The 224,552-nt window shown below is 72.3% G+C and carries 205 protein-coding genes and 14 pseudogenes (2 of these 219 cut by a window edge); 103 read left to right on the top strand and 116 right to left on the bottom strand.

Annotated elements, in window-relative coordinates; all coding sequences use genetic code 11:
- Positions 1–674, top strand: partial view of an alpha/beta hydrolase gene (locus ACIGYR_RS30110; protein WP_399604968.1) — the end only. 922 nt of this gene lie to the left of the window's left edge; the window shows 674 of its 1,596 coding nt (coding positions 923–1,596); the start codon falls outside the window, past its left edge; it ends in the stop codon at positions 672–674.
- A gap of 51 nt (positions 675–725) precedes the next feature.
- Here the strand turns inward: ACIGYR_RS30110 and ACIGYR_RS30105 are convergent, their stop codons facing one another.
- Entirely contained in the window at positions 726–1,748 is a 1,023-nt protein-coding gene (locus ACIGYR_RS30105; RefSeq protein ID WP_399604970.1) for an NAD-dependent epimerase/dehydratase family protein, read from the bottom strand.
- Between the two features lie 58 nt (positions 1,749–1,806).
- Positions 1,807–2,532 carry a lysophospholipid acyltransferase family protein gene (locus ACIGYR_RS30100; protein ID WP_391843410.1) on the bottom strand — a complete coding sequence of 242 codons (726 nt, stop codon included), beginning with the start codon at positions 2,530–2,532 and terminating at the stop codon, positions 1,807–1,809.
- Positions 2,533–2,913: 381 nt separating this feature from the next.
- Here ACIGYR_RS30100 and ACIGYR_RS30095 point away from each other — a divergent pair, with 381 nt between their 5' ends.
- Both ACIGYR_RS30095 and ACIGYR_RS30090 read left to right on the top strand, forming a co-directional pair.
- The gene (locus ACIGYR_RS30095) at positions 2,914–3,261 is read left to right on the top strand and encodes a DUF6153 family protein (protein WP_399604972.1); all 348 of its coding nucleotides are present in this window, start codon (positions 2,914–2,916) and stop codon (positions 3,259–3,261) included.
- A 79-nt stretch (positions 3,262–3,340) separates the two neighbouring features.
- Positions 3,341–3,994 carry a DUF305 domain-containing protein gene (locus tag ACIGYR_RS30090; protein WP_399604974.1) on the top strand — a complete coding sequence of 218 codons (654 nt, stop codon included), beginning with the start codon at positions 3,341–3,343 and terminating at the stop codon, positions 3,992–3,994.
- A gap of 54 nt (positions 3,995–4,048) precedes the next feature.
- Here the strand turns inward: ACIGYR_RS30090 and rocD are convergent, their stop codons facing one another.
- The 8 genes from rocD to ACIGYR_RS30050 form a co-directional block, all read right to left on the bottom strand.
- The gene (gene rocD / locus ACIGYR_RS30085) at positions 4,049–5,266 is read right to left on the bottom strand and encodes an ornithine--oxo-acid transaminase (RefSeq protein WP_391843416.1); all 1,218 of its coding nucleotides are present in this window, start codon (positions 5,264–5,266) and stop codon (positions 4,049–4,051) included.
- The gene (gene ddaH, locus ACIGYR_RS30080; protein WP_391843418.1) at positions 5,266–6,075 is read right to left on the bottom strand and encodes a dimethylargininase; all 810 of its coding nucleotides are present in this window, start codon (positions 6,073–6,075) and stop codon (positions 5,266–5,268) included. Before ddaH ends, rocD begins: the two co-directional genes overlap by 1 nt.
- A gap of 154 nt (positions 6,076–6,229) precedes the next feature.
- On the bottom strand, positions 6,230–6,715 hold the full coding sequence (locus ACIGYR_RS30075; protein ID WP_391843420.1) for an Lrp/AsnC family transcriptional regulator: 486 nt from the start codon (positions 6,713–6,715) through the stop codon (positions 6,230–6,232).
- A 37-nt stretch (positions 6,716–6,752) separates the two neighbouring features.
- Positions 6,753–6,920, bottom strand: a complete 168-nt coding sequence (locus tag ACIGYR_RS30070) for a hypothetical protein (RefSeq protein WP_391843422.1) — start codon at positions 6,918–6,920, stop codon at positions 6,753–6,755.
- 113 nt (positions 6,921–7,033) lie between these two features.
- Positions 7,034–7,984 (bottom strand): cytochrome c oxidase assembly protein, encoded by a 951-nt coding sequence (locus ACIGYR_RS30065; protein ID WP_399604977.1) that lies wholly within the window; start codon positions 7,982–7,984, stop codon positions 7,034–7,036.
- Between the two features lie 167 nt (positions 7,985–8,151).
- Positions 8,152–9,177 (bottom strand): 6-phosphofructokinase, encoded by a 1,026-nt coding sequence (locus tag ACIGYR_RS30060; protein WP_391843426.1) that lies wholly within the window; start codon positions 9,175–9,177, stop codon positions 8,152–8,154.
- A 305-nt stretch (positions 9,178–9,482) separates the two neighbouring features.
- Positions 9,483–10,211 (bottom strand): type 1 glutamine amidotransferase, encoded by a 729-nt coding sequence (locus tag ACIGYR_RS30055; RefSeq protein ID WP_391843428.1) that lies wholly within the window; start codon positions 10,209–10,211, stop codon positions 9,483–9,485.
- Between the two features lie 20 nt (positions 10,212–10,231).
- Positions 10,232–11,470, bottom strand: coding sequence for a MurT ligase domain-containing protein (locus ACIGYR_RS30050; protein WP_391843430.1), 1,239 nt, complete (start codon positions 11,468–11,470; stop codon positions 10,232–10,234).
- Positions 11,471–11,622: 152 nt separating this feature from the next.
- On the opposite strand from ACIGYR_RS30050, the gene def reads away from it, so the two are divergent.
- Positions 11,623–12,222 (top strand): peptide deformylase, encoded by a 600-nt coding sequence (def, locus tag ACIGYR_RS30045; protein WP_391843432.1) that lies wholly within the window; start codon positions 11,623–11,625, stop codon positions 12,220–12,222.
- A 10-nt stretch (positions 12,223–12,232) separates the two neighbouring features.
- Here def and ACIGYR_RS30040 read toward each other — a convergent pair whose 3' ends face one another.
- Positions 12,233–12,877, bottom strand: a complete 645-nt coding sequence (locus tag ACIGYR_RS30040; protein WP_391843434.1) for a TetR family transcriptional regulator — start codon at positions 12,875–12,877, stop codon at positions 12,233–12,235.
- A gap of 167 nt (positions 12,878–13,044) precedes the next feature.
- On the opposite strand from ACIGYR_RS30040, the gene ACIGYR_RS30035 reads away from it, so the two are divergent.
- Complete coding sequence (locus ACIGYR_RS30035; protein WP_391843436.1) at positions 13,045–14,274, top strand: acyl-CoA dehydrogenase family protein; 1,230 nt, start codon at positions 13,045–13,047, stop codon at positions 14,272–14,274.
- An 84-nt stretch (positions 14,275–14,358) separates the two neighbouring features.
- Here ACIGYR_RS30035 and ACIGYR_RS30030 read toward each other — a convergent pair whose 3' ends face one another.
- The 7 genes from ACIGYR_RS30030 to ACIGYR_RS30000 all read right to left on the bottom strand — a co-directional run bounded on the left by ACIGYR_RS30030 (position 14,359) and on the right by ACIGYR_RS30000 (position 21,345).
- Positions 14,359–14,880, bottom strand: a complete 522-nt coding sequence (locus ACIGYR_RS30030; RefSeq protein ID WP_391843438.1) for a cupin domain-containing protein — start codon at positions 14,878–14,880, stop codon at positions 14,359–14,361.
- A gap of 7 nt (positions 14,881–14,887) precedes the next feature.
- On the bottom strand, positions 14,888–16,105 hold the full coding sequence (locus tag ACIGYR_RS30025) for a cytochrome P450 (protein WP_399604980.1): 1,218 nt from the start codon (positions 16,103–16,105) through the stop codon (positions 14,888–14,890).
- Positions 16,102–17,166: a type III polyketide synthase gene (locus ACIGYR_RS30020; protein WP_399604982.1), complete on the bottom strand. Its 1,065-nt coding sequence runs from the start codon at positions 17,164–17,166 to the stop codon at positions 16,102–16,104. The genes ACIGYR_RS30025 and ACIGYR_RS30020 overlap by 4 nt, the downstream gene beginning before the upstream one ends.
- A gap of 448 nt (positions 17,167–17,614) precedes the next feature.
- Positions 17,615–17,848 (bottom strand): DUF6213 family protein, encoded by a 234-nt coding sequence (locus tag ACIGYR_RS30015; RefSeq protein ID WP_391843445.1) that lies wholly within the window; start codon positions 17,846–17,848, stop codon positions 17,615–17,617.
- Between the two features lie 26 nt (positions 17,849–17,874).
- Complete coding sequence (locus tag ACIGYR_RS30010) at positions 17,875–19,260, bottom strand: NADP-dependent succinic semialdehyde dehydrogenase (protein ID WP_399604985.1); 1,386 nt, start codon at positions 19,258–19,260, stop codon at positions 17,875–17,877.
- 76 nt (positions 19,261–19,336) lie between these two features.
- On the bottom strand, positions 19,337–19,807 hold the full coding sequence (locus ACIGYR_RS30005) for an NUDIX domain-containing protein (protein ID WP_399604987.1): 471 nt from the start codon (positions 19,805–19,807) through the stop codon (positions 19,337–19,339).
- Positions 19,807–21,345 carry an ATP-dependent DNA ligase gene (locus ACIGYR_RS30000; protein WP_399604988.1) on the bottom strand — a complete coding sequence of 513 codons (1,539 nt, stop codon included), beginning with the start codon at positions 21,343–21,345 and terminating at the stop codon, positions 19,807–19,809. Before ACIGYR_RS30000 ends, ACIGYR_RS30005 begins: the two co-directional genes overlap by 1 nt.
- 470 nt (positions 21,346–21,815) lie before the next feature.
- Here ACIGYR_RS30000 and ACIGYR_RS29995 point away from each other — a divergent pair, with 470 nt between their 5' ends.
- The 7 genes from ACIGYR_RS29995 (at position 21,816) to ACIGYR_RS29965 (ending at position 27,789) form a co-directional block, all read left to right on the top strand.
- Complete coding sequence (locus ACIGYR_RS29995) at positions 21,816–22,244, top strand: VOC family protein (RefSeq protein ID WP_399604990.1); 429 nt, start codon at positions 21,816–21,818, stop codon at positions 22,242–22,244.
- Positions 22,245–22,487: 243 nt separating this feature from the next.
- Positions 22,488–23,063 carry a helix-turn-helix domain-containing protein gene (locus tag ACIGYR_RS29990; RefSeq protein WP_391843455.1) on the top strand — a complete coding sequence of 192 codons (576 nt, stop codon included), beginning with the start codon at positions 22,488–22,490 and terminating at the stop codon, positions 23,061–23,063.
- A 107-nt stretch (positions 23,064–23,170) separates the two neighbouring features.
- The gene (locus ACIGYR_RS29985; RefSeq protein ID WP_399604993.1) at positions 23,171–24,136 is read left to right on the top strand and encodes an NADPH:quinone oxidoreductase family protein; all 966 of its coding nucleotides are present in this window, start codon (positions 23,171–23,173) and stop codon (positions 24,134–24,136) included.
- Positions 24,133–25,314, top strand: a complete 1,182-nt coding sequence (locus ACIGYR_RS29980) for an acyl-CoA dehydrogenase family protein (protein WP_399604995.1) — start codon at positions 24,133–24,135, stop codon at positions 25,312–25,314. The genes ACIGYR_RS29985 and ACIGYR_RS29980 overlap by 4 nt, the downstream gene beginning before the upstream one ends.
- Positions 25,311–26,387 (top strand): acyl-CoA dehydrogenase family protein, encoded by a 1,077-nt coding sequence (locus tag ACIGYR_RS29975; protein WP_399604997.1) that lies wholly within the window; start codon positions 25,311–25,313, stop codon positions 26,385–26,387. Before ACIGYR_RS29980 ends, ACIGYR_RS29975 begins: the two co-directional genes overlap by 4 nt.
- Before the next feature lie 241 nt (positions 26,388–26,628).
- Entirely contained in the window at positions 26,629–27,492 is an 864-nt protein-coding gene (locus ACIGYR_RS29970; RefSeq protein WP_399604999.1) for a phosphatidylinositol-specific phospholipase C/glycerophosphodiester phosphodiesterase family protein, read from the top strand.
- A gap of 102 nt (positions 27,493–27,594) precedes the next feature.
- Complete coding sequence (locus ACIGYR_RS29965) at positions 27,595–27,789, top strand: hypothetical protein (protein ID WP_358644418.1); 195 nt, start codon at positions 27,595–27,597, stop codon at positions 27,787–27,789.
- A gap of 60 nt (positions 27,790–27,849) precedes the next feature.
- Here ACIGYR_RS29965 and ACIGYR_RS29960 read toward each other — a convergent pair whose 3' ends face one another.
- From ACIGYR_RS29960 to ACIGYR_RS29940, 5 genes are all read right to left on the bottom strand, one after another.
- Positions 27,850–29,088: a phosphodiester glycosidase family protein gene (locus ACIGYR_RS29960; RefSeq protein WP_399605001.1), complete on the bottom strand. Its 1,239-nt coding sequence runs from the start codon at positions 29,086–29,088 to the stop codon at positions 27,850–27,852.
- Between the two features lie 75 nt (positions 29,089–29,163).
- The gene (locus tag ACIGYR_RS29955) at positions 29,164–29,523 is read right to left on the bottom strand and encodes a DUF779 domain-containing protein (protein ID WP_399605003.1); all 360 of its coding nucleotides are present in this window, start codon (positions 29,521–29,523) and stop codon (positions 29,164–29,166) included.
- 77 nt (positions 29,524–29,600) lie between these two features.
- A complete protein-coding gene (locus ACIGYR_RS29950) occupies positions 29,601–29,948 on the bottom strand; it encodes a VOC family protein (protein WP_399605005.1) in 348 nt (115 codons plus the stop codon).
- A gap of 221 nt (positions 29,949–30,169) precedes the next feature.
- Positions 30,170–30,406 carry a hypothetical protein gene (locus tag ACIGYR_RS29945; RefSeq protein ID WP_399605007.1) on the bottom strand — a complete coding sequence of 79 codons (237 nt, stop codon included), beginning with the start codon at positions 30,404–30,406 and terminating at the stop codon, positions 30,170–30,172.
- An 18-nt stretch (positions 30,407–30,424) separates the two neighbouring features.
- Positions 30,425–31,063, bottom strand: a complete 639-nt coding sequence (locus ACIGYR_RS29940) for a DedA family protein (RefSeq protein WP_391844099.1) — start codon at positions 31,061–31,063, stop codon at positions 30,425–30,427.
- 142 nt (positions 31,064–31,205) lie between these two features.
- Here ACIGYR_RS29940 and ACIGYR_RS29935 point away from each other — a divergent pair.
- From ACIGYR_RS29935 to ACIGYR_RS29925, 3 genes and pseudogenes are all read left to right on the top strand, one after another.
- Positions 31,206–31,494 (top strand): annotated as a pseudogene (locus tag ACIGYR_RS29935) (hypothetical protein); the annotation flags it as partial.
- Positions 31,495–31,648: 154 nt separating this feature from the next.
- A complete protein-coding gene (locus ACIGYR_RS29930) occupies positions 31,649–32,044 on the top strand; it encodes a MerR family transcriptional regulator (protein ID WP_391843468.1) in 396 nt (131 codons plus the stop codon).
- A gap of 106 nt (positions 32,045–32,150) precedes the next feature.
- Positions 32,151–33,074, top strand: a complete 924-nt coding sequence (locus tag ACIGYR_RS29925) for an NADP-dependent oxidoreductase (RefSeq protein WP_399605008.1) — start codon at positions 32,151–32,153, stop codon at positions 33,072–33,074.
- A gap of 85 nt (positions 33,075–33,159) precedes the next feature.
- On the opposite strand, the gene ACIGYR_RS29920 is transcribed toward ACIGYR_RS29925, so the two are convergent.
- The 3 genes from ACIGYR_RS29920 to ACIGYR_RS29910 are packed head-to-tail and all read right to left on the bottom strand — an operon-like array spanning position 33,160 to position 35,755.
- Positions 33,160–34,254, bottom strand: coding sequence for an acyl-CoA dehydrogenase family protein (locus ACIGYR_RS29920; protein WP_399605010.1), 1,095 nt, complete (start codon positions 34,252–34,254; stop codon positions 33,160–33,162).
- On the bottom strand, positions 34,254–35,423 hold the full coding sequence (locus ACIGYR_RS29915; RefSeq protein ID WP_399605011.1) for an acyl-CoA dehydrogenase family protein: 1,170 nt from the start codon (positions 35,421–35,423) through the stop codon (positions 34,254–34,256). The genes ACIGYR_RS29920 and ACIGYR_RS29915 overlap by 1 nt, the downstream gene beginning before the upstream one ends.
- Positions 35,423–35,755, bottom strand: a complete 333-nt coding sequence (locus ACIGYR_RS29910) for a hypothetical protein (protein ID WP_399605012.1) — start codon at positions 35,753–35,755, stop codon at positions 35,423–35,425. The genes ACIGYR_RS29915 and ACIGYR_RS29910 overlap by 1 nt, the downstream gene beginning before the upstream one ends.
- Before the next feature lie 169 nt (positions 35,756–35,924).
- Here ACIGYR_RS29910 and ACIGYR_RS29905 point away from each other — a divergent pair, with 169 nt between their 5' ends.
- Together ACIGYR_RS29905 and ACIGYR_RS29900 are read left to right on the top strand one after the other, a co-directional pair.
- On the top strand, positions 35,925–36,710 hold the full coding sequence (locus ACIGYR_RS29905; RefSeq protein ID WP_399605014.1) for an SDR family oxidoreductase: 786 nt from the start codon (positions 35,925–35,927) through the stop codon (positions 36,708–36,710).
- A gap of 220 nt (positions 36,711–36,930) precedes the next feature.
- Positions 36,931–38,088 carry an acetyl-CoA C-acetyltransferase gene (locus ACIGYR_RS29900; protein WP_399605015.1) on the top strand — a complete coding sequence of 386 codons (1,158 nt, stop codon included), beginning with the start codon at positions 36,931–36,933 and terminating at the stop codon, positions 38,086–38,088.
- 180 nt (positions 38,089–38,268) lie between these two features.
- Here ACIGYR_RS29900 and ACIGYR_RS29895 read toward each other — a convergent pair whose 3' ends face one another.
- The 4 genes from ACIGYR_RS29895 to ACIGYR_RS29880 all read right to left on the bottom strand — a co-directional run bounded on the left by ACIGYR_RS29895 (position 38,269) and on the right by ACIGYR_RS29880 (position 41,964).
- Positions 38,269–39,432 carry an NAD(P)H-dependent flavin oxidoreductase gene (locus tag ACIGYR_RS29895; RefSeq protein WP_399605017.1) on the bottom strand — a complete coding sequence of 388 codons (1,164 nt, stop codon included), beginning with the start codon at positions 39,430–39,432 and terminating at the stop codon, positions 38,269–38,271.
- A complete protein-coding gene (locus ACIGYR_RS29890; RefSeq protein WP_399605019.1) occupies positions 39,429–40,205 on the bottom strand; it encodes a CoA-transferase subunit beta in 777 nt (258 codons plus the stop codon). The genes ACIGYR_RS29895 and ACIGYR_RS29890 overlap by 4 nt, the downstream gene beginning before the upstream one ends.
- Complete coding sequence (locus ACIGYR_RS29885; protein ID WP_391844101.1) at positions 40,202–41,050, bottom strand: CoA transferase subunit A; 849 nt, start codon at positions 41,048–41,050, stop codon at positions 40,202–40,204. The genes ACIGYR_RS29890 and ACIGYR_RS29885 overlap by 4 nt, the downstream gene beginning before the upstream one ends.
- A gap of 152 nt (positions 41,051–41,202) precedes the next feature.
- Positions 41,203–41,964 carry an enoyl-CoA hydratase family protein gene (locus tag ACIGYR_RS29880; RefSeq protein ID WP_399605020.1) on the bottom strand — a complete coding sequence of 254 codons (762 nt, stop codon included), beginning with the start codon at positions 41,962–41,964 and terminating at the stop codon, positions 41,203–41,205.
- A 78-nt stretch (positions 41,965–42,042) separates the two neighbouring features.
- Here ACIGYR_RS29880 and ACIGYR_RS29875 point away from each other — a divergent pair, with 78 nt between their 5' ends.
- Positions 42,043–42,819, top strand: a complete 777-nt coding sequence (locus ACIGYR_RS29875) for an SDR family oxidoreductase (protein WP_399605022.1) — start codon at positions 42,043–42,045, stop codon at positions 42,817–42,819.
- A 193-nt stretch (positions 42,820–43,012) separates the two neighbouring features.
- On the top strand, positions 43,013–43,924 hold the full coding sequence (locus ACIGYR_RS29870) for an SDR family oxidoreductase (protein WP_399605024.1): 912 nt from the start codon (positions 43,013–43,015) through the stop codon (positions 43,922–43,924).
- Between the two features lie 166 nt (positions 43,925–44,090).
- Here ACIGYR_RS29870 and ACIGYR_RS29865 read toward each other — a convergent pair whose 3' ends face one another.
- From ACIGYR_RS29865 to ACIGYR_RS29855, 3 genes are all read right to left on the bottom strand, one after another.
- Positions 44,091–45,011: an NADP-dependent oxidoreductase gene (locus ACIGYR_RS29865; RefSeq protein ID WP_399605026.1), complete on the bottom strand. Its 921-nt coding sequence runs from the start codon at positions 45,009–45,011 to the stop codon at positions 44,091–44,093.
- Positions 45,012–45,140: 129 nt separating this feature from the next.
- Positions 45,141–45,779 carry an HD domain-containing protein gene (locus ACIGYR_RS29860; RefSeq protein ID WP_391843496.1) on the bottom strand — a complete coding sequence of 213 codons (639 nt, stop codon included), beginning with the start codon at positions 45,777–45,779 and terminating at the stop codon, positions 45,141–45,143.
- 244 nt (positions 45,780–46,023) lie between these two features.
- Positions 46,024–46,551: a hypothetical protein gene (locus ACIGYR_RS29855; protein ID WP_399605294.1), complete on the bottom strand. Its 528-nt coding sequence runs from the start codon at positions 46,549–46,551 to the stop codon at positions 46,024–46,026.
- Between ACIGYR_RS29855 and ACIGYR_RS29850 the strand changes: the two are divergent.
- The 4 genes and pseudogenes from ACIGYR_RS29850 to ACIGYR_RS29835 all read left to right on the top strand — a co-directional run.
- Positions 46,483–46,712 (top strand): annotated as a pseudogene (locus ACIGYR_RS29850) (nucleotide exchange factor GrpE); the annotation flags it as partial. The gene ACIGYR_RS29855 and the pseudogene ACIGYR_RS29850 overlap by 69 nt on opposite strands.
- A gap of 7 nt (positions 46,713–46,719) precedes the next feature.
- Positions 46,720–46,835: pseudogene (locus tag ACIGYR_RS29845) on the top strand (DnaJ domain-containing protein); the annotation flags it as partial.
- A gap of 195 nt (positions 46,836–47,030) precedes the next feature.
- Positions 47,031–47,252: a hypothetical protein gene (locus ACIGYR_RS29840; protein WP_399605296.1), complete on the top strand. Its 222-nt coding sequence runs from the start codon at positions 47,031–47,033 to the stop codon at positions 47,250–47,252.
- A 175-nt stretch (positions 47,253–47,427) separates the two neighbouring features.
- A complete protein-coding gene (locus ACIGYR_RS29835) occupies positions 47,428–48,951 on the top strand; it encodes a GMC family oxidoreductase (protein WP_399605028.1) in 1,524 nt (507 codons plus the stop codon).
- Positions 48,952–48,995: 44 nt separating this feature from the next.
- Here ACIGYR_RS29835 and ACIGYR_RS29830 read toward each other — a convergent pair.
- Positions 48,996–49,133: pseudogene (locus ACIGYR_RS29830) on the bottom strand (LysR family transcriptional regulator); the annotation flags it as partial.
- A 140-nt stretch (positions 49,134–49,273) separates the two neighbouring features.
- On the opposite strand from ACIGYR_RS29830, the gene ACIGYR_RS29825 reads away from it, so the two are divergent.
- Complete coding sequence (locus ACIGYR_RS29825) at positions 49,274–50,092, top strand: inositol monophosphatase family protein (protein WP_399605030.1); 819 nt, start codon at positions 49,274–49,276, stop codon at positions 50,090–50,092.
- Between the two features lie 41 nt (positions 50,093–50,133).
- Complete coding sequence (locus tag ACIGYR_RS29820; protein ID WP_399605032.1) at positions 50,134–50,730, top strand: NADPH-dependent F420 reductase; 597 nt, start codon at positions 50,134–50,136, stop codon at positions 50,728–50,730.
- Between the two features lie 425 nt (positions 50,731–51,155).
- Here the strand turns inward: ACIGYR_RS29820 and ACIGYR_RS29815 are convergent, their stop codons facing one another.
- On the bottom strand, positions 51,156–51,311 hold the full coding sequence (locus tag ACIGYR_RS29815; protein WP_400014349.1) for a transposase family protein: 156 nt from the start codon (positions 51,309–51,311) through the stop codon (positions 51,156–51,158).
- Between the two features lie 410 nt (positions 51,312–51,721).
- Between ACIGYR_RS29815 and ACIGYR_RS29810 the strand changes: the two genes are divergently transcribed.
- On the top strand, positions 51,722–52,666 hold the full coding sequence (locus ACIGYR_RS29810; RefSeq protein ID WP_400014347.1) for a helix-turn-helix domain-containing protein: 945 nt from the start codon (positions 51,722–51,724) through the stop codon (positions 52,664–52,666).
- Positions 52,667–53,614: 948 nt separating this feature from the next.
- Here the strand turns inward: ACIGYR_RS29810 and ACIGYR_RS29805 are convergent.
- The 3 genes from ACIGYR_RS29805 to ACIGYR_RS29795 form a co-directional block, all read right to left on the bottom strand.
- Positions 53,615–53,944 (bottom strand): hypothetical protein, encoded by a 330-nt coding sequence (locus tag ACIGYR_RS29805; protein WP_399605038.1) that lies wholly within the window; start codon positions 53,942–53,944, stop codon positions 53,615–53,617.
- Between the two features lie 277 nt (positions 53,945–54,221).
- Positions 54,222–54,680: a hypothetical protein gene (locus ACIGYR_RS29800; protein ID WP_399605040.1), complete on the bottom strand. Its 459-nt coding sequence runs from the start codon at positions 54,678–54,680 to the stop codon at positions 54,222–54,224.
- A 15-nt stretch (positions 54,681–54,695) separates the two neighbouring features.
- Positions 54,696–56,342, bottom strand: a complete 1,647-nt coding sequence (locus ACIGYR_RS29795) for a restriction endonuclease fold toxin-2 domain-containing protein (RefSeq protein ID WP_399605042.1) — start codon at positions 56,340–56,342, stop codon at positions 54,696–54,698.
- An 831-nt stretch (positions 56,343–57,173) separates the two neighbouring features.
- Between ACIGYR_RS29795 and ACIGYR_RS29790 the strand changes: the two are divergent.
- From ACIGYR_RS29790 to ACIGYR_RS29780, 3 genes and pseudogenes are all read left to right on the top strand, one after another.
- Positions 57,174–57,398 (top strand): annotated as a pseudogene (locus ACIGYR_RS29790) (alpha/beta hydrolase); the annotation flags it as partial.
- A 136-nt stretch (positions 57,399–57,534) separates the two neighbouring features.
- Positions 57,535–57,798 carry a winged helix-turn-helix domain-containing protein gene (locus ACIGYR_RS29785; protein WP_399605044.1) on the top strand — a complete coding sequence of 88 codons (264 nt, stop codon included), beginning with the start codon at positions 57,535–57,537 and terminating at the stop codon, positions 57,796–57,798.
- A 234-nt stretch (positions 57,799–58,032) separates the two neighbouring features.
- On the top strand, positions 58,033–58,488 hold the full coding sequence (locus ACIGYR_RS29780; protein WP_399605046.1) for a hypothetical protein: 456 nt from the start codon (positions 58,033–58,035) through the stop codon (positions 58,486–58,488).
- 53 nt (positions 58,489–58,541) lie between these two features.
- Here the strand turns inward: ACIGYR_RS29780 and ACIGYR_RS29775 are convergent, their stop codons facing one another.
- From ACIGYR_RS29775 to xylB, 6 genes and pseudogenes are all read right to left on the bottom strand, one after another.
- Positions 58,542–60,065, bottom strand: coding sequence for an aldehyde dehydrogenase family protein (locus tag ACIGYR_RS29775; RefSeq protein WP_391843521.1), 1,524 nt, complete (start codon positions 60,063–60,065; stop codon positions 58,542–58,544).
- Between the two features lie 56 nt (positions 60,066–60,121).
- Positions 60,122–61,483 (bottom strand): GAF domain-containing protein, encoded by a 1,362-nt coding sequence (locus ACIGYR_RS29770; RefSeq protein WP_399605280.1) that lies wholly within the window; start codon positions 61,481–61,483, stop codon positions 60,122–60,124.
- Between the two features lie 341 nt (positions 61,484–61,824).
- Positions 61,825–62,427: an N-acetylmuramoyl-L-alanine amidase gene (locus ACIGYR_RS29765; RefSeq protein WP_399605282.1), complete on the bottom strand. Its 603-nt coding sequence runs from the start codon at positions 62,425–62,427 to the stop codon at positions 61,825–61,827.
- Between the two features lie 57 nt (positions 62,428–62,484).
- A pseudogene (locus ACIGYR_RS29760) lies at positions 62,485–62,973 on the bottom strand (acetamidase); the annotation flags it as partial.
- A 787-nt stretch (positions 62,974–63,760) separates the two neighbouring features.
- Entirely contained in the window at positions 63,761–64,969 is a 1,209-nt protein-coding gene (locus ACIGYR_RS29755; RefSeq protein WP_399605048.1) for an ROK family protein, read from the bottom strand.
- A gap of 51 nt (positions 64,970–65,020) precedes the next feature.
- Positions 65,021–66,466, bottom strand: coding sequence for a xylulokinase (xylB, locus tag ACIGYR_RS29750; protein WP_399605050.1), 1,446 nt, complete (start codon positions 66,464–66,466; stop codon positions 65,021–65,023).
- 153 nt (positions 66,467–66,619) lie between these two features.
- Between xylB and xylA the strand changes: the two genes are divergently transcribed.
- Both xylA and ACIGYR_RS29740 read left to right on the top strand, forming a co-directional pair.
- On the top strand, positions 66,620–67,786 hold the full coding sequence (xylA, locus tag ACIGYR_RS29745; RefSeq protein ID WP_399605051.1) for a xylose isomerase: 1,167 nt from the start codon (positions 66,620–66,622) through the stop codon (positions 67,784–67,786).
- Positions 67,787–67,993: 207 nt separating this feature from the next.
- A complete protein-coding gene (locus tag ACIGYR_RS29740; protein ID WP_399605053.1) occupies positions 67,994–68,176 on the top strand; it encodes a hypothetical protein in 183 nt (60 codons plus the stop codon).
- A gap of 286 nt (positions 68,177–68,462) precedes the next feature.
- Here the strand turns inward: ACIGYR_RS29740 and ACIGYR_RS29735 are convergent, their stop codons facing one another.
- Both ACIGYR_RS29735 and ACIGYR_RS29730 read right to left on the bottom strand, forming a co-directional pair.
- Positions 68,463–69,299: a hypothetical protein gene (locus ACIGYR_RS29735; protein WP_399605055.1), complete on the bottom strand. Its 837-nt coding sequence runs from the start codon at positions 69,297–69,299 to the stop codon at positions 68,463–68,465.
- A gap of 142 nt (positions 69,300–69,441) precedes the next feature.
- A complete protein-coding gene (locus tag ACIGYR_RS29730) occupies positions 69,442–69,738 on the bottom strand; it encodes a hypothetical protein (protein WP_399605056.1) in 297 nt (98 codons plus the stop codon).
- 181 nt (positions 69,739–69,919) lie between these two features.
- Here ACIGYR_RS29730 and ACIGYR_RS29725 point away from each other — a divergent pair.
- Positions 69,920–70,033 (top strand): annotated as a pseudogene (locus ACIGYR_RS29725) (DUF2236 domain-containing protein); the annotation flags it as partial.
- Here the strand turns inward: ACIGYR_RS29725 and ACIGYR_RS29720 are convergent.
- Complete coding sequence (locus tag ACIGYR_RS29720) at positions 70,010–70,543, bottom strand: PadR family transcriptional regulator (protein ID WP_399605058.1); 534 nt, start codon at positions 70,541–70,543, stop codon at positions 70,010–70,012. The pseudogene ACIGYR_RS29725 and the gene ACIGYR_RS29720 sit on opposite strands and share 24 nt — an antisense overlap.
- Positions 70,544–70,676: 133 nt before the next feature.
- Here ACIGYR_RS29720 and ACIGYR_RS29715 point away from each other — a divergent pair, with 133 nt between their 5' ends.
- Entirely contained in the window at positions 70,677–71,432 is a 756-nt protein-coding gene (locus ACIGYR_RS29715) for an alpha/beta fold hydrolase (protein ID WP_399605060.1), read from the top strand.
- 12 nt (positions 71,433–71,444) lie between these two features.
- Here ACIGYR_RS29715 and ACIGYR_RS29710 read toward each other — a convergent pair whose 3' ends face one another.
- Positions 71,445–72,044, bottom strand: coding sequence for a class I SAM-dependent methyltransferase (locus ACIGYR_RS29710; protein ID WP_399605062.1), 600 nt, complete (start codon positions 72,042–72,044; stop codon positions 71,445–71,447).
- Between the two features lie 151 nt (positions 72,045–72,195).
- Here ACIGYR_RS29710 and ACIGYR_RS29705 point away from each other — a divergent pair, with 151 nt between their 5' ends.
- From ACIGYR_RS29705 to ACIGYR_RS29685, 5 genes are all read left to right on the top strand, one after another.
- Positions 72,196–72,969: an MHYT domain-containing protein gene (locus ACIGYR_RS29705; RefSeq protein ID WP_399605064.1), complete on the top strand. Its 774-nt coding sequence runs from the start codon at positions 72,196–72,198 to the stop codon at positions 72,967–72,969.
- 45 nt (positions 72,970–73,014) lie between these two features.
- Positions 73,015–75,666, top strand: a complete 2,652-nt coding sequence (locus ACIGYR_RS29700; protein WP_399605067.1) for a nitrate- and nitrite sensing domain-containing protein — start codon at positions 73,015–73,017, stop codon at positions 75,664–75,666.
- Positions 75,663–76,100, top strand: a complete 438-nt coding sequence (locus ACIGYR_RS29695; protein WP_391843545.1) for a roadblock/LC7 domain-containing protein — start codon at positions 75,663–75,665, stop codon at positions 76,098–76,100. Before ACIGYR_RS29700 ends, ACIGYR_RS29695 begins: the two co-directional genes overlap by 4 nt.
- Before the next feature lie 18 nt (positions 76,101–76,118).
- Positions 76,119–76,529: a DUF742 domain-containing protein gene (locus ACIGYR_RS29690; protein WP_391843547.1), complete on the top strand. Its 411-nt coding sequence runs from the start codon at positions 76,119–76,121 to the stop codon at positions 76,527–76,529.
- Positions 76,530–76,783: 254 nt separating this feature from the next.
- Positions 76,784–77,386 (top strand): ATP/GTP-binding protein, encoded by a 603-nt coding sequence (locus ACIGYR_RS29685; protein WP_391843549.1) that lies wholly within the window; start codon positions 76,784–76,786, stop codon positions 77,384–77,386.
- Positions 77,387–77,395: 9 nt separating this feature from the next.
- Here the strand turns inward: ACIGYR_RS29685 and ACIGYR_RS29680 are convergent, their stop codons facing one another.
- Entirely contained in the window at positions 77,396–77,824 is a 429-nt protein-coding gene (locus ACIGYR_RS29680) for a PPOX class F420-dependent oxidoreductase (protein ID WP_399605070.1), read from the bottom strand.
- Between the two features lie 91 nt (positions 77,825–77,915).
- Here ACIGYR_RS29680 and ACIGYR_RS29675 point away from each other — a divergent pair, with 91 nt between their 5' ends.
- Positions 77,916–78,329 (top strand): roadblock/LC7 domain-containing protein, encoded by a 414-nt coding sequence (locus ACIGYR_RS29675; protein ID WP_399605072.1) that lies wholly within the window; start codon positions 77,916–77,918, stop codon positions 78,327–78,329.
- 126 nt (positions 78,330–78,455) lie between these two features.
- A pseudogene (locus tag ACIGYR_RS29670) lies at positions 78,456–79,289 on the top strand (DUF6397 family protein); the annotation flags it as partial.
- Positions 79,290–79,739: 450 nt separating this feature from the next.
- Here the strand turns inward: ACIGYR_RS29670 and ACIGYR_RS29665 are convergent.
- Positions 79,740–80,606, bottom strand: a complete 867-nt coding sequence (locus ACIGYR_RS29665) for an acyl-CoA thioesterase (RefSeq protein WP_391843552.1) — start codon at positions 80,604–80,606, stop codon at positions 79,740–79,742.
- 40 nt (positions 80,607–80,646) lie between these two features.
- A complete protein-coding gene (locus tag ACIGYR_RS29660; RefSeq protein WP_399605074.1) occupies positions 80,647–83,160 on the bottom strand; it encodes a DEAD/DEAH box helicase in 2,514 nt (837 codons plus the stop codon).
- A gap of 145 nt (positions 83,161–83,305) precedes the next feature.
- On the opposite strand from ACIGYR_RS29660, the gene ACIGYR_RS29655 reads away from it, so the two are divergent.
- Positions 83,306–84,100: a metal-dependent hydrolase gene (locus tag ACIGYR_RS29655; protein ID WP_399605076.1), complete on the top strand. Its 795-nt coding sequence runs from the start codon at positions 83,306–83,308 to the stop codon at positions 84,098–84,100.
- A 125-nt stretch (positions 84,101–84,225) separates the two neighbouring features.
- Here the strand turns inward: ACIGYR_RS29655 and ACIGYR_RS29650 are convergent, their stop codons facing one another.
- The 4 genes from ACIGYR_RS29650 to ACIGYR_RS29635 all read right to left on the bottom strand — a co-directional run bounded on the left by ACIGYR_RS29650 (position 84,226) and on the right by ACIGYR_RS29635 (position 89,126).
- The gene (locus ACIGYR_RS29650) at positions 84,226–84,492 is read right to left on the bottom strand and encodes a type B 50S ribosomal protein L31 (protein WP_391843558.1); all 267 of its coding nucleotides are present in this window, start codon (positions 84,490–84,492) and stop codon (positions 84,226–84,228) included.
- A gap of 51 nt (positions 84,493–84,543) precedes the next feature.
- Entirely contained in the window at positions 84,544–85,014 is a 471-nt protein-coding gene (locus ACIGYR_RS29645) for a DUF5709 domain-containing protein (RefSeq protein WP_399605078.1), read from the bottom strand.
- Between the two features lie 492 nt (positions 85,015–85,506).
- The gene (locus ACIGYR_RS29640) at positions 85,507–87,324 is read right to left on the bottom strand and encodes an ABC transporter ATP-binding protein (protein WP_399605080.1); all 1,818 of its coding nucleotides are present in this window, start codon (positions 87,322–87,324) and stop codon (positions 85,507–85,509) included.
- Complete coding sequence (locus tag ACIGYR_RS29635) at positions 87,321–89,126, bottom strand: ABC transporter transmembrane domain-containing protein (protein ID WP_399605082.1); 1,806 nt, start codon at positions 89,124–89,126, stop codon at positions 87,321–87,323. The genes ACIGYR_RS29640 and ACIGYR_RS29635 overlap by 4 nt, the downstream gene beginning before the upstream one ends.
- Positions 89,127–89,567: 441 nt before the next feature.
- On the opposite strand from ACIGYR_RS29635, the gene ACIGYR_RS29630 reads away from it, so the two are divergent.
- Positions 89,568–90,176 (top strand): L,D-transpeptidase family protein, encoded by a 609-nt coding sequence (locus tag ACIGYR_RS29630; RefSeq protein ID WP_399605084.1) that lies wholly within the window; start codon positions 89,568–89,570, stop codon positions 90,174–90,176.
- A 260-nt stretch (positions 90,177–90,436) separates the two neighbouring features.
- On the opposite strand, the gene ACIGYR_RS29625 is transcribed toward ACIGYR_RS29630, so the two are convergent.
- The gene (locus ACIGYR_RS29625) at positions 90,437–92,365 is read right to left on the bottom strand and encodes an N-acetylmuramoyl-L-alanine amidase (RefSeq protein WP_399605086.1); all 1,929 of its coding nucleotides are present in this window, start codon (positions 92,363–92,365) and stop codon (positions 90,437–90,439) included.
- Positions 92,366–92,672: 307 nt separating this feature from the next.
- Positions 92,673–94,244: a M1 family metallopeptidase gene (locus tag ACIGYR_RS29620; protein ID WP_399605088.1), complete on the bottom strand. Its 1,572-nt coding sequence runs from the start codon at positions 94,242–94,244 to the stop codon at positions 92,673–92,675.
- A gap of 233 nt (positions 94,245–94,477) precedes the next feature.
- Here ACIGYR_RS29620 and ACIGYR_RS29615 point away from each other — a divergent pair, with 233 nt between their 5' ends.
- Positions 94,478–96,181 (top strand): peptide-N4-asparagine amidase, encoded by a 1,704-nt coding sequence (locus tag ACIGYR_RS29615; RefSeq protein WP_399605090.1) that lies wholly within the window; start codon positions 94,478–94,480, stop codon positions 96,179–96,181.
- Positions 96,182–96,275: 94 nt separating this feature from the next.
- Here the strand turns inward: ACIGYR_RS29615 and ACIGYR_RS29610 are convergent, their stop codons facing one another.
- The gene (locus ACIGYR_RS29610) at positions 96,276–96,725 is read right to left on the bottom strand and encodes a MarR family winged helix-turn-helix transcriptional regulator (RefSeq protein WP_391843573.1); all 450 of its coding nucleotides are present in this window, start codon (positions 96,723–96,725) and stop codon (positions 96,276–96,278) included.
- Between the two features lie 113 nt (positions 96,726–96,838).
- Between ACIGYR_RS29610 and ACIGYR_RS29605 the strand changes: the two genes are divergently transcribed.
- Complete coding sequence (locus ACIGYR_RS29605; protein ID WP_399605092.1) at positions 96,839–98,641, top strand: ABC transporter ATP-binding protein; 1,803 nt, start codon at positions 96,839–96,841, stop codon at positions 98,639–98,641.
- Between the two features lie 43 nt (positions 98,642–98,684).
- Positions 98,685–99,578: an endolytic transglycosylase MltG gene (gene mltG, locus ACIGYR_RS29600; RefSeq protein WP_399605094.1), complete on the top strand. Its 894-nt coding sequence runs from the start codon at positions 98,685–98,687 to the stop codon at positions 99,576–99,578.
- 12 nt (positions 99,579–99,590) lie between these two features.
- Here the strand turns inward: mltG and ACIGYR_RS29595 are convergent, their stop codons facing one another.
- Positions 99,591–100,667: an NAD(P)-binding domain-containing protein gene (locus ACIGYR_RS29595; RefSeq protein ID WP_399605096.1), complete on the bottom strand. Its 1,077-nt coding sequence runs from the start codon at positions 100,665–100,667 to the stop codon at positions 99,591–99,593.
- Positions 100,668–100,797: 130 nt separating this feature from the next.
- Here ACIGYR_RS29595 and ACIGYR_RS29590 point away from each other — a divergent pair, with 130 nt between their 5' ends.
- Positions 100,798–101,220: a secondary thiamine-phosphate synthase enzyme YjbQ gene (locus ACIGYR_RS29590; protein WP_399605097.1), complete on the top strand. Its 423-nt coding sequence runs from the start codon at positions 100,798–100,800 to the stop codon at positions 101,218–101,220.
- A gap of 212 nt (positions 101,221–101,432) precedes the next feature.
- Here ACIGYR_RS29590 and ACIGYR_RS29585 read toward each other — a convergent pair whose 3' ends face one another.
- On the bottom strand, positions 101,433–101,834 hold the full coding sequence (locus ACIGYR_RS29585; RefSeq protein WP_399605099.1) for a DUF5997 family protein: 402 nt from the start codon (positions 101,832–101,834) through the stop codon (positions 101,433–101,435).
- Between the two features lie 82 nt (positions 101,835–101,916).
- Here ACIGYR_RS29585 and ACIGYR_RS29580 point away from each other — a divergent pair, with 82 nt between their 5' ends.
- Positions 101,917–102,711, top strand: a complete 795-nt coding sequence (locus ACIGYR_RS29580) for a LysR family substrate-binding domain-containing protein (protein ID WP_399605101.1) — start codon at positions 101,917–101,919, stop codon at positions 102,709–102,711.
- A 241-nt stretch (positions 102,712–102,952) separates the two neighbouring features.
- Here the strand turns inward: ACIGYR_RS29580 and ACIGYR_RS29575 are convergent, their stop codons facing one another.
- From ACIGYR_RS29575 to ACIGYR_RS29565, 3 genes are all read right to left on the bottom strand, one after another.
- Positions 102,953–104,452: an MFS transporter gene (locus tag ACIGYR_RS29575; RefSeq protein WP_399605103.1), complete on the bottom strand. Its 1,500-nt coding sequence runs from the start codon at positions 104,450–104,452 to the stop codon at positions 102,953–102,955.
- 240 nt (positions 104,453–104,692) lie between these two features.
- On the bottom strand, positions 104,693–105,382 hold the full coding sequence (locus ACIGYR_RS29570; protein WP_399605105.1) for an HAD family hydrolase: 690 nt from the start codon (positions 105,380–105,382) through the stop codon (positions 104,693–104,695).
- Positions 105,383–105,402: 20 nt separating this feature from the next.
- Positions 105,403–105,879 carry an Lrp/AsnC family transcriptional regulator gene (locus ACIGYR_RS29565; protein ID WP_391843588.1) on the bottom strand — a complete coding sequence of 159 codons (477 nt, stop codon included), beginning with the start codon at positions 105,877–105,879 and terminating at the stop codon, positions 105,403–105,405.
- A gap of 296 nt (positions 105,880–106,175) precedes the next feature.
- On the opposite strand from ACIGYR_RS29565, the gene ACIGYR_RS29560 reads away from it, so the two are divergent.
- Both ACIGYR_RS29560 and ACIGYR_RS29555 read left to right on the top strand, forming a co-directional pair.
- Positions 106,176–107,666 (top strand): FUSC family protein, encoded by a 1,491-nt coding sequence (locus tag ACIGYR_RS29560; RefSeq protein WP_399605107.1) that lies wholly within the window; start codon positions 106,176–106,178, stop codon positions 107,664–107,666.
- A 129-nt stretch (positions 107,667–107,795) separates the two neighbouring features.
- Positions 107,796–108,833 carry a lactonase family protein gene (locus tag ACIGYR_RS29555; protein ID WP_399605109.1) on the top strand — a complete coding sequence of 346 codons (1,038 nt, stop codon included), beginning with the start codon at positions 107,796–107,798 and terminating at the stop codon, positions 108,831–108,833.
- 89 nt (positions 108,834–108,922) lie between these two features.
- Here the strand turns inward: ACIGYR_RS29555 and ACIGYR_RS29550 are convergent, their stop codons facing one another.
- The 4 genes from ACIGYR_RS29550 to ACIGYR_RS29535 all read right to left on the bottom strand — a co-directional run bounded on the left by ACIGYR_RS29550 (position 108,923) and on the right by ACIGYR_RS29535 (position 112,868).
- Complete coding sequence (locus ACIGYR_RS29550) at positions 108,923–109,849, bottom strand: sirohydrochlorin chelatase (RefSeq protein ID WP_391843593.1); 927 nt, start codon at positions 109,847–109,849, stop codon at positions 108,923–108,925.
- Between the two features lie 164 nt (positions 109,850–110,013).
- On the bottom strand, positions 110,014–110,988 hold the full coding sequence (locus tag ACIGYR_RS29545) for an N-acetylglucosamine kinase (RefSeq protein ID WP_399605111.1): 975 nt from the start codon (positions 110,986–110,988) through the stop codon (positions 110,014–110,016).
- Positions 110,985–111,662: a uracil-DNA glycosylase gene (locus tag ACIGYR_RS29540; protein WP_391843596.1), complete on the bottom strand. Its 678-nt coding sequence runs from the start codon at positions 111,660–111,662 to the stop codon at positions 110,985–110,987. The genes ACIGYR_RS29545 and ACIGYR_RS29540 overlap by 4 nt, the downstream gene beginning before the upstream one ends.
- A gap of 117 nt (positions 111,663–111,779) precedes the next feature.
- Complete coding sequence (locus ACIGYR_RS29535; protein ID WP_399605113.1) at positions 111,780–112,868, bottom strand: WD40/YVTN/BNR-like repeat-containing protein; 1,089 nt, start codon at positions 112,866–112,868, stop codon at positions 111,780–111,782.
- Positions 112,869–113,141: 273 nt separating this feature from the next.
- On the opposite strand from ACIGYR_RS29535, the gene ACIGYR_RS29530 reads away from it, so the two are divergent.
- Positions 113,142–113,735, top strand: coding sequence for a DUF3592 domain-containing protein (locus ACIGYR_RS29530; protein ID WP_399605115.1), 594 nt, complete (start codon positions 113,142–113,144; stop codon positions 113,733–113,735).
- Between the two features lie 26 nt (positions 113,736–113,761).
- Here the strand turns inward: ACIGYR_RS29530 and ACIGYR_RS29525 are convergent, their stop codons facing one another.
- Together ACIGYR_RS29525 and ACIGYR_RS29520 are read right to left on the bottom strand one after the other, a co-directional pair.
- Positions 113,762–115,753: a HEAT repeat domain-containing protein gene (locus tag ACIGYR_RS29525; protein WP_399605116.1), complete on the bottom strand. Its 1,992-nt coding sequence runs from the start codon at positions 115,751–115,753 to the stop codon at positions 113,762–113,764.
- 145 nt (positions 115,754–115,898) lie between these two features.
- On the bottom strand, positions 115,899–117,578 hold the full coding sequence (locus ACIGYR_RS29520; protein ID WP_399605118.1) for a DNA alkylation response protein: 1,680 nt from the start codon (positions 117,576–117,578) through the stop codon (positions 115,899–115,901).
- A gap of 70 nt (positions 117,579–117,648) precedes the next feature.
- On the opposite strand from ACIGYR_RS29520, the gene ACIGYR_RS29515 reads away from it, so the two are divergent.
- The 4 genes from ACIGYR_RS29515 to ACIGYR_RS29500 all read left to right on the top strand — a co-directional run bounded on the left by ACIGYR_RS29515 (position 117,649) and on the right by ACIGYR_RS29500 (position 125,131).
- A complete protein-coding gene (locus tag ACIGYR_RS29515; RefSeq protein WP_399605120.1) occupies positions 117,649–118,410 on the top strand; it encodes a PaaX family transcriptional regulator C-terminal domain-containing protein in 762 nt (253 codons plus the stop codon).
- 385 nt (positions 118,411–118,795) lie between these two features.
- On the top strand, positions 118,796–120,022 hold the full coding sequence (locus tag ACIGYR_RS29510) for a benzoate/H(+) symporter BenE family transporter (protein ID WP_399605122.1): 1,227 nt from the start codon (positions 118,796–118,798) through the stop codon (positions 120,020–120,022).
- A 321-nt stretch (positions 120,023–120,343) separates the two neighbouring features.
- Complete coding sequence (locus tag ACIGYR_RS29505) at positions 120,344–120,832, top strand: hypothetical protein (protein ID WP_399605123.1); 489 nt, start codon at positions 120,344–120,346, stop codon at positions 120,830–120,832.
- A gap of 9 nt (positions 120,833–120,841) precedes the next feature.
- Positions 120,842–125,131, top strand: coding sequence for an HAD-IC family P-type ATPase (locus tag ACIGYR_RS29500; RefSeq protein ID WP_400014344.1), 4,290 nt, complete (start codon positions 120,842–120,844; stop codon positions 125,129–125,131).
- Positions 125,132–125,451: 320 nt separating this feature from the next.
- Here ACIGYR_RS29500 and ACIGYR_RS29495 read toward each other — a convergent pair whose 3' ends face one another.
- Complete coding sequence (locus ACIGYR_RS29495; RefSeq protein WP_399605127.1) at positions 125,452–126,531, bottom strand: NADH:flavin oxidoreductase/NADH oxidase; 1,080 nt, start codon at positions 126,529–126,531, stop codon at positions 125,452–125,454.
- A 133-nt stretch (positions 126,532–126,664) separates the two neighbouring features.
- Between ACIGYR_RS29495 and ACIGYR_RS29490 the strand changes: the two genes are divergently transcribed.
- A complete protein-coding gene (locus tag ACIGYR_RS29490) occupies positions 126,665–127,021 on the top strand; it encodes an ArsR/SmtB family transcription factor (protein WP_399605129.1) in 357 nt (118 codons plus the stop codon).
- Here ACIGYR_RS29490 and ACIGYR_RS29485 read toward each other — a convergent pair.
- Positions 126,938–128,350: a nucleobase:cation symporter-2 family protein gene (locus ACIGYR_RS29485; RefSeq protein ID WP_399605130.1), complete on the bottom strand. Its 1,413-nt coding sequence runs from the start codon at positions 128,348–128,350 to the stop codon at positions 126,938–126,940. The two genes, ACIGYR_RS29490 and ACIGYR_RS29485, sit on opposite strands and share 84 nt — an antisense overlap.
- Positions 128,351–128,486: 136 nt before the next feature.
- Positions 128,487–129,821 (bottom strand): FAD-dependent oxidoreductase, encoded by a 1,335-nt coding sequence (locus ACIGYR_RS29480; RefSeq protein ID WP_399605132.1) that lies wholly within the window; start codon positions 129,819–129,821, stop codon positions 128,487–128,489.
- A 140-nt stretch (positions 129,822–129,961) separates the two neighbouring features.
- On the opposite strand from ACIGYR_RS29480, the gene ACIGYR_RS29475 reads away from it, so the two are divergent.
- Positions 129,962–130,735: a DUF6214 family protein gene (locus ACIGYR_RS29475; RefSeq protein ID WP_400014342.1), complete on the top strand. Its 774-nt coding sequence runs from the start codon at positions 129,962–129,964 to the stop codon at positions 130,733–130,735.
- A gap of 18 nt (positions 130,736–130,753) precedes the next feature.
- Here the strand turns inward: ACIGYR_RS29475 and ACIGYR_RS29470 are convergent, their stop codons facing one another.
- The 5 genes from ACIGYR_RS29470 to ACIGYR_RS29450 form a co-directional block, all read right to left on the bottom strand.
- Positions 130,754–131,422, bottom strand: coding sequence for a TetR/AcrR family transcriptional regulator (locus ACIGYR_RS29470; protein ID WP_399605134.1), 669 nt, complete (start codon positions 131,420–131,422; stop codon positions 130,754–130,756).
- Between the two features lie 348 nt (positions 131,423–131,770).
- On the bottom strand, positions 131,771–132,460 hold the full coding sequence (locus ACIGYR_RS29465; RefSeq protein WP_399605136.1) for an HAD family hydrolase: 690 nt from the start codon (positions 132,458–132,460) through the stop codon (positions 131,771–131,773).
- 10 nt (positions 132,461–132,470) lie between these two features.
- Positions 132,471–133,190, bottom strand: a complete 720-nt coding sequence (locus tag ACIGYR_RS29460) for a phosphatase PAP2 family protein (protein ID WP_399605138.1) — start codon at positions 133,188–133,190, stop codon at positions 132,471–132,473.
- Between the two features lie 252 nt (positions 133,191–133,442).
- Complete coding sequence (locus tag ACIGYR_RS29455; RefSeq protein ID WP_399605139.1) at positions 133,443–134,378, bottom strand: M56 family metallopeptidase; 936 nt, start codon at positions 134,376–134,378, stop codon at positions 133,443–133,445.
- 117 nt (positions 134,379–134,495) lie between these two features.
- Entirely contained in the window at positions 134,496–135,050 is a 555-nt protein-coding gene (locus tag ACIGYR_RS29450; RefSeq protein ID WP_391843625.1) for a DUF5134 domain-containing protein, read from the bottom strand.
- A 173-nt stretch (positions 135,051–135,223) separates the two neighbouring features.
- Between ACIGYR_RS29450 and ACIGYR_RS29445 the strand changes: the two genes are divergently transcribed.
- Both ACIGYR_RS29445 and ACIGYR_RS29440 read left to right on the top strand, forming a co-directional pair.
- Positions 135,224–136,900, top strand: coding sequence for an FUSC family protein (locus tag ACIGYR_RS29445; protein ID WP_399605141.1), 1,677 nt, complete (start codon positions 135,224–135,226; stop codon positions 136,898–136,900).
- A complete protein-coding gene (locus tag ACIGYR_RS29440) occupies positions 136,897–137,493 on the top strand; it encodes a MarR family winged helix-turn-helix transcriptional regulator (RefSeq protein WP_391843628.1) in 597 nt (198 codons plus the stop codon). The genes ACIGYR_RS29445 and ACIGYR_RS29440 overlap by 4 nt, the downstream gene beginning before the upstream one ends.
- A gap of 275 nt (positions 137,494–137,768) precedes the next feature.
- Here ACIGYR_RS29440 and ACIGYR_RS29435 read toward each other — a convergent pair whose 3' ends face one another.
- The gene (locus ACIGYR_RS29435) at positions 137,769–138,161 is read right to left on the bottom strand and encodes a VOC family protein (protein WP_391843630.1); all 393 of its coding nucleotides are present in this window, start codon (positions 138,159–138,161) and stop codon (positions 137,769–137,771) included.
- A gap of 71 nt (positions 138,162–138,232) precedes the next feature.
- On the opposite strand from ACIGYR_RS29435, the gene ACIGYR_RS29430 reads away from it, so the two are divergent.
- A complete protein-coding gene (locus ACIGYR_RS29430; protein WP_399605144.1) occupies positions 138,233–138,781 on the top strand; it encodes a GNAT family N-acetyltransferase in 549 nt (182 codons plus the stop codon).
- Here the strand turns inward: ACIGYR_RS29430 and ACIGYR_RS29425 are convergent.
- Positions 138,771–139,454 carry a glycerophosphodiester phosphodiesterase gene (locus ACIGYR_RS29425; RefSeq protein WP_399605145.1) on the bottom strand — a complete coding sequence of 228 codons (684 nt, stop codon included), beginning with the start codon at positions 139,452–139,454 and terminating at the stop codon, positions 138,771–138,773. The genes ACIGYR_RS29430 and ACIGYR_RS29425 overlap by 11 nt on opposite strands.
- Before the next feature lie 403 nt (positions 139,455–139,857).
- Here ACIGYR_RS29425 and ACIGYR_RS29420 point away from each other — a divergent pair, with 403 nt between their 5' ends.
- From ACIGYR_RS29420 to ACIGYR_RS29405, 4 genes and pseudogenes are all read left to right on the top strand, one after another.
- Entirely contained in the window at positions 139,858–141,255 is a 1,398-nt protein-coding gene (locus tag ACIGYR_RS29420) for a DUF6421 family protein (RefSeq protein WP_399605147.1), read from the top strand.
- Positions 141,256–141,296: 41 nt separating this feature from the next.
- On the top strand, positions 141,297–142,043 hold the full coding sequence (locus ACIGYR_RS29415; protein ID WP_391843638.1) for an SDR family NAD(P)-dependent oxidoreductase: 747 nt from the start codon (positions 141,297–141,299) through the stop codon (positions 142,041–142,043).
- Positions 142,040–143,110, top strand: coding sequence for a threonine aldolase family protein (locus tag ACIGYR_RS29410; protein WP_391843640.1), 1,071 nt, complete (start codon positions 142,040–142,042; stop codon positions 143,108–143,110). Before ACIGYR_RS29415 ends, ACIGYR_RS29410 begins: the two co-directional genes overlap by 4 nt.
- Positions 143,111–143,236: 126 nt before the next feature.
- Positions 143,237–143,500 (top strand): annotated as a pseudogene (locus tag ACIGYR_RS29405) (transglutaminase); the annotation flags it as partial.
- A 151-nt stretch (positions 143,501–143,651) separates the two neighbouring features.
- Here ACIGYR_RS29405 and ACIGYR_RS29400 read toward each other — a convergent pair.
- Entirely contained in the window at positions 143,652–144,380 is a 729-nt protein-coding gene (locus ACIGYR_RS29400) for a lysophospholipid acyltransferase family protein (RefSeq protein WP_399605149.1), read from the bottom strand.
- A gap of 325 nt (positions 144,381–144,705) precedes the next feature.
- Here ACIGYR_RS29400 and ACIGYR_RS29395 point away from each other — a divergent pair, with 325 nt between their 5' ends.
- The 5 genes from ACIGYR_RS29395 to ACIGYR_RS29375 all read left to right on the top strand — a co-directional run bounded on the left by ACIGYR_RS29395 (position 144,706) and on the right by ACIGYR_RS29375 (position 149,246).
- On the top strand, positions 144,706–145,053 hold the full coding sequence (locus tag ACIGYR_RS29395; protein ID WP_399605151.1) for a TlpA family protein disulfide reductase: 348 nt from the start codon (positions 144,706–144,708) through the stop codon (positions 145,051–145,053).
- A gap of 187 nt (positions 145,054–145,240) precedes the next feature.
- Positions 145,241–145,750, top strand: coding sequence for a flavin reductase family protein (locus tag ACIGYR_RS29390; protein WP_391843646.1), 510 nt, complete (start codon positions 145,241–145,243; stop codon positions 145,748–145,750).
- 218 nt (positions 145,751–145,968) lie between these two features.
- Positions 145,969–146,754 carry an electron transfer flavoprotein subunit beta/FixA family protein gene (locus ACIGYR_RS29385; RefSeq protein ID WP_391843648.1) on the top strand — a complete coding sequence of 262 codons (786 nt, stop codon included), beginning with the start codon at positions 145,969–145,971 and terminating at the stop codon, positions 146,752–146,754.
- Positions 146,755–146,807: 53 nt separating this feature from the next.
- Positions 146,808–147,770 (top strand): electron transfer flavoprotein subunit alpha/FixB family protein, encoded by a 963-nt coding sequence (locus tag ACIGYR_RS29380; RefSeq protein WP_399605154.1) that lies wholly within the window; start codon positions 146,808–146,810, stop codon positions 147,768–147,770.
- Between the two features lie 177 nt (positions 147,771–147,947).
- Positions 147,948–149,246 (top strand): DUF6986 family protein, encoded by a 1,299-nt coding sequence (locus ACIGYR_RS29375; protein ID WP_399605155.1) that lies wholly within the window; start codon positions 147,948–147,950, stop codon positions 149,244–149,246.
- Between the two features lie 240 nt (positions 149,247–149,486).
- Here the strand turns inward: ACIGYR_RS29375 and ACIGYR_RS29370 are convergent, their stop codons facing one another.
- A complete protein-coding gene (locus ACIGYR_RS29370; RefSeq protein WP_391843653.1) occupies positions 149,487–150,536 on the bottom strand; it encodes a LacI family DNA-binding transcriptional regulator in 1,050 nt (349 codons plus the stop codon).
- A gap of 205 nt (positions 150,537–150,741) precedes the next feature.
- Between ACIGYR_RS29370 and ACIGYR_RS29365 the strand changes: the two genes are divergently transcribed.
- Positions 150,742–151,695 carry an ROK family protein gene (locus tag ACIGYR_RS29365; RefSeq protein ID WP_391843655.1) on the top strand — a complete coding sequence of 318 codons (954 nt, stop codon included), beginning with the start codon at positions 150,742–150,744 and terminating at the stop codon, positions 151,693–151,695.
- Between the two features lie 3 nt (positions 151,696–151,698).
- Here ACIGYR_RS29365 and ACIGYR_RS29360 read toward each other — a convergent pair whose 3' ends face one another.
- Positions 151,699–153,729, bottom strand: a complete 2,031-nt coding sequence (locus ACIGYR_RS29360; RefSeq protein WP_399605156.1) for an NPCBM/NEW2 domain-containing protein — start codon at positions 153,727–153,729, stop codon at positions 151,699–151,701.
- A 305-nt stretch (positions 153,730–154,034) separates the two neighbouring features.
- On the opposite strand from ACIGYR_RS29360, the gene ACIGYR_RS29355 reads away from it, so the two are divergent.
- Complete coding sequence (locus tag ACIGYR_RS29355; protein WP_391843659.1) at positions 154,035–154,226, top strand: hypothetical protein; 192 nt, start codon at positions 154,035–154,037, stop codon at positions 154,224–154,226.
- A 164-nt stretch (positions 154,227–154,390) separates the two neighbouring features.
- Positions 154,391–155,434 (top strand): NUDIX domain-containing protein, encoded by a 1,044-nt coding sequence (locus ACIGYR_RS29350; RefSeq protein ID WP_399605158.1) that lies wholly within the window; start codon positions 154,391–154,393, stop codon positions 155,432–155,434.
- Positions 155,435–155,583: 149 nt separating this feature from the next.
- Here ACIGYR_RS29350 and ACIGYR_RS29345 read toward each other — a convergent pair whose 3' ends face one another.
- A complete protein-coding gene (locus ACIGYR_RS29345) occupies positions 155,584–156,939 on the bottom strand; it encodes a dipeptidase (protein WP_399605159.1) in 1,356 nt (451 codons plus the stop codon).
- 131 nt (positions 156,940–157,070) lie between these two features.
- Here ACIGYR_RS29345 and ACIGYR_RS29340 point away from each other — a divergent pair, with 131 nt between their 5' ends.
- A complete protein-coding gene (locus ACIGYR_RS29340; RefSeq protein ID WP_399605160.1) occupies positions 157,071–158,312 on the top strand; it encodes a geranylgeranyl reductase family protein in 1,242 nt (413 codons plus the stop codon).
- Here the strand turns inward: ACIGYR_RS29340 and ACIGYR_RS29335 are convergent.
- Positions 158,302–158,757, bottom strand: a complete 456-nt coding sequence (locus ACIGYR_RS29335) for a nitroreductase family deazaflavin-dependent oxidoreductase (protein WP_399605286.1) — start codon at positions 158,755–158,757, stop codon at positions 158,302–158,304. The genes ACIGYR_RS29340 and ACIGYR_RS29335 overlap by 11 nt on opposite strands.
- Positions 158,758–158,906: 149 nt before the next feature.
- Here ACIGYR_RS29335 and ACIGYR_RS29330 point away from each other — a divergent pair, with 149 nt between their 5' ends.
- The 3 genes from ACIGYR_RS29330 (at position 158,907) to ACIGYR_RS29320 (ending at position 161,615) form a co-directional block, all read left to right on the top strand.
- Positions 158,907–159,599: a TetR/AcrR family transcriptional regulator gene (locus tag ACIGYR_RS29330; RefSeq protein ID WP_399605162.1), complete on the top strand. Its 693-nt coding sequence runs from the start codon at positions 158,907–158,909 to the stop codon at positions 159,597–159,599.
- Between the two features lie 133 nt (positions 159,600–159,732).
- Positions 159,733–160,953: a sensor histidine kinase gene (locus tag ACIGYR_RS29325; RefSeq protein ID WP_399605163.1), complete on the top strand. Its 1,221-nt coding sequence runs from the start codon at positions 159,733–159,735 to the stop codon at positions 160,951–160,953.
- Positions 160,950–161,615: a response regulator gene (locus tag ACIGYR_RS29320; RefSeq protein WP_391843672.1), complete on the top strand. Its 666-nt coding sequence runs from the start codon at positions 160,950–160,952 to the stop codon at positions 161,613–161,615. Before ACIGYR_RS29325 ends, ACIGYR_RS29320 begins: the two co-directional genes overlap by 4 nt.
- Here ACIGYR_RS29320 and ACIGYR_RS29315 read toward each other — a convergent pair.
- From ACIGYR_RS29315 to ACIGYR_RS29305, 3 genes and pseudogenes are all read right to left on the bottom strand, one after another.
- Positions 161,576–161,860 carry a DUF6332 family protein gene (locus ACIGYR_RS29315; RefSeq protein WP_399605166.1) on the bottom strand — a complete coding sequence of 95 codons (285 nt, stop codon included), beginning with the start codon at positions 161,858–161,860 and terminating at the stop codon, positions 161,576–161,578. The genes ACIGYR_RS29320 and ACIGYR_RS29315 overlap by 40 nt on opposite strands.
- A 195-nt stretch (positions 161,861–162,055) precedes the next feature.
- Positions 162,056–163,081 (bottom strand): annotated as a pseudogene (locus ACIGYR_RS29310) (IS701 family transposase).
- Positions 163,082–163,133: 52 nt separating this feature from the next.
- A complete protein-coding gene (locus tag ACIGYR_RS29305) occupies positions 163,134–164,624 on the bottom strand; it encodes an MFS transporter (RefSeq protein WP_399605168.1) in 1,491 nt (496 codons plus the stop codon).
- A gap of 85 nt (positions 164,625–164,709) precedes the next feature.
- Here ACIGYR_RS29305 and ACIGYR_RS29300 point away from each other — a divergent pair, with 85 nt between their 5' ends.
- Complete coding sequence (locus tag ACIGYR_RS29300) at positions 164,710–165,108, top strand: MarR family winged helix-turn-helix transcriptional regulator (protein ID WP_399605170.1); 399 nt, start codon at positions 164,710–164,712, stop codon at positions 165,106–165,108.
- 7 nt (positions 165,109–165,115) lie between these two features.
- On the opposite strand, the gene ACIGYR_RS29295 is transcribed toward ACIGYR_RS29300, so the two are convergent.
- Positions 165,116–165,868, bottom strand: coding sequence for a maleylpyruvate isomerase family mycothiol-dependent enzyme (locus tag ACIGYR_RS29295; RefSeq protein ID WP_399605172.1), 753 nt, complete (start codon positions 165,866–165,868; stop codon positions 165,116–165,118).
- Positions 165,869–165,971: 103 nt separating this feature from the next.
- A complete protein-coding gene (locus ACIGYR_RS29290) occupies positions 165,972–167,177 on the bottom strand; it encodes an MFS transporter (RefSeq protein WP_399605174.1) in 1,206 nt (401 codons plus the stop codon).
- 478 nt (positions 167,178–167,655) lie between these two features.
- On the opposite strand from ACIGYR_RS29290, the gene ACIGYR_RS29285 reads away from it, so the two are divergent.
- Positions 167,656–168,051 carry a luciferase family protein gene (locus tag ACIGYR_RS29285; protein ID WP_391843682.1) on the top strand — a complete coding sequence of 132 codons (396 nt, stop codon included), beginning with the start codon at positions 167,656–167,658 and terminating at the stop codon, positions 168,049–168,051.
- A 247-nt stretch (positions 168,052–168,298) separates the two neighbouring features.
- Here ACIGYR_RS29285 and ACIGYR_RS29280 read toward each other — a convergent pair whose 3' ends face one another.
- On the bottom strand, positions 168,299–169,078 hold the full coding sequence (locus ACIGYR_RS29280) for a DeoR/GlpR family DNA-binding transcription regulator (RefSeq protein ID WP_399605176.1): 780 nt from the start codon (positions 169,076–169,078) through the stop codon (positions 168,299–168,301).
- A gap of 290 nt (positions 169,079–169,368) precedes the next feature.
- On the opposite strand from ACIGYR_RS29280, the gene ACIGYR_RS29275 reads away from it, so the two are divergent.
- Both ACIGYR_RS29275 and ACIGYR_RS29270 read left to right on the top strand, forming a co-directional pair.
- The gene (locus ACIGYR_RS29275; protein WP_391843686.1) at positions 169,369–170,250 is read left to right on the top strand and encodes an SIS domain-containing protein; all 882 of its coding nucleotides are present in this window, start codon (positions 169,369–169,371) and stop codon (positions 170,248–170,250) included.
- A gap of 34 nt (positions 170,251–170,284) precedes the next feature.
- Positions 170,285–171,145 carry a ketose-bisphosphate aldolase gene (locus tag ACIGYR_RS29270; RefSeq protein ID WP_399605178.1) on the top strand — a complete coding sequence of 287 codons (861 nt, stop codon included), beginning with the start codon at positions 170,285–170,287 and terminating at the stop codon, positions 171,143–171,145.
- Between the two features lie 54 nt (positions 171,146–171,199).
- Here ACIGYR_RS29270 and ACIGYR_RS29265 read toward each other — a convergent pair whose 3' ends face one another.
- On the bottom strand, positions 171,200–172,333 hold the full coding sequence (locus ACIGYR_RS29265; protein ID WP_399605288.1) for a methyltransferase: 1,134 nt from the start codon (positions 172,331–172,333) through the stop codon (positions 171,200–171,202).
- Positions 172,334–172,400: 67 nt separating this feature from the next.
- Between ACIGYR_RS29265 and ACIGYR_RS29260 the strand changes: the two genes are divergently transcribed.
- Positions 172,401–173,051, top strand: a complete 651-nt coding sequence (locus tag ACIGYR_RS29260) for an alpha-ketoglutarate-dependent dioxygenase AlkB family protein (RefSeq protein ID WP_391843690.1) — start codon at positions 172,401–172,403, stop codon at positions 173,049–173,051.
- Between the two features lie 48 nt (positions 173,052–173,099).
- Positions 173,100–174,347, top strand: a complete 1,248-nt coding sequence (locus ACIGYR_RS29255) for an ROK family protein (RefSeq protein ID WP_399605180.1) — start codon at positions 173,100–173,102, stop codon at positions 174,345–174,347.
- Between the two features lie 151 nt (positions 174,348–174,498).
- Here the strand turns inward: ACIGYR_RS29255 and ACIGYR_RS29250 are convergent, their stop codons facing one another.
- From ACIGYR_RS29250 to ACIGYR_RS29225, 6 genes are all read right to left on the bottom strand, one after another.
- Complete coding sequence (locus ACIGYR_RS29250; protein WP_399605182.1) at positions 174,499–175,263, bottom strand: NAD(P)-binding domain-containing protein; 765 nt, start codon at positions 175,261–175,263, stop codon at positions 174,499–174,501.
- A gap of 227 nt (positions 175,264–175,490) precedes the next feature.
- Positions 175,491–176,537: a S66 peptidase family protein gene (locus ACIGYR_RS29245; protein WP_399605184.1), complete on the bottom strand. Its 1,047-nt coding sequence runs from the start codon at positions 176,535–176,537 to the stop codon at positions 175,491–175,493.
- 59 nt (positions 176,538–176,596) lie between these two features.
- The gene (locus tag ACIGYR_RS29240; RefSeq protein WP_391843698.1) at positions 176,597–176,776 is read right to left on the bottom strand and encodes a DUF1272 domain-containing protein; all 180 of its coding nucleotides are present in this window, start codon (positions 176,774–176,776) and stop codon (positions 176,597–176,599) included.
- Between the two features lie 114 nt (positions 176,777–176,890).
- Positions 176,891–177,802, bottom strand: a complete 912-nt coding sequence (locus ACIGYR_RS29235) for a phosphotriesterase (protein ID WP_399605186.1) — start codon at positions 177,800–177,802, stop codon at positions 176,891–176,893.
- Positions 177,799–178,377 carry a DUF4865 family protein gene (locus ACIGYR_RS29230; protein ID WP_399605188.1) on the bottom strand — a complete coding sequence of 193 codons (579 nt, stop codon included), beginning with the start codon at positions 178,375–178,377 and terminating at the stop codon, positions 177,799–177,801. Before ACIGYR_RS29230 ends, ACIGYR_RS29235 begins: the two co-directional genes overlap by 4 nt.
- A gap of 205 nt (positions 178,378–178,582) precedes the next feature.
- Entirely contained in the window at positions 178,583–179,173 is a 591-nt protein-coding gene (locus tag ACIGYR_RS29225) for a TetR/AcrR family transcriptional regulator (RefSeq protein WP_399605190.1), read from the bottom strand.
- A 190-nt stretch (positions 179,174–179,363) separates the two neighbouring features.
- On the opposite strand from ACIGYR_RS29225, the gene ACIGYR_RS29220 reads away from it, so the two are divergent.
- Entirely contained in the window at positions 179,364–179,654 is a 291-nt protein-coding gene (locus ACIGYR_RS29220; RefSeq protein WP_399605193.1) for an SHOCT domain-containing protein, read from the top strand.
- A gap of 668 nt (positions 179,655–180,322) precedes the next feature.
- Here the strand turns inward: ACIGYR_RS29220 and ACIGYR_RS29215 are convergent.
- A pseudogene (locus tag ACIGYR_RS29215) lies at positions 180,323–180,737 on the bottom strand (ATP-binding protein); the annotation flags it as partial.
- A gap of 205 nt (positions 180,738–180,942) precedes the next feature.
- Complete coding sequence (locus tag ACIGYR_RS29210) at positions 180,943–181,272, bottom strand: hypothetical protein (protein ID WP_399605195.1); 330 nt, start codon at positions 181,270–181,272, stop codon at positions 180,943–180,945.
- Between the two features lie 328 nt (positions 181,273–181,600).
- Here ACIGYR_RS29210 and ACIGYR_RS29205 point away from each other — a divergent pair, with 328 nt between their 5' ends.
- The 6 genes from ACIGYR_RS29205 to ACIGYR_RS29180 all read left to right on the top strand — a co-directional run bounded on the left by ACIGYR_RS29205 (position 181,601) and on the right by ACIGYR_RS29180 (position 186,934).
- Complete coding sequence (locus tag ACIGYR_RS29205; RefSeq protein WP_391843710.1) at positions 181,601–182,725, top strand: PLP-dependent cysteine synthase family protein; 1,125 nt, start codon at positions 181,601–181,603, stop codon at positions 182,723–182,725.
- 230 nt (positions 182,726–182,955) lie between these two features.
- Positions 182,956–184,158: an ATP-binding protein gene (locus ACIGYR_RS29200; RefSeq protein WP_399605197.1), complete on the top strand. Its 1,203-nt coding sequence runs from the start codon at positions 182,956–182,958 to the stop codon at positions 184,156–184,158.
- Complete coding sequence (locus ACIGYR_RS29195) at positions 184,155–184,556, top strand: roadblock/LC7 domain-containing protein (RefSeq protein WP_391843714.1); 402 nt, start codon at positions 184,155–184,157, stop codon at positions 184,554–184,556. The genes ACIGYR_RS29200 and ACIGYR_RS29195 overlap by 4 nt, the downstream gene beginning before the upstream one ends.
- Positions 184,553–184,927: a DUF742 domain-containing protein gene (locus tag ACIGYR_RS29190; protein ID WP_391843716.1), complete on the top strand. Its 375-nt coding sequence runs from the start codon at positions 184,553–184,555 to the stop codon at positions 184,925–184,927. The genes ACIGYR_RS29195 and ACIGYR_RS29190 overlap by 4 nt, the downstream gene beginning before the upstream one ends.
- On the top strand, positions 184,902–185,504 hold the full coding sequence (locus ACIGYR_RS29185) for an ATP/GTP-binding protein (RefSeq protein WP_391843718.1): 603 nt from the start codon (positions 184,902–184,904) through the stop codon (positions 185,502–185,504). Before ACIGYR_RS29190 ends, ACIGYR_RS29185 begins: the two co-directional genes overlap by 26 nt.
- 125 nt (positions 185,505–185,629) lie before the next feature.
- Positions 185,630–186,934, top strand: a complete 1,305-nt coding sequence (locus ACIGYR_RS29180) for a cytochrome P450 (protein ID WP_400014353.1) — start codon at positions 185,630–185,632, stop codon at positions 186,932–186,934.
- 191 nt (positions 186,935–187,125) lie between these two features.
- Here ACIGYR_RS29180 and ACIGYR_RS29175 read toward each other — a convergent pair whose 3' ends face one another.
- Positions 187,126–187,599 (bottom strand): SRPBCC family protein, encoded by a 474-nt coding sequence (locus ACIGYR_RS29175; RefSeq protein ID WP_399605202.1) that lies wholly within the window; start codon positions 187,597–187,599, stop codon positions 187,126–187,128.
- Positions 187,600–187,668: 69 nt separating this feature from the next.
- On the bottom strand, positions 187,669–188,493 hold the full coding sequence (locus ACIGYR_RS29170) for a DeoR/GlpR family DNA-binding transcription regulator (RefSeq protein ID WP_399605204.1): 825 nt from the start codon (positions 188,491–188,493) through the stop codon (positions 187,669–187,671).
- A 724-nt stretch (positions 188,494–189,217) separates the two neighbouring features.
- Here ACIGYR_RS29170 and ACIGYR_RS29165 point away from each other — a divergent pair.
- A complete protein-coding gene (locus ACIGYR_RS29165) occupies positions 189,218–191,632 on the top strand; it encodes a hypothetical protein (RefSeq protein ID WP_399605290.1) in 2,415 nt (804 codons plus the stop codon).
- A 147-nt stretch (positions 191,633–191,779) separates the two neighbouring features.
- Positions 191,780–192,208, top strand: coding sequence for a nuclear transport factor 2 family protein (locus tag ACIGYR_RS29160; protein WP_399605206.1), 429 nt, complete (start codon positions 191,780–191,782; stop codon positions 192,206–192,208).
- 111 nt (positions 192,209–192,319) lie between these two features.
- Here the strand turns inward: ACIGYR_RS29160 and ACIGYR_RS29155 are convergent, their stop codons facing one another.
- The 4 genes from ACIGYR_RS29155 to ACIGYR_RS29140 form a co-directional block, all read right to left on the bottom strand.
- Positions 192,320–194,758, bottom strand: a complete 2,439-nt coding sequence (locus ACIGYR_RS29155) for a right-handed parallel beta-helix repeat-containing protein (protein ID WP_399605207.1) — start codon at positions 194,756–194,758, stop codon at positions 192,320–192,322.
- 226 nt (positions 194,759–194,984) lie between these two features.
- Entirely contained in the window at positions 194,985–195,590 is a 606-nt protein-coding gene (locus tag ACIGYR_RS29150; RefSeq protein WP_391843730.1) for a hypothetical protein, read from the bottom strand.
- 172 nt (positions 195,591–195,762) lie between these two features.
- Entirely contained in the window at positions 195,763–196,623 is an 861-nt protein-coding gene (locus ACIGYR_RS29145; protein ID WP_399605209.1) for an MOSC domain-containing protein, read from the bottom strand.
- Between the two features lie 45 nt (positions 196,624–196,668).
- Positions 196,669–197,103: a DUF6643 family protein gene (locus ACIGYR_RS29140; protein ID WP_391843734.1), complete on the bottom strand. Its 435-nt coding sequence runs from the start codon at positions 197,101–197,103 to the stop codon at positions 196,669–196,671.
- A gap of 290 nt (positions 197,104–197,393) precedes the next feature.
- Between ACIGYR_RS29140 and ACIGYR_RS29135 the strand changes: the two genes are divergently transcribed.
- A complete protein-coding gene (locus ACIGYR_RS29135; RefSeq protein ID WP_399605212.1) occupies positions 197,394–198,698 on the top strand; it encodes a TerD family protein in 1,305 nt (434 codons plus the stop codon).
- A 6-nt stretch (positions 198,699–198,704) separates the two neighbouring features.
- On the opposite strand, the gene ACIGYR_RS29130 is transcribed toward ACIGYR_RS29135, so the two are convergent.
- A complete protein-coding gene (locus ACIGYR_RS29130; protein WP_399605214.1) occupies positions 198,705–199,898 on the bottom strand; it encodes a glycosyltransferase in 1,194 nt (397 codons plus the stop codon).
- Between the two features lie 39 nt (positions 199,899–199,937).
- Between ACIGYR_RS29130 and ACIGYR_RS29125 the strand changes: the two genes are divergently transcribed.
- Together ACIGYR_RS29125 and ACIGYR_RS29120 are read left to right on the top strand one after the other, a co-directional pair.
- Positions 199,938–200,723 carry a glutamate racemase gene (locus ACIGYR_RS29125; protein ID WP_391843740.1) on the top strand — a complete coding sequence of 262 codons (786 nt, stop codon included), beginning with the start codon at positions 199,938–199,940 and terminating at the stop codon, positions 200,721–200,723.
- 105 nt (positions 200,724–200,828) lie between these two features.
- Complete coding sequence (locus tag ACIGYR_RS29120; protein WP_399605216.1) at positions 200,829–201,374, top strand: hypothetical protein; 546 nt, start codon at positions 200,829–200,831, stop codon at positions 201,372–201,374.
- A 37-nt stretch (positions 201,375–201,411) separates the two neighbouring features.
- Here ACIGYR_RS29120 and ACIGYR_RS29115 read toward each other — a convergent pair whose 3' ends face one another.
- A complete protein-coding gene (locus tag ACIGYR_RS29115) occupies positions 201,412–202,383 on the bottom strand; it encodes an O-antigen ligase family protein (protein WP_399605218.1) in 972 nt (323 codons plus the stop codon).
- Between the two features lie 414 nt (positions 202,384–202,797).
- Between ACIGYR_RS29115 and lnt the strand changes: the two genes are divergently transcribed.
- The 4 genes from lnt (at position 202,798) to ACIGYR_RS29095 (ending at position 207,907) form a co-directional block, all read left to right on the top strand.
- Positions 202,798–204,408, top strand: coding sequence for an apolipoprotein N-acyltransferase (gene lnt / locus ACIGYR_RS29110; RefSeq protein WP_399605220.1), 1,611 nt, complete (start codon positions 202,798–202,800; stop codon positions 204,406–204,408).
- A gap of 147 nt (positions 204,409–204,555) precedes the next feature.
- Positions 204,556–205,035: an NUDIX hydrolase gene (locus ACIGYR_RS29105; protein ID WP_399605221.1), complete on the top strand. Its 480-nt coding sequence runs from the start codon at positions 204,556–204,558 to the stop codon at positions 205,033–205,035.
- A 54-nt stretch (positions 205,036–205,089) separates the two neighbouring features.
- Positions 205,090–205,911 carry a 3-hydroxybutyrate dehydrogenase gene (locus ACIGYR_RS29100; protein ID WP_399605223.1) on the top strand — a complete coding sequence of 274 codons (822 nt, stop codon included), beginning with the start codon at positions 205,090–205,092 and terminating at the stop codon, positions 205,909–205,911.
- A gap of 76 nt (positions 205,912–205,987) precedes the next feature.
- Entirely contained in the window at positions 205,988–207,907 is a 1,920-nt protein-coding gene (locus ACIGYR_RS29095) for a helix-turn-helix domain-containing protein (RefSeq protein ID WP_399605224.1), read from the top strand.
- A gap of 61 nt (positions 207,908–207,968) precedes the next feature.
- Here the strand turns inward: ACIGYR_RS29095 and ACIGYR_RS29090 are convergent, their stop codons facing one another.
- Positions 207,969–209,345 carry an MFS transporter gene (locus ACIGYR_RS29090; RefSeq protein ID WP_399605226.1) on the bottom strand — a complete coding sequence of 459 codons (1,377 nt, stop codon included), beginning with the start codon at positions 209,343–209,345 and terminating at the stop codon, positions 207,969–207,971.
- A 458-nt stretch (positions 209,346–209,803) separates the two neighbouring features.
- Between ACIGYR_RS29090 and ACIGYR_RS29085 the strand changes: the two genes are divergently transcribed.
- A complete protein-coding gene (locus ACIGYR_RS29085; protein WP_399605229.1) occupies positions 209,804–210,454 on the top strand; it encodes a PP2C family protein-serine/threonine phosphatase in 651 nt (216 codons plus the stop codon).
- A gap of 50 nt (positions 210,455–210,504) precedes the next feature.
- Here the strand turns inward: ACIGYR_RS29085 and ACIGYR_RS29080 are convergent, their stop codons facing one another.
- The 3 genes and pseudogenes from ACIGYR_RS29080 to ACIGYR_RS29070 form a co-directional block, all read right to left on the bottom strand.
- Complete coding sequence (locus ACIGYR_RS29080) at positions 210,505–211,332, bottom strand: alpha/beta fold hydrolase (RefSeq protein WP_399605231.1); 828 nt, start codon at positions 211,330–211,332, stop codon at positions 210,505–210,507.
- A gap of 252 nt (positions 211,333–211,584) precedes the next feature.
- Positions 211,585–211,719: pseudogene (locus tag ACIGYR_RS29075) on the bottom strand (regulator); the annotation flags it as partial.
- A gap of 790 nt (positions 211,720–212,509) precedes the next feature.
- Complete coding sequence (locus ACIGYR_RS29070; protein WP_399605233.1) at positions 212,510–213,256, bottom strand: IPT/TIG domain-containing protein; 747 nt, start codon at positions 213,254–213,256, stop codon at positions 212,510–212,512.
- 20 nt (positions 213,257–213,276) lie between these two features.
- On the opposite strand from ACIGYR_RS29070, the gene ACIGYR_RS29065 reads away from it, so the two are divergent.
- The 4 genes from ACIGYR_RS29065 (at position 213,277) to ACIGYR_RS29050 (ending at position 217,098) form a co-directional block, all read left to right on the top strand.
- Positions 213,277–214,047, top strand: coding sequence for an Ig-like domain-containing protein (locus tag ACIGYR_RS29065; protein WP_400014339.1), 771 nt, complete (start codon positions 213,277–213,279; stop codon positions 214,045–214,047).
- Between the two features lie 679 nt (positions 214,048–214,726).
- Positions 214,727–215,746 (top strand): IPT/TIG domain-containing protein, encoded by a 1,020-nt coding sequence (locus ACIGYR_RS29060; RefSeq protein ID WP_399605237.1) that lies wholly within the window; start codon positions 214,727–214,729, stop codon positions 215,744–215,746.
- Positions 215,747–215,888: 142 nt separating this feature from the next.
- Entirely contained in the window at positions 215,889–216,083 is a 195-nt protein-coding gene (locus ACIGYR_RS29055; RefSeq protein WP_399605239.1) for a hypothetical protein, read from the top strand.
- Positions 216,084–216,546: 463 nt separating this feature from the next.
- Positions 216,547–217,098: a GNAT family N-acetyltransferase gene (locus ACIGYR_RS29050; RefSeq protein WP_399605241.1), complete on the top strand. Its 552-nt coding sequence runs from the start codon at positions 216,547–216,549 to the stop codon at positions 217,096–217,098.
- A 327-nt stretch (positions 217,099–217,425) separates the two neighbouring features.
- On the opposite strand, the gene ACIGYR_RS29045 is transcribed toward ACIGYR_RS29050, so the two are convergent.
- Entirely contained in the window at positions 217,426–218,613 is a 1,188-nt protein-coding gene (locus ACIGYR_RS29045; protein WP_399605243.1) for an IPT/TIG domain-containing protein, read from the bottom strand.
- Between the two features lie 669 nt (positions 218,614–219,282).
- Here ACIGYR_RS29045 and ACIGYR_RS29040 point away from each other — a divergent pair.
- Positions 219,283–220,434, top strand: coding sequence for a hypothetical protein (locus ACIGYR_RS29040; RefSeq protein ID WP_399605246.1), 1,152 nt, complete (start codon positions 219,283–219,285; stop codon positions 220,432–220,434).
- Between the two features lie 586 nt (positions 220,435–221,020).
- Here the strand turns inward: ACIGYR_RS29040 and ACIGYR_RS29035 are convergent.
- From ACIGYR_RS29035 to ACIGYR_RS29020, 4 genes and pseudogenes are all read right to left on the bottom strand, one after another.
- Positions 221,021–221,497 (bottom strand): Ig-like domain-containing protein, encoded by a 477-nt coding sequence (locus tag ACIGYR_RS29035; RefSeq protein WP_399605248.1) that lies wholly within the window; start codon positions 221,495–221,497, stop codon positions 221,021–221,023.
- A 404-nt stretch (positions 221,498–221,901) separates the two neighbouring features.
- Positions 221,902–222,039 (bottom strand): annotated as a pseudogene (locus ACIGYR_RS29030) (indole acetimide hydrolase); the annotation flags it as partial.
- Between the two features lie 341 nt (positions 222,040–222,380).
- Positions 222,381–222,482 (bottom strand): annotated as a pseudogene (locus ACIGYR_RS29025) (IS5/IS1182 family transposase); the annotation flags it as partial.
- Between the two features lie 246 nt (positions 222,483–222,728).
- Positions 222,729–224,552 carry the 3' end of an SDR family NAD(P)-dependent oxidoreductase gene (locus ACIGYR_RS29020; protein WP_399605250.1) on the bottom strand. Its footprint extends 4,497 nt past the window's final position, so the window shows 1,824 of its 6,321 coding nt (coding positions 4,498–6,321); its start codon lies off the right edge, out of view; its stop codon occupies positions 222,729–222,731.

Below are 224,552 nucleotides of genomic sequence, written 5' to 3'. Positions count from 1 at the left end.
GCGCCGCCGTCCAGGACAAGTGGCTCGGGCTGCGTGCCACCGCGAAGAAGAGCCCCCTCGGCGGGGTCGTCGGCCCGGCCGAGCTGATCTCCTTCTTCCAGAGCGCGCCGTACTACGACTCCGCGTGGGTGCCGGTCGCCACGGCCTTCAGCAAGTACTACGCCGGTGACACCCAGGCGCTGATCGACGCCGCCTCCCCGGACCTGTCGGACACCGCCGGCAACATCGCCTCGGAGAACGGCAACGCGGTCTACACGGCCGTCGAGTGCGCCGACGCCAAGTGGCCCACCAGCTGGCGGAAGTGGGACCGGGACAACACCCGGCTCAACCAGCAGTACCCGTTCATGACCTGGGCCAACGCCTGGATGAACCTGCCCTGCGCCACCTGGCCCGCGAAGCAGCACACCCCGGTCGAGGTCAAGACCCACAAGGGCCTGCCGCGGGTGCTGATCGTGCAGTCCACCCGTGACGCCGCCACCCCCTACGAAGGCGCCGTCGAGCTGCACAAGCGCTTCAAGGGCTCCCGCCTGATCACCGAGAGGGACGCGGGCTCCCACGGAGTGACCGGCCTGGTCAACCCGTGCATCAACGAGCGCGTCGACGCCTACCTGATCGACGGCACGCTCGACGGCAAGGACGTGACCTGCACCCCGCACGCCACGCCCAAGCCCTGACCGCACCGCCACGGTGACGAGGGGCGGCCGGACCACCCGGCCGCCCCTCTCCTACGCCGTGTGCCAGGCGTCCTCCGCCGCGTAGTCGAACAGATCCGGGTACACCTGGGCGAGGAGCGGGAAGCACGCCCGCCAGTCCCGCCCGCGCAGCGCCCCGGTGAGCCACTCCACCGTCTCCGGCAGGCTCTCCGCGTACGACACCACCGGCCGGTAGCCCAACTCCCGTTCGGCGGCGGACATGTCGAACACCACCGGCAGCGGCACCGACCACGGTGACCGGCCCACGGAGCCGGCCGGCGGACCGTCGAGGCAGGCGGTCTCGGCCTCCACCCCCATCACGGCGTCGATCGCGGCGCCGATCCCGGCGGCCGTCGGAGCCTGCCCGTCACAGGCGTTGAGCACCCGGGAGCCCGGCCGGGCCGCCGCCAGCCGCACCAGCTCGGCGATGTTGCGGGCACTCGACGGATGGAACCGGCTCTCCCCCCGGTACGCCAGCACCCGCCGCCTGCGCCCGTCCAGATTCCGCTTGACGAAGTACGCCTCGCGCGGCAGCGGGCTGTACGGCCCGTGCACCGCACTCGCCCGCAGCACGGTGACCGGCAATCTGCCCTCGGCGTCCAGGAGTTCACGCTCCATCTGCACCTTGCGGGTGGCGTAGGTCGCCGTGCCCGGCGCGACCGTCGGCTGGGTCTCGGCAACGGGCACCGGGTAGACCGGGAAGCCGTCCGGCTCACCCTGGGTGTCGAACCCCCGCCCCGCGCCGTCCTCGTACACGGCCACGCTGGAGAGCACCACCACCGAGCCGATCCGGTCCGCCAGAGCCGTCGACTGCCGCGCGTGCCCGGCGTCGTAGGCGACCATGTCGACCAGCAGGTCGCAGCCGTCACCCACCACGCGGGCCACGGCCGCGCCGTCGGCCCGGTCCAGCCTGACCGTGCGCACACCCTCGTCCCACGCCGCGTCCCGGCCGCCACCGCGCGAGGCGGCCGTCACCGCCCAGCCGTCCCGTGCCAGCGCCTCCACCACCGGACGGCCGATCTGCCCGCTCGCCCCGATCACCACAGCCCGCTTCATGCTCCGAGCCTAGGCAGGCGGGCCGCCGGTGCCACGGTCCTTCTGCCGAGGGCAGAGGTCAGCCGAGCGGTGCCCGCGGGAACCTGCGCTCCCGCGCGCCCTGCTCGGCCGCCTGCCGTTCCTTGACGACGCCCGCGTACTCGTCGACGTACTCCTGCCCGGACAGCGACAGGATGGCGTAGATGATCTCGTCGGTGACCGCTCGCAGCACGGCCTTCTCGTGCTCCATGCCGGCGTAGCGGGAGAAGTCGAGGGGCTCGCCGAAGCGGATGCTCACCCGACGGATCCTGGGTACGACCTTGCCGGGCGGCTGTGCCTCGAACGTGCCGATCATCGCGCAGGGCACCACCGGTACCCCGGCCGTCAGCGCCATCACGGCGACCCCGACCTTGCCCTTGTACAGCCGGCCGTCGTGCGAGCGCGTGCCCTCCGGGTAGATGCCGAGCAACTCTCCCTTGCTCAGCACCCCGAGGCCCTCGCGGATCGCCGCCTGACCCGCCTCCTTGCCGGAGCGGTCCACCGGGATCTGTCCGGCACTGCGGAAGAAGAACGCGGTGAGCCGGCCCTTCACCCCGGGGCCGGTGAAGTACTCCGCCTTGGCGAGGAAGGTGATGCGGCGTTTCAGGATCGCCGGCATCAGGAAGTGGTCCGAGAAGGACAGATGGTTGCCGGCGACGATCGCCGGACCCGAGGCGGGCACGTGCTCCAGACCTTCGATCCGGGGACGGAAGACCACTCTGAGCAGGGGGCCCAGCAGCACGTACTTGAGCAGGTGGTAGAACACGGCTCGCCCTCACTCCGTCAGGCCGGCTGCGGACCGGCGGCTCCCGGCCCGCGGGCCGGACTGCCGGCCCGCGTGCCCCTGTCATCATCTGCTGCCCGGTTGCGCCGGGCCAGTACCCGGGCCCGGCGGTGTGACGCGTCCGCCGGGCACGCACCAGGGCAGCCGCCGTTTCACCGCTGCGCGGGAGGGCGGTCCTCAGGGCAGGTCGGAGCCGCCACCGCACGACGTCGGCCGTGTCGTCGTACTCGCGCGGCTCCGCCAACCGGCGGCCGGGCAACCCCGCGTCGACGGGTCCGGGGCGCCCGCCGTCACCCGCGCCCGTACGATGGCCCGGTGCACAGCTCGGGACAGCACCCTCGGCGACCGCTCCGGCGGTGCCGCGTGCTGTCCGTACTGGCGGTGCTGATCGGGCTGCTGGGCATGCACGCCCTCGCCCCCGGCGGGGCGGGACACGCCGAGCACATCCGCAGCGGGCACGGCGCGGTCGCCCTCGGTGTCATGGACGACGGCCCCGGCGGGGACGGTCACTGCGGTGGCGGCCGGTTGCACCACGCCGATCCCACCTGCGCGTCCGGCGCCGTGAGCGGCGGGCCTCAGCTGCCCGCCCCCGGCCTCGCTGCGACCGATGCCGCCGTGCCGTCGGTCGTCCCGCGCCCGTGCGCGGTCGCGGCACCGGACGGCGCCCGCGCACCGCCCTCCCTGGCGGAACTCCAGCTTCTGCGGATCTAGAGACGCCGACGGCCGAGCACCCGCTGCGGCCGTCCTCACGCGTGCCCTGAATCCCTACAGAACAGCAGGAGTTCCCAGCATGACCAGCCGTATCCTGACGCGCCGTACCGGCCTCGCCGCGGTCGCCGTGACCACCGCCCTCGTCCTGGCCGCCTGCGGCGGCAACGGCGGCGAGGGCCACACCGGCCACGGTTCCTCCGCCGCTCCCGGCGCGTCGGCCACCCCCGGCGCGTCGGCCACCCCCGGCGCGTCGGGCGCCGCGCACAACACCCAGGACGTCGCCTTCGCGCAGGGCATGATCCCCCACCACCAGCAGGCCCTGGAGATGGCCGAACTCGCCGACGGCCGGGCCTCGTCGGCACGGGTGAAGGACCTCGCCGCCCGCATCGAGAAGGCACAGGGCCCGGAGATCCGCACCATGACCGGCTGGCTGAGGGCATGGGGCGCGCAGGTGCCCATGGCCGGCATGGACCACACGGGTCACGCCGGGATGTCCGGGATGTCCGGGATGATGAGCGACGCCGACATGACCGCCCTGAAGAAGGCCACCGGCAAGGACTTCGACACCAGGTTCCTGTCGCTGATGGTCCAGCACCACCGGGGCGCCGTCGAGATGGCCACCACCGAGAAGGACAAGGGCCGCAGCGGTGCGGCCAAGGCCATGGCGGACGGCATCGTCACCGCGCAGAACGCCGAGATCAAGGAGATGAAGCAGCTCCTCGGCACGAGCTGACGGCACGGCGGGCGGGGGACCGGTGGCGCCACCGGCCCCCCGCCCGCCCGTTCCTCAGGCCAGTACCTTCTCCAGGGCCGCGAGCGCCGACCGCAGCTCCTCCGCCGTGATGGTCAGCGGCGGCGCCAGCCGGATCGTGGAGCCGTGGGTGTCCTTGACCAGGATTCCCTCGCGCATCAGGCGCTCACTGATCTCGCGGCCGGTGCCGAGGGCAGGGTCGACGTCCACGCCGGCCCAGAGTCCGCGCGCGCGGAAACCGGCCACGCCCCTGCCGACCAGCTCGCTCAGCCCGTCCCGCAGGATCACCCCCAGCTCGGCCGCCCGGCGCTGGAACTCACCGGTCTCCAGCAGCTCGACCACGGCCGTGCCGACCGCCGCGGCGAGCGGATTGCCGCCGAACGTCGAGCCGTGCTCACCCGGATGCAGCACACCCAGCACCTCGCGCCGGGCCACCACCGCCGACACCGGCACGATGCCGCCGCCCAGCGCCTTGCCGAGCAGCACGACGTCCGGGACGACATCCTCGTGCTCGACGGCGAGGGTGCGGCCCGTGCGGCCGAGGCCCGACTGGATCTCGTCCGCGATGAACAGGCAGCCCTTGCGCTGGGTCAGCTCCCGTACCCCGGCGAGATAGCCGTCGTCCGGGATGATCACCCCGGCCTCGCCCTGGACGGGTTCGATCAGCACGGCCGCCGTCGTGTCGTCGACCGCCGCCTCCAGCGCGGCCAGGTCGTTGTACGGCACGATCCGGAAACCGGGGGTGAAGGGACCGAACCCGCTCCGGGCGGTCTCGTCCGTGGAGAAGCTGACGATGGTGGTCGTACGGCCGTGGAAGTTCTCCGCCGCGACGACGATGGTCGCCTGTCCGGCCGGGACGCCCTTGACGTCGTAGGCCCACTTGCGGGCCACCTTGACGCCGCTCTCCACCGCCTCCGCGCCGGTGTTCATCGGCAGCACCATGTCCAGGCCGGTCAGCTCGGTGAGCCGCTCGGCGAACTCCGCGAGCCGGTCGTTGTGGAAGGCGCGGGAGGTCAGCGTCAGCTGGTCGAGCTGGCGGTGGGCGGCCTCGATCAGCGCCGGGTGCCGGTGGCCGAAGTTGAGGGCCGAGTAGCCGGCCAGCATGTCGAGGTAGCGGTTGCCCTCGACGTCCTCCACCCAGGTGCCCTCGGCCCGGGCCACCACCACGGGCAACGGGTGGTAGTTGTGCGCGAGAACCGGCTCCTCCGCGCGGATCAGGTCGTCGGACGTACGGGTGCGCGCGGGTGCGGTCATCAGCGGATCTCCTGGGTGCAGCACTTGATGCCGCCGCCGGCCTTGTGGAACTCGGACAGGTCGACGGGGACGGGGATGTAACCGTGGTCGGCGAGGCGCCCGGCCAGCGCCTCGGCCTTGGGCGCGATGAAGACGTGCCGGCCGTCGGAGACGGAGTTCAGGCCGAAGGCCAGCGCGTCCTCCCGGGTGGCGAGCACCGCGTCCGGGTACAGCCGCCGCAGCACCTCCCGGCTGCCCGCCGAGAACGCCTCCGGGTAGTAGCAGATGTTGTCGTCGTCGAGGACGAAGAGCGCCGTGTCCAGGTGGTAGAAGTACGGGTCCACCAGCGTCAGGCCGATCACCGGATGACCGAGGAACTCCTGCGCCTCCCGGTGCGCCTCGCGGGTGGTGCGGAACCCGGTGCCGGCGAGCACGTAACGGCCCGTCCACACCAGGTCGCCCTCGCCCTCGGTCACCGACTCGGGGCGGTACACGTCATAGCCCGCCGTCTTGAACCAGGTGTCGTAGTGCTCCGACTCCGGGCGCCGTTCCGGAGCGTGGAACAGGGAGCCGAAGACCCGGCCGCCGACGACGAACGCCGCGTTGGCGGCGAACACCATGTCCGGCAGGCCGGGAGCCGGCTCGACGGTGTCGACGGTGTGGCCGTGGGACCGGTAGGCGCGGATCAGCGCCTGCCACTGGTCCTGGGCCAGGTCCACATCGACGGGTCGGTCGGGATGCATCCAGGGGTTGATCGCGTACTGGACGGCGAAGTGTCTGGGTTCGCAGACGAGAAAACGCCGGGAACGCGGCACACGACGTTCGGACACAGAGGGTTTCCTCCGCTTTCCTGTGTGTCACTGAGGGGTGGACACTACGGTAGGAAGCGAGACAGACGCGCGACAAGCGAAAAGAGCTGCGTAGATGCGCAGCATCGCTGCGTTGTGGCCCATGAGGACGCACGACTCCTGCGTGTCGCACAGGTCATTCCGGGGCGGCATGGGTGGCGCCCGCTTCGGGGCTTTCCGGGAGCAGATGGGACAACACCAGCACGCTGATCGTCTTCCGGATGAACGGCTCGGCGCGGATCCGCTCCAGCACCTCCTCGAAGTGCTCCACGTCCCGGGCCCGCACATGCAGCAGCGCGTCGGCGCCACCGGTCACCGTCATGCCGGCCGCGATCTCCGGATGGTTGCGGACCACCTCAGCCAGGCGCCGGGGCGGGGCCGCGCCCTCGCAGTACACCTCGACGTAAGCCTCCGTGCGCCAGCCGAGCGCCGAGGGCTTCACCGTCGCCGTGAACCCGGTGATCACCCCGGTCTCCCGCAGCCGGTCCACGCGTCGCTTGACCGCCGTGGCGGACAGCCCGATCGCCGCACCGATCTCGGCGAAGCTGGTCCGGGCGTTCCCCATGAGCGCGGTGATGATCTGGCGGTCCAGCTCGTCGAACGAGGGCGTCCTGCTGTTCATGCGGGCACTGTAACCACCCCCGCCCGCGCGCCGCGGCTCACGACTGGGTGACGACCAGCGCGAGTGTCAGCAGCCCCAGCACCACCCAGCCGAACCACAACCAGCCGTTGCTGCCGAGCGCGACCGTGTAGGCGGTCACGACGACCAGGCCGCCGACCGTGAGAGCCCCCATCGCCTTGGTGGAACCGTTCGTGGAACCGGGCATCGCGGCACCCTCCTCATGGTCCGTCCATGACCATGGTGCCCCGATTCCCGCCCGGACGGGATATGGCTGCGGGCCGGAGCCCGAACGGCTCCGGCCCGCGGGGGGAGGGCGGCTCAGCCCTCGCGCGTGTTCAGCGAGGCCAGATAGGCGTTGTACGCCTCCAGCTCCTTGTCACCGTCCCGGTCGGCGGCCCGGTCCGTGCGCCTGGCCTGTCGCTGCTCGGAGCCGTACCACTGGAACAGCAGGGCGATCAGCACCAGCACCGAGGGGATCTCGCTGAACGCCCAGGCGATGCCGCCGGCCACGTTCTGGTCCGACAGCGCGTCGATGCCGAGCGAGGCGGGAGGGTTCTGGAACGTCTCCACCATCGGCGTCGACGCCATCATCAGCGCGATCCCGAAGAACGCGTGGAACGGCATGCCCGCGAACAGCTCCAGCATCCGCATCAGATGACCCGGCCGGTGCGGACCCGGGTCGAGCCCGATGATCGGCCAGAAGAACACGACACCGACCGCGAGGAAGTGCACCATCATCGCGAGGTGCCCGGCCCTGGAGCCCATCAGGAGGTCGAACAGCGGCGTGAAGTACAGGGCGTACAGGCTCGCGATGAACAGCGGGATGGTGAACGCCGGGTGGGTGATGATCCGCATGTACCGGCTGTGCAGCAGCATCAGCAGCAGCTCGCGGGGGCCCTTGCGGCCCTTGCCCGCGGTCGGCAGCGCGCGCAGTGCCAGCGTGACCGGGGCGCCGAGCAGGATCAGGATCGGCGACAGCATGCTGATCACCATGTGCTGCACCATGTGCACACTGAACATGACCATGCCGTAGTCGTTCAGCTTGGTGCACATCACCAGCGCGATGGTGAGCACCCCGACGACGTACAGCACCGTACGGTTCACCGGCCAGGCGTCTCCGCGCCGCCGCAGCCGCAGCACTCCACAGCCGTACAGGCCCAGTCCGGCCAGGCAGGCGATGAGAAAGAACGGGTCCGCCGACCACTCGAGCCCTCGCGCCAGCGTGAACGGCGGCAGATCCATGGTCATGCCGTGCCCGCTGTGATCCATCCGCCGGCTCCTGTTTCGTGGGGGTTGTGCGATTCTGTCCGCCCCCCAGAGTAGAGCCGCCGCCGGTCACCCCGGTGACCGGGGTCCGGTGCGACGCGCCCCGAAAGGGGCGCGGGGAACCGCGCGACAAGCCACACACGACCCGCACCCGGCAGACCACCGGAACCTCAGAGAACGCACTCCGCCTCGTCGTACCGCTGGTCGGGAACCGTCTTGAGCGTCTCCACCGCCTCCGCCAGGGAGACCATGATGATGTCCGTCCCGCGCAGCGCCGTCATCATGCCGAACTCGCCCCGGTGCACGGCTTCCACCGCGTGCCACCCGAAGCGGGTCGCCAGCACCCGGTCGTACGCCGTCGGGGTGCCGCCCCGCTGCACATGCCCGAGGATCACCGGCCGGGCCTCCTTGCCGAGCCGCTGCTCCAGCTCGATCGACAGCTGCCGCGCGATGCCCGCGAAGCGCTCGTGGCCGTAGATGTCCTTGCCGCCCTCGTCGAACTCCATGGAGCCGGGGCGCGGCTTGGCCCCTTCGGCCGCGACGACGATCGCGAACCGCTTGCCGGCCTCGAACCGTTCGCCGACCTTCTTCGTCAACTCATCGATGTCGAAGGGCCGCTCGGGTACGACGACGGCGTGGGCGCCGGCCGCCATGCCGGAGTGCAGCGCGATCCAGCCGGTGTGCCGGCCCATGACCTCCACGATCAGCACGCGCTGGTGGGACTCGGCGGTGGTCTTCAGCCGGTCCAGGGCCTCGGTCGCCACGGTCACCGCGGTGTCGAAGCCGAAGGTGACGTCCGTGACGGCGATGTCGTTGTCGATGGTCTTGGGGACGCCGACGATGGGCAGCCCGTTGTCCGACAGCAGCCGGGCCGCCTTGAGCGTGCCCTCGCCGCCGATCGGGATGATCGCGTCGAGACCCAGTTCCGCGACATGGCCCCTGGCCCGCTCCACTCCGTCCCGCAGATGCTCCGGGCGGACCCGGGAGGAGCCGAGGATGGTGCCGCCGCGGGCCAGGATGCCGCCCACGGCGTCGAGGTCGAGCTTCAGGCAGTCGCCCTCCAGCAGGCCCTTCCAGCCGTCCCGGAAACCGATGACCTCGTCGCCGTGGTCGGCGACGGCACGGTGCACGACGGACCGGATGACGGCGTTCAGGCCGGGGCAGTCGCCGCCGGACGTGAGGACACCAATGCGCATAGCCCGAAATACCTTCTCAACGTGGGCCGGGTAGACCGGACCACGTTGTCCGGCGGATTCCCGGCCACCCTACCGGCGTGAGGGGGTGGCTCCGTAGCGGGCGTCCGCCTGCTGGACGCGTCCGCACATGTGAGCGGACGGCCCGTCAGGCGGGCCCGCCGGGGAATCCGCCGGACCGTGTCGAGATCCCGTCGAAGGGACGGTCGAGCGGGCTGCCGTGCCACCCTTCTCGGCTGGTTACGCGGGCTGCCGTGCGACCCTTCTCAGCCGGCCACGCGGGCTGCCGTGCGACCCTTCTCAGCCGGTCACGCTGGCTGCTGGGCGGCGGCAATGCGCTCGTTGCGCAGTGCCTCGTACCAGCGGTCGTCGATCGGCGGCAGCGCGTTGACGTCGAGCGCCAGCTTCAGCAGCAGGTCGGCGATCAGCGGATTGCGGGCGAGGACCGGCCCGTGCATGTACGTGCCGAAGACGGTCCCGTTGTACGCGCCCTCCGTGCCGTCCCCGGTGCCGTTGCCCTTGCCGATCACCGTTCGGGCGAAGGGGCGGGCCGCGGGGCCGAGATGGGTGACGCCCTGGTGGTTCTCGAAACCGGTCAGCTGGGGCAGGCCCAGCTGCGGGTCGATGTCGCCCAGCACGTCACCGACGCACCGCTCGCCCTCGCCGCGCACCGACACCACGTCGAGCAGGCCGAGGCCCGGTTCGCGCTGGCCCAGGTCGTTGATGAACTCGTGGCCGAGGATCTGGTAGCCGGCGCAGACGGAGAAGACGATCGCCCCGTTCTCCACCGCCCGCTGCAGATGTCCGTCGCGGCGCAGCCGCTCGGCCGCGAGCCGCTGCGGGCGGTCCTCGCCGCCGCCGATCAGGTAGATGTCGCCGGACGTCGGGATCGGCTGGTCGCTGCGCACGTCGAGCCGGGCCACGTCCAGGCCGCGCTGCCGGGCCCGCCGCTCCACGACGAGGGCGTTGCCCTGGTCGCCGTAGGTGCTCAGCAGGTCCGGGTAGATCCACACCAGCCGCAGTTGGTTGTCGCTCATGAGAGATCGCCCTTCGAAGATCAGTTGCCGACGCGGCGGCGCAGGTCCTGGAACGCGGTGTAGTTCGCGATGACCTCGATCCGGCCCGGCGGGCACATCTGCACGGCCTGGTCGAGGTTCTCGCAGACCTGGAAGTGCTGGTTCGCGACCTCCAGGCGGACGGCGAGGTCCAGCTTCCGGTCGCCGATCACGAAGATCGGGTGGCCGGTCAGCCGGGTGTAGTCGACGTCCCACAGCCAGGAGGTGTCGGTGCCGTCGGCCCCGCGGGCGTTCACGGACAGGATCACGGGGGCGGGCGGCGGGTCGATCAGGGAGAACGTCTCGAGCCAGCCGGCCGGGTTCTTGGCCAGCAGCAGCCGCAGGTCGCGGTTCTGGAACTGGACGACGTCGTACCGGCCGGCCACCGCCTGCACCGCGTACATCCGCTCCAGGGCGACCTGCGGCGGCACGCCGAAGACGGCGGCGACGGCCGCGGAGCTGGCCGCGTTCGCCTTGTTGGCGCGGCCCGGCAGCTGGAGGTGGATCGGCCAGGCGGACCCGTGCGGGTCGAGTACGTGATCGCCGGACAGGGCCCAGGTCGGCGTGGGCCGGCGGAAGCCGCACTCACCGCAGAACCAGTCGTCGCCGGGGCGCTGCATCACACCGCCGCACGACGGGCAGGACCAGGCGTCGTCCTTCCACATCTGCCCGGCCGCGACCCAGATCACATTCGGGGAGGAGGACGCGGCCCAGACGACCAGCGGGTCGTCGCAGTTGGCGACGATGACGGCCTTGGTGCCGGCCAGGCCCTCGCGCCAGTTCTCGGCGAGCATCCGGGTCTCGGCGGCGCGGTCCAGCTGGTCGCGGGAGAGGTTCAGCAGGGCGATGCACTTGGGGTCGGTGTCCCGGGCCACTCCGGCCAGGTACTTCTCGTCGACCTCGATGACACCGAACTTCGACTCCGAGCCGCCCGCGAGCGCGGACGTGATGCCGGCCGGCATGTTGGCGCCGAGCGCGTTCGACACGACCGGGCCCGCGGCGCGCAGCGCCTCCGCGATGAGCCGGGTGGTCGTGGTCTTGCCGTTGGTGGCGGACACCAGGACGACGTCCAGGTTGTGGGCGAGCCGCCCGAGCAGGTCGGGGTCGAGTCTCAGAGCGACCCGGCCACCGATCACCGACCCGCTGCCGCGTCCTGCGGCGCGCGATGCCGCAGCGACCGCCTTGCCCGCGGTCACGGCCAGCTTGGCCCGCGGCGAGAGCGGGTCCGAGTTGCCTGCCATCAGTTCTCGATCCTCCTTGCGTACGCGCCGCGCCTGGGGCCATCCGGCAGCGTGGTGTGAACCTCAGCCTATCGAGATCCATTCGCACACCCGAATCCCGGCCCACGCCTTGAGCGGCGGGCATGGGCTGAACGAACCGTACCCTTGCCGCCATGCGACACGGTTCCATTCCGGGCGCCCGCGGGCGCGTCCGGCCTCTCACCCTGCTCGGCGACGCGGCATTGCGCGAACCGTGCCGGGACGTCACCGACTTCGGCCCCGACCTGGCGGCCCTCGTGGAGGACTTGTTCGCCACGATGTACGCGGCCCAGGGGGTGGGCCTGGCCGCGAACCAGATCGGGGTCGGTTTGCGGGTGTTCGTCTATGACTGTCCGGATGATGAGGATGTGCGTCATCTCGGGCACGTGGTGAACCCGCGACTGGTGACGGCGGACGGCGTGGTGATCCGGGGTCCGGAGGGCTGTCTGTCCCTGCCGGGCCTGGAGGCGGGGACCGAGCGCTACGACCACGCGGTGGTCGAGGGCCGCACGGTGACGGGGGAGCCGGTCACCGTGCACGGCACGGGGTTCTTCGCCAGGTGCCTGCAGCACGAGTGCGACCACCTGGAGGGCCGCGTGTACGCGGACCGCCTGACGGGCTGGCGCGGGCGCAGACTGCGCAGGCAGGTCGAGCGGGCGCCGTGGCATCGGGTGGGTGGTCCGGCCCAGGGGCACGGGGAACCGCGCGACCGACTCCCGCGCACCCCCGGCTGACAGGCGACCGTCAGAACCCCGGACCGCCCATCCTGTCCCCCGCGGCCGCGAGCCGGCCCCACAGCAGATCGGCGAGGGACCGCACCAACTCGGCGCGCGAGCAGGGGCGTTCGCCGAGCCACCAGTCACCGGCGGCATGCATCATCCCGACGATCCCGTGCCCCCACACCCGGGCGAGCCGCTGACTCTCCGGGCCGAGGTCCACCCGCTCCTCGATGACCTGGGCCAGTTCCTCGCCCATCCGGCGCAGCAGTGGGGCGCTGTGCTTGCCGACGTCGAAACCGTGGTCGCCGCCCTGGCTCCCCTCCGCCGGGTGCATGAGGAACCGGTACACCTGGGGCCGGGCCTCGATCGCGGCGAGATAGGTGTCCAGGGTGGACTCGACCCGCTCCCGCCGGTCGGCCGGAGCGTCCAGCGCGGCCCGCAGCGAGTCCAGCAGGGCGTCGGTGTGCCGTTTGGCCAAGGCCGCGTAAAGGCCGCCCTTGTCGCCGAAGTGCCGGTACAGGATCGGCTTCGTGATACCCGCCTCCGCCGCGATCGCGTTCATCGACGCCTGCGGGCCGTCGCGCAGCACCACCCGGTCGGCGGCCTCCAGCAGCTCGCGCCGTCGGCGGTCGGCGGACCGCTGCTGATCGGTCCGCTGTGTGGTGTCCATGTGCTCTCCCCACCCGTGCTGATTCGGTGACGCCTGCGCAAAGTAACACTGACCGGGCTCCCGGCATCGAACGGGATGCCGAGGCGTCATCAACGGTTGACTTTTCCTACCGGTGAGTAACACACTCGGGTTACCGCTAGTAACACCGTACCGCCGCTGGAGGGGACATGGCCGAGTTCACCATGGAGCTGAACGACGAACAGAAGGAAGTCAAAGACTGGCTCCATGGCTTCGCCGCGGAGGTGATCCGCCCCGCGGCGGCCGAGTGGGACGAGCGCGAGGAGACCCCCTGGCCGGTGATCCAGGAGGCCGCGAAGGTCGGCATCTACTCCCTGGACTTCTACGCGCAGCAGTACTTCGACCCCACCGGCCTGGGCATCCCGATGGCCATGGAGGAGCTGTTCTGGGGCGACGCGGGCATCGCCCTGTCCATCGTCGGCACCGGTCTCGCGGCCGTGGGCGTCCTCGCCAACGGCACGGAGGAGCAGATCGGCACCTGGATCCCGCAGATGTACGGCGACCAGAACGACGTCAAGGTCGCCGCGTTCTGCTCCTCCGAGCCCGACGCCGGCTCCGACGTCGCCTCCATGCGCACGCGTGCCGTGTACGACGAGGCCAAGGACGAGTGGGTGATCAACGGCACGAAGACCTGGGCGACCAACGGCGGCATAGCCAACGTCCACGTCGTCGTCGCCGTCGTCGACCCGGCCCTGGGATCCAAGGGCCACGCCTCCTTCATCGTGCCGGCCGGCACGGCCGGTCTGTCCCAGGGGCAGAAGTTCAAGAAGCACGGCATCCGCGCCTCGCACACCGCCGAGGTCATCCTCGACAACGTCCGGGTGCCCGGCTCCTGCCTGCTCGGCGGCAAGGAGAAGCTGGACGAGCGGCTCGCCCGGGCCCGGGAGAGGGCCAAGGCATCCGGCGGGGAGAGGGTGAAGAACGCGGCCATGGCCACGTTCGAGGCGAGCCGGCCCGCCGTCGGAGCCATGGCGGTCGGCACCGCCCGGGCCGCCTACGAGGTCGCCCTCGACTACGCCATGACCCGCGAACAGTTCGGGCGGCCCATCATCGACAACCAGGGCGTGGCCTTCCAGCTCGCGGACATGCGCACGCAGATCGACGCCGCCCGCCTCCTCGTCTGGCGTGCGTCGTGGATGGCCGTGAACGGCAGGCCGTTCACCGCGGCCGAGGGGTCGATGTCGAAGCTGTTCGCCAGCGAGACCGCGAAGAAGGTGACCGCGCAGGCGATTCAGATCCTGGGCGGCAACGGGTACACCCGCGAGTACCCGGTCGAGCGGATGCACCGGGACAGCGCGATCTACACGATCTTCGAGGGCACGAGCGAGATCCAGCGGCTGGTCATCGCGCGGACCCTGGCCGGGATGCCGATCCGCTAGTGCCGTGCAGGTGCGGGCGCGACGCGGGCCGCCGGCTCGTCGTGACCGGCCGCGCGGCGCCCCGCGCCCCTCGGTCCGGCACGCTCACCGGTGCCTGAGGGGAGTGAGCTGCTCGATGTCGTACTTGGCCCGCAGCGCCTCGATCGCCTCCTGGTCCGGCGGCCCCCCGCTGCCCAGGATCTCCAGCAACTCCTCGAAGTACAGTTCGTGATCCGGCGGCGGACTCGCCTGGAAGAACATCTTGGCCGGGGTGTCCGTGGGGTTCGAGAAGGCGTGCGGGCAGCCCGGTGGTACGACGATGACCGTGCCCGGCGTCGCCCGCACCACCCGGTTGCCCGAACTCGACTCCCACTTCTGCCAGTTGTCGGGCGTGCGGATGCGCGGCTCGAAGGCGAGCACGTCCAGCTCGCCGTCGAGGACGTAGAACAGCTCCTCGCTGCGCGTGTGCACATGGGCGCCCACGTCGAAGCCCGGCGGGACCTCCACCTCGAAGGTGGAGGCCATCCGCGAGTGGGTGCCGGTGACCTTGAACGTCACCCGCTGGGCCGGCGTCTCGACGACGCGGCCGTGACCCGGCGGCACATACAGTCCCTCGGTCGTCGTCATGGGCCGCTCACCACGCCACCGGAAGGGCTTCGGGGCCCCGGATCAAGGCGCCCTTCCTGAAGAAGACCTGATCCGGAGGTACGGCGAGTCTCAGCCCCGGCACCCGGTCCAGCAGGGCGTCCGTCAGGAGTTCCTCCTCCAGCCGCGCCAGGATGCCGCCGGGGCAGTAGTGGGGACCGAAGCCGAACGCCAGGTGCGGGTTCGGGCTGCGGGAGAAGTCGATGGTCTCCGGGTCGGAAAAGACGTCCGGGTCGCGGTTGGCGGCCAGGTAGGAGATGTAGACCGGGTCGCCCGCGCGGATGCGGACCCCGCCGATCTCGACGTCCTCCAGGGCGATGCGGGACAGCCCGACCGCGTTGCGGTGCGGGATGTAGCGCAGCAGTTCGTCGATCGCCCGGGGCCGGATCTCCGGCTCCGCGCGCAGCCGGTCCACCAGGTCGGGGCGGGTCAGCAGCAGGTAGAACAGCTGCCCGCTGTTGGCGGTGACCGCCTCGCCGCCGATCTGGAGGAGGACGGCCAGGCCGACGGCCTGCTCCAGGGAGACCTCGCCCCGGCCCAGCGCGGCGCCCAGCAGCGAGGTGACGTCCTCGCCGGTGCTGTTCTCGCGCAGCCCGATCAGGTCGGAGAAGTACGCGGCCATCTCCCGTTTCGCCCGCTCGCTGACCTCCTTGCCGTGCGAGGAGGACAGGATCAGCTGGGTCCAGAGGTGCATGCTGTGCCGGTCACCGGCCGGGACGCCCATCACCTCGCAGATCACCGCGATCGGGAACGGGCTGAGCACCGCACTGGCGAGATCCGCGGGCGGCCCGCCCCGCAAGAGCTCGTCGACCAGCTCGTCCAGCATGGCGCGGGCCTTCTCCCGCACCCGCTCCACCCCCTTCGCGGTGAACGCGGCGGCCACCGCGCGGCGCAGCCGGGTGTGGTCGGGCGGATCGAGGAAGCCGACCGCGCCCCGGTCCGGGATGAAGTGCGGGGCCAGCCGGGTGACCTGCTTGTCCATGACCGCCTCACGGCTGAAGCGGGGGTCGTTGGCCACCCTGCGCACATCGTCGTACCGGGTGACCAGCCACGCCCAGCCCTCGCCGTGGGGCAGCTGGATGCGGGTCACCGGGCCCTCGGCCATCAGCTCGGCCAGCACGGGGTCGAACTGCGACCCCGGCAGGTCGAGCACCGGCCAGTGCCGTACCGGGGGCCGCACCTCGGTGAGCGTCGTCTCGCCGGTCATCCAGCGGCTCCGTCTCCGTTGACCCAGCGGCCCACCGTCATCTCGGCGGTGATGCCGGGGCCGAACCCGGCGAGCAGTCCGCGCGCCCGTTCCTCGGCCCCGCCCTCGTCGAACAGCCGGCGCAGCGCGTCCAGGACGACCGCGCTGGCGATGTTGCCGTACTCGGTCAGCGTGGCCCGGCTGAACCGGAACGCGTGCGGGTCGACCTGGAGGAACGTGCTGAGGTCGTCGAGTATTCGGGGACCGCCCGCGTGGATGATGTAGAAGTCCAGGTCGGACGCGTCCCAGCCGTGCGTGCCGGCCAGGTCCTTCAGCGCGGGGGCGAGCGGCTCCATGGTCGCGGGCACCCGCTTGTCCAGCAGGAAGTGGAAGCCGGTCGCCCGCACGTCGTACGCGATCCAGTCCTCGGTCTTCGGGATCAGGTACGAGCCGTTGCGCTCCAGGCGGACGCCCCTGCCGCCCTGTCCGCGCACCACGGCGGCGGCGATGCCGTCACCGAACAGGCCGTTGGACAGCAGCGAGCCGACGCCGAGGTCGGTGGGCTGGTAGCACAGCGAGCAGAACTCGCAGGCCACGATCAGGGCGTTGGCGTTCGGGTAGGCCGAGCAGAAGTCGTGCGCCCGGTTGATCGCCGCGCCGCCGGCCGCGCAGCCCAGCTGCGCGATGGGGAGCTGGCGGGTGGTGCTGTCGAAGTCCATCTCGTTGATCAGCCACGCCGTGAGCGAGGGCATCATGAAGCCCGTGCACGACACGTAGATGATCACGTCGATGTCGCTGGTGAGCAGCTCCGCGTCGTCCAGCGCGCGCTGGATCACCGCGGGTACCCGGGCCTTGGCCTCGGCCTCGTAGAGCTTGTTGCGGTCCTCGAAGCCAGGGTGCTTGAGGGTCTCCTCGATGGGCTGGACGATGTGTCTCGTCCTGACGCCGGTGTTCTCGATCAGCCTGAGGGCCAGTGGCAATTGGGGGTGGTCCGCGTGGTGGGAGCGTGCCAGCTCCAGCGTCTCCTCCATGGTGATCACGTACTCCGGGACCGACACCGTGGGCCTGCACAAAGTCGCCATGAACCGTCCCTGCTTTCCGTGTTCCGGAAGACCTCCGCCCACCGGTCAGAAGGTGGGGCCACCCCTAGGGGTGCTCCACCCACCGTCACCCGGGAGGGCGACGATCTCGCGCTGGGTTACTCCGAATCGGGGACCCGGCGTCAGGCTCGGACGCGGATTTCTGCGGCCGGACGAGGGAAAACGCCATGACCGCTGTTATGGCCGAAGAGCCGCTGGGGAACGCCGTCCGGGCACGCGCCCGCGGCCCCGGCGGCCGACCGGTGCGGCGATTTCTTCGATGTCCCGCGGAGCCGGCACCGGATCCGGCCGCCCGGGTGACGGGGGCGGTGCCAAGGGCCCTGGACGCCGGTGCGCTGGCCGTGGGCCCGGCCCGTGGCGCACGGCGGACTGCGCCAGGCGTACGAGGCGATGTTCAGGGCCGCACTGCGACCCGCGCCCCAGCCGTGCCCTACGGCGCCCCGCTGCTGTGCGCGATGCACGCCACGTCGATGCGGTCCGCCAGCTTCGCCAGCTCGATGGTCAAAGCGGCGACCGTGTCCTCGTCCAGTGCCTGCTCCCCGGCCTCGACAAGATGCAGCCACCGCGCACCGACGGTCCGCAACAACTTACTCACGTCGGCCGCCGCCACCTGCAAGGCACCGCGGTCGTCGACGATCAGAGGCAGGGTCACTTCGCGGTTCACAAAACGGGATGGTAGCCGCGCAGCGCTCACGCACCCTGCCAAACCGTGGTGATGTTGCAGAACTCCCTGATTCCGTGCCCGGACAGCTCACGCCCGTACCCCGAGCGCTTCACGCCGCCGAACGGGAACGCCGGATGGGAGGCGGTCATGCCGTTGACGTACACGGAACCGGCCTCCAGGTCCCGCGCGAACCGCTCCACCTCGTTCTCGTCCCGCGTCCACACGTTCGAACTCAGCCCGAACGGCGTGTCGTTGGCGATCAGCACCGCCTCGTCCAGGTCGTCCGCCCGGTACAGCGTGGCGACCGGACCGAACGCCTCCTCGCGATGGATGCGCATCTCCCGGGTGATGCCGGCCAGGACGGTCGGCGGGTAGTACCAGCCGGGTCCGTCGGGACGCTCCCCGCCGCACAGCACCTGTGCCCCGCTCCGCCTGGCGTCGTCGACCAGCTCCTCCAGGTCCTTCCTGCCCTGCTCGCTGGCGAGCGGCCCGACCTCGGTGTCCTCCGCCAGCGGGTCGCCGAGCCTGAGAGCCTTCATGGCCGCGACGAACTTCTCGGCGAAGACGTCGTAGACGCCGGTGTGCACGATGAACCGCTTGGCGGCGATGCAGGACTGCCCGTTGTTCTGCACGCGCGCGGTCACCGCCACCTCTGCCGCGCGGTCCAGGTCGGCGGAGGGCATGACGACGTAGGGGTCGCTGCCGCCCAGCTCCAGAACCGTCTTCTTGATCATCTCCCCGGAGGTGGCGGCGACCGCCCGCCCCGCGGGCTCGCTGCCGGTCAGGGTGGCGGCCTTCACGCGTTCGTCGCGCAGGATGTCGTCCACCGCGCCGGAGCCGATCAGCAGCGTCTGGAAGCAGCCCTCAGGGAAACCCGCCCGGTGGAAGAGATCCTCCAGGTACAGGGCGGTCTGGGGGACGTTGGAGGCGTGCTTGAGCAGGCCGACGTTACCGGCCATCAGGGCGGGTGCGGCGAACCGGATCACCTGCCAGAGGGGGAAGTTCCAGGGCATCACCGCGAGGACCGGGCCGAGCGGGCGGTACCGTACCCGCACCCGGGAGGCGCCGGAGTCCGTCACGTCCGATTCGGGCGGCTCCTCGTCGGCGAGCAGGCCCTCGGCGCGCTCCGCGTACCAGCGCATCGCCTTGGCGCACTTGGCGGCCTCCGCGCGGGCCTGTTTGACCGGCTTGCCCATCTCGGTGGTCATGACCCGGCCGATCTCCCGCTGGTCCTCCTCCAGCAGGTCGGCGGCCTTGTTCAGCAAGCGGGCGCGGTCGGCGAACGAGGTCGTCCGGTACGTGCGGAAGGTGGCCTCGGCGAGCTGGAGCCGGCGTTCCAGCTCCTCCTCGCCCATGGGCTCGTACGTCTTGAGCGTCTCGCCGTTCGCCGGGTTCACCGTCGCGATGGGCATGGCTGACCTCCCTGGGAGCGGGCTTGTCTCGACCTTCGCGCGCGACCGTGTCCGTCGCAACGCGAAAGGCCCCGGTTCAGCCCGAGTGCTCCGCCAGCCGGTCGAGAAACGCGGCCTGCGCCGTGATGATCACCGCACGGGCCCGGTCCAGTCCGAGCCACGCCACCCGGTCCAGCTCCGGGAACTCCTGCGTCCGGCCGGACCGCGGCGGCCACTCCATGGTGAAGGTGCCCGGCTCGATCGTCTCCGGGTCGAGGTCCGCCTCCACCGCCCACGCCGTGACGATCTTGCCGTTGGACTGCACGACCTCGCCGAGCGGTACGGCCTCGCCGTCCGGCGGCGCCAGCCCCAGTTCCTCCTGGAACTCCCGCCGGGCCGCCTCCCAGGCCGGCTCGTCCGCCTCGTACTCGCCCTTCGGTACGGTCCAGGCCCCCGCGTCCTTCTTCGCGAAGAAGGGGCCGCCCATATGGCCGAGCAACACCTCCAGCCCCTCGTCGGTGCGCCGGAACAGCAACAGTCCCGCACTGCGCTTCGTCGTGCGCACCATCACGGCCTGACCTCCGGGTGGGCTGCCAGCAGGGTCTCCACGGTATCGGCCTCCTCGGGGCGCTTGTCCTCGCGGTAGCGGATCACGCGGGCGAACCGGAGGGTGACGCCCGCCGGGTAGCGCGAGGAGCGCTGAAGGCCGTCGTAGGCAATCTCGACGACGAGCTCGGGGCGGACCCGGATTCCCCAGCCGTGGTCCTCGACCGCCAGTTCCTGGAGCCGCTCGGTCTGCCAGGCGAGCATCGCGTCCGTCATGCCCTTGAAGGTCTTGCCGAGCATGGCGAAGGTGCCGTCCGGGGTGCGGGCGCCCAGGTGGAGGTTGGACAGCCTGCCGGTGCGGCGGCCGTGCCCCCACTCGGCGGCCAGCACCACCAGGTCGAGGGTGTGGACGGGCTTGACCTTGAGCCAGGCGGCGCCCCGCCGGCCCGCGCTGTAGGCCGCGTCGAGCGCCTTGACCACCACGCCCTCGTGACCGCGGGACAGGGTGTCGGCGAGGAACCGTTCCGCAGCCGGCAGGTCGTCCGGTCCCGAGACCGCCGTGCGCCGGACCCGCATCGGCTCGGGCACCAGCCGGGCCAGCTCCGCGTGCCGCTCGGCGAACGGCAGGTCGAGCAGGTCGCGGCCGTCGACCGAGAGGGCGTCGAAGAACACGGGGGAGACCGGAGTGCCCTCGGCGGCCTTCGCCACGTCCGTGCGCGAGCCGACCCGGCCCGCCGTCTCCTGGAAGGACCGGGGCCGGCCCGCCGCGTCGAAGGAGATCACCTCGCCGTCCAGGATGAACCGATCACCCCTCAACTCCATTGCGGCGGCGGTCACTTCGGGCAGCCGGTCGGTGATGTCGTCCAGGGTGCGGGTGTGCACCCGGACCGTGTCGCCCTCCCGGTGCACCTGGACCCGGATGCCGTCCAGCTTCTCCTCCACCACGCAGGCGCCCAGCTTCTCGACGGCCTCGGCGACCGAGGACGCGCTGTGCGCCAGCATCGGCAGCACCGGGCGGCCCACGGTGAGCCGGAACCGCTCAAGTGCGGCGGGCCCCTCGCCGAGCAGGGCCTGGGCCACCGTCTGCAGCGACCCGGCGAGCATCACGGCCCGCCGCACCCCCGCCGGGTCCGCGCCGGTCGCCTGGGCGAGGCCCTCCACCGCGACCGCGTCCAGGGCGCCCTGGCGCACCTCACCGGTGAGCAGGCCGAGCAGGAAGCGCTGCTCCTCCTCGGTGGCCGCGCCCATCAGCTCGCCGACGATCCGGGTCCGCTCCGCCTGGGAGCCCGGGCCGGACACCTTGCCCAGCTCGGTGAGCCGGGCGTCGACCTCCCGGACCGTGAGAGCGGGCCCGGCGGCGGGCGGCACCGGGCGGCCGAGCACCTTCCAGCCGACCCCGAGCCGGCCCTGCGGCAGCCGGCCGGCCAGGTAGGGGATGACGATCGGGACGTCGTCCGCCTCGGCATCCCGGAACAGCTCCGCGAGCAGCGCGGTCTTGCGGGACCGCGCCGCCGTCGCGGCGACCTCCCGGGACACCTCGGCCAACCGGGTCAGCAGCATGCAGTCATGGTGCCTCAGCGCTCCGCGGGATGCGCGGTTCCCCAGGGGGCGCCGTCCCTCGCCGCCGCGCCGTGGCCGGTCGCGCAGTTCCCCGCGCCGCCAGGGGGTGTCCCGCGGTCGCGTGGTGGCCGGTCGCGCAGTTCCTCGTGCCGCCAGGGGGCATCCCGCCGCCGCGTCGTGGCCGTTCGCGCAGTTCCCCGCGTGCCCGGAGCGTGCTGCGGTCGGCCGAGGGTCGGCTGAGGGTCGGCCGAGGGACGGCCGGGGGTCGGCGTTGCCTCAGCCCGTGATGATCACTAAAGTCGGTCGGGTGACTGCCGGGTCGGCCATGGGCCATACACGAGTGAGCTTCCCGGCCTCGGCGTGAGCGCGAGGCGGGCCCGAGCCCCGCCGCACCTCCGAGTCCTTCTGCCCGGCGCCCGCATGCGGCGCCCGTCCCAGCGGATCCCAAGACCCGGAGAGACACACCACACATGCCGAACGAACAGCAGCACCCGTACGAAGCAGAGCTGCCGACGGCCTCCGTCCAGTTGAACCACACCGCCGTCTACGCCAGGGACCGACAGCTGTCGGCCGAGTTCATGGCCGTGATACTGGGGCTGGAGGTCGGCGCTCCGTTCGGGCCGTTCCTCCCCGTGGACCTCGGCAACGGCGTGACGCTCGACTACTACGAGAAGCGGGACGAGCCGATCCAGTCGCAGCACTACGCCTTCCTCGTGCCGGACGAGCGGTTCGACAGCATGATCGCCCGTCTGGCAGCGCTCGGGGTCACCTACTACGCCGACCCCAGCCACACCGAACCCGGGCGGATCAATCGCCTGTTCGGCGGTCGCGGGGCGTACTTCGACGACCCGGACGGCCACAACATGGAGATCATGACCCGCCCCTACGTCCGTCCTTAGCCGAGCGCCCGGCGAGCCCCGCCGAACGGCTCTCCGGCCTCGCCGGTCCCGGGCATGGTCCGGGGCCGGCAAGGGGAGCGGGAACGCCCGGCAGCCGGATGAACAGCACCCGCGAGCACCTGGTCGAGGAGCGCGCCCTGGCCACACGGTCAGGGCGGCCGTCATGTCTGCCCGGGGAGGGCGCGACGGTCGCTCGATACCACCGGATTGACAAACAGGTTTGCCGTTCCTGCAATGGTGGCCATGAGCACAGACGACGTACTGACCGAAGTGGGTCCGAGGCTGCGCCGCATCCGCAAGGAGCGGGAGGTGACCCTGGCCGCGCTGTCCGAGGCCACCGGCATCTCCGTGAGCACGCTCTCCCGGCTGGAGTCCGGCCTGCGCAAGCCCAGCCTCGAACTGCTGCTGCCGATCGCCCAGGCGCACCAGGTGCCGCTGGACGAGCTGGTCGGAGCGCCCCCGGTCGGGGACCCGCGGGTGCGGTCCAAGCCGATCGTCCGGGGCGGGCGCACCCACTGGCCGCTGACCCGCCAGCCCGGTGGCCTGCAGGCTTACAAGGTGCTCGAACCGCAGCGCAAGCAGGACCCCGACCCGCGGACCCACGAGGGCTACGAGTGGCTCTACGTCCTCTCGGGCCGGCTGCGTCTGGTCCTCGGCGAGCACGACGTCGTGCTGGCGGCGGGGGAGGCCGCCGAGTTCGACACGCGGGTGCCGCACTGGTTCGGGTCGACGGGCGAGGGGCCGGTGGAGTTCCTCAGCCTGTTCGGGCCGCAGGGGGAGCGGATGCATGTACGGGCACGGCCGGCGCCCCGGAAGTGACCCACGCGACGCGTGCCCGGGCGGTTCCCCCTGTTCCCTGATCGGCAAGCGACCGCTTAGTATGCGGTCCGACCCGGTCAGACGAAGCAGTCCCGTGGAGGCCCCGCATGCAGGCATGGCAAGTGCACGAGAACGGCGAGCCGAGCGAGGTGATGCGCCTGGCGGAGGTGGAGCGTCCCACCCCCGGTGACGGCCAGGTGCTGCTGCGGGTGCGCGCCGCCAACGTCAACTTCCCGGACGCCCTGCTGTGCCGGGGCCAGTACCAGGTGCGCCCGCCGCTGCCCTTCACGCCCGGCGTGGAGATCTGCGGCGAGACCGAGGACGGCCGCCGGGTGATCGCCAACCCGGCGCTGCCGTACGGCGGATTCGCCGAGTACGTCCTCGCCGACGCCCGCGCCCTGCTCCCCGCGCCCGGGTCACTGGACGACGCCGAAGCCGCCGCGCTGCACATCGGCTACCAGACCGGCTGGTTCGGTCTGCACCGCCGCGCCCACCTGGAGGCGGGGGAGACCCTGCTCGTGCACGCCGCCGCCGGGGGCGTGGGCAGCGCCGCCGTGCAGCTCGGCAAGGCGGCCGGCGCCACCGTGATCGGTGTCGTGGGCGGCGCCGACAAGGCCGCCGTCGCCCGGGAGCTGGGCTGTGACGTAGTGGTCGACCGGCGTGCCGAGGACGTCGTCACCGCCGTGAAGGAGGCCACCGGTGGCCGGGGCGCCGACGTGATCTACGACCCCGTCGGCGGCGGGGCCTACGCGCAGTCCGCCAAGCTGGTCGCCTTCGAGGGCCGGATCGTGGTCGTCGGTTTCGCCAGCGGCACCATCCCGAGCCCCGCCCTCAACCACGCCCTGGTGAAGAACTACTCGATCCTCGGCCTGCACTGGGGCCTGTACAACACCAAGAACCCCAAGCTGGTCCAGCACTGCCACGAGCAGCTCACCGAGCTGGCCGCCCGCGGCGCGATCAAGCCGCTGATCAGCGAGCGGGTCCCGATGAGTGAGGCCGCGGCGGCCGTGCAGCGGGTGGCGGACGGCCGGTCCACCGGCCGGATCGCCGTGGTGATGGAGGAGGCAGCATGACCGACGCCGTAGAACTGCTCGGCCGTACCAGGGAGTTGCTCGCCGCGCACCCACCGGCGAGCACCGACCGCCTGGACTTCCTCCGCGCCCGCTTCGACGCCGGGCTCGCCTGGGTGCACTACCCGGAGGGCCTCGGCGGACTGGGCGTCCCGCGCTCCCTCCAGGCCGTCGTGGACGCCGAACTGCAGGCCGCGGGCGCCCCCGACAACGACCCCCGGCGTATCGGCATCGGCCTCGGCATGGCCGCGCCGACGATCCTCAAGTACGGCACCGAGGAGCAGAAGCGGCGCTTCCTGCGGCCCCTGTGGACCGGTGAGGAAGTCTGGTGCCAGCTGTTCAGCGAGCCCGGTGCCGGCTCCGACCTGGCCGCGCTCGGCACCCGCGCGGTCCGGGAGGGCGACGGCTGGGTGGTCAACGGGCAGAAGGTGTGGACCTCCAGCGCGCACGTCGCCCGCTGGGCCATTCTCATCGCCCGCACCGACCCGGACGTGCCCAAGCACGCCGGCATCACCTACTTCGTCTGCGACATGGCCGACCCCGGTGTCGACGTCCGGCCGCTGCGTCAGATCACCGGCGAGGCGGAGTTCAACGAGGTCTTCCTCACCGATGTCCGCATCCCCGACAGCCGCCGCCTCGGCGACGTCGGCGACGGCTGGCGGGTCGCCCAGACCACGCTGATGAACGAGCGGGTCTCCATCGGCGGCATGGCCCTGCCCCGTGAGGGCGGCATGATCGGGCCGGTCGCGGAGACCTGGCGCGAACGCCCCGAACTGCGCACCCACGAGCTGCACCAGCGGCTGCTGAAGCTGTGGGTCGAGGCGGAGGTGGCCCGGTTCACCGGCGAGCGGCTGCGCCAGCAGCTCGTCGCCGGACAGCCCGGCCCCGAGGGCTCCGGCATGAAGCTCGCCTTCGCCCGCCTCAACCAGGAGATCAGCGGCCTGGAGGTGGAACTCCGCGGCGAGGAGGGCCTGTCGTACGACGACTGGACCATGCGCCGACCCGAACTCGTCGACTTCACCGGCCGGGACGCCGGTTACCGCTATCTGCGCTCCAAGGGCAACAGCATCGAGGGCGGTACCAGCGAGGTGCTGCTGAACATCGTCGCCGAGCGCGTGCTGGGCCTGCCCGCCGAGCCGCGCACCGACAAGGACGTCGCCTGGAAGGACCTGGCCCGATGACAGATCTCCTGTACTCCGAGGAGGAAGAGGCGCTGCGGGCCGCCGTGCGCGACCTGCTCACGGACCACTGCGCCCCGGCCGACGTCATCACCCGCACCGAGTCGGACGCGCCGCACGACGTGCCGCTGTGGAAGTCGCTCGCCGGCGGCATGGGGCTGGCCGGTCTGCTGGTGCCCGAGGAACTGGGCGGCCAGGGCGCCACGCATCGAGAGGCCGCCGTCGTCCTGGAGGAGCTCGGCCGCGCGGTGGCGCCCGTGCCCTACCTGTCGAGTGCCGTCGTCGCCACCGAGGCCCTGCTGGAGTGCGGAGCCGACGACCTGCTCGCCGAACTGGCCTCGGCGACGGCGATCGGTGTACTCGCCGTCGGACTGCACACCGCCCCGGGGGCCGGCTGTCCGGCCGTACGGGTCGAGGACGGCGCGCTGCACGGCGAGCTGACCGGCATCGCGGACGCGGTGATCGCCGATGTGCTGCTGGTGCCCGCCGACGACGGCGGTCTGTACGCGGTGCCCGCCTCCGCGGCGACGATCACCCCGCAGGTGTCCCTGGACCTCACCCGGCCGCTTGCTCGCGTCGCCCTCGACGGCGTGCGCGGCGGTCGCCGGCTGGGCGATGCCCAACCCGCCGTACACCGTGCCCTGCGTGCCGCCGCCGGACTGCTCGCCTCCGAGCAGCTCGGTGTGGCCGACTGGGCGCTGACCGAGACGGTCCGGTACCTGAAGGAGCGCAAGCAGTTCAACCGGCCGGTCGGCGGTTTCCAGGCGCTCAAGCACCGGCTCGCCCAGCTGTGGCTGGAGGTCGTCCACCTCCGGGCCGCCGCCCGGGCCGCCGCCGACGCACTGGCCTCCGGCGAGGACACCGACGTCTCGGTGGCCGTCGCACAGGCATATGCGGCGCCCGTCGCCGTCCACGCCACCGAGGAGGCCCTGCAACTGCACGGCGGGATCGGCATGACCTGGGAACACCCCGTCCACCTGTATCTGAAGCGGGCCAAGGCCGACTCGATCGCCTACGGCACGGCAGGCGCGCATCGCTCGGCGCTGGCCGAACTGGTCGGTCTTCAGGGCCCCTGACGACGGACGCCGGTGCGGTCGAGCGAGGGCCGGGTCCCGGTCTTCACCGGTCCCTGGCGACCGATGCCGGTGCGGGTCGGGTGCGGGCCGGGCGCGCGGTTCCCCGCGCCTGGGGAGTGGCTGCCCGGTCCGGCGACCACACATGAACAGAGTGCGAACTCCCTTCCGGATGGGGCCTGTCGGGCGTGCGTCGAACGCATACTCCCTTCGGTCCCATCCGGCCCCTCAAGGGAGGCAGCGCATGGCCCTCAGCACCCGTCGCAGAGCCCTCACCACCTTCGGCGCCGCCCTCGCGGGCACGGTCGCCGTGCCCGCGAGCCCGGCGCAGGCCGGGGAGCGCACGCGCCACCCGCGCCCGCTGTGGCACGCCCACGCCCACAACGACTACGACCACCAGCGGCCCCTGTTCGACGCCCTCGGCCACCGCTTCGGCAGCGTCGAAGCCGACATCTTCCTCGTCGGTGACCAGCTCCTCGTCGGTCACGACCCCTCCGAGCTGGACCCGTCCCGCACCCTCGAATCGCTCTACCTCGAACCGCTCGCCGCCCGCGTCCAGGCCAACCACGGTGCGGTCTACCGAGGTTGGCGCAGGCCGCTGCGGCTCCTCATCGACATCAAGACCGAGGGCTCCTCGACCTACCTCGAACTCGACCGCCGGCTACGCCGCCACGCGCACCTCTTCACCCGGTACGCGCACGGCCGCGTCCATGCCGGCCCGGTCACCGCGGTCGTCTCCGGCGACCGGGCGGCCCGTACCCCCATGGAGGCGCAGACCGAGCGCCGCGCCTTCTACGACGGCCGGCTCAGCGACCTCGGCACCCCGGCCCCGGCCTCCTTCATCTCGTTGATCAGCGACAACTGGACGCAGAACTTCACCTGGACGGGCGAGGGGCCCTTCCCGGACGCCGAACGGCAGAAGCTGCGCGGCATCACCCGCGCCGCCCACGCGCGCGGGCAGCACATCCGGTTCTGGGCCACCCCCGACACCGCGGGCCCGGCCCGGGACGCACTGTGGACGGAGCTGCTCGACGCCGGGGTCGACTGCCTCAACACCGACGACCTCGCCGGCCTGGAGACCTTCCTCGACGCCCACCCCTCCGGGTAACACCACACGATCGGAGGACATGTCAGCCGCCCGGACGAAGCCTCCGCTACGCCACACTTGCGGCCGAACGCCGCACATGGGGCGTGGCGGAGGAGGTTCCCGATGGCGATTTCCATCTCTGTGGTGCTGTTGCTTCTGATCCTGGCCGTGATCTTCATTCGCAACTGCTCGCTGAAGATCTCCCATGCCCTGGTCTGTCTGCTGCTCGGCTTCTATCTGGCCAGCACGAGCATGGCGCCCACCATCCACAGCGGGCTCACCGCGACCGCCGACCTGGTGAGCAGCCTGCGGCCCTGATCCCGTCAGGCGCTCACGCGTGGCTCGTCCGGGCGGCCGGCCCGTCGCTCGTCCCGGCGCTCACCCGGCCGAGAAGACGCCGATGCCGTTGGGCACCGGACGCTCGGCGCCGCCGCTGGGGTGGTTGCGCACGGTCACGGCGGTGTCGCCCGTGTCGCGCGTGACCATCTCCGTGGAGCCGCCGCCGTCGAGGTTGAAGGCGTCGGAGGCACCCAGCGACCGCATGGTGTCCGCCTCCTCCGCGACGGTCAGGCCGGAGCGGTAGTCCGAGGCGCCGTCCAGTGCCAGGAGCAGCAGCCGTCGGCCGTCGTCCTTGACGCCCACGACCGTGCGCACGGCCGAGGTGACGTCGTCCAGGCCGGACAGCGGGGCGCCGCCGCGCAGCACCGGGAAACCGCCGATCGCGAACGTGAACGGCTCCCCGGACGAGGCCGCCACCAGGGAGTGCGTGACGTCCACCGGGTCGCCGACCGACAGCTTGCGCAGCTGCCGCGCGCCGTCCTCGCGGCCCACGAGGACCGTGGTGTCGGCGGGGATCGTCCCGCTGCCCGGGGCGTCGGAGACGGAGGCCACCCGGCCGCCGCGCACCTTCACCTCGTAGGTGTCGCTGCTGCACGGCGCCGACCGCTGGGTGTCGGTGCCGCAGACGGCACGCACCCGGGAGGCGTTGCCCCAGCGGGCGGTGAAGGCGCCGACCGAGTTCACCGGCAGCGCGTACTGGTTGAGGCCCTTGAGCGGCAGCCGGCCCTCCGGTGTACCGACCGCGCCGGTGAGGGAGAGGCGGTCCAGGCGGGCCCGCCGGTCACTGCCCACCCCCAACACGTCCAGGGTGTTCGTGCCCGGGGGCAGCGCGGGCCCGAACCGCTGACCTTTCGGCACCGCCGCCTTGAGCGCCTGCCCGGCCGCCACGGCCGGTCCGACGGCCGCGCCGGTGGCCTCCACGCCCGGGTGCTGCGTCTCGGTGATGTTGAAGAAGTCACCGTTCACCCCGGCGACCGCCCCGGCCGAGTCCGCCAGCCGGGAGACGGTCGCCCGGGCCGCCACCACGCCCGGGTGGAGCAGGTCCACGCGGACGTGCGGATCGGCCAGGTCCACCGTGAGCAGGTGGGCGTGGGCGGTCCCCGCCGCCGCTTCGATGTCGAACTGCCGGTAGGTGACGCCCGGTGCGATCCGCGTGCCCGCCGGTGCGGCACCGGCCGGTGCCGCACCCGCCAGGGCCGTGCCGGACAGCACACCGAACGCCGTGACAACCGTGAGTACCGCTCTGCCCGTCGTCGTACGTCTGCCGCGTCTGGTCACCGTTTCCCCTGACGTCTCGTCAACTGTCCCTAGATGCAGGGGCAGTGCACCAGACTCAGAGGGCCGGAGGGCGGACTAGGCGTCGATGACGCGAGAACGGGTGAGAAAACGCACCCCGTCGGGTGCCTCCAGGGAGAAGCCGCTGCCCCGTCCCGGTACGACGTCCACGATGAGCCGGGTGTGGCTCCACACCTGGTACTGGCTGCGCGACATCCAGAACGTGACGGGCTCCGGCACGCCCTCCACCGCCAGCTCCGCCAGCAGTACGTCCGAGCCGCCGGTGCGGAACTCGCCGTCCGGGTAGCACATGGGGGCGCTGCCGTCGCAGCAGCCGCCGGACTGGTGGAACATCAGCGGGCCGTGTGCGGTGCGCAGGCGGCGCACCAGCTCCGCGGCCCGCGGGGTGAGTTCGACGCGCGGGGTCTCCTCGTCCATGTCACCCTCCTGGACGGCCGGGGCTCCGATCCGTTCCAGTCTCACGGACACTCAGGAGGGCGTCCACAGGGCGCCGTTCAGCGATGGCTGAGCACGTTGACCACCCGGCCGTTCGGGTCCCGGACGAAGAACCGCCGTACGCCCCACTCCTCGTCGGTCAGCGGGTGCACGATCTGCGCGCCGCGCTCCCGCATGGCCGCGTACGCCGCGTCGACGTCCTCGACCTCGATGCTCAGGTCCGGGACCACGGGGGCGGTCGGATCCTCGCTCATGACACTCAGCTGGACGCCCGGGTTCCCGGCGGCGGCGAGCGTCCTGATCCAGCCGTGGTCCATGACCTCCTCCAGACCCAGGACGCCGTAGAACTCCGCGCTCTCCGGCACGGCGGCCGACTGGATGTTGGGCACGACACGGCGTACGGGCATGAGGAGGCTCCGCTGTTCGTCGGCTGCGGCGGACGAGGAGTCAGAGTAGTCCGGTGTACGCCGTTCGGCGGAGAGGATGGGCCCATGCGTCCGTGGGTTCCCGGCCGGGCAGAGCCCCACTTCCTCACCGCAACCGCAAGCGCCGCAAGGGCCGCGTCCCGTGCTGACCGGCTCGGTCCGGATCGCCCTCGGACCGGGTGCCGGGCCGGTGTGAAACGAGCTCAGCCGGTGACCGGGATGCGCCGCATCAGCAGGGCGTACACGCCCGAGGCCACCGCCAGCCCGGGCGGCAGGGCCAGGCCGATGCCGCCCAGGGCGGCGGCCAGGGGGCCGGTGTAGACGGTGCCGACGCACAGCGCGGAGGCGGTCGCGGCCGCCCCGAGAGCCAGTGCCCCGGACCCGTTGACGCCGCCGGTGTACCAGAAGGGCCCGGCGGGGGGCCGCACCGGGCGGCTCATCTGTGACGCGGCACCAGGTCAGTCCGAGGAGTCCCGCCGCTCCCGGCGGGCGCGGCGGGCCTCCGGCAGCAGCGGCAGCAGCGACAGGACGACGACCAGGGCCACCAGCGGCAGCAGATAGTCGTCGATGTGCGGGACGGAGGCGCCCAGGGTGTACCCGGCGAGGACCAGCGTCTGCGACCACAGCACACCGCCGACGGCCTGCCAGAGCGTGAAGGTCCGCGCGGGCACGCCCAGGACGCCGGCCACCGGATGCAGGACCGACCGCAGCAGTGGCACGAACCGGCCGATCACCAGCGCCTTGCCGTGGCCGTAGCGGGCCAGCAGCCCCTCCGCCCGCCCCGCCGCGTCCTTCACCCGCCGGCTGGAGGTACGCGCCAGCAGCGCCCGTCCGCCGTGCCGCCCGATCAGATACCCCACCTGAGCGCCCGCCACCGCCCCGACGGCCGCGCACACCAGCACCTGCCACAGCGCCAGCCGCGGCGGCTGGTGGGCGCTGCCGGCGCACAGCACCCCGGCCGGGAAGAGCAGCGTGTCGCCGGGCAGGAAGAAGCCGACGACCAGCAGACCCGACTCGGCGAAGATCACCACCAGGACGCCCAGCGCGCCGAAGGCGGCCAGCACCGAGGCGCTGTCCATCGGGTTGACGGCTATCACCGGCCGAGCCTCCTGCGCTTCCTCGCAGACCTGTCCGTTCCCCAGCATCACCCGACCGGCGCCCCCGTGCGCGCCGGTCGGGACGACCGGTCGTACGCGATACCGCCGCCCATGAACCGCGACCGCGGCCGGCCAGTGCGTGCTGACGGCCAGGCGGAGACCGGTGCCGGTGCCGTGGCGCTGTCGGTGGCGGTGGGTGTCGTTGCCGGACGTGCGTGTCCCGAATGCCTCGGTGGAGGACTGGCAGGCGGTCCTCGGCCTTGTCGCGGAGAAGGGCTGGACTACCAGTACTCCGAGGGAGAGACGGTGCTTCCGGTGCCCCGGGCGGGGCCGTGCTGCCCCGTGCGGCGGATGCCGAGTGCCCGGACCTGCGGGTCTGGCCGATCGCCGATGTGCTGGCGATCTTCCGTTTCCATGCCGACGACGACGTTGTCGGCGTACCGAGAAATGTGCTCAGGCGTGTACAGACGAACGTGCTCAGTCGTGGGACTGGGAGGACAACTCTGCGGCCGTGGGGGTCGTCCGCGAGCGTCCATGACTCGACGGCGGTCTGAACCTGGAGCACGCGGGCGTAGGCTTTCAGGGATGCGGATAGGCGAGTTGTCCAAGCGCACGGGCGTGAGTCCGCGCTCACTGCGGTACTACGAAGAGCAGGGCCTGCTGACCAGCTCACGCTCCGACGCGGGGCAGCGTCACTATTCCGATGGTGCGGTCCAGCGCGTGTCGCTCATCCGGCAGTTGTTCGACGCGGGTATGTCCAGCAGGGTGATCGCGACTGTGCTGCCGTGTGTGGACGTCCCGGGTGACCTGGGCGTCGCCGAGGAGACGTTCACGGCGATGATGCGCGAGCGCGACCGGATCGACGCCGACATCGCGCACCTGATCGAGACCCGGGATGCACTCGACGTGCTGATCAGGGCCAACAGCCGACACCGGGCGGAGCTGTCCACGGCCCCGGAACCGGTGGCGCGGTCGGCCTGATGCTGTGATCTGCATCTCAGCCGGTTGCCCCTCACATCAATGTCAGAGGTGAGGATGGCGACGAAGCCCGGAATCACCGGGTCGGTCAGACGAGAGGCGGCGGAAGATGGGGCAGGCGTGGGGTTTCGGCAGGTATGGCGGGCCCGAGGTGCAGGAGTTCTTCGATCGTCCCGATCCCGTCCCCGGTCGCGGTGAGGTGTTGATCCGGGTCGACGTCGCCGGCGTGAATCCCCTGGACCACCTTCTGCGCTCGGGTCTGGTCGACGGGCTCGACGGCGGGCGTCCGTTTCCCCGCGTGCTGGGCATGGAGGCAGCCGGAACCGTTCTCGCCCGGGGCGAGGACGTCAACGGGCTTGAGGTGGGTGACGCGGTCTTCGGCTTCGCACTCACCGGTGGCGGCACCTACGCCGAGACGACGGTGCTGTCCGCGCCGAACACCGCGCGCATTCCGGAGGGCCTGTCCGCGACCGTGGCGGCAACGCTGCCAGTGGCCGGGACGACCGCGGTGGACGTGCTCGACCAGCTCGGCCTCCCGGCCGGTGCCACGGTCCTGGTCAACGGAGTCGGGGGCGGGGTCGGCCTCGCCGTCGCCCGGCTGGCTGTCGGGCGCGAGCTGCGTGTGATCGGCACCGGAAGTACCGCCAAACGCGAGCACGCCGAGGCCATCGGGGTGCAGTTCATCGACTACACCGCCGAGGACGTCGCCGCCGCGGCACGCGAGCTGGCTCCGGACGGCTTCGACGGGATCGTCGACCTGGCCGGCGGTACCTCGCTGCGGACGGTCGCTCCGCTGGCCCGGGATCCCCGCAACGTCATCGCTGTGGGTGATATGTCTGTGCCCGATCTCGGTGGGCGTTTCGTCGAGCGTCGCGTCGACCGCGAGAGCCTGGAGCGGTCGGCCCGACTGGCCCTCGACGGGCTCCTCGCACCCGTAATCACCGCGGTCCATCCGCTCTCCGACGCCCCGGCCGCCCTCGCCACCGTCGAGAACGGTCACACCTCGGGCAAGGTTGTCATCAAGGTGGCATGAGAAGCGCCCGGCCGTCTGACGCTGCCGACCGTCCATTGCGGACTGACGAGAACCCGTGGTTGCAGGGCGGTGCGGGCGGCGGGGTTCAGGGGGGCAGGATGCGGGCGCGGCAGGTGGTGGGGGTGCCCCAGGCGTCGCGCAGGGGGCGTGCCTTGCGGATCCACAGGGACAGGTCGAGTTCCTCCGTGTAGCCGACGGCGCCGTGCAACTGCAGGGCGGTGCGGGCGGCGCCGTACGCGGCTTCGCCCGCCGCGGCCTTCGCCGCGGCGATCTCGTGGGCGGTGGACACCGGATCGCCGGCCCGGACCGCGTCACCGCCCGCCGCGTCACCGCCCGCCGCGCCACCGCCCGCCGCGCCACCGCTCGCCGCCGAGACGTGCGCTGCCGTCTCCCGCGCCAGGGCCAGGGCGGCCGAATGCAGCAGAGGCTGGGCGAACTCCAGGGCGATGAGGGTGTCGGCCAGACGGTGCTTGACCGCCTGGAAGGAGCCGACGGGGACCCCGAACTGGGTGCGCTGCTTGACGTAGGCCACGGTCCGGTCGAGCAGGGCGCGTCCGAGGCCGAGGCACTGGGCGGCGGTGGCCAGGGCCGCGATGTCGGCGGCGTACGCGGCGGCGGCCACCACCGCCGGCCCCCGCGCGAGGACGGCTCCGCCGAGGGGGCGGGCCAGTCGGCGTGCCGGGTCGGCGGACGGCTGGACGGGGCCGGTGCTCTCGGCCAGACGCAGGGTGTCGTCGGCCACGACGAGCACCGCGTCGGCGGCGTCCGGGTCCAGGGCGTACGGGCCGCCCGCGGCCGGTACGCACAGGGAGAGAACCGCCTTGCCGGAGGCGATCCGGGGCAGCCACGCGGTCGCCGTCGGATCCTCGCCGCGGCGGTCGAGGAAGCCGAGGAGAGCGGCCGCCGCCACTGCTTCGACCAGTGGGCCGGGGACGGCGTGGCGGCCCAGCTCGGTGAAGGTGACGGCCAGTTCGACCGGCAGCGGGCCGAGGCCCTCGTGCCGTTCCGGTACGGCGAGCGCGAAGACACCCGCCTCCGCGAGCCGGGACCAGAGCGCGCGGCCGGGTGCGTGGTCCCCGCGCGACCAGGCCCGCACCACACCGGGCGTGCCGGCCGCCGTGAGCATCCCGTCCAGCGAGCGGGCGAACTCCCGGTGTGCGTCGTCCAGGAGGAAGCGCATCACCGGCGTCCCTTCGGCAGGCCGAGCAGCCGCTCGGCGATGATGTCCCGCTGGATCTCGTTGGTGCCGGCGTAGATCGGGCCCGCGAGCGAGAACGTGTGCCCCTCGGCCCAACTACCCTGCGCCGGAGCCTCGGTGGCCTCGTCGGACAGCTCGCCGTACGGGCCGAGCACGTCCAGGGCGGTCTCGTGCAGAGCGATGTCCAGTTCGGACCAGAACACCTTGTTGAGGCTGGACTCGGCGCCGAGCGATCCTCCGGCGGCGATGCGCGAGGCGTTGGCGTAGGTGTACAGGCGGTAGGCGCGGGCGCCGATGACCGCGTCGGCGACCCGGTCGCGCAGGGCGGTGTCGGACGGGTCGGCCCGCTCGCGCCACAGCTCGGTCAGCCGGCCGGCGGCGGCGGTGAACCGGCCGGGGCTGCGCAGGGTCAGGCCGCGCTCGTTGCCCGTCGTGCTCATCGCGACGCGCCAGCCCTGTCCCGGTGCGCCGATCACGTCCCGGTCGGGCACGAAGACGTCGTCGAGGAACACTTCGGCGAAGGCGGGCTTGCCGTCGAGTCGACCGATGGGCCGTACGGTCACCCCCTCCGCGTCCAGCGGGAACATCAGGTAGGTCAGACGCTGGTGCGGCTTGTCCGCGTCCGGGCCGCTGCGGAACAGGCCGAAGGCGCGGTCGGCGAAGGCCGCCCGGGACGACCAGGTCTTCTGGCCGCTCAGCCGCCACCCCCCGTCGGTCCGTACGGCGGTGGAGCGCAGGCTCGCCAGGTCCGAGCCGGACTCCGGCTCGGACCACGCCTGGGCCCAGATGACCTCGCCCGAGGCCATGGCGGGCAGGACGCGGGCGCGCTGCTCGTCGGTGCCGTGCTCGAAGAGGGTGGGGGCGAGCAGACTGATGCCGTTCTGGCTGACCCGGCCCGGGGCGCCGGCGGCGTAGTACTCCTCCTCGAAGATCAGCCACTGGAGGACCGAGGCGCCCCGGCCGCCGTACTCCACCGGCCAGGAGACCACCGACCAGCGGTCCGCGAACAGGGCCCGCTCCCAGGCGCGGTGGGCCGCGAAGCCGTCCTTCGTCTCCAGGGAGGGCAGGGGAGCGGTGGGTACGTGGGCGGTGAGCCAGGCGCGGGCTTCGGCCCGGAAGGCGTCGTCCGCGGGGGAGAAGGCGAGGTCCATCAGGATCCCGCCGCCTTCGTCACGCGGATGCCCATGCCGCCCAGCGCGTCGGCGGCCGACTCGGCGTTGTGCGCGTGCGCCGGGTGGTGCGGCCCGCACGCGGCGCCCCCTCCGGCCGGCACGGCGACCTTGACCCGGTCGTCACCGGCCGCCCGGCGGCGGGCCTCGGCAAGGGCGTACGTCATCGCGGCGGTCCGGGCGTTCTGGGTGTTCCCGGTGTTCCGGGCGTTCCCGGCGTTGCGGTACGCGGGCCGGTCCACGGTCACCACGGCGACGGGGCCGGTGCGTTCGTGGCGGACCGGGGCCGTCGGCGCGGTGCGGGCAGTGGACATCCGCCCTCCTTCCCTAACAAGTGTTTGGTAGGTTAACGTACGGGCCCTCGGCCGTCGAGAAGCCGGGACTGCCAGAGATCGGCAAGTCGGGCCGCCCGCCGGCGAGATCGTCCCGAGCCGCCCGTGAGCGCCCAGCAGGTCCGCCCGTGAGTCCCGAGGAGGCCCGCCCATGAGCACGACTCCCTCCTATGTCCCCGGCCACGGTCTGCTCGCCGGCCGAGGCGCCGTCGTCACCGCCGCCGCGGGCGCCGGTATCGGCGGCGCGACCGCCCGGCGGCTGCTCGAGGAGGGCGCCCGCGTCGTCGTCTCGGACGCCCACGCCCGCAGGCTGAAGGAGTCCGAGGCCGAGCTGGCCGCCGAGTTCGGCGCGCACCGGGTCGCGGCCCTGCCCTGCGACGTCACCGACGAGGCCCAGGTCGCCGCGCTGTTCGACCTGGTCGAGGAACGGCACGGACGCCTCGACGTCGTCGTCAACAACGCCGGTCTCGGCGGCACCGCCGACCTGGTCGACATGGCCGACGAGCAGTGGGACAAGGTCCTCGACGTCACCCTCAACGGCACCTTCCGCTGCACCCGCGCCGCGCTGCGCCGGATGAAGGCCGCGGGCACCGGGGGCGTGGTCGTCAACAACGCCTCGGTGATCGGCTGGCGCGCCCAGAAAGGCCAGGCACACTACGCCGCCGCCAAGGCCGGCGTCATGGCGCTCACCCGCTGCGCCGCACTGGAGGCCGCCGAGTACGGGGTCCGGGTCAACGCCGTCTCCCCGAGCCTGGCCATGCACCCGCACCTGGCGAAGGTCACCACCCCCGAACTGCTCCGGGAGCTGACCGCCCGCGAGGCGTTCGGACGCCACGCCGAGCCGTGGGAGGTGGCCAACGTGATCGTCTTCCTCGCCAGCGGCTACTCCTCGTACCTGACGGGCGAGGTCCTCTCGGTCAGCAGCCAGCATCCGTGAGGCGCTGTGGGCCCGGTACCGAGGCCGAACTCGCCGCGCGACTCGGCGCGCGCGGGCCATCGAGGCACTCGTCACCGCCGCCGCCTCCTGCTGCCGGCCGGGCGGCCAGCACAGCCCGGACGGGACCGCCCGGCAGTACCTGCCGACGGTGTCGGAGGGCATCGCCGTGCGCGTCCGACCCGACGACGTGGACACAATGGACGAGGGACAAGGAGCCGCCATGGCCGAGGCATACATCGTCGAAGCGGTACGCACACCCGTCGGCAGGCGGAACGGCGGACTGTCCGCCGTTCACCCCGCCGACCTCGGAGCCCACGTACTGAAGGCCCTGATCAAGCGTTCCGGCGCCGACCCGTCCGCCGTCGAGGACGTCGTCTTCGGCTGCCTGGACACCGTCGGCCCGCAGGCGGGCGACATCGCCCGCACCTGCTGGCTGGCCGCCGGCCTGCCCGAGGAGGTGCCCGGCGTGACCGTGGACCGGCAGTGCGGCTCCTCCCAGCAGGCCCTGCACTTCGCCGCCCAGGGCATCCTGTCCGGCACCCAGGACCTGGTGGTCGCCGGCGGTGTACAGAACATGTCGCAGGTCCCCATCGCCTTCGCCAGTCGCCAGGCCGCCGCGCCGCTCGGCCTGACCGAGGGCCCGTACGCCGGCTCCGAGGGCTGGCGGGCACGCTACGGCGAACAGCCCGTCAACCAGTTCCACGGCGCCGAACTCATCGCGGCGAAGTGGGACATCTCCCGCCGGGACATGGAGGAGTTCGCGCTGCGCTCCCACCGGCGGGCGCTGCGCGCCATCGACGAGGGCCGTTTCCTGCGCGAGACCGTGCCCTGCGGAGCGGTGACCATCGACGAGGGGCCGCGCCGCGACACCACGCCGGAGAAGATGGCGGCCCTCAAGCCGTTGGTCGAGGGCGGACTGCTGACCGCCGCGGTCTCCTCCCAGGTCTCCGACGGGGCCTCGGCACTGCTCCTCGCCTCGGAGCGGGCCGTACGGGAGCACGGCCTGACCCCGCGCGCTCGCGTGCACCACCTGTCCGTGCGCGGTGAGGACCCGATCCGGATGCTGTCCGCCCCGATCCCGGCGACCGCGTACGCCCTGAAGAAGGCCGGGATGACACTCGACGCCATCGACCTGGTGGAGATCAACGAGGCATTCGCCCCGGTCGTGCTCGCCTGGCTCAAGGAGACCGGCGCCGACCCGGAGAAGGTCAACGTCAACGGCGGCGCCATCGCGCTGGGCCACCCGCTCGGAGCGACCGGTACCAGGCTGACCACCACCCTGCTGCACGAACTGGAGCGCACCGGAGGCCGGTACGGCCTGCAGACGATGTGCGAGGGCGGCGGCCAGGCCAACGTCACCATCCTCGAACGCCTCTGACCGCCCGCGTCCCCGCGCCTCCCTCCCGTGGCCGGCCGCGGGAGGGCCGTCGCGGCGAACTGACGGCGGCTGCCGGCGTCGGTGACGAACGGGCGGTAGATGTCCCGCATCAGCTGTTCCGCCGTGCCGTCACCGAGCACCCGCCGCTGCCCGTGTTCCCGGGGGTGCGGAGTGCGGCGGTCAGTCGGCGTGGGAGGTGTGCGAGATGTGGGGGACGTGGGGTGTGCCGGGGGCGTGGGGGGCTGTGGGTGCGCGGGTGTCACGGTGGTCGTGGGGCGCGGGGGTGACGTGGGGGAGCCCCGTGAGGGTGGCGTGTGCCTCGGCCATGACGCGGTCGATCAGTTCGGCACAGGACGGCAGGTCGTCGATCAGCCCGGCGACCTGGCCGGACGCCATCACGCCGAGATCGGTCCGGCCCTCCACCATGGACGCCCTGAGCAGCATCGGGGTGTTCGCCGCCAGCAGGACCTGACTCCACGTCATGTCCTTGCCGTGTCGCATCGCGAGTCCGTCCCGGACCATCCGCCCCCAGCTCATGCCGGACTCGCGCCGGAAGGCCGCGGCGTGCCGGAGCGCGCGCAGCAGCGACGCGGGGCGGCCCGAGCGCTCCAGCGCGTCGACCAGTTCGGTGCGCAGCATCCGGTGCGGGAGACCGTCCACCTTCGTGGTGACGGTGACGTCCGTGACCGCCGCGGCGAGATACCGGGCCTTCACCGCGTCGGGGACGGTGCTGTCGGAGGTGAGCAGGAAGCGGGTGCCCATGGCGACGCCGGCCGCGCCGTAGGCCAGCGCCGCGACCAGGCCGCGCCCGTCGTGGAAGCCGCCGGCCGCGACGACCGGGATGTCGACGGCGTCCACCACCTGTGGGAGCAGCACCGTGGTGGCGATGCTCCCGGTGTGCCCGCCGCCCTCACCGCCCTGCACGATCACCGCGTCGGCGCCCCACGCCGCGACCTTCTCGGCGTGCCGCCTGGCCCCGACGGACGGCACGACGACGACACCCGCGTCCTTCAACCGGGCGATCAGCTCGCGGGAGGGGGCGAGCGCGAACGAGGCGACCCGCACCCCCTCCTCGATGATGATGCGCACGCGCTCGGCCGCGTCCCCGGCGTCCGCGCGCAGATTGACGCCGAAGGGCGCGTGCGTACGGGACTTCACCTCACGCACCGCGCGACGGAGCTGATCGACGGTCATCGTCGCCGAGGCGAGGATGCCGAGCGCGCCCGCGTTCGCCGTGGACGAGACCAGCCGGGGGCCGGCCACCCAGCCCATGCCGGTCTGCACGACCGGGTGCCGCACCCCGACCAGTTCGGTGAGCGGGGTGGCGATCGTGAGGTCGCTCATGCGGGGACCTCGCGGTCGCGCAGCCCCTTCGGGTCGATCTCCGCGCGAATCAGCCGCAGTTCATCGGCGGTGGGTTCCCGGGTGTACGGCACCTCGTCAGGGATCGTCAGCGTGAAGCCGGTGGCCCGTGTGACCTGCTCGACCGTGACGCCGGGGTGCAGCGAGCGCAGCCGCATGGTGCGGTCCGGGGTGTCGAAGTCGAGGACGCCCAGGTCGGTGACGACGTCCCCGATGCGGTGGTAGCGGGTCGCGGCGGGGCCGGCCGCGGCGGCCCGGTCGTGGCCGACCCCGCAGACCATGTCGACCCGTTCGACGAACACCCGCGTCGAGTGCTTGGGCACCCAATAACTCGTCGGGTTGTTGAGGGTGTTGACGGGTGCTCCGCGCACGCCGAGCAGTTGGCGCCTCGGCCGCTCCCAGTCTCCGATGCAGCTGATGTTCTGGTTGCCGTACCGGTCGAGCTGACTGGCGCCCATCATCACGTGCCGCCGCCCGCTCGCGACCAGCGCGAGGTGCTGGCGGTACGGCAACCAGCCCTCCACCACGCGGGGGGCGGCACCCACCGCAGGCACGTCGTCGATGAGCAGCGCCTCGCCGTCGGTCAGCAGCAGGTCGGGCGAGAAGGTGAGCCGCGCCAGCCGGGCCCCGATCGTCGGGACGGTGCCCATGGGGGCGGCCAGCACCTCGCCCGCGGCCCGCCAGACCTCGGCGCACGCCACCACGCAGTACTCGGCCCGCGTGGCCGTGGCCGTCGTCGCATCGCCGCCGCTCATGCTTCCTCCTCGTGGAAGGCCGCCACCGCGGCCTGGTAGGCGTCCTCGTCGCCGGACAGGAAGCGCCGGGTGAACGCCTGCCAGGCAGCGGGATCGCGGGCCGCCTGGGCGTAGGCGCGCTGGAACGCCTCGTCGCGGTCGTGGTCCGGCGCACAGGAGGTGAAGTGCGCGCCGTTCGGGGTTTCGGTGACACCGTCCACGAAGGCCCGCTTGACCAGCAGCGACTGCGGTCCGGCGTCCTTGAGCAGCTCCGAGGTCGGTACGATCCGCTCGCAGGAGACGTAGGCGGTGTCGGCGGCCTCGCAGAACAGGTCGTCGAAGTACGGGTCGGGGCCGAGGTACTGGCCGTTGCCGTGCGCGTCGGCCCGGTTGAGGTGGACCAGCGCGGCGTCCAGGCGCAGCGCGGGCACGGCGAGCAGTTCCTCGCCGTCGTCGTAGGGTGACCGGACCGTCCGCAGCGAGGGGTTGACGCGCAGCACGTCCGAGGCGAGGCCGGCCCGGATCGGCATGAACGGCAAGCGGTGCGCGGCGGCGGTCAGACCCCACATGACCATGGCCTCGTCCAGCTCCACCAGCTCGAAGGCGCCCCGTTGCCGTGCCGCGCCGAAGTGCGGCTCCAGCGGGACGGAATCAAGGGTGACGAAGCCCGCGACGAGCTTGCGGATCTTCCCGGCGGCGGCCAGCAGCCCGACGTCCGGGCCGCCGTACGACACGACGGTCAGGTCGGTGACGTCCGAGCGCAGCAGCGCCCGTACCAGTGCCATGGGCTTGCGTCGCGAACCCCATCCGCCGATGCCGATCGTCATCCCGCTGCGGAGGCGGCCGGCGACCTCCTCGGCACTCATCGTCTTGTCCCTGCTCACGCCCGCTCCCTGTCCGCGCTCATGCCCGCTCGTGGTCCCTGCGCACGCCGGCTCCCTGTCCGCACCCATGTCTGCTCGTGAGTCCTGCTGGCACCCGCTCCTCGTCTGTGCTCAGGTCTGCTCCTCGTTCGCGCTCACGACTGTCCGTCGTGCGGTTCCTGCGTGCCGAAGGCGTCACGGACCCGGTCGGCGACGCCGCTGAGGTTGGCCTCGAAGGTGAAGCCCTGTTCGAAGCGGTAGCTGCGCCGGACGTCCACCGGGTCGATGCCGTTGATCGCGGCCTTGGCCAGCCGGATCAGCTGTCCGTCCTTGGCGGCGATCTCCCGGGCCAGCTCCAGCGCCGCCGCCCGCAGTTCCGCGCGCGGGACGACCCGCCACACCGAGCCGTGCCGGAGCAGCTCCTGCGCGGTGACGGTGCGCGAGGTGTAGTACAGGGTCCGCATCAGATGCTGGGGGACCAGCCGGGCCAGGTGGGTGGCCGCCCCCAGGGCGCCACGGTCCAGCTCGGGCAGGCCGAAGGAGGCGTCGTCGGAGGCGACGATCGCGTCCGCGTTGCCGGCCAGGCCGATACCGCCGCCCAGGCAGAACCCGTGCACGGCGGCCACCACCGGAACCTCGCAGTCGTACACCGCGGCGAACGCCTCGTGGCAGCCCCGGTTGGCACCGAGGAGGGCGTCGTGCCCGGCCGAGCGCTGGATCTCCTTGATGTCGACACCCGCGTTGAACCCGCGACCGTCGGCGCTGAGCACCACACAGCGCACCTTCGGATCGGCGCCCGCCGCGCGCACCGCCGCGGCCAGGTCGTACCAGCCCTGTACGGGAAGGGCGTTGACCGGCGGGAAGTCGACGCTGACCACGGCGATGCCCGCTTCCGGGGCGGAGGTGGAGACACCCATGAGCAGATCAGCTACCTTTCCACCAAACGTTTGTTAGGCGGAAGATAGCAGCGGTTCGCCCGCTGCGGGAGGTGCCCCTTGGCCGTCACCATCGATCTGTCGGGGTCCGTCGCCGTCGTCACCGGCGGCACGCGAGGCGTCGGCGCGGGCATCACGCGGGCCTTGCTGGAGGCCGGCGCCGAGGTCGTGACCTGCGCGCGAAGGCGCCCCGGCCAGGGCGTCGAGGCGGCGGGCCGCGCGGCCCGCTTCCTCCCCGTCGACCTGCGCGAACCGGACGCGGTCGACGCGTTCTTCGACCGGGTGCGCGGCGATCACGGACGGCTGGACCTGCTGGTCAACAACGCCGGGGGCACCGGTTTCCGGATGCTCGACGACGGCGGCGCCGCATGCCACGCCCGCGTCGTCGAGCTCAACCTCGTCGTTCCCCTGACCGCCTCCCTCGCCGCGTACGAGGTGATGCGTCACCAGCGGGGCGGGGGATCCATCGTCATGATCGGCAGCGTCAGCGGCACCCGCCCGTCACCGGGCAGCGCCGCGTACGGAGCCGCCAAGGCGGGTCTGGACAGCCTCGCCCGTTCCATGGCGGTGGAATGGGCGCCCCGGGTGCGGGTCAACACCGTCGTCCCCGGCATGGTGCGCACCGAACTGTCCCACCTGCACTACGGGGACGAGGAGGGCATCGCCGCCGTCGGCCGCACCGTGCCGCTCGGCAGGCTCGCCGATCCCACCGATATCGGCGACGCCTGTGTCTTCCTCGCCTCCGACCGCGCCGCGTACATCAGCGGCGCCAGCCTGCACGTGCACGGCGGCGGAGAGCGCCCCGCCTTCCTCGACGCGGCCACCGTCAACAACTGACCCGCGACGGCACGAGGTGGCGACCGCAAACCGCTCACCGGACCGGGCCGGCAGTCGGGCCGCCCGGGACCCCCGCCCTGCCGGACCGGGCCGGCAGCCGGGCCGCCCGGAATCCACCCCGCCGAGCCCGGGCCGGCAGTCGGGCCGCCCGGGACCCCGCATCCAGCCAATGCCCCTCGAGAGGAAACACACCATGACAGGACTGTGCAGCGGCCGCGTCGTCGTCGTGACCGGGGCGGGCCGCGGGCTCGGCCGCGCGCACGCCCTCGCCTTCGCCGCCGAGGGGGCCAAGGTCGTCGTCAACGACCTCGGTGCCGGCCCGGACGGCACCGGAGCCGATACCGGGACCGCCCAGCAGGTCGTCGACGCCATCACCCGGTCGGGCGGGGAAGCGGTCGCCCACGGCGGCGACATCGCCACCGCCGACGGCGCGGCCTCGCTGATCGCCACCGCCCTGGAGACCTTCGGCCGCCTCGACACCCTCGTCAACAACGCCGGATTCCTGCGCGACCGCATGCTCGTCAACCTGGAGGAGGACGACTGGGACGCGGTGATGCGCGTCCACCTCAAGGGGCACTTCCTGCCGCTGAAGCACGCCGGGGCGTACTGGCGCGCCGAGGCGAAGGCGGGCCGCGTGCCCGTGGCCCGCGTGGTCAACACCTCCTCGGGGGCCGGCCTGCTGGGCAGCGTCGGCCAGGGCAACTACTCCGCCGCCAAGGCAGGCGTCGTCGGCCTCACCCTCGTCGCCGCCGCCGAGCTCGGCCGCTACGGCGTCCAGGTCAACGCCATCGCCCCCGCCGCCCGGACCCGGATGACGGAGCACACCTTCGCCGAGACGATGGCCGCCCCGACGGGCACCGCTTTCGACGCGATGGCCCCGGAGAACGTCTCCCCTCTCGTGGTCTGGCTGGGCTCCGCCGCCAGCGCCGGAGTGACGGGACGCGTCTTCGAGGCCGAGGCCGGCCGGCTCACCGTCATGGAAGGCTGGCGACCGGGCCCCACTGCGGACAAGGGCGCCCGCTGGACGCCGGTCGAGGCGGGTGAGACGGCTATGAAGCTCCTCGCGGAATCCGAGCCTCCACATCCGGTCTACGGAGCCCGCTGAACGGGGGTCCGGTACTGCCCGGGCGAGGGCGGGCGAGGGCGGGCGAGGGCGAGCGCGGGGGCAGCGCGGGGGAGCGCGGGGGAGCGCAAGAGGGCGCGAGACCGGAGCCGGGCCGGCGCCCCCTGCACCCTGCTCCCTGCTCCCTACGCCCTCAGCGCCCTCATCGTCAGTCCTCGGCGACGCGGATGATCGTGCGGCCGGCGACGCGTCGTGCCGGGGTGAAAGCGGCGGCTGCCTCGGCCAGCGGCCGAACCTCGCCGACCCGGACCTGGAGCCGGCCGTCCCGCAGCCGCTGGGCGAGATCGACGAGGCGTGCGCGGTCGGGTTCCACGACGAAGAAGAGGGCACGTCCGTCGTCGGGGCGCACGGTGGGCGGGTGGGTGATGGTGACGAGCGTGCCGCCGGCGCGCACGAGGGCGGCCGAGCGGTCGAGGATGTCGCCGCCGATCACGTCGAACACGACGTCGACCTGCCCGGCGTCCTCCAACGCGCCGGCCTCCAGGTCCAGGAACGCGTGCGCGCCCAGGTCCAGCACGGTGTTCCGGTCGGCGGAGCGGCCCGTGCCGACCACGCGGGCTCCCGCTTCGTGTGCGAGCTGGACGGCGATCGAGCCGACACCGCCGGCGGCGCCGTGGATCAGCACGGTCTGGCCGGTGGTGAGACGTGCATGGTCGAACAGACCCTGCCAGGCCGTCAGTCCGGAGATCGGCAGTGCGGCTGCCACCGTGTGGTGGACGTCGGCGGGAAGCGGGGAGAGGTTGCGGGCTTCCACGGCGACGTACTCGGCGAGCGAGCCGTTGCGGGTCCAGTCGGTCAGTCCGAAGACGCGCTGGCCGACGGTGAGGCCGGTCGTTCCGTAGCCCAGTTCGGCCACCGACCCCGACACCTCGTGCCCGGGCACGCTCGGGGTGCGGTCGCGGCCGGCGCGGTCTGACCAGGTGCCGGGCCAGTCGAGCTCCCCCCGGGTGAAGCCCGCGGCGTGCACCCGCACGATGACGTCGTTCTCTGCGGCGTGGGGATGGGGAAGGTCTTCCAGGGTCAGCCCCGAGACCCCGGCTTCGCGGTCCCGGACGGTGATGGCTAGCACGAGCACTCCTTTTTTCGTGTGTGCTGAGAGGGACGGGACGTGGACACGTCAGCCGATTTCCACCGAAGCCGACCCGAAGCCGACCCGAAGCCGACCCGGAGCCGACCCGGAGCCGGTGCCGGACCCGGGTCACCGGGGCCAGGGAGCCTCGATGATGCGCTCGACCATGGACGCACGGCGGAATCCGGGAACGAAGTGCTCCAGTACGTCCGCATTGATGGTCCCGTACGTGGTGTCCGGACGGTCTTTGAGGCCGTCGACGAATGCCTGCAGGAATTCCTTCTTGAAATCTCCGCGCGGATGAGCGGCGACGATCTCGTCCAACCGGTCGCCTTCCAGTCTGTCCAGTCCCCAGCCGACCGCGTCGGTGAGCACGCCGTAGTTCGTGGCAGCCGTCTCGGGGCCCATCCGGCCGGGAATCCCTGGCGTCGTGTGCAGGGCGATCGCCGTCCAGACCACCTCGGCGGCGCTCGCGGAGAACCCGTGGTCGAGCAGGAACCTCCGCGCGTGGTCGGCGCCGTCCAGCTCGAAACGCTGCTGCGTGTCGGAGAACGGGATCAAAAGGCCGGCGTCATGAAACATCGCGGAGATGTACAGCAACTCGGGATCGGGCTGGAGGTCCAGCTCACGCGCGTGGAGGGAACCGAAAAGAAATACCCGCCGGGAGTGGTGGAAGATCAGGGGATTCGTCCTCTCCCGAAGAAAGTTCGTGGCCTCCGAGACGGCCGAGGTACCGGGTATTTCCACCCCTGCGATGATGTCGGTCATGATGTCCGTGCTTTCCGATGTGATCCACTACGGCTGGACTGCGGTCCGTTGACCACGGTGCCGACCGTGCGGCCCCCGGCGCCGCCTCGGTCCGGCCATGAACCACTCGAATCCAGTCACCTCAGGATGGCTCTGTGAGTTCCGACGCGCATCGGGTAGCGATCCTCGTCTACGACGGGGTCAAACTGCTGGACGTCGCCGGCCCCGCCGAAGTCTTCGCGGAAGCGAATCTTCTCGGTGCCGACTACCGGATCGCCCTGGTGTCGACGGGTGCCGGGCGGCGAGTCAGGTGCGCCAGTTCCAGGGCGAGCGATGTGGCGGCGTGCTCCAGCGCGAGCACGGTGTGCTCGTCGGCCTCGCCCCGGGAATCGACCAGGGCCAGCACGCCCAGGATCTCGCCGTGCGGGCGGATCAGGGTGATCAGCCGGTCCTTTGTCCGCACCGGCCCGACCTCCCGCGCGACGGCGTGCAGCATTTCGTCCTGGCGCACGGGGTCCGGTTCCGGAGAGGGGTCGGGGCGGCTGGGGCCGGTCCAGGACCTCAGCCGACCGAAGCGGTCCTCGACCAGCGCGGGGAGTCCAGTGAGCCCGTGCAGTGCGCGGGTGACGGCTTCCTCGCCGCCGCCCGAAGCAGCGACATCGGCCATGAGGGCGTGAACGGCTCGCTGGTACCCCAGCTCAGCCACGACGGCGATCAGCTGTCGCTGGAGGGCGTCCGGGCGGTCCGCGACCAGGCGGTGAACGTCCTCGAACTGCTCGGCTACCCGCGGCACGCGGAGACCGGCGTCGCCTTCGACCCGGCCGGCACGAGGTGGTCGGCGTTGTCCAGGAACCCGACGCCCCACCGGGCACCGTCGTCGAGGTGCTGCGCCCGGGCTACGGGGACGGAGAGCGGCAGCTCAGGCCCGCCGCCGTGACGGTCGCGAAGCGGGAGACCGGTCATGGCACGGGACTTCTACGAGGTGCTGGGCGTGTCGCGGACCGCGAGCCAGGACGACATCAGCAGGCATATCGCAAGCTCGCCCGCAAGTACCACCCCGACGTAGGTTCGATCCCCCGACGTCCCACCGGAAGGACTTACTCCGCCTCGGCGCTGTGTGACGCCGACTGTCTTGCCACTCGTATGGCGCTGAGGTTCCGAACGAACGTCGCGGAGGTTCAAGTACGTGCCGTGTCGGTATTCCTAAGATTCGACGGCAGAAGGGAAACCCGGGCTGCTCCTGGACGGGTACACACCAAGGACAAGAACCTCGTGAAACCAGAGAAGTTCAGCCGCGTGGTCGTCATCGCAGGTACCGGCGTCGGCATGGACATCCCCGACGGGTTGATCGGCAATGGCCGAACCGGGCGTGCCCAGGGCCGCCGGATCAAGGTGATCGTTTGCCACCGGGCCACCTCGGTGTCCGTCAGCACCAGCAGCGCGCGCGGTTTGCATCCGGACAGCCCTGCTCCACTGGAGCCCGCTCGCTGTTGATCAGCCGGTGCCACGCCTTCCGCGCGCCGGAGCCCGGAGGCGGCCGAGCGAGGGCACAGGGCCGACCTGAAGAGAACCATCCCAACTTTTCGGCCCCTTTAGTACATGCAAGCAATTAGCTCTTTGATCTTCGAGGAGCTATTTTCCTGAAACCCGGTGGTCGGACAGTGCCGCCGTGGGAAGCGGAGACATGATAGGCCAGAGTCCTTATGACTATGTCGTGGTGGGAGCGGGGACAGCGGGGTGCGTGATCGCCTCCCGGCTTTCGGAACGCCCCGGCGTGCGGGTGCTGTTGCTGGAGGCGGGAGCCCGAGACGCGACCGAGGCGATGGCATCTCCCTGGGGGTTCCTGGGCTTCGACCCGTCATCCCTCTGGCTGGGCGCCTCAACCGTGCAGGCCGGTACAGGCAGGGCCGCTGACGTGCTGCGCGGTAAGGCGCTCGGCGGATCGTCGAGCGTCAACGGCCTCTACCACCTGCGGGGGCACCGCTCCGGGTACGACGAATGGCCCGGACTCGGGGCTCCGGGCTGGGGTTTCGACGATCTGCTGCCCTATTTCCGCCGCAGCGAGAGCACTCGCGGTCGTGATGCCTCCGTGCGGGGCACAGACGGACCGGTCGTGGCCGCCCCGGTCCCGGAACCCCATCCCCTGGCCACGGCAGGCGTCGACGCCGCGGTGCAGGCCGGGTTCACACGCGCCGATGACATCGGCGGGGGGCTGGAGACCGGGTTCGGGTGGAGTGACATGAATCTGCCCGGCGGCGCCCGCCAGAGCGCGGCCGACGCCTACATCCGTCCGTTCCTCGACCGGCCGAACCTGGACGTCGTCACGGACGCGACCGTGCAGCGGCTGCGCACCACCGAGGGCCGCTGCACCGGCGTCGACTACACCATGGGTGGCGAGCACCTGTCCGTCGAGAGCACCGAGGTGGTACTGACCGCGGGAGCCATCGGTTCCGCACACCTCCTGATGCTGTCAGGGATCGGCCCGGCACGACACCTTGACGAACACGGCGTCGATGTCGTCGCCGATCTGCCGGGAGTGGGCTCCCATCTGCAGGACCATCCGATGGCGGCCGTGGTGTACGAGGCCATCCAGCCCGTACCGTTCGTTCCTGCCAACCCTCCGGCCGAAATGATGGGCCTGCTGTACAGCGACCCCGTCGCGGCCCGGCCGGACCTTCAGGTCTACATCGTCGCCGCACCGCTCCCGTCGGCATGGGGCCAGCCGCCGGCCAACGGCTACTCCATCGCCTTCTCCGCGATGGCTCCGCACAGCAGCGGCACCGTGCGCCTGGCGGACGCCCTTCCCGCCAGCGCTCCCGTCGTCGACCCCGGCTACCTGAGCGACGACCGTGACCTCGAGGTCATGCGCAAGGGCCTGGCCCTGGCACGCCGCATCGGTGAGGCCGACGCGTTCGCCGACTGGCGCAAGCAGGAAGCGGTGCCGGGCTCCGGAACGAGCGGCGAATCCGTGGACGAGTTCATCCGCAAGGCCACCGGCCCCTACTTCCACTTCACCGGCACCTGCCGCATGGGAACCGATGCCGATGCCGTCGTCGACCCTGCGAACCTTCGCGTACATGGGGTGGCCGGACTGCGAGTCGCCGATGCCTCGGTGATGCCGTCCATCCCCTCGGCCAACACCAACGCGACCGTCTACGCCATCGCCGAACGGGCCGCCGAACTGCTCGACTGAGCCTCCTCAGCGCCCACGGCCCTTCCTCAACGCGTTCATCCTCCCCCGGACGTGCGCCGAATGCGGCCCAGACTCCGGCTCATCGCGGTGGCGGTGACATGCAGACGCGCGGCCGCACCGGCCAGGCTTCCCTCCTCCGGCAGTGCGTCGAGCACGGCGAGAAGGTGCACATCCAATTGCATGTGAGTAACCCTTGCCGTTCTTGACATGCATGTGAAGTCAATGGTGGGGCTCTACACCTTCGAGACGAAAGCGCAAGAAGCAACGCGCAGTTCGGCCCCCGACCCGGCCTCATCCCCCCTCCTCAGACAGGAGCACCATCATGTCCGAAACACCTCAGACCACTGCCGGCGCGACCTCCGACGCCGACCTGCTCGAGCAGACCGCGATCGCCGTGCGCGAGGCCGGGTCGGCGCTGCGCGAGCGCTTCGGCAAGGTGGTCCGCTACCAGACCCGCGAGGAGCTGATGAGCGCGCTCGCCGTCAACGACGACACGGCCCTCGACATCCTGCGTCCCCGCCTCTCGAGCCTGCGCCCGGACGCCGGCTGGGTGGAGGACGAGCTGGACGGCGGGGCGCTGCCGTCCGGCGAGTGGTGGGTCGTGGATCCGGCCGAAGGCAACGTCAACCACCTGCACGCCCTGCCGGAGTGGGCGGTGACCGCCACCCTCGTGCGGGAGAACCAGCCGGTGCTCACCGCGGTCCACCTGCCGTTGACCGGCGAGACCTACACCGCGCTCACCGGCGCGGGCGCCCACCTCGACGGCCGGCCGCTGCGCGTCTCCCCGACCGCGGAGCTCGGCCTGAGCATCGTGGCCACCAGCCAGGCCCGGCCCGACGAGGACAAAGACGTCGTGCGGCGCGTCGGCTCCTCGATCACCGCGATGCTCTTCGACGCGCTCGTCGTCCGAACCGCCGTGCCCGCGACTCTGCACCTGCTGAACGTGGCCGCCGGCCGGATCGACGCCTTCTGGCAGTTCGCCGGAGCCCGCGCCGACCTGCTCCCCGGAGCGCTGCTCGTCACCGAGGCCGGCGGACGGATCTCCGACACCGCGGGCCGCCCCTGGACCCCGCAGAGCGCCAGCTTCCTGGCCGCCGCGCCCGGCGTCCACGCCGAAGCCGTCGCCACCCTTTCACGCTGAGCACGCACCACAACCTGCACCCACGGAAGGACCAGATCATCATGACCACGATCGCAGTACTCGGAAACGGCCGCGTCGGCGGCAACCTGGCCACAGCCCTCACTCAGGCGGGGCATGAGGTGACCGTCGCGGACCGCGCGCCGGGCGCCGCCGCCGACGCCGCCCGGACGGCCCGGATCGTCATCAACGCCACCCCGGGCGCCGGCTCGCTGGACCGACTCGTCGCCCTGCGCGAGGAACTGCGCGACAAGATCCTCGTCGACGTCTCCAACGCCACCACCGACGGACCGGACGGACTGCCCGCCGACCTCGTCTACCCCGGCTCGAGCCTCGCCGAACAACTCCAGGAAGCCCTCCCCGAAACGCACGTCGTCAAGACACTCAACACCATGCTCTTCCCGGTGATGACCGCGCCGGCCATGCTCACCCAGGCGCCCGACGCCTTCCTCTCCGGCGAAGACCCGCAGGCCAAGCAGACCGTCCGCGAACTGCTCATCGACCTCGGCTGGCGCAAGGAGTGGATCACCGACCTCGGCGGAATCCAGACCGCCCGCGCCACGGAGGCCGCGATACTGTTCGTCCCGCACGTCATCCGGTCCACCGGATTCACCCCCTTCGCGGTCTCGATCGCCCGCTGACCGTCGAGCCGCGCCGGCTGCAGGTGACCGGGGCCGGCGCCGGCATGGAGGGGTTCCCGATGGGACACGATCGCGGCAGGCATGGTCCGACTTGGTCGCGGAGTTGACGTTGACATGAGGTCGTCGTGCATGAACTGATCTGAAAATCAGAGTGCCTGGCGTCCAGGTCGACGTCCGGGTGCGGCAGGCTGATCTTGGCCGAGACGGCTCGGCAAGCACGATCGGCATGGCCCACCGGCTGGAAGACGCCCGGATTCGGCTGCGGCTGCACCGTTTCGAACGCCACATCAGTAAGGGCCGGTTCGGCCGGTTCCCGATACTGCTCGTCGGCCAACGGGTCAGCCGCTTCGCTCCGGCTGGACCGGCCGGTTCCCGCGTTCGGGTGCACACCGGCGTTCGCCAGGTCGGGCGCTCCTCCTTCACCTTCAGCTCCTGGGTAGGGCTGGGAGCAGAGGCCGCACCTCGCTGATCGCATGGATGATGGTCGAGCAGTCCACGCCGAACCAGCAGGCAAGAACCTCGTGCTCTGCCCCACGGCGGAGATGGACAAGCTTGGCCAGGAGCCGGTCGACGAACGCCATCCCGTGTTTCGCACCAGCGCCGACGGGCCGCTTCCGTGACCGCGAGGCGAGCCTGGGTCGATGCCCGTCGCCAACCAGGCACGAGCCCATCAGGGGTCGCGTCTCGCGTTGCCCAACTGGGCGAACCGACCACCGCCTCGCGTACTCAGGCGATCAGCTCATCCAGCCGAACCAGAAGCATCAGCTCTGCCTCTCGACCGCTGCCATGCGGGCCGTCTATAGGAAGATTGGCACAGTGCCCACATGAGCCATGGCGACGTCCTGCGGAACATGACCACAACAGGATGGCGTTGAAGCAATGAATACGAGATCGGAGAGGGATGCACAGTACTGGAGCGGAGGTCGACGGCGCGCGTGGGGTGTTCGCAGTGGACTCGACCGCCCCGGGCGCCGCACCGCGGGGACTGGACGTGTTCCGGCGCGGGTGGGAGACGCAGATCGGCGACGACGTCTTCCAACTTCCGGCCTTCAGCCCGGACACGATCGGTGACTTCCGGGTCAAGGGCAATGTGACCAAGGTGCACGGCGCGGCGATCGCCGATCTTCACGCCGCGTCGGCAACCCGGACTGCGGACGTTCAGGGCGGCGATCAGGATCTGGTTGCCATGTACGTAGTGCGGCGCGGCACATGGACATTGGGCGGCCCGCCCGGTTATGGCGACCAGGCCGTGTCGGCCGGGCGGTTCCTCGTCCGGCACCTCGGGCGCCTGACGGCCTTCGAGACGACGGCGCACCTCACGGCGAAGTTCCTTGTCCTGCCACCCGGCGAGCTCAAACCCCTGGTCGGGAACCGGGCCATCACAGGGCCGGCGGACTCGGCCGAGATGCGCTTGCTGACGGCCCTTACAAACATGATCCACATCACCGTGGCCGACCTGGGCCCGGCTGGTGTGGCAGCTGCCCACGGCTCCCTGATCGAGCTGGCCAAGGCGGTGGCGAAGGGCCGGTTCGACGACGTAGAACCCCGTCTGGCTCCCGCGCTCGCCCAGGCAGCCAAGGACCTCGCGGACCGTCGGCTCGCTGATCCCGAGCTTTCTCCGGCGATGCTTGCGCGTGAACTCAACGTCTCCGTCCGTACGTTGCACCGGGCATTCGCCGCGGTGGGTGAGCAGGTGACCACCTACATCCGCCACCGGCGACTGCACGAGGCCCGGCTCGCCCTTACCGCACCGTCAGGTCGCCTGAGCATCTCGGAACTCGCCGCACACTGGCAGTTCGCGGACGGCAGTCACTTCACCCGAGCCTTCAAGAAGCACTACGGACAGACTCCCACCGAGTACGCCCGCTCGACCGGAGCAGCCGCGCTCTCGCCGGACCGGCACTCGCCGGGCCACGGGCCGGCCGAAAGCGTGTGACCGGAGGTACGACCGCAGTTCAGCGGATGCCGCCTACTCGTGTCCCAAGCAAGGCAGTGCGGCGCTGTGGGCGGCCTGGGCATCGACTGGAGGCTCGACGACCTGCATCACACGCGACCCGCCGACAACGAAGGCTGGGATGACTTGCCCGAACGATGCCGACGGTAACACTGCCTGGTATTCCGCAAGCCGTCGCGCTCACCGCCTCTTGCCTACCTCCTGGTCACCGAGGCGCCCGGGAGGGAAGGTGAAACGGGACGGCACAGCACCGCGGGCGGCGGTGGCGCGGTCGCTTATTGAGCCGGCGGTGTGTCGCTGCGCTGGGCAGCTGACGGGGTGATGCCATTCGGTGCCACTTGGTCCGCGACTGGTCCGGCGGGGACTCCGTTGGTTGGCAGACAGTGAATCGAAGAACCCAAGTGATTGCAGTGGGTGCTCACCATGTCGGACACCCAGAACGCGACGATGCCCCGAGACAAGCGCCTTCAGGCTCTAGAAGAACCCAAGTTTCTTTGGACTGTATGAACAAAGAATGTTCTTCGTCTGCTGGTGGTACACCTGCCCGCGCGGCTTTGACCAGCACGAATGATGAGTTGTAAGTCCAGCGCTAGAGCCGCCGGTCCGTGTATGGTCCGGATCTTGGTTGTGGGCTGGTCGGGGCGGAGTGCGGCCACTCATACGAGCGCCGAAGTTGGGGTGACGAGGAGCCGAGGGAGGGAGTTGATGCGGCACTCTCGGCCGGTGCGGAGGCCGGGGCCGCCGCCGTCGCCAAGGTGCGCTCGGTCCTTCCCACTCGCTCCCCAGCGAGCGGGTACTCCCCAGGGGCAAGCTTTGGCCCCAGCCGTTGCCTCGCAGCGTCGGCTTGGGCGAGCAGGGCGTTGCCCCGCAGGAAACGGGGAGGCTCGGGGATGGCCTGGCCGAAGCACTCGGTTCTTCCCCGAGATCCGGTCACAGCCCTTTCGGCACTGGGATAGCTGTGGTGGGATCGCCAAGAATGACAGTGCCGACCCGATCATGGGCGACGACCTTGCTGTACAGCGCCATGTCGAGTGCTCTTCTTTCGTCAGCATCATGCACGCTGACGTTGTAGTCACTCACGGCCTTCCCGTAGCTGATGAGCAGACTACCAACGGACTGGTAGTACGGGCGCATCGCGAGTCCAACGGGCCTGCCGAGGCACAGGCGCTGGTACAGCACTTCCTCGATGTCGGAGGTGAGTACTTGTCGATTCGGTGGGAACGACATCGTCCAGTTGAAGGTCGGTTCGACATGTCCCACGAACGCGCGCAGGGGTTTCGGCGCGGCAGCGAGGCCAGCTCCGCCGGAGGCTCGTGGAACTCGGGGCCGCCTGGTCGGCGACGACCCGCGCATAGGGCGGCCCGTCCACCTGTCGGTGATGCGCGAGACCCGCGCCCGGCAGTTGTCCTTCGACAGTGAAGTTAGTCGTGTGCGGCGTGCTGATCTGGGACGACTGGATTGAATGTCACCGGTTGTCCACGGACGCCGGGCACCGGTCGGTGTGGTGAGCGATGGAAGGCTCACCGGCCTGTCTCTGTCACGGGCGCTCAGCGTGGTCGAGGTGATCCTGCAACACGCGCGCGATTTCCTCCCGGTCTCCCTGAGGCGGGATCTGCTGGTAGTTGGTGTCTCCCCGGTCGAGCGCCAGCTCGCTGGTGAAGTACACCAGGTCGGGAGCGGGAGCGACGGAGTCCCGGAGCCAGCGGGCCAGGACGGCGGCTTCGTCGGCCGTGGCCATGACCGCCATGACGGATCCCATCCCCGGGTACGGCATGTTGGCGAGACCTTCGAGCCACACCCCGCCCCCCAGGGGAAGCTCGAACGACAGACCTTCGCTGGCCCGCGGCCCCAAGGGTCCTTCCGGCGTGGCCGAGGCACCCGGAAAGGCGTGCAGCAGCCGGTTGGCGAGATCGTCGAGGTTCAGGTTCCACGCTGCCGCGTTGTCGACCGGCGGTGCGAAGCTGAAGGTGGTACGGCGCGGGTTGGGTGTGCTCATGGTGGGTGTGAACTCCTAGGGGACGTAGCGCGCGGTGCCGGTCACGCCGCTCATGACCATCATGCTCTGCCAGTACGGGGCCGCCTCCTGGTCGTTGGTGATGATCTCCAGGCCCCGCAGCTCACTGTTCCGCGGATCGGACAGCGCCGCACGGTAGCGGGCCAGCTCCTTGCCGTCCTTGAAGTACATCCCGTCGAGGTAGGGGTCGAACTTCACCTTGCCCTTGTCATCCAGCTTGGGCGGAGTGCCGAGCGTCTGGTCGACCTTGGCGAGGCTGCGGTAGGTGCTGCGGCAGCCGGGCTCGCGCACGTGCTTCGCGTCGATCGCGTAGCCGTCCGCCGGGCGCATCCCGTCCACCATCAGCCCCTTGCCGCTGGCGCCGGTGGCCGAGGCGGGCAGCGGGACCTCTCGTTCTGGGTAGCCGGCCACGCGCAGCTGGTAGGCGTTGTCCGGGTCAGTGGGTCCGCCGCCGCCGGCGAAACCACCCGCGTTGAGCGAGTTCGCCCAGGTTCGGAACTGCTGCTGCTCGGCCAAGCTGAGCAGGCGTGAGGTTCCCGGCTCCGGAGGGATGGGATCCTGGCTGGGTACGGAGGGGTCGACTCTGCTGGCCATGGGCAGGATGCCCGGGGCCTGCCCGCGGTAGGAGGCGAGCATGAGCGGCAGAGGTTCCGGGACCGGGACGGGGAGCAGCGGCAGCCCGGGGATCCCCGGTGGATCGTCTGAGCCGTGTGGAAGCCTGACTCGGTTTTCGGAGGCATCCAGCGCGTGCGCAACGATGCCGAGCTGGCGTATCCACGGGTCGTCCAGGACGGCGTCGTGCAGTCCGCCGTCGTAGCCGTTGCCGCCGAACATGGGCTGGTCCCACGGCATGTCGATCGCGAACGGATCCACCTGGTGCTGGACGATCTTCTTCATGGCCTCTTCGACATGGTCGGCGTACCGCTCGCATGCCCTGGCGAGCTGGGTGCAGGCAGCCACCAGGTTGGCGACCAGGGTCTCGTCCGCGTGGGCCTGCTCCGGTGGTGCGGCGAACCCTACGAACGCCTTGAAGTAGCGGCGGAAGGCATCGGCGGCTTCACCCGAGTGCGCCTTGTCCGCGGTGTGCGCGTACACCTGCGCGTCTTCCAGGAAACGCAGCATCAGTTTCCCGCCGTGGCGCCAGGTGCCGGCCACGTCACGCAGTTTGTCCGGCGAGCCGCGGAATCGGTCGCTGATGCCCGCAGGCGCGTATTGGTCGTACCAGGCGGTATCACCCACAACCTCGGGCAGTTCCTGGCCCAGGCCGAGGAAACTCTCGGTGCAGTCCGCACCGGGGTTGCCCATGCCCGCGGTCAGGTCCACCTGCTTTCCGAGGATCGCAGAGGCGATGGCGCTCTCCCGGGCCATGAACTCACGCGCATTGCGCATCAGCCCCGTGCCGGTCTCGCCCATGACGTACGCGCTGAACCCGATCTTGTCGAGGGTGGTGGCTGCCGCCGACTTGTACACCTTCGCGAAGGCGCGCCCAGCGTCGTCGTCGCCGGCCATGCCGTGCTGCCGGTCGAGTTCGTGGAAGAGTGCGATGGCAGTGTCCCGGGCACCGACCATCACCGTGTCCACCATGGCCATGGACGCTTTGATCATGCCCTCGGCGATGACCTTCAGGTCCGGTGACAGCCCCATAGACATTCCCCCTCAAAGCGAACTCGTCCATGTGAACGGGCGGTTGGACCTCTGTTCTATCGCATGAGGATCCCGGAGACGCAGAGTGCCTCCCACGCCACAACCCGGGTCGCTCGCCTCGACGCATGGTCAGCCGACTTGAGGAGGCAGCGGGTCAGCCCGCAAGCAGTGCCGCAAGGCGAGGGCCTTGGCGGTCCGCAAACGCACCTCGACCCGGCCGACGACGTCCGGCCGCGCGATGTCCTAGCCGAGGCCCAGACCGTTCCCTCGGCGCTCCACGGCGATATCGAACAGGCCGGGCACGGCGGCGACCGGCACATCGGTCAGTCGCCGCGTGCACGGGGCAACGGGCGTGCCGCGGCTGAGCTTGCGCCCGGTGCACAGCACCAGCCGCTGCCCGGTGGCCGCGACCGCGGTCGAGACCCCTGGGTCCCGCCCACCGCAATCAGCTGACCTGTGTGGACTTACTCGATGTCAAAGGATGGTGGCGGAGGTACGTCGCAGATGTACCAGGCCTGGGCCGAACTGTTCCTGACAGGGCTCTGCTTCCTAGATCCCGGCCTGCACCGCACCGTGACCACACTGACCCGAAGCCCTTGACCGCATGGCCTTGGCCTTTGGGTGAGCGGCTCCGTGGCATCCGGCCACGGAGCCTCCGCGAAAAGCCGTTGGCGGACCACGGCGACCACTGCTACTTTGCCGGAGGCCGTGCGAGACAACGAGGAGGTGGTACCCGTGAACGTATTCACATGGGTGCTCTCCTCTGGGGTCATGGTCGGGCGATAGGTCGTTCGGGAGCGCCGTTTCTGAGCCCTCCCGAAAGGCACGACCATGCACTTCACTTCTGAACAGCGCCTCGACGGCGGCGTCCTCGAGTGCGAATTCACCCTCGGCGAGATCCCCGGCATCCTCTGGTCACCTGCGTCCGCGTCCGCACCGGTCCCGCTGATCCTGCTCGGCCACCCTTCCCTCGGGCTGCGCAAGATGTACCCCCGACTGGTGGCCCGGGCCAAGCACGCCGCGGCGGAGGGCTTTGCCGCGGCGCCACTCGGCCTCGTGACGAGCGCCCGACCCCACGGAGGTCCACCTGTCGAAGCCCGCTATCCGATCTGCCCGCTTTACCACCCCCATCCTCTTGGCGCTCGGTGCGATGAACGCGTGGACGGCCCAACAGGCTGAGGACTACGTCTCCTTGTCCACGGCACTTTGCCCGTGCGTCTGCGCGGCCGGGCTGTTCGGTGAGGACCTGCTGCAACGCGGCTACCACCGCGACCGCGCGGTCCTCGCGCACGTCGCGGCGCACCCCGGAGCTGCGACTCGCCACGTCGCCCGAGCCGTTGGCGTCTCTGAGCGAGTCGTCGCTCAGAACCTCGACCGCCTCACCGACGACGGGCTGCTGGTGCTCGTCACTGACGGCGCGACCCCTGCCCTGCGGTCCCATCGACTGGCGGTCTGACCGGCCTCGGCTCAGAGCGAGAGGCCCTGCCCCGTGGCGCAGGGCGATACATAGCAGACGATCCCCGGTTAGCGAAACCGGGGATCGTGCAGAGCATTGATGGTGTTCGCACACGGCTGTGCTTGGCGGTGGAGTCGTGGCGGACGCAGTTGGCGGTGCCGCACGCATTCGCGAGGAGGTATAGGGCGCTGCTGCCGCCTGCTGCCATATCATGCGCACATCAAACGGTTCGGCGTGGCGCCGGACGGCCGGCTGTTCCGGAACCAGGCCGGTAACTACGTGGACGCGGCTGCGTATGGCACGACGTGGGCGCGGGCGCGGAAGTACGTCCTGACCCGCACGGAACTCGCCTCCGGTCTGGCCAAGCGGCCCTACGATCTCCGGCACGCCGGGATCTCGTTCTGGTTGTACTCCGGTGTGGACCCGGCCGAATGCGCTCGCCGCGCCGGCCAGAGCATCGAGGTCCTCTTCCGGCACTACGCCAAGTTCCTGGATGGCGTCAGGGAGCAGGCTAACCGCCTCATTGAACAGTCCATGCTGGAGTGGGACCGCGTCAGCCAGGCCGCGGCGCCTGAGGGTGAGTCGGGGTTTTGGTCCGTGACTGGTCCGGAAGAGCTGGTCAGGAGCGGGATAGCAGTGGGAGGAACTGGGAGTTACGACGTAAACCGGGCTCTGCTCCGAGCGGGCTGAGCGGAAGGCGCCTGACGGGCAAAAGCCCAGGTCAGACGCCTTTTCTCGGGCTTCTAGAAGAAGCCGAGCTTCTTCGGTGAGTAGGAGACCAGCAGGTTCTTCGTCTGCTGGTAGTGCTCCAGCATCATCTTGTGTGTCTCCCGGCCGATCCCGGACTGCTTGTAGCCGCCGAACGCCGCGTGCGCGGGATAGGCGTGGTAGCAGTTGGTCCACACCCGGCCCGCCTGGATCGCGCGGCCCGCGCGGTACGCGGTGTTGATGTCCCGGGTCCACACGCCCGCGCCCAGCCCGTACAGCGTGTCGTTGGCGGTTTTGATCGCGTCGTCGAAGTCGTCGAAGGAGGCCACCGAGACGACCGGGCCGAAGATCTCCTCCTGGAAGATCCGCATGCGGTTGTCGCCCTCGAAGATGGTCGGCTGGACGTAGTAGCCGCCCTTCAACTCGCCCTCATGCTCGATGCGTTCCCCACCCGTGAGGATCTTCGCGCCCTCCTGGCGGCCGATGTCCAGGTAGGAGAGGATCTTCTCCAGCTGGTCGTTGGACGCCTGAGCGCCGATCATGGTGCCGGTGTCCAGCGGGTGACCCGGCTTGATGCGCCGGGTGCGCTCGACCGCCGCCTCCAGGAATTCCGCGTAGTGACCGCGCTGGACCAGTGCCCTGGACGGACACGTGCAGACCTCGCCCTGGTTGAGAGCGAACATCGTGAAGCCCTCGAGCGCCTTGTCGCGGAAGTCGTCGTCGTGCGCCCAGACGTCGTCGAAGAAGATGTTCGGCGACTTCCCGCCGAGTTCCAGGGTGACGGGCTTGATGTTCTCCGAGGCGTACTGCATGATCAGCCGCCCGGTCGTGGTCTCCCCGGTGAAGGCGATCTTCGCCACCCGCGGGCTGGACGCCAGCGGCTTGCCCGCCTCCACGCCGAAGCCGTTGACGACGTTCACCACGCCCGGCGGCAGCAGGTCCGCGATCAGGCTCAGCCAGTAGTGGATGGAGGCCGGGGTCTGCTCGGCCGGCTTGAGCACGACCGCGTTCCCCGCGGCCAGCGCCGGTGCGAGCTTCCAGGTCGCCATCAGGATCGGGAAGTTCCACGGGATGATCTGCGCGACGACCCCGAGGGGCTCGTGGAAGTGGTACGCCACCGTGTCGTCGTCGATCTCACCCAGCGATCCCTCCTGCGCCCGGATCGCCCCCGCGAAATAGCGGAAGTGGTCGATCGCGAGCGGGATGTCGGCCGCCAGCGTCTCCCGGACCGGCTTGCCGTTCTCCCAGCTCTCGGCCACCGCCAGCCGCTCCAGGTTCGCCTCCATCCGTTCGGCGATCTTCAGCAGGATGTCGGAGCGCTCCGCCACCGGCGTACGCCCCCACCCGGGCGCCGCCTCGTGCGCCGCGTCCAGTGCCCGCTCGACGTCCTCCGCGGTACCGCGTGCGATCTCTGTGAAGGGCTGCCCATTGACCGGCGACGGATTCTCGAAGTACTGCCCGCGCGCCGGCGGCACATAGGCGCCGCCGATGAAGTGGTCGTAGCGCGGCTGGTAGGAGACGATCGCGCCCTCGGTGCCCGGCGCCGCGTAACGAGTCATCCTGGTCTGCCTCCCGGTGCAGCGCTGCCCGCCGTTGGGCAGCTCTCGGCGCGAGGCTAGACAGGCGGACGTTGCAAGTACGTTGCGCGGGGCCACGGACCGTGCCGCCCGCGACCCCGCCCCGGAGCCCGACCGGCCGACGCCGCCGACCGGGTCGTCGGCGCGGCCGCCGACTCGGCCGCCAACTCGGCTTCCAGCGCGGCGAACCGCGCGCGGACCGGGGCCGTGGGGCGCACCGCGGCGAGCGCCCGCCACACCTCCACGTCGTCCTCACCCCACGGCGCGTGCGCCCAGTCCGCCAGCAGGTCCGGGTCGCCGTGCGCGACCAGTGCCGCGCGCAGTCCGCCGGAGAGCCGCTCCCGGAGCCGGACGATGGCCGGCGCCTGCGATCCGGGCAGCAGAGGGCCGGCGTACGCCTCCGCCGCCGCGGTGAGCGCACCCGTCTCCAGCCGCCGCTCGACCACGGTGGCGTCCGACTCGATCACGGCCGTCAGCCGGTACGGCCGTGAGGCGAGCAGCCCCGGGCCCAACAGCCGCCGCAGTCGCGCCAGTTCCGCCCGGAGCGTCACCGGGGTCACCGACTCGTCCGCGTACAGCGCGCACAGCAGCTGATCACCGCTCAGCCCCTCGGGGTGCCGGGACAGCAGCACGAGGATCTCGCTGTGCCGACGGCTGAGTCTCGTCCGCCGTCCGTCCAGGGCGAGCTCGGCCTCGTCCCGGCCGAGCGCGCTCAGCAGCGGTGCCTTCTCGGGACGGGGCGGGGCGAGCAGGGCGAGCTGCGCCTCCGCGGCGCGCGCGACCGCCTGCACGAAGCCGAGGCTGTGCGGGTGGGCGAGCCCGTCCCCGCCGGTGATGTCCACGGCTCCCAGGACCCGTCCGGTGCGTGGATCGTGCACGGGAGCGGCGGCGCATGTCCACGGTTGCACCCGCCGTATGAAGTGCTCGGTGGCGAACACCTGCACGGGCCGGTCCACGGCGACCGCGGTGCCCGGCGCGTTGGTGCCGACCGCACTCTCCGACCAGCGGGCTCCGGGCACGAAGTTCATCCGGTCCGCCCGGCGCCGGGTCGCCGTGTGCCCCTCCACCCACAACAGCCTGCCGTGCGCGTCACACACCGCCAGCAGGTGCTCGCCGTCGGCCGCGAACGAGCCCATCAGCTCCCGGAACAGAGGCATCACCCGGGCCAGCGGATGCTCCGCGCGGTAGGCGCCGAGGTCGCCGTCGGCCAGCTCCACGCCGGCGGTGCCGTCCGGCCCGACACCGGCCCGCGCGCTGCGCCGCCACGACTCCGCCACCACCGACCGCACCGGACGCGGCACCGTGCCCCCCGCGGTGAACGTCTCGTGCGCCCGGCGCAGCACCCGGACGCGCTCGGCGGGGTCGGCCCCCGGCTCCAGGGCAACCCACGGATCGTTCAACTCGGCCTCCTTGGACGGTGACAGCGAGGGTGGATGCGGTGCGCTGAACGGGGGGGTGATGTCGGATATGGCGGATCGGACGGTGAAGCGGTGGTGGATGCGGTGGTGGATGCGGTGCGGTGCGGTGCGGTGCACGGAGGTGGTGATGTCGGGTACGGCGGATCCAACGGTGAAGCGTGATGGATGCGGTGCGGTGCGGTGAACGCAGGTGGTGATGTCGGGTACGAAGGGCCGGGGATCGGGTGGTGACGCGGCCGGCTCGGTGGTGCCACGGCGACCGGGACCATCGTCACCCCGGGGGTGCGCCCGGACAACCGCTGCGCCGGCCGCTCAGCCTCCGGTTAGGAGAAGTTGACCATTCTGATGTAGCGCACCCAGTCCCAGGCCGGCCCTGGGTCGGTGTGATCGGTGCCGGGAATCTGATAGTGGCCGATGATGTGCTCCCTGTCCCGGGGGATGCCGTACTTTGCGCAGACCGCCGCCGTGAGCCTCGCCGACTGCTCGTAGAGCGCGTCGGTGAAGTAGGCGGGCTGATCCACCCAGCCCTCGTGCTCGATGCCGATACTTCGGGTGTTGTAGCTCCAGTTGCCCGCGTGCCAGGCGATATCGGCCTCATGCACGCACTGGGCGACGTGCCCGTCCACCGAGCGGACCAGATAGTGCGCGGAGACCTTCTTCTGCGGATTACCGAAGATCGCCAGTGTGTCGGTGTACGTCTCCTGTGTGACGTGGATGATCACACGGTCGATGGCGTAGTCGCCGGGGCGGTCGGACACCGTGTAGTTGGAGCTGCTCGCCGGCCGCCACTCCGCGGGCGGGTAGTCGACGGCCCCGCTCTGTGCTCCGGCACGCGGGTCGGGAAGCAGCGCGTAGGGGACGGCGGCGAGTGCCGCGCCCTTCAGCAGCAGTCGCCGTCGGCTGAGCCGCGGCTTGGCTCGGTCCATGTCCATGACGGGATGCCTTTCGGGAGGCCGTTCGAAGTCAGTGGTACGGCGGAGAGGTCAGCCGCGCCGGGCCCGCGCGGTCTCCCGCAGTCGTGCGTGCACGCCGCGGTACGTCTCCCTGGCGGGCAGCCACTCCCTGCGGAGTTTGGCCACGCACGTGTAGGTCGTGTCGCACACGGTGGCCAACGGCGATTCGACCGCGCGGGTTGCGCCTCGGCACGCGTCCAGCTCACTGAACCCGTAGTCGCGCACCGACCACCGCATCAGGTCGAGCCGCGCTATCCGGAACGCGTCCTCCAACGGGCGGGCCGAGCCGGTCGAGACGATGTGCGTGTCCGACCCGTCCGACCCCGGGCGGGGCCACGGCGTAGCGGTGTCCTTGAGGGGGTCCACGACCACCACCGTGTTCATCGCGCACCACACGGCCGCACCGCAGGTCTCGCCCTCGCCCTGCCGGGCACGCCCGTCGCCGAGGCTGAGCAGCGCGCCCTCGACGTTCACGCCCGGACAGTGGGTGACTCCGGCGCGCATCTCGGGCCTGTCCATGCACCGCCGGCGGAAGGCTGCCGCCCGTTGCGGCGGCGCCGCACGGGATCGACGCGGCCACCGCGGCGGCCGGCGCCGTCGCTGTGAGGGTTCGGAACAGCACTTCGCGCAATCCGACGGCATCGCGTCGCGGTGCCCCGGCCGGCCCTCCGAGCATGTGTCCCCCGATGCGTGTCAGACGACTGCCACCCGCCGCTCGTACGTCTCTGTCATGTCGCGCAGGCCCGTCGCTCCTTGACGGACCGTCGGCTCGTGCTCGCGTGAATCACGGTACGGCGAGGCCCGATTGGGCAGAAGGGCATACGCCGGTTCCGTGGACAAGTCGCGGCTTGTGGATAACTCGCTCACCCGATCGGGCGAGAAGCGGGGGCGGCCCGACCGGCGAGGCGTGTGTCCCGGGCCCTAGCGGAGTGCCGATGTGCGCATGGCACGGCCGTTTGCGCAGGGCGGTCGGGGGCTGGGTGGGCGTGTGTCCCGGGCCTTGGCGGAGTGCCGGCGAGCGCATGGCACGGCCGTTTGCGCAGGGCGGTCGGGGGCTGGGTGGGCGTGTGTTCCGGGCCTTGGCACGGAGTGTCGGCGAGCGCATGGCACGGCCGTACGCGCAGGGCGTCGGGGCCGGTTGGGTGTGTGTCCTGGGCCTTATGCGCAGTGCCGTCGAGCGTATGCCAGAGCCGTATCGGCAGCGCAGCTGACCGTTCTCCCGGGACACGCCACGCTTCCGGCTCGCACCCCCACCGTGCGGCGCGGTCCGGTATCGGCCGTCAAGGCGCCACAGGCCGCGCGGCGCTCAGGCTCGTTCCGCCACCACAGCCGGGTCGTCCAGTACCGCGCGGACCACCGAGTGCGCGGCGCCCAGCAGCGGGCCCTGCGAACCGAGCCGGGACACCGCCACCGGGCAGGCCGGGCCCGCCGTGCGGCCCGTCAGCTCGCTCTCCAGGGCCGGCAGCAGCCACGGCGAGAGGCCGGCCAGGGCCCCGCCCAGGACCACCGTCTCGGGATCCAGCAGGTTCACCGCGCCGGTCAGGGCGATGCCCAGGGCCGCACCGGCGTCCCGCAGCGCGCCCCGCACCCCCTCGTCGCCTGCTTCCGCGCGCTCCGCGAGCAGCCCGACCAGATCCTCCCGCCACGCCAGCCCGGCCGCGCGCAGGACCGCCTCCTCGCCCGCGTACTGCTCCAGGCATCCCCGGCCGCCGCACGGGCAGGCGGGGCCGTCCGGCCGTACGGGCACATGGCCCAGCTCGCCCGCGAAGCCCCGGGTCCCGCGCAGCAGTCGGCCGTCCACGACGACCGCCGCACCGATGCCGATCTCTGCCGACACGTGCAGGAAGTCACCAGGGGTATCGGCGCCGAGCCACAGCTCGGCCAGGGCACCGAAGTTGGCCTCGTTGTCCACGGTCAGCGGCCAGTCGCCGGGCAGCAGAGCGCCGAGGTCGGTGTCGTGCCAGTCGAGGTTCGGGGCCCGTACGACCGTCCGGCCGTCCCTGGCCACCAGCCCGGGCACGGCGACCGCGAGCCCCGCGGGCCAGAGCTCCGCCCGCTCCGCCTCCGCGGCGACCCGGCGGATCAGTGCCGTCAGATCCGCGATGACGGGACCGGGTGCCCGGCCCCGGTTGGCGCCACGCCGAACGGCCCGCGCCCGGACCTCGCCGCGCAGGTCGACCGCGCACACCGCGAGGTGGTCGACGCCGACCTCCGCCCCGAGCCCGGCCGGACCACGACCGCTCACCGCGAGCGCCGATCCGGGCCTGCCCACCCGGCCGGGCCGCTCGGGACCGAGTTCCTCCAGCAGCCCCCAGCGGATCAGGTCGTCCACCAGCGTCGACACCGCCGCCCTGGTCAGACCGATCCGCGAGGCGACCGCCGCCCGGGACAGCGAACCCTCCGCGCTGACGGCGTGCATGACCCGGGCGAGATTGCGCCGGCGCATGCCCTGCTGGGTGTCCGGCAGGACGTGCCCGGTGCCCGGCGGGCGCGCCTCGTGCAGCGGTTCGGTCATGCCTCCGTCAATCCTCGGTGCCCGCCGCCCGGCTGTGCGCGGGCGGCTTGCTCACTGGGTCCCGGTCTCCCGCTCCAGCAGCGGGGCCGCGTCGGAGAGTACCCCGGTGATCCGGTCCAGCGTCGCGCCGTCCCGCTCGACGGCGGCCAGCACCGGGCCCGCGGCCGTGTTCCAGCGACGGGCCACCGCCGCGGGGTCCTCGCCGGTCAGCAGTCCGGCCGCCTGCGCCGCCGCGCCCAAGGCGACCAGTTCCCCGGCCTCCGGGATCTGGACGGGCCGCCCGGAGAGCCGGCGAACGGTCTGCTGCCAGGCCGTCCCCCGGGCCCCGCCGCCGATCAGGAGCAGCGGGGTGCTGCGGTCCGCGTCCTCGTCGAGGACCAGGTCGAGGGCCCCGAGCAGCGCGTGCACCGCGCCGTCGTAGGCGGCCTGCAACAACTGGCCCGCGGTCGTGTCGTGACGCAGCCCGTGCAGCACCCCGGAGGCATGCGGCAGATTCGGGGTGCGTTCACCGTCCAGGTACGGCAGCAGGGTCACGGAGCCGCCCGGTTCCACCGCCTCGCGGTCCAGGCCCAGCAGGGCCGCCACCCGGTCCACCGCGAGGGTGCAGTTCAGGGTGCAGGCCAGGGGCAGCCAGTCCCCGCGCGCGTCGGCGAAGCCCGCCACCGTGCCGGCCGGATCGGTGGGGCGCCGCTCGGAGACGGCGTAGACCGTGCCGGAGGTGCCGAGGCTCAGCACCGGGGTGCCGGGCCGCAGGCCGAGGCCCAGTGCCGCCGCCGCGTTGTCGCCGGTGCCGGGGGCCACCAGGGTGCCTTTGGAGAAGGGCAGCTCGTGGCTGTCGCGTACGGTGCCCACCACCTCGCCGGGTCGCGCCACCCGGGGCAGCAGCGCGGGGTCGAGACCGAGGTGCGCGAGGGTCTCCTCGTCGTACGCCTCCGTGCCGGAAGCCCACCAGCCGGTGCCGGAGGCGTCGCCGCGGTCGGTGGTGCCCTGCCCGGTCAGGCGCTCGGTGAGGTAGTCGTGGGGGAGCCGGACCGCCCTGGTGGCGCGGACCGCGTCCGGCTCGTGCTCGGCGAGCCACGCCCACTTGGCGGCGGTGAAGGACGCGCCGGGCACGCTGCCGGTGCGCTCCGCCCAAACCTTCGGTCCGCCCAGCTCCTCCACGAGACGGCGGGCCTGGGGTGCGGAGCGGACGTCGTTCCACAGCAGCGCCGCACGCACCGGTTCGCCGTGCTCGTCCAGGGTGACCAGGCCGTGCTGCTGGCCGCCGATCGACACCGCCGCGGCCTCGTGCGCCGGCTCCCCGCACTGGCGCAGGGCCGCGCACAACGCGTCCCACCACTGGCGCGGATCACTCTCCCGGCCCAGGCCGGTGGTCACGGTGTGCGGAGCCTGGCCGGCCGCCACGACCTGCCCGGTGGCCGCGTCGACGACCAGCGCCTTTGTGGACTGGGTGGACGTGTCCACCCCGACGACGAGCGGACCCTCGGCTGCTGACATCGGGCTCTCCCTCTTCCGCGACTCCGCGGGATCTGCGGTGGGCTGGCGAAGACACCTTGCTGTCGAAGACATCTTCTCTTCCCAGCGGTGCGCCCGCATACTAATTTGTAAACCGCCATGACGAAATAGTCGTACCCAGCAAGGAGCCGCGGCATGAACTACCAGCCCACACCCGAGGACAGGTTCACCTTCGGCCTGTGGACCGTCGGCTGGCAGGGAAGGGACCCGTTCGGCGACGCCACCCGCCGCGCCCTCGACCCGGCCGAGACGGTGCGGCGCCTGGCCGAGCTGGGCGCCCACGGAGTGACCTTCCACGACGACGACCTGATCCCCTTCGGCTCCTCGGACACCGAGCGCGAGTCGCACATCAAGCGGTTCCGCCAGGCCCTGGACGCCACCGGCATGACCGTCCCGATGGCCACCACGAACCTCTTCACGCACCCCGTCTTCAAGGACGGTGCGTTCACCGCCAACGACCGCGACGTGCGCCGTTACGCCCTCCGCAAGACGATCCGCAACATCGACCTGGCAGTGGAACTGGGCGCGAAGACGTATGTCGCCTGGGGTGGGCGCGAGGGTGCCGAGTCCGGGGCGGCCAAGGACGTACGCGCCGCCCTGGACCGCATGAAGGAGGCGTTCGACCTCCTCGGCGAGTACGTCACCTCCCAGGGCTACGATCTCCGCTTCGCGATCGAGCCCAAGCCGAACGAGCCCCGCGGCGACATCCTGCTGCCCACCGTCGGCCACGCGCTGGCCTTCATCGAGCGCCTGGAGCGACCCGAGCTGTACGGCGTCAACCCCGAGGTCGGCCACGAGCAGATGGCCGGCCTGAACTTCCCGCACGGCATCGCGCAGGCCCTGTGGGCGGGCAAGCTCTTCCACATCGACCTCAACGGCCAGTCCGGCATCAAGTACGACCAGGACCTGAGGTTCGGCGCCGGCGACCTGCGGGCCGCCTTCTGGCTCGTCGACCTCCTGGAGAGCGCCGGTTACGAAGGTCCCCGTCACTTCGACTTCAAGCCACCGCGGACCGAGGATCTCGACGGCGTGTGGGCGTCGGCGGCCGGCTGCATGCGCAACTACCTCATCCTGAAGGAGCGGTCGGCCGCCTTCCGTGCCGACCCGGAAGTGCGGGAGGCGCTGCGCGCGTCGCGGCTGGATGAGCTGGCCCGGCCGACCGCGGCCGAGGGTCTTCAGGGGCTGCTCGCCGACCGCACGGCCTTCGAGGACTTCGACGTGGAGGCGGTCGCCGCGCGCGGCATGGCCTTCGAACACCTCGACCAGCTGGCGATGGACCACCTGCTGGGGGCGCGGGGCTGAGCGCGCGAGGGCCGGGGGCGAGCGGCAGCGGCTCCTTGCCGCCGACACCATGACTGGTTCCCTTCACGATCTGTTCGACAGGAACCCGGCCGCACGGCCAGTAGGGGCGCGCTCAGGGTTGTCTCAGGGTCGGGACGCGGAACCGCAGGGAGCGGGAGGCCGTTCTCAGATCAGAGAGCGGCAGTGGCCGCGAAGGAGGCGACGCTCATGTCCAAGCAAGCGAAGATCGCCGCAGGGGGCGTGGCGGTCGGACTGATCCTGCTGAAATGGCTGCCCTGGTGGGTGGCGTTCCTGATCGTGGTGGGGGTACCGGTGGCCGCGTACCTCGCCCTGGACCCCTCACAGCGGCGCAGGCTCCGCCGGGTCACCCGCAAGGAGCTCGGCCGCTGAGGCGCCGGCCCACGGAAGGGGGGGCGGCGCTCAGGGGTCCGTGCGCGGCAGGGGATAGGTCGCTCAAGCGTCCACGCGCGGCAGGGGGCCGGTCGATCGGGGACCCGCGCGCGGCAGGGATAGGTCCAGGGGTCCGCGCACGGCGGGGCCGGTCGCGAAAGGACCGGCACTCGGCAGAAGCTCGTTCGCCGAGGTGGCTGCATCAGTCGGTCGAGCTGCCGCGGCCCGGCCCGTCGTGCCGGGCCGAGGCCCCGGAGGGAGGTCGGCGGCGTCCGGCCGCCTCAGCTCACAGGGGCCGTACGGCCATCTTGTCGAGCGCCTCCAGCAGCCCCGGCAGCTCGGGGCCCCGTCCCACCGGCAGGACCTCTCCGGGCTCGTCGTCGAGCAGGATGAACGCGATGTCGTCGGTGCGGGCCACGATCGACCAACCGGGACCGTCGGCGCGCAGCGTACGGGCCTCGCCCGGGGCGAACGACGAGCGCACCCGGCCGAGCGGCGGCGGGCTGTCGACGTAGGCACGCGCCTCGGCGAGCACCCGACGGACACCGGAATGGCCGCCGGTCGTGGCACCGTCCCGGCCAGCGGGTGCGGTCTCGGCGGTCTTCCCACCGGGCACGGAGAACTCGGCGTCGTCGATCTGCTCTCGCCATGCCGCCCACTGCAGCGCGATCTCGTCTGCGCCCAGACGCCGCTGGGCGGGCCCCCAGGAGCCGGTGTTCGGCGGGCTCAGCGCCGGCCGGTCCGCCGTCTCGGCAGGGGGGTCGTGCGGTGCGGGCACGCCCGGTGCGGCGACGGCGACGGCCAGGGGCCACCCCGGCAGGGCGGTCACGACCGCGCGCTCGTCCGGCGAGAGCTCGTACTCCATGCCGCAGTCCCAGGACGCGATCGCCACGGCGACCAGCGAGACGTCGTCGATGACGACCGTCCAGCGAGAGCCCTCCCCGTCCTGGCCCAGCACCAGTCCGTATCCGTCGGCGAGCGGCGGGAGATCCAGTGCCGCGCACGCCTCCGGGTAGTCGTCGCCCAGCACGCTCGGAAACTGTGCCGGCGTCAGCAGTACCGCCGTCAGCACGTACAGCGCATCGTCCGCGGCGGCGACGGCCTCATCATTCGTCCCGGCCATCCCTGCCTCCCCAGTGGTTCGTCCATCGGCGCGCACCCTAGTGCGAGCGGAAGCCGCTTGTCACGATCCGCGCACCACGCGGAGCTGCAGGTTTCCACCTGGACGGGGGCGAAACGGCCACATCTGGAGAAGGAAGTCCCGCTCAGGCCGCGGGCAGCCCGAGGAGGTCGCGGGCCACGGCGGCAGGCGACTCGCCGCGCTCCCTGGCAAGGGCGAGGACCGCCCGGCACGCCAGCTCGCTCACCCCGAAGGACAGCGCCTCCGGCGACACCCAGGCCGCCGCCTCCTCGATCCGGTCCTGGTCGTCCTCCGTGCGGGCCGCCACATAGACGGCCGCCGCTTCGAACAAGTTGTGCGCACGCTTGTTCCGGGTATCCGCCGTTCCCGCGGGCGCGGAGGTGCGGAGCCGGCCGGCGTACCTGCGGATCGCGTCGAACACACGGACCACCCTCTCCCCGAACGGGCTCAGCGCCCCTCGCTCATCCACTGCTCCCCAACTTAGAGTTTGACCTTCGGTGACAGAAGGGGATCGAGGCGGTGAAGCGGTACGAACATCTCGGGCGGATCCGCCGGGCCGACCCGGTGGCGGACGCGCCGGCGACGCGCCGGAGCCGACAGGCCGAGGGTTGTTCGACGGCTACCGCGGGGCCGACCTGGGCACCTGCCCGGCCCCGGGGCTGCGCGGCTGCCCGGTGCGGCGCCGGGACACCTCAGCGGTCGGCCCTGTCGAGTGACGCCAGGGTGTCGCGCAGCCAGGCCAGTTCGGCCCGGCTCGTGGCCCGCGCGATGGTGAGGACACCGCGCCGGAACGGGTCGTCCAGTTCCTCGGCGCGCAGGGGCCGGTCGCCGTCGTAGAAGAAGCTCGCCGGCTCCTCCAGGAAGGCCAGTCGGCGCCGCAGCACGGCGGCCTGGGCGGCGGGGTCCGCCAAGTGCCGCAGGAACGCGAGCAGTGTGAACCAGTGGTTCTCGTCGGTGATCTCCCGCTGGGCGGGCTCGGCGAGCCGGCGCTTCAGCTCGCGCCCGCCCTCCTCGGTCAGCCTCAGCACATGGCGCGGCGCGGCCACCGCGCCGGGCTCGGTCGCCCGTACCAGCAGGCCCGCCTTCTCCAGCCGCTTGATCGCCGGGTACAGCGTGCTCTCGGCGACGGGGCGCACGTGGCCCGTGAGCGCCGCGATGTGACGGCGCAGGACGTAGCCGTGCAGCGGGGCGTCGTAGAGGAATCCGAGGATGGCGAGTTCGAGCATGGCCGCATTCTTCCGCACGGTCCTCCCACGGCAGCGGCAGTACATCGCTATGCATCGCTTTATGTATACGACCTTAGCGGTATACCTCGGAGGCGATGTATCGTGAGGCGTCGCGCAACGCAGGGAGGGCTACGTGCAACAGGCCACGTTCGACGGCAGGGGAAGCAGCATCCGGTGGACCGAGGTGCCCGGGGCGGAGCCCGCCCGGGTGTACCTGCACGGACTCGGATCGATGTCCGCCGTGTACCACGGGCACATCGCGGCCCGCCCCGAACTCACGGGCCGCCGCGTGCTGTTCGTGGACCTGCCCGGACACGGCACGAGTGACCGGCCCCGGGAGTTCGGCTACACGCTGGAGGACCATGCGGACGCGGTCGCGGTGGCGTTGGACGCGGCCGGAGTCTCGGGCGCCGAACTGATCGGGCACAGCATGGGCGGTGCCGTGGCCGTCGTTCTCGCCCACCGTCGGCCCGACCTCGTCTCGCGGCTGGTGCTGACGGAGGCCAACCTGGACGCCTTTCCGCCGTCGACCGCCGCCAGCAGCACTATCGCCGCCTACGAGGAGGACGAGTTCGTCGAGAAGGGGTACGCGCGCGTACTCGGCGCCGTCGGACCGCTGTGGGCGGCCACCATGCGGCTGGCCGAGCCGCGTGCCCTGCACCGCAGCGCCGTCGGACTGTGCCGGGGCTCGGACCCTGTGATGCGCACGATCCTGGAGGGGCTGCCCGTCGACCGTGTCTTCCTCCAGGGCGAGCTCAGCGGCGAACTCGCGGGCCGGGAGAGCCTGGAAGCCGCCGGGGTGCGCGTGGTGACGGTGCCCGGCGCCGGGCACAACGTCATGTTCGACAACCCCGACGCCTTCGCGGCAGCCGTCGCCGGTACGGTCTGACGGCCCCGGTCGTCAGCCCTCGCGCACCGCGAGCGCGAGGAAACGGGCGTCCTCGTCCACGTACGAGGTCATGCGCCAGCCCGAACCGGCCAGCAGCGGCCGGAGATTGGTCTCGGCCCGCAGGTCGTCGGGCGTGATCCGGCGCCCCTGACGGGCCGCCAGGGCCGCACGGCCGATGGGGTGGAAGAGCGCGAGCGTGCCGCCCCTGCGCACGCCCCGGGCCAGTTCGCGGAGATTGGCCATCGGATGCGGCAGATGGGCGATCAGACCGGCCGCGAACACGGCGTCCAGACTGCCCGAGCGCAGCGGCAGCGCGGCGACGTCAGCGAGCATCAGCCGTCCGTCGCGGTCCCGGCCGGCACGTACGGCGGCCTGGAGCATCGCCGGGGTCAGATCGGCACCCAGGACCACCCCGGAGGGTCCGACGGCCGCTCGCAGGGGCGGCAGGGCCCGCCCCGTTCCGCAGCCCGCGTCCAGCACGCGGTCGCCCTCGCGCAATCCGAGACCGGCCACGGCGGCGGCGTAGGCCGGCCCGTCATCCGGGAACCGGCTGTCCCAGCCGGCGGCCCGGGCGGTGAAGAACTCCTGGACGTGTGTGTGGTCGTCGCTCATGCTCCGCATGATTCCTCACCGTCATGAGGGATGTCTCTGTGCGCATGTTCGAGCGGGACGCGATCGATCCATCGCAACCGTGTACATATTCCGGCACTTTTCGAAATGCGCCCCCATTGTGCGCCCCTGCCCCCGCTAGCGTCCCGGGGCCATGGGACACCTGGACCACGCCGCCTTCGGCTGGCTGACCCCCGCACTGTCGTACGTGATGGCCTGTATAGGCGCCGCGCTCGGACTGCGCTGCACCGTGCGGGCGCTCGCCACCACCGGCCGCTCGCGCCGCAACTGGCTCGTCACCGCCGCCTCCGCGATCGCGACGGGCATCTGGACCATGCACTTCGTGGCGATGCTCGGCTTCCGCGTCAGCGGCACCGACATCCGCTACGACGTGCCGCTGACCATCCTCAGCCTTCTCGTCGCCATGGTCGTCGTCTGCGCGGGCGTCTTCGCCGTCGGCTACAGCCGCGACCGCAACCGCGCGCTCCTCCTCGGCGGACTCACCACCGGACTGGGCGTCGCCAGCATGCACTACCTGGGCATGGCGGCGGTGCGGTTGCACGGCCACGTCGGCTACGACCCCCTCCTCGTCGCCCTGTCCGTACTGATCGCCGTGGTCGCCGCCACCGCGGCCCTGTGGGCCGGACTCAACATCACCTCACCCCTGGCGGTCACCGTCGCCTCCCTCGTCATGGGCGCGGCCGTCAGCAGCATGCATTACACCGGGATGTTCGCGGTGAGCGTGCGTGTGGATCCCTCCGGCGACGCCATCCCCGGAGCCACGGCGATGCAGTTCATCTTCCCCCTCGCCGTCGGCCTCGGGTCCTACCTGTTCATCACCTCGGCCTTCGTCGCCCTCTCGCCCACGGCCGACGAGCGCGAGGCGTCCGCCTCCGCCCAGCGCCCCGTCGAGAGCGCCGCCCACTAGCGCCACCTCGGCCAGCGCACCGACCACGTCCCGAGCGAGGAGGCCATGCGCCCACCCCGTACAGCCCAGAAGGCCGTCGCCCCGGCCCACCGTCCACGCGGACGCCGCGCCCACGCGGGACCACCCGCCGACGAGGGCACCGGCCGCCCGCTCGGCACGCCGCCCGCCCCGGCGCCCGCGCGCGGCAGCCGCCTGTACCCGCGGCCCAGGACCGTGCGGGCCAAGGTGGTCAGCCTCCTGATGGTGCCCGTCGTCTCCCTGCTCGCTCTCTGGGCGTACGCCGCCGTCACCACCGCCCAGGACATCGCGCGGCTGCGCCAGTCCCAGCGGGTCGACGCCGAACTGCGCACCCCGGTGGCCGCGGCCGTGACCGCGCTGCAGGCCGAGCGCACCGCTGCCGTGCACTACGCCACGGCTCCCGGTGCCGGGAACGGCAAAGACCTCGAGGACCTGGCGGCCCGTACCGACCGGGCCGTGGCCAGGTTGCGGCTCGGCCGGGGCAGCACGGTCGCCGACAGTCAGGAACTGCCCGCCGGCATCTCCAGGCGCCTCGGCGTCTTCGTCACCGGCGCCGAACACCTCCGCACGCTGCGCACAGCCGTACTGGGCCACACGGTCGGCTGGGACGGCGCGTACACGCGGTACACGAAGACCATCGGCGCGGCCTTCGCCGTGGACGGTGCCCTCACCGGCGTCCAGCAGGCCGACGTCGCCTCGGACGCGCGCGTGCTGCTCGAGTTCTCGCGCGCCGCGGAGGCCCTGGCCCAGGAGGACACGCTGCTGGGCAGCGCCCGGACCGCCGGCACCCTGAAGGCGGAACGCCTGCGGCTCTTCAGCGCCGCCGTCGCCACCCGCCGTGCCCTCACCGAGACCGCCGTCACCGATCTGCCCTCCGCGCAGCGCGCCGCCTGGCGGGAGTTGGCGGGCAGCGGTGCCTACACCGACCTGGGCGCCGCGGAGGACAAGCTGCTGGCCGCCGGGCCGGGTGCCAAGCCGGCCGACGCGCCACCGCAAGCCGACTGGAGCGCCGCCCACGCGCGCGTGCAGGACGGCATGCGGACCATCGCGGCGGCTACGGGGCGCGCCGTCGCCGGCCGTGCCGACCCCGTCGCCCGCGGCCTGTTCAGTTCCGCCGGCGCCGTCGTGCTCCTCGGGCTCGCCGCCGTCGCCGCCTCCCTCGTCATCTCCGTCCGCATCGGACGGGCACTCGTGATCGAACTCGTCAGTCTGCGCAACGACGCGCTGGAGATCGCCCGCCGCAAACTCCCTGAGGCGATGCGCAAGCTGCGCGCGGGTGAAGAGATCGACGTCCAGGCCGAGGCGCCAGCCGGACCGCCTGCCGAGGACGAGACCGGGCAGGTCTCCGAAGCCCTCACCACCGTCCACCGCGCCGCTCTCAGTGCCGCGGTCGAGCGCGCCGAACTCGCCAGCGGCATCTCCGGCGTCTTCGTCAACCTGGCCCGCCGCAGCCAGGTCCTGGTCCACCGCCAGCTCAGCCTCCTGGACAGCATGGAGCGGCGCTCCGACGACCCTGACGAGCTGAGCGACCTGTTCCGGCTGGATCACCTCACCACCCGGATGCGGCGCCACGCCGAGAGCCTGATCATCCTCTCCGGCGCCGCGCCGGGCCGGGCCTGGCGCATGCCGGTGTCCCTGACCAACGTCGTACGCGCCGCCGTGTCGGAAGTCGAGGACTACGCGCGCGTGGAGGTGCGGCAGTTCCCCGAGGCGCATGTCGTCGGCGGGGCGGTCGCCGACCTCACCCACCTCCTCGCCGAACTCGTCGAGAACGCCGCCCAGTTCTCCCCGCCCCACACGCGCGTGAGGGTCACCGGAGAACCCGTCGGCAACGGCTACGCCCTGGAGATCGAGGACCGGGGACTCGGTATGGGCGCGGACACGCTCGCGGAGGCCAACCGGCGCATCGAACAGTCCGAGGCGCTCGACCTCTTCGACAGCGACCGGCTGGGGCTCTTCGTGGTCAGCAGACTCGCCTCCCGGCACGAGATCCGGGTGCACCTGCGGACCTCCCCGTACGGAGGCACCACCGCCGTGGTCCTGGTGCCGACCGCCCTGCTGTACAACGGCTCGGTGGAACGTTCCGCCCAGCACCGCGGACACGCCCACCCCGACCAGGAACACGCCTACACGCGCGTACCCCGCGAGGCCGCGCCCCAGGAGGCCGCCGTCACCCCACGCCCGGACCGGCCGGCCCTGGCGGCCACCGAGCCCGGAGCGCACCGCGCAGCGCGGACACCCGGACCCCGCCCGGCCCGTCCGGCACCGGGCCCCGACGGAACCGTGCCGGCGCCGGACCCCTACGCCACCGGAACGGCGTCCCCCTCCCAGGCCGCCGGAACGGCAGCCGCTTCCCACGGCACCGCCCACGAACCCCAACCCCCCGGAGTCACCGCCCTGAGGCTGCACCGCCCGCCGGACGACTCCGAGTCCTCCGACGGCCTCCCGCGCCGTGTGCGCCAGGCGAGCCTCGCGCCCCAACTGCGCCACCAGCGTCCCGAAGAGCCGGCCGCGCGGCCCACCCGGCGCGGCGACGACAGGCGCACCCCAGAACTCGTGCGGGACCGCATGACGGCGTACCGCGACGGCTGGGCGCGCGGCGGAGGCCGCGAGCCCGGCCGCGGCGCCGCGCCGCAAGCCGAAACGGGCAGTCACAGCAGCGAAGGAGACCCGGCATGATCCAGGACCCGAACCCGAGGGACGGCCGGCGGTCCGGTGAACTCGACTGGCTGCTCGACGACCTGGTGATGCGCGTGAGCGAGGTACGGCATGCCGTCGTGCTGTCCAACGACGGGCTGGCGGTCGGTGCCTCCACCGACCTCGCGCGGGAGGACGCCGAGCATCTCGCGGCTGTGGCCTCCGGCTTCAACAGCCTCGCCAAGGGTGCCGGACGGCACTTCGGAGCGGGCGGAGTGCGTCAGACCATGGTCGAGATGGACGACGCGTTCCTCTTCGTGGCTGCCGCCGGTGACGGCTCCTGCCTCGCCCTGCTGACCGCGGTCACGGCCGACATCGGGCTGGTCGCCTACGAGATGGCCCGCCTGGTCAAACGCGTCGGCGAGCACCTCTACACGCCAGCGCGCGTCACGGCACAGCCGCCCGCCGCCGGATGAGCCGGAAAGGCACCGCCGATGACCGAGAACCCGACCGTCGGACCCCGGGAGCCAGGCAGCCAGTGGTATGACGGCGAGGCCGGCCCCCTGGTCCGCCCGTACGCCATGACCGGTGGCCGCACCCAGGCCGGGCCCACCGGCGTCCGCTTCGACCTGATCGCGCTCGTCACCCTCGACCCCGCCGCACCGGCGCACGACGACACCGCGCTCGGGCCCGAGCACCGGACCCTGATCGACCTGTGCCGCGCGGAGACGCAGTCCGTCGCGGAACTCGCGGCGGACGCGGATCTTCCGGTCGGCGTGGTCAGGGTGCTTCTCGGCGACCTTCTGGAGCGGGGCCGCGTGACCGTCAGCCGCCCCGTGCCGCCGGCACACCTACCGGACGAACGGATTCTGCGTGAGGTCATCGAGGGATTGAGAGCGCTGTAGATGAACGTGTCACAACCGCCGCGGGCCTCATCGTGGCCGCGTCTTGTCGGCCGACGACGGCTGCATCGGTACGGCTGGTCGTGCCCCGGTCCGTCCGATCCGGGCGTGTTGCGCCATCGATCGTGCGCGAGTCGGTCATATCAGAGCCACTTCGGTCCAACCGCTCAGGCGGACACCCCGGTTGCCATGATGCTGACTTCACCCCCGGAGCACGTGGACGCCGGCCGCGGCCGGCCCTCCCGAGAGAAGTGATCATGGTCTCCGAGCACTCCGACGCCGTCGGCGACGCCTCCGCCCTGGCGCTGAAGATACTGGTCGCCGGTGGCTTCGGCGTCGGCAAGACGACCCTGGTCGGGGCCGTCAGCGAGATCCGGCCGCTGCGCACCGAGGAACTGCTGAGCCAGGCGGGCCAGCTGGTGGACGACACCGACGGCGTGGACCAGAAGGTCACCACGACCGTGGCCATGGACTTCGGCCGCATCACGATCCGCTCCGGCCTGTCGCTCTACCTCTTCGGCACGCCGGGCCAGGACCGCTTCTGGTTCCTGTGGGACGAACTGGCGCAGGGAGCCCTCGGCGCCGTCGTCCTCGCGGACACCCGACGGCTGGAGGACTGCTTCCCCGCCGTCGACTACTTCGAGCACCGACGCATCCCGTTCGTGGTCGCCGTCAACTGCTTCGCGGGAGCCCGCGACCACGCCGCCCACGACGTCTCCCGGGCGCTCGACCTGGACCACGGCACGCCCGTGGTGCTGTGCGACGCACGCGACCGCGACTCCGGCAAGGAGGTGCTGATCCGGCTCGTCGAGTACGCCGGACGGGTGCACACCGCCCGGCTTCTGGACTCGGTCGGCTGACGCCGCCCCTCAGGCCGCGACGTCACGCATGGCCAGCACACTGTCGATCGTGACGCGGACCAGGAGTTCACCCGGTACGCCGTTGCGGGCGCCGTACTCCTCGGCACGGTCCGCGCCCATGTACCGGGCGGCGATCCGGGTGGCCCACAGGCGCAGCTCGGCCGGGTCCTCCGACAGTTGGGCGCGGCCGTTCAGCACCACGAAGTGGAACGGCGGACGATCGTCGTCCACGCACAGGGCGATCCGGCCGTCGCGTGCCAGATTGCGGCCCTTCACGGTGTCCTTGCCGGTGTTGAACACCACGTCGTTGCCGTCCAGGAGGAACCAGATAGGAGCCACGTGCGGGCTGCCGTCGGCGCGGACGGTGGACAACTTGCCGGTGCGGGTGCCGTGCGAGACGAACGCCCGCCATTCCTCATGGGTCATCTTCTCTGCCATGGGCCCATCCTGCTTGCCCGTACGCCGGTCGTGGGGAAGGCTGGCGGGGAGTTCCTCCAGCTAATGGGAGACATCACACGGGGAGATGGACATGGTGCCAAACCAGGGCCTCGGCTGGCTCCTGGACGATCTGACCGGGCGGGTGGACCACGTCCGCCACGCGCTGGTCCTGTCGAACGACGGGCTGGTCACCGCGGCGAGCACGGGCCTACGCCGAGAGGACGCCGAGCATCTGGCCGCCGTGGCATCCGGGTTGCACAGTCTGGCCAAGGGCTCGGGACGTCACTTCGGCGCGGGCAGCGTGCGCCAGACGATGATCGAGTACGACGACGCCGTGCTGTTCGTGACCGCGGCCGGCACCGGTAGCTGTCTGTGCGTGCTCAGCGGGGCGGAAACGGACATCGGTCAGATCGCCTACGAGATGACGCTGCTCGTCAACCGGGTCGGCGAACACCTCGGCGTCGATGCGAGGCAACCCGAACGGACGCGCATAGCCGACCTCTGACCTGCGGTTCCTCCATCCCCCGTGGAGTTATCCACAGGCCCGCCACGTGTGGTGACGTATTGGCTACGGTGGGTCCACGGCGAACGCGCAGGGCGTGAGCCAGGAACTCCACGGGGGAGTACGACCATGTCGGCAAGCACGTTCGACCCATCCCGCCCCAACACCTGCACGCCGAGCCGTGCTGCCCGCGAACTGGGGCTCAGGCGAGGCGAGTTCGATCTCGCCGTGCAGCTCGGCCGCATCCGGACCGTGCCCGACGGGGACGGTGGAGGGTCCCGCCGGGTGGAACGTGCGGAGATCGACCGCCTCCGCACACAGGACGGCTTCCCCGAGTCCCTCCGTGAGCGGGTGCGGGTCGTGGGCACGGCGGAGGGGGCCGCCCTCATGGACATTCCGGCCGGCCGGTTCACCCGGCTCGCCCGCCTGGGCCTGCTCGTGCCCGTCACGTACTACCTCAACCGCTACCGAGCCGTGGTCTGGCTCTATCTGGCGGAAGAACTCAGGCAGTTCACGTCGGGCAAGGAGAACGCGCCCTTGCTCAAGGGGCGTACGCCCGAGAGTCTGCGGGGCCAGCTGGCGGCGGGAGTGGATGTGCGGGCCCGCAACTGGCGCGGACGCCATCTGGGATTCCTGCTGCGGCAGGCGGAGGATGCCTGGGCCCGTGCCGGGGCCGTGGCCGCCTTCCTCGCGCCCGCCGAGGTCGCCGACGTCGTCAAGGACCCGTACGAACGTGCCCACCTGAACCGGTTCCGGCCCGCTCCACCCGGGCACGGGGTTCCCGGGTCCCCGTCCGCGCAGGCCGCCGAGCGGATCATGACGGCGCAGGACGCGGACGAGATCGGCTGGCTGCGCAGCGACCTGGCGCGTTCGATCGGGGAGGCCCGCAGCACCTCGCCCGCCCCGCGCCCGGCCGCCCGCCGCGTCCCGGCTGCGATCCGCATGCCCGCACGGCCCATCCCACCGATGGCCCGGACGGTCACCGCATCCCCGGAAAAGACGACGAGGCCCCCGGAGGCGGCGGCAGGAGTCCGGGAGCAGGTGGCGCGAGCCGTGCAGCCGGCGCCACGTCTTCCGGAGTCGGCCGCGCGAGGTACGGAGCCGGTCGTACGGCACTCCGAGTCAGCCGTGGTGTACCCCACGCACGGCGGGCAGCGGCCTGAGGTGAACGCGCGGCATCTCGAGCTGCCAGGCCGCCCCCCGGAGTTGTGCGTGTCGCCCGCGGGGTCGGTGGCGCGACCGGCTGTGCCACCCGCACGCCGGGGCCGCGGGCCGGCGCGGCCCGCGGCCCCGCGGTCCTCCCGCGGTCTGCGGGCCTGGCTGCGGCGGAGAAGCCCGCGGCCCGCCGGGCCCGATCGGGTCTGAGCGACCGATGGGGTCTGAGCACCCGGTCGTGGCCCTGGACGCCGGGTGCTACAGGGCCCTGAACAGCCCTTCCTGGACGACCGAGACGAGCAGCCGGCCCTGCAGGTCGTAGATGCGTCCGCGGGCCAGCCCGCGTCCGCCCGTGATGATCGGGGACTCCTGGTCGTAGAGGAACCACTCATCGGCGCGGAACGGCCGGTGGAACCACATGGCGTGGTCCAGTGAGGCCATGTCGAAGTTCCGCGCACCCCACAGGGGCTCCACCGGGATGCGGACCGCGTCCAGAAGGGTCATGTCACTGGCGTAGGTGAGCGCGCACGTGTGAACCAAGGGGTCGTCACCCAGCGGTCCCACCGCGCGCATCCACACGGCGCTGCGCGGCTCGGCCCCCTTGATCTCCTCGGCGTTCCAGCGCAGCCGGTCGACGTAGCGGATGTCGAAGGGCTGGCGACGCGCCATCCGCTCCAACTGCTCCGGCAGCGTCCCCAACTGCTTGCGGATCTCCTCGGTGACCGTCGGCAGCGACTCGGGATCGGGCACCTCACGGGCCGGCGGCAGCTGGTGCTCGAACGGTCCTTCCTCAGGCGTGTGAAAGGAGGCGGTCAGGTTGAAGATCGTGCGGCCCTGCTGCACGGCGGTGACCCGGCGCGTCGTGAAGGAGCGACCGTCCCGGACCCGCTCCACCTGGTACACGATCGGCACGCCCGGCCGGCCCGGGCGCAGGAAGTACGCGTGCAGCGAGTGCACCGGGCGGTCGCCGTCCGTGGTGCGGCCGGCGGCGACCAGCGCCTGGCCCGCCACTTGGCCGCCGAAGACCCGCTGGAGGGATTCCTGCGGGCTGCGGCCACGGAAGATGTTGACCTCGATCTGTTCCAGGTCGAGCAGGTCGACCAGCCTCTCGGCCGGATTCGTCATCGGTGGGATTCTCCTTGGCTTACCGCTGGCCGTGAACGGCTCACAGCTGGCCGACGTCGGTGACACGGACGATCGCACGGCCCTCGGCGTCGGAGGCCGCGAGGTCGATCTCCGCGCTGATGCCCCAGTCGTGGTCGCTGTTCGGGTCGTCGAAGATCTGGCGGACGCGCCAGACACCGTGCTCCGGCTCCTCCTTGATGACGAGGAGCTTCGGGCCCCGGGCATCGGGGCCGGTGCCCAGGTCGTCGTACTCGTCCCAGTACTTGTCCATCGCCTCGCCCCACGCGTCCGCGTCCCAGCCGGACTCGGCGTCCATCTCGCCCAGCTCCGCGACCTGGTCCAGGGCGGCCAGCTCCACACGGCGGAACATGGCGTTGCGGACCAGCACGCGGAAGGCGCGGGCGTTGGTGGTGACCGGCTTGACCTCGTCGGCCTTCTCCCGGGCCTGCTCGGCGGTCATCTCCTCCGGGTTGGCGAGCTGCTCCCACTCGTCCAACAGGCTGGAGTCCACCTGGCGCACCATCTCGCCCAGCCACTCGATCAGATCCTGCAGGTCCTCGGACTTCAGGTCGTCCGGGATGGTGTGGTCCAGGGTCTTGTAGGCGCTGGCGAGGTAGCGCAGCACGATGCCCTCGGTGCGGGCCAGCTCGTAGAAGGACACCAGCTCCGTGAAGGACATCGCCCGCTCGTACATGTCCCGGATCACCGACTTCGGCGACAGCGGGTGGTCGCCGACCCACGGGTGGCTCTTGCGGTAGGTGTTGTAGGCGTGGAAGAGCAGCTCCTCCAGCGGCTTGGGGTAGGTGATGTCCTGGAGGCGCTCCATGCGCTCCTCGTACTCGACCCCGTCCGCCTTCATCGCGGCCACGGCCTCGCCGCGCGCCTTGTTCTGCTGGGCGACGAGGATCTGCCGCGGGTCGTCCAGGGTGGACTCGACGACGGAGACCATGTCGAGGGCGTAGGACGGCGACTCGGGGTCGAGGAGTTCGAACGAGGCGAGGGCGAACGTGGACAGCGGCTGGTTCAGCGCGAAGTCCTGCTGGAGGTCGACCGTGAGCCGGACGATGCGGCCCTCGGCATCCGGTTTGTCGAGCTTCTCCACGATCCCGCCGTCCAGCAGCGAGCGGTAGATCGCGATGGCCCGGCGGATGTGCCGCAGCTGCTGCCTGCGCGGCTCGTGGTTGTCCTCCAGCAGGTGACGCATCGCCTCGAACGCGTTGCCCGGGCGGGCGATCACCGACAGCAGCATCGTGTGCGTCACCCGGAAGCGCGAGGTCAGCGGCTCCGGCTCCGACTCGATCAGCTTCTGGAAGGTGTTCTCCGTCCAGCCGACGAAGCCCTCCGGCGCCTTCTTGCGCACCACCTTGCGCCGCTTCTTCGGGTCGTCGCCCGCCTTCGCCAGCGCCTTCTCGTTCTCGATCACGTGCTCCGGCGCCTGCGCGACCACGAGCCCCGCGGTGTCGAAGCCGGCCCGGCCGGCCCGGCCCGCGATCTGGTGGAACTCACGGGCCCGCAGGGTGCGCACCCGGCTGCCGTCGTACTTGGTCAGCGCCGTGAACAGCACCGTGCGGATGGGCACGTTGACGCCCACGCCGAGCGTGTCCGTGCCACAGATGACCTTCAGCAGACCGGCCTGGGCGAGCTTCTCCACCAGGCGCCGGTATTTGGGCAGCATGCCGGCGTGGTGCACGCCGATGCCGTGCCGTACGTAGCGGGAGAGGTTGCGGCCGAACTTCGTGGTGAAGCGGAAGTTGCCGATCAGCTCGGCGATCTGGTCCTTCTCCTCACGCGAGCACATGTTGATGCTCATCAGCGCCTGCGCCCGTTCCACGGCCTGCGCCTGCGTGAAGTGCACGATGTACACCGGGGCCTGCTTGCTCTCCAGCAGCTCGGTGAGCGTCTCGGTGAGCGGCGTCAGCTTGTACTCGTAGGAGAGGGGAACCGGGCGGGTCACCGAGCGGACCACCGAGGTGGGCCGCCCGGTACGACGGGTGAGGTCCTTCTCGAAGAAGGACACATCGCCCAGAGTGGCCGACATCAGGATGAACTGCGCCTGTGGAAGCTCCAGCAGCGGGATCTGCCAGGCCCAGCCGCGGTCGCCCTCGGCGTAGAAGTGGAACTCGTCCATGACGACCTGACCGACGTCCGCGTTCTTGCCGTCACGCAGCGCGATCGAGGCCAGCACCTCGGCGGTGCAGCAGATGACGGGCGCGTCGGCGTTCACCGAGGCGTCGCCGGTGAGCATGCCGACGTTCTCGGTGCCGAAGAGCTTGCACAGCTCGAAAAACTTCTCCGACACCAGCGCCTTGATCGGAGCCGTGTAGAAGGTGACCTCGTCCCGGGCCAGCGCGGCGAAGTGCGCGCCCGCGGCGATCATGCTCTTGCCGGAGCCGGTGGGCGTCGAGACGATCACGTTCGCCCCGGAGACCACCTCGATCAGCGCCTCCTCCTGGTGCGGATAGAGGGTGAGGCCGCGTTCCTGCGCCCACGACTCGAAGGCTTCGTACAGGGCGTCGGGGTCGGCGGTCGGCGGCAGCTGATCGATGAGGGTCACGCCCCCATCTTGCCTGGCCCACCGCCCGAGCGGGGAATCGGCTACGGACATGAAGATCATGACCGCTACGCTGTGTCGCCGACGCGGCGTCAGCGCTTCGGGTCAACTGGACAGCGGCACATGAGGAATGGGGCGGAAAGCGGCCATGATGGGACCAGCACACTCACTGTCGGGGGCCGCGGCCTGGCTGGGCGTGGGCGCCGCGGCGGCGGCGGCCGGCCACCCGATGCCCTGGCCGGTCCTCCTGTCCGGGGCCCTGATCTGCGCCGGCGCCGCTCTCGCCCCGGACCTGGACCACAAGGCGGCCACCATCTCCCGGGCCTTCGGGCCGATCTCCCGCTGGATCTGCGAGATCGTGGACAAGCTGTCGTACGCCGTCTACAAGGCCACCAGGAAGCAGGGCGACCCACGCCGCTCCGGCGGGCACCGCACCCTGACGCACACCTGGCTGTGGGCGGTCATGATCGGCGCCGGCAGCTCCGCGGCGGCGATCACCGGGGGCCGTTGGGCGGTGCTGGCGATCCTGTTCGTGCACATGGTGCTCGCGATCGAGGGCCTGCTGTGGCGGGCGGCCCGGGGCTCCAGCAGCGACGTCCTGGTCTGGCTGCTTGCGGCGACCAGCGCGTGGATCCTCGCGGGAGTGCTGGACAAGCCGGGCAACGGCTCCGACTGGCTGTTCACCGCCCCCGGGCAGGAGTACCTGTGGCTGGGACTGCCGATCGTCCTGGGCGCGCTGGTGCACGACATCGGGGACGCGCTGACCGTGTCCGGCTGCCCGATCCTGTGGCCGATCCCGGTGGGGCGCAAGCGCTGGTACCCGCTGGGCCCGCCGAAGGCCATGCGGTTCCGTGCGGGCAGCTGGGTCGAGCTGAGAGTGCTGATGCCGGTGTTCATGCTGCTCGGCGGCGTGGGCTGTGCCGCGGCCCTCAACGTGATCTGACAGAGCCTGCGAGGTCATGCCGTGATCTCAGGCAGCGCACGGGGGTGGACCGTGTTGCGGGGGAGTCCTCGGTGTCCGGCGGCGGCGACCTCGCTGGATCCGGGCGACAGGCTGAGACCCCGGGATCAGGCCGGCTCGCCCCCGTCCGCCGCTCCGCCGTACCGGCGCTCGAAGCGGGCGACGCGTCCCTCGGTGTCGACCGTGCGGGCCTTGCCCGTGTAGAAGGGGTGGCTCTCCGAGGAGATCTCCACGTCGATCACCGGGTACGTCCGGCCGTCGTCCCATTCGATGGTCTGCTCGCTGCGCGCCGTGGACCGGGTCAGGAAGGCGTATCCGGCGGCGCGGTCGCGGAAGACCACGGGTTGGTAGTCGGGGTGCTTGTCCTGCTGCATGGCGGCTCCTCGTGCCGGGCGGAGGGCGGGGCGGGGACCGGATGGTCCTGCTCAGCCGGAGAGGGAGTCCTCGTCGACGATGTGCATCGCGGCCTCCTCGGCGGAGGCGGCGGCCCCGTCGATGCCGACGTCGGTGGCGACCAGGGCGGCTTCGTCGTCCTCGTGCGCGCCTTCGTCGGGGGCCACCAGCCGGCCGGAGCGGAAGTTGCCGACCTCGTTGTCCAGAAGTTCCCCGTCGGTGCCGTCGCAGTCGCCGATGTCGTCGCCGTCGGGCGCGGCAGGATCGGGCTGCTCCTCCGCGAGCCGTTGGTCGAGAGTCTCGCCCGCCTTGCGTTCGGCCGCGGTCACGCCGGTGTGTTCGACCGCCCACGGTCGCTCGGGAGGGGACCAGCCGCGGTCGAGGGGGTCGGCGACGCCGTCGAAGTCCAATGTGTCCTCGACGTCGAGCACCCCCGAGTCCTCCCGGATCTCCGAGGGATCGGGCTGGTAGACGTCGTCCCCCCAGCCGTCGGCGCTGTCCACGACTACCTCCAGATGGTGAGGACGGCCGGATGCCACCCCAGCGGGTGGCGGGCCGCCGGCGGGCACGGCACGGGGTCACACGCCGTGAGCCGCGTGGTTCCCGGGTGCGCCTCGAACCGGTGCCGCCGCTTTCCAGCCTTCCACCCCTGCTCGGCACCGCGCAACGGCACGGCTGCCGGAAGGCGCCCGCACCCCCGCGCAGTCGCCGGACGGGACATGCCGGGCCCCGGCGCGCGGCGGCCCGACGGCCGTGCGACCCGGTTCCCGGCGGCCCCACAGCGGGCGCGCCTATCGTGCCTACGAGGGCACGCTTCCCGTGCCGCGAGGGATGTGCTCTTCGTGCCCGCGAGGGCGCGCTCGCCGCGCCCCCGGAAGGCCCTTCGCCGTCGGTGGCGTCGCCCGCCCCGGGAGGCCCCGCCGCCGTCGGTGGCGTCGCCCGCGCTCACAGGGGAGGGGCGGCACCTCATGGGCACCGCCCCTCAAGGGAGGCGCTCAGCCGTGCCAGGACCGCCACAGCGCCGCGTACGCCCCCTCCGCCGCCACCAGCTCGTCGTGGCTGCCCAGCTCGCTGATCCGGCCGTTTTCCACGACGGCGATCACGTCGGCGTCATGCGCGGTGTGCAGACGGTGGGCGATGGCCACCACGGTGCGGCCCTCGAGCACCCGCGCCAGGGAGCGTTCAAGATGGCGGGCCGCGCGCGGGTCGAGCAGCGAGGTCGCCTCGTCCAGGACCAGCGTGTGCGGATCGGCCAGCACCAGCCGGGCCAGCGCGATCTGCTGGGCCTGCGCCGGGGTCAGCGCAAGGCCGCCGGAACCCACCTCGGTGTCCAGGCCGTCGTCCAGCGCCCGCGCCCACCCTTCCGCGTCGACCGCGCCCAGGGCCGCCCACAGCTCGGCGTCGTGATGTCCGACCGGGGTCTCACCGGCCGAGCGGAGCCGGGAGTGGGGGAGGGCCAGCAGGAGGTTGTCGCGCAGGGAGCCCACGAAGACGTGGTGCTCCTGGTTGACGAGGGCGACGTGCGAGCGGACGCGTTCCGCGGGCATCCGGGACAGCTCCGCCCCGCCCAGGGTGATCCGGCCGTCCCGGGGGGCGTAGATCCCGGCCAGCAGCCGGCCCAGGGTGGACTTGCCCGCCCCGGACGGACCGACCAGGGCGAGCCGAGTGCCCGGCGCGACCTCCAGGGAGACCCTGCGCAGCACGTCGACGCCCTCCCGGTAGCCGAAGTGCACCCGGTCGGCGTGCACGGCCCGGCCGTCGGGGGCCAGCGCGGCGTCCCCGGCATCCGGCTCGATGTCCCGCACACCGACCAGGCGGGCCAGCGACACCTGGGCGACCTGCACCTCGTCGTACCAGCGCAGGATCAGGTTCACCGGATCGACGAGCATCTGCGCGACGAGCGCGCCGGTGGTCAGCTGGCCCACGTCGATCCAGCCGTGCAGGACGAACACCCCGCCGACCATCAGCACCGAGCCGAGCACCAGCAGGTGGACGGCGTTGATGACCGGGAAGAGCACGGAGCGGAGCCAGAGCGTGTAGCGCTCCCATGCCGTCCATTCCTTGATCCGCCGCTCCGACAGGGCCACGCGGCGGGTGCCGAGGCGGTGTGCCTCGACGGTGTGGCCGGCGTCCACGGTCTCGGCGAGCGCGGCGGCCACGGCGGCGTACCCGGCGGCTTCCGAGCGGTAGCCGGACGGCGCCCGCTTGAAGTACCAGCGGCAGCCGAGCACCAGGACCGGCACGGCGAGCAGCACCGCGGCGGCCAGCGGCGGAGCCGTCACGACCAGCCCGCCGAGCAGCAGCAGGGCCCACACGACACCGATGGCCAGCTGCGGCACGGCCTCGCGCATGGCGTTGGCCAGCCGGTCGACGTCGGTGGTGATACGGGAGAGCAGGTCACCCGTGCCCGCCCGCTCCAGCACGCCCGGCGGCAGCCCGACGGACCGCACGAGGAAGTCCTCGCGCAGGTCGGCCAGCATCCGCTCACCGAGCATCGCGCCCCGCAGCCGTACCTGCCGGACGAACACCGATTGCACGGCGAGCGCGAGGACGAACAGCCCGGCGGTCAGGCCCAGATGAAGCTCCTCGGCCTTGTCCGACACCCGCTCGACGAGACCGCCGAGCAGGTACGGGCCCACCATGGAGGCGATCACGGCCACCGTGTTGACGGCGATGAGCAGCAGGAAGGCGCGCCGGTGCCGGCGGAACAGCTCGGCGACGTAGGCGCGCACGGTCGCCGTGGCGCCGACGGGGAGGGTGGTGGCGGTCGTCGGGGCCGCCGGGTCGTACGCCGGTGGCGCAACGCCGATCATGCGCTCTCCTCGATCTCTTCCAGCTCCTGGAGCGCGTCCAGCAGCATGCCTTCGTCGGCCGCGGCCAGTTCCTCGTCGGTCTCCCGGGTCACCACCGCCCGGTACCGCGGCTCACCTTCGACCAGTTCGCGGTGCACGCCGATCGCCACGACCTCGCCCTCGTGCAACAGGGCGACCCGGTCCGCGCGGTCCAGCAGCAGCGGCGATGAGGTGAACACCACCGTGGTCCGCCCCGAGCGCAGCCGACGCAGCCCGTCCGCGATCCTGGCCTCGGTGTGCGAGTCGACCGCGGAGGTCGGCTCGTCCAGCACCAGCACCTCCGGATCGGTGATCAGCGACCTGGCGAGGGCAAGCCGTTGCCGCTGCCCGCCGGACAGGGAGCGTCCGCGCTCGGTGATGCGGGCGTCCATCGGATCGGCCGCGTCGAGCGACCCCTGCACCAGCGCGTCCAGCACGTCGTCGCACTGCGCCGCCGCCAGCGCGTCCGCGGCCCGCACGGCACCGGAGGAGGGCACGTCGAGCAGGTCGCGCAGCGTGCCGGACAACAGCACCGGGTCCTTGTCCTGGACCAGGACGGCGGTCCGGGCGCTGTCGAGAGGGAGTTCGTCCAGGGGTACCGCGCCGAGCAGCACCGACCGGCCCGGTTCCGCTGGATGGCCGCCCAGCCGCTCGGCGAGCCTGCCCGCCGCGTCCGGATCACCGCACACCACGGCGGTGAAGCGGCCGGCGGGAGCGAGCAGACCGGTCTCGGGGTCGTACAGGTCGCCGCCCGGCATCTCGGCCTCGCGGGTGCCGTCGGTGGCCGTGGACCGCTCCAGCGACAGCACGCGCGCGGCACGTCTGGCCGACGGGCGGGAGAAGGAGTACGCCATGGCGATCTCCTCGAAGTGGCGGAGCGGGTAGTTGAGGACCATGACCGCGCTGTAGACGGTCACGAGTTCGCCGACCGTGATCCGGCCCTGACGGGCCAGCCCGATGCCGTGCCAGACGACGGCGATCAGCAGGAGTCCGGGCAGCAGCACCTGGACGGCGGCGATCAGCGACCACATCCGGGCGCTGCGCACGGCGGCGTGCCGCACCTCCTGAGAGGCACGCCGGTAGCGGTCGAGGAACAGCTCCTCGCCGCCGATACCGCGCAGCACCCGCAGTCCGGCGACGGTGTCCGAGGCCAGCTCGGTGGCCCGGCCCGCCTTCTCGCGCTGCACGTCGGCGCGGCGCGTCGCCCGGGGCAGCAGGGGCAGCACGGCCACCGCCACGACGGGCAGGCCCACGGCGACGACGACACCGAGGGCGGGCTGGTACACGACCAGGCCGGCGCCGACGACCACGACCGTCAGCGCGGCGGCGGTGAACCGGGAGACGGCCTCGACGAACCAGCCGATCTTCTCCACATCGCCGGTGGAGACGGACACCACCTCACCGGCGGCCACCCGGCGGGTCAGGCCGGAGCCCAACTGGGCGGCCTTGCGCGCAAGCAGTTGCTGGACGCGGGCGGCGGCGGTGATCCAGTTGGTGACGGCGGTCCGGTGCAGGAAGGTGTCGCCGACGGCGATGCCCGTTCCGCAGAACAGCATCAGAGCACCCGTCAGGGCGAGCCGGGTGCCGGAGCGGTCGACGGCCGCCTGCACGGCGAGGCCGACGCAGAAGGGCAGGGCGGAGACGGAGACGAAGTGGAGCAGGCCCCAGGCGAGCGACTTCAGCTGGCCGCCCAGCTGATTGCGCCAGAGCCACCACAGGAATCGGGGACCCGAACCTGCGTCGGGCACGCCCGGATCGGGATACGGAAGGTCTTGAATCTGCATGACGTCCCAGTGGCTCGTGTCAGGGGAGGGCGAGGAACGGAGGTCAGGGGAGGGAGCGGAAAGCCGCAGGGAGCGGCAACAAGCCGTGAAAGGTTCGCGTCGCAGAGCGGTGAATTTCAAACAGTTTTCCTCGGCGCCCGCCCAGATCCGCCGACTTCCGGCCACGGTCCCCGTCGCCCCGAGGTCTGGTGGTCCGTCAAGCACCGAGCAGTCGTATCACCCGGAGCGGTGATGGCCCGGAAGATTCCCTGATCGGCCGGTTCCTGATGACAGCCTTGGCGGGTGCGGCAAGAAAGCCTGCGGCGCTCGACGGTCGTGGCGGCGGCCTGCGGCGCCCTTCTCCTGGTCCTCTCCGCGTGCGTCACCACCGTTCCCGGACCTGACCGGAACCGGCCTCGCGGCGCGCAGGCTGAGCACGGCCGGGCCGGCCCGACTGCCACCGTGTCGTCCGCCCCCACGGCCGACCCGACCCGTGTCCCGGGCGTCGGCGACCGCCTGTACCGGCGGATCCCCGCCGACTCCCGCCAGGTCGTCGCCGTGTACGGCGAGGACCGGGACGCGGCCGGCTCCAGGGTCGTGCTGTACACCCGGCGGGACGCGCACTGGCGCGCGGTGGGCAGTTGGCCCGCCCACAACGGGCGCAACGGCTGGACCACGGACCACCACGAGGGCGACGGGCGCACCCCGGTCGGCGTGTTCAGCCTCACCGACGCGGGCGGGGTGCTCGCCGACCCGGGCACCCGGCTGCCCTACGACCGGAACGAGGGCGCCTACGCGCCTCCAGCGGGCTGGGACGAGGCCCACCAGCACGATTTCGACTACGTCATCGCCATCGACTACAACCGTCTCAAGGGCACCCCGCCGCGCGACGCCACACGCCCCTGGGGTGCGGACAGGGGCGGCGGCATCTGGTTGCACAGGGACCACGGCAGTGGCACCTCGGCCTGCGTCAGCGTCTCCGAGAACGCCATGCGCTTCCTGCTGCGCACGCTCGACCCGGCCGGCGACCCTGTCGTGGTGATGGGGGACAGGGCGACCCTCACGGCCTGACGACGGCACCGCACCACCACTCGTTCGTCCGGCTACCGGCTACCGGCTACCGGCTACCGGCTACCGGTACCGGCCCCCCGGCAGCCGGGAGTCGGTACCGTATGTGCGAGCCGTTCCGGTGGCCCCGAGCCCCGGCCCAAGCCGTTCCGACAGCCACCAGCCCTTCCGATGGCCGCGAGCGGTTCCGCCCGCCGCCACCAGCCGTTCCGCCGGCCACCAGCCCTTCCGGTGGCCCCGAGCCGTTCCGGCTGCCCGCCGCGTCAGCGCTCGGCCGGTTGAGCAGTCTCTCCTTGGGGTCCTGCCGCGGCGGCGGACGAGTCCACCACGTCCACGTCGCTCGCCCGGACGTACGCGAGGCGGTGGCCCAACTGGATCTCGTAGTACTTCTCCCGGCCCCACACCACCGGGTTGGGCGTGTCGCTGAATGACTTGGCGGTGTAGGAACTGCCGACGCCGGACTGCGTCACGTACCGCTGGCCCGCCTGGAAGCTGTACGGCAGCGGTGAATCGGTCGGCTCCTCCATGTCGTCCGGGTAGGCGTCCTCCTCGGGCAGCGCACGTCCGTACACCGGGACCTCGTCCAGCCCTTCCTTCGGTGTGACCATGTGCCCGGCCGCTCCGACGGCGGTCGGGTGGGCCTTGGGATTCTTGAACCACGCCTTCCGTCCCTGGAACCAGATCGCCGTCCAGTCGCCGCTGCGGTCGGCGACGGCGAAGGTCTGACCGGCCGAGACGCGCGATCCCAGATCGTTGACATCCTCGGTGGAGTCGTCGCCGTCCGGCTTCCGGCCCGGGTCCTGGATCAGCGGGGCGTTCTCACGCGGTTCGGTGTACAGACGGACGGCGCTGGAGCCGTGCGGCCGACACGGTGAACCGGCGGGGGCGCAGCCCGTGAACCGCGGCTGGTTCGTGGCGTAGTCCGGCAGGATGGTCACCATGTCGCTGTCGGGTCCGGCCGTGGCCCGCAGCGGCGCGCCGAGAAGATCGAAGTAGTGCCGCCAGTCCCAGAAGGGGCCGGGGTCGTCGTGCATGTCGGGGATGGAGTCGGCGGTCGGGGCCGGCACGTTGTCATGGCCGAAGATGTGCTGCCGGTCGAGCGGGATGGCGTACTTCTTCGCCAGGAACCGCACCAGACGGGCCGAGGTCTGGTACATCCGCTCCGTGAACCAGGTACCGGGCTGCGTGAGGAAGCCCTCGTGTTCGATGCCGATCGAGCGGGCGTTCACGAACTGGCTTCCGGAGTGCCAGGCTTCGTCCTTGGTCCGGACGTGCTGGGTGACGTGGCCGTCGCTGGAGCGGATCGAGTAGTGCCAGGACGCCTCCGTCGGATCCTGCACCGTCTGGAACATGCTCGCCAGCTCCGCCTCCGTGTCATGGATGACGATGTACTCGATCGGCTGGTCCCTGGGCCGGTCGGCCAGATCGTGGTTGCCGTACGTGCTGTCCTCGCTCTCGTCGAGGTCGTCGATCTCCTCGTACGGCGCGCCGAGCCAGTCACAGGCCAGTTCCGCGGGGCACTCGACCTCCTTCGGCCGTTGGGGGCCCTGGGGGACGGGGGCGCGGTGGTGCGGCTGCACCCCGGGGGTGGCGGGGAGGGAGACATCCTGCCCTTCGGCCGTGGTGCGGTGCGCGCCCTGACGGATCACGGTGAAGACGTCGGCGGCGTACGACGCGGCTGACGCGACGTCACGGGTGCCGGGGAAGCGCGCCACCGCCTCCCACCAGTCCGCCGGGTCGGAGCTGAGGGGCTTGCCGAGCCGGGTCTGAGTGGCCGCCAGGAGGGCCGCGCCACCGCGCACGTTGGCGACGGCGTCCGTCCGCAGCCGTCCGGCCGGGACCTGGATCAGCCGTGCCGCGTGCTGCAGATCCGCGGGCTGCACGGCGTGGCCGGCCGAGGCACCCGCGGTGTCCCCGGCGGACGGTCCCGCGGCCCCCGTGCTCGGCCGCGCGTGCACGCCGTCCGGCGTCTGCGGGTCGGCCGGCGGTACCGAGGACGGTACGAGGCCGGTGTCCAGCAGGTGCATCGGCCCGAAGCCGCCCGAGACGCTGGGCGCGCCCGGGTGTGAGTCCCAGCGTGACTGCATGTACGCGACGCTCATGAGCACACTGCGCGGTACCTGGAACTCGCGCGCGGCATCGGTGAAGGCGTTTTGCAGACGCCGGTCGGACGGATCGTCGGTGCCGGACATAGGCAGGATCAGCAGCGGTGGCAACAGGGCCGCCCCCGCGATCACACAAGCCGTACGGCGGCATCTCCGGATGGCCCTGGGGACGTATGCAGAAACATTTCTTCTCATCGCAGAGGCTCTCCCAACCACGCTCGTTCGCAACCAGGGCAAAGGAGCTGCCCGCCGTGCCACCCCACGTACGTTTCCGTGCCCCGAGCGCTGTGTCGTGGCGAGCGTCACCTCGGTGGACCAGCCGCCCCGCAGAGGCCACCCGGTCGGCGGCAGTGACCCCGCTGCCCGGGGCAACCAAACACGGTCGCGGGCCGGCTCAGTCCTCGACCGGATCCACCTGCCAGTCGGGGTGCCCCGGCATGGGCGGGGTGTGCGCGCCGTACAACCACGCCGTCAGGAAGGGCTTCAGGTCCTCGCCCGCGATCCGGGACGCGAGTGCGACGAAGTCCCTGGTACCGGCCGCGCGGCCCCGGTAGGCGGTCACCCAGGCGCGCTCGATCCTGCCGAAGGTCTCCTCGCCGACCTTCTCCCGCAGCGCGAACAGCACCAGTGCCGAGCCGTCGTACCGCATCACCTTGAACAGCGTCGCCTCGGTGGGTTCGGCCGGAGCTCCCTCGTCGTGCCGCCACTGATCGTGCTGTTCGTACGCCGCCCGCATCGCGGACTCCAGGCTCACGCCGCCGTGCTCGTCGGAGTACAGGCGTTCGTAGAAACGGGCGTGACCCTCGCTCAGCCACAGGTCGGACCAACGCCGGATGGCGACGCTGTCACCCGTCCAATGGTGGGTCAGCTCGTGGACGAGATTGCGTTCGGCGTCGACCCGGTCGCCCAGCAGGTCGTCCCGCGGCACGACGGACAGCGACTGGGTCTCCAGTGCCACCGGCAGGTCGGTGTCCCCGACCAGTACTCCGTAGCGGCGGAACGGGTACGGGCCGAGCCGCTGCTCCAGCCAGGCCAGGTGCTCCGGAGTCAGCGAACGGTACTCCTCGGTGTCCTCGACCAGGCCGTCCGCAACCGCGTCCCGGACGGGCAGCCCTCGCGGGCCTCGGCTGTCGACGAACGTGAACTTCCCGATCGCCATCTGGACCAGCTGCGCGGCGATCGGCTGCTCGGAGTCGTACGTCCACCGGACGCGACCGTCGGGGCGCCGCACGGTGCCGACCAGCCGGCCGTTGGCGACGGCGCTCAGGCCGGGAGGGGTGGTGATCCGGAACGTGATGGGTGCCCGCAGGCTCGGGTGGTCGTTCGCCGGGAAGATCATTCTGGCGCCGTCGGGCTGCGCGCAGACCACGGTGCCGTCGGACGTCGGCACCCAGCCGTAGTCCTGGATCGCGTCGTCGCGGTGGCGTCCCTGCGTAGGGTCGGCGGTGTAGGCGACCCGGACGGTGAACGTGCGGCCGCGCGGGATCGGCTTCGCGGGAGTGACGACGAGTTCGTCGCCGTCGCGTCGGACGGTGGCCGGTGCGCCGTCGACGGTGACGTGGTGCAGCGCGTTGCCCGCGAAGTCGAGGTCGAAGCGGGACAGCGCCTGCGTCGCCGTGGCGCTGATGGTGGCACCGGCCTCGAAGGGCGTCCGTGGCGCCTGCCAGTCGAAGTCGAGCGCGTAACGGCGGACCGTGTAGCCGCCGTTGCCGGCGAGCGGCATGAGGGGGTCGCCGATGCCCGGTGCGCCGGGGGAGGGGGCCGGTCCGGCGGAGGCGCCGGGGGCGGGGGTGCCGTGGCCCGGACGCGGGCCGCCACCGCCGAACAGGGCGTCACCGGTGAGTACGGCGGCTCCCGTGAGGGCGACGGCCCCGGTGGCCGTGAGGAGGAGCGCCGTGCGACGCGCGCGCAGGACAGGTCGGTGGCCTCCCTCCCCGGGCTCGGGCCGCGTGAACGGCGCCTTCACCGGAGAAGCCTGGGGGTGGCGCGGGGCCGGGGGGCCGTGTTTGCGGCCGTGGGCCCCGCTGGACTGCCGACAGTCATGATCTCCATGTCGGCACTATGCCAGTTAGATGTGCTTATATCACTTAATGTCCCTTCGTTGGGTGTCCGAGCGGGGCCGCATGACGGCCGACCTCATCGCGCCGATCTGCCGAGGCGTCATTGCGGGGCGGCCCGTCTCCCCGTAGAACACGGGCCATGAGAAGACGGTTAGTCATGTCCATGCTTGCCGGGGCGACCCTTCTGGTGAGCACGCTCTTCGGCACGGGTGTCTCGACCGCGCAAGCGGCCGTCGTGCCCGCCGAGTTCGGCTCCGACTGGCACGACCCGATGACCGCGGCCCCGCCCGTCGACCGGCCGCACACCCACTCGTGCCAGGTCACCCTCGCCGACGCCCGGTTCCGCGACTTCACGCCCTACCGCGGCGGCTACACGCCTCCCCGGGGCTGCGGTGACCGCTGGAACAAGGTCGTCCTGCGCCTCGACGGCAAGGTGAAGGGTCGTCAGTACGACCGGCTCGGCTATCTCCACGTCGGCGGCGTCGAGATCCTGCGCACCTCCACCCCGGAACCCTCGCCCGACGGCATCGAGTGGCATGTCGAGAAGGACGTCACCCGCTACAGCGACATCTTCCGCGGGGCGCGGGACGTCGAGATGCTGATCGGCAACGTGGTGGACGACACCTACACCGGTGTCATCGACGTACACGTCACCCTGACGTTCTACGCGGGTCGCCCCAAGACGCCCGCTCCCGACCGTGTGCTCCCCCTCGCCGACACGGCGGCCGGCACGACGCTCACCACCCCGCGCAACAGTGAACGGATCGTCGCCGAGGTGTACGCAACCGGTTCGGGCGGCGGCTGCGAGGAGTTCTGGTACCTGACCGTGGCCGACCCGGCGCCGTACTCGTGCAAGGCCGACCGTGGACCGTACCGCGAGGTGCAGATCAGCGTCGACGGCAAGCTCGCCGGCATCGCGGCACCGTTCCCCGACGTCTGGACGGGCGGCTGGTCCAACCCCTTCCTCTGGTACGTCGTCCCGGCCCCGCGCGCCTTCGACGTGCAGCCCCTCGAGTACGACCTCACGCCCTTCGCCGGCCTCCTCAACGACGGCCGCCCGCACCGCGTCGAGGTGTCCGTGGTGGGCGTGCCCGCGGGACAGCCGGGCTGGAGCACCCCGGTGAACGTACTGGTCTGGCGGGACGCCCACCGGGCCCACGTCCCCGGCGCGCTCATCGGGGACACGGCGACCGACCTCGCCAACTCCTCGGCGTACACGCCTGGTTCCGAGAACCGGGTGCACACCGAGGCCGGGCACCGGCTCACCGTCTCCGGATACCTGGACACCTCGCACGGGCGCGTGACCACCACCGTCACCCGGACGCTCGCCAACACCTCGGTGCACCACTGGACCGACGGCGAGGGCACGGACGGACTCGACGCGACCTGGACCGACGACGAGACCGTCACCGTCACCGGACGAGCCGGAGTGGGAGCCGGAGCCGGAGCCGGGGCTGGACGCGGAGCGGCAGTTGGAGCCGGACGCGGCCCCGGCCCGGGAGCCGGAGCCGGACGCGGACCCGCGCGGGCGACGCACACGCACCGGACCTACACCATGAACGGCGCTACCACCCTCGGGGCGGACAACCGGCTGCGTACCGTGCTGACCCTCGGCGACCGGGCGTCGGTCATCGCGCGCGAGAGCGGCCGGCGCACCTCGTGGTCGCGGCTGGACGACACCTACAGCGGCGACGCCGCGTACACCGTCGACGTCCCGCGTGACCAGCGGCACGCCGTCGGTACGTCGTCCGAGCGTTACCGTCTCCTCGGCCCGGACGGCTGCCACGACCGGTCGCTGACCACGGTGCAGGGCACGCTGACGGAGGACCGCAGCCGCTGCTGACCTGAGGCGATACCGGACGGGCTCGTGCGGCGAGAGGTGACCGGGCCGGTCGCCCGACGGCCCCGCTCACCCTCCGGAGCGGGGCCGGCGCCGTTCAGCAGCGCTGGGCGGCGTCCCCGTCGATCAGCGTGTCCAGCAGGACGCCGAGCACCTGACGCTCCTTCTCCGTCAGCGGCGCCAGTATCTCCTCGGCCGCCGAGCGCCGGGCGCCGCGCAGTTCGCCCAGGGTCGACCGTCCCTCGTCCGTCAGCTCGATCCGGGTCACACGCCGGTTCGCGGGGTCCGGTGCCCGCCGCACCTTGCCACTCGCCTCCAGCCCGTCGACCAGCGTCGTCACCGCTCGGGGCACCACCTCCAGGCGCTCGGCGAGGTCGGCCATGCGCGGAGGTGAGGCGTAGTGCGCGAGGGTGCGCAGCAGCCGGGACTGCGCCGGTGTCACGCCCAGGTCGCGCTGTTCCAGATGGCGTTTCTGGATGCGGTGCACCCGGCGGGTGAGCCGTAGCAATTGCTCGGCGAGCAGTCCGTCGGGATCGGCGGTGGTCATGCGGGAACAATATCAGGATGCCGTTCATTGTGAGTATAGGTAACAATGACCTGTGGTCCGTCAGTCATCGTCGGCCGCCTCCGGGCCGGCGCCCGTTCCCTCCGTAGGAGCCCATGCATCCCGACCGTGAATCCTCCTGGACACCACCTGCCGACGCCGGCGAACAGCCCCGGCAGGTGCGCCGCATCCTGCGGCTGTTCCGTCCCTACCGCGGGCGGCTCGCCGTCGTCGGCCTCCTCGTCGGCGCCTCGTCGCTCGTCTCGGTGGCCACACCGTTCCTGCTGAGGGAGACGCTCGACGTCGCGATCCCCGAGGGCCGCACCGGTCTGCTGAGTCTGCTCGCCCTCGGCATGATCCTCAGCGCCGTCCTGGCCGGCGTCTTCGGTGTCCTCCAGGCGCTGATCTCGACCACCGTCGGCCAGCGGGTCATGCACGACCTGCGCACCGCGGTCTACGGCCGCCTCCAGCGCATGTCGCTCGCCTTCTTCACCCGCACCCGCACCGGTGAGGTGCAGTCCCGCATCGCCAACGACATCGGCGGCATGCAGGCCACCGTCACCTCCACCGCCACCTCCCTGGTCTCCAACGCCACCAGCGTGATCGCGACGATCATCGCGATGGTCGCCCTGGACTGGCGGCTGACGGTCGTCTCGCTGCTCCTGCTGCCGGTGTTCGTATGGATCAGCCGCCGCGTCGGCAACGAACGCAAGAAGATCACCACCCAGCGGCAGAAACAGATGGCCGCGATGGCGGCCACGGTCACCGAGTCGCTGTCGGTCAGCGGCATCCTGCTCGGCCGCACCATGGGCCGCTCCGACTCGCTGACCGCGTCCTTCGCCGCGGAGTCCGAACGCCTGGTCGACCTCGAAGTCCGGTCGAACATGGCCGGGCGCTGGCGTATGGCCGTGATCACGATCGTCATGGCCGCGATGCCCGCCGTCATCTACTGGACCGCGGGTCTCGCCCTCCGGTTGGGCGGCCCCGAGGTCTCCCTCGGCACGATCGTCGCCTTCGTCTCGCTCCAGCAGGGCCTGTTCCGCCCGGCCGTGAGCCTGCTCGCGACCGGCGTCCAGATCCAGACCTCACTGGCGCTCTTCCAGCGCATCTTCGAGTACCTGGACCTGCCGGTCGACATCACCGAGCGCGAGCAGCCGGTCCGTCTCGACCAGGTCAAGGGCGAAGTCCGCTTCGAGGACGTCGAGTTCCGGTACGACGACAAGGGCGGCCCGATCCTCGACGGCGTCGACGTCGCCGTGCCGGCCGGTGGCAGCCTCGCCGTCGTCGGCCCGACCGGCGCCGGCAAGTCCACGTTCGGCTATCTGGTGCCCCGCCTGTACGACGTCACCGGCGGCCGCGTCACTCTGGACGGGGTGGACGTCCGTGACCTCGACTTCGACACCCTCGCCCGCGCGGTCGGCGTCGTCTCGCAGGAGACGTACCTCTTCCACGCCTCGGTCGCCGACAACCTGCGTTTCGCCAAACCGGACGCCACCGACGAGGAACTGTGCGCGGCGGCCGAGGCGGCACAGATCCACGACCACATAGCCGCGCTGCCCGACGGCTACGACACGGTCGTCGGCGAACGCGGCCACCGCTTCTCCGGCGGCGAGAAACAGCGCCTGGCGATAGCCCGCACGATCCTGCGCGACCCGCCTGTCCTCATCCTCGACGAAGCGACCAGCGCGCTCGACACCCGCACGGAAGCCGCCGTCCAGGAGGCCATCGACGCACTGTCGGCCGACCGCACGACGATCACCATCGCCCACCGGCTGTCCACGATCCGCGGCGCCGACCAGATCGTGGTGCTGGACTCCGGACGTGTGGCCGAGCGCGGTACGCACGACGAACTCCTGGAGCGGGACGGCCGGTACGCGGCCCTGGTGCGCCGGGACGCGCAACTGCAACCGACAAACTGAACATATGCCGGGTTTGTGACGGTACGCGTATTACCGTGCCCGCATGCAGACGAACACTCCGTCACGGAGCAAAATCCGACTGACACGCCGGGGCAGGCTCGCCGTCGTCTTGGCCGGCGCCGTCGTGGCCGGCACGGCCGTGGCGGTGCCGCTGCTGACGCTTGCGGTCGACCACGAACAGGCGAAGCCCGCCGCGCTGGTCATCCCGGAGGGCTGGCGCGCGAGCCAGGTGTACGACGCGATCGACAAGGCCCTCAAGCTGCCCCCGGGCAGCACCCGCAAGTCCCTCGACAAGGCCGCCCTGCGACTGCCGAGCCAGGCCGGGGGCAACCCGGAGGGCTACCTCTTCCCGGCCACGTATCCGGTCCGGGAGGGCGCGACTCCCGAGTCACTGCTGCGGACCATGGTCGACACCGCAAGCCAGAAGCACAACAGCGCTCCGGTGGCCGCCGGGGCACAGCGCAATGCGATGAACGTCTACCAGACGGTCACCATCGCCAGCATCGTCCAGGCGGAGGCCGACACGAAGGTGGACATGGGCAAGGTCGCCCGGGTCGTCCTCAACCGGCTGGAGCGTGGGATGCCGCTGCAGATGGACTCGACCATCAACTACGCGCTGAACCGCAACACCCTGCGCACCAGTCAGGACGACACACAGATCGCGAGCCCGTACAACTCCTACCAGCGCACGGGCCTGCCGCCGACACCGATCGACAACCCCGGCGAGGACGCGATGCGTGCCGCCCTGAACCCGACGCCGGGCGACTGGCTGTACTTCGTCACGGTGCGGCCCGGGGACACACGCTTCACCGCGGACTACGAAGAGCACCTGCGGAACGTGGCCGAGTTCAACGCCGTTCACCAGAGCGCGGCGACGCAGCCCTCGAGCAGCGGCCCGCCAGGAACCCCCGCCTTCCCGGGGGCCGCGGGCAGTTGAGCCCCTGGGATGTCACGCGGCGACCGGCTCCTGGGCCAGCAGTCGCCCGATGTCCCGTACGGCCGCGCGCCCGGCCCGGTTGGCCCCGATGGTGCTGGCCGAGGGGCCGTAGCCGACGAGGTGGACCCGCGGATCGACGACCGCGCGGGTGCCCTCCACCCGGATGCCGCCGCCCGGCTCCCGCAGCCGCAACGGAGCGAGATGATCGAGCGCGGCGCGGAAACCGGTCGCCCACAGGATCACGTCGGCGGCCACCTCCCGGCCGTCCCGCCACCGCACGCCGTCCGGGGTGATCCGGTCGAACATCGGGTGCCGCTCCAACACCCCGTCCGCGAGGCCCTGGCGGACGGCGTCGTTCAGGGGCAGGCCGGTGACCGAGACCACGCTGCGTGGCGGCAGCCCCTGACGCACCCGCTCGTCCACCAGCGCGACGGCCGCGCGGCCCGCCTCCTGATCGAACGGCCCCTCGCGGTAGACCGGGGGCCGCCGGGTGACCCAGGTGGTCGCGGCGGCGTACGGAGCGAGCTCCAGCAGATGCTGGGTGCCCGAGGCGCCACCGCCCACGACGACGACCCGCTGCCCTGCGAACTCCTCGGGACCGGCGTACCGCGCGGTGTGCAACTGCCGCCCCCGGAAGGTCTCCTGGCCCGGATAGCGGGGCCAGAACGGCCGGTCCCAGGTGCCGGTCGCGTTGATCAGCGCCCGCGTCGACCAGTCACCGTCCGACGTCTCCACGAGCAGCCGCCCGCCGACGCCCTCGCGCACCGCGCGCACGTCCACGGGCCGCCGTACCCGCAGGCCGAAGGTGCGCTCGTACCGGTCGAAGTACTCGCGGACGACCTCGGCCGACGGACGTGCCGGATCGGCGTCGGTCAACTCCATGCCGGGCAGCGCGTGCATCCCGTGCACCTTGCCGAACGTCAGGGAAGGCCAGCGGAACTGCCAGGCACCACCCGGCCCGGGGGAGTGGTCGAGGACCACGAAGTCGCGGTCCGGCTCGAAACCGGTCCGCCGCAGGTGATACGCGGCGGCCAGACCGGCCTGACCCGCGCCGATGACGACGACCTCGACCTCGCGTGCTCCGTTCACGCCTCTCCCAACATGGCGCGGCGTGCGGATCTTCCCCGGTGGCCGGCACCCGTCCACCGGGGTGGCGCAGTCTCCGGCACTCGTGGGCGTCGCCGAGTGTGAGAACCGGCGTATGGGTCAGGATGGGGGCATGTCCGATGCCTTCACCACACGCATGCTGCACGTCTCCACCGGTTCCCGGGAGCGTGTCGTCGACCTGACCGCCGACTGCGAGGAGTTCCTGCGGGAGGCGGCGGCCGGCCGAGACGGGCTCCTCAACATCTTCGTCCCGCACGCCACCGCCGGGGTCGCGGTCATCGAGACGGGCTCCGGCAGCGACGACGACCTCCTCGCGGCCCTGCACACGCTGCTCCCCGCCGACGATCGCTGGCAGCACCGGCACGGCAGTCCCGGTCACGGCCGCGACCACGTCCTGCCCGCCATCGTCCCGCCGCACGCGACGCTCCCGGTGATCGGCGGACGCCTGGAACTCGGCACCTGGCAGTCGGTGTGTCTGGTGGACACCAACAAGGACAACCCCGACCGCCGGGTACGGCTGAGCTTCCTGGGCTGAGCCTCCCCGGCCGAGTGCGCCCGGGGGGAGTTCGGGGACGGGCGCGGAGCCGCAAACAGGCGGACTCCGGAACGCGCGAAGTCTGGAACGGGCGAAGTCTGGAACGGGCGGACGTCGGAGCGGGCGGACTCCCGGACAAGCGAAGTCCGGGACCAGCGGCGATCAGGACCAGCGGTGCCCGGGACCAGCGGCGTTCAGGACAGGCGGAAGGGTCAGCCGCGCTCGGTGCCGCCCTGCTCCTTCTCCTTCTTCAGGTTCTTCAGCCGCGCGGCCTCCTTGCGGACCTCGGCCTGGGTGGCGCGCTCCTTCTCCAGCCACTCGGGCCGCTCCTGCTTGAGCGCCTCGATCTGCTCGGTCGTCAGCGGCTCGGTGACGCCGCCCCGCGCGAGACCCGCGATGGACACGCCCAGCTTGGCGGCGACCACCGGGCGCGGGTGGGGACCGTTGTCCCGCAGCTGGCGCAGCCACTCCGGCGGGTTGGCCTGCAGCTCGTCGAGCTCGGCGCGCGAAACCACACCCTCCTGGAACGAGGCGGGGGTGGCGGGGAGGTACACACCCAGCTTCTTCGCCGCGGTCGCGGGCTTCATCGTCTGGGTGCTCTGCTGCGACTTCATGAGGTCAAGGGTATCGGCCGAGTGCGGGGGCGCCGACCACGACCGGTGCGGGCGGCCTGCCGGCTGCCGGTAATCTGGCCTGGTGACAGGCTCGGAGGAATCACCGTCGTTCCGGCTCGCGTACGTTCCCGGAGTGACCCCCGCCAAGTGGGCGAAGATCTGGAACGAGCGTGTGCCCGACACCCCGCTCACCCTCGTCCAGGTCCCGGCCGCCGAGGTGCCCGAGATGCTGCGCGCGGGGGAGGCCGACGCGGGTTTCGTCCGGCTGCCGGTCGACCGTACGTTCTTCAGCGCGATCCCGCTGTACACCGAGACCACGGTGGTCGTGGTCCCCAAGGACCACCTGATCACGGCAGCGGACGAGGTCACCCTGGCCGACCTCGCCGACGAGGTGCTCTTCCACCCCCTGGACGACGTCTTCGACTGGGACGCCCCGCCCGGTGAACCGGCCTTCGAGCGCCCCGCGACCACGCCGGACGCCATCGACCTGGTGGCGGCGAACGTCGGCCTGCTGGTCGTACCGCAGTCGCTGGCCCGCCTGTACCACCGCCGGGATCTCACCTACCGGCCGGTGGTCGACGCACCGCAGTCGAGCGTCGCCCTGTCCTGGCCGGAGGACGTCACCACCGATCTGGTGGAGGACTTCATCGGTATCGTCCGTGGACGCACCGTCAACAGCACCCGGGGCCGTTCGGCGGCGAAGGCCGACGACAAGGGCAAGCGCTCCGACGGGGGCGGCACCCGGCAGACGCCGACAGGGAAGCCGCAGGCCAGGTCATCGGCGACGCCGTCCGCGAAGCCGGCGGGCCGCACGGCCCGCGCCCGCACCGGCGGCGGCAAGCCGGCCAAGCGGGGGAAGCCGCGCCGCAGGTCGTGAGGCGGGGGCCTGGTCGCGAGGCGAGGGCCAGGTCGCGGGGCGAGGGCCAGGTCGCGAGGCCCAGGTTGTGAGACCGGGGGCGGATCGTGAGGCGAGGCGCAGGTCGTGGGCGAGGCGGTCGTGAGGCGAGGCGCAGGTCGTGGGCGAGGCGGTCGTGAGGCGAGGCGCAGCGTCCTGATGGCCAGGGCCCGCGCCCGCGGCGGCGCAGGTCGGGATGGCCAGGGCTCGCGCCGGCGGCCTCTCATGAGCCGGGGCGCACGCCCTCCTCGACGCCGTCCTCTTCCCAGCCCCGCCCGGCCCTCTCCCCGGCCTTCTCCAGCTCGGGACGCACCTGGCGCTCCCGCATGTCGGCGACCGCCAGCACCAGCGCGACCAGGATGATCCCCACGGCGGACAGCAGCCCGAGCTGCATCGCCGTTTCGGGGCGGCCGTGGTTGGCCAGGTGAGCGAAGTACACCGAGCCCACCACCGCGATCCCGGCCGCCGAGCCGACGCGCTGGCCCGTCTGGAGGACACCCCCGGCCGCGCCCGCACGGTTCACGGGGACCCGGGTGAGGGTGAGGGTGGTGTTCGGGGAGACCGTCATGCCGGACCCGATGCCTCCGACGAGCAGCGGCAGCGCCGACGCCCAGCCCAGGTTCGGCCCCGGTACCAGTTCCACCGCCGCGACGACGCCGAGCAACCCCAGTGCCACACCGCCCAGCCCGATGACGACGAGCTGGCGGCCGAAACGCACCACCAGTCGGCCTCCGACGGCGGCCCCGATCGCGGAGGCCGCCGCGAAGGGCAGGACCGTCAGCCCCGATGCCAGCGCGCTGTACCCCACACCGTTCTGCAGGTACAGGGCGTACAGGAAGAAGACGGTGGTGAAGCCCGCGAAGTAGGCGAGGCTGATCAGAGCACCGAGTGTGAACGAGCGCAGCGAGAACAGTGCCAGGTCCACCAGCGGAGCACGTCCGAGCGCACCCTGCCGTTTCTCCCACACCCAGAACGCGCCCAGCAGCACCATGGCCACCGGAATCAGCGCCCACTTCTCCCGCCCGGTCCACTGCTGTTCCTGCACCAGGGGCAGCATGAGCGCGAGCACGCCCGAGCCGAGGAGCAGCACCCCGAACAGGTCGAACTCCTCATGCTTCCCCGGCGCCGGCAGGCGGGGCAGCAGCCGGAGCCCCACGACGAAGGCGGCCAGTCCGATCGGCAGATTGACGAAGAACACCCAGCGCCAGCCGTCGTCGGTGCCGACGGCATCGATCAGCAGGCCGCCCACCAGGGGGCCCGCCGCCGTCGACACCCCGATGACCGTGCCGAGCACACCGAAGGCCTTGGCCCGTTCGGAACCATGGAACATCTGCTGGATCAGCCCCGAGGTCTGCGGCGCGACCATGCCCGCCGCCGTGCCCTGGATCAGCCGGAAGACCACCAGCCAGGTGGGGCTGGCCGCGAGCCCGCAGGCCAACGAGGCCACCGTGAACAGGGCGAGCCCGATCAGGAACGCCTGGCGCCGGCCCCGCATGTCGCCCAGCCGGCCGGCCGGTACCAGCGCGAGCCCGAAGGTGAGGGCGTACCCGGAGACCACCCATGACTGGACCGCCTCGGAGGCCCCGAGCCCCCGCTCCAGCGAGGGCAGCGCCACGTTCACGATCGAGGTGTCGAGGAGCGAGATGAAGCCCGCTGCCAGACAGACTCCGAGCGCCTTCCACCGCCGCTCGTCGGGGACGGGCCGGGTCTGTTCTGTGCTCATGGGGTCACGCTATGCAGTCGTCGCCCGTTGCGCACCCGGAGCACCGTGCGTCACCCCGGCCCGTGGAGCAAGCGATCGGCCGGACGCGTGAAGCAACTCGGCCGGACGCGTGGAGCCGCGATCGGCCGGACGCGTGGAGCCGCGATCGACCGGGGCCTGAGCGGTCGTCGCGAACCGCGGGACGTCCCGCACGCCGCTGTCCGGGCGGACGGGATGGGCGGGGCCGGGTGACGGCGTTGTTCAGCGGGCCGCGTCCCGCAGCCAGGCGTACGCCGACTGTGCGGTGAACTCCTGCTGGCCGCCCCGCAGCAGCAGGGACGCGGTGGCGAACTCGGGGGCGTCGGCCTGGGCGGGGACGTACGGGATCGCAATGCAGCGCATCCCGGCCGCGTGGGCCGCGGCGGCGCCGGGGGCGGCGTCCTCCAGCACCACGCAGTCGGCCGGGGCCCTGCCGAGCCGGCGGGCCGCCTCCAGGAACACGTCCGGCGCGGGCTTGCCGAGGGGCACCTCCTCGGACGAGACCACCGTGCGCAGGAAGGCGGCCAGGCCGGTGCCCGCCAGGATCGCCTCGATGGCCATCGGGGAGGAGCCCGAGGCCACCGCCATCGGCACGTTCTCGGCGGCCAGCAGTTCCACGAACTTGCGCATCTCCGGGTACGCGCGGGTGCGGGTGCGGGCCAGCTCCAGGTAGCGGCGGTCCATCGCGGCCAGCAGCTCGGCCACCGAGGTGCGCAGACCGTAGCGTTGCCGCCAGATGGTCACCGTCTCCCGGGTGCTGACACCGACGTAGCTCTCCTGGTCCGCCCAGGTGAAGCCGGGGACGCCGTGCTCGGCCAGGGTCTGCCGGCTCGCCTCGTAGTAGTTCGGCTCGCTGTCCACCAGCGTTCCGTCGAGATCGAAGATGACCGAGAGGGTGCCAAGATCGCTCATGGCGTCCAGGATGCCGAGTGTCAGACGCGGGTCGCCCGTCCGACCGACTCCACCAGGGGCAGCAGCCGGTACGGGACGCGCTCGCGCAGCGCCACCTCGGTGCGGGTGCGCACCACGCCCGGGAGGCTGATCAGCTTCTGGATCACGTCCTCGAGATGGGCGTTGTCCCGGCCCACCACCCGGGCGAGCAGATCCCCGCCACCGGTGATCGAGAACGCCTCCACGATCTCCGGTACGGCGGCCAGCGCGTCCCCCACGTCGTCCAGATGGCCCTGGGTGACCTCGATGTGCACGAACGCCAGGACCGGGTGTTCCAGGGCCGCGGGGGAGAGGGAGGGGCCCGTGCCGGTGATCACGCCGTCCCGCTCCATCCGGTCCAGCCGCGCCTGGAGCGTGCCGCGGGCCACGCCGAGGATGCGGGCGTACTCGCGCACGCTGGTGCGCGGCTGCTCCAGGAGCAGCCGCAGGATCCGGGTGTCGAGTTCGTCCACGGCCATGATGCCCGACTGTACCAATGGCTCAGGCAGCCCGCCGCCGCGTGTGCCGTCCGACCTGGGCCGATGGTATTCCCCTGGTCCGCCGTGGTGGGCTACTGCTCGGCCAATGGCCCAGTGAATCCGGGGTCACTTGAGCCAGTGACCGCCGTGATGGTCTCATGGACGCATCGATGGCGCTGCGGATCCCGCGGCGCCTTTTCTGTGCAGGTGTTCAACAGGCTCCGTGCCGGTGTTCAACAGGCTCCGTGCCGGTGTCCAACAGGCTCCGTGCCGGTGTTCCCCAGGGGAGGACAGCAGTGCTGAAGAGGGTGTTCGTGGCTCCGGACCCGGGCCGGGCGCGGTTGCGCTTCGCCGCGCGGGCCGTCCTCGGCATCGGACTGGCGGTCGGGGTCTGCGCACTGGCCGGACACTCCCTCGCCGGTGCGGTCACCGGCGGCCTCGCCGCGTTGCTCGCCCTGTTCACCGTCACCGATCCGACCGTGCGCGGCCAGGCGGTCACCACCGCCCTGCTGCCCGCCGTGGGCGTACCGGTACTCGCCGTCGCGGCCGAACTGCACGACCTCCCCGTCGCCCGCGACCTCGCCTTCCTGGCCGTCGTCGGCGCCGGCGTCTACGCCCGCCGGTGGGGCCCGCGCGGGCACAGCCTCGGCGTGTTCGCCTTCATGACCTTCTTCGTGGCCCAGTTCCTGCACGCCACCCCCGACCGGCTGCCCGAGCTGTACGCCGCCGTCCTGCTGTCCGTGCTCACCGCGGCCCTCGTGCGGTTCGGCATGTGGTGCTACGAACGCCGGCTGCCCCCGGCCGCCGTCCCCGCCCCGCCTGCCGGGACCGGGCTGGCCCGGGTGACCACACGGCAGGCCGTCCAGGCGACCGCCGGCGCCGGGTTCGCGCTCGTCGTGGGCCAGCTGGTGTCGGGACAGCGCTGGTACTGGGCCGTCGGCGCCACCTGGTGGATCTTCGTCAACACCGCCTCGCGTGGCGAGACGCTGGTGCGCGGCTTCCGCCGGGTCCTCGGCACGGTGATCGGCATCGGCCTGGGCTTCCTCGTCGCCGTACCCGTGGACGGCGCCCCCGTCCCCACGGCCGTCCTCGCGACGGTCGCCGTCTTCGGCATCTTCTACACGGCCGCCGTCTCCTACACCTGGATGATGCTCTGGGTGACCGTGCTCGCCGAGTCCCTCTACGGCCTCCTCGGCGTCCTCAGCCCCGGACTGCTCGCGCTGCGCCTCGCCGAGACCGGTGTCGGCGCGCTCGGCGCCGCGCTCGCCGTCGCGCTCGTGCTGCCGGTCACCACGCACGCCACCACCGACGCCTGGATCCAGCGGGCCCTGCGCTGCGTGCACGCCTGCACCGCCGAGGCCGCCGCCCGCCTCGCCGGCTCCGCCACGGCCGACCCCACGCCCCGCGTCGCCGAACTCGAGCAGCTGCTCGGCCGGGTACGGCTGTCGGTGGCCCCGCTGGTGCACCCGCTCAACCCCATCCCGGCGCGCAAGGCGCGGGCCCGCCGGGTGCTGGCGCTCCTCGACGACTGTGCCCGCGAGATCCGCGGTCTGGTCGTGGTCGCCGCCGACCCGGAAGCCTCCCACGACGCCCGGCTCGCCGCCGCCTGCTGGCGTGTGGAGACCGCCGTGGAGGCCCTCACCGCAGGCCGCGCCGAACCCGTCCACAGCCTCGCCGAAGCGCCCGCCGAACCCGCCCTGGCCCATCTGCACGGCCTGGAACGCGCTCTCGCCGACCTCGCGGAGCACCTGCGCACGCCGTCCGACTCGCGCCTCGTCGGGGCCTGAGCGACCCCCGACCCGCGGACGCTCCACGAGACCCGCCCCGCCGTCACCCTCTTGGTCTAGACCGCGGCTGATCGACTGCTACCGTCAGCCCCGGACTGGCTCGACTGGCTCGACCGAGAGGGGACAGCGGTGGCGCAGCACGGCAGGGCGGGCAGACGCCGGGCGTTCATCGGATCGTTCACGGCGGCGGGCGGCCCCGGACTGGTGACCGCCGAGGTCGCGCCGGACACCGGGGCGCTCACCCTCGTGGACGCCGCCAAGGACATCCCAGACCCCTCCTACCTGGCCCTCTCGCCGGACGGGCAGATGCTCTACGCGGTCAGCGAGACGGCCGAGGGAGCCGTCGCCGCCTACCGTGTCAGCGGTGACCGGCCGGAACCCGCCGGCCCGCCGGTGCCCGTCGGCGGCAGCGGTCCCACCCATCTCGGTGTGTACGCCGGGCATGTGCTGACCGCCAACTACGGCTGCGGCAGCGTCACCGCCGTACCCCTGCGCCCGGACGGCACGCTCACCGGCGCGGCCTGCGGGCGGCTTCAGCACACCGGCTCCGGCCCGCACGACCGGCGCCAGCGCGGCCCGCACGCCCACCAGGTACAGTCCGACCCCAGCGGCCGGTGGGCCGTCAGCGTCGATCTCGGGACGGACTCGGTCCGGGTGTGCACCCTCACCGACGGCAGCCCCGCCGTGCACCGCGAGTTCGCCCTGCGTCCGGGCTCCGGCCCCCGCCACCTGGCCTTCCACCCGGACGGCGAGCACGCCTACGTGATCAACGAGCTGACCCCCACGGTGACGGTGTGCCGCTGGGACGCCGCGGGCGGCTCGCTGAAGCCGCTGACCGAGGTTCCCGTGCTGCGGGACGCACCGGCCGGTGACGCCTACCCCTCGGGGATCGTCGTCTCGCCCGACGGCCGCTTCGTGTGGACCGCGACCCGGGGCGAGGACGTCCTGTCCGTCCTCGCCGTCGTGCCGGACGGGCTGCGGCTCATCGGGACGGTGCCCTGCGGCGGGCGCTGGCCCCGCGCGCTGGCCGAGCACGGCGGCTTCCTCTACGCGGCCAACGAACGCTCCGGCGACGTGACCTGGTTCGCTCTGGACGAGGCGACGGGCATCCCCCGCTACGACGGCTCCGTGCGGGTCACCGCGGCCTCCTGCGTCGTCTTCGGCTGAGCGCGCCGGGCCCGACACGGCGAAGGCCCGCCCCGGGACGGGGGCGGGCCCTGCGGCGTCCGGTTGCCGAAAGCCGGTGACCGAGCGCGTCAGCGCACCGGTGCGCCCTGCGGCTGCTGCGGGGCGATGCCCAGCGCCGTCGTGTACTTGGCGAGCGCGAGCTTGCCGATCGCCGGGTACGCGCCGAGCGGCTCGGCCGTGGCGCAGCCCGCCTCCTCGGCCGCGGCGGCCAGCAGCTCCGCGTCGATCTCCGGGCCGATCAGGTACGGCGCCAGGGCCAGCTGCTGCGAGCCGGAGGAGCGCAGCTGCTCGGCCACGGAGGAGATGGAACCGTCCTGGTCCAGGGCCGCGGCCATCACCGGTACGGCCAGGCGCGCGGCGAGCAGCATGCCGGTGATCCCGGCCGCCTGCACGGCCTCCTCCCCGCCCACGGAGGCCAGGATGATGCCGTCGGCGGCGGTGGCCACGGTGAACAGCCGGGCCCGGTCGGCGCGGGCCAGGCCCGCCTCGGACAGCCGCACGTGCAGCGCCTCGGCGAGGAGCGGGTGCGGCCCCAGGACGTCGGTCAGGTCGGCGGCGACCCGGCTGTCCATCACGGACTGACGGATCCGACGCAGCAACGCGCTGTCCGGGCCGGCCAGCAGCGGGACGACGACGGCGACCGGGCCGTCGGACTCCTTGATGCCCTCGACCCCGGCGGCGACGGCCTGCTCGAAGCGGGCGGCGCGCTCCTCGGCGGTGCGCGCCAGCACGGAGCGGAGCGTGGAGAACTCGGAGTCGTCCCCGTCCAGATACCCGATCCTGGCGTCCAGGCCGGGCAGCTCGGAGCGGGCGATGCTCACGACCTCCTCGGCGAGACTGCGCGTGGCGGTGCTGGGCACACCGGGCACCGCGAGGACGAGCGCGGGCGCGCCCTCGGGAGCCACCAGCGGTTCCGGACGGCGGTGTCGTCCGGGCTGGCGGGGTCGCGGCATTCGTACGGGCAGGCCGGACACGGGTCCAGTGGGGGAGCTCATGGCGCCGCATGTTACTGGTTTCGTGGGCTCCTCCGTTCGGGGAGGGTGCAGGTGAGCGGTATCCGTCCGGTTTTGTCTGATGAGTTACGCACGCATGACGCCTGTTTCGGGCACATGCCGGACGCATAGCCCGATCTCGGGACGGAACCGTCGGTGTCGTGCCCTCAGCCGCCCGGGGCGTGACTCACGCACAACAACGCCTGTTCACTCGGCAGGGTGAGCAGCCCAGCCGCCAGATCCGTCGCGATCCGTACCGAGCCGTGCAGCGGATCCCCCTCCGCCGGCACCTGCCGGGCGTGCGGCAGCCTGCGCGTCAGTTCCTCACGCAGTGGCACGAGGAGCGGATCACCCATCTTGAACAGGCCGCCGGTGAGCGCCACTTCCGGAGCACCGTCAGCCGGGCACACGGCCGCGGCGGAGCCGGCCATGTCCCGGGCCGCCGCGCCCAGGATGTCCGCGGCGACCGGGTCGTTCGCGGCACAGGCGGCCACCCGGGGCGCGAAGGAGGCCAGGAGGGCTGCCCGGTCGGTTCGCGGGTAGAGCCGGCCGGGCAGACCACGCACCGGGCCGAACTGCTCCTCGGCGCAGGCCAGCAGCGGTGCGGAACCGCCGTCCCGGCCGTCGTGGGCGCGCAGCGCGGCCTCCAGTCCGGCCCGCCCGATCCAGGCACCGCTGCCGCAGTCGCCCAGCAGATGCCCCCAGCCGTCGGCCCGCCGCCAGCCCGTCAGGTCCGTGCCGATCGCGATCAGCCCGGTACCCGCGGCGAGGACGGCGCCCGGCCGCGGCCCGAGGGCGCCGACGTACGCGGTGACGGCGTCGGCGGCGAGCGCCACGGTGCGCACGCCCAGTTCCCGGGCGAGCGCGCCGGGCAGTTCGGCGCGCAGGGCGTCGCCCAGGCTGGCGAACCCGGCGGCGCCGACGACGGCCGTGCCCAGCCCGTCCAGCCCTGCCGCGACGGTCAAGGCACGGGCGACGGGGACGAGTTGTGCCATCAGATGGGCGGGGTCGATGCCCCGCGCACCCGTGCGGACCGGTTCCCGGGTCTCGCGCAGAGCCGAGGGCTCCCGTCCCGGGACGCCGACGGCGACCCGGAGGCCGGAACCACCGGAGTCCACGGCGAGATACCCCGAAGCGGTCATGGCAGACGCCAGTCCACCGGCTGTCCGCCCTGCTGCATCAGCAGGTCGTTGGCCCGGCTGAAGGGACGCGAGCCGAAGAAGCCGCGGTCGGCCGACATGGGTGAGGGATGTGCGGACTCCACCGCCGGCAGCCTGCCCAGCAGCGGACGGAGGTTGCGGGCGTCACGGCCCCACAGGATGGACACCAGCGGCTTGCCGCGCGCGGCGAGAGCTCGGATCGCCTGCTCGGTGACCTCCTCCCAGCCCTTGCCTCGATGCGCGGCCGGGCTGCGCGGAGCGGTGGTGAGCGCCCTGTTGAGCAGCAGCACGCCCTGCTGAGTCCACGGCGTGAGGTCCCCCGTGGACGGCTGGGGCAGCCCGAGGTCGCTGTTCAGCTCGCGGAAGATGTTGATCAGGCTGGGCGGCAGCGGGCGCACCTGCGGTGCCACGGAGAACGACAGGCCCACCGCGTGCCCCGGGGTCGGATACGGGTCCTGACCGACGATCAGGACCCGGACCTCGTCGAAGGGCTGCTGGAAGGCCCGCAGGACGTTCGGCCCGGCCGGCAGGTAGGTGCGTCCCGCGGCGATCTCCGCGCGCAGGAAGTCGCCCATCTCGGCGATCCGTCCGGCGACGGGCTCCAGGGCCTTCGCCCAGCCCGGTTCGACGATTTCATGCAAGGGTCGTGGTGCCACGGGCGTCACCCTACTGCCGTACGCCCACCGGCGATCAACCGATGGCCGGAGCACCACCGGGAGCCGCCTCGCCGCCTTCCGTCCCTCCGCCCGTCCCGCCCTCGACCGTGCTCGCGGTCAGCCGGTCACCGCCGCCCGCACGCACAGCACGTCCGGCAGGTGCGTGGCCAGCGACTGCCAGCTGTCGCCGTCGTCGGCCGACGCGAACACCTCGCCGTTGCGGTTGCCGAAGTAGACCCCGGCGGGGTCGCAGTCGTCCGTGCACAGGGCGTCCCGCAGGACCGTGCCGTAGTGGTCCTCCGCCGGCAGGCCCTTGGCCAGCGGCTCCCAGGTCACGCCCGCGTCCTCGGTGCGGAAGACCCGGCAGCGGTGCTCGGCGGGCACGCGGTCGGCGTCGGCGTTGATCGGGAAGACGTACGCCGTGTCGCCCCGGTGGGGATGCGCGGCCACCGCGAAACCGAACGTGGTCGGCAGATCCGCGCCGATGTCGGTCCACCGCCCGCCCGCGTCGTCGCTGCGGTACACCCCCCAGTGGTTCTGCAGATACAGCCGGTCCGGGTCGCCCGCGTCCCGGGCGACCTTGTGCACGCACTGGCCGAACTCCGGGTACGGATCCGGCAGGAAGACCGCGGAGACCCCGGAGTTGGCCGGGGACCAGCTCGCCCCGCCGTCGCGCGTGCGGAACACCCCCGCCGTGGAGACGGCCACCGTCACGGCCCGTGGATCGCGCGCGTCGGTGAGCACCGTGTGCAGGCCCTCACCGCCGCCGCCCGGCACCCACTGCGCGCGGGTCGGGTGCTCCCACAGCGGCCGGACCAGCTCGAAGCTCTCGCCGCGGTCCACCGAGCGGTACAGGGCGGCCGGTTCCGTGCCCGCGTACACCACGTCGGGCTCGGCGATGGCCGGGTGCAGCTGCCAGACGCGCTCCAGGGAGGCGCCGGTGTCCTTCGGGAACTTCACGGCGGGCCGGGCCGGTTCGGTCCAGGTGCGGCCCAGGTCGTCGGAGTGGAACACCGACGGGCCCCAGTGCGCGCTGTCGCCGGCCGCCAGCAAGCGGGGCCGGGCGCCCCGGGTGTCGATCGCGACCGAGTAGACCGCCTGCGCGTTGAAATACGGACTCTCGTCGAACTCCCAGGGGCCGCCGCCCCGCCGCCGCCCGATGAACAGGCCCTTGCGGGTGCCCACAGCGAGCAGTACCTCGGCCATGCCGATCACCTCCGGGACACCGTTGTCCAGGTAGTCGTCAGATATCGGCCAGTCTGCACCCCACCACTGACACTGTGCTGCGGATCACGTGTCCGCGCAGGTCATGGGCTGTGTCGCCGGCCTGTGGCGGAGATCGCCCGGTTCCGTTCCGGCATGCGCCTGCGCGAAAGGGGTGTCTCGTGCGACCGTCGGGATGACGGCTCGTCGTGAGCAACGGAGCGTTCTCTCCCGTACGGGAGGGCGGTCCGGCCGGTCGGTGCGCTCGTGAGGAGGATGCCCTTGAAGGCGTTCCGTGGTCCGAAGGTGTGGCTGTGGCGCTGGCGGCGCAACCCGCTCAAACGCCGGGCCGACGTGGTGGAGGCATGGGTGGTGCTCGGGGCCTGTCTGCTGACCGTCCTGGCCGGCGTGCTGGCGGGCCTCGTGGCGACCGGTTCGGTGGAGCACGGACTCGCCCGGGAGCGGGCCGACCGGCGGCCCGCCGTGGCCCGTGTCGTCGCGCAGGTCCCGGGATCGTCCCCGGCGCAGAGCAGTCATGCCTCCGCCGGTGAACGCGTCCGGGTCCGGGTCCGCTGGACGACGGCCGACGGCTCCGCCCACACCGGCCAGGTCCGGGTGGAGCCCGGCAGCAGGCCCGGCACGTCGGTCACCGTCTGGACCGACCCGCGGGGGCGGCTCGTGTCCCGCCCCACCACCGCCTCCGAGGCCGCCTTCCGGGCCGTCCTGATAGGCGTCCTGGTCGGAGTGAGCTGCGCCGCCGTGCCGTTCGTCGGCGGCCTGGCCGTACGAGGCCGTCTGGAGCGCCGGCGCATGGACGCCTGGGACGCCGAGTGGGCCCGCCTCGGCCCGCAGTGGGGCCGCATGGTCTGAAGCCGCCTCCACGCGTCCGTCGCCGCTCACCGCCCCGCCAGCATCTCCCGGCACGTCCGCAGCAGTTCCTCGTCGTCGGGGATGTCACGGCTGCCGAAGGCGCCCTCACGGGCCGTGTGGCGGCGCGGGGCGGTCAGTTCCTCGGCGATCAGGTCGCGCAGCGGCGCCGCGGCCGGGCCCATCGTGGTCAGGCAGCGGGCTATCGGGACACGGGTGCGCGGATCCGCCGTCCACGCGGCCCGGAACACGGACCGGACCAGGGCGGGATCCCCGGTGATGCGCCACAGCGCGCACGCGGCCGGTACGCGCTCCCGGGCCGGTCCCGACCGGGCGAGACGGCGCAGCTCGGGCAGCGCGCCGCGAGCGGCCGGGCCCAGCCTGCCGAGCTGCTGGGCGGCGCTGCGGCGCAGGCTCGCCTCGGCCCGCGTCAACTCGCGCCGCAGGACGGGGAGTACGGCGCAGGCGTCCCCGTCCGCCGACCACAGCGCGCCCGCCGCGGTGGCCGCGTGGCGGGTGCGGAGCAACGGGCGCAGGAACGGTGCCGCCTGCGCGGCGGCGCCCAGCTCCGCCAGAGTCTCGATCACCTGGCCGACGGTCTCGTCCCGCGTGCCCAGGTCGTCGGGGGCGCCCGAGAGCAGCCGCAGCAGCTCGGGAACGGCCTCCCGGTCGCCGACGGCCCTGATCGCGGTCAACAGAGGGGCGGCGAGCCGGGCGGCGGTGGGGGAGGCGAGCGGGATCCGGCCGAGGCGGTGGCGCAACGCCGGTGCCAGCGCAGCCGCGGCCCGGCCGAGGTGTACGACTTCGCAGCCCAGCCCGGCGGGTGCCGCCGGGCCGGCCAGAAGCTGGGCCAGGGCCGGGACCGCGCGGGGATCGCCGGTCCTGGCCAGCGCCCTGAGCGGGCCGCCCAGCGTGGGCGAGGAGCGCTCCCAGCGGTGTGTCCACAGGTCGGGCCGGGCAACCACGAGCGCGTGCAGCTCGTCCGCGGCCGGCGTGGCCAGTGCGTACAGCTCCGCGAGGACCGAGACGGCCGCGTCCCGTAACCGGTCCTGGTCCGTGCTCAGTTGGGCGCCGAGCAGCCGCACGGGCCCGTCGTACGCGCCGCGCCAGCCGCGGAACAGTCCCGCCGACATCCATACGGCGTTGCACCGGTCCACCGGGTCCGGACTGGTCAACTGACCGTTGAGCAGGGCGATCCGGTCGCCCACCCGGTCACCGAGCGCACCGTGCAGGGTGCGCAGCAGCGCGGCGCCCTGTTCGTCGGAGGGGCGCAGCCGCCGTATCCGGCGCACCAGGGTGTCCGTACCGGACGCCTCCCGGGCCGGGAGGCGCTGCGCCGACCGCTGGCGCAGCAGGTGCACCGCCGCCGGCACCAGGTCGGCGGGGAGTCTTTCGGGCGCGCGGAGCGCGAGCTGGCCGAGCGCCGCGAGCCGCTGCCCCGGCGCGTACGGCGGCGCGCTCTGTTCGGCCAGGAGGTCCACCGCGCCGTCGGCGTGCGCGGGGTACCGCTGCGCGAACAGGCCGAGTGCCTCCGTGAGGGCCGGCAGGACGGAGTCGTCCCGCTCGGCGAGCAGTCGCCGCCGCAGCAGTTCCAGCACTCGCGGGGGATCGTCCAGGAAGCGGACCAGGGCTCCGGCCGCCGCCCGGCGCACGGCCGGGTCCGGGTCCCCGGCGAGCGCGGCGAAGGCCCCGGCGCCCGCGCGCACCGCCGCCCTTGCCCGCCGGTCCCGCTCCCCGTCCTCGGCACTCTCCCCGCCGATGCTGACCAGCAGTTCCACGATGCAGGCCCGGTCCGGCACCTCCTCGCGGGCCGCCAGCGCGAACAGGAAGGGAACGCAGGCCACCGTGGAGTCGTACACCTTTCCCTCGTGGTGCACCGCGCCGTACATCCCGTCGAGCGCGGTCGCCCGCTCGGCGGTGTCCGCGGACGCCAGGGCCCGCAACCATCCGGGCACGTCCTCCGCGCTGCCGTACGCGTGCCGCAGCGCGTCCCAGTCGACCTCGTCGATCCCCGTTGACACGTTGTCCTCCCCAGGCGAGTGCCACCTGATCGCGAGTGTGCACCACGGGACTGACAACGGTCCGAATCCGCGTGCTGACTGTGTGCGATCCGTCGGCGGTCACCGGCCATGGGGAGGCGGTCACCCGTGCGCACGCGTGGAGGGGTCAGTTCTGGCCGGGCAGGGCGCGCTCCAGGATGGCGTCGAGGCCGGTTCCGGCCGGCAGGGTGCCGAAGGAGTGGCCCCAGTCGCCGTCCAGCCTGCTGGCGCAGAAGGCGTCCGCGACCGCGTGCGGAGCGTGCCGTACGAGCAGGGACGCCTGAAGGGCGAGTGCCATCCGCTCGACCAGCCGGCGGGCGCCCACCTGATCGGTTTCGGCCAATTGGTCCTTGAGTGCGGCGACGGCCGTGTCGAGGCGGGCGTCGGCCCCGCGCGCGAGGGTGAGTTCGGCGAACAGGGCCTCGGCGCTGTCCGGTTCGCGGCCCAGTGCGCGCAGCACGTCGAGCGCGTTGACGTTGCCGGACCCCTCCCAGATCGACAGCAGCGGGGCCTCCCGGTAGTGCCGGGGCATGCCGGAGTCCTCGACGTACCCGTTGCCGCCCAGGCACTCCAGGGCCTCGGCGGTGAAGACCGGGCCCCGCTTGGTGACCCAGTACTTGCCGACGGCGGTGGCGATGCGCCGGAAGGCCCGCTCCCCGGCGTCCCCGCGCACCGCGCGGTCCGCCGCGCCGGCCAGTCGCAGCGTGAGCGTCGTCGCCGCCTCCGACTCCAGCGCGAGATCGGCCAGGACGTTGCGCATCAGCGGCTGGTCGATCAGCCGGGCGCCGAACGCGCTGCGGTGCCGGGTGTGGTGTCCCGCCTCGGCCAGCGTCTTGCGCATCAGGGTCGCCGAGGACATCACGCAGTCCAGCCGGGTGCAGTTGACCATCTCGATGATGGTCTTCACGCCCCGCCCTTCCGGACCCACCAGCCAGGCCACGGTCCGGTCGAACTCCGGCTCAGAGGAGGCGTTGGAGCGGTTGCCCAGCTTGTCCTTCAGCCGCTGGATGCGGAAGGTGTTTCGGGTGCCGTCCGGCAGGATCCGCGGCACCAGGAAGCACGACAGCCCGCCGGGCGCCTGCGCGAGCACCAGGAAGACGTCACACATCGGCGCCGACGTGAACCACTTGTGCCCGCGCAGCGTGTACACGCCCGGCTCACCGGTGGGGGTGGCCGTGGTGGTGTTCGTCCGGACGTCGGAGCCGCCCTGCTTCTCGGTCATGCCCATCCCGGCGAGCAGCCCGGGCTTCTCGGTGGGAACGCGCAGCACGGGGTCGTACTCCCGGCTGGTGAGCAGCGGCTCGTAGACCTTGGCCAGATCCGGCTGTGCGCGCAGGGCGGGCACCGCCGCGTAGGTCATCGACGTCGGGCAGCCGTGCCCCGCCTCCGTGTGCCCCCACACCAGACCGCCCGCGGTCCGGGCCACGTGCGCGCCCGGCCGGTCGTCGGCCCACGGGGCCCCGGCCAGGCCCTCGGCGACCGCCGTCCGCATCAGATGGTGCCAGCTGGGGTGGAAGTCCACCTCGTCGACGCGGTGGCCGTAGCGGTCGTGGGTGCGCAGCACCGGCTCGTGCCGGTTCGCCTGCTCGCCCCACTCCTGCGCCTCCGCGCTGCCGGCGCGCGCCCCCAGCCGCCGGAGATCGTCCTCGGCCCACCCGGCGCCCTCCCGGCGCAGCCCTTCCAGCAGGGCCGGGTCGTCGGAGGCGTCGTACGGGGCGAGCGGTGGGGCCTGGTTGGTGACGTCATGCGTGGCATTCGGCTGCTGGGGCTGCGAGGGCAGCTGCGGCTGCGCGGGAATCGAGACCATACGAGCATGTTGCACTCATCCTGCGGTTGTAGCAATAACGCAACAAAGGCGCGCACGTACAGTCGGGGCCATGCGCATGAACGTCTCGGCGGAGCCGGATCCGGCCGGCCTGCGACCCCTGTCCGCCCGGTCGGTCGTACTGAGCCTGCTCCTCGGCGTGCATCCGCCTCAGCTGCCGGTGAGGGACCTGGTCCGGCTGGTGGAGCCGTTCGGGGTCGGCGGCTCCACGCTGCGCGCCGCGCTGAGCCGGATGGTGTCCGCCGGGGATCTCCGGCGCTCGGACGCCGTCTACCGGCTCAGCGACCGGCTGCTGGCCCGGCAGCGCCGCCAGGACGACGCGGTGCGTCCGCGAACGCGCGCGTGGGACGGCGACTGGGAGATGGTGGTGATCACGGCGACCGGCCGCGGCCCCGCCGAACGCGCCGACCTGCGCGCCAGGCTCACCGCCCTGCGCCTGGCCGAACTCCGCGAGGGTGTGTGGCTGCGCCCGGCCAACCTCGACCGGCCGCTGCCGGCCGGCCTGCGGCAGGTGGCCCTGACCTGTACGGCCCGGCCCGACGAGCCCCCGCGCGAGCTGGCCGACCGACTCTGGCCGCCGGCCGGCTGGGCGGCCACCGCCCGTTCCCTGCTCGCCCGCGCGGCCGCGGCCGATCATCCGGCCGACCGGCTCACCGCCTACGCGGCGGCCGTCCGTCACCTGCTCACCGATCCGGTCCTGCCGTCCGCACTGCTGCCACCCGACTGGCCGGGAGAGGCACTGCGGGCGGCGTACGCCGACTATCGGAGGGAACTGAGCACGGCGCTGGACGCGTCGGACGCAGAGCACCGGTAGCGGGCGCTCAGCGCGGTGCGGAGCCCGGCCAGGAAGATTCCGGACGGCAGTGTCGCCGTAGCGGTTTCGCCGGACTCCGGCGATCGCCGCCGGACACGGTCCAGCACGATTCCCCGACGGCCGAGCGCCGGCCCGCACATCACTGAGAGGCCGTCAGCGCCGGAGCACGAAGTTCGGATGACATCCCGGGCCGGGGGAAAAGTAAAGTGTTCCCATTCGAAGCAGTCGCCGACGGCAGTGTGCGCCATGCGCTGGAACAGGCCCGGGAGAGGGCCGCGGAGGAAGTCAGTTGAGTCCCGAGTCCCCCGGCGCAGACACCACCTCAGGTGTGCGGCGCACCGCCGCACCGACTGCCTCTCCCGGCCGCCCCGCGCAAGGGCGGCCCGTGGGACCGGAGCCGGCCGGCGAACCGACTCCGGCGAACCGGCCCCGGCTGCTGCGCGACGCGTCGCTGTCCGCGGTGCTGGCGGGCTTCGTGGCCGTCGTCGTGTCCTACTCCGGGCCGCTGGTCATCGTGCTCTCGGCGGCGTCGGCCGGACACCTCGACACCGCGCAGACCAGTTCCTGGGTGTGGGCCATCTCCATCGGCAGTGGTCTGACCTGTATCGGGCTGAGCCTGCGCACCCGTATGCCGGTCATCACCGCCTGGTCGACGCCCGGAGCGGCACTGCTGGTCACGAGCCTCGGCGCGTACCCCTACGCCGAGGCCATCGGCGCGTTCCTCATCACCGGCGCCGTCATCACGCTGATCGGGCTGACCGGGGTGTTCGGGTGGCTGATACGCCAGGTGCCGACGGCGGTCGTCTCGGCGATGCTGGCGGGCGTCCTGTTCAGCTTCGGCACCCATGTCTTCACCTCGTTGAAGACGGCGCCGTTCATCGCCGGCTCCGTGCTGGTGTCCTATCTCCTGGCCAAGCGTCTGCTGCCCCGGTACGCGGTGCTGATCGGGCTGGCCGTGGGGGCCGTCGGCAGTGCGGCCACCTCGCGGCTGCACGTCCAGGTGCACACGATCGAGCTGGCCCGGCCGGTGCTCACCGCCCCCGAGTTCTCCGTAGCCTCTCTCATCGGCATCGCCGTGCCGATGATCCTGGCCACGCTCGCCTCGCAGAACGCCCCCGGCATGGCGGTGCTCGCCGCCTCCGGCTACCGGCCCGAGGACCGGCTGCTCATCGGCACCACCGGACTGGCGTCCACCGCGCTCGCCCCGTTCGGGTCGCACGCGATCAACCTGGCCGCGATCACCGCCGCGATCTGCACCGGCCCGGAGGCGCACGCCGATCCGCGGCGGCGCTACGTGGCCGGTGTCTCGTGCGGTGCCTTCTACCTGCTGATCGGTGCCTTCGGATCCACGGTGGTGGCCTTCTTCGCCGGACTGCCGAAGGAACTGGTCGCCGCCATCGCCGGTGTCGCCCTGTTCGGGGCGCTCGCCGGCGGCATCACCGGGGCGGTCAAGGAGGAGAAGGACCGCGAGGCCGCGCTGATCACGTTCCTGGCCACCGCGTCCGGCGTCACCCTCCTCGGTATCGGCTCCGCCTTCTGGGGGCTCGTCTTCGGCGTCGCCGCCCACCTCGTCCTGTCCGGGCGGTGGCGCGGGAGGCCGGCCGCGGCGTGAGCGGGTCCGGGCCGCCGCGCGGCGGCACGGACCCCGGTGATCGTTACGCGCACTCGGCCGCCGTCGAACCGCAGCACCTCGCTCCGGCGTCCAACGGCTCACGCGGCGTCGCCCGCCTCCGCGTTCCCGGTCATCTCGCCCGCCGACCGCCTTGCCTCGTGGGCGGCCGGCGTGGGGCGGGGCGGTGGCGCCGCCGGGAGCCGTGGCGTTCCCTGGTAAGTGCGGGGGGGCGAATGCGGGCGTCCCCGGAAGAAAGTGGGTGACCAGCGCCGTCGTGGGAACTCGGTGGACCACGCAAGGCGATCTCACCCGAGGAGAGTCATGGCTGAGCAGAAGTCGTCGGTCCTCACGGCGCCCCTGCGCGGCGCCGCCTCGGTACTGCGCAGGGTGCCCGGCGCCGGAACGGTGAGCAGGGCCGCGGAGGAAACACTGGACAAGGTCGGCGCGGTCTCGCCCCGCGGACGGCGCATGGCGGTGTACGCCGGTGCCGGCCTGCTCGGCGTGGCGGGGGTGGTGGAGTGGCCCGTCGCGGTCACCGGCGCGGCGGTGGCCTGGCTCACCCAGCCCCGGCCCGGCCACCCGGGGGACGCGGGCGCGCACGGTCCCGAGCCCGCACACGACCTCGGCACCGCGGCCCTCCGGTCCGGCGCCGGTGGAGGGGCCCACGGACACACCGCGGGGCCGAGGGACAAGGAGACCGGTCCGGCATCCGGTCCGCGGGAGTCCGCCCCCGGTGTCAGGGCGTCGGCGGCCAAGACGTCCTCCGGTCCCCTCGGGCCGGCCGCCCGGCCCGAACGCACCACACTCTAGGAGGCCACGTTGCCCGGTCTGCTGACAGTGCCGTCGGCCGCAGCCCGCTTGCTGCCCGCGGCACCACGCCTGCTCGTGCGGGCGGCGGCACCGGCGGTCGGAATGGCCGCCGGTGCCGCCGCCGGAACAGCGCGCGCCGGTGTGCGCGGCGCGGACGCCGCGGCGCGGGTCGCGCGGGTGGCGCGCAACGCGATGCCGGGCGCCGGTGACCACTGGCGCGCCGGCGCCCGCGCCCACCTGGCGGTACGTCCGCTGGAGCGGGACCAGGCGCGGCACGCGGGCGGCACCGCGCACCTGGCACACCGGATGGCCGAGGCGTTGGCGGAGCATCCCGATGTGCTCGTCGCCTACTGGGACCAGGGACTGGCCCGCCTGGTGGTGACGGCGACCGGCGAGGAAGCCGCCGACCGGGTCCTGGACCATGCGGCCGACCTGGCCGAACGGCACGGGCTCGCCCTCGCGAGCGGGGACGTGGAGGAGACCACGCACCCGGCCGACCCGGCAGGGGTACGCGCCGCGGTGGCCATGCTCGCCGCCGACGGTGTCGGCATCGCCGTCGCCCTGACCGTGTACACGCTGCGACTGCCGCCCTCGCCCCGGATGGTGACCGCGGCCGTGACCCTGCTGCGGGAGAACCCGCGCTTCCGCGGCTGGTTGCGCGGCCGGCTCGGCGACACCCCGATGGAGCTCGCGCTGGCCTGTGCGAACGCCGTCGCGCACGGCGCCGGGCAGACCCCCACCTCCCTGGTCCTCGACGGCGCCATGCGGGCCTGCCAGGTGGCCGAGACGGTGGCCCGTTCCGCCGCCTTCGACGCGGTGCACGACCAGTTGTGCGCTCCGGACCGGATCAGCCTCGCCCCGGACGGCCCGCCGCGCCCGCCGCTGCACGTCTCGCCGGCCCAGGAGTACGCCGCCCACGCCTCCATGGGCAGTGTGCTGGGCGCGGCGGCCACCCTGCTGGTCAAGCACGACGGTGCCGAAGCGGCGGAAGCGGTGCTGGCGGGCTCCCCGAAGGCCGCCCGGTACGGTCCCGCCGCCTTCCACGCCGTACTCAGTGCCGCGCTGGCCCGCACGGGCGTACTGGTCCGGGAACCGAAGCGGCTGCGCCAGCTGGAGATGGCCGGGACGGTCGTCCTGCACTCCGGCGCGCTGCGCACCGAGGACGGCGAGGCCGACCCGTGGGCCGAGCCCGTGCTCGACGCGGCCCGCCGCGCCGGGCTCCGGGTCGTCCTCGTGGACGATCCGGCGCTGGAGGACTTCACCGGTCTGGCCGACCAGCTGGTCGACGCCCGCCGGCCGCTGGACGACGTCGTCTACGAGGCGCGCGGCGAGGAGGGGGCCGTGCTGGTGGTCGCCCGGGTGCGCGGGGCCGACCAGCACGACGTCCTGGCCGCCCTGCGCGCCGCCGACGTCGCGGTCGCCCTGACCGACCGGGACGGCGCGGTCGTCTGGGGCGCCGACATCCTGGCCCTGCACGGCCTGCCCGACGTGTGGCGGGTCCTGACCTCGATCCCGGCCGCCCGGACGGTCGGCCGCCGGGCCCAGACGCTGGCCCGCTCCGGTGCCGCGCTGTCCGGGCTGCTCGTCGCCGTCGGCGAGTCCGGCGGCGGCAAGGGCCACCGGTCCATGCTGCCCGGGCTCCGGCACGCGCCGGTCGACGCCGGTGCCGCGATGGCGCTGCTGTCCGGGGTACGGGCCGCGGTCGGGGTGGCCGTCGCCCGCGCCCCCCACCCGCGCCCCCGGGTCCACTGGCACGAGCTGGACCCGGACCAGGCCCGGGAACGGCTGGCCCACGAACCGGTGGCCGACATCGGCACGTTCGAAGCGCTGACCGCCCGGATGCGTAAGGCGGCCGAGGGCGTCACCCGGCACCCGGCCGCCGCGCCCGCCCGCTGGAGCTACCGGCTCGGCCGGGCCGTCCGGCTGGAACTCCAGGATCCGCTCACTCCGGTGCTGGCGGTCGGTTCGGCGGCGTCGGCGATCCTCGGCTCCGTCGTGGACGCGCTGCTCGTCGTCGGCGCCCTCGACCTGAACGCCCTGGTCGGCGGCGTCCAGCGGCTGCGGGCCGAGCGGGCGCTGTCCGGGCTGGTCGCGGAGCAGAAACAGAAGGCACGCCTGGTGCCGGCCGAGGACGAGGCCCCGTCCGGCGGCACCCGCACCATGGAGGCGGGCCGCCTCCGGCCGGGCCATGTGATCCAGCTCAAGGCGGACGACGTCGTGCCCGCCGACGCCCGGCTGCTGTGGCAGGACGGGCTGGAGGTGGACGAGTCCGCCCTGACCGGCGAGTCGCTGCCGGTGGAGAAGCAGACGGATTCCACCCCGCACGCCCCGGTGGCCGACCGGAGCTGCATGGTCTTCGAGGGGACGACCGTGGTGGCGGGGGAGGCCCGGGCCGTCGTGGTCGACACCGGCGACCGCACCGAGGCCGCCCGTGCCGTCCACCTCGCGGCCCGGACGCCCCCGGCGGCCGGCGTGCAGGCCAGGCTCCAGGAACTCACCCGCAAGGCGCTGCCGTTGACACTGGCGGGCGGTGCCACGGTGACCGGCCTGGCACTGCTGCGCGGCACGCCGATCCGAGAGGCGGTCAGCGGTGGAGTGGCGGTGGCCGTGGCGGCCGTACCGGAGGGGCTGCCCCTGGTGGCGACGGTCGCGCAGCTGGCGGCTGCCCGGCGGCTGAGCCGCGGCGGTGTCCTGGTGCGCACCCCGCGCACCCTGGAGGCGCTGGGCCGCATGGACACCATCTGCTTCGACAAGACCGGCACGCTCACCGAGAACCGGCTGCGGCTGGTGCGCACCGCCGACGCCGAGGGCGCGGTGCACGGGGTGGACGACGCCGGGTCCGAGGAGACGATCCGGGCCGCCGCGCGGGCCTGTCCGCGGATGAACGGCGACTCCGACCGGCCGGTGCACGCCACCGACGAAGCCGTCCTCGCCGCCGCCGGCCCCGATCCGGACTGGACCCACCTCGCGGAACTGCCCTTCGAGGCCGCGCGCGGATATGCCGCCGCCGTCGGCCGCAGCGGGGACGGCCCGGCCGTACTCGTGGTCAAGGGCGCTCCGGAAACCGTGCTGCCCGCCTGCTCGGGACTGCCGGGGCACGCCTCCGAGACCGCGCACGGGCTCGCCGGGAACGGCCTGCGGGTACTGGCGGTGGCCGAACGGCGGCTCGACCAGGGCGAGCAGGAATCCGAGGCCCTCGAACGAGCGCTGGAGAACCTGGAGTTCACGGGACTGCTGGCGCTGTCGGACGTGCCCCGCGAGACTTCCACGGCCCTGGTGAGCGGGCTGAACGGGGCCGGCGTACGACCGGTCATGCTCACCGGCGACCATCCGCAGACCGCGCGGGCCATCGCCGCCGACCTGGGCTGGCCCGAGGACACCGTGGTGGTCACCGGCGACGAGCTGGCCGCGGCGGACCGCGCGGCCCGGGCCCGGATGCTGCGCGACGCGGGGGTGGTGGCCCGGGTGGCACCCGAGCAGAAGCTCCAGGTCGTGGAGGCGCTGCGGGACGCGGGCCGGGTGGTCGGCATGGTCGGCGACGGCGCCAACGACGCCGCGGCCATCCGCGCCGCCGACATCGGTGTCGGCATCAACGCCCGGGGCTCGGCCGCCGCGCGCAACGCCGCCGACATCGTGCTGACCGACGACGACCTGACGGTGCTGATCGACGCGGTCGGCGAGGGCCGCGCCCTGTGGCACAGCGTGGCCGACGCCATCGCCATCCTGATCGGCGGCAATGCGGGCGAGGTCGGGTTCGGCATTCTCGGGACGCTGCTGTCCGGGCGGGCGCCGCTGTCCACCCGGCAGATGCTCATGGTGAACCTGTTCACCGACCTGTTCCCGTCGATGGCGGTGGCGGTGACGGAGAAGGAGGGCGAGGCGGACCTCACCAACGTGGAGGAGGCCGCCGGCGTCCTCGGGGAGCCCCTGCTGCGGCAGATCCGGCACCGGGCCCTGACCACCTGCCTCGGCGCGCTCACGGCCTGGCTGATCGGCCGCTTCACCCCCGGCACCGCCCGCCGCTCCAGCACCATGGCGCTGTGCGGGGTGGTGGGCACCCAGCTGGTGCAGACCCTGCTGGACCGGCGCGACAGCCGTCTGGTGCAGATCACGTCCCTGGGCTCGGCCGTGGCCCTGGTCGCCGCGGTGCAGACCCCGGGCGTCAGCCGCCTCTTCGGCTGCACCCCGCTCGGCCCCGTCGCCTGGGCCGGCGTCGTGGCCGCGATCGCGCTGGCTCTGGCGGGCCAGCGGACGCTGCCCCGCCTGGAACAGACCATCGGCCGCCTGCTGCCGACGTGACCGGGCGAAGTGGTCCCGCCTGCTGCCGACGTGACCGGGCGAAGTGGTCCCGCCTGCTGCCCCCGTGACCGGGCGAAGTGGTCCCGCCTGCTGCCCCCGTGACCGGGTGAGGTGGTCCCGCCTGCTGCCCCCGTGACCGGGTGAGGTGGTCCCGCCTGCCGCGACGTGACCGCGTGAGGTGCTCCCGCGCGCTGCCGACGTGACCGCTGGTCCCGCGCGCTGCCGAGGGAGACGGGGTGCGGTGGTCAAGTGGTCCGGCGACGGCCCGCCGGGTGACGCCTCTGGGGCCGCCCGACGATTCGGGGCGGGGCCGGGTCGGGTCAGACCGATCGGTGGTACTGGTCCGGAACCCGCACCTTTCCGCCCAGTTCCCGTGCGGCCTGCCGGGCCCAGGACGGGTTGCGCAGCAGCTCACGGCCCAGCAGCACCGCGTCGGCCTCGCCGTTCGCCAGGATCTTCTGGGCCTGCCCGGCCTCGGTGATCATGCCGACCGCGCCGACCGACAGCGGCGTCTCGGCCTTCACCCGGGCGGCGAACGGAACCTGGTAGCCCGGCCCGGTCGGGATGCTGACCCCGGCCGCGTTCCCGCCGGTGGAGACGTCGAGCAGATCGACGCCGTGGGCGTGCAGGTCATGGGCGAAGCGGACGGTGTCGTCGGGGCTCCAGCCGCTTTCCTCCAGCCAGTCGGTCGCGGAGATGCGGAAGAACACGGGCTTGTCCGCGGGCCACACCTCGCGTACGGCGTCCACGACCTCCAGGGCGAACCGGGTGCGGTTCTCGTACGAGCCGCCGTAGGCGTCGGTGCGGTGGTTGGAGTGCGGGGAGAGGAACTCGTTGATCAGATAACCGTGGGCGCCGTGGACCTCGACGACCTCGAAGCCCGCGGCGAGCGCCCGGCGCGCGGCGGCGGCGAACCGGTCGGTCACCTCGGCGATTTGATCGAGTGTCAACGCGGCCGGAACGGGATGCCGTGCGTCGAAGGCGACCGCGCTCGGGGCGAGCGGCTGCCAGCCGTGCGCATCCGGCCCGAGGGGCGCGCCGCCCTTCCACGGCCGGTCGGTGGACGCCTTGCGGCCACCGTGGCCGAGCTGGATCCCCGGCACGGTGCCCTGGGCGGTGAGGAAGCGGGTGATCCTGCGGAACGCCTCCAGCTGGGTGTCGTTCCACAGCCCGAGGTCGTAGGGGGAGATCCGGCCCTCGGGCGCGACCGCGGTGGCCTCCGTCAGGATCAGACCGGTGCCGCCGGTGGCGCGCGCCGCGTAGTGCGCGAAGTGCCAGTCGTGCGGGGCGCCGGTGAGCGGGCCCTCCGGTTCGGCCGAGTACTGGCACATCGGGGTCATCCACACCCGGTTCGGGATGGTCACTTCACGCAGGGTGATGGGCTCGAAGAGCGCGCTCACGACGGACTCCATTCGTCACGGACCGCTGGTCGCCTTGTACGGTACTCCTCGTACTACGACAGGTGTCAAACTACGACACCTCTCGTACCATGGTCGCCGATGAAGTATTCCCGCGACGAAGGGGCCGGCCGCCGTGACCGACACCGCCACCACCGGCCGCGCGCTGCCGCACCCGGGCCGGGAACAGATCAGGCTGGAGTCCGTGCTGCACGCGCTCTCCGACCCGATACGGCTGGAGATCGTGCGCGAACTCGCCGCCAGGGAGGTGGAGCTGTCCTGTTCGCAGTTCGACCTGCCGGTGACCAAGTCCACCACCACGCACCACTTCCGGGTACTGCGGGAGAGCGGGGTCATCCGGCAGGTCTACCGTGGCACGGCCAAGATGAACGGCCTGCGCCGGGACGACCTAGAGGGTCTTTTTCCGGGGCTCCTCGACAGCCTCCTCGCCGCCGCCGACCGGCAGGCCGGCCGACTCGGCGAGGGCGGCTGAACCACCCTCCGCCTCGGCGGAACGGCTTTTCGCCGGAAGGTGGTTGAAGAGCAGGTTCAGTACGATCGCCGACAGGCAGCCCGCGCTGATACCGCTGTTCATCACCGTCTGGAACCAGTCCGGGAACTTCTCGTACACCGTGGGCACGCCCACCGGCAGCGTGCCGATCGCCACCGACACGGCCACCACGGTCAGGTTGTCGTTGTCCCGGAAGTCGACCCGGGCGAGCGTCCGCAGCCCGCTCGCCGCGACCGTCCCGAACATCACCAGACCCGCCCCGCCGAGCACCGGCGCCGGGATCGCCGCCACCACCGCGCCCAGCTTGGGCAGCAGACCGAGCAGCACCAGCATTCCGCCGGCCGCCGCGACCACCCATCGGCTGCGCACCCGGGTCATGCCCACCAGGCCCACGTTCTGCGCGTACGCCGTGTACGGGAAGGTGTTGAACACCCCGCCGAGCACGGTCGACACGCCGTCCGCGCGCAGCCCGTCGGCCAGCGGGCGCGGCTCGACCCTGCGCCCGGTCAGCTCGCCGACGGCGATCAGGTCACCGGTGGTCTCGGTCATCGTCACCAGAGCCACGATCAGCATGGAGACGATCGCGGACGCCCGGAACTCCGGCGCCCCGAAGTGGAACGGCGTGCTGATGCCCACCCAGTCGGCGTCCCCGACGCCGCCGAAGTCGGTGAACCCGAACGGCACGGCGACCGCCAGGCCGACCGCGATGCCGAGGAGCACGGCGATCCGGGAGAGAAAGGCGGGCGCGAAGCGTTGCACGCCGAGCACCACGGCCAGCACGAAGCCCGCCAGCGCGAGGTTCTTCGGCTCCCCGAAATCCTTCGTGCCGGCGCCGCCCGCCGCCCAGTTGCCCGCGACCGGCAGCAGCGACACCCCGATGATCAGGATCACCGTGCCGGTCACCAGCGGTGGGAAGAAGCGCAGCAGTCTGCCGAAGACCGGCGCGAGCAGCATGATCGACAGCCCGGCGACGATCACCGAGCCGTAGATCGCGGGCAGGCCGCCCTGCGTCGTCCCGATGAGCACCATCGGCGACACGGCGGCGAACGTGCACCCCTGCATGATCGGCAGCCGCACCCCGAACCGCCAGAACCCGACGCACTGGATCAGCGTGGCGATCCCGCACACCAGGAGGTCCGCGGTGATCAGGTACGCCAGGTCGGCGGGCGACAGCTTCATCGCGCCGCCCACGATCAGCGGCACCGCGACGGCGCCCGCGTACATCGCGAGCACGTGTTGCAGCCCGAAGGCGGCCAGTTGCCGCACCGGTGGGATCTCGTCGACGGGGTGCACGTCTGCGGTCGTGTCCATGGGAACTCCATGCGGCGGGTGGGGAGCGGCATCCGAACAGAACGAGACCGTAAGGGCCTTGAACAGTTTGTTGATTTCCGGACTGTTGCCGGTGTGTGTCCCGGCCCCCGCCCGGCCGCCGGACGCTCCCCGCGGGCTACGGCACCCGCGCCGCCCCTAGCAGCGTGTCCCAGTCGGACAGCTTGACCACGCTCCGCCCCAGGCGGGCGCCCAGCTCGGCCTCGGCCCGTTCGATCGCCAGCCAGCCTTTCCAGGGCACGGGTTCGATGCCCGCCGCCCGCAGCGCCGCGACCGGGTCCGCCGGCAGATCCGCGCGGCCGAGCGCGGGAGCGTCCGCGAGCAGGGAGATCACCGTCTCCTTGGCACAGGGCCGGTTGGTGCCGATGACCCCGGTCGGGCCCCGCTTGATCCATCCGGCGACGTACTCGCCGGGGGAGGGCGCGCCGTCACGCAGCACGCGACCCTCCTGGTGCGGGATGGTGCCGCTCGCCGGGTCGAACGGCAGCCCGTGCAGGGGCACTCCGCGATAGCCCACCGAGCGCAGCACCAGCTGCGCGGGCACGTCCTCGTACCGGCCGGTGCCGGTCACACCGCCCTGGTCGTCCGGTACCGTCCGTTCGAAGCGGACGGCGCTCACCCTCCCGCCGTCGCCCAGGAGTTCCACCGGCCGCAGGAAGAACCGCAGCCGGATCCGGCGCACGGCTGCCGCGGAGGGCTGCGCCGCCCAGCCGCGCAGCACCTCCACATTGCGGCGCGGCCCGGCCGGCAGTGCGCCGGGGTCGGCCGGATCGAGCGCCAACTCGGCCTCCTCCACCACCACTTCGGTGCCGGGCAGGCCGCCCAGCTCGCGCAGCTCCTTGGTGGTGAAGCGGGCTTGTGCGGGGCCCCTGCGGCCCACCATGTGCACCTCGGTCAGCCCGCTCGCCGCAAGCGCGTCCAGTGCGGCCTGCGGGATGTCGGTGGGACGCAGCTCCGTCACCCCCCGCACCAGCATCCGGGTGACGTCCACCGCGACATTGCCCACCCCGATGACCACCGCCGACCGCACCCCGCGCAGGAAGTCCGCGTCGGCCGCGTCCGGATGCGCGCTGTACCAGGAGACGAACTCGGTCGCCGACCAGCTGCCCGGCAGCTCCTCGCCGGGGATCCCCAGCCGCCGGTCGGTGGCGGCGCCCACGCAGTACACGACCGCGTGATAGAGCTCCCGCAGCCGCTCCACCGGCAGGCCGCCGGGGCCGCCCACCCGGACCCCGCCGAGGAAGCGCACCCGCTCGTGCTCCAGCACCGTCCGCAGACTCCCCTGGAGGGACTTGATCTTCTCGTGGTCGGGGGCGACGCCGTAGCGGACGAGCCCGTACGGGCACGGCAGCCGGTCCAGGACGTCCACGTGGACCCCGGGATCACGCTGGACCAGGCTCTGAGCGGTGTAGCACCCGCTCGGCCCGGAACCGACGACGGCGACACGCAGCACAGCGGTACTCCTTGCCCGAAGGAGGGGCGTGCGGACACTTCCAGCATGGCACCGCCGCGGTCCGGTGGGCAGGGGCTGGTGGAGTGATCCGGACGCGTGTCAAATCGTATGGAATGTGATCGCGGGGTTACGTTGCGTGCGTGCTAGAAGCATCCCTTCTCAATCTTTCTGATCGGAACGTGGAGGATGGCGCGGTCTCCGTGTGGCCCGCGTGGGAGGTGCGGGAGCACGACGGCGTCACGAGGTGGTTCCATGTCCGGCTGGCCTTTCCCGACGGCGCCGGGGTCGACGCCCTGGCCGTGGTGAACGGCGGGCGTGTCTCCGTGGAGGACGTCACGGCCCGGCCGGCCCTCTCCCTCGCCGACCTCACGGCGCTCGCCGACTGGATCGACGGGCCGTTGTCACAGGCATGTGGCGTGACGGCGAAGGAGGACCGCACGCGCGGTGGCGCGGGCGCGGCCGAGGAGACGTACGGCGGCTGCCCGGCCGAGGAGGCGTACGGTGACGGTCCGGTGGAGGTGGTCGGTGCGGGATCGTACGGTGACGGCCCGGTGGAGGTGGTCGGTGCGGGATCGTACGGCGACGGTCCGGTGGAGGTGGTCGGTGCGGGATCGTACGGTGACGGCTCGGCCGAGGCGGTCGGTGCCGGATCGTACGGTGACGGTCCGGCCGAGGCGGTCGGTGTCGCACCGGACGGCGGTTGCCCGAACCCGCGCCGCGCCCGGCCGGTCTGGCCGCGCGGCATCAAGGGCCGCCGGCTCGTCGCGCAGGAGTACCGCGCGGCACGGGACGGGGGCGCCGATCCCGTGCTGGCCGTGATGAACGCGACCGGGCACAGCCGCCGCCGATCCCTCCGGCTCATCGCCCAGGCGCGGGACGCGGGCCTCCTGGCACCCCGTCACGCCCGGCGCTGACAGGGCGACTCGGTCCCGTCAGGGGCTGCTCGGGCGCTCCTCCGTGGCGAAGAACCGGGACAGATCCTGGTCGTCCGCCTTCGCGTCCGGCTCGCTCTCCGGGGGCACCCCCATCTCCCAGTCGAGCCCGTAGCGTTGGAACAGCTCGGCCCGCAGTACACGTACGGGCATCGGCACTCCCGGCACCAACGCCGAGTACACGGCGCCCATCAGCAGCGACCGCAGCATCGGATAGTCGGCCGAGACGTTCTGCGCGCCGTACCGGGCGACGGTGCCGCTGAGCAGCTCCGCCAGTCGGCGCTGTTCCGGACACTGCACGAAGCCCTCGGCCTGGAGCAGGCCCGCCATGTGCTGGCGCATCAGCACGGGCCGGTCCCGGGCCAGGCCCAGGATCGCGTCGACGGCACGGGCCAGCCGCTCCCGGCCGTCCTCGGTGCGCGGCTCCCGCTCCAGTGCCTCCTCCAGCGTGCGGTGCATCAGCCGGTGCACGGCGGACTGCACCAACTGGCGTTTGCCGGGGAAGTAGTACGACACGAGCCCGCGTGCCGAACCGGCCCGGTCCGCGATGTCGCCCAGCGTCGTGGCCTCGAACCCGTGTTCGCCGACCAGTTCCACGGCCGCCTGCAGCAGCCGTTCCCGGGAACGCCGCCGCAATTCTTCATTGACCGAGGCGCTGCGCGGGGACATTCTGAAACTCCTGCGTTGACTGGCTGCCAGCCAACTATACTCAACGCATCTGGGAGGCCCCCTGTTTGGGGCTCGCCCGGAACAGCCGTCCGTCTGAGGCGACGCGGGGGATCGTCTCAGGCGGACGGCGCTCAGCTGTGCGACCGGTACGGGCGTCGTCGCTCCCGGCTCGACTCGGAAACCCTTCCTCTCACGCCGCTCCCTTGTCTCCTGACGCCGGTTCAGATGGCGCGTCCGGCCCGCCCCCGGTCCGCCGACAGCATCCGCGCAGTGTGATCGCCTGGTGACCTGCAACGTTGCCACTGGCATCGATGATCGAAGTGCTGGGAATACCGGCCGTGTACCCGTTCAGCTCATCAGATCCAGTACCGGCAGCAACGCGTCGGGGCGCTCGGTCACCGGCAGGTGGTCCACGAAGTGCACGCCGCAGCCGAGGGCCGCGGCGCCGCCGTCCGCCGCCCTGCTGTCCCCGACCATCAGCACCCGCCGCGGATCCGCGCCGAGGGCCTCGCAGGCGATCGAGAACAGTCGCGGATCCGGCTTCTGCACCCCGTGTTCGTACGACAACGCGTACGTGCCCACATACACGTCGAGGCCGTGCTCGCGGAACACCGGGCGCGGATCCCAGCCGATGTTGCTGACCACGCCGACGCCGATCCCGCGCTCGCGCAGGGTGCCCAGCACCTCGGCGGCGTCGGGGTACGGGGTCCAGGCGGCGGGTGACATGTGCCGCTCGTACAGGGCGTCGTACAGCGCGGGCTCCGGCAGCGGCACCCGGCGGGCCATGCCGGTGTAGGCGGCCCGGTGCAGTTCCGCGCTCTTGTCCCGGACCGACCAGGCGTCCGCGAGGTCCGTCGGCAGCTCCACCGGCTCCACGCCGCCCGGCAACGCCCCGGCCGCCTCCAAAGCCCGGGCGGCAGCGATCAGTTCGGGTTCGGGCAGGGCGTGACCGGTCTCGGACAGCACCGCGCGCAGCCAGGACTCGGTGGACTCGACGCGGAACAGCGTCCCGGAGAAGTCGAAGAGGACAGCGGTCATGGGCGGGACTCTACCGGCGTGGGTGAACCGGTAGTTCGGGCCGGCGGTCGCGCGGCCACTCGTACACCGTCACGGCCAGTGCCACCAGCAACGCCCCCGACAGCCATCCGCCGAACACGTCCGAGGGCCAGTGCACACCCAGCCACACCCGGGTCACGCCCACCCCGGCCACGGAGACGAGCGCCACCGTCACCGCCGTGCACCACAGGGCACGGCCCGGGCCGTGGCGGTGCAGCAGCCACAGCAGCAGGCCGCAGACCACGGTGGCGGTCATCGCGTGACCGGAGGGGAAGGCCGCGTAGTGGGCGGTGTCGACGGGGTCCCGCCAGACCGGGCGGGGGCGGTCGACGGCTGCCTTCATCGACTGTTGCGCGAGCGTGGCCACGGCGCAGGTGACCGCCAGCCACAGCGCCGTCCACCAGGCCGCGCGGCGCCAGACCAGCCACACCACCACGGCCGCGCACAGCAGGCGCATGGTCAGCGGGTCCCACACCCAGTCCGACAGCACCCGGAAGGTGTGGGTCGTCGCGCGGTCGTGGACCGCCCAGCGGTGGGTGGTGCGGGAGATGTCGCCGTCCAGGGTGAGCAGCGGGTGCCAGCGTGCCGCGACCAGGGTGACCAACACGACTGAGCAGACGGCGAGGGCGGCACAGACGCGGGCGGCCGTGCGGGGCGGGGCCGGCGGGTCGGGGGACGGTGGCGAGGGGGGAAGGGTGGGGCGACGGTGCATGCCGCGATCTTTGTTGATCGGGCGGCTGTGGCCAAGACCGGCATGACCGAAATCAGCTCGGACGCAAGCCACCGCCGCGCGACGCGGTGGTCCCGCGCCGGCACGGGGCTCGGACGCAAGCCACCGCCGCGCGACCGGTGGTCCCGTGCCGGCACGGGGCTCGGACGCAAGCCACTGCCGCGCGGACGCGGTGGTCCCGCGCTGTCACGGTTCGGCTAGGCCGGTCCCGGCCCGGTATCGGCTCCCGTCGCGTCAGCCCAACGCCCGCAGCCCCGGTACCAGCGTCACGAGTACCGGGAGGACCGGCACCAGTGCGGCGGTCGCCGTCAGGCGCAGCCGGTGCAGGGCCGGGAGCCGGTCGGGGGCGGTCAGGAGCCGGTGCACGCGCTGCGGTACGTGGGCCTGCGGGGCCGGACCCGGCCCGAACACGCCCCGTTCCTCGTTCAGCTCGACCAGGGCCAGCGCCGTCGTCAGCCGGCCGAAGCGACGGGAGGCCATGTCGTCCGCGGCCAGCTCGACCAGCCGGTGCATCTCGTCGCGGAACGCGGCGAACACCGGGACCTGCGGGAATCCGCCGGCCAACGCGGCCGAACAGTGCCGCAGCCAGTCGTGCCGGGCCTGCGCGTGTCCCTGCTCGTGGGCGAGGAGCGCGTCCAGCTGCCGTCCGTCGAGCCGACGCAGCGCGGCCGTGGTGACGACCAGCCGGGGTGCGGCGCCGGGCAGCCACCAGGCGTCCGCGCGGCCGCCCTCCAGCACCACCAGCCGGCCGCCCGTCGGCTCCTCGCCCGGCAACAGCGGCGCGCGCACGAGCAGTTCGGCCCGTCGTCCACGTCGCCGTACCCGGGCCCGTACGATCTCGCGGACCAGCATCGCCAGACTCCACAGGCCGGCGCAGGCGAGCAGCACGGCGGTGGGCGCCGCCCAGGGGCCGGCCGTGCCGAGGGCATACGCGTCCACGACCGCGCGCGGCGCGGCGGCGAACACCTGCCCGCGCACCGCCTGCCAGGCCGCCGCGGCGCTGAGCGTCATCGACAGGGCGCAGCACAGCAGGACGGCCGCCACGACGCACTGCCACACCCACAGGGCGACGACCGGCTCGCGGTCCGGCCAGTCGGCCCGGGCGAGCAGCCGCGGACCGACGACGGCGGTCAGGGCGCCGAGCAGCAGCAGGGCCACGGGGACCATCATGGTCAGCACCCTATGAGCGCGAGGCCGCTCGGCGGTACGGTCCAAGGTGCCGAAGTGACGTACACAACGCGGGCGTTCCGAAGCCCTCGGCTCACCTCCTCGTCCCGGGCCCGCTGCTCACATCGCCAGCAGCATCGCCACCATCCCGATCCCCATCGACAGCCGGCACGCCCGCGCCAGCTCCGGGCGGTCGCCCCAGCCGGAGGGCGGCGGGGTCGCGCCCGCCGGTGCGACGGCGGGCACCAGCCGGGCGCCGGAGAGCAGCACGTAGCCCACGAAGTACAGCAGGAGCGCGCCGGTCAGCAGCGGCACGCCGGTGCCGCCGTGCGCGTGGTGGGCGGTCTGCGGGGAGACGGCCATCGCCACCGCCATGTAGACCATCGCGGCGCTTCCCACCAGGTGGTGCAGATGGCGCGGGCCGCCGCGCCCGGCCCACAGCGTGCGCAGGGCCGCCGCGGCGAACACGGCCGCGTACACCGGCCACGCCCAGCTCGGCGGCGTGAACACCGCCGCCGGCACGGCCATCGCGGCCATGCCGAAGCCCATCAGCGCCTCGGCGCCCGCGGCCCGGCGCTGCTCCCCGACGCCGCTGCGCATCCGCAGCAGGCAGTAGGTCCCGGTCGCCGCGCACAGCGTGACCAGCAGCCAGGCTGTCGACACCGGTCCGTGCATGCGCACCTCCCGCTCGACGGTCGTCGAGGGAAGCGATGCCCAGGGGCGACGGAGCGCACGCGAGCGCAAGGGTGTACGCGGGGAGCATGCGGGGAGCACGGGCGGTGACCACCGGTCCGCCGGGAGCGCAGGCCGAACCGTTTTACAGATAAAACACATGCTAAATTGATGGTATGAGCAGTGCGACCCCCCACCGTCTTCCCCTCGCCGGAGCCCTGCGGCTCGGACGTCCCTCCGACATCTGGTTCAAGCCCGCCCTGAGCGCCGTGGCCGCGGTCGCCCCGCCCAACCTCACACTGCTCGCGCTCGGCCGCCTCGACCTCGCCATGTACACGATGGCCGGATCGCTGTGCGCGCTCTACGGCCACAACCGGCCCTACGCCGCCCGCGCCCGCGTCCTGGCCTGGGTGGTGCTCGGCATGGTCGGCGGCCTCGCCGTCGCCCTGCTGGCCGCGGCGCTCACCACGAACGCCGCCGTCCTCGTCACCGTCGGCGCCGTCCTCGCGGCCCTCCACAAGACGGGATGCGACGCGACCCGTGTCGGACCGCCCGGCAACGTGGTCCTCACCTTCATCAGCTCCGCCTCGCTGTTCGCACCGCAGAGCCCCGGTCAGGTCCCGGGGCACGTCGCTCTGGCGCTCGCCGCGGGCGCCTGGGCCTGGCTGGTCGGCATGGCGCCCGGACTGCTCCGCCCGCACGGCCCCGAGCGCCGCGCCACCGCCCAGGCCCTGAACTCCGCCGCCGCCTACGCCGACACGCGCGGCGCCGCCGACGGCCACGTCCGGGCCCGCGCGGCGAGCGCCGCCGCGATCCACGCCGCCTGGCAGTCACTGCTCGCCGCGGGCGGCCGCCCCGACCCCACCCGGCGCGCCCTCGAAGGGCTCCTCGTCCGCGCCGAGGTCGCGCTCGCGGCGCCCGCCGACACCGATCCCGCGCGGCTGCGCGCCTGGGCCCGTGCGCTGCGGGGCACCGGCCGTGTCCCGCGCGTCGAGCAGTCGCGCGCATCGACCGACGAACTCCTCGGCGTGGCCGTCGAACGCGCCCTGCCGGCCCGGTCACCCTGGCACCGCCTCGCCCCCTTCGCGCCCCTCGCCGCGCGCACCGCGCTCGGCTGCGCCCTCGCCGGATACGCCGCCCTCGCCCTCGGCGTCGGCCGCCCGTACTGGGCACTGGTGACCGCGGCCTCCCTCTACCAGGCCAACGTCACGCTCACCTGGAGCCGGGGCGTGCAGCGGGTCGTGGGCAACCTCGTCGGCGTCCTCGCCTTCGCCGCCCTCGCCCCGCTCGCCCACCTGCACCCGGCCGCCCTGGTGCTGTGCTGCCTCGCCCTCAACTTCGGCGCAGAGGCGCTGATCGGCCGCAACTACTGGCTGGGCAGCGTCTGTGTCACTCCGATGGCACTGCTCATCACCGAGTTCGCCCGAACCCAGGACGCCACCGAGCTGATCACCGACCGGGTCGTGGACACCCTCGTCGGCGCGCTGGTCGGCTTCGTCGCCGCCGTCGTCGTCACCAACCGGCGCGCGGGCGACCGTCTCGAGGACGCGCTGACCGAGACCGAGCGCGCCCGGGAGAGCGCCGCCCGCCTGCTCGCCGAGCCGCACCCGGCGCCCCGCGCCCTGGAGTCCGCCCACCGTGCCCTCGCCGCCGCCCTGGTCGACCTGCGTGCCGTCGCCGACGCGGCCGCCGGCGAGTGGTGGCAGCGCGCCCTGCCCGAGGAGCGGGTCGTGCTCACCGAGCAGTCCGGACACCGTACGCTCGCGGCGACGGTACGGCGTCAGGGGCTCGTACCGCGGGACCGGTCCCGGGATCACCACCCGGGCAGGACGACGGAGGACATCCGGCCATGACGGCGACCAACGGCGGACCGACGCCCGGAGGCGAGGCGGCCGGTGCCCGGCCCGGTGCCGGCACCGACACCGCGCGGAGCGACCCCGCCCGGAGCGACACCGTCTCCGCCGTCGTCCGCCAGTGGCGAGCCGTCCACCCACAGCTGGACACCGGGCCCATGGAGATCATCGGCCGGATCAACCGCTGCGCCGCCCTGCTCCAGCAGGCCGAGGACGCGCCGCTGCGCCGGGCCGGCCTGAGCCGCGCGGAGTTCGACCTGCTCGGCGCGCTGCGCCGCACCGGCCACGAGCTGACCCCGGGCGAGCTGGCGCGGGAGACCTTCTCCTCCGGGGCCGCCGTCACCAAGCGGCTCAAGCAGCTGACCGAGCGCCGCCTGGTGGAACGGCGCGGCGACACCCGTGACCGCCGAGTGGCCCACGTCCGCCTCACCGACGCCGGCCGCGACCTGGTCGACGGCATCCTCCCCGAGCAGCTCGCCTACGAGACGGCCGTACTGTCCGTCCTGACCCCCGACGGGCAGGGCGAACTCGCCGGACGGCTCGCCGAGCTGCTCAGCCGCCTGGAGGGCCTGGGAAGCGCGCTGCACGCTTAGGGCCGCCCGGGGCCCGCTCCGGCGACGGCCGGCCACGACCGTGCGCAGGGCCGGGCCCCGAGCCGCGCTGCGGGGTCACGGTCGAGAGCACGGCGGGGGAGTGCGGCACCCGCGTCACCGCCCGGACGCAGGCCGGCACGTCGGTTCCGTGGAGACCGACACCTCCCCGTCCCGCGCGCCGCCCGGACGGTCGCCCCGCCACGGCGTGGGCCTGCCCGCTCGGCCGCTCCGTCCCGCGCCGCCCGGACGGCCGCCCCGCGACGGCGTGGGTCCGCCTAGATACCGGGCCGGTAGCGCAGTGGATGGTCCGACGGGATCTCCACCAGGACGATCGGGGTGCCGTCCGGGTCGGCGATCCACATCTCGACCAGGCCCCACGGCTCCCGCACCGCGGGCCGAACGATGTCGACGCCCCGGGCCCGCAGCTCCTCGCCCGCGGCCGTCACGTCCTCGACCTGCAACCACAGCCGCACCCCCGGCGAGGCCGGCCCGTCGGACCGGCCGGAGAGCTCCAGGAATCCGCCACCGAGGAAGTAGACCGTGCCCCGCTCGGGGCCGGTGCCGAACTCGCGGTAGACGGACAGTCCGAGCTGCTCCCCGTAGAACGTACGGGAGCGCTCGGGATCGGTGGGCCGGAGCAGGGTCCGGCTGCTGAGTACATGCACCATGCGGGCGGAGCCTAGTGGCAGCGCTACTCTCGTCGGTGGCTCAGCCACGCCCGAGATCGGAGACCACTGTCATGGACAACGCCGCCGCCGGACTCACCTTCCGCGACGCCACCGACACCGACGTCGACGCCCTCGTCGCACTGATCGAGTCGGCGTACCGGGGCGACAGCAGCCGTGCCGGGTGGACCACCGAGGCGGACATCCTGGACGGACAGCGGACCGACCCCGAGGGCGTCCTCGAAGTGATCAAGTCCCCGGACAGCCGACTGCTCACCGTGGAGCAGCACGGCCGGATCGTCGCCTGCTGCCAGCTGGAACACCGTGGTGATCACGTCTACTTCGGCATGTTCGCGGTGAGTCCCACCCTGCAGGGCGCGGGCCTCGGCAAGGTCGTGATGAGGGAGGCGGAGCGGCAGGCCCGCGAGACCTGGGGCGTCACGGAGATGCGCATGACGGTGATCTCCGTGCGTGACGACCTGATCGCCTGGTACGAGCGCCGCGGCTACCGCCGTACGGGAAAGATGTCCCCGTTCCCGTACGGCGACGAGCGCTTCGGCATCCCGCAGCGCGACGACCTGCGGTTCGAGCTGCTGGTCAAGAAGCTGACCCCTACGCCGTGAAGCGCCCCGTGCGCTTGATCTCCGGGTAGTCGGTCGTCGCCCCGTCCAGCTCCAGCGCGCGCACGAGCCGCAGATGGTCCTGGGTGTTGACCACCCAGCCGATGATCCGCAGCCCGGACGCGCGCGCGTGCTCGACGACCTCCAGGGTGAGCCGGCGGATGTTGAGGCAGACGGTCGCGGCACCCACGGCGACAGCGCGGTCCACCACCTCGGGGCCGAACCGGCTCGCGATGAGCGCGGTGCGCACGCCCGGCACCAGCCGGCCGATCTCGGCGACCGCCTCGTCATGGAACGAGGAGACCTCCACCCGCGTGGTCAGATCCCGCGCGCGCATCACCTCGGCCAGCGCCCGCGCCGCCGCCACATCCTTGATCTCGGCCTGCAACGGCGTGGGCACCGCCTCCAGGACCTCCTCGAACACCGGCACGCGCTCGCCGCGGCCCGCGTCCAGGGTGCGCAGCTCCGCGAGGGTCTTCTCGGCGATCGGTCCGGATCCGTCGGTCGTACGGTCCACCTCCGCGTCGTGCATGACGACCAGGGCGCCGTCCTTGCTCAGGTGCAGATCGAGTTCGATCAGGTCGAGGCCGGCCCGCTGCGCGGCGGCGAAGGAACGGAGGGTGTTCTCGGGCTCGACGCCCATGACCCCGCGGTGACCGATGGTAAGGAAGTTCAAGGTTCAACTCGCTTCCGTCGACGGCGGCTCGGCGACGCGCGGACCGACGGAGGCGTCCCGGACGTCGTCGTCCACGCGGCAAGGTCGCAGCCTAGTGGCCGGGGCGGGCGTTGAACCCGCAACTGCGCGCGCATTCGGGACCCGGGGCAGGCGCCCGTTGGCCGGTATCCGTCCCGCCCGTCACCCGCTGGTGGGCGAGTCCCCCATGCCCTTGACCGGCCGGGCCACGGCTGCGGCCGTGCCGAGTGCAGTCGGCGGAAGTGAGCGTCGTCACGGTTTACGACAGGAAAAACATCGGTGACTAAGGGGGTGCGCAGAATAATTTCCCGAGCACAGTCTTGCTGAGAGAAACGGGGTACGCATACGGTGTCCATACGCGAGGTTCTCCCGTGGAGGATGGGACATGACGGAAATTCTTGTGCAGGCGGGTACCGAGGGACAGGCTCCTTCGCTGACCAGGGTGGTTGAGCACCCGGCTTGGCCCGTGCTCAAGAATGCCGTGGAGCAGATCCGGCCATGGCAGTCGAAGGACGGATCGATCGACTTCGAGGCCGATGGCGCCCCGCGGCGCGCCGACGCCCTGGCGGCCGTCGAGCGTGTCGCCGACGCGGTCGAGCAGCTCTCCCCGCTGCTCCCGCACGACGCCGCCTACCACCAGGCCCTGGTGCGGGACCTGCGCCGCTGGGCCGAGGGCGGCTTCGAGGTCCCGGACTTCCTGGACTCCCTGCTGGCCTTCCAGCCCGCCGCGGACCGTACGGACGGCCTGCAGCACCTGGTCGTCTTCCCCATGTACACGCAGAACGGCAACCCGGACCGCAACCTGGAGGCGGTCGTGCTGCGGATGGTCTGGCCGGACTGGCTGGCCGAGCTGGAGCGCACCCGGTACGACAACCCGCTGTTCTGCGGTATCACCTTCGAGGACTTCACCTCGGGTTACGACACCAACTCCGCCGTGCTCTTCCCGGAGACGATCGCCGTCCGTGAGGCGCCGGAACGTTTCTCCTGGGGTGGCATCTTCTGCGACCGCGAGGCCGCCCGCTTCCGCCGTGTCACCGACGCCGCCGTCGACCTGCTCGGCCTGGAGCTGCCCGACGACATCGCCGCGATGGTCCACGACCAGAAGCGCTGCGAAGAGGCGTTCGTGCTCTGGGACATGGTCCACGACCGCACCCACAGCCACGGCGACCTGCCGTTCGACCCGTTCATGATCAAGCAGCGCCAGCCGTTCTGGATGTACGGCCTGGAGGAGCTGCGCTGTGACCTCACCGCCTTCAAGGAGGCGGTGAAGCTCGAGGCGGACGGCGTCCCGCAGGCCCGTGACGTGCAGTACGCGGTGCTCTTCGACCGTATGTTCCGCTTCCCGGTCACCGGCGACCGCAACCGGAACTACGACGGCCTCGGCGGCCAGCTGCTCTTCGCCTACCTGCACAAGCACGACGTCGTCCGCTGGACCGACAACAAGCTCTCCATCGACTGGGAGCGCGCCCCGCAGGTCACCAACCAGCTGTGCGGCGAGATTGAGAAGCTCTACCGGGACGGCATCGACCGCCCGAAGCTGGTGCACTGGTTCGCCGCCTACGAGCTGGTCTCCACCTACCTCGCGCCGCACCCCGGCTCCAAGTGGGCCAAGGGCCCGGACGCCCTGGACCTGACCCTGCCGCCGCGCAAGCTCGTGGACGACGTGCTTCCGGACGAGTTTCCGCTCAGCATGTTCTATGAGGCGCTGGCCAAGAAGCTGAAGAATGTGATCGCCTCCACCAAGGGCATCACGCCGGCCGCCGCCGAGCGGGTCGCCGCGTGAGCGACCGCCCGAAGAACACTGCTCAAGAGGGGAAGAACATCGTGGGGAACGGGTCTCTCAGTGGTGCGGTGATCGCGGTGGCCGGCGCGGGTGGACCGGCCGGGCACGCGACGCTGATCCGGCTCGCCGAGGCGGGTGCGGTCGTCGTCGGCGCCGACAACAACGCGGAGCGACTGGCGGAGGCCGTCGACGCGGCCCGCTACGCCCGCGGCGGCGCCACTGTCACCGGCGAGACCGTCGACCTGCTCGACCTGCAGTCCACCCGTGACTGGGCCGCGCGCATCGAGAAGGACCACGGCCGCGTCGACGGCCTGGTCCACCTCGTCGGCGGCTGGCGCGGCAGCGCGAACTTCGCCGACACCGACCTGGCCGACTGGGATCTGCTGGAGAAGCTGCTGATCCGCACCGTCCAGCACACCTCCCTCGCGTTCTTCGACGCCCTGCAGCGCAGCGACCGCGGCCGGTACGTCCTCACCAGCGCCGCCGGCACCTCCAAGCCGACGGCGGGCAACGCGGCGTACGCAGCGGCCAAGGCCGCCGCCGAGGCGTGGACGCTGGCGATGGCCGACGGCTTCCGCAAGGCCGGGGGCGACCAGGGTCCGAGCTCGGCGGCTGCCATCCTGGTGGTGAAGGCGCTGGTGCACGACGCGATGCGCGCCGAACGCCCCAACGCGAAGTTCGCGGGCTTCACGGACGTCAAGGACCTGGCCGAGGCCATCGAAGGCGTCTGGAGCAAGTCCGCCGCCGAAGTGAACGGAAACCGTCTGTGGCTGACCGAGAAGCCGTGAACCCTCCGAAGACCGACGCGCGTCGCCATCACGACCCGCTGGTCCGCGGGTTCGCCAGTGACAACTACGCCGGAGCCCACCCCGAGGTACTGGCCGCCCTGGCCCTGGCCAACGGCGGGCACCAGGTGGCGTACGGCGAGGACGACTACACCGGGAACCTCCAGCGGATCGTCCGGGGCCACTTCGGGGCCACCGCGGAGGCGTTCCCGGTCTTCAACGGCACCGGCGCGAACGTGGTCGCGCTCCAGGCGGTCACCGACCGCTGGGGCGCGGTCATCTGCGCCGAGAGCGCGCACATCAACGTGGACGAGGGTGGCGCGCCCGAGCGCATGGGCGGGCTCAAGCTGCTCACCGTGCCCACGGCCGACGGCAAGCTCACGCCCGAGCTGATCGACCGGCAGGCCTGGGGGTGGGAGGACGAGCACCGCGCGATGCCGCAGGTGGTGTCGATCACCCAGAGCACCGAGCTGGGCACCCTCTACACGCCCGAGGAGATCCGCGCGATCTGCGAGCACGCCCACGCGCACGGCATGAAGGTGCACCTGGACGGCTCCCGGATAGCCAACGCCGCCGCCTCGTTGAACGTGCCCATGCGGACCTTCACCAACGCGGTCGGCGTCGACATCCTCTCGCTGGGCGGGACGAAGAACGGTGCCGTGTTCGGCGAGGCGGTCGTCGTCATCAACCAGGACGCGGTGCGGCAGATGAAGCACCTGCGGAAGATGTCGATGCAGTTGGCCTCCAAGATGCGTTTCGTCTCCGTGCAGCTGGAGGCCCTGCTCGCCAAGGACCTGTGGCTGCGCAACGCCCGCCACGCCAACGAGATGGCCCAGCGGCTGGCCGAGGGCGTCCGCGCGGTGCACGGCGTGGAGATCCTCCACCCGGTGCAGGCCAACGGCGTCTTCGCCAAGCTCCCGAACGACGTGAGCGAGCGGCTGCAGAAGCGGTTCCGTTTCTACTTCTGGGACGAGGCCGCCGGGGTGGTGCGCTGGATGTGCTCCTTCGACACCACGGAGGACGACGTCGACACGTTCGTGGCGGCCCTCAAGGAGGAGATGGCCCGCTGACGGCGAGGTATGCATAGGTATGCGGTCACTCGAAAAGTCATTGACTGTCGAGTGATCGCTTTCCTATGCTCTGCGGGCATGGAGCTGATCCAGGGCACCGCCGACCTGTCCGCGTATGCGGCCGACGACGAGGGCGGCCACGCGGTTTACGGCCTGGTCGCCGTGCGTTTCAACGGCGCCTGGCACCGGCAGGACGCCCGCGGCAACAAGCCGGGCGTCGACGCCCGTTTCTCCCTGGACGGCGAGCGCCTGGCCGGGGTCCCGGACCCCGCGTCGAGCGAGAGGGGCTACCCGGTCCCGTACGCCGAGCCGCACCCGGTGGTCCTCGCTGCCCTGCGGGCCGCCCCCGACCGGTCGTACCTGGGGAAGTCGCTCCCGAGCAGCCTCTGAGGCGGGTCGGACGCCGGAGGTCCCGCCCCGCCGGCGGTGGCGCAGGACGGGCGCGGGCGGCCGGTCACCCGGGACGGGGCCCGGAACACCCCCCGGCCCGGAAGCCCGGCCTCGCGCGCAGGCGCGGTGCGCCTCGGCCTCGCGCGCAGGCTCAGTGCGCCTCGGCCGCGCGCAGTTGCTCCATCGTCGGTGCCGTGCCGCCCAGGTGCGCCGGGAGCCACCAGGAGTCCTCCGAGCCCTTGGGGCGGCTCGGGTAGGCCCGCTGGGCGGCGTCCAGGAGCTCCTGGACGCGCTCGCGCAGCCGACGGGTGATGGCACCGGCGTACTGGTCGCGGGGTGCCTCCACCGCCTCGCCGACGCGGATGGTGACGGGCAGGTGGTCGCGCTTGAAGTTGCGGGGCTGCCCCTTCGTCCACAGCCGCTGCGTACCCCACACCGCCATCGGGATCAGCGGGACGCCCGCCTCCTGGGCGAGGCGGGCCGCACCCGACTTGAAGCTCTTCAGCGTGAACGACTGCGAGATCGTCGCCTCCGGGAAGACCCCGATGATCTCGCCCGAGCGCAGCGAGTCCAGCGCGTGGGCGTAGGCCGCCTCGCCCTGCATGCGGTCCACCGGAATGTGCTTCATGCCGCGCATCAGCGGCCCGGAGATGCGGTGGCGGAAGACGGACTCCTTCGCCATGAAGCGCACCAGGCGCTTCTGCGGCAGGGCGGCCAGGCCGTTGAACACGAAGTCCAGGTAGCTGATGTGGTTGCTCACCAGCACGGCACCGCCCGAGCGCGGGATGTTCTCCGACCCCTGGCAGTCGATCTTCAGATCCCAGACCTTGAACAGTGTCTTGGCGAAACCGATGACGGGACGGTAGACCAGCTCTGCCATGGGCGGGGCGGACCCTTTCTGCTCTGCTCGGGAAAGGGGGGATCCCGGCGGGTAAGTTACGCAGCCGTAGGTAAACGGCGTCTCGCAGATCGTGCCCGAAGAACGGACGGGTAGCCAGCCCTGGTGCCCCGCGGCGGCGAGATCCTCGTCACGTCGGCCTACATCCCGCCTTGGATCTTTAAGCACCCTTTACGGCAACCGTGGCCGGTGCCGGGAATCTCCGCGGTCCCGTGCACGCTTGTGTGGAGAATGACCGGACTGGTGGTGCGCCTCCACGGGTGCCCGCCACTGCGAGCCGCGCGAGCGGCGGAACAGGAGAGCGCGGGTGCGCGGGCGTGACGACGGCAGGCGGCTCGGGGCGGCCGAACTCGGCGGCGACCTGGGGGAGCGTGCCACTCTCGTGCAGTTCTCCAGCGCCTTCTGCGCGCCCTGCCGGGCCACCCGGCGCGTCCTCGGCGAGATCGCCGGGATGGTCCCGGGCGTGACACACGTCGAGATCGACGCCGAGGCCGGCCTGGACCTCGTACGCGAACTGGAGATCCTCAAGACGCCCACCGTCCTCGTCCTGGACGCCGGCGGACGGGTGGTGCGGCGCGCCGCCGGACAGCCCCGAAAGGCCGACGTCATCGCCGCCCTCGGGGAGGCCGTCCGGGCAGGCTTCAGGGAACAGTGAGACATCTTCCAGATCGCGGAACCTCCTTGACTGTGTGCCACACCTATAGCCAACCTGACCGTGTGCCGACCGAACTCCTTCTCTACGGGCGGGCCCACATCGACCTGGCCCGCACCGCGAGCGCGCGTTGTCCCGGCTGTTGAGCAGCCGCGGACCCGCTCCTCTTCCCTCGCAGAAGGACAACTCCATGACGGCCACGCCCGGCCTCGGTACCCCCCAGCTCGCCTCCCCCGACCTGCTGCGCTCCACCTTCCGCCGGCACGCCGCCGGCGTCGCGGTGATCACAGCGCGCGGCGCCTCCGGTCCGGTCGGCTTCACCGCCACCTCCCTCACCTCCGTCTCCGCGGAGCCGCCGCTGATCTCCTTCGGCATCGGCACGGGCGCCTCCAGCTGGCCCGCGATAGCCGAGGCGGACCACGTCGGCGTGCACGTCCTCGGCGAGCACCAGAGCGACCTGGCCGCCACCTTCGCGCGCAGCGGTGCCGACCGCTTCGGCGCGCCCACCGCCTGGCGGGAGGGTCCGGAGGGCGTACCGGTGCTGGACGACGTGCTCGCCTGGCTGGTCTGCCGGACCGTGGGCCGGGTCCCCGCCGGTGATCACCGGATCGTGCTCGCCGAGGTGGTCGTCGGCGACCCCTCGGGCGCCGGCCGCCCGCTCCTTTACCACCAGGGCCGGTTCAACGGACTGCGGGACTGATCACGTCCCCCGGGCCCTGCGCGGCCGTCGAGTTCCGGTTACGCTGCGTTGCGAAGGTCACAGTTCAAAGCGCTTGCTTAGCGGGCAGGAACTGGGTGTACTGACGAGTAATATTTCGGTCGGAGCGCGCCGACGCCCCGACCGGGATCGGCCGCTTGAGGCGCCTATGCTGCCTCCAAGAGGCAGCCCGGAAATGACGATGCAGTAGGAGAGCCGGCGTGAGCTTGAGGATCGTTGTCACTGTGAAGTACGTGCCCGACGCCACTGGCGACCGGCACTTCGCCGATGACCTGACCGTCGACCGCGATGACGTGGACGGTCTGCTCTCCGAGCTGGACGAGTACGCGGTCGAGCAGGCGCTGCAGATCTCGGAGGACGCGGACGACGCCGAGGTCACCGTCCTGACCATCGGCCCCGAGGACGCCAAGGACGCGCTCCGCAAGGCCCTGTCGATGGGTGCCGACAAGGCCATCCACATCGAGGACGACGACCTGCACGGCACCGACGCCATCGGCACCTCCTTGGTGCTCGCCAAGGCCATCGAGAAGGCCGGTTACGACCTGGTCATCTCCGGCATGGCCTCCACCGACGGCACCATGGGCGTCGTCCCGGCGCTGGTCGCCGAGCGTCTGGGTGTCCCGCAGGTCACCCTGCTCTCCGAGGTCTCCGTCGAGGACGGCACGGTCAAGGGCCGCCGCGACGGCGACGCCGCTTCCGAGCAGCTTCAGGCGCAGCTTCCGGCCGTCGTCTCCGTGACCGACCAGTCGGGCGAGGCGCGTTACCCGTCCTTCAAGGGCATCATGGCGGCCAAGAAGAAGCCGGTGGAGTCCTGGGACCTGTCCGACCTGGACATCGAGGCCGAGGAAGTCGGCCTGGACGGCGCGTTCACCAAGGTCGAGACCGTGACCGAGCGTCCGGCCCGTACGGCCGGCACCATCGTCAAGGACGAGGGCGAGGGCGGCAAGCAGCTCGCCGAGTACCTCGCGGGCCAGAAGTTCATCTAAGGGCCCGCCCCCGCTGACCGCCCCTCAACTTCGTTACGCAGGAGAGCAATCCCATGGCTGAAGTCCTCGTCTACGTCGACCACGTGGACGGCGCCGTCCGCAAGCCCACCCTGGAGCTGCTGACCCTGGCCCGCCGCATCGGCGAGCCGGTCGCCGTCGCGCTGGGCAACGGCGCCGCCGACACCGCCGCCACGCTCGCCGAGCACGGCGCGGTGAAGGTCCTCACCCACGACGCGTCCGAGTACGCCGACTACCTGGTCGTGCCGAAGGTGGACGCCCTCCAGGCCGCCGTCGAGGCCGTCTCCCCGGCCGCCGTGCTGGTCCCGTCCTCCGCCGAGGGCAAGGAGATCGCCGCCCGTCTGGCGCTGCGCATCGGCTCCGGCATCATCACCGACGCCGTCGACATCGAGGCCGGCGACGAGGGCCCGGTGGCCACCCAGTCGGTGTTCGCCGCGTCCTACACCACCAAGTCCCGCGTCATCAAGGGCACCCCGGTCATCACGGTCAAGCCGAACTCGGCCGCCGTCGAGGCCGCCCTGGCCGCCGGTGCGGCCGAGACCCTGTCCGTGACCTTCTCCGAGAAGGCGACCGGCACCAAGGTCACCGGCCGCACGCCGCGTGAGTCGACCGGCCGTCCGGAGCTGACCGAGGCCGCGATCGTCGTCTCCGGTGGCCGTGGTGTCAACGGCGCGGAGAACTTCTCGATCATCGAGGCGCTCGCCGACTCCCTCGGTGCGGCCGTCGGTGCCTCGCGTGCCGCGGTGGACGCCGGCTGGTACCCGCACACCAACCAGGTCGGCCAGACCGGCAAGTCGGTCTCGCCGCAGCTGTACATCGCCAACGGCATCTCCGGCGCCATCCAGCACCGCGCCGGTATGCAGACCTCCAAGACGATCGTGGCCGTCAACAAGGACGCCGAGGCCCCGATCTTCGAGCTGGTCGACTTCGGTGTGGTCGGCGACCTCTTCGACGTCGTCCCGCAGCTGACCGAGGAGATCAAGACCCGCAAGGGCTGATTTTCCGCGCCTGATACGGCCTGATGCGGCGTACGAGGCCCCCGTGACCCGAGCGGTCACGGGGGCCTCGGTGCATCCTGGTGGCGGCCCGCGAGGTGTTGACCAGCGGGAACCACGCCGGATAACTTCATTCTACGGATTGTTGATTCCGTACAGCGGAAAATTGGAGGGTGTGGGATGGGTCAGCAGGACAAGGTGGCGACGAGCCTCGCGGGCGCCGTCAGCGAGGGGATCAGCGCCTCCCTCGCACCGGTCGACGCGGAGCTGGAGCGCCGCTACCCCGGGGACCCCGGCACCCGGCAGCCCGTCCACACCGTCTACGTCCCCGGTGACGCCTTCGCCGCCGACACCGTGCGCGCCTGGGGCGACCAGGCCCTCGCCCTGCTCGACGAACACGCCCCCGACGCGGCCTGCTTGGCGGCCGTCCTCGGCCTCGCCGACGACCTCGCCGAGCCCGTCTACTCCCGCGTCCGCGCCAAACTGGAGCGCGAACCCATCGAGGACCTGCGGGTCGACTTCGAGGACGGCTACGGCCCCCGCCCCGACGCCGAGGAGGACGAGACCGCGGCCCGCGTGGCCCGCCTGATCGCCGAGGCGTACGAGAACGGCACGGCGGCGCCGTACATGGGCATCCGCATGAAGTGCATGGAGGCCGCGGTGCGCGACCGGGGCATCCGCACCCTCGACGTCTTCCTCACCGGCCTGATGGAGGCCGGCCCCCTGCCCGGCGGTCTCGTCCTCACCCTGCCGAAGGTGACCTATCCCGAGCAGGTCAGCGCCTTCGTCCGGCTCCTGGAAGCCTTCGAGAAGGTGCACGGCCTGGACGCCGGCCGACTGGGCTTCGAGATCCAGATCGAGACCAGCCAGTCCATCCTCGCCACCGACGGCACCGCCGCGGTCGCCCGCATGATCCAGGCCGCCGAGGGCCGCGCCACCGGACTGCACTACGGCACCTTCGACTACAGCGCCTGCCTCGGCGTCTCGGCCGCCTACCAGGCCAGCGACCACCCCGCCGCCGACCATGCCAAGGCGATCATGCAGGTCGCGGCGGCCGGCACCGGCGTCCGCGTCTGCGACGGCTCCACCAACGTCCTGCCCGTCGGCCCGACCGCCAAGGTCCACGACGCCTGGCGGCTCCACTACGGCCTCACCCGCCGTGCCCTCGGCCGCGCCTACTACCAGGGCTGGGACATGCACCCCGGCCACATCCCCACCCGCTACGCGGCCGTCTTCGCCTTCTACCGCGAGGGCTTCGAACAGGCCGCCGGCCGCCTCGCCCGGTACGCCAACCGGACCGGCGGCGACGTCATGGACGAGCCCGCCACCGCCAAGGCCCTCAGCGGCTACCTGCTGCGCGGCCTGGACTGCGGCGCCCTGGACATCGCCGAGGTCGCCCGCCTCAGCGGCCTGACCCGCGCCGACCTGGAGGGCTTCGCGGCGCCCCGGCGCGGCGACCTGACGGTGTCCGCGCAGTAGCGGAGCCGGCGACGGGACCGCGGGCCCCCTCGGGTGCGGACGCGGACGCGGACGCGGACGGGGGGCTGACCCGCGCCGAGACGTGGCCGGCGGCGCCGGTCACCCGGGGCCCGCTCCGCATCAGGGAGCCCGTCCCGGACTCGGCCGACTCGTACGGGCCGGCCGGGACGCGGTCGGCGGGACCGGGCCGGCCGGGATGCGGTCGGCGGGACCGGGTCGGCCGGGACGGGTGCGCCGCCGTCAGTCCGCCGGCGGCAGCTCGCCCGAGCCGCGGGTGATCAGCCGGGTCGGCAGCTCGATCCGCTCCGGCGCGACGAGCGTGCCGTCCAGCTGGCGGAAGAGCCGCTCGGCAGCGGTACGGCCCAGGGTCGCCGAGTCCTGGGCGACGACCGTGACGCCCGGCTGGAGCAGATCGGCCAGCTCGATGTCGTCGAAGCCGACGAGCGCGACCCGGCGGGAGTGCTCGGCGAGGACCCGGATGACGGTGACCGTCACCCGGTTGTTGCCGGTGAAGACCGCGGTGACGGGATCGGGGGCGGACAGCATCTCCTCGGCCGCCCTGCGCACCCGCTCCGGGTTCGTCGCGCCGAGGGACATCCAGCGCTCCTCGACGGTTATGCCGGCGTCCTCCATGGCCGCCCGGTAGCCGCGCAGCCGCTCGGCCGCGGTGTGGATGCGGGGCATGTCGCCGATGAACCCGATCCGGCGGTGCCCGTGCGCGATGAGGTGGGCGACGCCGCCGCGGGCACCGCCGTAGTTGTCGGACAGGACCACGTCGGCGTCGATCCGCCCGGCCGGGCGGTCCACGAACACGGTCGCCACACCGGCCCTGATCTCCGGCTCCAGATAGCGGTGGTCGTCCCCCGCCGGGATCACCACCAGGCCGTCCACCCGGCGCGCGCACAGGGCCAGCGCCAGCTCCTGCTCGCGCTCGGGGTCCTCGGCGCTGGAGCCGTTGATCAGCAAGGCGCCGTGGGCGCGGGCCACTTCCTCGACGGCCCGGCTGAGCGGCCCGTAGAACGGGTCCGCGAGATCCTCCAGGACCAGGCCGATGCTCGCCGTGCGGCCCTTGCGCAGCACCCGGGCGCTGTCGTTGCGGCGGAAACCGAGGGCGTCGATCGCCTCCTGCACCCGGCGCTCGGTGTCCGGGGTGACCCCCGGCTCGCCGTTGACCACCCGGGAGACCGTCTTCAGCCCGACCCCGGCGCGCGCCGCCACGTCCTTCATCGTCGGGCGGTTGCCGTAACGCGTCCCGGGAAGGCGGTCCGCGCGGCGGGTGGTCTCGGGCACGATGCGCCGTCCTGTCTCTCGTCCGTCTCTCGCACCGGGTAGTGCGCGATCCGTGGGCTTGTATGAGGATGTGGCGTCGAGCATAGAGCCTGGACAACGTTGTCAGATGCGAGAGAGACTGTCCACCGCTGTCGTCGGCCCGCGCCCCCACCGCTCGACCGGCCTGCTTCTTTTTCTCACGCTTCAACGGGGAGATCTGACTCTGATGCACACCGACCTCGTGGCGGCCCTGGACATCGGCGGCACCAAGATCGCCGGCGCGCTGGTGGACGGCGACGGACGGATCCTGGCCCGGACCCGGCGCGGCACGCCCGCCCGGCAGGACGGCGAAACGGTCATGCGGGCCGTGACGGAGGTACTCGGCGACCTCGCCGGGTCGCCCCTGTGGGGACGCGCCGGCTCGATCGGCATCGGCAGCGCCGGCCCGGTGGACGCCTCGGCGGGCACCGTGAGCCCGGTGAACGTGCCGGGCTGGCGTGACTTCCCGCTGGTCGACCGGGTGCGTACGGCCACTGGCGGCCTGCCGGTGGAGCTGATCGGTGACGGCGTCGCGATCACGGCGGCCGAACACTGGCAGGGCGCCGCGCGCGGCCACGACAACGCGCTGTGCATGGTGGTCTCCACGGGCGTCGGCGGCGGCCTGGTGCTCGGCGGGCGGCTGCATCCCGGGCCGACGGGCAACGCCGGGCACATCGGCCACATCAGCGTCGACCTCGACGGCGATCCCTGCCCGTGCGGCTCGCGCGGCTGTGTGGAGCGCATCGCCAGCGGCCCCAACATCGCCCGCCGGGCGCTGGAGCAGGGCTGGCGGCCCGGGCCCGACGGCGACACCTCGGCCGCCGCGGTGGCCGCCGCCGCCCGGGCGGGTGACCCGGTCGCCGTGGCCTCCTTCGAGCGGGCGGCGCAGGCGCTGGCCGCCGGCATCGCGGCCACCGCGACCCTGGTCGAGATCGACATCGCGGTGATCGGCGGCGGCGTCGGCAAGGCGGGCGAGGTCCTGTTCACGCCCCTGCGCAAGGCCCTCACCGACTACGCGACGCTGTCCTTCGTGCAACGCCTGACCGTGGTACCCGCGCAGATGGGCACCGACGCGGGCCTGGTCGGCGCCGCCGCGGCAGCGCTGACCCGCAGGCCGGACGCCACCGCGGCGAGCGTGTAGGCGTCAGCAGCTCAGCCGTGCGTCCGCCCAGTCCGCGTGGTCCGAGTCGATGCCGTCCCCGCCGTCGGTGACGACGAGCCGGACCACCTGGGCGCCGGTGATGTCGGCCGTGACCGGCTGGGCGGGCATCGCGTTGGTGAGGACACCGGTGGCGGCGGCCCTGGTGCCGTCCGCCCAGATCTCGAAGGCGACGGTGCCCTTCGTGTCCTTCTCGTCGTCCACGCCGACGGACGCGGTGACCTTCTCGCAGGCCCTGCCGGTGTAGAAGGAGAGGTCGCTGAGCGCGTGCACGCCGAGCCCCTTGGCGTACACCGTCCCGCCGATGGTGAGCGGACGGCCGTCGCCGGCGCCGCTCTCGCCGTTGCTGGTGTTCCGCTCCACCGGCCCCCAGCCGCTGGTCGCCGACAGCCACGGCAGGTCGCCGAGGTACGACGCCCCGGACGGCGGTGGCACGACGACGGACGCGGTCAGCGGGAGCGTGGTGGTGACCGGTGTCCCCGACGGTGAGCGGTGACTCGTCCGCAGTGTGAGGTCGTAGGAACCGACGGGGGTGCCGGCCGGGGCGGTCACCCGCCAGCCCGTGCGCAGTGCCCGGCCGGTCGGGAGGGTGGTGGCCGAGGTCGCCGAGGTGGCCCGTACGGTCCAGCCCGCGGGGCCGGTCAGCGTGACGGAGACCCGGCTCGCGGGCGTACGCCCGAGGTCGGTGACGGTACTGGTCAGCGCGGCCGGAGTAGCGGCCTCCAGCAACGGACTGCCGTCCAGGCCGAGTTCGATGGCGGGCGGGTTGTCGGCCCAGTGCGGGTCGGCCGAGACGCGCAGCAGGACCGTGCCGTGGGCCGGGACGGTGGCCGCGATGGTGCCGGCGGTGTTGTAGCCACGGTGCTGCCACAGGTCGCGCAGGGTGTATGCGTCGGCGTCGGGCAGGCCGACGGCGCTCGCGCTGGTGGCGATCCGCTGGGCGGTGCCGGATTCGTTGAAGAGGGCCACCGCGCGGCTGCCGTCCTTCATCTCCTTGGCGACGACCCAGCGCCCGCCGGCGGAGGAGACGACCGCACCCTGCTTGCCGAGGGGGTCCTGGTCGACGGCGATGACCTCCTTGTCGTCCAGGATGTCGAAGGTCGCCTGGGACGCCTTGCGCAGGTCCGTGCCGATGAGCAGCGGCGCGGCCATGACCGACCAGAGTGAGAAGTGCGAGCGGTACTCGGTGTCCGTCATCCCGCCGTTGCCGACCTCCAGCATGTCGGGGTCGTTCCAGTGGCCGGGGCCGGCGTGCGGCGCGAGCGGGAGGTTCTGCTTCAGGATCGACAGCATCGAACTCCAGCTGTCGCTGATGTCGCCGGTGGTCCGCCACAACTGGCCGACGCCGGAGGCCCATTCCCAGGGTTTGTTCTCACCCCATTCGCAGATGCTGTAGACGATGGGCCGGCCGGTCGCCTTCAGGGCGTCCCGCATGGTCCGGTAGCGCTGCTCGGCGTCCACGCCCTGGTTGTTGCAGTTGTCGTACTTCAGGTAGTCGACGCCCCAGTCGGCGAACTGGCGCGCGTCGCTGTACTCGTGGCCCAGGGCTCCCGGGAACCCCGCGCTGTTGCAGGTCTTGGTGCCGGCACTGGTGTAGATGCCGAGTTTGAGCCCCTTGGCGTGGACGTAGTCCGCGACCGCCTTGATCCCGCCGGGGAAGCGCACGGGGTCGGGCACCAGCTTGCCGTTGGCGTCACGGTCCGGCAGGGCCCAGCAGTCGTCCAGGTTGACGTACTGGTAGCCCGCGTCCTTCAGCCCCTTCGTCACGAAGAGGTCCGCGATGCCCTTGACCATGTCCTCGTTGAACTCGGCCCGGCAGTGCGTGGAGTTCCAGTTGTTGAAGCCCATGGGCGGGGTGAGGGCGAGGCCGTCGGCCCGTGCGGGGGCGGTGGGTGCCGCGGGGGTCGCGGCGGGCGCCGCCAGGGCGGGAGCGGCGAGGCCCGCCGCGCACAGGAGTCCAGCGCTGAGCGCTCCGGCCACTCTGTTGCGGGTGGTGCGGCTGCGAGGGTGACGCATCGTCGACGTTCCTCCAACTCGCGAACGACGGGATGACGGCATGTACGCGTCATCAGTGGGCGTTTATGGTAGAACGTGTCGGAGTCTGTTGGAAGAGGTGGGCGTCAGGGGGTTACGGCTCGTTCGGACGTGTTCGCTTCACACGTCTCGGAAGCGTCCCGCGGCAGACCGAGAAGGCGGCCGGCGGGCAGTGCGGCGTCGCGCTCGACCCGCGCGGCGAACGCGACGCCGCACGACGGTCGGCTCGGCCGCAAAACCCCGGTGGTCCGCGTGACTCCGGGCCCGATCCCGCAGTTGATCAGCGCATGAAGAAGCGCAGCATGCTCGCCATCGCCACCCTCGCCACCGGATTCGTCGTGGCCGCCGTCACCCCGTCCCACGCGGCGGGCGAGGCACCCCTCGACGACTCCCACGTCTCGACCGCCCTCGACACGGTCGGCCACCTCGTCAGCGACGGCAGCCTGGCCGTCGACCAGAACCTGCTCGGCCAGGAGTAGCCCCCCTCGTAGTAGGAGTGCGTCGTAGGAGTGTTCGGCCGGTGTCCCCGCCGAAGGGGCGCCGGCACTCCTGTGCGCGCGGACAGGCGCCCTCAACGGGACGGGGTTTCCGTGGCAGGGTGGAGCGGGCAAGCCTCAGGGGGCCAACAGAAGAGGGGGAGTCCGTGACCGTCGTCTGGATCAACGGCGCGTTCGGTGCGGGGAAGACCACCACCGCACGCGAACTGATCGAACTGATCCCGAACAGCGCGCTCTTCGACCCCGAGGTCATCGGCGGGGGGCTCACGCACCTGCTGCCACCCAAGCGTCTCGCGGAGGCCGACGACTTCCAGGACCTGCCGATCTGGCGCCGGCTGGTCGTCGACACCGCCGCCGCGATGCTCGCCGAGCTGGGCGGCACCCTCGTGGTGCCCATGACTTTGCTCCGCCAGGAGTACCGCGACGAGATCTTCGGCGGCCTCGCCGCCCGGCGGATTACCGTGCACCATGTGCTTCTCGCCCCGGCGGAAACGATCCTGCGCGAGCGCATAGCCAGGCGGGAGGTCCCGTCCGAGGCCCCCGACGGCGAGATACGCACGCGGCAGTGGGCGTACGACCACGTCGAGTCCTACCGCGCCGCCCTCGCCACCTGGCTCACCGCCGACGCCCACCCGCTCGACACCAGCACCCTCACCCCGTACGAGACGGCCGTCCGTATCGCCGAGGCCGTCGGCAGCGGTGCCGTACCGGCCTGCGACATCGTGCAGACCCCCGAGCCGACAGCGGAGACGCTCGCCGCCGGGGTGCTGCTCTTCGACGAGCACGACCGGGTGCTGCTCGTCGACCCCACCTACAAACCGGGCTGGGAGTTCCCCGGCGGAGTGGTGGAGCGGGGCGAGGCACCTGCCCGCGCCGGGATGCGCGAGGTCGCCGAGGAGACCGGGATACGGCTGCGCGAGGTGCCCCGGCTGCTGGTCGTGGACTGGGAGCGGCCCGTCCCGCCCGGCTTCGGCGGGCTGCGGCTGCTGTTCGACGGCGGCCGGCTGGAGTCCGGCGAGGCGTCCCGGGTGCTGCTGCCCGGGCCGGAGCTGCGCGCCTGGCGGTTCGCCACGGAGCAGGAGGCCGCCGCGATGCTGCCCCCGGTCCGCTACGAGCGGCTGCGCTGGGCACTGCGAGCGCGCGAGCGGGGCAGGGCGCTCTATCTGGAGGCCGGCGTGCCGGTGGGCTGACCGACGCCCCTTGCCGACACAAGGAGTCGGGGCCGGTCCCCATGGGACACCCACCGGTGGGGCGGCAGCCCGATGACGTCCAAGCGCCGACCAGGAGGGCCCGCGACCGCGACCGGGTGCGAGAGCCCTCCTGCCGTCGGCGGGAGGGGTCAGCCCGCCGCGTAGTTGCGCAGGAACAGCGCCTCGGCGACCGACAGCCGCTCCAACTCCTCGGGGGACACGCTCTCGTTGACCGCGTGGATCTGCGCCTCCGGCTCGCTCAGGCCGATGAGCAGGATCTCCGCCTTCGGGTACAGGCCGGCCAGGGTGTTGCACAGCGGGATGGAGCCGCCCTCACCGGCGTACTGCATCGTCTCGCCCGGGTACGCGACCGCCATCGCGTCGGCCATCGCCTGGTAGGCGGGGCTGGAGGCGTCGGCACGGAAGGCCTGGCCCTGCCCGATCTGTTCGGTGGTGACCCGCGCGCCCCACGGGGTGTGCGCCTCCAGGTGCGCCCGGAGCAGCTTGGTCGCCTCCGCCGCGTCCACGCCCGGCGGCACCCGCAGGCTGATCAGCGCGCGGGCGCTCGAGTGCACGGACGGGGTGGCGCCGACGACCGGCGGGCAGTCGATGCCGAGGACGGTGACGGCCGGGCGGGCCCAGAGGCGGTCGGCGACCGAGCCGCCGCCGATCAGCTCGACCCCGTCCAGCACCCTGGCGTCCGCCCGGAACTGCTCCTCGGTGTACTCCAGGCCGTCCCAGGTACCCGCGGCGTCCAGTCCGTCGACCGTGGTCGAGCCGTCCTCGGCGCGCAGCGAGTCCATGACGCGGATCAGCGCGGCCAGTGCGTCCGGCGCGGCACCGCCGAACTGGCCGGAGTGCAGATTGCCGCCGAGCGTGTCGATCCGCACCCGCACCAGGGTCATGCCGCGCAGCGTGGTGGTGACCGTCGGCAGACCGACGCGGAAGTTGCCCGCGTCGCCGATCACGATGGTGTCCGCCTCCAGCAGCTCCGGGTGCGCCTCGGCGTACCGCTCCAGGCCGCCCGTGCCCTGCTCCTCCGAGCCCTCGGCGATCACCTTGACGTTCACGGGGACGCCCCCGTTCGCCTTCAGGGCCCGCAGCGCGAGCAGGTGCATGATGACCCCGCCCTTGCAGTCGGCGGCCCCGCGGCCGTACCAGCGGCCGTCGCGCTCGGTCAGCTCGAACGGCGGGCTGGTCCAGCCGGCCTCGTCGAGCGGGGGCTGCACGTCGTAGTGCGCATAGAGAAGAACCGTTTTTGCACCCTCCGGGCCCGGCAGGTAGCCGTACACCGACTGCGTGCCGTCCGGGGTGTCGAGCAGGGCCACGTCCGTGAATCCCTCGGCACACAGCGCCTCGGCGACCCAGTTCGCGGCGGCCTCGCTCTCGCTCCTCGGGAACTGCGTGAAGTCCGCCACCGATGTGAAGGCGACCAGTTCGGCCAGCTCCGCCTTGGCCCGGGGCAGCAGCGAGGCGACGGTCTCGGCGACCGGATTCGACGACATGGGCACGCTCCTCGTGGGTGCGACGTTGTACGGGGTGAGTCCCCCGATCCTCCCACAGCGGCCTGCGCGGACGGCCGCCGTAGGATGCGACAGGACACTTGGCAACGGCTTGATCGGAGCGGTAGACCATCGTGAGCGGCGAGAACTCTTCGGCGGACGACGTGCAGCGGGTGTGGGACGTCGTCGTGGTGGGCGCGGGCCCCGCGGGCGCCTCGGCCGCCTACGCGGCGGCGGTCGCGGGACGGCGCGTGCTGGTGCTGGAGAAAGCCGAGTTGCCCCGTTACAAGACGTGCGGCGGCGGCATCATCGGCCCCTCCCGCGACGCCCTGCCGCCCGGCTTCGAGCTGCCCTTCCGGGACCGGGTGCACGCGGTCACCTTCTCCAACAACGGGCGCTTCACCCGCACCCGCCGGTCCAAGCAGATGCTGTTCGGGCTGATCAACCGGCCCGAGTTCGACCAGCAGCTGGTCGAGCACGCCCAGAAGGCGGGCGCAGAGCTGCGTACGGGTGTCACGGTGCAGCGGGTCGAGCAGCACGGCTCGGCGGTGCCCGACCGGCGGACGGTCGCCGTCGTCCTCCAGGGCGGGGAGACGGTGCTGGCCCACGCGGTGGTCGGTGCCGACGGCAGCGCCAGCCGGATAGGAGCCCACGTCGGCGTGAAGCTCGACCAGGTCGACCTCGGCCTGGAGGCGGAGATCCCGGTGCCGGAGACGGTCGCCGAGGACTGGAAGGGGCGCGCCCTCATCGACTGGGGCCCGATGCCGGGCAGTTACGGCTGGGTGTTCCCGAAGGGCGACACGCTGACCGTGGGCGTGATCTCCGCGCGTGGGGAAGGCGCCGCCACCAAGCGCTATCTGGAGGACTTCGTCGCCCGGCTGGGCCTCGCCGGGTTCGAGCCGTCGATCTCCTCCGGGCATCTGACCCGCTGCCGCGCCGACGACTCCCCGCTGTCCCGGGGCCGGGTGCTGGTCTGCGGGGACGCGGCCGGACTGCTGGAGCCGTGGACCCGTGAGGGCATCTCCTTCGCGCTGCGCTCGGGCCGGCTGGCGGGGGAGTGGGCGGTCCGGATCGCCGAGGCGCACGACGCCGTGGACACCCGGCGCCAGGCCCTCAACTACGCGTTCGCGATCAAGGCGGGGCTCGGCGTCGAGATGAGCGTCGGCAAGCGGCTGCTGGCCGCGTTCGAGAAGCGGCCCGGCGTCTTCCACGCGGCCCTCAGCGGCTTCCGTCCGGCGTGGCGGGCGTTCAGGGACATCACGCAGGGCTCGACCACGCTGGGCGAGCTGGTCCGCTCCCACCCCCTCGCCCAGCGCGTGCTGATCTCGGTGGACCGCGTGCCGGCCGGGCCGGCGGAGGAGCCCGTCAGTTCGTGACGGTGATGCGGAAGACCGGATGGTCCGGGGCGCAGGCGATGATCTCCGTGTCGGAGGACTTGGCGGTCACGCCGTCGAAGTACTGGTTCACCTCCCAGCCCCACTTCTCCAGGTAGGTCCGCAGCACCGGGAGCCTCTCGGCGTCGGGAAGCTCCACCGCGGTGAAGGCGCGCACCGTGCGCCCGACGCGCAGCTCGCCGCCGCCGGCGGCGCGCATGTTCCGCACCCACTGCGAGTGTCCGCGCGCGGAGACCAGGTACCGCACGCCGTCGTGGGTGTGCGGGTTGACCGGGATGCGCTGCATCCGCCCGCTCTTGCGGCCGGGCACGGACATCTCGGCGGTGCCGGCGAGGCTGAGACCGTGCCGGGCGAGCCAGCCGATCACGCTGTTCAGGCGCACGTTGAGCGGGCTGCCCTTGAGGTAGTACGGCGAAGACGACGACATGGTGACCCCCACGACGAGTTCGGGAGAGCGGTGCTCTCGCTCGAGTTCAGTGTGGGGCATACGGGCGCTCCGGAGCAAGAGCGGTGCTCTCTTTTCATTTCGGCGCTCTCCTCTGTGTGCGGTGCTCTCTGTCGTGGCACACTGCCGGCATGAGCACCGCACAGGGCGCCCGCGCACGGGCCAGGCAGGAAGTCACCGCGGCCATCAAGGAGGCGGCGCGCAGACAGCTGGCGGAGGAGGGCGCGGCCAAACTCTCCCTGCGGGCCGTCGCCCGCGAGCTGGGCATGGTCTCGTCGGCCCTGTACCGCTACTTCCCCAGCCGGGACGACCTGCTCACCGCATTGATCATCGACGCCTATGACTCCCTCGGCGAGACGGCGGAGCGGGCCCGGGACGCCACGTCGGGCGCCCCGTCACCGGACCGCTGGATCGCGGTGTGCGAGGCGGTGCGCGGCTGGGCGCTCGCCCATCCACACGAGTACGCGCTGATCTACGGCTCGCCCGTGCCCGGCTACGCCGCCCCCGACACCACCGTCCGGGCCGCGGCCCGGATCGGGCTGGTCCTCATCGGCATCGTCCGCGACGCCCACCAGGGCCCGGGCCTGACCGACCTGCCCCTGCCCGCCGAGCTGCGTTCCGAGGCCGAGCGGATGGCCGCCGACTTCGCCCCCGATCTGCCGCCCGGGGCGGCGGCGCCGCTGGTGGCGGCCTGGGCACAGCTGTTCGGTCTGGTCGGGTTCGAACTCTTCGGGCAGTTCAACCGGGTGGTGGAGGACCGCGAGGCGTTCTTCCGGCACGCGGCCGGCCGGCTCGGTGAGAGCGTGGGCCTGCCCCGGTCCTGAGCCGCGTACTTCCGCGGAGTCGTCCGCGGCGTACTCCCCGGGCAGTCGTGGGCCGCGTACTCCCCGGGGAGTACGTGTGATCACCTCACCCGGCCGACGCCGCCGCGGCCCGGCGACGTCTAGCGTGGCCCGCATGGACGAGCAGCACCGAGGCGGCCCCTCGCACTGGTGGCGGTACGGGCCCCCGTGGTGGAACCGCCCGGACGCCCCCGAGGCGCACCGCGCCCACCTGCCCTGGCGCTCCACCGCGCTGATCACCGCGGTCGTGCTGATCGGCAGCACCTTCGCCGTGCACGGCCAGCCGGGCCGCGTGCCTCTCGACGGCTACGCGCGCGTGCTGCTGCTCCTCGCCTCGGCCCTGCTGCTGTGGCGCAACCGCCACCCGGCGCCCGTCGTGTTCGGCACGGCCACCGCGGCCCTGGTCTACCTGGCCCTCGGCTTTCCCTACGGTCCGGTCTTCCTGACCGTCGCGGTGGGCTGCTTCAGCGCGGTCGTCGCCGGGCACCGGCGGGCCGCCTGGTCGGCAGTCGGGCTGCTGTGGGCCGGACACGTCCTGGTCGCGCTCTGGCTCTACCGATGGCTCCCGCCCGCCGGGGACCGCGGCGGGGGCCTGGGCCAGGAGATCATCATCGCCACCTGGGTGCTGGTCATCGTCGCCCTGTCCGAACTGGCCCGGGTGCGGCACGAGCAATGGGCGCGGGAGCGCGCGGACCGGGCCGAGGCGGCGCGGCGGCGCGCGGACGAGGAGCGGCTGCGCATGGCCCGCGAGCTGCATGACGTCCTCGCGCACAGCATCTCCGTCATCAACGTCCAGGCGAGCATGGGACTCGCGCTGCTCGACAGCGATCCAGAGCAGGCGCGGGCCGCGCTCACCACCATCAGGTCCGCCAGCAAGGAGGCGCTCGGCGAGGTGCGCCAGGTCCTCGGTGCCCTGCGCGCACCGGGCGCCGCGCCGCGCGCCCCCGCGCCCGGCCTGGACCGGCTGCCGGAACTGGTGGAACAGGCAGCTGCGGCCGGCCTGACCGTCGAGACCGAGGGCGAACCGCCACGGCTGCCGCCCGGCGCCGACCTGGCGGCCTTCCGCATCCTGCAGGAGGCCCTCACCAACGTCGTACGGCACTCCGGCTCGCGGCACGCGCGGGTGCGCTTCGACTACGGCGACGGCGTCCTGCGGCTGCGGATCGACGACGACGGACCGGCCACCGGCGCGGACGCCGGGGGCAGCGGGAACGGACTGGCCGGCATGCGGGAGCGGGCCGCCGCGCTGGGTGGCACCATCGAGGCGGGCCCGCGCCCCGACGGCGGCTTCCGGGTGCGCGCCGTCCTGCCGTCGGACCTCAAGGAGGACCAGTGATCCGGGTACTGCTCGCCGACGACCAGTCACTGGTGCGGGCCGGTTTCAGGGCGCTGCTCGACGCGCAGCCGGACATCGAGGTGGCCGGCGAGGCGGCCGACGGCGAGGAGGCGCTGCGCCGGGTGCGCGAACTGCGGCCGGACGTCGTCCTCATGGACATCCGCATGCCGCTGCTGGACGGCCTGGCCGCGACCCGGCGCATCACCTCCGACGCGGAACTCGCGGACGTGCGGGTGGTCATGCTCACCACCTTCGAACTGGACGAGTACGTCTTCGAGGCGATCCGCGCGGGCGCCTCCGGCTTCCTGGTGAAGGACACCGAGCCCGAGGAACTCCTGCGCGCCGTACGGGCGGTGGTCGAGGGGGACGCGCTGCTGTCACCGGGCGTCACCCGTCGGCTGATCGCCGAGTTCGCCGCTCGTTCCAAGGAGCCCGCGGCGGCCGGGGCCCTCGCCCGGCTCACCGAGCGGGAGCGTGAGGTGATGGCGCTGGTCGGCATCGGTCTGTCCAACGAGGAGATCGCCCGCCGGCTGGTGGTCAGCCCGCTCACCGCCAAGACGCATGTGAGCCGGACGATGGTGAAGCTGGGCGCCCGGGACCGGGCCCAACTCGTCGTGCTGGCCTACGAGTCGGGATTGGTACGGCCCGGCTGGCTGGGCTGAGCCGAGTGCCGGAAACGCACCAGCACGCCGACCACCCGGGCCACGAACACGACCGACGCGACCGCCGTGCCGAGCCGCAGGAGAACCGTGGACAGCAGACCGGGCAGGTCGAGGAGGAGCGCGGGCCCGGCCACGGCCCCGAACAGCACCGCCGCCGCGAACGCTGCGCTGACCAGCGCGTAGCCGATCTCGACGGTCGCCGCGTCCTGCTCGGCCCTGGTGCGGCGGCCCCCGTCTGCGTACATTCCGCCAGTTTCACAGACGTGCGCCCGGCGGAGCAAGGAACTCCGGCCGGGCGCACGCGTGGAGGCCCGTGCTTCGTTAGGTTCTGGGCTGTCTGCGGCTGCTGCGGGGGCCGGGCAGGGGGCGGCCGCAGGTGGTGCAGGTACCGGTCCAGCACCTCAGCAGGTCCTGAAGAACGTCGAGGACCTGGTAGAGGGTCAGGCCGGTATGCGGACTTTTGGGTCGAGCCGCCTGAGGGTGAGGAAGGCCTGGGCGGCGGTGACGAGGGTGACGTGGTGGTGCCAGCCGCGCCAGGTGCGACCCTCGAAGTGGTCCAGGCCCAGGCCGTGTTTGAGCTCGCGGTAGTCGTGCTCGATCCGCCAGCGCGGACACTCCTGGTCGAATGGCCGCACGGACAGGACACTCCGTCCAACTACTGGTTATCGAACCTGCCCGCCACCACTGCGGTTGCTGACCTGGTGCGATGGGCGAAGATGCGGTGGGCAGGACACCGTCCCACCGGTTGCGGCCGCCGCCTGCTTCCTGGGCTGCGGCCAGGGGCTGTTTGCCTGCGGGCCGGATCGTCAGGACCGCGAACCGTGAGGTCATCGTGCCTTTGCTGCCGCGGCGCCAGGTCACCTCGGTGAACCGGCCGGCACCGGCCTTGGCAGCGAGGACCGAGACGGCTCGCGGTGGGGTGCGGTAGCGGTGAAGGGTGGGCGGTCCGAGCCCGCCGTAAGCGGGCTGGTGTGGCTCGACATCCTCCGGGTGGGCGACTTCCTTCCCGGTCAGTGCCAGGACATAGGACAGCCCACGCTGTTCGAGACCGATCCGGAAGGCAGTGCTGACGCCGTAGCCGGCATCGGCGACCACGACCGGCGCCTTGAGCTGCCATTCGGCGAGCGTGTCGAGCAGACCGAGCGCGAGGCGCACTTGGGAAACGACACATCGTCGACCACCCACACCTCGGGTGTGATCACCTCGGCCAGACGTTCGGCGATCCGCCGCCGGACCGGCAGCGGATCCCACGGTGACTGGTTCACGAACTGCTGCAGGGCCTGCATGTTCCCGTCCGGCACCCGATCCGCCATCGGCTGGATCGACTTCCGCCGACCGTCCAGCATCAGGCCCCGCAGACAACACTCGCCCCACCGCCGCTGATCCCGCCGCCGAACCGAAGCGAACACATCGGCAACGAACTCCGATAACTCACCCCGGAGCCGTTCCACCTCCCCCAGCCTCATACCAGTCAGATGCCCACCACCAGGCAAGATCACCCAACGTAACGAAGCACTACTAGTCGCGGACCGGCACGCGTTCCGCGTCCACCTCCCGCACGGTGGACCCGGCGACCACGACGGACCGTTCCGTCCGGGGCCGGCGCAGTCCGGTGAGTGACAGCAGCAGCCCCGCGACGGCGATGAGCGTGATCACCGTCAGGCCGGGCCGGTAGCTGTCCAGGACGGCCTGCGGGGTGGCCTTCTCGGGGGCGTGCGCGGTGACCACCGCCGTCACGACGGCCAGGAAGATCGCGCCGCCCACCTGCACCGAGGTGTTGAGCAGGCCCGAGACCATGCCCTGTTCGTGCTCGTCCACTCCGTTGGTGGCCTGGACGTTGAGCGACGGGAAGGTCAGGGCGAAGCCCGCGCCGACCAGCAGCATGGTCGGCAGGATCGCCGCCGCGTAGACCGGGTTCAGGTCGATGCGCAGGAACAGGGCGTAGCCCGCCGCCATCAGGACGAAGCCGAGCACGATCAGCCGTGCCGTCCCGAACCGGTCGATGACGGTCCCGACCTTGGTCGCCGAGAGCGCCACCAGCGCACCCGCCGGCAGGAAGGCCAGTGCCGTGTGCAGGGCCGACCAGCCCAGCACCTGCTGCATGTAGAGCGTGACCAGGAACTGGAAGCCCATGTAGCTGCCGACGAACGTCAGCGCGCCCAACTGGGCCCGGACCTGGGGTCCGAAGCGCAGCACCCCGAGCCGGATCAGCGGGCTCGGGCTGCGCCGCTCGACGAGGACGAAGACGGCCAGCATGACGGCGACGGCGACGAAGGACAGGACCGTACGGGCCGAGGCCCAGCCCGCCTCGGGTGCCTCGACGACGGTGAAGACCACCAGCAGCATCGAGGCGGTGCCGAGGACGGCGCCCGGGATGTCGTAGCCGCCGTGGCCGCGTTCGCGCTCGCCGCGCGGCAGCAGCTTCATGCCCACGAGCAGGGCGAGCAGCGCGACCGGCGCGGGCAGCAGCATCGTGAGCCGCCAACTGGCCTCGGTGAGCAGGCCGGAGAAGACGAGGCCCATGGAGTAGCCGGTGGCGCCGCAGGTGGTGTAGATCGACAGGGCCCGGTTGCGCAGCGGGCCCTCCGGGAACGTCGTGGTGATGATCGACAGGCCGGCCGGTGCCGTGAAGGCCGCGCTGAGGCCCTTGACGAAGCGGCTGGCGATCAGCAGCGGGCCCGAGTCCACGAGCCCGCCGAGCAGCGAGGCCAGCGCGAAGACGCCGAGCGCCACCAGGAACACCTGGCGCCGGCCGAGCAGGTCGGCGGTCCGGCCGCCGAGGAGGAGCAGGCCGCCGTAGCCCAGGATGTAACCGCTGATGACCCATTGCAGGGCCGAGGTGGACAGGTGGAGGTCGGAACCGATGGACGGCAGCGCGACGCCGACCATCGACACGTCCAGCGCGTCCAGGAACATCGCGGCGCACAGCACCAGCAGGGTGCCCCACAGCCGGGGCGTCCAGCGAACCGCCGGGGACGGGGCCGCGGGGATGGTGAGCGGAGAGGTCATGCCGGTGAGACTACATGCACATGCATCGGATGCAAACGCATTTAATTACGATGCAACAAATTCGCTTCTCTGCTACGGTGCGGTCATGGCGGCGACGAAGGCCGAGCAAGGGCTTGTTGAGCAGTGGCGCGGAATACTCGCCCTGCACGCCCGCACCCAGTGCGAACTGGACCGGGCACTGCACGGGCAGGGCCTGTGCGCGAGTGACTTCGAGGTTCTCGACCTGCTCGCCGAGGGCGCGGCGGCGGACGGCGGCTGCGCCTACCGGGTGCAGGAGATCTCCGACCGGGTCCACCTCAGCCAGAGCGCGCTGTCCCGGCTCATCGGCCGTCTGGAGAAGGACGGCCTCGTGGAGCGGGCGATGTGTCCGGAGGACCGGCGCGGGGTGCGGGTGGCACTCACGGCGAAGGGGCGCGCGCTGCACGGCGAGGTACGGCCGGTGCAGCGCGCGGTGCTGGCCCGGATGCTGTCCGACGCCGGCTGACCGGATCTCAGATCCCGGAACGCTCCCGCCACAGCGCTGCGAGCGAAGGGTCGCCGGTCACCTCCGGCACGGGCGTCCGGTTCCACAGCGCCAGGTACAACTCATCGGCCGGCCCCGACAGTTCGGCCTCGGCCGTCCCCTCCGCCGTACGCACGGTCACCGGCGGCTCGGCCGTGAGACGTACGGTCCACACGGCGTCCCTCTGCGCCTCCGCCCCCGGATGCACGGCCCGCACCCGCAGCACGCGCGGCTCCTCGCTGCGCAGGCGGCTGCGGGAGCGGGCGTGGAAGCCGCGCAGCAGTTCGTCGATGCCGTCCACGGCGAAGTCCGGCGCGACCGGGGACGGCGTGCCGCCGCGTGCCGCCTCGGCGTCGTAGCGGTGCACGGCCGTCTCGTGCGCCTGGCGCCGGGTCCAGAAAGCCAGGGGCGACGGGCAGGGCGCGGGATGGAAGGTCCAGCACTCCAGGTCGGCCGGGGCGGCGGTGAGGCTGTCCACCAGCAGGCGGTGGCTGTCCCGGTACCAGGTCACCAGCTCGGCGCCGTCCAGTTCCGGCGGGTCGCCGATCGGCCGGGGCGTGGTGTGCCCTTCGGCGACGAGGGCGGCGGCCCAGCGGTGCACCGCGCCGGTGTGCCGCAACAGGTCGCGCACCTGCCACTCGGGGCACGTCGGCACCTTCGCGTCGGGTCCCGCGGCAGCGGCAGCCGCCGCCAGCAACCGGCCCTCGCGGTCGAGGATCTCAAGAAAGTCGGCAGTCTCCATGGGGCCGAGTGTGCCGTACGGAACGGGCCGCGACGGTCCCGAACCGGTCACTTTCCGGGCGGCAACACCGGTGAGCCCGCGCGGAGATCGCGCGGGCACGGCGTCAATGGCCCAGTACCCGCCGCGTCGACGCCCCGATGACGGTGGCGACGGCGGCCAGGGCGGCCACGCTGGTGAGCGCGGTGGGCAGGGAGAACCAGTCGGCCATGAAACCGATCGCGGGCGGCCCGAGGAGCATGCCGCCGTAGCCCAGGGTGGAGGCGATGGCGACGCCGGACGGGCCGGCCAGCGCGCCCGCCCGCTCCACGGCAACCGGGAACAGGTTGGCCAGTCCGAGTCCGGTGACCGCGAAACCGGTCAGCGCGGCCCACACGGAGGGTGCGAGCGAACCGAGCAGCATGCCGGCCGCGGCCACGGTGCCGCCGGCGATCACGGTCCGGGCCCGGCCGAGCCGGGCCAGCAGCGCCGACCCCGTCAGCCGGCCGACGGTCATGGCGAGCGCGAAGCACGCGTACCCGGCGGCCGCGGTGCCGGCGGAGGCCGCGAGATCCTGCTGGAGATGGAGCGCACCCCAGTCGGCCATGGCCCCCTCGCCGTAGGCCGTGCACAGCGCGACGAGCCCGAAGACCACCACGAGCCCGCGCCCGGCCGGCCTGTCCGCGGCACCGCCGTCCGTCCCGGCCGGCCTGTCCGCGGCACCGCCGTCCGTCCCGGCCGGCGGGGACGGTGTCCGCTGGGAAGGTGCGGGCGGGTCGTACCGCACCAGGGTGCGCCCGGCGACGGCCGTGACCAGCAGCCCGATCACGGTGAGGCCGAGGAGGTGACGGGTGGGGGAGAGGGCGCCGGCGACCAGCCCGCCGAGGCCCGCGCCGATCATCCCGCCCAGGCTGAAGGCGGCGTGGAAGCTGGGCATGATCGGCCTGCGCAGGGCGGCGACCAGATCGACGGCCGCACTGTTGAAGGCCACGTTGACACCGCCGTAGGCCGCCCCGAACAGCAGCAGGACGGCGCCCAGTGCCGGCGCCGAGTGGGTGAGCGGCGGCAGGGCGACGCTGAGCGCGAGCACCACCATGCAGACCACGGTCACCCGATGACTGCCGAAGCGGCGGCACAGCCGGCCGGTCAGCGTCATGGTGAGCACGGCCCCCGCGGAGACGCCGAGGAGAGCGAGCCCGAGGGCGCCCGCCGAGGCGTGCGTCTGGTGCTTGATGTCGGGGATTCGGACGACCCACCCCGCGAAGACGAACCCGTCCAGCGCGAAAAAGGCGGTGATCGCCGCGCGCAGTGCCGTGAGGCTCCGGCCCGGCACGACGCTGTGCGATCGGGTTTTGTTTATTGTCGGCACAAAAGCACCCTAGGGGGCGTCACGGGAGACGGGCAAGTGACCGGGCGACCCGCCGACCGGCCTCGGCTCGCCTCGTGAGGCGCACTCGTGACCCGGCCCGCGACGCTCTCGGCACCACGCGGTGCGCGACCGCTGGGGGTGAGAGAACACGGGAATCGGGTGGCAACGGCGGTGTATCGGACGTGCGTGCCGGTGAAGAGCGGAACAACTGCGCGAGCTTCCCGGGCGATGGGCGGTGGGGCAGCCGGTGCGGCGGCCTGCCCGTACCGGCCCACCTGCGGTTTCGATCCACCGAGGGCCATGTGCTGGGCAATCGGGGTCAGGGGTGGGCCCGTTCGACGGGTGGATGTGTGTGCGGCTTCCGGTACGCGCGGCGGATACGGGACGGTTAATGCTCGCTCACGAGCTGGTTGCGGGCGGGTGAGCGCGCCATGATGGGCCCATGACGTTGGCCTCGCGCGCGCTCGCGCAACTGGCGACCTGGCGGGATCTCAGACAGACCGTCCCGAGCTGCGGTCTGGGCCGGGCGGTGAGTTCGGTCCAGGGTGAGGTCGTCCACTTCCACTCCGAGCGTGATGTCGATCTGCGGCTCACCGACCGGGCCGTCCGGCGGTTCGCCAAGGACCTCAGAGACTCGGGTGCGATCAGGATCGTGCCCGGCTCGCAGTGGGTGACCCTGCGCCTGGACGCCGCGAGCGACGTCGACCTGCTGCTCACGCTGGTGAGCGTGGCGCTCCAGGCCCCGCAGACCTGGCCCGATCCGGCCGACCGGCCGGTGGCGGGCTGCAACGACCAGCGAGGCGCGGGGTTCGTGAAGGCCGACCTCAGCGGTTACTGATCCGCGCGCGCTCGACCGGCCGATGTGACGGAGTCCGACACGTCGATACGCGCGCCGTCGTGCGACGGTCACTTCGGCGCCGCCTGGTGGGGGATGTCCGCGCCGGCCCCCCGTGCCGCGGGCCGTGGCCGCCGGCCGGCCCGTCGTCCAGCGCACCTCGTCGGGCGAGCGTCACGCCGCGTTCGTGCGGGGAGACGGCGAAGGATCCCGGCCTCGGCCGAAGGCATGGGCCGGCCCCTGTTCCGGGTCACACCGCCAGCACCCGGACGCCCGCCTCCTCGAACCGTCGTACCGTCTCCTGCCCCACCGCCGCGTCCGTCACCAGCGTGTCCACCAGCTCCGCCCCGCAGATCCGGGCGAACGCCCGGCGGCCCAGTTTGCTGGAGTCGGCGGCGACGACCACCCGCTCGGCGCGCTCGCACAGCAGACGGTTGATGGCGGCCTCCGCCTCGTCGTGCGCCGCCGCCCCGTGCGCGACGTCGAAACCGACGACACCGAGTACGGCCATGTCGAGCGTGATCTGGCTCAACACCCCGTCCGCGAGCGGGCCGATGAGTTCGTACGACTGGGCGCGCGCCACCCCGCCCGTCACCACGATCTTGAACTGGGGGCGCACGGCGAGCTCGTTGGCGATGTTGAGCGCGTTGGTCACGACGGTCAGCGCCGGGGAGCCGGTGGCGAGGTCACCCCGCACGGCCAGCGCGCGGGCCACCTCCGTGGTGGTCGTACCACCCGTCAGCCCCACCGCCTCGCCCGGCGCGACGAGTTCGGCCACCGCCTTGGCGATGCGCTGCTTCTCCGAGGCGCGCCGGGCCGTCTTGTAGCGCAGCGGGAGTTCGTACGAGACTCCGTGCACCACCGCTCCGCCCCGGGTGCGCACCAGCATCTGCTGTTCGGCGAGCTGGTCGAAGTCCCGGCGGATCGTCGCCGCCGACACCGCCAGCTCGGCCGCCGCCTCCTCGACGTCCAGCCGGCCGCGCTCGACGAGCAGTTCCAGCAGCGCCTTCCAGCGGGCGTCCCGGGACATCCGCAGCCTCCGTTCCCCTTCTTCCGGCCGGTCTCCCGGGGGCGACCTCACGAGCGCCCTCCGGCCGACCGGCCGACCGTTCCGCGGCCGACCTTCCGGCCGTCCTCGGCCGACGTGCCCGCCGTCTCCGGCCGACGTGCCGGCCGTCTCCGGCCTGCCTTCCGGCCGTTCTGCGACCGCATCCGGTCTCCCGGCGACCCTAGCGCACCCGGCCGTGCGCTCGAATGCTTGATTGTGTTCAAAAGGTCGCTATATCTTGCAGGAACAATCAGCAAGGGGAGGGTGTGGGCATGACCCATGTCGAGAACGAGCTGAACAGCCAGCCGGAGTGCTGGATACGGGCGGCCGAGGAGGCGGGGCGGCACCGGAGCGCACTGCCGGAGCCGGGGGAGCGGGTCGCCGTCGTGGGGTGCGGCACCTCGTACTTCATGGCGCAGGCGGTGGCCGCCCTGCGTGAGGGCGCCGGCCAGGGTGAGACCGACGCGTTCGCCGCCTCCGAGTTCCCGCACGGGCGGTCGTACGACCGGGTCGTCGCCCTCACCCGGTCCGGCACCACCACGGAAGTGCTGGAACTGCTCGACACGTTGGCCGGGCGGACCCGCACCACCGCGATCACCGCCGATCCCGGCACCCCGGTCATGGCGGCCGCCGACGACCTCGTCGTCCTGGATTTCGCCGACGAACGCTCCGTCGTCCAGACCCGGTTCGCGACCACCGCACTCACCCTCCTGCGCGTCCACCTCGGCCTGCACGCCGACGCGGTCGTCACCGACGCACGCACCGCCCTCGCCCTCCCCTTGCCCGAAGGGCTCGTGGAATCCACGCAGTTCACCTTTCTCGGGCGCGGCTGGACCGTCGGACTCGCCAACGAGGCCGGGCTGAAGATGCGCGAGGCGTCCCTCTCCTGGACCGAGGCGTACCCGGCGATGGAGTACCGGCACGGCCCCATCAGCGTCACCACCGGGGGCACGGCCACCTGGATGCTCGGCGCGGCGCCCGAAGGGCTGGCCGAGCAGGTCCGCGCCACCGGTGGGGCGTGGATCGAGGGGGAGCTGGACCCGCTCGCCGAACTCGTGCGCGTCCAGCGGCTCGCCGTCGCCGTCGCCGCCGCCCGCGGGCTCGACCCCGACCGGCCGCGGCACCTCACCCGCTCGGTGATCCTCGCCCCCTGAGTCCCGCCGGTCCCGTCCAGGAAGGACACCTCACGTGCCCCTCGTGCCCACCGGCGAGCTGGTCACCCGGGCCGCCGCAGCCCGCTCCGCCGTCGCCGCGTTCAACGTCATCACCCTGGAACACATCGAGGCCGTCATCGCAGGAGCCGAGTCGGCCGGCGCACCCGTGGTCCTCCAGGTCAGTGAGAACGCCGTCAAGTTCCGGTACGGGCGGCTTCTGCCACTGGCCCACGCCGCCGTCGCCGCCGCCGAACGAGCCGCCGTACCCGTCGCGTTGCACCTGGACCACGTGCAGAGCGACGACCTGCTGCGCCAGGCGTCCGACGCCGGGTTCGGCTCGGTCATGTACGACGCGGCCCGCCTGTCGTACACCGACAACCTCGCCGCCACCCGGGCCGCCGCCGACTGGGCACACGGCCAAGGGCTCTGGATCGAGGCGGAGTTGGGGCAGATCGGGGGCAAGGACGGCAGGCCCCCGCTGGACGCGCACGCCCCCGGCGCCCGCACCGACCCGGGCCGGGCGCGGGACTTCGTCGCCGGCACCGGCGTCGACGGCCTGGCCGTGGCCATCGGCAGCGTGCACGCCATGACCACCCGCACCGCCGAGCTGGACCTCGGACTGCTCCGGCGGCTGTCCGCCGCGCTGACCGTACCGCTCGTCCTGCACGGCTCCTCCGGCGTGCCGGACGACGCGCTGGTCGCGGCGGTCGGCGACGGCATCGCCAAGGTCAACGTGGGCACCGCGCTCAACATCGCCATGACCGGGGCGATCCGCGCGTTCCTCGCCGCCCACCCGGAGGCCGTCGACTCCCGCAAGTACCTCGGTGTGGGCCGGGACGCGATGGCGCGCGAGGTGACCCGGATCATCGGCGTCCTCGCCCGCACCGCCGCCTGACCACGGGCCTCGCGGCCCGGCGCCCCCACGCCCGGCCGCCACCCGACCCCCGTACTAACCCCTCTTGACGGCCTTGAGCACCACGAACTTCGGGTCACTCGCGACGAGTCGGCTGTTCCCGAACAGCCGCTTGAGCTTCACGTGATACCCGAGGTGCCGGTTGCCGATCACCCACAGCTCGCCGCCGGGGCGCAGCGCACGCTTCGCCCCGGTGAACATCCGCCACGCCGTCGCGTCCGTGGTCGCCTGGTGGGAGTGGAACGGCGGGTTGTTCAGGACCAGGTCGACACTGCCGGGCGCGACCCCGGCCAGCCCGTCCCCGACCCGGAACTCGGCGTGCCCCGGAACGCCGTTCGCCTTGTACGTCGCCTCCGCCGAGGCCACCGCCTGGAACGACTCGTCCACGAACAGCACCTCGGCCGTCGGATCGGCCAGCGCCACCGCCGTACCGACCACACCGTTGCCGCAGCCGAGGTCCACCACGCGCCCGGCGCCCGGGGCGGGCAGGTGCTGGAGGAAGAAGCGGGTGCCGATGTCCAGCCGGTCGGCGCAGAACACGCCCGCGTGGTTGACCACCGTGTGCCCCGACACCGCGCCGACGCCGTCCGGGACAGCGTAGCTGTACGGCCACGGGTTCGCGGGCCGCTCCAGCGCCGGGTCCGGGGTGCTGAGGACCAGCCGGGCCTTCTGCTGGGCCAGAGAGGTCCGGGTCGGCCCGATGATCCGCTCGAACAGCTGGAGCGTCGAGGTGTGGATCTCCTTCACCATCCCCGCGCCGACCACGACCGTTCCCGCGTGCACGGCGGGCGCCAGCCGCAGCAGCTGGTCCTCCAGCAGCGCCAGGCTCTTGGGCACCCGCACCAGCAGCACGTCCACGCGCTCCGGGGAGGGGGCCTGCGTGGTCAGGAGCCGTACGGCCCCCGGCTCCACGCCGGCCCGCGCGAGGTTCGCGCGGGTCGCCTCCTGACTGAGGAAGGAGTCCGTGATCTGCGTCGGCCGATGCTCCGCCAGCGCGGTGACCAGCGCGCCCCAGCGGTCCCCGACCACCACCACCGTGCCCGTGAGCGGCACCTTCTCCTCGGCGAGGTGGCGCAGCAGGTACGCGTCGGAGGCGTCCCAGGCACGCAGCCGGTCGCGCGGATCCTCGGGGAAGCGGGTCAGCTCGACCTCGCCCCACGGTGTCGTCATACGGTCGCTCATCGTGCGTCCAGGCTAGCGGAGCCGCAGATCAGAGGCCGTGGGGCAGGATGGGGGCATGGAGGACGAGCTGTTCGGCCGGGAGCGCGCGGAGGTCGCGCCGGGCGCCGTGCACGTCCCGGACTGGCTGGACACCGAGCGGCAGCGCGCCCTGCTCGCCGCCTGCCGGGAGTGGGCGCGGCCCCCCGCCGGACTGCGCACGGTCCGCACCCCCGGCGGCGGCACGATGACCGCCCGCCAGGTCTGCCTGGGCTGGCACTGGTACCCGTACGCCTATGCCCGCACCGTGGTCGACGGTGACGGCAGCCCGGTGAAGCCGTTCCCGGACTGGCTCGGCGAGCTGGGCCGGCGCGCGGTGACCGACGCGCTGGGCCCGGCCGCCGTACCGGCCGTGCCGTACGACATCGCGCTGATCAACTTCTACGACGGCGACGCCCGCATGGGCATGCACCGGGACGGCGACGAGCGGGCGGACGCGCCGGTGGTCTCACTGAGCCTCGGCGACACCTGCGTGTTCCGCTTCGGGAACACCGAGACGCGCGCCAAGCCGTACACCGACGTGGAGCTGCGCAGCGGCGACCTGTTCGTCTTCGGCGGTCCGTCCCGGCTCGCCCACCACGGTGTGCCGCGCGTCCGCCCGGGCACGGCTCCGGCCCGGCTGGACCTCGTGGGCCGGCTGAACATCACCTTGCGGGTGAGCGGCCTGTAGCCGGCGGCGCGGGACCCACCGGCTGCGGATCATGGGAGACTCGCCCTCATGAGCGGCAAGGCGGAACCCCGGACGGCGGGCGAGAGGACCCCCTCGAGGGCGCGGCTGGACCGGGGGCGGGGGGCACTCGGGCCCGCGCTGGAGCTGGTGCACACCGGACGTGCGCCGACCCGGGCCGTGCTCACCGCCGAACTCGGCGTCACCCGGGCGACGGCCGGCGCGGTGGCAGCCGAGCTGGAGGCGCTGGGTCTGATCCGGGTGGACGCCCGGCCCGGCTCCGCGGCCGGCTCCCAGGGGCGCCCCTCACACCGGCTGGAGGTCGCCGAGGACGGGCCGGTGGCCCTCGCGGCACAGATCCACGCCGACGGCTTCCGGGCCGCGCTGGTCGGCCTCGGCGGACGGATCGTGGCGACCGCGCCCGGCTGCGAGACCGTCGACGCCGACCCGGCCAAGGTGCTCGGCTCCGTGGTCGAGGTGGGCGCGGAGCTGCTGCGCGGTACCGGCCGGCGCTGTGTCGGCGCCGGACTCGCCGTGCCGTCCGCCGTCGCCGAACCCGACGGCCTGGCCCTCAACCCGCTGCACCTGGCCTGGCCCGTCGGCGCCCCCGTGCGGCAGATCTTCGCGGAGTGCGTGCGCGCCGCCGGCATCGGCGGGCCCGCCTTCACGGGCAACGACGTCAACCTCGTCGCGCTCGCCGAGCACCGGCACGGCGCCGGCCGGGGCGCACGCGACCTGCTGTGCGTGGCCACCGGGCACCGGGGTGTCGGCGGCGCGCTCGTCCTGGACGGCCGTCTGCACACCGGCAGTTCGGGGCTCGCACTGGAGGTGGGCCACCTCACCGTCAACCCGGAGGGCCGTCCCTGCCACTGCGGCAGCCGCGGTTGCCTGGACGTGGAGGCGGACCCGCTGGCCCTGCTCGTGGAGGCCGGCCGCGACCCCGGTCCCGAGGTGTCGCTGCTCCAGCAGGCCGACGACCTGCTGCGCAACCAGTTCGACGACCCGGCCGTCCGCACGGCCGCCGAAGCCCTCATCGACCGCCTCGGCCTCGGCCTGGCCGGCCTCGTCAACATCCTGAACCCGGACCGCATCATCCTCGGCGGCCTCCACCGCACCCTGCTGGACGCGGACCCCGGCCGGCTGCGCGCGGTGGTCGCCGACCGCAGCCTGTGGGGCCAGAGCGGCGGCGTCCCCATCCTGCCGTGCACCCTGAACCACAGCAGCCTGGTCGGCGCGGCGGAACTGGCCTGGCAGCCGGTACTGGACGACCCGCTGGGCGCGCTGGCAGGGACCGACTAGTCCACGGTCCCTCCGGCGGCCGGTGCCGGGCGATCCGCTGAGTGCGTCGGCGGGGAGTGGCTGGTCCGCGGTCCGTCCGGCAGCCGGTGCCGGGCGATCCGCTGGGTGTGTCGGCGGGGAGCGACCAGGCTGTGGTCTCGCCCCGTACGCGCTACCCGAGGTCGGCGAGGAGCGCGTCGAGTGCCTCGGTCAGGGCCGCGGAGTTGGTCGCGTCGAACCAGGTGGTGCGGATGCGCTCGTTGATCCCGTTCGGCGTCTCGTGGTCGCCCGCGATCCGGTGCAGCGAGCGCGAGCCGTCGCCCAGCGCACGCTCGACGCCCTGGAAGAGCCCGCGCACATAGCGGTCCGCGTCCTCGGCGGCCACGCCCTGCCGCGTGGCCCAGTCGGTGAGCGTGACCAGGTACCAGTAATGGGTGGTCAGCGTGGCCGTCAGCGCCGAGAAGACGCCGAAGGCCGCCTCACCCGCGACGGGCAGCGCCCCGCCGAGGCGGTCGAAGAGGGCGTCCACGACCGGGTGGGACGGGTAGGTGACGGTGACGGACCGGCGTTCGCGCACGGCGGGCAACGGAATGGCACGCACCAGTGGCACATCGGTGCCGACTGCCCGGCGCAGCTCGTCGAGGCCGACGCCGGCAATGACGCTGACCACGACGCGGTCACCGCCGAACCGGAGCCCGGCGAGCGCCTCGGCGCGGTCCTGCGGGCGGACGGCGATGATCACCACCTCGGAGCGGTCCACCACGTCCTGGTTTCCGGCGGCGACCCGCACGTTCGCATACCGCCCGGCCAGCTCAGCGGCCGTGCGGGAACCGCGCGGCGAGAGGTGGATCTCGGGCGGTTCCTCGACGCCGTCGCACAGGCCCTCCACGACGGCCCGGCCGATCTCGCCCACGCCGATGATCCCGATGCGTTCCACTGTCTTCCTCTCGTTTCAGCACGCTCTGATTCACTGCCGGTGCCCGGACGACGGGTGCTCGGCAGACGGGTGCCCGTCTGTCGGGGGCCCCGGAAGACGATTGCCCGTCGGCCGTCTGCCCGTACTACGGGTGCCCGGGGGCCCCGAGGGCCCGGACGACAGTTGCCCGGGTGTCCGGACGACGGTTGCCCGGGTCAGGACGGGAAGTCCGGTGACGCCCGGAGCCGTCAGTACGTCGCCGTGATCCGCCGTGCCGGTCCGTCCACGGTCACCGATCCCCCGTACGGGATGACCAGTTGGGGATCGGTGTGCCCGAGGTCCACGTCGAAGACGGCCATGGTGTCCGGAGCGTACGCGGCCAGTGCGCGGAGCACCGCCTCCCGCTGCTCGGTGACGTAGCGCCGCTTGGCCTCCGGGTCGTTCGGCCGCTGGAAGGACCACGCCCTGGCCCGGCCCATCAACAGGGCCGGGAAGCGTGCCAGCAGGCCCCGCTCACCCATGTTGCGCAGGATCCGGAAGACCTCCTCCCCGCTCGGCAGCTCCTCCGATGTCTCCAGGAACAGCACACCGCCCTCGTAGACGGCCGGATCGCGTGCGATCTCCCGGTCGGCCATCAGCAGCCACGAGAGGATCTCCAGGTTGCCGCCCCAGGCGCGCCCCTCGACCACCCGGTCGGTCCGGTGCCAGATCCAGCCGTCGGCCGGCTGCGAGTCCGGCTCCGTGCGGAAGGTGGCCGGGTCGGCCCAGTCCCGGTCGGTGTCGCGGAAGCGCTCGGCGGCCCGGAGTTCGTACGGGCCCGAGGTGAACAGCGCCGCGCGCACCGATTCGGCGGTCAGGGGCTGAAGCGCGTACGGGCGCCCGATCTCGGTCATCAGACAGGCGCCGTGATAGGCGACGATGCCCAGGTTGTACAGGAACGTCAGCAGATTGGTGTTGTCGCTGTAGCCGAAGAACGGTTTGGGGTTGGCGCGGATCAACTCACGGTCCAGATACGGCAGCACCGTGATCTGGTCGTCGCCGCCGATCGTGGCCATCACCGCCTTGATCGTCGGGTCGGCGAACGCGGCATGGATGTCGGCGGCCCGTTCCTCGGGGGTGGACCCCATGGTGCGCGTGGTGGGGTACTCCACCGGCTCGAGGCCGAAGTCCTCACGCAGGCGTTCGAGCCCCAACTCGTGGGGACGGGGGAGCAGTCCCGGCAGTCCGGACGCGGGCGAGAGGATGGCTATCCGGTCGCCGGGCACGGGCTTGGGGGGATACGCGAGTGAGGCCATGCCGCTCAGGCTAGAGGTCCGACCAGCCCTGATCACCCGCATTTCCGACGGGGCGCGCCTCACCCGGTACGCCGCGGCCGGGCCACCAGCTCGCCCCCGCAGTGGGGACAGACCTGCCCGAGGGCCGTTCCGCACGCCTCGCAGAACGTGCACTCGTACGAGCAGATGCGGGCCGTCCCGTCCGGCGGCAGCGCGGCGGTCCCACAGCGTTCACAGCGGGTGCGCATCTCCAGCGCCATGGTGTCTCGTCCCTCCGGGGCGGTCGGTGGTCCCCCGCCCCATCCTCCTGATCGCGCGCACCGACGCAACCGCCCGGCGGGACGGAGTCCCGCACGATCGGGCCGGCAGCGCGCTCATGTCCAGTCGGCCCCGAACGCCCGCCCAGGATGTTCCCCCAGCATGCGGTCCACCAGTTCCGCGCCCACCGCCTCCGCCAGCCGCTGCCGCACCCGGCGCATCAGGTACGGCATCCCGGGCCCGCCGTCGACCGAGCGCGCCCCGGCGACCACGGTGTCCCCGCCGAGCAGCAGCCGGTCCCCGAACCCCGCCTCCGCCAGCGCCCGTACCGCCTCCGGCATCCACCGGTCGGTCGCGTGGTGGGCGCGGGACGGTCCGTCGAAGGCCAGCCAGCAGCCCGACGCGGCGGCCTGCCGGTGCACGACCGGGTCGGGGGAGCGGTTCAGGTGTCCCAGGATCACCCGCTCCCCGGGTACCCCCAACTCACCGCACAGCAGGTCCAGCACGTCCAGCGCGCCGGTGCCCAGCTCCAGGTGCACGGCGATGGGCGCGCCGGTGGCACGGTGCGCCTCGGCCGCCGCAGTCATGGTCCAGCGGGCGTGCGCGTCGAGCCCGTGGAAGCCGCCCGCCACCTTGATCAGACCGGCCCGTACCCCTGTCGTCCCGATGCCCTCGGTGAGTTCGGACACGAACAGCCCGGCCAGCCGTCCACCGCGCAGCCGGCCGAGCAACTCCGGGTCGTAGTGCGTCGCCTGGCGCAGGCCGGTGGCGCAGACGATCCGCACCCCGGTGGCCCGGGACAGTGCCGGCAGGTCCGCCGCCCGCCGTCGCATGCCGTGCGGCGTCCACTGCACGACGGCCGCGCCGCCCGCGGCGTGGAACGCCGCCAGCTCGGCCCGCGCGGCGGAGACGTCGTCCAGTTCCTGACCCGGCAACTGCGGGCTGCGCAGGAAGAGATGGTCGTGCGCGTCACACACGCCCAGTGCGCCGGGCCGGAGGTCCCCGAGGACCGTACGGACGTGTGTCACCACTGCCGCCCGCGCGGGAGCCGGTCACGGCCGGGTGCGGACAGGTGCAGCACCTCGAAGACGTCACCGTCGGCCTGGGGGGTGTCGTGCTCCCAGAGCGAGAAGTGCACCAGTTCCCAGCGGTGCGCGTCCACGGCCGACCCCGCGAGCACGGCACCGTCCTGCGCCGCCAGGCGCTCCGTCTCGGCCACCGCGTCTTCCATCAGGGACGTCAACTCGACCCCCTCCGGCACGGACCGACGCCTCCGCACCGCGAACGCCGGCCGTGCGCCGCTGCCTTCGGCAAAGCCGAGACCGGTCCACTGCCGCACCGCGGGTCTGCCGAAGTCGTCGGCGAGCCGCTGGAACGCGCCGCCCCACAGGAAGCGGTTCATGCCCTCGACCGTGTTCCACAGGTAGAACGGCGCGTACTGGTTCACCGGCGATCCGTGCACTCCTCGCTCACGCACCAGGTACGTCTTGAGTCCGAGGCCATCCCAGTCCTCCAGCAGCGGGCTGACGCGGGCCACCCGGGCGCGGATGATGTCCATGTCGTAGTCGGCCGGGAGAGTCAACTCGTACTGCATCGCGTGCATCAGGGGTTTCTTCCGTCGTGATGGGCATGGTCAGGCGGTATGGCAGGGGCCGGGACGTCCGGCGCCGGACGTCCCGGCGTCAGGGTGGTCGATGCGAGGCCGGTCGGCGCCGGGCCGGTCGGCACCGGGTGGCCGACGCGTGGTCGGCCGGCGCCGGTGTGGTCGGCCGTCGGCTCAGGACGCCGTCCGGTGATGTGCACGTGACTCACTTCCCCCGTCCCGGAGTCGACGGCGCGAGCAAGGACAGCAGACCGCGCACACCGGCGTCGAACGCGGCGGCTGACCCGGAGGCGCGGGCGAGGACATAGCCTCCCTGCACGGTCGCGAGGACGGCGGCGGCGATCTCCTGCCCGTCCAGTCCGGGCGCGAACTGCCCCTGCACCTTGCCCTCTTCGACGATCGCCGCGATGCGCTCACGGATGGCGGCGATCGTCTCGTCGACCGGCGCGCGCAGCTCCTCGCTCGCGATCACGTCCGGATCCATGGTGAGGCGGCCGACCGGGCAGCCGCGCAGTACGTCACGCTCGCGCGACAGATACGCCTCGATGCGCTCGTACGGCGTGCCCGGACCGCCCAGAACGGCCTCGGCGGTGGCCCGCAGCTCCTCCGCGGTGCGCCGGATCGCGGCCAGGGCGAGGTCGGGCTTGCCCTTGAAGTGGTGGTACATGCTGCCCTGGCCGGCCCCCGCCCGCTCCAGGATCGCCTTGGGGCTCGTGCCCACGTACCCGCGCTCCCACAGCAGCTCGCGGGTGGACTCGATCAGTCGCTCCGAGGTGCTCATGCGCCCACTGTACATACTAGTAGTTACAGTTCGCCAGTCCGTCGGTACGTGAACGCGTGAGCCCGCCGGAAGTAGCCGCGTCCCGCCCCCGTACTCCCCGGGAGGTACGAGCGGTGCCGCCGGCCGCACGACGACCCGGACCCCCTGCCGGGGGGAGTCTCGGGACATCACCCGAAGACCCCACCGACGAGGGAGACGACGCGACATGCAGACTTTGGCCGGCTGGGACGGCGGCCCCGGCCCGTGGATCCTGTTCTTCCCGCTGATCTGGGCGGCCGTCGCGGTCGGCGCCGTCACGGTCCTGCGCCGCACCGCCTGGCGGGGGCGCGGCGCCCCCTGGCGGCCGGTGGGCGCGGAACGCCCGGCGGGCGACTCGCCGCTAGCGCTCCTCGGCCGCCGCTTCGCCTCCGGGGAGATCGACGAGGACGAGTACTGGCGCCGCCTGTCCGTCCTGGAGGAGCACTTCGGCCGCGTGGGCAAGAGCGGCGCGGCATGACCACCACCGCGAAACGGGCCGCGGCCCGCGTGGTGGACGCCGACCGGCCCGCGCACCGCGCGGGCCGGCGTACGCCGTAGTGCCGGAGGGGCCGGGACGGGGACAGGCGGCACGGGGCCGGTCGCGGCCCGGTCATCCGGGGACGACGGACCGGACGGGAGTCGGCGGCCCGGCCGCGGGCGAGACGGGCCCCACGGCGGGCACGGGCCCGACGGCGGGCGCGGAAGCCGCCCCTGCTGACACCTCGGCCCCCGCCCGCAGGGGAGCCTTGGTCCCCGAGGGAGCCCTGGTCCCCGAGGAGGCAGCGGCCCCCGAGAGAGCCCTGGTCCCCGAGGAGGCAGCGGCCCCCGACGGAGCCCCGGCCCCTGTGGGAACGGAAAGGCCCGCTGGAACAGGGGCATCCGCCCGGACGGGAACCCCGGAAGGGACCACGGCGCCCGCCGGAACGGGAGCCCCGAGGGGAACCGCGACCCCCGCCGGGACAGGAGCCCCGGACGGAACCACGGCACCTGCCGGGACAGGAGCCCCGGACGGAACCACGGCACCTGCCGGGACCGGAGCCCCGGACGGAACACCCGACGGCACTCCAGCCCCCGCCGAGACAGGCGCGGGCGCGGCCGTCGGCCGTCCCGCTCCCCGCGGCGAGCGTGCCGGATGGCCGCCGGTCAGAACCGGAGCCGGCAGCGTGAACCACACGACCTTGCCGTTCTCGCCGTCCGGCCGCGCACCCCAGCTCTCGCTCACCGCGGCCACCATCGCCAGGCCGCGTCCGCACGTGGCCAGCGGCGTGGTGTCCGGCGCGGCCGTCGCGTCGGCCGGTACCGGAAGACGGGGATCGTGGTCGCGCACCGAGACCGTGAGCCGGTCCGGCAGCAGCTCCAGCTCGACGGTGCACGACTTGTCGGGCCTGGCGTGCCGGTGGACGTTGCTCAGCAGCTCCGTCACACCGAGCGCGGCCCGGTCTATCAATGGGTCCAGATGCCAGTAGCGCAACTGCGCAGATACGATTCTGCGGACCTGGCCGATCCGCGACGGCAGGGCTTGGAGCTCCACCGTGCAGTGCCTGCTTGGATGACTGATCACGGCTGCGACTCCCCGATGTGAGGTCCGGAGGAACCGGAAAAAACACGGAGAACAACGGATCCAGCAGGGTGCTTGCGTCCAAACGTCCGCCTGCTGTCGTGGCCGGCGGGCTGGTTCGCAGCGTTATCGCCGGTAAACCCAGAGTGACGTGAGACCAGCGTGACGCAGCGGAAGCGCTCCCGCAACTCGCCGCGACATCCGCCGCTCAGCCGCCACTCCCTTCTCCCGCCGCCCGGCGGACCGCCTCGACGAACCGCCGTGCCGCGGGCGGCCCCGGCCGGCCGGGGGCGGGGTCGTGTTCGCCCAGCGTCAGCAGGTACCGCGTGCCGTTGACGTCGGCCAGTGCCCGGTCGTCCGGGACGAACCACGGTGTGGAGGCGCGCACCGCCTGCACCGGCGCGCTGTCGATCTCGCTGCCGTAGCTGTTGAGCAACTGCAGCCTGCCGTCGCTGATCCGGACCTGTCCGGCCCGGGTGAGCGAACGCAGGCGTTTGCCTATGCGCACGCCTGTGGCCGTGAACTCCGCCTCCGCCATGTCTCGCCGCCCCCTTGCGGTGTCTCCGTGGTTCGTCCCGCGGTGTCTCCGTGGTTCCGTGTGCGCCCCCGTTCGGGACGGGCCGTCCCGTCGCGTGCAGTCTGCCCCGGCGAGGCGTGGAGCACCAGTACGCGCGGGGCGCCCGCGGCGGCCGCCCGGAGCACTTGCGTCCATGCGCCCCCAGCCGGCTCGCACGTCTGTGCCCCAGGGCGTCTTTGGGTGGCTCAAAGGTGCGTTTATGCAGGTGGGAAGGCGTGTGAAAGGTGCTTATGCTCGACATGCCGGCCCGCGTGAGGCGCCGTCGGCGACGAGCGTAAGGAGCCCCTCCGTGAGCACCACCCCCCAGACCAGGGCCGGCGCCACCCTCGACGTCGACCGCAGCGACCCCGCCTACCGCAGTTGGCTGAAAGAGGCCGTCCGCAAGGTTCAGGCCGACGCCAATCGATCGGCGGACACGCACCTGCTGCGCTTCCCGCTGCCCGAGCGGTGGGGTATCGACCTCTACCTGAAGGACGAGTCCACCCACCCGACCGGCAGCCTCAAGCACCGGCTCGCCCGTTCCCTGTTCCTCTACGGCCTGTGCAATGGCTGGATCCGCCCGGACCACCCGGTCATCGAGGCGTCCAGCGGCTCGACGGCGGTCTCCGAGGCATACTTCGCGAAGCTGATCGGCGTGCCCTTCATCGCGGTCATGCCGCGTACGACCAGCGCCGAGAAGATCCGTCTGATCGAGTTCCATGGCGGCCGGTGCCACTTCGTGGACGACTCCCGGAAGATGTACGAGGAGTCCGCCCGCCTCGCGATGGAGACCGGTGGCCACTACATGGACCAGTTCACCTACGCCGAGCGGGCCACGGACTGGCGCGGCAACAACAACATCGCCGAATCCACCTTCCGGCAGCTGCGGTTGGAGCGGTTCCCGGAGCCGGCCTGGATCGTCGCCACGGCGGGCACCGGCGGCACCTCGGCGACCCTCGCCCGCTACGTCCACTACATGCAGTACGACACCCGTATCTGTGTGGCCGATCCGGACAACTCCTGTTTCTTCGAGGGCTGGACCACCGCGGACCCGGACGTCACCTGTGACTGCGGCTCCCGGATCGAGGGCATCGGCCGGCCGCGCATGGAGCCGAGCTTCGTGCCCGGGGCGATCGACCGGATGATGAAGGTCCCGGACGCCGCCAGTGTCGCCGCCGTGCGGGCGCTGGAGGGGGCCATCGGCCGCAAGGCGGGCGGTTCCACGGGCACCGGACTGTGGAGCGCGCTGAAGATCGTGGCCGAGATGGTGGCCGAGGGCCGTACGGGCAGTGTCGTCACCCTGCTGTGCGACCCGGGGGACCGGTACCTGGACAAGTACTACTCGGACGCGTGGCTCGCGGAGCAGGGCATGGACATCGCGCCGTACACGGCGGCGATCGACTCGTTCCTGGCGACAGGGGTGTGGCCGCACTGAGTCCGGCCTCGCTCCCGGGTGACCGCTGCCCGACGGGCGGGTGTCGAGGGTGTGTGGGTTTGGTGACGTCTCAATTGGCGTCCGGGGCAAGCCGGTTGTGTCTGGGTGACTGATAAGATCATCCCACTTTTCAGTGGGCTGACGGCGTGTCATGAACGCGTCTGGGGGACAGTCAAAGGCACCATCGCGCTCTTCACGCTCCCGGCGCGATGCGACTTGAAGAGAGTCTCATGACGTCATTGACCACGGATCCACTGCTGTGGATCTTGCTGGTGGTGCTCATCACTGCGGTCGCCGCAGTGATGCGGGCCCGGAGAACCAACATGGCTCTCCGAAGAACGAGGAAGGACCTGGAGACAGGACTGGGAGAGGCCCGCGGCGACGTGGGTCAGCTCCACGCGCACATCGCCACGCTGTCCTCGCAGCATCAGCGGGACCTCGCCGACGTACGGGCGGACGCGGAGGCGGCCACCAAAGCGGTGCTGAAGTCCGCGATGGGAACCCTCCAGTCGCTCGCCGAGGAGCAGCAAGTACTCCTCGACGACCTGTTGAAGAAGTACGGCGACACCACGGACGTCCTGGCCGACCTGATGACGGTCGACCACACCGGCAGCCAGTTCGGCCGCCGCGCCAAGGGCATCTCCGTGCTGTGCGGCGGCTGGCTGGGCAGGCGCGAGGGCGCCGCCACCGTGTACGACGTCGCCCGCAGCGCCCAGGGCAGGATCCGGGACTTCAACCGGGTCAGCGTCCACTCGCAGGTCAACGTCTCGCTCATCGGCAAGGCGGTCGAGCCGGTGGCCGTCGTCCTGGCCGAACTGCTGGACAACGCCACGAACTACAGCGCGCCCGGCACGCCGGTCGAGGTCAACATCCAGACCGTACCCACCGGCGTGTGCTTCATCGTGGACGACGCCGGCCTCGGCATGGACCAGGAGACCAAGGACCGGGCGGCGTCGCTGCTGTCCGTCGACGGTCCCGTCGACATCACCGGTCTCGGCGATCCGCCGCGGTTCGGCTTCGCCGTGTGCGGCATGCTCGCCGCCCGCTACGGCTTCGCCGTCTCCGTCGGCTCCGTATCCCCCTATGGCGGAGTGCGTGCAGTGATTCGTGTGCCCGAAAGCCTCCTCGCGGCCGACGCCCCGGCCCCCGCGGCCGACGTCCAGGACACCGCGGGCCCGGAGGCCGCACCGCAGCGTCTCGCGCCGGTCCCGGTCGTGGGTCCCTCGCACGTGGTGGGAACGACCTCGGGAGGTCTGCCCAAACGCCGGCGCCGCAACGGCTCGGTCACGGTGGTCCCGGCCCTCGACAGCGCCGGTCAGGAGGAGACGCCCGAGCCGGCCAGCGAGGTGACGGCCTCGCGGCTCGGGGCGTTCGCGCGCGGAACCCAGCTCGGGCGCACCACGAACACCACGGAAGGACCTGACAACAAGTGAAGACCGACCTGTCCTGGGTGCTGAACGATGTGCTCGAGGTGCGCGGAGCCCGGCACGCCATCCTCGTCTCGGGCGACGGCCTGTTGTTGCAGCGCTCGGACGACATCGGGCGGGACGACGCGGAGACCAACGCCGCCGCGATGAGCTCGATGCAGTCGCTGAGCCGCGCCGTCGCGGGGTTCGTCGGAGCCGGACACGGCATCTGGAAGCAGACGCTGCTGGAGTACGACGGCGGCTGGATCTTCCTGATCGCCGCCGGCCAGGGCTCGTACCTCGCCGTCTCGGCCGCGCTGGACGTCGACATGGAAGCCATGTCCTTCCGTATGCAGAAGACGGTGGCCGGTCTGAGCAAGGCGATGAGCGTGCCGCCCCGGTCGGACAACGGTGCCGGCGCATGACAAGGCCCGGTGAGGAAGCCTCCGTCACCAGCGACTTCGTCCGCTCCTACGTCATCACCGGCGGCCGGACCCTGCCGGACTCGGACGACCTGGCGCTGCACACCCTGGTCACCCTGGCTCCCGAGCGGACCCCTCCGCTGGGAGCCGGCCCCGAAGTGATGGCGATCTGGAACCTGTGCGCGGGCGGCTACCTGTCGGTCGCCGAGGTGGCCGGACACCTGGGGCTGCCGGTGGGGGTGGCCCGGCTGCTGCTGACCGACTTATCCGAGCAGGGCCACCTCCTGCGCCGCGCCGAGCCGCCCCGGGCTCAGAACGTTGACAGAGCGACCCTCGAGAAGGTTCTGAATGGACTCCAATCCCTCATCGGCTGAGACGGCCCCTGGATCCATCTACGTCTCCAGCGCGGTGACCAACGCTGCCAAGATCCTGGTCGTCGGGCACTTCGCCGTGGGCAAGACGACGTTCATCGGCTCGCTGTCGGAGATCACCCCGCTGCGCACCGAGGAGAAGATGACACAGGCGTCCCTGCACGTGGACGACCTCAGGGGCGTGACGGACAAGACCACCACCACCGTGGCCCTGGACTTCGGCCGCCTCACCCTCAGCGACGACCTCGTGCTGTATCTGTTCGGCACCCCCGGACAGCAGCGTTTCATGCAGCTGTGGGAGGACATGGCCCGCGGCGCGCTGGGTGCGCTGCTCCTGGTCGATCCCGCCCGGCTGGAGGAGACCTTCCCCGTCATCGACCTCGTCGAGCGGTACGGCCTGGAGTACGCCATCGCGGTCAACAGCTTCGGACCGAGCCATGCGTACGAGGAGGCGGAGGTGCGCGAGGCTCTCGACCTGCTCCCGGACACCCCCGTCGTCTACTGCGACGCACGCGACCGGCAGTCCTCCGCCCTCGCGCTCATCGCCCTCGTGCGTCACCTGCTCACCCGAGCCGCCTGACACACCATCCCCCCGCGCCCGAGCCGCCCGACAAGACCATCCGTCCGGACCCCCGGCCCGGAGCCAGCAGAAGGAACCCCATGGACCGCCAGTCAGCCCCCGCCTCCGCCGGTGCCGGATGCCCCATGCACGACGCGGTGTTCGCCGCGGATCCCCAGCAGATCTACGACCGGTTGCGCGCCCACGGTCCGGCCGGGCCGGTCGAACTCGCGCCCGGCGTCGACGCCACTCTGGTCGTGAGCCACGAGACGGCGCTGCGCGTCCTGCAGAACTCCACGCTCTTCGCCCGGGATTCCCGTCGCTGGAAGGCGCTGAACGAAGGGCGGATCGCGCTGGACAGCCCGGTGCTGCCGATGATGGCGTACCGGCCCAACTGCCTGTTCACCGACGGCGCCGTGCACCTGCGGCTGCGCAAGGCCGTCACGGACAGCCTCGCCCGGCTCAACATCACCCGCGTCCGCCGGGACGTCGAACCCATCGCCGACTACCTCATCGACCGGTTCAGCGAGCGGGGCCGCGCCGACCTCCTCAACGACTACGCCAAACTGCTGCCGCTGCTGCTGTTCAACAAGCTCTTCGGCTGCCCGCCGGACATCGGTGACACTCTCACCAGCGCCATGTCGGCGATGTTCGACGGCAACGACGCCCAGCGCGCCAGCGAGGACATCAACGCCTGCCTCATGGAGCTGGTCGCCCTCAAGCGGCGCCAGCCCGGTGACGACGTCACCTCGTGGCTGATCCAGCACCCCGCGGGACTGACCGACGAGGAACTCAGGGACCAGCTGGTCATTCTGATGGGCGCCGGCGTGGAACCCGAGCGCAACCTGATCTGCAACGCCCTGCTCCTGCTGCTGTCGCCCGGTACCAGCGGACGCGACTCCGGGCTGCTGATCGAGGAGGCGATCGACCACGTCCTGTGGGACCAGACGCCCATCGCCAACTACGCCACCCACTACCCGCTCCAGGACGTGGACCTGGGGGGAGTGGTGGCCGAGGCCAACACGCCGGTCGTGATCAGCTTCGCCGCGGCCAACAGCGATCCCGCGCTCGCCGAGGCCCGCCGGACGCACAGCAAGGGCGCCCACCTCGCCTGGGGAGCCGGCCCGCACGCCTGCCCGGCCAAGGATCCGGCGCAGGTCATCGCCGTCACCGCGATCGAGAAGATCCTCAACGCCCTGCCCGATCTGACGCTGGCCGTCCACGAGAAGGAACTGGAGTGGCGGCCGGGCCCGTTCCACCGGGCACTGGTCGCGCTGCCCGTGGCCTTCAGCCCGACGCCGGCCACCCGCATGGCCGTCGCGGTGCAGGGCCGGACCGTGTCCGCCGCCGCGGAACAGCCGCTGCCCGCGGCGCCCACGGCCGCTGCGCGCCAGGAACCGGCCAGGAAGAAGGGTTTCTGGAGCACCTTCCTGGACGTCTTCCGGGTCTGAACCGGCCGGGAAGAAGGGCTTGTGGAGCACCTTCCTGGGCCTCTTCCGGGTCTGACGCGGCCGGTGCGAGGGGTCGTACGGTCAGCCGGTGCGGGGGTCGTACGGGCCGGCGTACGACGAGGGAGCGGGGATCCCGCCGGCGCCCCCGTTTGGGAACGGGACAGGGGCTGACGGCCCGCGGCACCACCTGATCAGCGCACGGTCACGCGCCGGTCCAGGGACGTCACCGCGTTGCGGAAGGCACGCCCCAGACCCGCCCGGGCCAGTCCGAGGACGAACCGGAACGGTGCCGGCCCGTCGGCGGCGAAGGTCCACTGCACCCGGGTGCCGGTGCCGCGAGGAGTGAGGCGCCACTCCTCGGCCAGGGCACGGGCGCCCGGCGCGTTGGTGGTGTCGACGCGGTAGGCGTACACCTCGGGCGCCTTCGACACCAGCACCGTCTCCGCGAACCGCGTCCCGCCCCGGAGCCGGATCTCCCGACCGGCGCCGCCGTCGGTGGGCCGGGCGAGCGTCACCGCCGAGAACCACTGCGGCCATCCGGGCACGTCCTCGGCGAGCGCGTGGAAGACCTGCTCGGGGGAGGCGGAGATGTCGCGCGCGAAGACCAGACGTACGGGCGCGGACCCGACGAAGTCGAGATCCACCGGGCGCAGACGACGAGCCATGGACGCAACCCCCTTGTGCCACTGCCGCAGCGCGGTCGACCGGGCGGGGTCACCATAGCTGACGGCATCTCAGATGTCTGTGCCGTCTTCCTCGCCCGCCACGACCACCCGCAGGTGCTCGGCGATCTCCGTGCGCGCCTCGGCGGGCAGGCCGGCGTCGGTCACCAGTGTGTCCACCTGATCCAGCGCGGCGAAGGAACTCAGGCCCACCGTGCCCCACTTGGTGTGGTCGGCGACCACCACGACCCGGCGCGCGGAGTGCACCAGCCGCCGGTTGGTCTCGGCCTCCGCGAGGTTCGGCGTCGACAGGCCGGCCTCCACCGATATGCCGTGCACGCCGAGGAAGAGCAGATCGAAGTGGAGCGAGGCGATCGCCTGATCCGCCACCGGCCCCACCAGCGAGTCCGACGGGGTACGCACCCCGCCCGTCAGGACCACCGTGGCCGACCCCTGCCGCTGCCCCGAGGTGCGTTGCGCGGCGTGGAAGACGTCCGCGACCCGCACAGAGTTCGTCACCACGGTCAGGTCGGGCACCTCCAGCAGGTGCTGGGCGAGCGCGTACGTCGTCGTACCGCCGGACAGGGCGATCGCCGCCCCCGGGCTGACCAGGTGGGCCGCGGCGCGGGCGATGTCCTCCTTGGCGGTCAGCTCCAGCCCCGACTTCGCCTCGAACCCCGGCTCGTGCGTGCTCGCCTCGACCACCGGGACCGCACCGCCGTGCACCTTCTCCAGCACGCCCTGGCGGGCCAGCGCGTCCAGGTCGCGGCGCACCGTCATGTCCGAGACGCCGAGCTTGCGGGTCAGTTCGTTCACCCGCACCCCGCCCCGGCGCCGGACCTCGTCCAGGATCAGGGCGCGACGCTGCTCCGCGAGGAGGTTCTGATTCTCACTCACGTACGCTCCGGTCCTTTCGCCGCCAACCGTCCGACACGTCCGGCGCACCGGCTCCGACCAGGAAGTTCCATCCGTCCGGCAGTGCGCGGGCGTCCCATCCTTTCACGGGTCGGCGCCGGTTGCGCCACCACCTGCCGGCCCGGGTCACCGCCCCTCGGACCGTGGCCGCCGCGCTCGTCGTCACCCGGATCGGGGAGATTCCGTGACGAGAGGTGTGAGCGAGCGCCGGACCGGAGATCCTGGAGCGCGCACGACACAGACGTCCGGGCGTCACGGGGGAAGTGCGAGAACAGTGGAACGTGCACAGGACCGCCCCAGCGGGCGGCACGAGGAGCGACCCGCGGGACGGCACGCGAACGGGCCCGCGGGGCGGAACGCGAACGGGCCCACAGGCCGGGACGCGAACGGGCCTGCGGAGCATTACGAGGACACGACCGCCGGGACGTGCGAAGCCCGGGCCGTCGGGGCGCTCGAGGATCAGGCAGGCGGCTTACACGCGGACGAGGTGGCCGGGCCGCGCGCGGGTCAGGTGGTCGGGCCGCGCGCGGATCAGGTGGCCGAGCCGTACGCGGACGAGGCGATCGGGCCGCGCTCGGATCAGGCGGTGGGACCGTACGCGGACGAGGCGGTGGGGCCGCGCTCGGATCAGGCGGTGGGATCGTCCGCGGACGAGGCCGTCGGGCCGTACGAGGAGCGGGCCGCCGGGTGGCAGGCGGGTCGGCCGGTGGAGCAGGGGCGCGATCTGGAACTGCTGGTGCACGGGGTTGGCGGCACCACGCCCGAGAAGATGCTCGGTGACCCGCGCACGGTCCGGGTCACCGGCGATGACACGGCCGCCGTCTTCCGGCGCGCCGAGGACGCCGGGCCCGCTCCGGACGGTCCGGGAGCCGAGGGGGAGTCCGGAGGAGACCCTGGGAAGGATTCCGGGCGTGGACCGGTCCGGGAGGCGTACGTCTGGTGCAACCTCACCTCCGGCGACGGCAGCCGCGCCCTGTGGCTGTTGCTGCTGCCGTTCATGGTCGTCAACCTCGCCCACTGGATGCGCCCCGCCGCACCCGGCCGGCCGCGCACCGTCCGGCTCTACGGCCTCCTCGTCCGGCTCTCCGCCCTCACCCTGACCGTGCTGCTGGTGGCCGCCGCCTGTGAGGTGGCACTCGACCTGGTGGCCTGGCAGTGCGCGGGCGCCCAGGGCTGCGTCCGCCGCCACTCCTGGCTGGGTTTCCTGGCGCCCGCGGCTCCCGGGGCGCCGGCCGGATCCGGCGGCTGGTGGAGCGCGCCCGGCCGCCGGCTGGCCGTCGCCGCGGTGCTGCCGGCCGCGCTGACCGTCCTGCTCTGGTACCTCTCCCACCGCACCTGGAACGCGTACGAGTCCCACCGGCCCCTGCCGGCCGACTCCGGACCGGAACACGCGGGCACCCACGATCCCGCAACCGGCGCCCAGGCCCCCGAGTCGGGCACACACGCCCCCGCGCCGGGCGCCGACGTGGTCGAGTCGGACGCCGACGCCCACGGAAGTGCGCTGGTCCGGCCCGGCTTCTGGTACGGGCGCCGGCTGGTTGCCCGGCTGCGTGCGGCGCACACCGCGGCCGGTCTGCTCACGGTGGCCGGCGCCGTCGCCACCCCCGCGGTCCGCTTCGACCGACGGCCAGGCGGCCCACCGGTCCTGGACGGCCTCGGCCTGCTGCTGGCCGCGGCCCTGCTGGCCTGGGCGGTCGCGGTGGTGGTGGTCGTCTGCCGCCGGGGCCGCAGCGAGAACCGGCTCGATCAGCGGCTCGACCGGTACCTCGTACGGTCGCTGGCGCTCGGCGCGCTCGCCCTGCTGCTGCTCGGTCTGGTGTACGCCGGCTGGTCCCGGCCCGGCTGGCAGTCCACCGGGCGGCTGCCCGGGGACCCGGCCTTCGGCGCGCTCATGCTGGCCCAGGGTGCACTCGTCGTCGTCCTCGGCGCCGTGGCCGGGGATCTGCACCGGGGCCGCCCCGACCCGCGCGCCGGGATGCGGGGCCTCGGCGGTCCCGCCGTCGCGATGCTCGCCTGCGCGCTGGGCGGAGTGATGTCCGGCGGAGTCGCCCAGCGCGTCGCCGACTGGCTGGACGGCACCCGCGCCCTGCTCCCCGGACCGCCGGTACTGCTGACCTGGCAGGCGTCGGCCATTCCGCCAATTTTCGTGGTCCTGCTGCTCCTGGCCGCGCTGCTCGCGGTACGCACCGCCCGGCTCGCCCGAGCCGAACGTGCCCGCGTGCGCCTCGAACACCCCGGCGAACCGGAGGATCCGTCCCGCACCCGCGCCATCGCCCACGCCCGGGCCATGGCCACCCTCACCGACCGGGTGCCCCTCGTCGTCACCGTCATCGCCGCCGCCACCCTCCTGCTGGGCGCAGCGGCGCTGGCCGGTGCCCTGGTCACCGGGAAGACGCCCGACGGGGCGGCGCGCCGCACCCACCATGTCGTCCAGGCCGTGGCCGAGACCTCGCAGGCGCTGGGCTCCTGGCTGGTCGGACTCGGCTTCCTGCTCTTCGTGACCTGGGGCAGGCGCGCCTACAAGGACGCCTCGGCGCGGCGGACCATCGGCATCCTCTGGGACGTCGGCACCTTCTGGCCGCGCGCCGCCCACCCCTTCGCACCGCCCTGCTACGCCGAGCGCGCGGTGCCGGATCTGACCTGGCGCATGGCCACCTGGATCCGGCGCACCGGCGGCCGGCTGGTGCTGTCCGGGCACTCGCAGGGCAGCGTCCTCGCCGCGGCGGCGGCCTGGCAACTGCCGCCGTCCGTACGTGGACGGGTCGCCCTGCTCACCTACGGCTCCCCGCTGGAGCGCCTGTACGGCCGCTGGTTCCCGGCCCACTTCGGCCCGCCGGCGCTCGCCGCCCTGCACCACGACATCGCCTGCTGGCGCAACCTGTATCGCCGAACCGACCCCATCGGCGGCCCGGTTCGCGTCCCCGACGACGCCACCCCGGACGTCGACCACGACCCGCTGCCGGACCCCCGCGCCTACGGCCGAACCGCCGACCACCCGCTGCCGGCTCCGATCCTCGGCCACTCCGCCTACCAGTCGGACCCCGTCTTCACCCGCGCACGAGCCACCCTCCTGACTCGCCTGCGCCCGGAACTGCCGGGCCAGCGCCTAGACACCGGTTGACCGATCTTCCCTTCGTCAGCGTCGGCAAGGCCACGTATCCCAACTAATCAAGTTTGACTAACCTCTTCGTCAGGCGTACTTTCCTGGCGTAGTCCACTAGTTGAACTTGACTACCCGCTCGTGATCGCTTCCCGTCAAGGAGCCCGTATGACCCTCCTGCCCGACACCGGCTACACCCCGACGACCGAAGACCGCGCGAGCCTGGACGCCTGGTTCGCGGAGTACGACGCCGCGAGCGGCAAGCGTGACATCCAGCGCATGGCGGACATGGCCGTGTTTCCGCTCAACCTCGTCAGCGACGATGCTGCGGGCCATGGCCGATCGGCGCAGTGGGACAGGGACCGGTTCATCGCGACCATGACCCAGGTGCTGGGTGAGGGGGACCAGGACATCACCTTCGAATCCGCCCGCACCCCGGTGTTCCTGTCCCCCTCCATGGCCGTGGTCTTCACGGACTCGACCATGACCGCGGACGGCTGTTCCCAGCAGCTCCGGTACGCCGACATCCTGCTCAAGCGGGACGGCGAGTGGGCGTTCCAGACCATGATCCAAGGCGGCTGGGGAGACAACCTGTAGCGCCTGCGGCCAGAGGTCCTCCCGGCAGCGGATCGCCGCAGCCGGGTCGCTCAGTGCAGCGGATCGCCGCAGCCGGGCCGCTCAGCGCAACGGATCGCCGCAACCGGGCCGCTAGGGCAGCTCCGGCAGGTCCTCCGCGAACAGCAGGGTCAGGTCGTCGGTGGTCGGGTCGGGCAACTGGGCGACGCGGCTCGCGTGGCGCTCCACCATCGCCTCGAACGTCTGCCGGGCGGTACGGCCGTTGCCGAACGCGGGCCCCTTCGGGATCGCCGTGAAGTACTTCAGCAGCGCCTCGGACGCGCCCGGCGCCAGCCGGTACTCGTGCTCTTCGGCCTGCTGCTCCACGATCCGCAGCAGCTCCTCGGGGCCGTAGTCGCCGAAGGTGATGGTGCGGGAGAAGCGGGAGGCCACGCCCGGGTTGACGGAGAGGAAGCGCTCCATCTCCGCGGTGTACCCGGCGACGATCACCACCACCGCGTCCCGGTGATCCTCCATCAGCTTCACGAGCGTGTCGATGGCCTCCTTGCCGAAGTCCCGGCCGGCGTCCTGCGGGGACAGCGCGTACGCCTCGTCGATGAACAGCACACCACCGCGCGCCCGTTGGAACGCCTCCTGGGTGCGGATCGCCGTGGAGCCGATGTGCTCGCCGACCAGGTCCACCCGGGACACCTCCACCAGGTGGCCCTTCTCCAGCACGTGCAGCGAGGCGAGGATCTCGCCGTAGAGCCGGGCGACCGTCGTCTTGCCGGTGCCGGGGGAACCGGTGAAGACCAGATGCCGCTTGACGGAGGCCGCCTTCAGCCCCGCCCGCTGCCGGCGCCGGCCCACCTCGATCATGTCGGTCAGCGCCCGCACCTCGCGCTTGACGCTCTCCAGGCCCACCAGCGCGTCGAGTTCCCCGAGCACGTCCTTCGACGTCCGCTGTGCCGTCGCCGGTTCCGCGTCGGCGACGGCCGGCTCCTGCTCCGCCGCCCGCTGCCCCGGGAGCGCGCCCAGCAGCCCGGCGGCCTGCGTCACCGTCTGCACGGCCGGCTCCCGCCCCGCGGGCGTCCGGGGACCGCCGCTCTCGTCGCTGGTGCAGTCCTCCACGACCGGTCCCGTCCCGGAGCCGGCGTCCGGGCCTCCGTCGGCGAACTCGTACCCGCCGCGCGCGCACCGTTCCGTACGGCACCTGCGCAGCGTCGTACGGCAACCGTCGATCACATGGAAGCCGTAACCGCCGCTCCCGGTGACCCGGCAGTTCAGGAAGCTGCCCCGGCCGCCCGCGGAGACGTAGAAACCGGCCTCGGCGGGGGAGTCGACCGTGCAGCGCTCGATGGTCGGGTCGGCGCCCTTGGTGACGATCACTCCGGTCTGCGTGCCGTCCAGAGTGCAGTTGTTGAGCGTGCCGCCGCTGCCGTGATCGCGGAACCACGCACCGGTGGCCGCCTCCCGGATCCGGCAGTCGTCCAGCTGCGCGGTCGCCCCGTCGCTCACCGACACGGCCGTGTTGCGCACCTGCGACAGGTCGCTGTCGACGACGTCCGCGCGGGAACCGCGGTCCAGCACGAACAGCGCGTCCGGCACATCGTGCACCCGGCAGGCGTCGAGGACGGCGGTGGCCCCGTCGCTCACCCACACCGCCGGGTAGTCGCCGGTGCTGTCGAAGATCTCGCACTGGTTGGCGTCCACCCGGGTCCCCGGGTCCCACACCGACAGGCCGTTGCGCCCGAACTGACGGACCGTCGTGCGGGTCAGCGTGAGCACCGAGCGGGAGCGCAGGTCGACCGCGTTCTCCGGGATGTCGTGGATGCGGCAGTCGGCGAGCGTGAGCACCGCATCGGTGTCCATGGTGATGCCGTCGGCGGTGGTGCGGTGCACATCGCAGTCCGTCAGGTGCGCGGTGGCCCGCTGGGTGACCTGGACGCCGGAGCCGCGCACCTCGTAGATCTCGCACCCCACCGCCTCCAGCGCGGAGTTCTCACCGGTCGCGGTGAGGCCGGTGCCGGCGGCGTGGTGCACCCGGCAGCGCTCCAGACGCGGATGGGCCCCGCCACGGACCGTCACGCCCGCCTGCCCGGCCGCGACGACCTCGCACTCCTCGAACACCCCTCCGCCGCCGTCGAGTACGGCGATGCCGATGCCGGCCGGGTTGTCGACGGTGCACCGGCGCACGGTCGGGCGGGCGCCACCGCGCACCTCGATGCCGGCGGCGGACCGGGTGACGATCCGCACGTCCATCAGCTCGGGCGTGCCCTCCTCGACCAGCAGCGCGGGCGCCGCCGCGTCCTGGCCCTCCACGTGCAGGTCCTGCACCACGGCGGAGGCCCGCACGGTGAGCGGCACCCCGTCCACGGGCGCGATCCGCACCGAGCCGGACGAGCCCTCGGGCCCACGGAGCGTCACCGCCCGCTGGATGACGAGGTTCTCCCGGTACGTGCCGGGGGCGATCGTGAGGACGTCGCCGTCGGCGGCGGCCTCCAGGGCGGCGGTGAGCGAAGCGTACTCACCCGTGCGGCGCCGCCACCGCGACGTACCGGTGTGCGTCACCTGGACCGTGCCCTGTGCCATGGCGTTGCTGTGCCCCCACCTCGTCGTACTGATGGCTCGCTGTCCGTCGGGACGGCCGCCGGTGCCCGGACCGCGACCGTGCTCGGCGCCCGGGCGTGAGCGCGTTCGCGCCCCCGGACATGTGCTCGCCTCCGGGTCACGGACCCGCGGGGCGTCGCCGACAGCGCTTCAGCCGGTCCACCGTAGCGTGTGCCGCGACGCCCGGTTGACCAGAGCCGGAAGCCCGTCAGCTCCCGGTGCCCGCCTTGCCCCAGTCCGGGCCGGCCCGGTCCCATGCCTGGTCCCAGCGCGCGTACCGCCGGCGGACCAGGCGCCAGACGGTCAGGCGGCGGCCGCTCTCGACCACGGCCGCGGTCAGCAGAGCCGTGCCAAGCCCGGCGAGCACGGCGTGCGCCGTCGCCGTGGCGGAGTCCAGCGGGCGGGTCGTTATTCGGCCGTGCGGGTCGGTCCAGAGCTCGAAACGGTCCCCTCGGTGGGGGGAGGTGAGGTCCGCCAGGACCGGGCCGTACCGCCGGGTGCCGTCCGGCGCGGTCCACCGCGCGAGCACGCGGCTGCGGGCCTCGCGCCCGGAGGTCGTCTCGGGGTCGGCCTCCGGCAGGGCGCCGCCCAGCTCCCGGACCACGGTGGCCGGGACGAGACGGCGCGCGTGCTGCTGCTGCCGTGCGGACCGCTGGAGCGAGTCCTGGGCGCAGGCACCGACGAGACAGCCCAGGACGGGTGCGACCACGGCGATCAGCAGCAGCGCGACGAGGGCCACCCACGCCTCGGCCAGATCGGTCGTGCGGCGCAGTGGATTGTGCCGCCAGCGCCACAGCCCGTCGAGTGCCCGCATGTCCCCGCCCCCCTCCGGTGCGCCGCAACCCCCGCGTCGGCTCTCGTTCCCGGCCCGGACCGGGGGCGATCGACATCACCTCCGCCGCGGTGGCTGACGCACGCGGCGTCTCACGAATTTCTCACGCTCCCTCAACGGGTGGGACCCGGCCCCCGGTTCCCGGCCCGCCGGATCAGTGCCGGACCGCTGTCCGCCTGCCGCTCCCGGGCTGCTCCAGGACCCGGACCGGGTCGCCCACTCTGATCGTGCCGGGGCAGAGGGGCACGAGGTTCTGACCGAACAGCAGCTTGCCGCCGATCCTGCGGTGGCGTGCCAGCGTCTGCAACGGTTCCCGGCCGCGTACCGCCGTCTCCTGGTCGGTGGTGGTCACGACACACCGCCCGCTCGGCCTCGGCGCCCGGAACACCACCTCGCCGACGGCGATCCGCGTCCAGTGGTCCTCGGCCCAGGGCTCGGTGCCGGTGACGACGACGTTCGGGCGGAACCGGTTCATGGGCAGCGGGCCCTCGTCGGCGTTCCGCCCCTCGGCGATCAGCGTGTTCAGGGCGTCCAGCGAGGCCACCGTGGTGACCAGCAGGGGATAGCCGTCGGCGAAGCTCACCGTCTCGCCGGGCCGGGCGTACTCGGGGTCGATCGGGCGGCGGGTGGCCGGATCGTCCAGGTGGACCAGGCGGACCTCGGCCCCCAGATAGGCACTGCACCAGGCGTGCGCGGCCGCGCCGGCCGGGACCGCCTCCACCTTCGTGCCGAACACGGTCACCGGTATGGTCTCCGCCGGTTTCGGCACCTCGACCGTCAGCGGCGCCCGGCCGGGTGCGGACAGACGAACGCCGCCGCCGGCCAGAGGCTCGGCGGCGGCCAGTGCGAGGCGCGGCTGTTCGCGCTGTGTGACGACCTTTCCCCCGTCGTCGATCAGTGTCCAGCGTCGGTCACCGGCCAGGCCCCAGGGCTCGACGACGGCCTCCCGGAGCGGCACGGCTCGGAACGCCTTGACCGGATGGACGTGGATCGACAGCACTTCGGCGTTTCCCATGCCGTCCATCGTGCCAGGTGGCACTGACGGCCGGGGGTGCGCCGGTCAGTAGCCGCGGTACTGCTGGTTGTTGTACGGGTCCTGGTACGGAGTCGGCGCGGGCCGCGGCGCGGCCGGACGCATGGCCTCGTACCCGTTGCCCGCCATGGGTCGCTGCTGCTGCGGGGCCTGCGGACCGGGATAGCCGCGCGGGGCGCTCGCCTGCTGCGGGATGTACGCCGTGGGCGCGTGCTGCAACGGTGCGGGCTGCTGCATCTGCGGGTAGCCGTAGGCGGGGGGCTGTGCGGACGGGGCCGCCGGGAGGGCGGGGAGGGCCGACGGCAGGGCGGGGAGGCTGCTGCCCGTGTCGTAGGCGGCGGGGACCCGGATCGGGGCGATCTGCGGGGTGCCCCGTTCGGCCACGAGCGAGTCGTAGATCGGGGTGTCCGGGAAGGAGGCGGAGTAGTAGCCGCCACCATAAGTGGAGCGGGGGGAGGTCATGGCACATAAGTTAAGCCCACGATGTGCTGGTTGGGGAGACCGATAAGAGGGTTGTTTTCCGTGTCGGCAGTGACTTGGGATCCCCAATATGAGCGAACTCGGCAAAAAGGGACGCCTGTCGTCGTTTGGATCGTGTAAAGGCCAGGTTCTTACGGGGTTACCGGCGGTTGACCGGTGATCTTGCTGCGCCGTTCGGGGGCGCGCGCTGTGCCCCGGGAATAGGTTGTGCGGGTAGGGATGACACGGGCCGGGACGGCCCGGCCGGAGGGCGAAAACCGGGAGCCGACACGATGGGGGCGGACATGTCAATGCCGAAAGGATCGAACACGCCGGTGCCGAGCACGGCGCTGCGCGTCGAATTGGGCTGGCGTTCCGGTCCCGGAGTGCCCGACGCCGACGCCTCGGCGCTGCTGCTCGTGGCCGGAAAGGTCCGGTCCGACGGGGACTTCGTCTTCTACAACCAGCCCGCCCACTCCTCCGGCGCGGTATGCCACGAGGGCAAGCGGACCACCGGCGGGCGGGTCACCGACACCTTGCTGGCCGATCTGGCGCGCGTGGAGGGCACCGTCGAGCGCATCGTCCTCGCCGCCTCCGCGGACGGCGGATCGTTCGGGCAGGTCCCGGACCTCTACATCGAGGTCACCGACGCCGCCACGGGCCAGGTGGTCGCCCGCTTCGACAACCCGGGCGCGACCGTGGAGACGGCCTTCGTGCTCGGCGAGTTCTACCGCCGCCAGGGCGGCTGGAAGTTCCGTGCCGTCGGCCAGGGTTACAGCAGCGGACTCGAAGGTCTGGCAACGGACTTCGGCATCACCGTGGACGAACCCCAGCACGCCGCACCAGCGGCGGCACAGGCCCCGGCCGCCACGCCACCGCGCCCCGCCGCGGCCCCGGCCTCGCCGTCACCGCGCCCCGCCGCGGCCCCGCCCCCGCCGCCCGCGGCTCCGTCCGCGCCGGCCACCCAGCCGGTCCGCCTGTCCAAGGTCACGCTCACGAAGGCCGCCCCGTCCGTCTCGCTGGCCAAGCAGGGCGGCACCTCCGGTGCGATGCGAGTGAACCTCAACTGGCAGATGCGCACACAGTTGCCCGGCTGGGGCAGCCGGTGGGGCGGCCGCGGCAACCTCGACCTCGACCTGTGCGCGCTGTACGAACTCACCGACGGCCGCAAAGGAGTCGTACAGGCCCTCGGCAACGCCTTCGGCTCGCTCCACCGGCCGCCGTACATCCACCTCGACGGCGACGACCGGACCGGAGCCGCGGCCAGTGGTGAGAACCTCACCATCAACCTCGACCACAAGCACGACTTCCGGCGCATCCTCGTCTTCGTCACCCTCTACGAGGGCGCCAGTTCCTTCGCCGGCCTGCACGCCACCGTCACCCTCCAGCCGCAGCACGGAGCCCCCATCGAGTTCTCACTCGACGAGTGCACCGTCGCCTCCCCGGTGTGCGCGCTCGCCCTGATCACCAACACCGGCGGCGACCTAATCGTCCAGCGCGAGGCGCGGTATCTGGTCCCGGACCGCGGGTCGAGCCCGCAGCGGACCATGGACCGCGCCTACGGCTGGGGCATGAACTGGACGCCCGGCCGCAAGTGACCGGGCTCAGCCCTCGTCGGGCATGGCGTCCGGACGGGCGTAGGTGCGGCCCTTCCACGCGGCCCCGCGCCCGCGGTAGTGCTGCACGGCGGAGTCCACCGTCATCAGCAGATACAGGAACGCGGTGAACGGCAGCAGCGGGGCGAGCCACAGCGGCTGGCGGTAGTAGCGCAGCATCGGCACGTACGTTCCCGACAGCACCGCCCAGGCCGACGCCCCGAGGAGCGTGGTCGCCGCGTCCCCGCCGGCCGCCCCCACGACCACGGCGGCCGGAGGCACCAGGTACACCAGCGCGAGCCCGGCGACCGTGCCCAGGAGCAGCAGCGGGTTGTGCCGCAGCTGGGCGTACGCGCTGCGCGAGACCATCCGCCACAGGTCGCCCAGCCGCGGATAGGGACGCACGCTGTCCACGTGGTCGGCCAGCCCCAGCCAGACATGACCGCCCGAGCCCTTGACCACGCGCGCGAGCGCGACGTCGTCGATGACGGCGTGCCGGATGGACTCCGGGACACGTGCCTTGTCCGCCATAGCCGTGCGCAGCAGGACACAGCCGCCCGCCGCCGCTGCCGTACGCGCTCCCTTCCGGCCGATCCACCGGAAGGGATACAGCTGCGCGAAGAAGTACACGAACGCCGGGACCACGAGCCGCTCCCACAGGCTCGCCACCCGCAGCCGCGCCATCTGCGAGACCACGTCGAAGCCCCCGGTGCGGGCCGCCGCCACCAGCTCGCGCAGACTGTCCGGCGCGTGCGCGATGTCCGCGTCCGTCAGCAGCAGATATGCGGGGTCACGCGCGCGTGCCAGCCCGATGCCGTACCGCACCGCCCACAGCTTGCCCGTCCAGCCCGCAGGCGGCTCACCGGGCGACCCGACCGTGAGCGGCAGTCCCCCGTGCCGCCGGGACAGCTCGCGGGCCAGCTCCCCGGTGCCGTCCGTACTCCCGTCGTCCACCAGGAAGACCTCCGCCCGCCCCGGATAGTCCTGCGCCAGCAGCGACGGCAGACTGGCCGGCAGCACGGCGGCCTCGTCGCGGGCGGGTACGACCACACAGACCGACGGCCACTCGTCCGGTTCCCGGCGCGGTGGCAGCCGGACGTCGGTGCGCCAGAAGAAGCCCTGGCCGAACGCCAGCCAGCACCAGACGGCCAGTGACACGACGGTGATCCACAGGAAGGCGCTCACGGCGGCAGTCTGCCCCACCCGAGCGGCTCACAGGGGCGCATCGTCTATCGTGGCCGGGTGAAGATCGCGCTCATGGACTCCGGAATCGGCCTGCTTCCCGCTGCTGCGGCGGTACGTCGGCTGCGGCCCGACGCGGATCTTGTGCTGTCGTGGGACCCGGACGGAATGCCCTGGGGCCCGCGGACGCCGGAAGACATCACCGAGCGGGCCGTCGCCGTCGCCGAGGCCGCCGCCGCGCACGAGCCCGACGTGCTGATCGTCGCGTGCAACACGGCGTCGGTGCACTCCCTGCCGGCGATGCGGGCCCGCTTCGAGCCGGGCCTCCCGATCATCGGTACCGTTCCGGCGATCAAGCCCGCTGCCGCCGGGGGTGGACCCGTCGCGATCTGGGCGACCCCGGCCACCACGGGGAGCGCCTATCAGCGCGGGCTCATCGAGCAGTTCGCGGGCGGTGTGACCGTGGCGGAGGTGGCCTGCCCGGGCCTCGCCGACGCCGTGCACCACGCGGACGAGAAGGCGATCGACGCCGCGATCGCCTCGGCCGCCGCCCGCACCCCGGACGACGTGACCACGATCGTCCTGGGCTGCACCAACTACGAACTGGTCGCCGAGCGCATCCGGGCAGCCGTCCAGCAGCCCGGGCGCCCGCCCCTCGTCCTGCACGGCACCGCCGGAGCGGTGGCCGCCCAGGCCCTGCGCCGGATCGGGGTGGAGCCGGCCCCGGCCGCCGTCGCCGACAGCACCCTCACGGTGCTGTTGAGCGGGCGTGCGGCAACGCTCCCGGACACGGCGCTGTCCTACGCGGAAGGCCGCTTCCTGCGCGCCGTCAGCCCCGTCCGCTGACTCGCGCGGGACGGGCCCGGCGTCCCGGTCCGCCGTGCTCCGCCCGGGCCAGTCGCCCTGCGCCATGCCCTACCCGCGCGGCGAAACCTGGGTAACCTCTAAAACATGAGGGACCACCCCGACGCCGACGACACGCCCCACCCGGACGTCTGGACGGGACGCGCCACCAACCGGGTCCAGTGGCTGCTCGCCCTGGTCGGCGCCGCCTGCATGGCGCTCGGCATCGAGCTGGCCGTCGACTCGGCCTGGGGCTCCGGTATCGCTCCGCTGGTCATGTCCGTCGTCGGCTGCATCGCGGCCGGCCTGCTGGTTCTCTTCGGCACGCTCGCCTTCGTCCACGTCGACCTCAAGCTGGACACGGAGTGCGTCGAGGTGCGCTGCGGGCACGTCGGGCTGCCACGCCGCCGCATCCCGCTCTCCCATGTGGCCGGCGCCGACTTCACCGCCCTGGTCACCCCCAGGCACTGGGGCGGCTGGGGCTACCGCTGGCGCCCCGAGAAGGGCACCGCGGTCGTCGTACGCCGGGGTGAGGGCATCGTGCTGCGCCTGTGGGACGGTCACACGTTCACGGTCACGGTCGACAACGCGGAGTCGGCGGTACGGGTCATCAGGGACCGGCTCAGCACGATCCGCCCGGGCACGGCCGGCTGAGAAACGATCGGCTTGCCGTGGCCATAGCCGGGCCCGCTCAGCGGTCGGAGGCCAGGGTGTCGCCCGTCCAGGGCCGGGCCGTGGACCAGCCGGCCAGGAGGCCCGCGCCGGCCGTCACCGTCGTGAAGCTCAGCGCGTTGCTCACCGAGGCGAGCGCGGCCAGTACCGTCAGGGCCGCGCCCGCGGTGAGGGCGACCGGCGTGGGGCGGGAGGTGCGCCACAGCGCGTACAGGACCCAGCAGAACACCGCGACCAGCAGGCACACCCCGACCAGGCCCTGCTCGGCAGCCTGCTGAAGCGGGGCCGAGTGCGGCCTGCCGTCGGACAGCAGTGTTCGCGGTGTGACCTGGCTCAGCTCCCCGAACCGGCCGGGGCCGACGCCCAGGCCGCTGTTCCGGCCCGCCAGCCGCAGCGCGTCCTCCCACTGCGGCACCCGCTGCGCGGGGAACCGGCCTTCGAGTGCCCTCGCGAGGCCGGCGGGCAGCACGTCCGCCGCGACCGCCCAGACCGTCGCCGTCACCAGGCCCGCCGCCATGACCAGCCCCGCCAGCCACGGACCCCGGCCGCGCACCGAGCCCGCGCCCAGCGAACAGAGCAGGACGGCCGCGCTGGCCACGCATCCGGCCGCCGACCCCACCACGATCCCGGCCGGCACGGTGGCGCAGGCCAGCGCCCCCATCCCGAGCCGCAGCCCGGGTGCGGTCGTCGCCCAGGCGGCACAGCACGCGGCCCCGGTGGCCAGCGCCAGCAGGGCGGCCGTGGCACCGGCGTGCCCGAGCGGGACGGCGTACCACGGACCCGGGGACAGCCCGGGCAGCGCCGCGGCCAGGGCCAGTCCCGCCACCGCGCCGGCGCAGGGCGCGGCCACCGGCAGCAGCGCCCCGGAGACCCGGCCCGCGGCATATCCCGCGGCCACGGCCAGCACCGCGAGCAGCATGCCCTCCGGCCGTCCGTCGTGGGCCGCCGCAGTGATCAGCGACCACCCGGCACAGGCCCCCAACAGGATCATGCCCGTCCCGTCAGAAACGTTTCTTCGCGTGCTGTAGGCATCCGCGCCGTATGCACCGGTCACGGACCCCGTCCCCGTCGTCCCCACCCGCCGCCCCTCGTACCCGGTCCCCCGACCCTGTGGCAGACCTCGCCGCGTGCCGGGTCCGGCAGCGCCGCCGAGGCTGGGCACACCGTAGCGGCTCATGACCGGTTTGGGCACGAGACGCGGAGGAACGGCATGATTCCGCCAGGTACCGCCGACCGTCCCGCCAGGGCACCGGCCGGGGGCGCCTCCGGTGCCCCCGAGGCGCCCCAGCGCAGCCGGCACTTCACGTGCGGCGCCCGGGAACCGGCGCCGACCAGCGACAACCGCCGGTCCGTCGGCGTCGGACCGTCCTGTCAGCGGCGGCGTCAGCCGCCGTACACTCACCCGGTGACCGTCACCGCAACTTCCGTGGACCAGCCGGACCAGATCCAGCCGCGCCCCGCCCCCGGCGTGCGCCGTGGCCGATTGCTGCGCCTGGTCCCGGCCGCCGCCTCCGCGCTCTGCGGAGTGCTGCTCTACGTCAGCTTCCCGCCGCGGACCCTGTGGTGGCTGGCCCTGCCCGCCTTCGCCGGCTTCGGCTGGGTGCTGCGCGGCCGGAGCTGGAAGGCCGCCCTCGGCCTCGGCTACCTCTTCGGGCTGGGCTTCCTGCTGCCGCTGCTGGTGTGGACGAGCGTGGAGGTCGGGCCCCTTCCCTGGGTGGCCCTGGTCGCCGTCGAGGCGGTCTTCGTCGCCCTGGTCGGGGTGGGCGTCGCAGCGGTCGCCAAGCTGCCCGCCTGGCCGGTGTGGGCCGCCGCCGTGTGGACAGCGGGTGAAGCGGTACGCGCGCGCGTGCCGTTCAGCGGTTTCCCCTGGGGCAAGATCGCGTTCGGTCAGGCGGACGGTGTCTTCCTGCCGCTCGCCGCGGTGGGCGGTACCCCCGTGCTCGGCTTCGCGGTCGTGCTGTGCGGATTCGGCCTGTACGAGGCCGGACGGCTGATCGCCGAGGGGCGCCGGAGCCGGACCGTGCGGCGCGCCGCCGCGGCCGCCGCGCTGCTGAGCGTCGCCGTGCCGGTGGCGGGTGCGGTCGCGGCCCGCGCGCTGGTCAGCGACAAGGCGGAGGACGGCACCGCGACCGTGGCCCTCATCCAGGGCAACGTGCCGCGCTCCGGGCTGGAGTTCAACGCCCAGCGGCGGGCCGTGCTCGACTACCACGCGCGCGAGACGCACAAGCTCGCCGCCGACATCAGGGCGGGCAAGGTGGCCAAGCCCGATTACGTCCTGTGGCCGGAGAACTCCTCCGACATCGACCCCTTCGAGTACCCGGACGGCGCCGCCGTGATCGAACAGGCGGTCAAGGACGTCGGCGTGCCCATCTCCGTCGGCAGTGTGGTCGAGAGGGACGGCAAGCTGCTCAACGAGCAGATCCTGTGGGACCCGGCCAAGGGGCCGGCGCAGACCTACGACAAGCGGCAGATCCAGCCCTTCGGCGAGTACCTTCCGCTGCGCTCGCTCGTCGGCGCGATCAACAAGAGCTGGACCGACATGGCCCGCCAGGACTTCGACCGGGGCGGCAAGCCGGGCGTGTTCGACATCGACGGCACGAAGGTGGGCCTCGCCACCTGCTACGAGGCCGCCTTCGACTGGGCCGTGCGGGACACGGTGACCCACGGCGCGCAGATGATCTCCGTACCGAGCAACAACGCCACCTTCGACCGCAGCGAGATGACGTACCAGCAGCTCGCCATGTCCCGCGTCCGTGCCGTCGAGCACAGCCGCACCGTGACCGTGCCGGTGACCAGCGGCGTCAGCGCGGTCATCATGCCGGACGGGCGGATCACGCAGAGGACCGGCATGTTCGTGCCCGCCTACCTGGTGCAGAAGGTGCCGCTGCGCACGTCCACGACGCCCGCCACCGAGCTGGGCATCCTTCCGGAGATCGCCCTGGTGCTGGTCGCCGTGGGCGGGATCGGCTGGGCGATCGGGTCCGGCCTGCGCGCCCGGCGCGCCGGTGACGTGTAGCCCCGTACGACCGCCCTACGGCCTCCGTGCCAGCGCCGCCCCGGGGACGTCCCGTCGCCCTACGGCACGGTACGGGCCGCGCGGTACGACTGCCGTACGCCCCCTGAACCGGCCGGGTGGCGCGCGGCGGCCCGTTAGGGTCGGATCATGGCTACTCCCGAATTCATCCGCACGCTCAGGGGCTCCGCCGGCCAACAGCTGCTCTGGCTCCCCGGCGTCACCGCGATCGTCTTCGACGACGAGGGCAGGGTGCTGCTCGGCCGGCGGACCGACACGCGCAAGTGGTCGGTGATCGGCGGCATCCCCGACCCGGGCGAACAGCCCGCGGCCTGTGCGGTGCGGGAGGTCTTCGAGGAGACGGCGGTGCACTGCGTGGCCGAACGGGTCGTCCTGGTCCAGGCACTGGAGCCGGTGACCTACCCCAACGGCGACATCTGCCAGTACATGGACATCACCGTCCGCTGCCGGGCCGTGGGCGGCGAGGCCCGCGTCAACGACGACGAGTCACTGGAAGTCGGCTGGTTCGCGGTGGACGCGCTGCCCGGACTGAACGAGTTCGGACTCTTGCGGATCAAGCAGGCCATGTCCGATGCACCCACATGGTTCGACCCTACGACTGCCAGCTGAACTGTGGGTGGTCACCACATGTGGTGACCACAGGGTTCCGCTTAGGGTCGGCACATGACCTCGCCCACCCCCCTGCCCGGCCCGGGTCCCCGACTCCAGCCGCTCGCCCTCGACCTCGACGGCCGTACCGCGCTCGTCACCGGCGCCGCCGGCGGCATCGGCCGCGCCTGCGCGCTGCGCCTGGCCGCCGCCGGGGCCGAGGTGCGCGCCGTCGACCGGGACGCGGCCGGTCTGGCCGAACTGGCCGAGCAGGCGGAGCGGGCCGGCGACATCACCGGCACCGTCGTACCGCGGGTCGTGGACCTCACCGACCTGGACGCCGCCGAACACGCCGCCGAGGGCGCCGATGTACTGGTCAACAATGCCGGACTTCAACTCGTACGACCCATCGAGGAGTTCCCGCCCGAGGTGTTCCACACGGTGCTGACCGTGATGCTGGAGGCACCGTTCCGGCTCATCCGCGGCGCCCTCCCGCACATGTACGCACAGGGCTGGGGCCGGATCGTGAATGTGTCCTCCGTCCATGGTCTGCGAGCCTCGGCTTTCAAGTCCGCCTATGTGGCCGCCAAACACGGCCTCGAAGGACTGTCCAAGACGGCCGCACTGGAGGGCGCCGCCCACGGAGTCACCTCCAACTGTGTGAACCCTGCCTATGTGCGCACCCCCCTGGTCGAGAAGCAGATCGCCGACCAGGCACAGGCACACGGGATTCCCGAGGAGCGCGTGCTGTCCGACGTACTGCTGAAGGACAGCGCACTGCGGCGGCTCATCGAACCCGAGGAGGTCGCCGAGGCCGTGGCCTATCTGTGCAGCCCGCAGGCGTCCTTCGTCACCGGCACCTCGCTCGTCCTGGACGGCGGATGGACGGCGCACTGACCAGCGCGGCGGCTCCGGCCCGGGGAGTTTTCCACAGGCATGCCGGTCCCGGTGGCCGATACGGGATCCTGTGACCATGTCCCGCGATCACCTGCAGTCGGCACCCAGCGGCAGCGCCGAGGCCCCGTACCTCGACCTGCTGGCCCGCGACGCCTCCGCGGAGGCATATGAGCGGCCCGTCCTGCTCGCCCGTGCCGAGGGTGAGCCGGCCGGCCGGATCGCCGCGCTGGAAGAGGCCAGACTGCTCGCCCTGCGCGTGCGTGCAGAACTGGAGGGACGCCGCCGGCGCGAGGCCGAGCTGTCGGCGCTCTTCGAGACCGCGCACGACCTCGCCGGACTCCGCGACCTGGACGCCGTCCTGAGCGCCATCGTGCAGCGCGCCCGTTCCCTGCTCGGCACGGACGTCGCCTACCTCAGCCTCAACGACACGGCACGCGGAGACACCTACATGCGGGTCACCGAGGGCTCGGTGTCCGCCCGCTTCCAGCAGCTGCGCCTCGGCATGGGAGAAGGGCTCGGCGGGCTCGTCGCCCAGACGGCGCGGCCGTACGTCACCGACGACTACTTCCAGGACGGCCGGTTCCAGCACACGCACACCATCGACGCCGGTGTCCGCGACGAGGGCCTGGTCGCCATCCTCGGCGTACCCCTGATGCTCGGCCCGCACGTGATCGGCGTCCTGTTCGCGGCGGACCGGCGGGCGAGGGGCTTCGAACGCGAGCAGATCGCCCTGCTCGGCTCCTTCGCCGCGCTCGCCGCGGCGGCCATCGACACCGCCAACCTGCTCACCGAGACCCGCTCGGCCCTGGCCCGGCTGGAGCGCGCCAACGAGATCATCCGGGACCGCAGCGGCGTCATCGAGCGGGCGTCCGAGGTCCACGACCGGCTGGCCGAACTCGTCCTGCGCGGCGGCGGAGTCCACGACGTGGCCGCCGCCGTCTCCCAGATCCTCGACGGCTCCGTCGAGTTCACGGAGGCCCTGGCCGCACCGGTCGAGGCGCTGGAAGCGTCCCGCGCCGAGGGGCACGCCGTACGGCACGGCAGGGACTGGATCGCGGCGGTGGCCGCCGGCGGCGAACTCCTCGGCGCGCTGGTCCTGCGCGGCCACCCCGGCCTGGACCCGGTCGACCAGCGCACCCTGGAGCGCGCGGCGATGGTCACCTCCCTGCTGCTGCTCGCCCGGCGTTCCGCCGCCGAGGCCGAACAGCGGGTGCGCGGCGAGCTGCTGGACGACCTGCTGGACGCGCGGGACCGGGACCCACGGCTGCTGCGCGAGCGCGCCAGCCGCCTGCACGCGGACCTGGACGCCACCCATGTCGTCCTCGCCGCCCGGCTCGACGGACCGGCGGCCGACGCCGACGAGGAGGCCGCGGCCCGCCGCCGGCTGTGGTCCGCCGCGTCCCACCTCGCGGCCACCCGGCACGGTCTGGCCGCCGCCCGGGACGGCGGCACCGTCCTGCTGCTGCCGCTGAGCGGCGGCGACACCGCCACGGACGTGGCCCGCCGAGCCGCCCGCCATCTGGGCACGGCCGTCCACCAGCCGGTCACGGTCGGCGCGTCCGCACCCGTCACCGACCTCGCCGCCCACCCCGAGACAGTGGCGTCGGCCTATGCCGAGGGACGCCGCTGCCTGGACGCGCTGCACCTGCTGGGCCGGGCCGGGGACGGTGCCGCGGCCGAGGACTTCGGCTTCCTCGGCCTGCTCCTCGCGGGCGAACGGGACGTCACCGGCTTCGTCGAGCGGACCATCGGCCCGGTGGTGGCGTACGACGAGCGGCGCGGCACGGATCTGCTGCGCACCCTGGACGCGTACTTCGAGGGCGGGATGAGCCCGGCCCGCACCAAGGACGCACTGCACGTGCACGTGAACACCGTGGCCCAGCGGCTGGAGCGCGTGGGCCGTCTCCTCGGCGCGGACTGGCAGACTCCCGCCCGAGCCCTGGAGATACAACTGGCCCTGCGACTCCACCGGTTGGCGGCTCCGGGGCGCCGCTGACCGGCCCCCGCGCGGGGGCCGGTCGGTGCGAGGACGGGACGGCGACGAGCTGCGGCGCCGGTCAGACGGTGCGCGCCCCGGCGGCCGGCGCCGTCTCGACGGGCTCCTCGCTCTCTCCCTCGACCTGTGCGAGATCCCGATGCCGCGTCTCTCGTGAGACGGCCACCGCGACCAGGGTCAGTACGGCGGCGGCGATCACGTACAGCGCGATCGGGGTGGAGCTGTCGTAGTCGGAGAGCAGCGCGGTGGCGATGAGCGGTGCGGGCGCACCGGCCGCCACGGAGGCGAACTGGGCGCCGATGGAAGCGCCCGAGTACCGCATCCGGGTCGCGAACATCTCGGCGAAGAACGCGGCCTGGGGCGCGTACATGGCGCCGTGCAGCACCAGCCCGACGGTCACGGCGAGGACCAGGTACCCGAACGATCCGGTGTCCACGAGCGCGAAGAACGGGAACATCCACAGCCCGACGCCGGCCGCGCCCAGCAGATACACCGGCCGCCGTCCGACCCGGTCCGACAGCGCGCCCCAGGCCGGGATGACGACGAAGTGCACGGCGGAGCCGATGAGTACGGCGTTGAGGGCGGTCTGCTTGGAGACGTCGGCCGAGGTGGTGGCGTAGACGAGGATGAACGCGGTGATGACGTAGTAGCTGATGTTCTCCGCCATCCGGGCGCCCATCGCCACGAGCACGTCCCGCCAGTGATGACGCAGCACCGAGACGATCGGCAACTTCTCGTCCGCGTCGGCCCGCCGTGCCTCGGCCCGCTCCAACGCCGCCTTGAAGACGGGTGATTCGTCGACGGACAGACGAATCCACAGACCGACGAGCACGAGCACTCCGGAGAGCAGGAACGGGATCCGCCATCCCCAGTTGCCGAAGGCGTCGTCGGACAGGACGGCGGTGAGCAGCGAGAGCACGCCGGTCGCGAGCAACTGCCCGGCCGGTGCGCCGGTCTGCGGCCAGGAGGCCCAGAAGCCGCGCCGTCGCGCGTCCCCGTGCTCCGACACCAGCAGCACGGCGCCGCCCCACTCACCACCGAGCGCGAACCCCTGTATCAGCCGCAGCGTGGTGAGCAGTACGGGCGCGGCGGCCCCGACGGTGGCGTGCGTGGGCAGCAGCCCGATGGCGAAGGTCGCCCCGCCCATCAGCACGAGACTGAGCACCAGCAGCTTCTTCCGCCCCAGCCGGTCACCGTAGTGACCGAACACGAGCGCCCCCAGCGGGCGGGCAGCGAACCCGACGGCGTAGGTCAGGAACGACAGCAGCGTCCCGACGAGCGGGTCGGAGTCGGGAAAGAACACCTTGTTGAACACCAGCGCGGCGGCGGAACCGTAGAGAAAGAAGTCGTACCACTCGATGGTGGTGCCGATGAGGCTGGCGGCGACGATCCTGGGGAGGCTGGCGGGGGGTGGGGGAGCGGTGGTTCCGGAGGCCATGTGCGCCACTTCCTCGTGTGCGGTGGGGACGGGTACGTGTCGGCACACGGTAGGAAGTTGCAGGTCAGGGGCACATGTGGTGGGGCACCATAGTTCGGAGGGCGGCTATGCGTGCGGCCACCATGCCAGGCCGGGGAAAGGCGGCTTGTGGGCTCGGGAGTGGTCGAGACCAGCGCTGTCCGGGAAGCGTAGTTGGGGATGATTTGGCGGTGCGGTGCTGACTCCCGTGCTGGCCGAGGCTTTCGGTGCGTGCCGATGCGTCGGCCTGGCTCCGTTGATTCGTACGGAAGCTGTGACGTCGGCCGACAGCGCCGGCGTGCCGGGAGAAGAGCTCGTGGAGGCGACTGAGGCGGCCGGCGCCGCTGTGCTGGCCGGCGTACCGCTGACCCTGGAATTGCCGGTCCTGACCTATCGGGCTGACGGCCAGCTGCACGGGCGGCCAGAAGAGTTGTTCGCACGTGGAGTGGCACGTGATCGTCGGCGATGCGGTGGGACACGGCATCAATGCCGCGGCGACCATGGGCAGGCTGCGCACCGCCGTGCGCACCCTCGCGGACCTCGACCTGCCCCCGGACGATCTGCTGGCGCACCTCGACGACACAGTCCGGCGACTGAACGACGAGGACGCCGACGTCTCCGACGAGGTCGCCGCGGTAGGGGGTGCCACCTGCCTGTACGCCGTCTACGACCCGGTCACCCAGCGCTGCACGCTGGCGCGGGCCGGGCATCCCCCGCCCCTGATCGTCGATGCCCAGGGCCGGGTCACTATCCCCGACCTGCCCGCCGGAGCCCCGCTCGGCCTCGGTCTCGGCCTGGTGCCATTCGAGTCCGTGGAACTGGACCTGCCAGAAGGAAGTGTGCTCGCCCTCTACTCCAACGGCCTGGTGGAGTCCCGCGACGAGGACATCGACGTCGGCCTGCAGCGCCTGGGCGCCGCCCTGGCACAGCCCGGTGTCTCCCTGGAGGACCTGTGCTCACGGGCGATGAAGACGTCGCCGGCTCAGGCACCGGCCGATGACGTCACCTTGCTCCTTGCACGGACCCGCGCACTGAAACCCGTCCAAGTCGCCTCGTGGGACCTGCCGAACGAACTCGTCACCATCTCGTGACCTGGGCCAAACGCCAGCTCAACCTCACGGCCGTGCCTCACCCACGCAGGTCACTTCCTGAGGAACTCCAGAAGATCCTTGTTGAAGCGTTCCTTGTCGCCCGGCACCAGGGCGATGCCATGCGAGCCGCCCTCGTAGACCTTCAGCTCGGCGCCCGCGATGAGTCTGGCGGACTTGCGGGCGGTGGCGTCGATCGGCACGACCTGGTCGTCGTCGCCGTGCACGACGAGCGTCGGGACGTCGAACTTCTTGAGGTCCTCGTGGAAGTCCGTGGTGCCGAAGGCGTCGACACAGTCGACGCCGCCTTGGAGGGTCTGCGCCATGGCCATGTACCAGAAGGCGTCCTTGTTGCCCTGGGTGACCTTGCTGCCCTCGCGGTTGGCGGAGAAGAAGCCGACCGTGGTGTCCTTCCAGAATTGCGACCGCTCCCGGAGGATGCCCGCCTTCATGTCGTCGAAGACAGACCCCGGGACGCCTTCGGGGTTGTCCGGACCCTGGAGCATCAGCGGCGGGATCGCGGACAGCAGGACCGCGGAGCGGATGCGCCCGGTGCCGTGGCGGCCGATGTAGCGGGCGAGTTCGCCACCGCCCATCGAGTGCGCCACAAGCGTCACGTCCTGCAGGTCGAGGCTGGTGATCAGGTCGTTCAGGTCGTCGGCGAAGGTGTCGAAGTCATAACCGTCGTACACCGGCGTCGAACGGCCGTGACCCCGCCGGTCGTGCGCGATCCCGCGGTAGCCGGCGTCAGCGACCGCCTTCAGCTGGTCCTGCCACGCGTCACCGTTGAGCGGCCAGCCGTGGATGAACACCACCGGACGGCCACGTCCCCAGTCCTTGTAGAAGATCTCAACACCGTCTCGCGTCGTGCAGACCGGCATAGCGGGTCCTCTCGGTTCAGCGAACAAGCCCTACCCCGAGGATCACCCCCGCCGCCGTCGAAAGCCATTCGAAGCTTCACCGAGGGTGGAGCTTCCCTCGGAAGCGATCACAGGACACACACGTCTGGGTCGTAGTCCCACTCCCATCGCTCCGTGTGTCCGGTGTCGCGGTAGAGGTGCTGGCCGGGCTCGCCCCCCACGTTGCCCCGTCCTCACCGCCTGTCCAAGTAGGCTCACCCGACTCCGGTGGTCACCGCTGCCGTAGGGGGCGTACAGGTCGAGCAGCCGGACCCGGGTGGCGTGCAGCCGCTGGGCGACCACACGTCCCGCCCACACCGCAACGGCCCGCCCGAACGCCGGATCCGCGGCGCAATGCGCCCTGCCCGCCGGCCACATCGAGACGGCCACCGGACCCACTCGAGCGTGACTGTCGCTGTATCAGATCGGTCCCCGAGACGACCCCGATGACCTCGTCGGCGCGCGTGCGGTTTCCACCTCCGGCAACTTCGGTACGGCAGCCCGGCTGCCGGGCGAGCCAGTCGGCGCGCGTTGCGGCGTGGGCCAGGGCACGGGCGGCGTCCTCGGCGTCGGAGTACGCGGGCAGGGTGCCTCTGCCGGCGGTGGGCAGCAGTTCGACGCGGGCCGCTTGCGCGGGGAGCACTGCGACGACGGGGCGGGCGAGCGGGCCGCCAGCGGCTGTCGGTAGCTGCCTCCAGTGCAACCGAGTGACCTATTCAAGACGAGCAGGATCCGCCGTAATGGGCAAGCTGCCAGAGGACGAGTCAGGCGAGGCTCTCGGTATCAGGAAGGCCGGCACCCCATTCTGTGGGGCGCTGCTCGCAGCACCGGCAGACGTCCGCCAGCAGGAGCGATATCATCCGGCCGCGTTAGTGCACCCAATGTTCCATAGGCGAGGGCTTCGCTCAGCGCCTTACAGGTGTCCGGCCCTCTCGGGCCCGCCCCCTCAGAATCTCCACCATGACGTCCCGGGCAGCCATGTAGGCCGCATCTACCCCACATGTCCTGCCCCCTATGCTGAAGCCCGCACGCTGCAACGGCAGGGCGGGACGCATGATCTTGAGGTCGCTGACCGTCTGCTCGGGTGACGGACCCCGTCCGGGGCGGGGGACAGGCACCCTGACGGGATCCATCGCCTCGTCGCAGCGAGGCGTCCGGTTCAGATACCGGGGCTGGCGACGTAGGTGAAGGCACCGACCGCGGTGTCCGAGCCGGCCGGGTTGGTCACCACCACATCGGCGGCTCCCGCCGTACCGGGCGGGGTGACCGCCGACAGCGTCGTCGAGTTGATCACCGCGAACGGCGCGGGCGTACCACCGAAGGTGACCGAATCGGTCGTGTCGAGGTTGGTGCCGGTGATCGTCACCGCCGTACCGCCGGAGGTGGGTCCAGAGGTCGGGGTGAGGCTCCCGATCGTGGGCGCGTCGACATAGGTGTAGGTCAGACCGTTGTTACTGCCGCCCGCGGTCGTGACGGTCACCGGGACGGGGCCCGCTCCCGCTCCGGGGGGAACCGTGACGCTGAGGGAACTGTCGGAGTTCACGGTGGGAGTGGCCGTCACTCCTCCGAAGGAGACGCTGGTGGCCGTCGACAGCCCGGTACCGCTGATGGTGATCGTGTTGCCGCCGGCCAGTGGGCCGGACGTGGTGCCCAGAGCGGACTTGAACGGCGCGCCGACGTAGAAGAACGGCACCGGATTGCTGGTCCCGCCCGGTGTGGTCACGGTGACGCCGACCGTGCCGGTTCCCGACGGGGAGACGGCCTTGACCTGGGTGGGGGACACCTGCGTGAGGTTGGTGGCCGGCTTGCTGCCGAACATCACCTTGGAGGTGTTCGCCAGGTTCGTTCCCGTGATGGTGACCAGCGTTCCACCGCCGGTCGAGCCCTGGTTGGGAGAGATGGGCATGACTGTGCTCCTCGTTGTCGATGGACCGTGCAACGAACCGGCAGGGCGGCCCTCCCAGCCATCCGGAGACCGCCGAACGCGAGGGGTGGCGACGTGCTGGGACATGGCGCCGGGGACGTGGTCGGTACCGCTGTTGCCGAGACCGGTGGAGCGTGCGGACGTGCCTGACAGCGCGGCTCGGACCGCTGGAACGTCTCCTCCGCAGCGGGGAACGGCAGACGCTGCCCGTCCACTCCTGCCTTCCTCGGCTCGGGATGGGCAGCCCGCCGATTCACGAACTCAGTGACCCACAGGGCCATATGACGGACAAGATTTCGTCAACCGCCCTCACCCGAACGGAGCAGAGTCGACGCTACGGTGTGGTGCGTGCTCACCGCCGCCCCTGCGCACGGAGGAACTCCCGGCGTACGCCGCGCCCCCGGCCCCGGACGCCTCCGTGGTCCTGCCGGGGCCTCAGCGGGGGTCGGCCGAATCCCTGTGGCTGGCGCCGGTGTCACGCCGTCCTGGTCCCCGCGGGAGTCAGCGATTTCAGCTTCTCCAGCGACACCACGAAGCTGACGGTGGCCAGGACGGGCACGACCACCACGGTCGTCTCCTCCCCGAAACCGTCGGTATCCGGCCAGCCCGTGACGCTGACGGCAGTGGTGGCCTCGAGCCCTCCGGGGGCCGGGGCCCCGACCGGCACCGTGACGTTCGCCTTCGGCGACGGCAGCCCGTCCGTCACGGCCCCTCTGACCGCCGGGACCGCCACCACCAGCCACGTCTACGCCTCGGCAGGGGGCAGCCCCTGACCGTAGGCAGGGCACGGGCCCGAGGCAGGAGAGGGTGCACGTGCACGCGATCTTCGGTCGGCGTACGCAGACGCGGCCCCTCCAGCGGAAGGAAGTCTCGTGGGTTCCCTGGTCGCACAGCCCGATTCCCGTGCCATTGGAGGGGTTCGATGCGTTCGGCAGTCCGCCCCCGAGGAACGGGGCTCGTTAGCCCGTTCGGGTGCCCCCGGCGCGGGCGGTCTTGTCGCCGGCGTGCGGGTGTGGGTCACTGAAGGTGTCGAACCGGCGGGCCGCCCTTCCCGTCCGAGCAGCAGACGGTGTGGCGAGGTCGCCGGTGCGCCCATGCGCGATGAGGCCCGTGGCCACCCGCCGGTCCCATGGAGTGGAACGGTGAGGCGCCGTTCTCCACCGCTCGGCACGGACCTGAGCGGCGGCCGCCACTGTCGGCCCCCGGCCAGTGGGCGGTGTCAGCCGTCTCCTGATGCGGAGCAGAGCGGTCCACCGGTTCACAGACCGTTGACGCCGTTGTGGTGCCCCGTTCGGCCCGGTGCCGGCCGTCAGTCGGCGCGCCTGCCCGCGCCCCGGTGAGCTGCATCCGGTGTGCAGGCCGATCCCGGTCGGTCCCCGCATCCGGAAGACGACGCAGGCCGCTTCCATCCGGGCGTTCCCGCGTCCGCCGTCCCTCGTTCCAGGAGGCCCCATGCCGCCCGTGGTCAGTTCCGTGAACCCCGCGCAGGGACCCGTGTCCGGCGGCACCACCGTCATCATCACGGGCACCGGTTTGACGGGTGCCACCGCCGTTCGTTTCGGATCCGTCAACGCCGTTTCCTACACGGTCAACTCCACCACGCAGATCACCGCGGTCACCCCCGCCGGGAGCGCCGGCTCCGTGCCGGTGACAGTGATCTCTCCCGCGGGGACCAGCAACACCACGGTCACGTTCACCTATACGTCCACCCCTCCGACGGTGACCGGCGTCTCACCGTCCAGCGGTGCCACGAGCGGTGGCACCGTCGTCACCGTGACGGGCACCACCTTCTCCGGAGCCAGCCAGGTCCGCTTCGGCTCCGTCAGCGCATCGTCCTTCAGCGTCGTATCGCCCACGCAGATCACCGCGGTGTCACCACCGGGAACTGCGGGTTCGGTACCGGTGACCGTGACGACGCCCGCGGGTACCAGCGCAGCCGCACCGGAGTCGTACTTCTTCTACGTCGCGGTCCCGGCGCTCACCGCGCTCTCTCCCAGTGCCGGTCCGGCGGCCGGGAACAACAAGGTCACACTGACGGGCTCCAATCTGCTGAACACCACCGGCGTGCGGTTCGGCGCTCAGCCCGCGAGCTTCACCGTCCTGTCGTCCACCGAGCTCGCCGCAACACCTCCACCGGGTTCCGGCCAGGTCGCGGTGACCGTGACGACACCAGGGGGATCGAGCAACTCCCTGTCCTACGCGTACGTGAGCGCCCCCACCCTGAGCAGCGTCTCTCCGTCGAGTGGTCCCGCATCGGGCGCCACGGTCGTGACACTGACAGGCACCGGGCTGGCCACCACGTCCGACGTCAAGGTGGACGGCGTCGGCACCGGTTTCACCGTGGTCTCGGACACCCAGCTGACAGCTGTCATTCCGACGGGAGCCGCGGGAGACGCCGCCATTCGGGTGACGACGGTCGGGGGAACCTCCGGCGCCGTCACGTTCCATCGCATCGCGGCCCCCGTGATCTGACCGGCTTTCACCCGAGCCGCCATACCCGCACACGAACGTTCCTCGTGGCTGGCCCGGCCGGGGCATTCGGACGTGTGGCCCCATACCGGCCCGACCAGTGCCCACTCCCGGTCCCCCTGCGCGATGCGCCGCGGGCGGAACAATGCGCGGCTCCCACCTGGGCCTGATGGACCTCGACGGCCTGGACCTGCCCGCCGACGCCGATGTCTACCTGTGTGGTCCCCTCACTTTCATGCGTGCCGTCCGTACCCAGCTGCTCCAGGCCGGCGTCCCCGCCCGCCGTATCCGCGACGAGGTCTTCGGCCCCGGCCTGTGGCTCGCTCACGCGGAAGGCTGAAGGCCTCCGACTGGATGGCGGTAGCTGTACCACACCCGGGCGGGTGCTCGCAGATGTCCGGGGCGGCGACCGGTGGGGTGCCGCGACGGGACTCGGACCAGCCGCGACACCCTCACCTCGGAGGACGCGCACAACGCACAGAGCGTTTTCCCCTCACCAGCGCACGCACACGCAGCTGAACGGGTGGTCTGATCATCCGATGCCGGTGAGCTCCGTCTGCCTACGCCGCGGGGGCGCAGGCAGCAGCAGCCGGTCCAGTGCCGGGCCGCCGGACGGCAGGTGGAGCGTGGCGCCGACCGGATGCCGCGGCTGACGGTGCCTCTGCTGCCGCCCAAGGCGGTGCGCCGGATCCGACATCCGGGACGCGGGAGGCACCGCCCGGACCGGCTGGTGTTCCAGGGGCGCGTGTCGTAAGTGCTTGGTGCGGTTGGCGGACAGCCCAGTTGACATCCAGAATGGTCGGATGGTCACGCTGGAGACTCCCCGTTTGGTCCTGCGTCGCTGGCGTGAGGAAGACGTTGCGCCCATGGCCGCCGTCAATGCCGACCCCGAGGTCATGCGGTGGATCCGTGACGGCAGCGTCCTTGACGAGCTGCAGACGCGCGTCCGGGTCCGGGCATGGGAGAACGAGTGGGAGTCACAGGGCTTCGGCCTGTTCGCCGTGGAGATCCGGTCCACTGGCGAACTGGCCGGGTTCACCGGTCTTTCGGTGCCCGCCTTCTTGCCGGAGGTACTGCCGGCGGTTGAGGTCGGCTGGCGGCTGGGCCGTTCACACTGGGGGCAGGGCCTGGCCACCGAGGCCGCTGCGGCCGCTGTACGGTTCGGGTTCGAAGAGCGAGGGCTGGAACGGATCATCAGCATCGCTCAAGTGGGCAACGACGCCTCCGAACGGATCATGACCAAACTGGGGATGCACCCGGTCCGTGAGACGGTCAGTCCGGCCGGCGGTCGGCGAGTGAGGGTGTTCGCGTTGTCGTCGGACCAGTACGGCACCACCTCGCGAAGCGCGCACTGATGACAAGTCAGCTCTTCACGTGCCACCGAACCGAGGCACCCGGCGGCTGACGACCTGGCGACAGGCCGCCCTCGAAGCGGGCCGGGCGGGACGGCGGGGTGAGGGCCGCAGGCGGGCTGTGACCGCCCACCGCCCACGGACTGTTCCTCAGTTGCCAAGGCGTGGTCGGCGGAGGGGCGGTCACAGGGATCGGACGCCGGTGGCCCTCCGCCGACCAGCCGTACGGGTACTGAGGCGGCTCCGGTGCTCCTGCGCGCTCGCCGTGTGCGGCGCTCGGCCCGCGCTGACGAGGAGACCGGCGCCGCCTCTCCTTCTCACGGTTGTGGATCAGACGTACAAGAAGGTGCCGGGGACAGCGACGATGCCAGAGGTGGTCACCAGGGTCACCGCTGCGGGTCCGGCGGCAGCGGCCGGGGTGGTGCCGGTGACGGTGGTGGCGCCGGTCGTCACACCTGTCGCGGGGACGCCGTTGAACAGCACAGCGACGGTGCCTCCCAGATTGGTGCCCGTGATGGTGAACGGAGTGCCGCCGGCCGCGGGGCCGGTTGTCGGCACGATGCCCGTGGGCGCCGGGGCCGGCGACGCCGCGACGTAGGTGTACCCGCCCGGGACGGTCGTGCTGCCGCCCGGGCCGGTCACCGTGACGGGCACGGTTCCACCGGACGCCGGACCTGCCGGAGTGAGGCCGATCAGAAGGCTGCCGGCCGGGTCGACGAACAGCACCGTGGACGGGGTGCCGCCGAACGTGACGCTCGTGACCCCGGTCAGATGGGTGCCGGTGATGACGTACGGGGTTCCGCCGGTGCTCGGTCCGACCGCCGGGATGATGGCCGCCGCGGTGGGCGGGAGGGGTGGTGCGACGTAGGTGAAGCCGCCGGGAACGACGGTGGCGCCCGAGGGACTGATCAGGGTGACGGTGACGTTTCCGGCGGCGCCGGCCGGGGTGGTGCCGGTGACGCTGGTGGCCGTGGCGGTCACACCGGTGGCGGGAACGCCGTTGAAGAGCACCCCGGTGACAGCGGCCAGGTTGATGCCGGTGATGGTGAAGGAGGTGCCGCCGGTGGTGGGACCGCTGGTAGGGCTGATCGCGCCGGGGGCCGGCGGAGGCGCCAGGTAGGTGTAGAGGAGGGGGTTGCTGGTGCCGGCCGGGGTGGTCACGGTGATGTGAACGGTGCCGGGGGCATGGGGAGGCGCGATCACCAGCAGGGTGTCGATGCGCGGGTAGTCCCCGCCCGGGTGTCCGTCGCCGGGGTGCTGACCGCCGGGGCCGTCGTGTCCACCCTGCCAGTCGTCGTCCGGGTGGCCGGAAAGATCCCACTGGACGATGGTGGCCGGCACGCCACCGAAGGAGACACTCACGGCGCCGCGCAGGTTCTGCCCGATCAGCCGGACCGTGTTGCCGCCGGTCGTGGGCCCGGTGGTCGGGACCGCGGCGAGCAGTAGGGGCGGGCCGGCCGGCGGGACGGGCCACGAGCCGGAGAGAGGGTGAGGAGGGGCAAGTGCGTTCGGAGACATAGTGGGTGGTCCCTTCGCGGAGAAGTGGTGAGGAAGCCGGATCGGAGGAGCCGCAGCGCACACTGCCGGTGCCGGCCGTGGGGCTCGGGGGAGCAGTAGTACCGGGCGTCTGGCGGAGTCCGGCGCGAGTGGTCAGCGCCGGGTGATGCAACGCATGGGGCACCAGCTGCCTGGAATCGGCTGCCGGGCGGACGTGCGACGTGCGCTCACGGTGCGGGCAGAACGGAACCCGGTGGATACGGGCGTGGTCCGAGCCGGCGGGAATGGGCAGCCCGCGGTGCCGGACCCAGTAACCCACCTGCCGCCGATGCGCTCAACAGCCCAGGACGGAGGTCACTCGATCGGCTCAACCGAACACCGGTCCTGCCTCGTGGGCGAGGTGCGGAAGACGGCGTGCGGTGTGTCATCTCATCGCACGGCGATTGGGCCGTTCGGGTGGAGGGTGTGGCGGGGGTATGGCCCGCTCCTGTTCGGCCGTGCGTGTAATCGGCTGTACCGGCAATCGGGTCGCCCATCCTCCGCCGGGGTCGACCGGCCTTACCGCGAGCGGTGGCTGCGTTGTAGGGGGACCCCGGCAGGCGTGCCGCGAATGCGTCGTTTCACGGCCTCGCGACCTCATGGATGAGGCAGCCCCAGCCTTCGTTTTCTCACCTGAAGGGGTTCAATCCCATGGCACTTACCATCACTCCCGTAACCGTTTCCGCGTGTTCCAGTTTCACCGTCTCCGCCACCGGTGCTCCGGCCGGAGCGGTGAACGCGACCTTCTCCTACGACGGTGCAGCCCCGCAGACCGTGGCGGTGACGGCGGGCGCGGCCGGACCTGTCACGTTCACCGCGGCCGGTTCAGGCGCTCAGCTGGTGTCGGTGGTGTACACCGACGCCAACGGCGCGGTCGTGGGCGCCGACACGGGCACCGTCACTGTCACCGCGGCCCCGGCCGGGACACTGACCTCGACACTGACCACCGCCGGGGGCGTCACGACGGCGGCCACCACCCTCACCTGCCCGGCCGGACTGACCGGTCTGAACGGCACGATCACTTACACGCTGCCCGGCGGAGCCACGGTGACGGCCACAGTCACCAACGGCGTGGTGGCGACCGTACCGCTGGGCGTGAGCCTCCTGCCGGGACAGGCGGTCGGCGTCAGCTTCACACCTGCTGCGGGTACCTGTGCGGCCTGCACGTTCGCACCCATCACCGTCACGGTGCCCGTCCAGAGGACCTGTTCCGTGGTGGTGCTGCCGGTCTTCGTCGCGGTGACCGTCGGTCAGCCCGTCCAGGTCACCGCAGTCGTGACCTGTGGCGGCATCCCGGTCGCAGGCGCCACGGTCACCTTCAACGGTGGCACCGCGCCAGTGACCGTCACCACCAACGCCCTGGGTATCGCCACCGGTCTGCTGACGTTCGGTACCGCGGGCACCAGCACGGTGACCGCCACCGTCACCGCGGCCGGCACCTCCTGCTCGTGCAGCGGCGTCGTCTCCCTGCCGATCACCATCACGGTTCAGCAGTCCGGCAGCGGTCCCCTGCAGGCGTTGCCGGCCTGCTGGCGAGTGAACGTGCCGTTCCCGCTGCCGAACCTCTTCTCCGCCACCCTGCGCGCGACGGTGACACCTGCCACGGCCGGTGTACCGGTGACCTTCTCCGTGGGCGGACAGGTGGTCGGCACGGCGGTCACCGACGCCTCCGGTACGGCCACCCTCAACGCCGGTCTGTCGCTCCTGCAGATCCTGAGCGGCACCTACACCGCCTCCGCCACCATCAACGGCACACCGGTCCAGGCCACGGGAACTCTCACCCCCTGCCTGCCGCCCGTGTGACCCACCGCGACGCAGGCTTCGACGGCCACGCCTGCGGAGCCGCCCCTCGGTACGGTCCGGGACCACTCCCGACGCCGTGCCGAGGGGCCCGCACCTGTCCTGCTCCCCTCGGTACGGTCCGGGACCACTCCCGACGCCGTGCCGAGGGGCCCGCACCTGTCCTGCTACAACGGGGTGACGTGTGAGGGCCGTGTCTTGCTCCTTCCGCGATCGACCCCGCCGCGCGCTGCCGGAAACAGGGGTGTTTTCCATGCCTCCCCGCGCGTTTCGAGCGGTGATGGCGCACGCTGCGGCGGGCGACGCACCGGGCGGGCCGCCCGGCCCGCCACCGGAACATCGCGGTGCGAGCCCGGCCGCGCGCCGGCGCATTGATGGTGGGAGGCGATGTCCTCGCGCGAGCCGTGGCCCCGGCCGGCACTGCCGGCGATCGCGGGACGTACCACTCGCGCGCCATGGCCGCTTGCCTACGGTGGCCCGCAAAGAGCTGAGCGGCGGCGTTCGCGTCCTCAGTCCGCCCGGCGTGCCGGTGCACCGTCCGGTGAGCATGGACGGAAGCGTGCCCAACGGGCAGTCGACCGTTGAGGCCTCACCGGTCGAGGGAGATGGTGGTGTTGACGTCTCCGGTCGCGAATCCGATAACTCCCGCATGTGAGCAGGCACAGGCCGGGCAGCCCGGGGGAGGGGGCGGGGACGGGGAAACCTGCACGGTGGTGGTGTTGTTGGAGGCGTCGCAGTTGCCGTTCCCGTTGTAGGCGGCGGTGATGGTGTGCGCGCCGGGCGTGGTGAACGACGTGGTGTAGGTCGCCTGGCCGTTGGCTCCCACCGGTACTGTGATCAGCAGGTCACCGCCGTCGAAGAACGACATGCCCAGCCCGCCGCGGGGATCGGAGGCGCAACTGACGGAGGCGGCCAGTTGGACCGGACTGCCGACAGCGGCCGACGCCGGAGAAGCGGTGACGTTGGTGGCGGACGGGGCGGCAGCGGCCGAAGTGGCTGTGGCCAGTACGACGGCGAGCGCTCCTGAGGCGACGGCCCATCCGCCACGCGCATGGCTGAGTTTCACGAACGACTCCTCTGGTTTCGGTGATCTCTCCTCCGGCGCCCACACTAGGTTTCCGCGGACGCCTCCACGGGATGCCGCTCGCACGGTGCGCCGCCAGGCCTAACCAGATGGAACGATCGTGTGAGATGCGGGGCGAGAGAGTGAGGCACTCGGATCTCGGCGACCGCGAGGCGGTGGAACGGCACGGCACCGGAGGTACCCGCGACCGTCGCGACCCGAACGGTGGCATCCCCAACGGCTTTTGCCGGCCACCGGTACGGACCCGGGGGAATCCGGCGGTGACCCGGCTCGCCGAGATGACGTTCGGCAGCGCACGCCTGGCAGGAGCGCCGGTCCGCGTTCTGCGGTCGATGTCGGGGGAGCCCCGTCCTCCCCCGGGCGAGTGGTGCCCGGCCGGCGCGACGAGGCAGCCGGTCCCGCTCAAGGAAGGGCACCCCCGCGAGGGGCCCCAGCGCTTCACCGGCGGCCCGCCGACGGTCCGTCTGTGCCGCGGCCTCGCGCGCCCGCTCCGCCAGGAGCTGCGTGACCGCGTTCACCCGCGGGCATCCTCGTCCGCTGACGGCGGCGCGGTTTCGAAGGCCACCGGGGCCCGGCTGCGCACCGCCGTGGGCAACAGCCCGCTCCTGAAGGTGCAGGACCGGGAGCGGTTCGTCCAGGAGGCCGCCGGTACCATGGGCGACCTGCTGACCCTGATGTACGGGATGCTCGCCATCGGCATCGTGATCGCCGCGCTCGGCATCATGAACACCCGCTGCCCTGGGGAACGCTGCTCCTCGTGTGCCTGCTCTCCCTCGCGGTCGGCGCGGTGGCCGCCTCCGTCCCGGCCCGCCGGGCAGCCGCGCTGAACCCGCTGGTAGCCGTCGCGGAGGTGCAGCCGTCACCGGGCATGGATTCCCCGGCGCCCCAGGTGGCTGCGGATGGCCCGTGAGGAATACGCGCGGTCCGCCAGAACGGCCGGCGGCCGCGCCCTGGGCCTGCCCGGGCCGTGCGGGGCACGCGATGCGGGACATCAGCGTCGTCAAGGCGGGCGCATCTCCTGCCTGGCCCGCGGTGAAGCGAGTTGATGCGGTACTTGCACGCGACGGCCTCAAGAGTGCGGGCTGGTCGGCCCATCACCACGCGCGGACCGGATCCGCCGCATCAGCGGCTCGATCCGGTCCCGCGTCGCACGGTGATCACCGATCGGACAGACGCATCCGGTCGACCGACCAACCCGTCGAAGAGACATGCCCTAGCTGTCGGAAGGTGATGGATCCTCCTGCGGCGCCAGGCCCATGTGCACAGCCAGGGCCGCAGCGAGGGAGGCGATGGTCGGGTGCTGCCAGACGAAATTGCTCGCGAGCCTGACGGAGAGGTCGGAGTCGAGGCGGATGCGTAATTCGGTGGCCAGAAGTGAGTCGAATCCGAGGGACTTCAACGGGGTCTGCGGATCGAGCGTGGTGCTCCCGGTACGCAGGATCGCCCGGATGTGGTCGGTCAGATAGCTCTCCAGGGCCGTCTGGCGGGCGATGCCCGGAGCCAGGGCCTCGATACGGGCGCGGATGTCCGAACCGGTTGCGGAGTGTCTCTGCTGCGCGGGGACGCCGGCCGGCGCGAGGAGCGCGAACAGGCTGGAGTCGCTGGCTGCCCGGGGGACCCAGGTCTGGGGCGGCCCCGGGATCACGGCGGTCTGCACCCTGTGGTGGGTGAGGAGGCAGTGCAGCGCTTCCAGGCCCTTGCGCGTGGGAATCGTCTCGTAACCGCGTTCGGTGAAATCCGTGGCCTGGCCCGTTTCTCCCCACGGGCCCCAGTCGACGGCCAGTGTGGGCCGCCCACGGCGCGTGCGCCAGGCGGCGAAGGCGTCGAGCCAGGCATTGGCCGCCGCGTACACTCCCTGTCCGGCGTTGCCCAGCAGGGAACTCATCGACGAGTACAGGACGAACCAGTCCAGCGCGTGGCCGGCCGTAGCGCTGTGGAGGTTCCAGGCACCGGTGACCTTAGGAGCCCACACCTTCGTGAGCTGGTGATCGCGGATGGTCGTCAACGCGGCGTCGTCCAGGACCATGGCGCAGTGCACCACCCCGCGCAGCGGTACCCCACCCTTCGTGGCAGCCTCGACCACCCGTTCAGCGGTGCCGGGCCGGGAGATGTCGCCCAACACGACGACGGTGTCGGCAGCCAGGTCGTTGATCGCACGAGCGGCGTCCAGCGAGGGGGGCCGGCGGCCGTTGAGCACGATCCGGCCGGCTCCCTGCTCGGCCAGCCAGCACGCGGTGGCCAGGCCCAGGCCGCCCAGGCCCCCGGTGACGACGTAGGCGCCGTCGGTACGGACGACGGGCGGGCCGTCGGGCACCACTGCGTGGGTCTCTCCCCGGTCGGGCACGGTCAGCACGATCTTGCCGTTGTGCGCGGCACGGGCCATCAGACGGAAGGCATCGACCGCGCGCTCCAACGGGAACTCGGTGCAGAGCAACGGTTTGAGCCGTCCCGCGGTGATGTGGTCCATGACCTCGCGCAACACCGTGGCCAACAGCTCGGGCCGGCGTTGCTGTACCTCGATGAGGTCGACCGTACTGAAGGTGATGTTGTGGCGCAGCGGGCCCTGCTTCAGGGCGGCGTCGGCCAGGATGTCACGTACGCCCAGTTCGACGAAGCGCCCGAAGGGGCGCAGACTTTCGAGCCCGGCGCGGACGGCCGGCCCCGTCAGGGAGTTGAGGACGACGTCCACCCCTTGCCCTCCGGTGGCCCGACGAGTCTCTTCGGCGAAGTCCAGGGTGCGCGAGTCCATGACGCAGCGGATCCCCATGCCACGCAGCTGGTGCCGTTTCGCCTCCGTTCCGGCTGTCGCCAGGACGTCCGCGCCCAGCAGGCGGGCGACGGCGATCGCGGCCCGGCCGGTGCCCCCGGTGGCGGAGTGGACCAGTACGCGTTCGCCGGGAGCGAGCCGTGCGACGTGGTGCAGGGCGTACCAGGCGGTGAGGTACGCCGTCGGCAGCCCGGCCGCCGTGGCCGGCGTGAGGTCTAGCGGCACGGGGGCGACCGCGCCGGCGGGGACGGTGACGAAGGAGCCGAAGGC

Origin of the sequence: Streptomyces sp. NPDC053076 (genome assembly GCF_044546845.1) — a bacterium.
Classification (GTDB): Bacteria; Actinomycetota; Actinomycetes; order Streptomycetales; family Streptomycetaceae; genus Streptomyces.
The sequence above is the reverse complement of the archived record's forward strand: the minus strand, read 5'-3'. Positions and strand labels throughout refer to the sequence as shown.

Bases quoted from the DNA above. Each gene is read 5' to 3' on its own strand.
- ACIGYR_RS30105 (WP_399604970.1), bottom strand. From the start codon at position 1,748: ATGAAGCGGGCTGTGGTGATCGGGGCGAGCGGGCAGATCGGCCGTCCG.
- ACIGYR_RS30090 (WP_399604974.1), top strand. From the start codon at position 3,341: ATGACCAGCCGTATCCTGACGCGCCGTACCGGCCTCGCCGCGGTCGCC.
- rocD (WP_391843416.1), bottom strand. From the start codon at position 5,266: ATGACCGCACCCGCGCGCACCCGTACGTCCGACGACCTGATCCGCGCG.
- ACIGYR_RS30075 (WP_391843420.1), bottom strand. From the start codon at position 6,715: ATGAACAGCAGGACGCCCTCGTTCGACGAGCTGGACCGCCAGATCATC.
- ACIGYR_RS30070 (WP_391843422.1), bottom strand. From the start codon at position 6,920: ATGCCCGGTTCCACGAACGGTTCCACCAAGGCGATGGGGGCTCTCACG.
- ACIGYR_RS30065 (WP_399604977.1), bottom strand. From the start codon at position 7,984: ATGGATCACAGCGGGCACGGCATGACCATGGATCTGCCGCCGTTCACG.
- ACIGYR_RS30060 (WP_391843426.1), bottom strand. From the start codon at position 9,177: ATGCGCATTGGTGTCCTCACGTCCGGCGGCGACTGCCCCGGCCTGAAC.
- ACIGYR_RS30055 (WP_391843428.1), bottom strand. From the start codon at position 10,211: ATGAGCGACAACCAACTGCGGCTGGTGTGGATCTACCCGGACCTGCTG.
- ACIGYR_RS30050 (WP_391843430.1), bottom strand. From the start codon at position 11,470: ATGGCAGGCAACTCGGACCCGCTCTCGCCGCGGGCCAAGCTGGCCGTG.
- def (WP_391843432.1), top strand. From the start codon at position 11,623: ATGCGACACGGTTCCATTCCGGGCGCCCGCGGGCGCGTCCGGCCTCTC.
- ACIGYR_RS30040 (WP_391843434.1), bottom strand. From the start codon at position 12,877: ATGGACACCACACAGCGGACCGATCAGCAGCGGTCCGCCGACCGCCGA.
- ACIGYR_RS30035 (WP_391843436.1), top strand. From the start codon at position 13,045: ATGGCCGAGTTCACCATGGAGCTGAACGACGAACAGAAGGAAGTCAAA.
- ACIGYR_RS30030 (WP_391843438.1), bottom strand. From the start codon at position 14,880: ATGACGACGACCGAGGGACTGTATGTGCCGCCGGGTCACGGCCGCGTC.
- ACIGYR_RS30025 (WP_399604980.1), bottom strand. From the start codon at position 16,105: ATGACCGGCGAGACGACGCTCACCGAGGTGCGGCCCCCGGTACGGCAC.
- ACIGYR_RS30020 (WP_399604982.1), bottom strand. From the start codon at position 17,166: ATGGCGACTTTGTGCAGGCCCACGGTGTCGGTCCCGGAGTACGTGATC.
- ACIGYR_RS30010 (WP_399604985.1), bottom strand. From the start codon at position 19,260: ATGCCCATCGCGACGGTGAACCCGGCGAACGGCGAGACGCTCAAGACG.
- ACIGYR_RS30005 (WP_399604987.1), bottom strand. From the start codon at position 19,807: ATGGTGCGCACGACGAAGCGCAGTGCGGGACTGTTGCTGTTCCGGCGC.
- ACIGYR_RS30000 (WP_399604988.1), bottom strand. From the start codon at position 21,345: ATGCTGCTGACCCGGTTGGCCGAGGTGTCCCGGGAGGTCGCCGCGACG.
- ACIGYR_RS29995 (WP_399604990.1), top strand. From the start codon at position 21,816: ATGCCGAACGAACAGCAGCACCCGTACGAAGCAGAGCTGCCGACGGCC.
- ACIGYR_RS29990 (WP_391843455.1), top strand. From the start codon at position 22,488: ATGAGCACAGACGACGTACTGACCGAAGTGGGTCCGAGGCTGCGCCGC.
- ACIGYR_RS29985 (WP_399604993.1), top strand. From the start codon at position 23,171: ATGCAGGCATGGCAAGTGCACGAGAACGGCGAGCCGAGCGAGGTGATG.
- ACIGYR_RS29980 (WP_399604995.1), top strand. From the start codon at position 24,133: ATGACCGACGCCGTAGAACTGCTCGGCCGTACCAGGGAGTTGCTCGCC.
- ACIGYR_RS29975 (WP_399604997.1), top strand. From the start codon at position 25,311: ATGACAGATCTCCTGTACTCCGAGGAGGAAGAGGCGCTGCGGGCCGCC.
- ACIGYR_RS29970 (WP_399604999.1), top strand. From the start codon at position 26,629: ATGGCCCTCAGCACCCGTCGCAGAGCCCTCACCACCTTCGGCGCCGCC.
- ACIGYR_RS29965 (WP_358644418.1), top strand. From the start codon at position 27,595: ATGGCGATTTCCATCTCTGTGGTGCTGTTGCTTCTGATCCTGGCCGTG.
- ACIGYR_RS29955 (WP_399605003.1), bottom strand. From the start codon at position 29,523: ATGGACGAGGAGACCCCGCGCGTCGAACTCACCCCGCGGGCCGCGGAG.
- ACIGYR_RS29950 (WP_399605005.1), bottom strand. From the start codon at position 29,948: ATGCCCGTACGCCGTGTCGTGCCCAACATCCAGTCGGCCGCCGTGCCG.
- ACIGYR_RS29945 (WP_399605007.1), bottom strand. From the start codon at position 30,406: ATGAGCCGCCCGGTGCGGCCCCCCGCCGGGCCCTTCTGGTACACCGGC.
- ACIGYR_RS29930 (WP_391843468.1), top strand. From the start codon at position 31,649: ATGCGGATAGGCGAGTTGTCCAAGCGCACGGGCGTGAGTCCGCGCTCA.
- ACIGYR_RS29925 (WP_399605008.1), top strand. From the start codon at position 32,151: ATGGGGCAGGCGTGGGGTTTCGGCAGGTATGGCGGGCCCGAGGTGCAG.
- ACIGYR_RS29920 (WP_399605010.1), bottom strand. From the start codon at position 34,254: ATGCGCTTCCTCCTGGACGACGCACACCGGGAGTTCGCCCGCTCGCTG.
- ACIGYR_RS29915 (WP_399605011.1), bottom strand. From the start codon at position 35,423: ATGGACCTCGCCTTCTCCCCCGCGGACGACGCCTTCCGGGCCGAAGCC.
- ACIGYR_RS29910 (WP_399605012.1), bottom strand. From the start codon at position 35,755: ATGTCCACTGCCCGCACCGCGCCGACGGCCCCGGTCCGCCACGAACGC.
- ACIGYR_RS29905 (WP_399605014.1), top strand. From the start codon at position 35,925: ATGAGCACGACTCCCTCCTATGTCCCCGGCCACGGTCTGCTCGCCGGC.
- ACIGYR_RS29900 (WP_399605015.1), top strand. From the start codon at position 36,931: ATGGCCGAGGCATACATCGTCGAAGCGGTACGCACACCCGTCGGCAGG.
- ACIGYR_RS29895 (WP_399605017.1), bottom strand. From the start codon at position 39,432: ATGAGCGACCTCACGATCGCCACCCCGCTCACCGAACTGGTCGGGGTG.
- ACIGYR_RS29890 (WP_399605019.1), bottom strand. From the start codon at position 40,205: ATGAGCGGCGGCGATGCGACGACGGCCACGGCCACGCGGGCCGAGTAC.
- ACIGYR_RS29885 (WP_391844101.1), bottom strand. From the start codon at position 41,050: ATGAGTGCCGAGGAGGTCGCCGGCCGCCTCCGCAGCGGGATGACGATC.
- ACIGYR_RS29880 (WP_399605020.1), bottom strand. From the start codon at position 41,964: ATGGGTGTCTCCACCTCCGCCCCGGAAGCGGGCATCGCCGTGGTCAGC.
- ACIGYR_RS29870 (WP_399605024.1), top strand. From the start codon at position 43,013: ATGACAGGACTGTGCAGCGGCCGCGTCGTCGTCGTGACCGGGGCGGGC.
- ACIGYR_RS29860 (WP_391843496.1), bottom strand. From the start codon at position 45,779: ATGACCGACATCATCGCAGGGGTGGAAATACCCGGTACCTCGGCCGTC.
- ACIGYR_RS29825 (WP_399605030.1), top strand. From the start codon at position 49,274: ATGTCCGAAACACCTCAGACCACTGCCGGCGCGACCTCCGACGCCGAC.
- ACIGYR_RS29820 (WP_399605032.1), top strand. From the start codon at position 50,134: ATGACCACGATCGCAGTACTCGGAAACGGCCGCGTCGGCGGCAACCTG.
- ACIGYR_RS29815 (WP_400014349.1), bottom strand. From the start codon at position 51,311: ATGGCGTTCGTCGACCGGCTCCTGGCCAAGCTTGTCCATCTCCGCCGT.
- ACIGYR_RS29800 (WP_399605040.1), bottom strand. From the start codon at position 54,680: ATGAGCACACCCAACCCGCGCCGTACCACCTTCAGCTTCGCACCGCCG.
- ACIGYR_RS29795 (WP_399605042.1), bottom strand. From the start codon at position 56,342: ATGGGGCTGTCACCGGACCTGAAGGTCATCGCCGAGGGCATGATCAAA.
- ACIGYR_RS29775 (WP_391843521.1), bottom strand. From the start codon at position 60,065: ATGACTCGTTACGCGGCGCCGGGCACCGAGGGCGCGATCGTCTCCTAC.
- ACIGYR_RS29765 (WP_399605282.1), bottom strand. From the start codon at position 62,427: ATGGACCGAGCCAAGCCGCGGCTCAGCCGACGGCGACTGCTGCTGAAG.
- ACIGYR_RS29755 (WP_399605048.1), bottom strand. From the start codon at position 64,969: ATGACCGAACCGCTGCACGAGGCGCGCCCGCCGGGCACCGGGCACGTC.
- xylB (WP_399605050.1), bottom strand. From the start codon at position 66,466: ATGTCAGCAGCCGAGGGTCCGCTCGTCGTCGGGGTGGACACGTCCACC.
- xylA (WP_399605051.1), top strand. From the start codon at position 66,620: ATGAACTACCAGCCCACACCCGAGGACAGGTTCACCTTCGGCCTGTGG.
- ACIGYR_RS29740 (WP_399605053.1), top strand. From the start codon at position 67,994: ATGTCCAAGCAAGCGAAGATCGCCGCAGGGGGCGTGGCGGTCGGACTG.
- ACIGYR_RS29735 (WP_399605055.1), bottom strand. From the start codon at position 69,299: ATGGCCGGGACGAATGATGAGGCCGTCGCCGCCGCGGACGATGCGCTG.
- ACIGYR_RS29720 (WP_399605058.1), bottom strand. From the start codon at position 70,543: ATGCTCGAACTCGCCATCCTCGGATTCCTCTACGACGCCCCGCTGCAC.
- ACIGYR_RS29710 (WP_399605062.1), bottom strand. From the start codon at position 72,044: ATGAGCGACGACCACACACACGTCCAGGAGTTCTTCACCGCCCGGGCC.
- ACIGYR_RS29705 (WP_399605064.1), top strand. From the start codon at position 72,196: ATGGGACACCTGGACCACGCCGCCTTCGGCTGGCTGACCCCCGCACTG.
- ACIGYR_RS29700 (WP_399605067.1), top strand. From the start codon at position 73,015: ATGCGCCCACCCCGTACAGCCCAGAAGGCCGTCGCCCCGGCCCACCGT.
- ACIGYR_RS29695 (WP_391843545.1), top strand. From the start codon at position 75,663: ATGATCCAGGACCCGAACCCGAGGGACGGCCGGCGGTCCGGTGAACTC.
- ACIGYR_RS29690 (WP_391843547.1), top strand. From the start codon at position 76,119: ATGACCGAGAACCCGACCGTCGGACCCCGGGAGCCAGGCAGCCAGTGG.
- ACIGYR_RS29685 (WP_391843549.1), top strand. From the start codon at position 76,784: ATGGTCTCCGAGCACTCCGACGCCGTCGGCGACGCCTCCGCCCTGGCG.
- ACIGYR_RS29680 (WP_399605070.1), bottom strand. From the start codon at position 77,824: ATGGCAGAGAAGATGACCCATGAGGAATGGCGGGCGTTCGTCTCGCAC.
- ACIGYR_RS29675 (WP_399605072.1), top strand. From the start codon at position 77,916: ATGGTGCCAAACCAGGGCCTCGGCTGGCTCCTGGACGATCTGACCGGG.
- ACIGYR_RS29665 (WP_391843552.1), bottom strand. From the start codon at position 80,606: ATGACGAATCCGGCCGAGAGGCTGGTCGACCTGCTCGACCTGGAACAG.
- ACIGYR_RS29655 (WP_399605076.1), top strand. From the start codon at position 83,306: ATGATGGGACCAGCACACTCACTGTCGGGGGCCGCGGCCTGGCTGGGC.
- ACIGYR_RS29650 (WP_391843558.1), bottom strand. From the start codon at position 84,492: ATGCAGCAGGACAAGCACCCCGACTACCAACCCGTGGTCTTCCGCGAC.
- ACIGYR_RS29640 (WP_399605080.1), bottom strand. From the start codon at position 87,324: ATGATCGGCGTTGCGCCACCGGCGTACGACCCGGCGGCCCCGACGACC.
- ACIGYR_RS29635 (WP_399605082.1), bottom strand. From the start codon at position 89,126: ATGCAGATTCAAGACCTTCCGTATCCCGATCCGGGCGTGCCCGACGCA.
- ACIGYR_RS29625 (WP_399605086.1), bottom strand. From the start codon at position 92,365: ATGTCCGGCACCGACGATCCGTCCGACCGGCGTCTGCAAAACGCCTTC.
- ACIGYR_RS29615 (WP_399605090.1), top strand. From the start codon at position 94,478: ATGAGAAGACGGTTAGTCATGTCCATGCTTGCCGGGGCGACCCTTCTG.
- ACIGYR_RS29610 (WP_391843573.1), bottom strand. From the start codon at position 96,725: ATGACCACCGCCGATCCCGACGGACTGCTCGCCGAGCAATTGCTACGG.
- ACIGYR_RS29605 (WP_399605092.1), top strand. From the start codon at position 96,839: ATGCATCCCGACCGTGAATCCTCCTGGACACCACCTGCCGACGCCGGC.
- mltG (WP_399605094.1), top strand. From the start codon at position 98,685: ATGCAGACGAACACTCCGTCACGGAGCAAAATCCGACTGACACGCCGG.
- ACIGYR_RS29590 (WP_399605097.1), top strand. From the start codon at position 100,798: ATGTCCGATGCCTTCACCACACGCATGCTGCACGTCTCCACCGGTTCC.
- ACIGYR_RS29585 (WP_399605099.1), bottom strand. From the start codon at position 101,834: ATGAAGTCGCAGCAGAGCACCCAGACGATGAAGCCCGCGACCGCGGCG.
- ACIGYR_RS29575 (WP_399605103.1), bottom strand. From the start codon at position 104,452: ATGAGCACAGAACAGACCCGGCCCGTCCCCGACGAGCGGCGGTGGAAG.
- ACIGYR_RS29570 (WP_399605105.1), bottom strand. From the start codon at position 105,382: ATGAGCGATCTTGGCACCCTCTCGGTCATCTTCGATCTCGACGGAACG.
- ACIGYR_RS29565 (WP_391843588.1), bottom strand. From the start codon at position 105,879: ATGGCCGTGGACGAACTCGACACCCGGATCCTGCGGCTGCTCCTGGAG.
- ACIGYR_RS29550 (WP_391843593.1), bottom strand. From the start codon at position 109,849: ATGAGCTCCCCCACTGGACCCGTGTCCGGCCTGCCCGTACGAATGCCG.
- ACIGYR_RS29545 (WP_399605111.1), bottom strand. From the start codon at position 110,988: ATGACCGCTTCGGGGTATCTCGCCGTGGACTCCGGTGGTTCCGGCCTC.
- ACIGYR_RS29535 (WP_399605113.1), bottom strand. From the start codon at position 112,868: ATGGCCGAGGTACTGCTCGCTGTGGGCACCCGCAAGGGCCTGTTCATC.
- ACIGYR_RS29530 (WP_399605115.1), top strand. From the start codon at position 113,142: ATGCCCTTGAAGGCGTTCCGTGGTCCGAAGGTGTGGCTGTGGCGCTGG.
- ACIGYR_RS29520 (WP_399605118.1), bottom strand. From the start codon at position 117,578: ATGGTCTCGATTCCCGCGCAGCCGCAGCTGCCCTCGCAGCCCCAGCAG.
- ACIGYR_RS29515 (WP_399605120.1), top strand. From the start codon at position 117,649: ATGCGCATGAACGTCTCGGCGGAGCCGGATCCGGCCGGCCTGCGACCC.
- ACIGYR_RS29505 (WP_399605123.1), top strand. From the start codon at position 120,344: ATGGCTGAGCAGAAGTCGTCGGTCCTCACGGCGCCCCTGCGCGGCGCC.
- ACIGYR_RS29485 (WP_399605130.1), bottom strand. From the start codon at position 128,350: ATGGACACGACCGCAGACGTGCACCCCGTCGACGAGATCCCACCGGTG.
- ACIGYR_RS29470 (WP_399605134.1), bottom strand. From the start codon at position 131,422: ATGTCCCCGCGCAGCGCCTCGGTCAATGAAGAATTGCGGCGGCGTTCC.
- ACIGYR_RS29465 (WP_399605136.1), bottom strand. From the start codon at position 132,460: ATGACCGCTGTCCTCTTCGACTTCTCCGGGACGCTGTTCCGCGTCGAG.
- ACIGYR_RS29460 (WP_399605138.1), bottom strand. From the start codon at position 133,190: ATGCACCGTCGCCCCACCCTTCCCCCCTCGCCACCGTCCCCCGACCCG.
- ACIGYR_RS29455 (WP_399605139.1), bottom strand. From the start codon at position 134,378: ATGATGGTCCCCGTGGCCCTGCTGCTGCTCGGCGCCCTGACCGCCGTC.
- ACIGYR_RS29450 (WP_391843625.1), bottom strand. From the start codon at position 135,050: ATGCACGGACCGGTGTCGACAGCCTGGCTGCTGGTCACGCTGTGCGCG.
- ACIGYR_RS29445 (WP_399605141.1), top strand. From the start codon at position 135,224: ATGAGCAGTGCGACCCCCCACCGTCTTCCCCTCGCCGGAGCCCTGCGG.
- ACIGYR_RS29440 (WP_391843628.1), top strand. From the start codon at position 136,897: ATGACGGCGACCAACGGCGGACCGACGCCCGGAGGCGAGGCGGCCGGT.
- ACIGYR_RS29435 (WP_391843630.1), bottom strand. From the start codon at position 138,161: ATGGTGCATGTACTCAGCAGCCGGACCCTGCTCCGGCCCACCGATCCC.
- ACIGYR_RS29430 (WP_399605144.1), top strand. From the start codon at position 138,233: ATGGACAACGCCGCCGCCGGACTCACCTTCCGCGACGCCACCGACACC.
- ACIGYR_RS29420 (WP_399605147.1), top strand. From the start codon at position 139,858: ATGACGGAAATTCTTGTGCAGGCGGGTACCGAGGGACAGGCTCCTTCG.
- ACIGYR_RS29400 (WP_399605149.1), bottom strand. From the start codon at position 144,380: ATGGCAGAGCTGGTCTACCGTCCCGTCATCGGTTTCGCCAAGACACTG.
- ACIGYR_RS29390 (WP_391843646.1), top strand. From the start codon at position 145,241: ATGACGGCCACGCCCGGCCTCGGTACCCCCCAGCTCGCCTCCCCCGAC.
- ACIGYR_RS29380 (WP_399605154.1), top strand. From the start codon at position 146,808: ATGGCTGAAGTCCTCGTCTACGTCGACCACGTGGACGGCGCCGTCCGC.
- ACIGYR_RS29375 (WP_399605155.1), top strand. From the start codon at position 147,948: ATGGGTCAGCAGGACAAGGTGGCGACGAGCCTCGCGGGCGCCGTCAGC.
- ACIGYR_RS29365 (WP_391843655.1), top strand. From the start codon at position 150,742: ATGCACACCGACCTCGTGGCGGCCCTGGACATCGGCGGCACCAAGATC.
- ACIGYR_RS29360 (WP_399605156.1), bottom strand. From the start codon at position 153,729: ATGCGTCACCCTCGCAGCCGCACCACCCGCAACAGAGTGGCCGGAGCG.
- ACIGYR_RS29355 (WP_391843659.1), top strand. From the start codon at position 154,035: ATGAAGAAGCGCAGCATGCTCGCCATCGCCACCCTCGCCACCGGATTC.
- ACIGYR_RS29345 (WP_399605159.1), bottom strand. From the start codon at position 156,939: ATGTCGTCGAATCCGGTCGCCGAGACCGTCGCCTCGCTGCTGCCCCGG.
- ACIGYR_RS29335 (WP_399605286.1), bottom strand. From the start codon at position 158,757: ATGTCGTCGTCTTCGCCGTACTACCTCAAGGGCAGCCCGCTCAACGTG.
- ACIGYR_RS29330 (WP_399605162.1), top strand. From the start codon at position 158,907: ATGAGCACCGCACAGGGCGCCCGCGCACGGGCCAGGCAGGAAGTCACC.
- ACIGYR_RS29325 (WP_399605163.1), top strand. From the start codon at position 159,733: ATGGACGAGCAGCACCGAGGCGGCCCCTCGCACTGGTGGCGGTACGGG.
- ACIGYR_RS29315 (WP_399605166.1), bottom strand. From the start codon at position 161,860: ATGTACGCAGACGGGGGCCGCCGCACCAGGGCCGAGCAGGACGCGGCG.
- ACIGYR_RS29305 (WP_399605168.1), bottom strand. From the start codon at position 164,624: ATGACCTCTCCGCTCACCATCCCCGCGGCCCCGTCCCCGGCGGTTCGC.
- ACIGYR_RS29300 (WP_399605170.1), top strand. From the start codon at position 164,710: ATGGCGGCGACGAAGGCCGAGCAAGGGCTTGTTGAGCAGTGGCGCGGA.
- ACIGYR_RS29295 (WP_399605172.1), bottom strand. From the start codon at position 165,868: ATGGAGACTGCCGACTTTCTTGAGATCCTCGACCGCGAGGGCCGGTTG.
- ACIGYR_RS29285 (WP_391843682.1), top strand. From the start codon at position 167,656: ATGACGTTGGCCTCGCGCGCGCTCGCGCAACTGGCGACCTGGCGGGAT.
- ACIGYR_RS29280 (WP_399605176.1), bottom strand. From the start codon at position 169,078: ATGTCCCGGGACGCCCGCTGGAAGGCGCTGCTGGAACTGCTCGTCGAG.
- ACIGYR_RS29275 (WP_391843686.1), top strand. From the start codon at position 169,369: ATGACCCATGTCGAGAACGAGCTGAACAGCCAGCCGGAGTGCTGGATA.
- ACIGYR_RS29265 (WP_399605288.1), bottom strand. From the start codon at position 172,333: ATGACGACACCGTGGGGCGAGGTCGAGCTGACCCGCTTCCCCGAGGAT.
- ACIGYR_RS29260 (WP_391843690.1), top strand. From the start codon at position 172,401: ATGGAGGACGAGCTGTTCGGCCGGGAGCGCGCGGAGGTCGCGCCGGGC.
- ACIGYR_RS29255 (WP_399605180.1), top strand. From the start codon at position 173,100: ATGAGCGGCAAGGCGGAACCCCGGACGGCGGGCGAGAGGACCCCCTCG.
- ACIGYR_RS29245 (WP_399605184.1), bottom strand. From the start codon at position 176,537: ATGGCCTCACTCGCGTATCCCCCCAAGCCCGTGCCCGGCGACCGGATA.
- ACIGYR_RS29240 (WP_391843698.1), bottom strand. From the start codon at position 176,776: ATGGCGCTGGAGATGCGCACCCGCTGTGAACGCTGTGGGACCGCCGCG.
- ACIGYR_RS29230 (WP_399605188.1), bottom strand. From the start codon at position 178,377: ATGCACGCGATGCAGTACGAGTTGACTCTCCCGGCCGACTACGACATG.
- ACIGYR_RS29225 (WP_399605190.1), bottom strand. From the start codon at position 179,173: ATGTACAGTGGGCGCATGAGCACCTCGGAGCGACTGATCGAGTCCACC.
- ACIGYR_RS29220 (WP_399605193.1), top strand. From the start codon at position 179,364: ATGCAGACTTTGGCCGGCTGGGACGGCGGCCCCGGCCCGTGGATCCTG.
- ACIGYR_RS29210 (WP_399605195.1), bottom strand. From the start codon at position 181,272: ATGGCGGAGGCGGAGTTCACGGCCACAGGCGTGCGCATAGGCAAACGC.
- ACIGYR_RS29200 (WP_399605197.1), top strand. From the start codon at position 182,956: ATGACGTCATTGACCACGGATCCACTGCTGTGGATCTTGCTGGTGGTG.
- ACIGYR_RS29190 (WP_391843716.1), top strand. From the start codon at position 184,553: ATGACAAGGCCCGGTGAGGAAGCCTCCGTCACCAGCGACTTCGTCCGC.
- ACIGYR_RS29185 (WP_391843718.1), top strand. From the start codon at position 184,902: ATGGACTCCAATCCCTCATCGGCTGAGACGGCCCCTGGATCCATCTAC.
- ACIGYR_RS29180 (WP_400014353.1), top strand. From the start codon at position 185,630: ATGCACGACGCGGTGTTCGCCGCGGATCCCCAGCAGATCTACGACCGG.
- ACIGYR_RS29175 (WP_399605202.1), bottom strand. From the start codon at position 187,599: ATGGCTCGTCGTCTGCGCCCGGTGGATCTCGACTTCGTCGGGTCCGCG.
- ACIGYR_RS29160 (WP_399605206.1), top strand. From the start codon at position 191,780: ATGACCCTCCTGCCCGACACCGGCTACACCCCGACGACCGAAGACCGC.
- ACIGYR_RS29155 (WP_399605207.1), bottom strand. From the start codon at position 194,758: ATGGCACAGGGCACGGTCCAGGTGACGCACACCGGTACGTCGCGGTGG.
- ACIGYR_RS29150 (WP_391843730.1), bottom strand. From the start codon at position 195,590: ATGCGGGCACTCGACGGGCTGTGGCGCTGGCGGCACAATCCACTGCGC.
- ACIGYR_RS29145 (WP_399605209.1), bottom strand. From the start codon at position 196,623: ATGGGAAACGCCGAAGTGCTGTCGATCCACGTCCATCCGGTCAAGGCG.
- ACIGYR_RS29140 (WP_391843734.1), bottom strand. From the start codon at position 197,103: ATGACCTCCCCCCGCTCCACTTATGGTGGCGGCTACTACTCCGCCTCC.
- ACIGYR_RS29135 (WP_399605212.1), top strand. From the start codon at position 197,394: ATGGGGGCGGACATGTCAATGCCGAAAGGATCGAACACGCCGGTGCCG.
- ACIGYR_RS29120 (WP_399605216.1), top strand. From the start codon at position 200,829: ATGAGGGACCACCCCGACGCCGACGACACGCCCCACCCGGACGTCTGG.
- ACIGYR_RS29115 (WP_399605218.1), bottom strand. From the start codon at position 202,383: ATGATCCTGTTGGGGGCCTGTGCCGGGTGGTCGCTGATCACTGCGGCG.
- ACIGYR_RS29105 (WP_399605221.1), top strand. From the start codon at position 204,556: ATGGCTACTCCCGAATTCATCCGCACGCTCAGGGGCTCCGCCGGCCAA.
- ACIGYR_RS29100 (WP_399605223.1), top strand. From the start codon at position 205,090: ATGACCTCGCCCACCCCCCTGCCCGGCCCGGGTCCCCGACTCCAGCCG.
- ACIGYR_RS29095 (WP_399605224.1), top strand. From the start codon at position 205,988: ATGTCCCGCGATCACCTGCAGTCGGCACCCAGCGGCAGCGCCGAGGCC.
- ACIGYR_RS29090 (WP_399605226.1), bottom strand. From the start codon at position 209,345: ATGGCCTCCGGAACCACCGCTCCCCCACCCCCCGCCAGCCTCCCCAGG.
- ACIGYR_RS29080 (WP_399605231.1), bottom strand. From the start codon at position 211,332: ATGCCGGTCTGCACGACGCGAGACGGTGTTGAGATCTTCTACAAGGAC.
- ACIGYR_RS29070 (WP_399605233.1), bottom strand. From the start codon at position 213,256: ATGCCCATCTCTCCCAACCAGGGCTCGACCGGCGGTGGAACGCTGGTC.
- ACIGYR_RS29065 (WP_400014339.1), top strand. From the start codon at position 213,277: ATGGACCGTGCAACGAACCGGCAGGGCGGCCCTCCCAGCCATCCGGAG.
- ACIGYR_RS29060 (WP_399605237.1), top strand. From the start codon at position 214,727: ATGCCGCCCGTGGTCAGTTCCGTGAACCCCGCGCAGGGACCCGTGTCC.
- ACIGYR_RS29055 (WP_399605239.1), top strand. From the start codon at position 215,889: ATGCGCGGCTCCCACCTGGGCCTGATGGACCTCGACGGCCTGGACCTG.
- ACIGYR_RS29050 (WP_399605241.1), top strand. From the start codon at position 216,547: ATGGTCACGCTGGAGACTCCCCGTTTGGTCCTGCGTCGCTGGCGTGAG.
- ACIGYR_RS29045 (WP_399605243.1), bottom strand. From the start codon at position 218,613: ATGTCTCCGAACGCACTTGCCCCTCCTCACCCTCTCTCCGGCTCGTGG.
- ACIGYR_RS29040 (WP_399605246.1), top strand. From the start codon at position 219,283: ATGGCACTTACCATCACTCCCGTAACCGTTTCCGCGTGTTCCAGTTTC.